239 protein-coding genes, 2 pseudogenes, 1 riboswitch and 2 other annotated features (2 of these 244 cut by a window edge) are annotated in these 230,686 nt (G+C 51.6%); of the genes and pseudogenes, 23 read left to right on the top strand and 218 right to left on the bottom strand.

Annotation, left to right across the window (positions count from 1 at the left end; translation table 11 throughout):
- The 28 genes from GYMC10_RS11295 to GYMC10_RS11160 form a co-directional block, all read right to left on the bottom strand.
- On the bottom strand, positions 1 to 568 hold the 5' portion of the coding sequence (locus tag GYMC10_RS11295; protein WP_015734573.1) for a phosphotransferase enzyme family protein. Its footprint begins 467 nt before the window's first position; the window shows 568 of its 1,035 coding nt (coding positions 1-568); the start codon lies at positions 566 to 568; its stop codon lies off the left edge, out of view.
- A gap of 146 nt (positions 569 to 714) precedes the next feature.
- On the bottom strand, positions 715 to 984 hold the full coding sequence (locus tag GYMC10_RS11290) for a CD3324 family protein (RefSeq protein WP_009595112.1): 270 nt from the start codon (positions 982 to 984) through the stop codon (positions 715 to 717).
- Between the two features lie 287 nt (positions 985 to 1,271).
- Positions 1,272 to 1,937 (bottom strand): HAD family hydrolase, encoded by a 666-nt coding sequence (locus GYMC10_RS11285; RefSeq protein ID WP_200868628.1) that lies wholly within the window; start codon positions 1,935 to 1,937, stop codon positions 1,272 to 1,274.
- 19 nt (positions 1,938 to 1,956) lie between these two features.
- Entirely contained in the window at positions 1,957 to 2,646 is a 690-nt protein-coding gene (locus tag GYMC10_RS11280) for an HAD family hydrolase (protein WP_260871277.1), read from the bottom strand.
- A gap of 88 nt (positions 2,647 to 2,734) precedes the next feature.
- Positions 2,735 to 3,757, bottom strand: a complete 1,023-nt coding sequence (locus GYMC10_RS11275) for a DUF4367 domain-containing protein (RefSeq protein WP_015734570.1) — start codon at positions 3,755 to 3,757, stop codon at positions 2,735 to 2,737.
- A complete protein-coding gene (locus GYMC10_RS11270; RefSeq protein WP_015734569.1) occupies positions 3,721 to 4,335 on the bottom strand; it encodes an RNA polymerase sigma factor in 615 nt (204 codons plus the stop codon). The genes GYMC10_RS11275 and GYMC10_RS11270 overlap by 37 nt, the downstream gene beginning before the upstream one ends.
- A gap of 219 nt (positions 4,336 to 4,554) precedes the next feature.
- Positions 4,555 to 5,301: a DnaD domain-containing protein gene (locus GYMC10_RS11265; protein WP_009595106.1), complete on the bottom strand. Its 747-nt coding sequence runs from the start codon at positions 5,299 to 5,301 to the stop codon at positions 4,555 to 4,557.
- Positions 5,302 to 5,319: 18 nt separating this feature from the next.
- Positions 5,320 to 6,615, bottom strand: coding sequence for an asparagine--tRNA ligase (asnS, locus tag GYMC10_RS11260; protein WP_015734568.1), 1,296 nt, complete (start codon positions 6,613 to 6,615; stop codon positions 5,320 to 5,322).
- Positions 6,616 to 6,645: 30 nt separating this feature from the next.
- Positions 6,646 to 7,854 carry an acetate/propionate family kinase gene (locus tag GYMC10_RS11255; RefSeq protein ID WP_015734567.1) on the bottom strand — a complete coding sequence of 403 codons (1,209 nt, stop codon included), beginning with the start codon at positions 7,852 to 7,854 and terminating at the stop codon, positions 6,646 to 6,648.
- On the bottom strand, positions 7,851 to 8,723 hold the full coding sequence (locus GYMC10_RS11250) for a 3-hydroxyacyl-CoA dehydrogenase family protein (protein WP_015734566.1): 873 nt from the start codon (positions 8,721 to 8,723) through the stop codon (positions 7,851 to 7,853). The genes GYMC10_RS11255 and GYMC10_RS11250 overlap by 4 nt, the downstream gene beginning before the upstream one ends.
- A 134-nt stretch (positions 8,724 to 8,857) precedes the next feature.
- Positions 8,858 to 10,360: an AAA family ATPase gene (locus GYMC10_RS11245; protein ID WP_015734565.1), complete on the bottom strand. Its 1,503-nt coding sequence runs from the start codon at positions 10,358 to 10,360 to the stop codon at positions 8,858 to 8,860.
- The gene (locus GYMC10_RS11240) at positions 10,353 to 10,886 is read right to left on the bottom strand and encodes a hypothetical protein (RefSeq protein ID WP_009595224.1); all 534 of its coding nucleotides are present in this window, start codon (positions 10,884 to 10,886) and stop codon (positions 10,353 to 10,355) included. The genes GYMC10_RS11245 and GYMC10_RS11240 overlap by 8 nt, the downstream gene beginning before the upstream one ends.
- 258 nt (positions 10,887 to 11,144) lie before the next feature.
- Positions 11,145 to 11,663, bottom strand: a complete 519-nt coding sequence (locus GYMC10_RS11235; protein WP_015734564.1) for a DUF5590 domain-containing protein — start codon at positions 11,661 to 11,663, stop codon at positions 11,145 to 11,147.
- Positions 11,664 to 11,694: 31 nt separating this feature from the next.
- Positions 11,695 to 12,996: an amidohydrolase gene (locus GYMC10_RS11230; RefSeq protein ID WP_015734563.1), complete on the bottom strand. Its 1,302-nt coding sequence runs from the start codon at positions 12,994 to 12,996 to the stop codon at positions 11,695 to 11,697.
- Positions 12,971 to 13,636 carry a redox-sensing transcriptional repressor Rex gene (locus tag GYMC10_RS11225; protein WP_009595150.1) on the bottom strand — a complete coding sequence of 222 codons (666 nt, stop codon included), beginning with the start codon at positions 13,634 to 13,636 and terminating at the stop codon, positions 12,971 to 12,973. Before GYMC10_RS11225 ends, GYMC10_RS11230 begins: the two co-directional genes overlap by 26 nt.
- Before the next feature lie 65 nt (positions 13,637 to 13,701).
- A complete protein-coding gene (gene dinG / locus GYMC10_RS11220) occupies positions 13,702 to 16,578 on the bottom strand; it encodes an ATP-dependent DNA helicase DinG (protein ID WP_015734562.1) in 2,877 nt (958 codons plus the stop codon).
- A gap of 170 nt (positions 16,579 to 16,748) precedes the next feature.
- A complete protein-coding gene (locus GYMC10_RS11215; protein ID WP_009595155.1) occupies positions 16,749 to 17,378 on the bottom strand; it encodes a hypothetical protein in 630 nt (209 codons plus the stop codon).
- Between the two features lie 110 nt (positions 17,379 to 17,488).
- On the bottom strand, positions 17,489 to 17,872 hold the full coding sequence (panD, locus tag GYMC10_RS11210; RefSeq protein ID WP_015734561.1) for an aspartate 1-decarboxylase: 384 nt from the start codon (positions 17,870 to 17,872) through the stop codon (positions 17,489 to 17,491).
- The gene (gene panC, locus GYMC10_RS11205) at positions 17,865 to 18,755 is read right to left on the bottom strand and encodes a pantoate--beta-alanine ligase (protein WP_015734560.1); all 891 of its coding nucleotides are present in this window, start codon (positions 18,753 to 18,755) and stop codon (positions 17,865 to 17,867) included. The genes panD and panC overlap by 8 nt, the downstream gene beginning before the upstream one ends.
- Positions 18,752 to 19,639 (bottom strand): 3-methyl-2-oxobutanoate hydroxymethyltransferase, encoded by an 888-nt coding sequence (panB, locus tag GYMC10_RS11200; protein WP_015734559.1) that lies wholly within the window; start codon positions 19,637 to 19,639, stop codon positions 18,752 to 18,754. The genes panC and panB overlap by 4 nt, the downstream gene beginning before the upstream one ends.
- Before the next feature lie 281 nt (positions 19,640 to 19,920).
- Complete coding sequence (locus GYMC10_RS11195) at positions 19,921 to 20,910, bottom strand: biotin--[acetyl-CoA-carboxylase] ligase (protein WP_015734558.1); 990 nt, start codon at positions 20,908 to 20,910, stop codon at positions 19,921 to 19,923.
- Positions 20,897 to 22,195, bottom strand: a complete 1,299-nt coding sequence (locus tag GYMC10_RS11190; RefSeq protein WP_015734557.1) for a CCA tRNA nucleotidyltransferase — start codon at positions 22,193 to 22,195, stop codon at positions 20,897 to 20,899. The genes GYMC10_RS11195 and GYMC10_RS11190 overlap by 14 nt, the downstream gene beginning before the upstream one ends.
- A gap of 44 nt (positions 22,196 to 22,239) precedes the next feature.
- On the bottom strand, positions 22,240 to 23,403 hold the full coding sequence (gene bshA, locus GYMC10_RS11185; RefSeq protein ID WP_015734556.1) for an N-acetyl-alpha-D-glucosaminyl L-malate synthase BshA: 1,164 nt from the start codon (positions 23,401 to 23,403) through the stop codon (positions 22,240 to 22,242).
- A gap of 31 nt (positions 23,404 to 23,434) precedes the next feature.
- Complete coding sequence (gene bshB1 / locus GYMC10_RS11180; protein WP_015734555.1) at positions 23,435 to 24,142, bottom strand: bacillithiol biosynthesis deacetylase BshB1; 708 nt, start codon at positions 24,140 to 24,142, stop codon at positions 23,435 to 23,437.
- Entirely contained in the window at positions 24,142 to 24,561 is a 420-nt protein-coding gene (gene mgsA / locus GYMC10_RS11175) for a methylglyoxal synthase (protein ID WP_015734554.1), read from the bottom strand. Before mgsA ends, bshB1 begins: the two co-directional genes overlap by 1 nt.
- An 18-nt stretch (positions 24,562 to 24,579) precedes the next feature.
- Positions 24,580 to 25,383: a 4-hydroxy-tetrahydrodipicolinate reductase gene (gene dapB, locus GYMC10_RS11170; protein ID WP_009595251.1), complete on the bottom strand. Its 804-nt coding sequence runs from the start codon at positions 25,381 to 25,383 to the stop codon at positions 24,580 to 24,582.
- An 11-nt stretch (positions 25,384 to 25,394) separates the two neighbouring features.
- Entirely contained in the window at positions 25,395 to 25,940 is a 546-nt protein-coding gene (locus GYMC10_RS11165) for a tetratricopeptide repeat protein (RefSeq protein WP_009595137.1), read from the bottom strand.
- A gap of 49 nt (positions 25,941 to 25,989) precedes the next feature.
- The gene (locus tag GYMC10_RS11160; RefSeq protein ID WP_015734553.1) at positions 25,990 to 26,319 is read right to left on the bottom strand and encodes a nucleotide pyrophosphohydrolase; all 330 of its coding nucleotides are present in this window, start codon (positions 26,317 to 26,319) and stop codon (positions 25,990 to 25,992) included.
- A 223-nt stretch (positions 26,320 to 26,542) separates the two neighbouring features.
- On the opposite strand from GYMC10_RS11160, the gene GYMC10_RS11155 reads away from it, so the two are divergent.
- Positions 26,543 to 27,412, top strand: coding sequence for a YitT family protein (locus GYMC10_RS11155; RefSeq protein ID WP_015734552.1), 870 nt, complete (start codon positions 26,543 to 26,545; stop codon positions 27,410 to 27,412).
- Positions 27,413 to 27,454: 42 nt separating this feature from the next.
- Here the strand turns inward: GYMC10_RS11155 and GYMC10_RS11150 are convergent, their stop codons facing one another.
- From GYMC10_RS11150 to GYMC10_RS11115, 8 genes are all read right to left on the bottom strand, one after another.
- Entirely contained in the window at positions 27,455 to 28,312 is an 858-nt protein-coding gene (locus GYMC10_RS11150) for a sporulation protein YpjB (protein ID WP_015734551.1), read from the bottom strand.
- Between the two features lie 66 nt (positions 28,313 to 28,378).
- On the bottom strand, positions 28,379 to 29,011 hold the full coding sequence (locus GYMC10_RS11145; RefSeq protein ID WP_015734550.1) for a DUF1405 domain-containing protein: 633 nt from the start codon (positions 29,009 to 29,011) through the stop codon (positions 28,379 to 28,381).
- 132 nt (positions 29,012 to 29,143) lie between these two features.
- Complete coding sequence (locus GYMC10_RS11140; RefSeq protein ID WP_015734549.1) at positions 29,144 to 30,031, bottom strand: menaquinol-cytochrome c reductase cytochrome b/c subunit; 888 nt, start codon at positions 30,029 to 30,031, stop codon at positions 29,144 to 29,146.
- Positions 30,032 to 30,052: 21 nt separating this feature from the next.
- A complete protein-coding gene (gene qcrB / locus GYMC10_RS11135) occupies positions 30,053 to 30,724 on the bottom strand; it encodes a menaquinol-cytochrome c reductase cytochrome b subunit (protein WP_006209500.1) in 672 nt (223 codons plus the stop codon).
- A 15-nt stretch (positions 30,725 to 30,739) separates the two neighbouring features.
- Positions 30,740 to 31,285 (bottom strand): ubiquinol-cytochrome c reductase iron-sulfur subunit, encoded by a 546-nt coding sequence (locus GYMC10_RS11130; protein ID WP_015734548.1) that lies wholly within the window; start codon positions 31,283 to 31,285, stop codon positions 30,740 to 30,742.
- A 169-nt stretch (positions 31,286 to 31,454) separates the two neighbouring features.
- On the bottom strand, positions 31,455 to 31,892 hold the full coding sequence (locus tag GYMC10_RS11125; RefSeq protein ID WP_015734547.1) for a DUF2487 family protein: 438 nt from the start codon (positions 31,890 to 31,892) through the stop codon (positions 31,455 to 31,457).
- Between the two features lie 104 nt (positions 31,893 to 31,996).
- Positions 31,997 to 32,176, bottom strand: coding sequence for an IDEAL domain-containing protein (locus GYMC10_RS11120; RefSeq protein WP_009595190.1), 180 nt, complete (start codon positions 32,174 to 32,176; stop codon positions 31,997 to 31,999).
- A 107-nt stretch (positions 32,177 to 32,283) separates the two neighbouring features.
- Complete coding sequence (locus tag GYMC10_RS11115; protein WP_015734546.1) at positions 32,284 to 33,438, bottom strand: hypothetical protein; 1,155 nt, start codon at positions 33,436 to 33,438, stop codon at positions 32,284 to 32,286.
- Positions 33,439 to 33,802: 364 nt separating this feature from the next.
- Here GYMC10_RS11115 and GYMC10_RS11110 point away from each other — a divergent pair, with 364 nt between their 5' ends.
- Positions 33,803 to 34,561, top strand: a complete 759-nt coding sequence (locus tag GYMC10_RS11110) for a class I SAM-dependent methyltransferase (RefSeq protein ID WP_015734545.1) — start codon at positions 33,803 to 33,805, stop codon at positions 34,559 to 34,561.
- 71 nt (positions 34,562 to 34,632) lie between these two features.
- Here the strand turns inward: GYMC10_RS11110 and GYMC10_RS11105 are convergent, their stop codons facing one another.
- From GYMC10_RS11105 to GYMC10_RS10880, 47 genes and pseudogenes are all read right to left on the bottom strand, one after another.
- Positions 34,633 to 35,220: a histidine phosphatase family protein gene (locus GYMC10_RS11105; protein WP_015734544.1), complete on the bottom strand. Its 588-nt coding sequence runs from the start codon at positions 35,218 to 35,220 to the stop codon at positions 34,633 to 34,635.
- Positions 35,221 to 35,248: 28 nt separating this feature from the next.
- Positions 35,249 to 35,851 carry an anti-sigma factor family protein gene (locus tag GYMC10_RS11100; protein ID WP_015734543.1) on the bottom strand — a complete coding sequence of 201 codons (603 nt, stop codon included), beginning with the start codon at positions 35,849 to 35,851 and terminating at the stop codon, positions 35,249 to 35,251.
- Complete coding sequence (locus tag GYMC10_RS11095) at positions 35,848 to 36,441, bottom strand: RNA polymerase sigma factor (protein ID WP_015734542.1); 594 nt, start codon at positions 36,439 to 36,441, stop codon at positions 35,848 to 35,850. The genes GYMC10_RS11100 and GYMC10_RS11095 overlap by 4 nt, the downstream gene beginning before the upstream one ends.
- Before the next feature lie 408 nt (positions 36,442 to 36,849).
- On the bottom strand, positions 36,850 to 37,938 hold the full coding sequence (locus GYMC10_RS11090) for a prephenate dehydrogenase (RefSeq protein ID WP_186326437.1): 1,089 nt from the start codon (positions 37,936 to 37,938) through the stop codon (positions 36,850 to 36,852).
- Between the two features lie 53 nt (positions 37,939 to 37,991).
- Entirely contained in the window at positions 37,992 to 39,089 is a 1,098-nt protein-coding gene (gene hisC, locus GYMC10_RS11085; protein ID WP_015734540.1) for a histidinol-phosphate transaminase, read from the bottom strand.
- A 40-nt stretch (positions 39,090 to 39,129) separates the two neighbouring features.
- A complete protein-coding gene (gene trpA, locus GYMC10_RS11080) occupies positions 39,130 to 39,936 on the bottom strand; it encodes a tryptophan synthase subunit alpha (protein WP_015734539.1) in 807 nt (268 codons plus the stop codon).
- Positions 39,933 to 41,129 (bottom strand): tryptophan synthase subunit beta, encoded by a 1,197-nt coding sequence (gene trpB, locus GYMC10_RS11075; protein ID WP_015734538.1) that lies wholly within the window; start codon positions 41,127 to 41,129, stop codon positions 39,933 to 39,935. The genes trpA and trpB overlap by 4 nt, the downstream gene beginning before the upstream one ends.
- Positions 41,126 to 41,800, bottom strand: coding sequence for a phosphoribosylanthranilate isomerase (locus GYMC10_RS11070; RefSeq protein WP_015734537.1), 675 nt, complete (start codon positions 41,798 to 41,800; stop codon positions 41,126 to 41,128). The genes trpB and GYMC10_RS11070 overlap by 4 nt, the downstream gene beginning before the upstream one ends.
- Positions 41,801 to 41,812: 12 nt before the next feature.
- Positions 41,813 to 42,622 (bottom strand): indole-3-glycerol phosphate synthase TrpC, encoded by an 810-nt coding sequence (trpC, locus tag GYMC10_RS11065; protein WP_015734536.1) that lies wholly within the window; start codon positions 42,620 to 42,622, stop codon positions 41,813 to 41,815.
- Positions 42,612 to 43,652, bottom strand: coding sequence for an anthranilate phosphoribosyltransferase (trpD, locus tag GYMC10_RS11060; RefSeq protein WP_015734535.1), 1,041 nt, complete (start codon positions 43,650 to 43,652; stop codon positions 42,612 to 42,614). Before trpD ends, trpC begins: the two co-directional genes overlap by 11 nt.
- A gap of 19 nt (positions 43,653 to 43,671) precedes the next feature.
- Positions 43,672 to 45,225 carry an anthranilate synthase component I gene (gene trpE, locus GYMC10_RS11055; protein ID WP_015734534.1) on the bottom strand — a complete coding sequence of 518 codons (1,554 nt, stop codon included), beginning with the start codon at positions 45,223 to 45,225 and terminating at the stop codon, positions 43,672 to 43,674.
- Positions 45,226 to 45,582: 357 nt separating this feature from the next.
- Entirely contained in the window at positions 45,583 to 45,957 is a 375-nt protein-coding gene (gene aroH / locus GYMC10_RS11050) for a chorismate mutase (protein WP_009595253.1), read from the bottom strand.
- Between the two features lie 3 nt (positions 45,958 to 45,960).
- Entirely contained in the window at positions 45,961 to 47,055 is a 1,095-nt protein-coding gene (gene aroB, locus GYMC10_RS11045; RefSeq protein ID WP_015734533.1) for a 3-dehydroquinate synthase, read from the bottom strand.
- A 1-nt stretch (position 47,056) separates the two neighbouring features.
- On the bottom strand, positions 47,057 to 48,226 hold the full coding sequence (gene aroC, locus GYMC10_RS11040) for a chorismate synthase (RefSeq protein ID WP_015734532.1): 1,170 nt from the start codon (positions 48,224 to 48,226) through the stop codon (positions 47,057 to 47,059).
- Between the two features lie 168 nt (positions 48,227 to 48,394).
- Positions 48,395 to 49,198 (bottom strand): CheR family methyltransferase, encoded by an 804-nt coding sequence (locus GYMC10_RS11035; protein WP_015734531.1) that lies wholly within the window; start codon positions 49,196 to 49,198, stop codon positions 48,395 to 48,397.
- A gap of 42 nt (positions 49,199 to 49,240) precedes the next feature.
- Positions 49,241 to 49,684, bottom strand: a complete 444-nt coding sequence (gene ndk, locus GYMC10_RS11030) for a nucleoside-diphosphate kinase (protein WP_009595207.1) — start codon at positions 49,682 to 49,684, stop codon at positions 49,241 to 49,243.
- Between the two features lie 119 nt (positions 49,685 to 49,803).
- Positions 49,804 to 50,778 carry a polyprenyl synthetase family protein gene (locus GYMC10_RS11025; RefSeq protein WP_015734529.1) on the bottom strand — a complete coding sequence of 325 codons (975 nt, stop codon included), beginning with the start codon at positions 50,776 to 50,778 and terminating at the stop codon, positions 49,804 to 49,806.
- A 159-nt stretch (positions 50,779 to 50,937) separates the two neighbouring features.
- Entirely contained in the window at positions 50,938 to 51,540 is a 603-nt protein-coding gene (locus tag GYMC10_RS11020) for a UbiX family flavin prenyltransferase (RefSeq protein ID WP_015734528.1), read from the bottom strand.
- Positions 51,540 to 52,412: a UbiA-like polyprenyltransferase gene (locus GYMC10_RS11015; RefSeq protein WP_009595147.1), complete on the bottom strand. Its 873-nt coding sequence runs from the start codon at positions 52,410 to 52,412 to the stop codon at positions 51,540 to 51,542. The genes GYMC10_RS11020 and GYMC10_RS11015 overlap by 1 nt, the downstream gene beginning before the upstream one ends.
- Positions 52,405 to 52,650 (bottom strand): annotated as a pseudogene (locus tag GYMC10_RS11010) (class I SAM-dependent methyltransferase); the annotation flags it as partial. The pseudogene GYMC10_RS11010 and the gene GYMC10_RS11015, both read right to left, overlap by 8 nt.
- 14 nt (positions 52,651 to 52,664) lie before the next feature.
- A complete protein-coding gene (locus tag GYMC10_RS11005) occupies positions 52,665 to 53,873 on the bottom strand; it encodes an IS4-like element ISVsa5 family transposase (protein ID WP_001339197.1) in 1,209 nt (402 codons plus the stop codon).
- A 109-nt stretch (positions 53,874 to 53,982) separates the two neighbouring features.
- Positions 53,983 to 54,501, bottom strand: a pseudogene (locus GYMC10_RS11000) (demethylmenaquinone methyltransferase); the annotation flags it as partial.
- Between the two features lie 9 nt (positions 54,502 to 54,510).
- Positions 54,511 to 55,371 carry a heptaprenyl diphosphate synthase component 1 gene (locus GYMC10_RS10995; protein ID WP_015734527.1) on the bottom strand — a complete coding sequence of 287 codons (861 nt, stop codon included), beginning with the start codon at positions 55,369 to 55,371 and terminating at the stop codon, positions 54,511 to 54,513.
- Between the two features lie 103 nt (positions 55,372 to 55,474).
- Complete coding sequence (locus tag GYMC10_RS10990; RefSeq protein WP_015734526.1) at positions 55,475 to 56,026, bottom strand: hypothetical protein; 552 nt, start codon at positions 56,024 to 56,026, stop codon at positions 55,475 to 55,477.
- A gap of 112 nt (positions 56,027 to 56,138) precedes the next feature.
- Positions 56,139 to 57,101, bottom strand: a complete 963-nt coding sequence (locus GYMC10_RS10985; RefSeq protein WP_015734525.1) for a prenyltransferase — start codon at positions 57,099 to 57,101, stop codon at positions 56,139 to 56,141.
- Positions 57,102 to 57,222: 121 nt separating this feature from the next.
- Positions 57,223 to 57,801 (bottom strand): DoxX family membrane protein, encoded by a 579-nt coding sequence (locus tag GYMC10_RS10980; RefSeq protein WP_015734524.1) that lies wholly within the window; start codon positions 57,799 to 57,801, stop codon positions 57,223 to 57,225.
- A gap of 178 nt (positions 57,802 to 57,979) precedes the next feature.
- Positions 57,980 to 58,204 carry a trp RNA-binding attenuation protein MtrB gene (gene mtrB, locus GYMC10_RS10975; RefSeq protein WP_009595134.1) on the bottom strand — a complete coding sequence of 75 codons (225 nt, stop codon included), beginning with the start codon at positions 58,202 to 58,204 and terminating at the stop codon, positions 57,980 to 57,982.
- An 85-nt stretch (positions 58,205 to 58,289) separates the two neighbouring features.
- Positions 58,290 to 58,562 (bottom strand): HU family DNA-binding protein, encoded by a 273-nt coding sequence (locus tag GYMC10_RS10970; RefSeq protein ID WP_006209463.1) that lies wholly within the window; start codon positions 58,560 to 58,562, stop codon positions 58,290 to 58,292.
- A 259-nt stretch (positions 58,563 to 58,821) separates the two neighbouring features.
- On the bottom strand, positions 58,822 to 60,300 hold the full coding sequence (gene spoIVA, locus GYMC10_RS10965; RefSeq protein WP_009595160.1) for a stage IV sporulation protein A: 1,479 nt from the start codon (positions 60,298 to 60,300) through the stop codon (positions 58,822 to 58,824).
- Positions 60,301 to 60,905: 605 nt separating this feature from the next.
- Positions 60,906 to 61,658 carry a hypothetical protein gene (locus GYMC10_RS10960; RefSeq protein WP_085982511.1) on the bottom strand — a complete coding sequence of 251 codons (753 nt, stop codon included), beginning with the start codon at positions 61,656 to 61,658 and terminating at the stop codon, positions 60,906 to 60,908.
- Between the two features lie 24 nt (positions 61,659 to 61,682).
- The gene (locus GYMC10_RS10955) at positions 61,683 to 62,042 is read right to left on the bottom strand and encodes a 2Fe-2S iron-sulfur cluster-binding protein (protein WP_015734522.1); all 360 of its coding nucleotides are present in this window, start codon (positions 62,040 to 62,042) and stop codon (positions 61,683 to 61,685) included.
- 60 nt (positions 62,043 to 62,102) lie between these two features.
- Positions 62,103 to 62,693, bottom strand: coding sequence for a hypothetical protein (locus GYMC10_RS10950; RefSeq protein WP_015734521.1), 591 nt, complete (start codon positions 62,691 to 62,693; stop codon positions 62,103 to 62,105).
- 43 nt (positions 62,694 to 62,736) lie between these two features.
- Positions 62,737 to 62,916 carry a DUF2768 family protein gene (locus tag GYMC10_RS10945; RefSeq protein WP_006209457.1) on the bottom strand — a complete coding sequence of 60 codons (180 nt, stop codon included), beginning with the start codon at positions 62,914 to 62,916 and terminating at the stop codon, positions 62,737 to 62,739.
- A 144-nt stretch (positions 62,917 to 63,060) separates the two neighbouring features.
- The gene (locus tag GYMC10_RS10940; protein ID WP_009595189.1) at positions 63,061 to 63,336 is read right to left on the bottom strand and encodes a stage VI sporulation protein F; all 276 of its coding nucleotides are present in this window, start codon (positions 63,334 to 63,336) and stop codon (positions 63,061 to 63,063) included.
- A gap of 63 nt (positions 63,337 to 63,399) precedes the next feature.
- Complete coding sequence (locus GYMC10_RS10935; RefSeq protein ID WP_015734520.1) at positions 63,400 to 64,440, bottom strand: NAD(P)H-dependent glycerol-3-phosphate dehydrogenase; 1,041 nt, start codon at positions 64,438 to 64,440, stop codon at positions 63,400 to 63,402.
- Entirely contained in the window at positions 64,433 to 65,059 is a 627-nt protein-coding gene (gene plsY, locus GYMC10_RS10930; protein WP_015734519.1) for a glycerol-3-phosphate 1-O-acyltransferase PlsY, read from the bottom strand. Before plsY ends, GYMC10_RS10935 begins: the two co-directional genes overlap by 8 nt.
- A gap of 11 nt (positions 65,060 to 65,070) precedes the next feature.
- Entirely contained in the window at positions 65,071 to 66,393 is a 1,323-nt protein-coding gene (gene der / locus GYMC10_RS10925; protein ID WP_009595099.1) for a ribosome biogenesis GTPase Der, read from the bottom strand.
- Positions 66,394 to 66,604: 211 nt separating this feature from the next.
- Positions 66,605 to 67,822, bottom strand: a complete 1,218-nt coding sequence (gene rpsA, locus GYMC10_RS10920; protein ID WP_015734518.1) for a 30S ribosomal protein S1 — start codon at positions 67,820 to 67,822, stop codon at positions 66,605 to 66,607.
- A gap of 120 nt (positions 67,823 to 67,942) precedes the next feature.
- Positions 67,943 to 68,533, bottom strand: a complete 591-nt coding sequence (locus GYMC10_RS10915) for a lysophospholipid acyltransferase family protein (RefSeq protein ID WP_015734517.1) — start codon at positions 68,531 to 68,533, stop codon at positions 67,943 to 67,945.
- 21 nt (positions 68,534 to 68,554) lie between these two features.
- A complete protein-coding gene (gene cmk, locus GYMC10_RS10910; RefSeq protein WP_015734516.1) occupies positions 68,555 to 69,235 on the bottom strand; it encodes a (d)CMP kinase in 681 nt (226 codons plus the stop codon).
- A 176-nt stretch (positions 69,236 to 69,411) separates the two neighbouring features.
- Entirely contained in the window at positions 69,412 to 69,699 is a 288-nt protein-coding gene (locus GYMC10_RS10905) for a DUF5359 family protein (RefSeq protein ID WP_015734515.1), read from the bottom strand.
- Positions 69,700 to 69,764: 65 nt separating this feature from the next.
- Positions 69,765 to 70,427: a flagellar brake protein gene (locus tag GYMC10_RS10900; RefSeq protein WP_015734514.1), complete on the bottom strand. Its 663-nt coding sequence runs from the start codon at positions 70,425 to 70,427 to the stop codon at positions 69,765 to 69,767.
- Between the two features lie 211 nt (positions 70,428 to 70,638).
- A complete protein-coding gene (ypeB, locus tag GYMC10_RS10895) occupies positions 70,639 to 71,988 on the bottom strand; it encodes a germination protein YpeB (protein WP_015734512.1) in 1,350 nt (449 codons plus the stop codon).
- Between the two features lie 89 nt (positions 71,989 to 72,077).
- Positions 72,078 to 72,224 carry a hypothetical protein gene (locus tag GYMC10_RS32510; RefSeq protein ID WP_009595221.1) on the bottom strand — a complete coding sequence of 49 codons (147 nt, stop codon included), beginning with the start codon at positions 72,222 to 72,224 and terminating at the stop codon, positions 72,078 to 72,080.
- Positions 72,225 to 72,296: 72 nt separating this feature from the next.
- Positions 72,297 to 72,992 carry a glutamic-type intramembrane protease PrsW gene (gene prsW / locus GYMC10_RS10890; protein WP_015734511.1) on the bottom strand — a complete coding sequence of 232 codons (696 nt, stop codon included), beginning with the start codon at positions 72,990 to 72,992 and terminating at the stop codon, positions 72,297 to 72,299.
- A gap of 57 nt (positions 72,993 to 73,049) precedes the next feature.
- On the bottom strand, positions 73,050 to 73,661 hold the full coding sequence (locus GYMC10_RS10885; RefSeq protein WP_015734510.1) for a genetic competence negative regulator: 612 nt from the start codon (positions 73,659 to 73,661) through the stop codon (positions 73,050 to 73,052).
- 201 nt (positions 73,662 to 73,862) lie between these two features.
- Positions 73,863 to 74,234 carry a hypothetical protein gene (locus tag GYMC10_RS10880; protein WP_015734509.1) on the bottom strand — a complete coding sequence of 124 codons (372 nt, stop codon included), beginning with the start codon at positions 74,232 to 74,234 and terminating at the stop codon, positions 73,863 to 73,865.
- Between the two features lie 93 nt (positions 74,235 to 74,327).
- Between GYMC10_RS10880 and GYMC10_RS10875 the strand changes: the two genes are divergently transcribed.
- Entirely contained in the window at positions 74,328 to 75,254 is a 927-nt protein-coding gene (locus tag GYMC10_RS10875; protein WP_015734508.1) for a polysaccharide deacetylase family protein, read from the top strand.
- A gap of 52 nt (positions 75,255 to 75,306) precedes the next feature.
- Here GYMC10_RS10875 and GYMC10_RS10870 read toward each other — a convergent pair whose 3' ends face one another.
- The 3 genes from GYMC10_RS10870 to GYMC10_RS10860 are packed head-to-tail and all read right to left on the bottom strand — an operon-like array spanning position 75,307 to position 77,118.
- Positions 75,307 to 76,125, bottom strand: a complete 819-nt coding sequence (locus tag GYMC10_RS10870; RefSeq protein WP_015734507.1) for a metallophosphoesterase — start codon at positions 76,123 to 76,125, stop codon at positions 75,307 to 75,309.
- Positions 76,122 to 76,532, bottom strand: coding sequence for a hypothetical protein (locus GYMC10_RS10865; RefSeq protein ID WP_015734506.1), 411 nt, complete (start codon positions 76,530 to 76,532; stop codon positions 76,122 to 76,124). The genes GYMC10_RS10870 and GYMC10_RS10865 overlap by 4 nt, the downstream gene beginning before the upstream one ends.
- A complete protein-coding gene (locus tag GYMC10_RS10860) occupies positions 76,519 to 77,118 on the bottom strand; it encodes a CPBP family intramembrane glutamic endopeptidase (RefSeq protein ID WP_015734505.1) in 600 nt (199 codons plus the stop codon). Before GYMC10_RS10860 ends, GYMC10_RS10865 begins: the two co-directional genes overlap by 14 nt.
- A gap of 225 nt (positions 77,119 to 77,343) precedes the next feature.
- Positions 77,344 to 77,573: a binding site (T-box leader), on the top strand.
- 192 nt (positions 77,574 to 77,765) lie between these two features.
- Between GYMC10_RS10860 and serA the strand changes: the two genes are divergently transcribed.
- Positions 77,766 to 79,358: a phosphoglycerate dehydrogenase gene (gene serA / locus GYMC10_RS10855; protein WP_015734504.1), complete on the top strand. Its 1,593-nt coding sequence runs from the start codon at positions 77,766 to 77,768 to the stop codon at positions 79,356 to 79,358.
- Positions 79,359 to 79,470: 112 nt separating this feature from the next.
- On the opposite strand, the gene GYMC10_RS10850 is transcribed toward serA, so the two are convergent.
- From GYMC10_RS10850 to ribD, 18 genes are all read right to left on the bottom strand, one after another.
- Positions 79,471 to 80,904 carry an ATP-binding protein gene (locus tag GYMC10_RS10850; RefSeq protein WP_015734503.1) on the bottom strand — a complete coding sequence of 478 codons (1,434 nt, stop codon included), beginning with the start codon at positions 80,902 to 80,904 and terminating at the stop codon, positions 79,471 to 79,473.
- A gap of 1 nt (position 80,905) precedes the next feature.
- Complete coding sequence (locus tag GYMC10_RS10845; RefSeq protein ID WP_009595176.1) at positions 80,906 to 81,622, bottom strand: response regulator transcription factor; 717 nt, start codon at positions 81,620 to 81,622, stop codon at positions 80,906 to 80,908.
- A gap of 100 nt (positions 81,623 to 81,722) precedes the next feature.
- Complete coding sequence (gene ccsB / locus GYMC10_RS10840) at positions 81,723 to 82,976, bottom strand: c-type cytochrome biogenesis protein CcsB (RefSeq protein WP_015734502.1); 1,254 nt, start codon at positions 82,974 to 82,976, stop codon at positions 81,723 to 81,725.
- The gene (locus GYMC10_RS10835) at positions 82,963 to 84,666 is read right to left on the bottom strand and encodes a cytochrome c biogenesis protein ResB (RefSeq protein ID WP_041621967.1); all 1,704 of its coding nucleotides are present in this window, start codon (positions 84,664 to 84,666) and stop codon (positions 82,963 to 82,965) included. Before GYMC10_RS10835 ends, ccsB begins: the two co-directional genes overlap by 14 nt.
- Positions 84,663 to 85,190, bottom strand: a complete 528-nt coding sequence (locus GYMC10_RS10830; RefSeq protein WP_009595122.1) for a redoxin domain-containing protein — start codon at positions 85,188 to 85,190, stop codon at positions 84,663 to 84,665. Before GYMC10_RS10830 ends, GYMC10_RS10835 begins: the two co-directional genes overlap by 4 nt.
- 125 nt (positions 85,191 to 85,315) lie before the next feature.
- The gene (locus GYMC10_RS10825) at positions 85,316 to 86,071 is read right to left on the bottom strand and encodes a pseudouridine synthase (protein ID WP_009595165.1); all 756 of its coding nucleotides are present in this window, start codon (positions 86,069 to 86,071) and stop codon (positions 85,316 to 85,318) included.
- Between the two features lie 21 nt (positions 86,072 to 86,092).
- The gene (locus tag GYMC10_RS10820) at positions 86,093 to 86,431 is read right to left on the bottom strand and encodes a hypothetical protein (protein WP_015734500.1); all 339 of its coding nucleotides are present in this window, start codon (positions 86,429 to 86,431) and stop codon (positions 86,093 to 86,095) included.
- A 148-nt stretch (positions 86,432 to 86,579) separates the two neighbouring features.
- Entirely contained in the window at positions 86,580 to 87,113 is a 534-nt protein-coding gene (locus GYMC10_RS10815; RefSeq protein ID WP_015734499.1) for a spore maturation protein, read from the bottom strand.
- Between the two features lie 6 nt (positions 87,114 to 87,119).
- Complete coding sequence (locus GYMC10_RS10810) at positions 87,120 to 87,752, bottom strand: nucleoside recognition domain-containing protein (protein ID WP_015734498.1); 633 nt, start codon at positions 87,750 to 87,752, stop codon at positions 87,120 to 87,122.
- Positions 87,753 to 87,811: 59 nt separating this feature from the next.
- Positions 87,812 to 88,996, bottom strand: a complete 1,185-nt coding sequence (locus tag GYMC10_RS10805) for a D-alanyl-D-alanine carboxypeptidase family protein (protein ID WP_015734497.1) — start codon at positions 88,994 to 88,996, stop codon at positions 87,812 to 87,814.
- 119 nt (positions 88,997 to 89,115) lie between these two features.
- Positions 89,116 to 89,565: a GerW family sporulation protein gene (ytfJ, locus tag GYMC10_RS10800; RefSeq protein ID WP_009595256.1), complete on the bottom strand. Its 450-nt coding sequence runs from the start codon at positions 89,563 to 89,565 to the stop codon at positions 89,116 to 89,118.
- Entirely contained in the window at positions 89,538 to 90,218 is a 681-nt protein-coding gene (locus GYMC10_RS10795; RefSeq protein ID WP_015734496.1) for a DUF2953 domain-containing protein, read from the bottom strand. The genes ytfJ and GYMC10_RS10795 overlap by 28 nt, the downstream gene beginning before the upstream one ends.
- 192 nt (positions 90,219 to 90,410) lie before the next feature.
- The gene (gene scpB, locus GYMC10_RS10790) at positions 90,411 to 91,016 is read right to left on the bottom strand and encodes an SMC-Scp complex subunit ScpB (protein WP_015734495.1); all 606 of its coding nucleotides are present in this window, start codon (positions 91,014 to 91,016) and stop codon (positions 90,411 to 90,413) included.
- On the bottom strand, positions 90,985 to 91,776 hold the full coding sequence (locus tag GYMC10_RS10785) for a segregation and condensation protein A (RefSeq protein WP_015734494.1): 792 nt from the start codon (positions 91,774 to 91,776) through the stop codon (positions 90,985 to 90,987). Before GYMC10_RS10785 ends, scpB begins: the two co-directional genes overlap by 32 nt.
- Before the next feature lie 65 nt (positions 91,777 to 91,841).
- A complete protein-coding gene (gene ribE / locus GYMC10_RS10780; RefSeq protein WP_009595158.1) occupies positions 91,842 to 92,309 on the bottom strand; it encodes a 6,7-dimethyl-8-ribityllumazine synthase in 468 nt (155 codons plus the stop codon).
- Between the two features lie 257 nt (positions 92,310 to 92,566).
- Positions 92,567 to 93,805, bottom strand: coding sequence for a bifunctional 3,4-dihydroxy-2-butanone-4-phosphate synthase/GTP cyclohydrolase II (locus GYMC10_RS10775; protein WP_015734493.1), 1,239 nt, complete (start codon positions 93,803 to 93,805; stop codon positions 92,567 to 92,569).
- 50 nt (positions 93,806 to 93,855) lie between these two features.
- Positions 93,856 to 94,524 carry a riboflavin synthase gene (gene ribE, locus GYMC10_RS10770; RefSeq protein ID WP_015734492.1) on the bottom strand — a complete coding sequence of 223 codons (669 nt, stop codon included), beginning with the start codon at positions 94,522 to 94,524 and terminating at the stop codon, positions 93,856 to 93,858.
- A gap of 23 nt (positions 94,525 to 94,547) precedes the next feature.
- On the bottom strand, positions 94,548 to 95,648 hold the full coding sequence (gene ribD / locus GYMC10_RS10765) for a bifunctional diaminohydroxyphosphoribosylaminopyrimidine deaminase/5-amino-6-(5-phosphoribosylamino)uracil reductase RibD (RefSeq protein ID WP_036665720.1): 1,101 nt from the start codon (positions 95,646 to 95,648) through the stop codon (positions 94,548 to 94,550).
- 268 nt (positions 95,649 to 95,916) lie between these two features.
- Positions 95,917 to 96,100: riboswitch (FMN riboswitch) on the bottom strand.
- A 200-nt stretch (positions 96,101 to 96,300) separates the two neighbouring features.
- On the opposite strand from ribD, the gene GYMC10_RS10760 reads away from it, so the two are divergent.
- Positions 96,301 to 96,702 carry an acyl-CoA thioesterase gene (locus GYMC10_RS10760; RefSeq protein WP_015734490.1) on the top strand — a complete coding sequence of 134 codons (402 nt, stop codon included), beginning with the start codon at positions 96,301 to 96,303 and terminating at the stop codon, positions 96,700 to 96,702.
- Between the two features lie 75 nt (positions 96,703 to 96,777).
- On the opposite strand, the gene GYMC10_RS10755 is transcribed toward GYMC10_RS10760, so the two are convergent.
- The 16 genes from GYMC10_RS10755 to GYMC10_RS10680 all read right to left on the bottom strand — a co-directional run bounded on the left by GYMC10_RS10755 (position 96,778) and on the right by GYMC10_RS10680 (position 110,405).
- Positions 96,778 to 97,209, bottom strand: a complete 432-nt coding sequence (locus GYMC10_RS10755; RefSeq protein WP_009595227.1) for a peptidylprolyl isomerase — start codon at positions 97,207 to 97,209, stop codon at positions 96,778 to 96,780.
- 201 nt (positions 97,210 to 97,410) lie between these two features.
- A complete protein-coding gene (gene lysA, locus GYMC10_RS10750; protein WP_015734489.1) occupies positions 97,411 to 98,745 on the bottom strand; it encodes a diaminopimelate decarboxylase in 1,335 nt (444 codons plus the stop codon).
- Between the two features lie 118 nt (positions 98,746 to 98,863).
- The gene (locus tag GYMC10_RS10745) at positions 98,864 to 100,498 is read right to left on the bottom strand and encodes a spore germination protein (RefSeq protein ID WP_015734488.1); all 1,635 of its coding nucleotides are present in this window, start codon (positions 100,496 to 100,498) and stop codon (positions 98,864 to 98,866) included.
- Positions 100,499 to 100,521: 23 nt separating this feature from the next.
- Positions 100,522 to 100,950: a stage V sporulation protein AB gene (locus GYMC10_RS10740; protein WP_015734487.1), complete on the bottom strand. Its 429-nt coding sequence runs from the start codon at positions 100,948 to 100,950 to the stop codon at positions 100,522 to 100,524.
- Positions 100,947 to 101,591, bottom strand: coding sequence for a stage V sporulation protein AA (locus tag GYMC10_RS10735; RefSeq protein ID WP_015734486.1), 645 nt, complete (start codon positions 101,589 to 101,591; stop codon positions 100,947 to 100,949). The genes GYMC10_RS10740 and GYMC10_RS10735 overlap by 4 nt, the downstream gene beginning before the upstream one ends.
- 296 nt (positions 101,592 to 101,887) lie before the next feature.
- Positions 101,888 to 102,643 (bottom strand): RNA polymerase sporulation sigma factor SigF, encoded by a 756-nt coding sequence (sigF, locus tag GYMC10_RS10730; RefSeq protein WP_009595135.1) that lies wholly within the window; start codon positions 102,641 to 102,643, stop codon positions 101,888 to 101,890.
- 11 nt (positions 102,644 to 102,654) lie between these two features.
- The gene (gene spoIIAB / locus GYMC10_RS10725) at positions 102,655 to 103,113 is read right to left on the bottom strand and encodes an anti-sigma F factor (protein WP_015734485.1); all 459 of its coding nucleotides are present in this window, start codon (positions 103,111 to 103,113) and stop codon (positions 102,655 to 102,657) included.
- Positions 103,110 to 103,463, bottom strand: coding sequence for an anti-sigma F factor antagonist (spoIIAA, locus tag GYMC10_RS10720; protein WP_009595152.1), 354 nt, complete (start codon positions 103,461 to 103,463; stop codon positions 103,110 to 103,112). Before spoIIAA ends, spoIIAB begins: the two co-directional genes overlap by 4 nt.
- 91 nt (positions 103,464 to 103,554) lie before the next feature.
- Positions 103,555 to 104,745: a D-alanyl-D-alanine carboxypeptidase family protein gene (locus tag GYMC10_RS10715; protein ID WP_015734484.1), complete on the bottom strand. Its 1,191-nt coding sequence runs from the start codon at positions 104,743 to 104,745 to the stop codon at positions 103,555 to 103,557.
- 193 nt (positions 104,746 to 104,938) lie between these two features.
- Entirely contained in the window at positions 104,939 to 105,763 is an 825-nt protein-coding gene (locus GYMC10_RS10710) for a purine-nucleoside phosphorylase (protein ID WP_015734483.1), read from the bottom strand.
- A 58-nt stretch (positions 105,764 to 105,821) separates the two neighbouring features.
- The gene (locus GYMC10_RS10705; protein WP_015734482.1) at positions 105,822 to 106,706 is read right to left on the bottom strand and encodes a site-specific tyrosine recombinase; all 885 of its coding nucleotides are present in this window, start codon (positions 106,704 to 106,706) and stop codon (positions 105,822 to 105,824) included.
- A gap of 40 nt (positions 106,707 to 106,746) precedes the next feature.
- Positions 106,747 to 106,980 carry a YqzK family protein gene (locus GYMC10_RS10700; RefSeq protein WP_009595237.1) on the bottom strand — a complete coding sequence of 78 codons (234 nt, stop codon included), beginning with the start codon at positions 106,978 to 106,980 and terminating at the stop codon, positions 106,747 to 106,749.
- A 340-nt stretch (positions 106,981 to 107,320) separates the two neighbouring features.
- Positions 107,321 to 107,785, bottom strand: coding sequence for a Fur family transcriptional regulator (locus GYMC10_RS10695; protein WP_006209405.1), 465 nt, complete (start codon positions 107,783 to 107,785; stop codon positions 107,321 to 107,323).
- A gap of 109 nt (positions 107,786 to 107,894) precedes the next feature.
- Positions 107,895 to 108,518 carry a stage II sporulation protein M gene (gene spoIIM, locus GYMC10_RS10690; RefSeq protein WP_009595126.1) on the bottom strand — a complete coding sequence of 208 codons (624 nt, stop codon included), beginning with the start codon at positions 108,516 to 108,518 and terminating at the stop codon, positions 107,895 to 107,897.
- Between the two features lie 89 nt (positions 108,519 to 108,607).
- Positions 108,608 to 109,822 (bottom strand): endonuclease Q family protein, encoded by a 1,215-nt coding sequence (locus tag GYMC10_RS10685; protein ID WP_015734481.1) that lies wholly within the window; start codon positions 109,820 to 109,822, stop codon positions 108,608 to 108,610.
- Between the two features lies 1 nt (position 109,823).
- Positions 109,824 to 110,405 (bottom strand): NUDIX domain-containing protein, encoded by a 582-nt coding sequence (locus tag GYMC10_RS10680; protein ID WP_009595101.1) that lies wholly within the window; start codon positions 110,403 to 110,405, stop codon positions 109,824 to 109,826.
- Between the two features lie 94 nt (positions 110,406 to 110,499).
- Between GYMC10_RS10680 and mciZ the strand changes: the two genes are divergently transcribed.
- Together mciZ and GYMC10_RS10675 are read left to right on the top strand one after the other, a co-directional pair.
- Positions 110,500 to 110,664 (top strand): Z-ring formation inhibitor MciZ, encoded by a 165-nt coding sequence (gene mciZ / locus GYMC10_RS31825; protein WP_015734480.1) that lies wholly within the window; start codon positions 110,500 to 110,502, stop codon positions 110,662 to 110,664.
- Between the two features lie 98 nt (positions 110,665 to 110,762).
- Positions 110,763 to 111,974, top strand: coding sequence for a tetratricopeptide repeat protein (locus GYMC10_RS10675; protein ID WP_015734479.1), 1,212 nt, complete (start codon positions 110,763 to 110,765; stop codon positions 111,972 to 111,974).
- Positions 111,975 to 112,039: 65 nt separating this feature from the next.
- Here the strand turns inward: GYMC10_RS10675 and GYMC10_RS10670 are convergent, their stop codons facing one another.
- Positions 112,040 to 113,170 carry a tripeptidase T gene (locus GYMC10_RS10670; protein ID WP_015734478.1) on the bottom strand — a complete coding sequence of 377 codons (1,131 nt, stop codon included), beginning with the start codon at positions 113,168 to 113,170 and terminating at the stop codon, positions 112,040 to 112,042.
- Between the two features lie 113 nt (positions 113,171 to 113,283).
- On the opposite strand from GYMC10_RS10670, the gene prli42 reads away from it, so the two are divergent.
- Positions 113,284 to 113,385: a stressosome-associated protein Prli42 gene (gene prli42 / locus GYMC10_RS31820; protein ID WP_015734477.1), complete on the top strand. Its 102-nt coding sequence runs from the start codon at positions 113,284 to 113,286 to the stop codon at positions 113,383 to 113,385.
- A 29-nt stretch (positions 113,386 to 113,414) separates the two neighbouring features.
- Here prli42 and lipB read toward each other — a convergent pair whose 3' ends face one another.
- The 5 genes from lipB to lpdA all read right to left on the bottom strand — a co-directional run bounded on the left by lipB (position 113,415) and on the right by lpdA (position 119,272).
- Positions 113,415 to 114,098 carry a lipoyl(octanoyl) transferase LipB gene (gene lipB, locus GYMC10_RS10665; protein ID WP_015734476.1) on the bottom strand — a complete coding sequence of 228 codons (684 nt, stop codon included), beginning with the start codon at positions 114,096 to 114,098 and terminating at the stop codon, positions 113,415 to 113,417.
- Between the two features lie 128 nt (positions 114,099 to 114,226).
- A complete protein-coding gene (locus tag GYMC10_RS10660) occupies positions 114,227 to 115,639 on the bottom strand; it encodes a dihydrolipoamide acetyltransferase family protein (RefSeq protein WP_015734475.1) in 1,413 nt (470 codons plus the stop codon).
- Positions 115,640 to 115,657: 18 nt separating this feature from the next.
- Complete coding sequence (locus GYMC10_RS10655) at positions 115,658 to 116,644, bottom strand: alpha-ketoacid dehydrogenase subunit beta (protein ID WP_015734474.1); 987 nt, start codon at positions 116,642 to 116,644, stop codon at positions 115,658 to 115,660.
- A 3-nt stretch (positions 116,645 to 116,647) separates the two neighbouring features.
- Positions 116,648 to 117,676, bottom strand: a complete 1,029-nt coding sequence (locus GYMC10_RS10650) for a thiamine pyrophosphate-dependent dehydrogenase E1 component subunit alpha (protein ID WP_015734473.1) — start codon at positions 117,674 to 117,676, stop codon at positions 116,648 to 116,650.
- A 174-nt stretch (positions 117,677 to 117,850) separates the two neighbouring features.
- Positions 117,851 to 119,272, bottom strand: coding sequence for a dihydrolipoyl dehydrogenase (lpdA, locus tag GYMC10_RS10645; protein WP_015734472.1), 1,422 nt, complete (start codon positions 119,270 to 119,272; stop codon positions 117,851 to 117,853).
- Positions 119,273 to 119,429: 157 nt separating this feature from the next.
- Here lpdA and GYMC10_RS10640 point away from each other — a divergent pair, with 157 nt between their 5' ends.
- Positions 119,430 to 119,735 carry a DUF2627 domain-containing protein gene (locus GYMC10_RS10640; protein ID WP_015734471.1) on the top strand — a complete coding sequence of 102 codons (306 nt, stop codon included), beginning with the start codon at positions 119,430 to 119,432 and terminating at the stop codon, positions 119,733 to 119,735.
- A gap of 64 nt (positions 119,736 to 119,799) precedes the next feature.
- Here the strand turns inward: GYMC10_RS10640 and GYMC10_RS10635 are convergent, their stop codons facing one another.
- The 6 genes from GYMC10_RS10635 to GYMC10_RS10610 form a co-directional block, all read right to left on the bottom strand.
- Positions 119,800 to 120,012, bottom strand: coding sequence for a hypothetical protein (locus GYMC10_RS10635; RefSeq protein ID WP_015734470.1), 213 nt, complete (start codon positions 120,010 to 120,012; stop codon positions 119,800 to 119,802).
- A 68-nt stretch (positions 120,013 to 120,080) separates the two neighbouring features.
- Positions 120,081 to 120,968, bottom strand: a complete 888-nt coding sequence (locus GYMC10_RS10630; RefSeq protein ID WP_015734469.1) for an NAD-dependent epimerase/dehydratase family protein — start codon at positions 120,966 to 120,968, stop codon at positions 120,081 to 120,083.
- A 203-nt stretch (positions 120,969 to 121,171) separates the two neighbouring features.
- Positions 121,172 to 122,146 carry a family 43 glycosylhydrolase gene (locus GYMC10_RS10625; protein ID WP_015734468.1) on the bottom strand — a complete coding sequence of 325 codons (975 nt, stop codon included), beginning with the start codon at positions 122,144 to 122,146 and terminating at the stop codon, positions 121,172 to 121,174.
- A gap of 78 nt (positions 122,147 to 122,224) precedes the next feature.
- Complete coding sequence (locus GYMC10_RS10620; RefSeq protein WP_015734467.1) at positions 122,225 to 123,136, bottom strand: carbohydrate ABC transporter permease; 912 nt, start codon at positions 123,134 to 123,136, stop codon at positions 122,225 to 122,227.
- A 54-nt stretch (positions 123,137 to 123,190) separates the two neighbouring features.
- Positions 123,191 to 124,066: a carbohydrate ABC transporter permease gene (locus GYMC10_RS10615; RefSeq protein WP_009591261.1), complete on the bottom strand. Its 876-nt coding sequence runs from the start codon at positions 124,064 to 124,066 to the stop codon at positions 123,191 to 123,193.
- An 81-nt stretch (positions 124,067 to 124,147) separates the two neighbouring features.
- Positions 124,148 to 125,389: an extracellular solute-binding protein gene (locus GYMC10_RS10610; RefSeq protein ID WP_015734466.1), complete on the bottom strand. Its 1,242-nt coding sequence runs from the start codon at positions 125,387 to 125,389 to the stop codon at positions 124,148 to 124,150.
- 275 nt (positions 125,390 to 125,664) lie between these two features.
- Here GYMC10_RS10610 and GYMC10_RS10605 point away from each other — a divergent pair, with 275 nt between their 5' ends.
- On the top strand, positions 125,665 to 126,567 hold the full coding sequence (locus GYMC10_RS10605; RefSeq protein WP_015734465.1) for an ArsR/SmtB family transcription factor: 903 nt from the start codon (positions 125,665 to 125,667) through the stop codon (positions 126,565 to 126,567).
- Between the two features lie 252 nt (positions 126,568 to 126,819).
- Here GYMC10_RS10605 and spo0A read toward each other — a convergent pair whose 3' ends face one another.
- The 31 genes from spo0A to GYMC10_RS10450 all read right to left on the bottom strand — a co-directional run bounded on the left by spo0A (position 126,820) and on the right by GYMC10_RS10450 (position 153,063).
- Complete coding sequence (spo0A, locus tag GYMC10_RS10600) at positions 126,820 to 127,623, bottom strand: sporulation transcription factor Spo0A (protein ID WP_009591253.1); 804 nt, start codon at positions 127,621 to 127,623, stop codon at positions 126,820 to 126,822.
- A 195-nt stretch (positions 127,624 to 127,818) separates the two neighbouring features.
- A complete protein-coding gene (gene spoIVB / locus GYMC10_RS10595; protein ID WP_015734464.1) occupies positions 127,819 to 129,153 on the bottom strand; it encodes a SpoIVB peptidase in 1,335 nt (444 codons plus the stop codon).
- Between the two features lie 100 nt (positions 129,154 to 129,253).
- Positions 129,254 to 130,993 (bottom strand): DNA repair protein RecN, encoded by a 1,740-nt coding sequence (gene recN / locus GYMC10_RS10590; protein WP_015734463.1) that lies wholly within the window; start codon positions 130,991 to 130,993, stop codon positions 129,254 to 129,256.
- A 52-nt stretch (positions 130,994 to 131,045) separates the two neighbouring features.
- Entirely contained in the window at positions 131,046 to 131,495 is a 450-nt protein-coding gene (gene ahrC / locus GYMC10_RS10585; protein WP_015734462.1) for a transcriptional regulator AhrC/ArgR, read from the bottom strand.
- A 17-nt stretch (positions 131,496 to 131,512) separates the two neighbouring features.
- Complete coding sequence (locus tag GYMC10_RS10580; RefSeq protein ID WP_015734461.1) at positions 131,513 to 132,004, bottom strand: hypothetical protein; 492 nt, start codon at positions 132,002 to 132,004, stop codon at positions 131,513 to 131,515.
- Positions 132,005 to 132,072: 68 nt separating this feature from the next.
- Positions 132,073 to 132,945: a TlyA family RNA methyltransferase gene (locus GYMC10_RS10575; protein WP_015734460.1), complete on the bottom strand. Its 873-nt coding sequence runs from the start codon at positions 132,943 to 132,945 to the stop codon at positions 132,073 to 132,075.
- 19 nt (positions 132,946 to 132,964) lie between these two features.
- Positions 132,965 to 134,872, bottom strand: a complete 1,908-nt coding sequence (gene dxs, locus GYMC10_RS10570) for a 1-deoxy-D-xylulose-5-phosphate synthase (RefSeq protein ID WP_015734459.1) — start codon at positions 134,870 to 134,872, stop codon at positions 132,965 to 132,967.
- A 108-nt stretch (positions 134,873 to 134,980) separates the two neighbouring features.
- Complete coding sequence (locus GYMC10_RS10565; protein WP_410002341.1) at positions 134,981 to 135,856, bottom strand: polyprenyl synthetase family protein; 876 nt, start codon at positions 135,854 to 135,856, stop codon at positions 134,981 to 134,983.
- Between the two features lie 22 nt (positions 135,857 to 135,878).
- Positions 135,879 to 136,139: an exodeoxyribonuclease VII small subunit gene (gene xseB / locus GYMC10_RS10560; RefSeq protein WP_009591232.1), complete on the bottom strand. Its 261-nt coding sequence runs from the start codon at positions 136,137 to 136,139 to the stop codon at positions 135,879 to 135,881.
- Positions 136,129 to 137,499 (bottom strand): exodeoxyribonuclease VII large subunit, encoded by a 1,371-nt coding sequence (gene xseA / locus GYMC10_RS10555; RefSeq protein WP_015734457.1) that lies wholly within the window; start codon positions 137,497 to 137,499, stop codon positions 136,129 to 136,131. The genes xseB and xseA overlap by 11 nt, the downstream gene beginning before the upstream one ends.
- Position 137,500: 1 nt before the next feature.
- Positions 137,501 to 138,361, bottom strand: coding sequence for a bifunctional methylenetetrahydrofolate dehydrogenase/methenyltetrahydrofolate cyclohydrolase FolD (gene folD / locus GYMC10_RS10550; RefSeq protein ID WP_015734456.1), 861 nt, complete (start codon positions 138,359 to 138,361; stop codon positions 137,501 to 137,503).
- Between the two features lie 66 nt (positions 138,362 to 138,427).
- The gene (nusB, locus tag GYMC10_RS10545) at positions 138,428 to 138,886 is read right to left on the bottom strand and encodes a transcription antitermination factor NusB (protein ID WP_009591251.1); all 459 of its coding nucleotides are present in this window, start codon (positions 138,884 to 138,886) and stop codon (positions 138,428 to 138,430) included.
- Between the two features lie 175 nt (positions 138,887 to 139,061).
- A complete protein-coding gene (locus GYMC10_RS10540) occupies positions 139,062 to 139,295 on the bottom strand; it encodes a DUF2273 domain-containing protein (protein ID WP_009591264.1) in 234 nt (77 codons plus the stop codon).
- Between the two features lie 15 nt (positions 139,296 to 139,310).
- Positions 139,311 to 139,850, bottom strand: a complete 540-nt coding sequence (amaP, locus tag GYMC10_RS10535; RefSeq protein WP_009591270.1) for an alkaline shock response membrane anchor protein AmaP — start codon at positions 139,848 to 139,850, stop codon at positions 139,311 to 139,313.
- Positions 139,851 to 139,920: 70 nt separating this feature from the next.
- On the bottom strand, positions 139,921 to 140,334 hold the full coding sequence (locus tag GYMC10_RS10530; protein ID WP_009591235.1) for an Asp23/Gls24 family envelope stress response protein: 414 nt from the start codon (positions 140,332 to 140,334) through the stop codon (positions 139,921 to 139,923).
- A 118-nt stretch (positions 140,335 to 140,452) separates the two neighbouring features.
- A complete protein-coding gene (gene accC / locus GYMC10_RS10525) occupies positions 140,453 to 141,796 on the bottom strand; it encodes an acetyl-CoA carboxylase biotin carboxylase subunit (protein ID WP_015734455.1) in 1,344 nt (447 codons plus the stop codon).
- Positions 141,797 to 141,850: 54 nt separating this feature from the next.
- The gene (gene accB, locus GYMC10_RS10520; RefSeq protein ID WP_009591273.1) at positions 141,851 to 142,354 is read right to left on the bottom strand and encodes an acetyl-CoA carboxylase biotin carboxyl carrier protein; all 504 of its coding nucleotides are present in this window, start codon (positions 142,352 to 142,354) and stop codon (positions 141,851 to 141,853) included.
- A gap of 169 nt (positions 142,355 to 142,523) precedes the next feature.
- On the bottom strand, positions 142,524 to 143,387 hold the full coding sequence (locus tag GYMC10_RS10515; RefSeq protein WP_015734454.1) for a SpoIIIAH-like family protein: 864 nt from the start codon (positions 143,385 to 143,387) through the stop codon (positions 142,524 to 142,526).
- Between the two features lie 67 nt (positions 143,388 to 143,454).
- The gene (gene spoIIIAG, locus GYMC10_RS10510) at positions 143,455 to 144,099 is read right to left on the bottom strand and encodes a stage III sporulation protein AG (protein ID WP_186326435.1); all 645 of its coding nucleotides are present in this window, start codon (positions 144,097 to 144,099) and stop codon (positions 143,455 to 143,457) included.
- 14 nt (positions 144,100 to 144,113) lie between these two features.
- Complete coding sequence (gene spoIIIAF / locus GYMC10_RS10505) at positions 144,114 to 144,833, bottom strand: stage III sporulation protein AF (protein ID WP_015734452.1); 720 nt, start codon at positions 144,831 to 144,833, stop codon at positions 144,114 to 144,116.
- A 41-nt stretch (positions 144,834 to 144,874) separates the two neighbouring features.
- A complete protein-coding gene (spoIIIAE, locus tag GYMC10_RS10500; protein WP_015734451.1) occupies positions 144,875 to 146,086 on the bottom strand; it encodes a stage III sporulation protein AE in 1,212 nt (403 codons plus the stop codon).
- Between the two features lie 16 nt (positions 146,087 to 146,102).
- On the bottom strand, positions 146,103 to 146,492 hold the full coding sequence (gene spoIIIAD / locus GYMC10_RS10495) for a stage III sporulation protein AD (RefSeq protein ID WP_009591272.1): 390 nt from the start codon (positions 146,490 to 146,492) through the stop codon (positions 146,103 to 146,105).
- Positions 146,493 to 146,502: 10 nt separating this feature from the next.
- A complete protein-coding gene (gene spoIIIAC, locus GYMC10_RS10490) occupies positions 146,503 to 146,706 on the bottom strand; it encodes a stage III sporulation protein AC (RefSeq protein ID WP_007129715.1) in 204 nt (67 codons plus the stop codon).
- Between the two features lie 16 nt (positions 146,707 to 146,722).
- Positions 146,723 to 147,241 (bottom strand): stage III sporulation protein SpoIIIAB, encoded by a 519-nt coding sequence (gene spoIIIAB, locus GYMC10_RS10485; protein ID WP_015734450.1) that lies wholly within the window; start codon positions 147,239 to 147,241, stop codon positions 146,723 to 146,725.
- Positions 147,234 to 148,232: a stage III sporulation protein AA gene (spoIIIAA, locus tag GYMC10_RS10480; RefSeq protein ID WP_015734449.1), complete on the bottom strand. Its 999-nt coding sequence runs from the start codon at positions 148,230 to 148,232 to the stop codon at positions 147,234 to 147,236. The genes spoIIIAB and spoIIIAA overlap by 8 nt, the downstream gene beginning before the upstream one ends.
- Positions 148,233 to 148,330: 98 nt before the next feature.
- Positions 148,331 to 148,597, bottom strand: coding sequence for a YqhV family protein (locus GYMC10_RS10475; RefSeq protein WP_015734448.1), 267 nt, complete (start codon positions 148,595 to 148,597; stop codon positions 148,331 to 148,333).
- Positions 148,598 to 148,791: 194 nt separating this feature from the next.
- Positions 148,792 to 150,045, bottom strand: a complete 1,254-nt coding sequence (locus tag GYMC10_RS10470; protein ID WP_015734447.1) for an aspartate kinase — start codon at positions 150,043 to 150,045, stop codon at positions 148,792 to 148,794.
- A 239-nt stretch (positions 150,046 to 150,284) separates the two neighbouring features.
- Positions 150,285 to 150,842 (bottom strand): elongation factor P, encoded by a 558-nt coding sequence (efp, locus tag GYMC10_RS10465; RefSeq protein ID WP_015734446.1) that lies wholly within the window; start codon positions 150,840 to 150,842, stop codon positions 150,285 to 150,287.
- A gap of 89 nt (positions 150,843 to 150,931) precedes the next feature.
- A complete protein-coding gene (locus tag GYMC10_RS10460) occupies positions 150,932 to 152,002 on the bottom strand; it encodes a M24 family metallopeptidase (protein WP_015734445.1) in 1,071 nt (356 codons plus the stop codon).
- Positions 152,003 to 152,041: 39 nt separating this feature from the next.
- On the bottom strand, positions 152,042 to 152,488 hold the full coding sequence (gene aroQ / locus GYMC10_RS10455; RefSeq protein ID WP_009591244.1) for a type II 3-dehydroquinate dehydratase: 447 nt from the start codon (positions 152,486 to 152,488) through the stop codon (positions 152,042 to 152,044).
- A 77-nt stretch (positions 152,489 to 152,565) separates the two neighbouring features.
- Entirely contained in the window at positions 152,566 to 153,063 is a 498-nt protein-coding gene (locus GYMC10_RS10450) for a YqhR family membrane protein (RefSeq protein ID WP_009591249.1), read from the bottom strand.
- Between the two features lie 167 nt (positions 153,064 to 153,230).
- Between GYMC10_RS10450 and GYMC10_RS10445 the strand changes: the two genes are divergently transcribed.
- Both GYMC10_RS10445 and GYMC10_RS10440 read left to right on the top strand, forming a co-directional pair.
- Complete coding sequence (locus GYMC10_RS10445) at positions 153,231 to 154,223, top strand: DUF1385 domain-containing protein (RefSeq protein ID WP_009591233.1); 993 nt, start codon at positions 153,231 to 153,233, stop codon at positions 154,221 to 154,223.
- 6 nt (positions 154,224 to 154,229) lie between these two features.
- Positions 154,230 to 154,565: a hypothetical protein gene (locus GYMC10_RS10440; protein ID WP_009591231.1), complete on the top strand. Its 336-nt coding sequence runs from the start codon at positions 154,230 to 154,232 to the stop codon at positions 154,563 to 154,565.
- Between the two features lie 49 nt (positions 154,566 to 154,614).
- On the opposite strand, the gene GYMC10_RS10435 is transcribed toward GYMC10_RS10440, so the two are convergent.
- The 20 genes from GYMC10_RS10435 to adhE form a co-directional block, all read right to left on the bottom strand.
- The gene (locus GYMC10_RS10435; protein WP_015734444.1) at positions 154,615 to 155,538 is read right to left on the bottom strand and encodes a patatin-like phospholipase family protein; all 924 of its coding nucleotides are present in this window, start codon (positions 155,536 to 155,538) and stop codon (positions 154,615 to 154,617) included.
- A gap of 78 nt (positions 155,539 to 155,616) precedes the next feature.
- Positions 155,617 to 157,173, bottom strand: a complete 1,557-nt coding sequence (locus GYMC10_RS10430) for a family 10 glycosylhydrolase (protein WP_015734443.1) — start codon at positions 157,171 to 157,173, stop codon at positions 155,617 to 155,619.
- 116 nt (positions 157,174 to 157,289) lie between these two features.
- Positions 157,290 to 157,715, bottom strand: coding sequence for a transcriptional regulator MntR (gene mntR / locus GYMC10_RS10425; RefSeq protein ID WP_009591262.1), 426 nt, complete (start codon positions 157,713 to 157,715; stop codon positions 157,290 to 157,292).
- A gap of 171 nt (positions 157,716 to 157,886) precedes the next feature.
- On the bottom strand, positions 157,887 to 158,600 hold the full coding sequence (locus GYMC10_RS10420) for a cytochrome c biogenesis CcdA family protein (protein ID WP_009591263.1): 714 nt from the start codon (positions 158,598 to 158,600) through the stop codon (positions 157,887 to 157,889).
- 17 nt (positions 158,601 to 158,617) lie between these two features.
- The gene (locus GYMC10_RS10415) at positions 158,618 to 159,448 is read right to left on the bottom strand and encodes a metal ABC transporter permease (RefSeq protein ID WP_175495141.1); all 831 of its coding nucleotides are present in this window, start codon (positions 159,446 to 159,448) and stop codon (positions 158,618 to 158,620) included.
- Positions 159,449 to 159,468: 20 nt separating this feature from the next.
- Complete coding sequence (locus tag GYMC10_RS10410; RefSeq protein WP_015734441.1) at positions 159,469 to 160,218, bottom strand: metal ABC transporter ATP-binding protein; 750 nt, start codon at positions 160,216 to 160,218, stop codon at positions 159,469 to 159,471.
- A gap of 101 nt (positions 160,219 to 160,319) precedes the next feature.
- Complete coding sequence (locus GYMC10_RS10405) at positions 160,320 to 161,411, bottom strand: metal ABC transporter solute-binding protein, Zn/Mn family (RefSeq protein WP_015734440.1); 1,092 nt, start codon at positions 161,409 to 161,411, stop codon at positions 160,320 to 160,322.
- Positions 161,412 to 161,623: 212 nt separating this feature from the next.
- A complete protein-coding gene (gene metG, locus GYMC10_RS10400) occupies positions 161,624 to 163,612 on the bottom strand; it encodes a methionine--tRNA ligase (RefSeq protein WP_015734439.1) in 1,989 nt (662 codons plus the stop codon).
- 86 nt (positions 163,613 to 163,698) lie between these two features.
- Positions 163,699 to 163,950, bottom strand: a binding site (T-box leader).
- Positions 163,951 to 164,076: 126 nt separating this feature from the next.
- Complete coding sequence (gene yidD, locus GYMC10_RS10395) at positions 164,077 to 164,334, bottom strand: membrane protein insertion efficiency factor YidD (protein ID WP_015734438.1); 258 nt, start codon at positions 164,332 to 164,334, stop codon at positions 164,077 to 164,079.
- Positions 164,331 to 164,801, bottom strand: coding sequence for a Fur family transcriptional regulator (locus GYMC10_RS10390; RefSeq protein WP_009595022.1), 471 nt, complete (start codon positions 164,799 to 164,801; stop codon positions 164,331 to 164,333). The genes yidD and GYMC10_RS10390 overlap by 4 nt, the downstream gene beginning before the upstream one ends.
- Before the next feature lie 234 nt (positions 164,802 to 165,035).
- Positions 165,036 to 167,768, bottom strand: a complete 2,733-nt coding sequence (locus tag GYMC10_RS10385; RefSeq protein WP_015734437.1) for a copper amine oxidase N-terminal domain-containing protein — start codon at positions 167,766 to 167,768, stop codon at positions 165,036 to 165,038.
- Positions 167,769 to 167,923: 155 nt separating this feature from the next.
- Positions 167,924 to 169,564, bottom strand: coding sequence for a glycoside hydrolase family 3 protein (locus GYMC10_RS10380; protein ID WP_015734436.1), 1,641 nt, complete (start codon positions 169,562 to 169,564; stop codon positions 167,924 to 167,926).
- A 95-nt stretch (positions 169,565 to 169,659) separates the two neighbouring features.
- The gene (locus GYMC10_RS10375) at positions 169,660 to 170,445 is read right to left on the bottom strand and encodes a response regulator (protein WP_015734435.1); all 786 of its coding nucleotides are present in this window, start codon (positions 170,443 to 170,445) and stop codon (positions 169,660 to 169,662) included.
- Positions 170,423 to 172,279: a sensor histidine kinase gene (locus tag GYMC10_RS10370; RefSeq protein WP_036665759.1), complete on the bottom strand. Its 1,857-nt coding sequence runs from the start codon at positions 172,277 to 172,279 to the stop codon at positions 170,423 to 170,425. The genes GYMC10_RS10375 and GYMC10_RS10370 overlap by 23 nt, the downstream gene beginning before the upstream one ends.
- Positions 172,280 to 172,301: 22 nt before the next feature.
- On the bottom strand, positions 172,302 to 173,129 hold the full coding sequence (locus tag GYMC10_RS10365) for a carbohydrate ABC transporter permease (protein ID WP_015734433.1): 828 nt from the start codon (positions 173,127 to 173,129) through the stop codon (positions 172,302 to 172,304).
- On the bottom strand, positions 173,129 to 174,013 hold the full coding sequence (locus GYMC10_RS10360; protein WP_015734432.1) for a carbohydrate ABC transporter permease: 885 nt from the start codon (positions 174,011 to 174,013) through the stop codon (positions 173,129 to 173,131). The genes GYMC10_RS10365 and GYMC10_RS10360 overlap by 1 nt, the downstream gene beginning before the upstream one ends.
- Before the next feature lie 92 nt (positions 174,014 to 174,105).
- Positions 174,106 to 175,464 carry an ABC transporter substrate-binding protein gene (locus GYMC10_RS10355; protein ID WP_015734431.1) on the bottom strand — a complete coding sequence of 453 codons (1,359 nt, stop codon included), beginning with the start codon at positions 175,462 to 175,464 and terminating at the stop codon, positions 174,106 to 174,108.
- 223 nt (positions 175,465 to 175,687) lie between these two features.
- Complete coding sequence (pflA, locus tag GYMC10_RS10350; protein ID WP_015734430.1) at positions 175,688 to 176,413, bottom strand: pyruvate formate-lyase-activating protein; 726 nt, start codon at positions 176,411 to 176,413, stop codon at positions 175,688 to 175,690.
- Positions 176,414 to 176,456: 43 nt separating this feature from the next.
- Positions 176,457 to 178,703 (bottom strand): formate C-acetyltransferase, encoded by a 2,247-nt coding sequence (pflB, locus tag GYMC10_RS10345; RefSeq protein ID WP_015734429.1) that lies wholly within the window; start codon positions 178,701 to 178,703, stop codon positions 176,457 to 176,459.
- Between the two features lie 319 nt (positions 178,704 to 179,022).
- A complete protein-coding gene (gene adhE / locus GYMC10_RS10340) occupies positions 179,023 to 181,635 on the bottom strand; it encodes a bifunctional acetaldehyde-CoA/alcohol dehydrogenase (protein WP_015734428.1) in 2,613 nt (870 codons plus the stop codon).
- Between the two features lie 274 nt (positions 181,636 to 181,909).
- Between adhE and GYMC10_RS10335 the strand changes: the two genes are divergently transcribed.
- Positions 181,910 to 182,635, top strand: coding sequence for a Crp/Fnr family transcriptional regulator (locus GYMC10_RS10335; protein ID WP_009595016.1), 726 nt, complete (start codon positions 181,910 to 181,912; stop codon positions 182,633 to 182,635).
- Between the two features lie 90 nt (positions 182,636 to 182,725).
- A complete protein-coding gene (locus GYMC10_RS10330) occupies positions 182,726 to 182,884 on the top strand; it encodes a hypothetical protein (RefSeq protein WP_009595014.1) in 159 nt (52 codons plus the stop codon).
- Positions 182,885 to 183,268: 384 nt separating this feature from the next.
- Here GYMC10_RS10330 and GYMC10_RS10325 read toward each other — a convergent pair whose 3' ends face one another.
- From GYMC10_RS10325 to GYMC10_RS10280, 10 genes are all read right to left on the bottom strand, one after another.
- Positions 183,269 to 184,057 carry a formate/nitrite transporter family protein gene (locus GYMC10_RS10325; RefSeq protein ID WP_015734427.1) on the bottom strand — a complete coding sequence of 263 codons (789 nt, stop codon included), beginning with the start codon at positions 184,055 to 184,057 and terminating at the stop codon, positions 183,269 to 183,271.
- 47 nt (positions 184,058 to 184,104) lie between these two features.
- The gene (gene nirD, locus GYMC10_RS10320; protein ID WP_009595012.1) at positions 184,105 to 184,422 is read right to left on the bottom strand and encodes a nitrite reductase small subunit NirD; all 318 of its coding nucleotides are present in this window, start codon (positions 184,420 to 184,422) and stop codon (positions 184,105 to 184,107) included.
- A gap of 94 nt (positions 184,423 to 184,516) precedes the next feature.
- Positions 184,517 to 186,955, bottom strand: coding sequence for a nitrite reductase large subunit NirB (gene nirB, locus GYMC10_RS10315; protein ID WP_015734426.1), 2,439 nt, complete (start codon positions 186,953 to 186,955; stop codon positions 184,517 to 184,519).
- Positions 186,956 to 187,134: 179 nt separating this feature from the next.
- A complete protein-coding gene (locus GYMC10_RS10310; RefSeq protein WP_009592828.1) occupies positions 187,135 to 187,812 on the bottom strand; it encodes a hypothetical protein in 678 nt (225 codons plus the stop codon).
- A 184-nt stretch (positions 187,813 to 187,996) separates the two neighbouring features.
- Positions 187,997 to 188,317 (bottom strand): winged helix-turn-helix transcriptional regulator, encoded by a 321-nt coding sequence (locus tag GYMC10_RS10305; protein ID WP_015734425.1) that lies wholly within the window; start codon positions 188,315 to 188,317, stop codon positions 187,997 to 187,999.
- A 154-nt stretch (positions 188,318 to 188,471) separates the two neighbouring features.
- Positions 188,472 to 189,134 carry a uracil-DNA glycosylase gene (locus GYMC10_RS10300; protein ID WP_015734424.1) on the bottom strand — a complete coding sequence of 221 codons (663 nt, stop codon included), beginning with the start codon at positions 189,132 to 189,134 and terminating at the stop codon, positions 188,472 to 188,474.
- A gap of 178 nt (positions 189,135 to 189,312) precedes the next feature.
- Positions 189,313 to 190,035 carry a ThuA domain-containing protein gene (locus tag GYMC10_RS10295; RefSeq protein ID WP_015734423.1) on the bottom strand — a complete coding sequence of 241 codons (723 nt, stop codon included), beginning with the start codon at positions 190,033 to 190,035 and terminating at the stop codon, positions 189,313 to 189,315.
- A 43-nt stretch (positions 190,036 to 190,078) separates the two neighbouring features.
- Positions 190,079 to 191,047, bottom strand: coding sequence for a sugar phosphate isomerase/epimerase family protein (locus GYMC10_RS10290; RefSeq protein WP_009592834.1), 969 nt, complete (start codon positions 191,045 to 191,047; stop codon positions 190,079 to 190,081).
- A gap of 46 nt (positions 191,048 to 191,093) precedes the next feature.
- Positions 191,094 to 192,179 carry a Gfo/Idh/MocA family protein gene (locus tag GYMC10_RS10285; RefSeq protein ID WP_015734422.1) on the bottom strand — a complete coding sequence of 362 codons (1,086 nt, stop codon included), beginning with the start codon at positions 192,177 to 192,179 and terminating at the stop codon, positions 191,094 to 191,096.
- Positions 192,180 to 192,349: 170 nt separating this feature from the next.
- Complete coding sequence (locus GYMC10_RS10280) at positions 192,350 to 193,450, bottom strand: Gfo/Idh/MocA family protein (RefSeq protein ID WP_009592824.1); 1,101 nt, start codon at positions 193,448 to 193,450, stop codon at positions 192,350 to 192,352.
- A 140-nt stretch (positions 193,451 to 193,590) separates the two neighbouring features.
- Between GYMC10_RS10280 and GYMC10_RS10275 the strand changes: the two genes are divergently transcribed.
- Positions 193,591 to 194,409, top strand: coding sequence for an AraC family transcriptional regulator (locus GYMC10_RS10275; RefSeq protein WP_015734421.1), 819 nt, complete (start codon positions 193,591 to 193,593; stop codon positions 194,407 to 194,409).
- Positions 194,410 to 194,507: 98 nt separating this feature from the next.
- Here GYMC10_RS10275 and GYMC10_RS10270 read toward each other — a convergent pair whose 3' ends face one another.
- Together GYMC10_RS10270 and GYMC10_RS10265 are read right to left on the bottom strand one after the other, a co-directional pair.
- The gene (locus tag GYMC10_RS10270) at positions 194,508 to 194,822 is read right to left on the bottom strand and encodes a hypothetical protein (protein ID WP_009592829.1); all 315 of its coding nucleotides are present in this window, start codon (positions 194,820 to 194,822) and stop codon (positions 194,508 to 194,510) included.
- A gap of 94 nt (positions 194,823 to 194,916) precedes the next feature.
- Positions 194,917 to 195,618 (bottom strand): TerC family protein, encoded by a 702-nt coding sequence (locus tag GYMC10_RS10265; protein ID WP_015734420.1) that lies wholly within the window; start codon positions 195,616 to 195,618, stop codon positions 194,917 to 194,919.
- Between the two features lie 515 nt (positions 195,619 to 196,133).
- Between GYMC10_RS10265 and GYMC10_RS10260 the strand changes: the two genes are divergently transcribed.
- From GYMC10_RS10260 to GYMC10_RS10250, 3 genes are all read left to right on the top strand, one after another.
- Positions 196,134 to 196,745 carry a TVP38/TMEM64 family protein gene (locus GYMC10_RS10260; RefSeq protein WP_015734419.1) on the top strand — a complete coding sequence of 204 codons (612 nt, stop codon included), beginning with the start codon at positions 196,134 to 196,136 and terminating at the stop codon, positions 196,743 to 196,745.
- 93 nt (positions 196,746 to 196,838) lie between these two features.
- Positions 196,839 to 197,804 (top strand): peptide-methionine (S)-S-oxide reductase MsrA, encoded by a 966-nt coding sequence (gene msrA / locus GYMC10_RS10255; protein WP_015734418.1) that lies wholly within the window; start codon positions 196,839 to 196,841, stop codon positions 197,802 to 197,804.
- Positions 197,805 to 197,937: 133 nt separating this feature from the next.
- Positions 197,938 to 198,120 (top strand): hypothetical protein, encoded by a 183-nt coding sequence (locus tag GYMC10_RS10250; RefSeq protein ID WP_015734417.1) that lies wholly within the window; start codon positions 197,938 to 197,940, stop codon positions 198,118 to 198,120.
- Between the two features lie 65 nt (positions 198,121 to 198,185).
- Here GYMC10_RS10250 and GYMC10_RS10245 read toward each other — a convergent pair whose 3' ends face one another.
- Positions 198,186 to 198,878 carry a YitT family protein gene (locus GYMC10_RS10245; protein WP_015734416.1) on the bottom strand — a complete coding sequence of 231 codons (693 nt, stop codon included), beginning with the start codon at positions 198,876 to 198,878 and terminating at the stop codon, positions 198,186 to 198,188.
- Between the two features lie 490 nt (positions 198,879 to 199,368).
- On the opposite strand from GYMC10_RS10245, the gene hmpA reads away from it, so the two are divergent.
- Complete coding sequence (hmpA, locus tag GYMC10_RS10240; RefSeq protein ID WP_015734415.1) at positions 199,369 to 200,574, top strand: NO-inducible flavohemoprotein; 1,206 nt, start codon at positions 199,369 to 199,371, stop codon at positions 200,572 to 200,574.
- 200 nt (positions 200,575 to 200,774) lie between these two features.
- On the opposite strand, the gene GYMC10_RS10235 is transcribed toward hmpA, so the two are convergent.
- Positions 200,775 to 201,284, bottom strand: coding sequence for a Crp/Fnr family transcriptional regulator (locus GYMC10_RS10235; RefSeq protein WP_015734414.1), 510 nt, complete (start codon positions 201,282 to 201,284; stop codon positions 200,775 to 200,777).
- A gap of 181 nt (positions 201,285 to 201,465) precedes the next feature.
- On the opposite strand from GYMC10_RS10235, the gene GYMC10_RS10230 reads away from it, so the two are divergent.
- Positions 201,466 to 201,852 carry a hypothetical protein gene (locus tag GYMC10_RS10230; protein ID WP_015734413.1) on the top strand — a complete coding sequence of 129 codons (387 nt, stop codon included), beginning with the start codon at positions 201,466 to 201,468 and terminating at the stop codon, positions 201,850 to 201,852.
- 29 nt (positions 201,853 to 201,881) lie between these two features.
- Complete coding sequence (locus tag GYMC10_RS10225; protein ID WP_015734412.1) at positions 201,882 to 204,029, top strand: YhgE/Pip domain-containing protein; 2,148 nt, start codon at positions 201,882 to 201,884, stop codon at positions 204,027 to 204,029.
- Between the two features lie 124 nt (positions 204,030 to 204,153).
- Here GYMC10_RS10225 and GYMC10_RS10220 read toward each other — a convergent pair whose 3' ends face one another.
- The 12 genes from GYMC10_RS10220 to GYMC10_RS10160 form a co-directional block, all read right to left on the bottom strand.
- On the bottom strand, positions 204,154 to 205,236 hold the full coding sequence (locus GYMC10_RS10220) for a glycosyl hydrolase family 18 protein (RefSeq protein ID WP_041621964.1): 1,083 nt from the start codon (positions 205,234 to 205,236) through the stop codon (positions 204,154 to 204,156).
- A 27-nt stretch (positions 205,237 to 205,263) separates the two neighbouring features.
- Positions 205,264 to 207,021 (bottom strand): polysaccharide deacetylase family protein, encoded by a 1,758-nt coding sequence (locus tag GYMC10_RS10215; protein ID WP_015734410.1) that lies wholly within the window; start codon positions 207,019 to 207,021, stop codon positions 205,264 to 205,266.
- 44 nt (positions 207,022 to 207,065) lie between these two features.
- On the bottom strand, positions 207,066 to 208,937 hold the full coding sequence (locus GYMC10_RS10210; RefSeq protein WP_015734409.1) for a glycosyltransferase: 1,872 nt from the start codon (positions 208,935 to 208,937) through the stop codon (positions 207,066 to 207,068).
- Positions 208,938 to 208,957: 20 nt separating this feature from the next.
- A complete protein-coding gene (locus GYMC10_RS10205) occupies positions 208,958 to 210,271 on the bottom strand; it encodes a nucleotide sugar dehydrogenase (protein WP_015734408.1) in 1,314 nt (437 codons plus the stop codon).
- Position 210,272: 1 nt separating this feature from the next.
- Positions 210,273 to 211,760, bottom strand: coding sequence for a polysaccharide deacetylase family protein (locus GYMC10_RS10200; RefSeq protein WP_015734407.1), 1,488 nt, complete (start codon positions 211,758 to 211,760; stop codon positions 210,273 to 210,275).
- A gap of 420 nt (positions 211,761 to 212,180) precedes the next feature.
- A complete protein-coding gene (locus GYMC10_RS10195) occupies positions 212,181 to 213,107 on the bottom strand; it encodes a hypothetical protein (RefSeq protein WP_015734406.1) in 927 nt (308 codons plus the stop codon).
- On the bottom strand, positions 213,107 to 214,468 hold the full coding sequence (locus GYMC10_RS10190) for a nucleotide sugar dehydrogenase (RefSeq protein WP_015734405.1): 1,362 nt from the start codon (positions 214,466 to 214,468) through the stop codon (positions 213,107 to 213,109). The genes GYMC10_RS10195 and GYMC10_RS10190 overlap by 1 nt, the downstream gene beginning before the upstream one ends.
- A 174-nt stretch (positions 214,469 to 214,642) precedes the next feature.
- A complete protein-coding gene (locus GYMC10_RS10185; RefSeq protein WP_015734404.1) occupies positions 214,643 to 215,449 on the bottom strand; it encodes a response regulator transcription factor in 807 nt (268 codons plus the stop codon).
- Positions 215,450 to 215,507: 58 nt separating this feature from the next.
- The gene (locus GYMC10_RS10180; protein ID WP_176502381.1) at positions 215,508 to 216,875 is read right to left on the bottom strand and encodes a glycosyltransferase family 2 protein; all 1,368 of its coding nucleotides are present in this window, start codon (positions 216,873 to 216,875) and stop codon (positions 215,508 to 215,510) included.
- Between the two features lie 43 nt (positions 216,876 to 216,918).
- Positions 216,919 to 218,112 carry a HEAT repeat domain-containing protein gene (locus tag GYMC10_RS10175; RefSeq protein ID WP_015734402.1) on the bottom strand — a complete coding sequence of 398 codons (1,194 nt, stop codon included), beginning with the start codon at positions 218,110 to 218,112 and terminating at the stop codon, positions 216,919 to 216,921.
- A gap of 18 nt (positions 218,113 to 218,130) precedes the next feature.
- A complete protein-coding gene (locus GYMC10_RS10170) occupies positions 218,131 to 220,389 on the bottom strand; it encodes a hypothetical protein (RefSeq protein WP_015734401.1) in 2,259 nt (752 codons plus the stop codon).
- Positions 220,390 to 221,163: 774 nt separating this feature from the next.
- Positions 221,164 to 221,682 carry an HPP family protein gene (locus GYMC10_RS10160; RefSeq protein WP_015734400.1) on the bottom strand — a complete coding sequence of 173 codons (519 nt, stop codon included), beginning with the start codon at positions 221,680 to 221,682 and terminating at the stop codon, positions 221,164 to 221,166.
- A gap of 147 nt (positions 221,683 to 221,829) precedes the next feature.
- On the opposite strand from GYMC10_RS10160, the gene GYMC10_RS10155 reads away from it, so the two are divergent.
- Positions 221,830 to 222,786: a GntR family transcriptional regulator gene (locus GYMC10_RS10155; protein ID WP_015734399.1), complete on the top strand. Its 957-nt coding sequence runs from the start codon at positions 221,830 to 221,832 to the stop codon at positions 222,784 to 222,786.
- Between the two features lie 335 nt (positions 222,787 to 223,121).
- On the opposite strand, the gene GYMC10_RS10150 is transcribed toward GYMC10_RS10155, so the two are convergent.
- Genes GYMC10_RS10150 through GYMC10_RS10125 form a run of 6 tightly spaced genes read right to left on the bottom strand, consistent with a single transcriptional unit; the run spans position 223,122 to position 227,353 of the window.
- Positions 223,122 to 224,144, bottom strand: coding sequence for a potassium channel family protein (locus GYMC10_RS10150; RefSeq protein ID WP_015734398.1), 1,023 nt, complete (start codon positions 224,142 to 224,144; stop codon positions 223,122 to 223,124).
- 34 nt (positions 224,145 to 224,178) lie between these two features.
- Positions 224,179 to 224,571 carry a DUF350 domain-containing protein gene (locus GYMC10_RS10145; protein WP_009592598.1) on the bottom strand — a complete coding sequence of 131 codons (393 nt, stop codon included), beginning with the start codon at positions 224,569 to 224,571 and terminating at the stop codon, positions 224,179 to 224,181.
- Positions 224,568 to 225,242, bottom strand: a complete 675-nt coding sequence (locus GYMC10_RS10140; RefSeq protein ID WP_015734397.1) for a hypothetical protein — start codon at positions 225,240 to 225,242, stop codon at positions 224,568 to 224,570. The genes GYMC10_RS10145 and GYMC10_RS10140 overlap by 4 nt, the downstream gene beginning before the upstream one ends.
- Positions 225,243 to 226,442 carry a glutathionylspermidine synthase family protein gene (locus GYMC10_RS10135; RefSeq protein ID WP_015734396.1) on the bottom strand — a complete coding sequence of 400 codons (1,200 nt, stop codon included), beginning with the start codon at positions 226,440 to 226,442 and terminating at the stop codon, positions 225,243 to 225,245.
- Positions 226,439 to 227,113, bottom strand: coding sequence for a hypothetical protein (locus GYMC10_RS10130; protein ID WP_015734395.1), 675 nt, complete (start codon positions 227,111 to 227,113; stop codon positions 226,439 to 226,441). The genes GYMC10_RS10135 and GYMC10_RS10130 overlap by 4 nt, the downstream gene beginning before the upstream one ends.
- A 24-nt stretch (positions 227,114 to 227,137) precedes the next feature.
- On the bottom strand, positions 227,138 to 227,353 hold the full coding sequence (locus GYMC10_RS10125) for a hypothetical protein (RefSeq protein WP_015734394.1): 216 nt from the start codon (positions 227,351 to 227,353) through the stop codon (positions 227,138 to 227,140).
- A gap of 330 nt (positions 227,354 to 227,683) precedes the next feature.
- Between GYMC10_RS10125 and GYMC10_RS10120 the strand changes: the two genes are divergently transcribed.
- Positions 227,684 to 228,622 carry an NAD(P)-dependent oxidoreductase gene (locus GYMC10_RS10120; protein WP_015734393.1) on the top strand — a complete coding sequence of 313 codons (939 nt, stop codon included), beginning with the start codon at positions 227,684 to 227,686 and terminating at the stop codon, positions 228,620 to 228,622.
- Positions 228,623 to 228,797: 175 nt separating this feature from the next.
- Here the strand turns inward: GYMC10_RS10120 and GYMC10_RS10115 are convergent, their stop codons facing one another.
- The 3 genes from GYMC10_RS10115 to GYMC10_RS10105 all read right to left on the bottom strand — a co-directional run.
- Positions 228,798 to 229,046 carry a glutaredoxin family protein gene (locus GYMC10_RS10115; protein ID WP_015734392.1) on the bottom strand — a complete coding sequence of 83 codons (249 nt, stop codon included), beginning with the start codon at positions 229,044 to 229,046 and terminating at the stop codon, positions 228,798 to 228,800.
- Positions 229,047 to 229,060: 14 nt separating this feature from the next.
- On the bottom strand, positions 229,061 to 229,939 hold the full coding sequence (locus GYMC10_RS10110; protein ID WP_015734391.1) for a hypothetical protein: 879 nt from the start codon (positions 229,937 to 229,939) through the stop codon (positions 229,061 to 229,063).
- A gap of 205 nt (positions 229,940 to 230,144) precedes the next feature.
- A protein-coding gene (locus GYMC10_RS10105) for a cobyric acid synthase (RefSeq protein WP_041621963.1) crosses the window boundary here: on the bottom strand, positions 230,145 to 230,686 show its final stretch. Its footprint extends 1,099 nt past the window's final position; 542 of the gene's 1,641 nt are visible here — the last part of the coding sequence; its start codon lies off the right edge, out of view; it ends in the stop codon at positions 230,145 to 230,147.

Here is a 230,686-nt window from a genome sequence, read left to right as displayed (position 1 = left end):
TAAATGAGGCTTCCGACAAAAAAGTCCCCGCATATCGTTCCAACTTGGCGAGCGCTTCTCTATAAGAGTTTATCCCCCATACCGGCCCCCGGCAATCAGAAGGTCTTTCGAAGCCAAGTGCCGCTTCATGCAGTTGGGCAATCAAGACACCTACCTGATAAGCCTGGTCTTCTGTAAGTCTTTCATGCGCATGCACACCATCCACCCATTTCATGACGGTAACAAGAGGTGCTCTGAATCCATGATCTGTATCGATTGTCAACCATCTTAACCCACTTGGAGTGGTTATACCTGTCGGCACTTTGATACCTGCGGTAATAAGGGCATCCAGAAATTGAAGCTCCAGGTCGATTTCATTGCTGCACCGCCGATCCGAATGAATTCTTAACAAGCAGGTTTCATCTATGTTCGTCCTAACTTGATATGTAATCGTGTCCGAAATACCGATAAATTCAATCTCAACCCATCTCAGGTTATATTGCTGAAGTGCCGATACCGCAACCCTTTTGGCTCTTTCGAGCAGCGCACATCTTTGTTCTTCTGTTTCAAATTGAAAAAACTCATTCATGAACTCACCTCTGCTCTATGGATTTGAACGTTCTTGAATGATTATAATTGCTCAGCGGCTGCATTTCCTATATAACGATTAGTTTAAAATGACTTTTAAACACAAGAAAAAAGCCACATCAGAATCAGTTCCAATGTGACTTGCATTTACTTGTTTTTGGTATACACGATTTTTTTGATGGAATCGCAGGATAAACAATACTGAGAAGAAAGCTGGTCAATCGTGGCGCCTGAAGCAAACAGCTGCCGGATTTCCAGGTTTCTTTTTTTCAAATACACCCGGCTGCCCGAGTTTTCTCCCCATTTCTTGCGCAATCCTTCGGGTTTCGGGATGTATACCATCCCGCCCTGTACATATTTTTGTACTTCCTTCAGCAATTCCTCGGGAAGTATAATATCCGCGTTTATATATTTCATGGTAGCTCTGCTCCTTAAAATTAAAATAAAGGTTTTAAGGATGCAAAGTCCAATAGATAAACGGCCCTCTCTACGCGAGGTAATCAGGCGGTAACTTTCTCATCGCTCCATGCAAACAACCGCCGTTGTTCATCATATAGACTTTGCATAGAGCTCATCGTCAATCTTCCCATCATGATCATGATCATGCCCCTCCCTTCACAAATTATGACATTCCGACTGGTTATGACCATTATAACCGATGTTAGGCGAAAAATCGAAGCCTCCGTCTCATCGGCAGGAGATCCTTAAACCGCTAAGCTTGCAAACGACCGGAGCATCTCCTCCACCGTTTTGAAGAAATAGGTCGGCTGGCATACCGTCAGCTCTTCCTCCGAACCATAGCCGTAACCTGCAGCCATGCTGTGTATCCCGCAATTCCGTGCTCCTATTAAATCATGCATCCGATCTCCGATCATGACGGCTTCCGAAGCATCAATACGGCAGGTATCCAGAACATGCTGAATGATTTCGGTTTTGGCGGACCGGGTGCCGTCCAGTTCGCTTCCGCACACCATGGTAAAATAAGCGGACAGCTGGAAATGCTCAAGTATCGTTTCCGCAAAAACCGCAGGCTTGGAGGTAGCGACATACAACTGTCGCCCTTGCGATAACAGTAAATCCAATACATCGCGAATGCCGACATATACTTCATTTTCATACAGGCCGGTGTCCTTGAAATATTCACGATAGCTGAGAATTGCTTCCCAAGCCTCGGCCTCGTTGAAATGGTACTTTTCGGTGAAGGTCTCCTGGAGCGGGGGACCGATAAAACATTCCAGCTCGGAAAGATCGTTGACGATAATCCCTTGCTGACCGAGTGCGTGCCTCACAGCTTTCGTGATGCCTTCGCGCGGATCGGTCAGGGTTCCGTCCAAATCAAATAGAATATGCTTGTATTTCAATTCGATCATTCTCCTTCTTTCATGATTCCTAAGTCAGATCCTTAAGCTCCATAAGATCCTTGATCGTATAAGCAGGCCGATGACGGTCGCTTAAAGGGGCGCCCCGGCGATTATAATAACAAAAGTCAATTCCTGCATTCGCTGCTCCTTCATAATCATCCGTAAGCGAATCCCCTATGTACAGCACCTCGCTTGAGTCAACCGCTAATTCCTGCAAAGCAAGCTCAAAGATATGCGGATCCGGCTTCCAGTACTTTACTTCATCCGAAATGATGAAGGAATCAAAATAATGAAACAAGCCTCCTGCCGCAAGACGTTTGCGCTGTGCTTCACCAATGCCGTTGGAGATCACGCCGAGCGCAAAATTGCCGTGCAGGTGCTCCAGTATAAGATCGGCATGCGGTTCCAAATGGGGGGAACTGCAAAATAACCCCCAGTATGTTTCCGAAATCTCCCGACACTGGTTAAAATCCCGCTTCAATCCAAGGAACGTGTCCGTGAAGGAGTGCTCCAACACCTGCCTAATGTCGTGATTATGCTGAATTCGGTTCATCCAGTAATTAAAATTGATCGGTCCGAATGTCCCCCAGAACTCATCCCACGTCAAATCCTCATGCAGACGGTATAACTCCAGCGCCTGCTGCATGCATTTCTTTTCGCTCTGACTGTAGTCTAGCAACGTGTTGTCCAGATCAAAAATAATGGCCTTGTATCTCATCTCCATCTCCCCCTCCGGCCGATGCTGCAACTATATGCATTCGCTAATCCGGAAAGGTTCTCCTGCTAATCAGGATCTGAAACGGTCGTTAGTTAATAAAGCGCTCTGCGATTTCTATCATGTTCTCTTTTGTTAGCTTCGCTTTGCTGTTCAATGCGATATGGTAATAAAGATCTTGGGCCTCATCCACCCAAGCCAGGCCCTGATTAAAATAGGCGTCCGCATATTGAACGTATATCATCTCATGGCCACCTGCCAGAACCTTTTCGACATGGTCCTTATCGGTATAATGAATCTCCTGCTTGGAGTTCATGGCGCTTCGCTTGGTTGCTATTACGCTGATGGAGGTTTCCATGTCGCTGCCTTTTACGTAGGATAGCGAAATCGAGCCCGCGCTGGGCGGTTTTATCTCCTTAACGAAAACACTTTTGCTTCCCGTCGATGCTTCCGCCTTCCGAATCAACTCATTTTGAATATCGTAATAAGCTTTTGTCGGTTCTCCCTCCTGAAACAAATCAGAAAGGTCGGGGATAAAGGAAAGGGTTCCTTCATGAAACGAATATTCATTTAATATCCGGGTGGGAATATGGATATCAGGCATTCCGCGCTTGCCGGCTTCCTCTCGAAATACACCCAGATCCCCCAAATGTAACGAACCTGCGTGAAATTCGAGTAAGGTTTCCTTTCCATGAATCTCTCTCTTCAAATCATTGATCTCTTGGTTATGGATATAGTAAGCGATGGCTTGACCGGGAAGGGCCGAGCGAAAGGCTAAACTTCGGGAAGGCGTATCGAGCGAATACAATCGGACCTGCTTTGCTTGTAATTCCTTAGAGTCCTCGGGTTCCGCTTTGGTCTCCAGCACCACTTTTCCCTCTTTGCTGCGGATCTGTACCAGTTCGGCTGCGGCATACACCGTGACGGACAGCGAAGTCACCAGCAACAGCGAGGCGGCCATGACGAGCGGTCTTCTGTACAAACTCGGCTTGCGTTTTTTGGCCGGAAGGGAAGCAATCCGTTCCATTACCGCATCCCTGACATCAATGACATACCGGCTCTTGGTACGTTGCTCCTTCAGCCTTTCCTCCACGTCATCTCGTTGAAATTCCATCGCGGTTCCCCCTCTCGATCATGCATCCACTTTTTTAATTTTTGGATCAGCCGGCTGTAGCGTTTTTTGGCCGTATCCTTGGTTTTATCTAGAATTTGTCCGATTTCCGCAAAGCTCTTTTCTTCAAATATCCGGAGAATAAGCAAGTTCCTCTCATCGTGGGACAGCCTGCGAAGTGCGCGTTCCATCGGCTCGCTGATGATATATTTCTGAGCTTCCTGCTCTGCGCTTTCGGCATGTTCCTTATCCGCCCTCAGTTTAGGAACGATATTCTGAAAGTACCGTTTCCTTCGCAGCATGTTCAGACAATGGTGATAAGCCATCTTATACAGCCAAGCAGAAAATGAGGTCTCTGGCTTATACGTCTCGAGTTTCTGGTAAGCCTTCACCATGATTTCCTGTACGGCATCCTCCGCATCCTGCCGCTGGTTCAGCAGTCTCCAGCAATACATGAAAATCTGCTGTTGAAATGCTTCAACGATATGTACAAAAGCTTGCCGATCCCCGTTTAACACCCGTTCTATGGTTACCTCGATGTCCAATTCCTTCATCTCTGGCTTCGTCGGTTGAATGCTCACTTTCGTTACTCCCCCCTCTCATCAGCAAATCTTCCACTGAAGATGCCTTCATGATTTATAACACATGACAGCGGAAAAAAGGGACAGCTAGTTTCTGTATTTTGCAAGTTTTATTCGTATAAGACCGCATTTTCCATCATGAGTCAGATCGCTTGGAAACGGAATTTTTCCATCCATCACATACAAAAAAAGCACGTCCTTTATGGACGTGCTTCTGAGCTATCTTCCGATATTTCTGAATTTCTGCGTATAGGCTTTGGCATCCTGTGCGGTACGCACCCGGTTGCGGCTCCATTCGAGCAGGATCCGGTCAATGTAGCGGAAATGCAGTTTGCCCGCAAATACCGCCTCTTTTAGCGCTAACAGGATCAACTCGTCCGGGTAGCGGTCCGCGTCGACCCAGCCGGAGATTGTCTCCAGCTCCATCGGCGATAGCGGACGTCCGAATTCCTTTTCGAAAATGGTGAACAGATTCCGTTCTTCCTTCTCCGGAGCGGGTTTCTCCGATGCAGCTGTTTTGCCGGAAGCTGGTCGGGCATTCAACAGAGGCGAAGCAAACTTGGCTGCTTCAGGGCTTTTGTCCCTGCCCTCTTGGGCCAGGCACGCAGCAAGCTTCTCATACAATCCGTTCAGATTGTACCGCTCATAATGAATTCCCTGGCCCTCGTCGACATATTCATCAATGCCGATCAGTCCCACCTTCATCAGGCGCTGCAGGCTTGCAGCGATGAAGGCGGCAGGAGAGCCCGTTACCTCCGCAAGCTCCTCCAGCGAAGGAAACGTCTTAAACTCCACCTGCTGATACCCGATCAAATGGATGACCAGCATCGCTTCGCGATCGCTTAAACCAAGTGACCGGTAATGCCGGAGCAGGGCATAAGGAATGATCGCCATCCCTTGGCTCATGCCGGCAGCGGCGCCGGCCGTCCAACCGTTCATGCCGGTATCCGCGTTGCCGTGGTCCATGGACTCACCTCTCACGGCTTACGGGTACATCCGGTACAGGGTCCGTGGGAACGGAATCGTTTCACGAACATGATCCAAGCCGCAAATCCACGCAACGGTACGCTCAAGGCCTAAGCCGAATCCGGAATGAGGCACGGTGCCGTATTTACGCAAATCCATATACCATTGATAAGTTTCCATCGATAGGTCATGCTCCTTGAAGCGCTCTTCGAGCAGCTGTGGATCGTCAATCCGCTGCGATCCTCCGATAATCTCGCCGTAACCTTCCGGCGCGATCATATCCGCGCACAGCACGACCTCCGGACAATTCGGATCCGGCTTCATGTAGAACGCCTTGATGCCCGCCGGATAATGGGTAATGAAGACCGGCTTGTCATACTTCTCGGCAATGGCCGTTTCGTGCGGCGCGCCGAAATCCTCGCCCCAAGGAATATCAAAATCCTGCGTGTGCAGGAATTCAATCGCCTCATCGTACGTAATCCGCGGGAACGGCGCTTGAATCGCCTCCAGCTTCGATATGTCGCGACCGATCGTTTCAAGCTCCTGACGGCAGTTTTTAACGACGGATTGCACCACATGGCTAATGAACTGCTCCTGCACCTGAAGGCTCTCCTCATGGTCCGTGAAGGCCATCTCAGGCTCAATCATCCAGAACTCGATGAGGTGACGGCGGGTTTTGGACTTCTCGGCGCGGAATGTCGGCCCGAAGGAGTATACCTTGCCGAGTGCCATGGCAGCAGCTTCCATGTACAGCTGTCCGCTCTGGGTCAAATAGGCATCCTCATCAAAATATTTCGTGTGAAACAGATTGGTTGTGCCTTCCGCAGAAGTCGGGGTCAAAATCGGCGGATCCACCAGCGTAAATCCGTTGGTATCAAAGTACTCTTGAACGGCACGGATAATTTCTGCACGGATCACCATAATCGCACGTTGTTTCTGCGTACGAAGCCACAGATGACGATGGTCCATCAAATAATCGACACCGTGCTCTTTAGGCGTAATCGGATAGTTTTCCGTAAGATGTATAATTTCAATGCCGGTAACTGTCATCTCATAACCCGATTGGCTCCGCGGCTCTTCACGTATAACACCCGTCACATACAAAGAGCTTTCTTGTGTCAGGCTTTTCGCGTCTTCCCATACCTGTTCGGATACTTCGCTCTTCACTACAACGCCCTGGATATAGCCGGAGCCGTCGCGAAGCTGCAGGAATTGAATCTTCCCGCTGGAACGCTTGTTGTTGATCCAGGCGCCGATCGTGACGGTCTCGCCGACATGCTGGTTGACGTTACGAATCACACTTTTGGTGGCCATGCATAAATCTCTCCCTTATATCACTACTATTTAACGGTTGGAAGCTTGAACGATACGATGCGTATCCCGCGCGATAACCAATTCTTCATTGGTAGGGATCACGAGTACCTCAACCTTCGAGTTCGCCGCGGAAATACGGCGCGGCTCGCCGGATCGAATGCTGTTCAGCTCCTCATCCAATTCTACTCCGAGATAGGTAAGCTGCTCAAGCACTCTTTGACGAAGAACGATCGAATTCTCGCCGACGCCCGCCGTAAATACGATGACATCCACGCCATTCATGGCGGCAGCATAAGAACCGATGTATTTACGGACACGATACTCGTACATTTCAAAAGCTAATGTAGAGTTCGGATCGCCTTTTTCCATGCCTTCCGTGATCTCGCGCATATCGCTGCTGATTCCGGAAATCGCCAGCAAGCCGCTGTGCTTGTTCAGCATGGAGTTCACTTCGTTGACGGTCAGCTCTTCCTTGTTCATGACAAACGGCACGATCGCAGGATCCAAATCACCGCTGCGCGTACCCATCATGAGCCCTTCCAGCGGCGTCATGCCCATGGAGGTATCGATGGACTTGCCGCCTTTTACCGCTGTGAGGGAAGCCCCGTTGCCGATATGGCAGGTAATGATCTTCAGATCCTCCAGCGGACGGTTCAGGAATTCTGCCGCTGCCTGGCTGACATAGGCATGGGAAGTACCGTGCGCACCGTAACGACGTACTTTATACTTATTATAAAGTACTCTCGGAATAGCGTACAGGTACGATTTCTCCGGCATGGTCTGATGGAACGCCGTATCAAACACAACGACCTGCGGAACGCCAGGCATATTGGTTTCTGCGGCTTTGATACCCATCATCGAGGCCGGATTGTGAAGCGGAGCCAGATCGAACAAGCGGCGGATTTCCGCTTTGGCGTCACTGTCTACGAGAGCGGACTCTTTAAAAGATTCCCCGCCATGCACCACGCGATGCCCTACGGCCTGAATGCTTTCGATGGAATCGATCACGCCGTGCTCCTCGTTTGTCAGCATGCCAAGCACTTTGCGGATCGCGGTAGTATGCTCCAGAATTTCGCTGACTTCGGTTACGTCCTGTTTTCCTGTCGGCTTATGCGTCAGAATCGAGGAATCCATGCCGATCCGTTCAACCAATCCTTTTGCCAGCACGGATTCATCCGTCATATCGTACAGTTGATACTTCAGCGAAGAACTGCCTGCATTAATTACGAGAATATTCATACCCGGTCACCATCCTTGTCGTACTTGAAAAAGCCTTCTCCGGTTTTAACGCCCAGTTGTCCTGCGCGAACCAATTTCTTCAAGACAATCGATGGACGGTATTTCAGTTCGCCGTACTCGCGGAACATGCGCTCCAGCGCGGCGAGAATGGAATCCAGGCCGAAACGGTCGGCCATCTCCAGCGGTCCGTGCTGGAAGTTATATCCGATTCTCATGGCGTCGTCGATATCTTCCGCGGAGGCTACGCCTTCTTGCAGGAGATGCATCGCTTCGTTGATCATGAGCGTGATCATGCGGGTGGTGACGAAACCTGGAGATTCATAGACCATGATGCCCTTTTTATCCGAAACTTCCTCAACAAAGCGTTTGGTTTCGTTAAACGTATGATCTGAAGTCTTCAGGCCGCGAATGATTTCAACGAGGTCGACCTTGGAAACGGGATGTATGAAGTGCATGCCAATAACACGCTCAGGATATTTGGTGGAGCTGGCGAGCTCCGTCAAACTAAGCGTGGAGGTATTACTTGCTAATATTACGTGGCCTGGACAAACTTGATCCAGCTGTGTAAATACTTCTTTCTTTGCATCCAAGTCCTCTATGATCGTCTCAATTACCATATCGCAGGTGCTAAGCTCCGCAAAATGAGTTACTTTTTGAATCCGGTTCAGGATCAGTTTCTTCTCTGCCTGGGTAATTCCCCATTTCTCCAGTTGTTTATCTAGACTGGTCTCGATCATTCGGTATGAATAGTCCAGTTTCTCTGGAGTTTTCTCTACGAGCAGTACGTCAAGGCCCTTGGCTGCCAGCATCTCCGCAATGCCTTGCCCCATGGTCCCGCCGCCTACAACGCCGATTTTTTTGAAGTACATGGTTTCTACTCCACCCTTTCCTTATCTCTATACTTTAATTGTACCCCATTTGTCGAAAAATACATTTTAGAGCACAAAGTATAATAATATCTTAGCACGACAAAAAAGTAAAAAAAAATAACCAGCATAACAATTTATGCTGGTAAAAGCGCGTTTTCACGAAATTGACAACGAAATTGTTCTCCCGAGAGTATTTCTTCCTTCAACAGGATGTCAAGAGAATTGTCGAATATTGGCCGTTTCTGCTCCAAAAGAGTTTTGGTGCGATTCATCAGCTCTTCCAATATCACATTGTTCTCTTTCATCAGCTCTTCGGTAGTAACCATGTTCATGTTAACGATACCCAGCGACGTCAGACCCGACTTCATCATCGTCTCCACGATGTTCAGCGATTGCTCGAAGTCATTGCTGGAGCCCGTGCTTCGGCCCCCGTAATAGATCTCTTCGGCGGCCGCGCCGCCAAGAGCGATCATAATCTGCTCTTCCAGGAAGGTTTTTGTGTACAAATACTGTTCCTGCTGCGGATTATGGCGAACATAACCAAGCGCCTTGCCGCGCGGGCTGAGCGCGACTTGCTTCACGCTGCCTGGGCGCACCAGCTCTGCCATGATAGCATGTCCCAATTCGTGGATGGCAACACGCTTTTTCTCCTCCAAATTCGATTCACGATCGGAACGCTCGCCCATCATGACCTTGTCAATCGCCATGGACAGATGACGCTGATGGATAAATTGTTCGTTCTCGCGCATCGTATAGATGGCGGCTTCGTTCATGACGCTCTCCAGCTGTGCACCCGAGAAGCCGTAGGCTTCCTCTGCTATTTTCTCCAGGTCGACATCTTGATGCAGCGGCTTATTGCCCGCATGCAGGTTCAAGATATGCGTCCGGCCCTTCTTATCAGGCAGATCCACTTGAATATGGCGGTCGAATCGTCCTGGACGCAGCAGCGCGCTGTCCAGCATTTCTTTACGGTTCGTTGCGGCGATCACCAGAATGCGAGGCGTGTCCTGCGAATAGATGCCGTCCATTTCGGTCAGCAGCTGATTCAGCGTCTGGTCGTACTCTCGCTGTTGGCCGCCTTCGCGTTTACCGCCGATGACGTCGATCTCATCGATGAAGATGATGGCATTTTGCTTGTTTTCTTTGGCCGCGCGGTTGCGGGCATCCTTGAACAAATCCCGGATACGCCCTGCACCGACGCCGACATACATCTCCACGAATTCACTGCCGGAAGCAGCGACAAATATAGAATCGGTATAATGGGCAGCGGCCTTGGCCATCAAGGTCTTCCCTGTTCCCGGAGGCCCTGTGAGAAGAATCCCCTTCAATGGACGTATGCCGAATTTCTTGATGTCTTCGTGACGAATCAGAAAATCCAATGCTTCCCGCAGCTCCTGCTTAGCGTTATCCTGCCCGCCGATTTCCTCGAACGTCAGCTTGGCCGGCCCGCTCTTCTTCCGCTTTCGCTCATTTCCGGCACCAACCGCGATGCCGCCCTTCATCTTGGCTATAAACAGCAAGCCGCCTACGAGTCCTGCAGCTATTAAGAGAGGCACGATGTTCACGCCGACAAACACAAGGAATACCAACAAAACCGGAATGAAACCTAACATAATTTCTTTAGCTAATTTAGGCATGATTCCACACCTCCATTTTGCCAGGTTGACGCGGCAAGATTATAAATTTACCAGACTTGCCGTCCGACAAGCTGACATAGACATTGGTGTCATCGATCGTTGCTTTTGCTTTCAAATTCGGCGACTGGGCAGCCAACTGCTCGAGCGATGATTGAATATCGGTATACTGCTTATTGTCCATCGCTTCGGCAACCGACAGCATCGCTTGCTCCCACCATTGATCCAATGCTTCCGAGGAATGGTCCTCCACCTGGATTCTCAATTCCCGCTTGCCGATCACGGACTTGCCTTCCTGCTTAATATGCTGAACCAAACCTTGTAAATTCGCATCCGGAGCCAAATCAAGATTCAAAGTCACGGTATCCTGTTTAATATCTATATGAGAACTTTTCACGCCGTCGTATTGTGACACAACAGTTGCGAGCGGATTCTGCAAAGCCATCTGCCGATACAGAAACCAACCGCCAAAGAGGACCGATGCTGAGATCACGACAGTCAGCATGATAGGTACAATGCGCAGTTTCATGAAGTTCCTCCTTCAATTTCGATATGAAATTTTGTATAGCAATTGCAGCACAATAATACATATAACAACGATATATAGTGACGCATGTAATTGATCTGCTCAATTCGTACAAGTACGAGTATATCACATCTTATATACTTTTTCATGCTTGTCTGTGAAAATATTTAGAACAGTTTTACCAATTTATTTCTGTATGCGCTTACATATTTATGTGCCAAAGAGGCATCCCTATAAGGGGACGCCTTTTCATTTGTTTTTTTATTGATTAGGAAGAATAATATCATTTCCGATGGCGTTTCCGTCTTGAAAACGATAGAATCTGTAACCGCGCTGACCGTTGTTTTCATATTGCAGCTGCCAGGCATACTCGCCTTCATACATTCCCGGCAGCAATCGCTTGATGACCGCACCCGGCATTTCGTTTCGGATCTGGTCCCGCATCACGGCCTCTGACATGCCCGTATTCAATAACACCGACTGAACGGCATCTGCCCCTTCAACAGGAACGTTATCGTCCGTAAACTTCACCCAGACCATGCGGACTTGATTGTCTTTATCTTTCCCGCTGACCACCCAATAGTTATTGTCCTCGCCCCATACCGATTTATAGGTCTTGTCGGACGAGACCAATTGGCCATGCTGTTTCGCTGCAAGGATCGCCATTCTTTCTTCATTCCACGTATCTTTCATAACATAGGAATAATAGAGCTGTAGGCCAAGCAATAATAGCAGGACGCCGGACACGCTTAGCAATATCCACTTCGTTTTTTTCTTCAAATCCGTCTTCCTCGCTCCCCTTGATTATTCCCTAGAGGGTTGTAAGACGCTCAAATGCACGCTGCGCTTCCCGGCGGATGCGTTCCTCGTCGAGAGTAAGGCTCGCGCCATTCTTCACCACCTGCTTGCCGTCAACCCATACATGCTCTACATCCTTCGCGCTGGCAGAGTAGATCGCGTGAGAAATATAGTCGGTCCGCGGAAGGAAATGCGCCTGATCCGTATTCAATGCGATCATATCGGCTTTCATCCCAACCGCGAGCATACCGATATCCTCAAGGAAAGCGGACTTGGCTCCGTACTCCGTACCCATTCGAAGCGCTTCGGAGGCCGGAATGGCTGTCGGATCCCCGCTCACTCCTTTATGGATCAGGGCAGCCAGCCGCATCTCTTCGAACATATCCAGGTTATTGTTGCTAGCAGGTCCGTCGGTACCGAGCGACACCGTTATGCCGGCTTTGAGCAGCGCAGGTACGCGGGCGACTCCGCTCGCAAGCTTCAAATTGCTTCCGGGATTATGCGATACGGCTACTTGATGCTTGGCCAAGACTTCGATTTCTTCATCGGTCAGATGAACGGCATGCGCAAGGAGCGTAGGACGGGAGAACATGCCCAGCTTCTCCAAATGGGCAACGGGGCGAAGCCCGTAGTCCTTAACATTCTGAGCCACTTCCGTTTCCGTTTCGGACATATGGGTATGCAAAGGCAGGTTCAAGTCATGGGATGCTTGAACGAATTTTTCGATGAAATCCGGCGGGCAGGTATAAGGCGCGTGCGGCGAGATCATCGTCGTAATTCTGCCGTCAGCCTTGCCATGCCAATCCTTCGCGAATGCCACCGCCTCATCCAGCTTCTGCTGCTGTACCTCGGGCGGGCATAAACCGATTACGCCGCGCGTCAGGACGCCGCGCATTCCCGAGTCCTGGACAACCTTCGCGACCTGATCCATATGGTCATACATATCCACAAACGTCGTGGTTCCGCCCTTGATCATCTCCAGCACGGAGAGCGATGTGCCCCAATATACGTCGTCTGACGTGAATTTGGCTTCCATCGGCCACATTTTTTCCTGAAGCCATACCTGCAGCGCCAGATCGTCCCCATAGCCGCGAAGAAGCGACATGGCGGCATGTCCATGCGTGTTCACCAATCCAGGCAGGAAGAACAGATGGGTTCCGTCGATAATCTCTGTTCCCTCTTCCACGACGGGCTCCTCTTCGCCCAGGTACGTGATCCGGTCGTTCTCGACCACCATATATCCGCGCAGCACGGATCGGTCTTCCTCCAGTACTGCAAACGTTCCGTTCTTAACCATCCACTTCGTTGTTGTCATGTGCTGCATCCTCCTTGCCGTTATCCAAATAATAGGCCAAACTTTGCAAATCCGTTGTAAAATCAGCCGTATGAATCCGGATATGGGCTGGGGCTTTCAGGATGGTTGGCGCAAAGTTCAGAATCGCCTCGATCCCTGAGGCGATAAGCTGATTCGCTACGTTCTGCGCTTCGAAATCCGGAACGGTAATAATCCCGATTCGAATGCCGTGCTCATGAACCGTCTTCTCCAGCTCTTCCATCGGCTGTACGACCAAATTGTTAATTTTCATACCAACTTTGGGAGAATACGAATCGAAAATCGCCACAATCTTCATATTATCCTTCAGGAATGCATTGTAATTCGATAATGCATGTCCAAGATTACCGGCCCCGACCAATGCGACATTGATCTTCTGGTCCAGCTTCAGAATCTGGCGAATCTTCTCGATCAGATAAGAAACATCATATCCGATCCCTTTCCGTCCAAAATCACCGAAATACGCCAGGTCCTTACGAATTTGAGCAGGATTGAGGTCCAGCTTCTGTCCCAATTCCTGGGAGGAAACCGTAGAAACCTCCCTCTTCTGAAGCTCATTCAAATAGCGCAAGTATACAGGTAATCTGCGGACCACGGCTTCCGAAATTTTTTCCGATTTCATGCATGCTCCCCCTAATAATAGGTTAATAACCACATCTTTTTTTGTTGATCGTGCTTGGTTTCACTTTATTCCGCTTGGTTTCCCGCGCTTGCCTCTTCCTGCAGCCATTCCGAAATTCGGGGAACGATCCCCTCTGTCGGCATGTGCTCCATCTTCGGCCCCGGCAAGGAATATAAGAAATACTTCCCGTAATAGGATTCAATGACCCGGGTATCGTACACGATCACGATCCCTTTATCTTGTGCTGTTCGCACCAGACGCCCAAACCCCTGTTTGAAACGAATGACCGCTTGCGGAACCGAAAGCTTCATGAAGGGATTCTTCTTCTGCTGCTGCAGCAGTTCGCTCTTGGCTTCGACCAAGGGGTGATTCGGCGGCTGGAACGGCAGCCGGACGATGGCAAGACAAGTCAGCGCCTCACCCGGAATGTCTACCCCTTCCCAGAAGGAGCTGGTGCCCAGCAGCACGGAAGCGCTGCTGTCCTGAAATCTTCGGATTAACTTGGTACGGCTGGTCCCGTCCATACCTTGTCCCAATACCGTGATGTCGCTTGATGCCAGCGCTTCTTTCAGCGGCTCGTGCACCTGGCGCAGCATCCGGTACGAAGTGAACAGGACGAGCATGCGGCCATGCGTAGCGACGGCCGTATCGGCCAAAGACTTCACGAGCGTATTCACAAAGAGTGCATCCCCGACCGATCCCTTCACGCTCGGAAAATCACGCGGCACGACAAGAAGGGCTTGTTCCCTGTAATTAAACGGGGACGGGAGCTGAACCGTGTTCAGGTTCCCCGCTTCAGCCGCTTCCTGAAGACCCAGGTTCTCGATCATGAACTGAAACGATTTGTCCACCGACAAGGTCGCCGATGTCAGAATCACGCTTTGTTTCTTGTCAAAAAACAATTCCTTCAAATGAGAGCTCACGTCGACGGGCACGGCATACAACTGCAGCGATTTGCTGCGGAAATTGCCGTTCGCCTCCATCCAGTATACCGTGCCCTCATCGTTCAGGGCCATGAAGGAGCGCAGGTCTTCGCGATGCGCGGCCAGGTCCTTAAACAGACCCGAAAGGTCGGTTAACAGGCTGTCCGCGCTGTAGTCATCCAAATCTTCCTTCATTTCGGCGATCAGCTTATCGCCCTTGCGCACGACATCGCCCAGCGTCAGATGAATTTGATGCTCCAGTTCGGCCATCGAATCCCAATCCTTCGGCTTCTTCAGCGGGGACAGGCGGAGCGAGAATTGGCCGGCATCTCCCGGAGAAGCGTCTCCGCGTTCCGGAAGCAGTCCGAACAATTGATCGCTGAGCCGATCCCAATTCTCTTTTACGGTAATCAGGTCCGGATACAAACGGTCGATGACGGAAGACCATTCGACTGCCTTCTCGTGCGGCGAAGCTTGCAGCAGCTGGCGCAGAGCCGGGAGCTGCCCGCTTCGGCTGTCTTTGTACAAACGGGTCAAGGTATGGACCACCGAAAAATACTTCATCTGCAAGCCAAGGTGCTTGCCGGCGACATCCTCAAGATGATGCGCTTCGTCGATGACGAGGCGCTCATAGCTTGGCAGCAGCTGATGATTCGCCTTCACGTCGGTGAACAGCTTCGAATGGTTCGTAATGACGACATCCGCGATGCCTGCTTCATGCTTGGCCCTGTGATAGTAGCATTTGCGGAACCAAGGGCAGGCGCGTCCGAGGCAAGAATCCGAATCGCTGGAGATGGTCTCCCAAAAATCCCCTCCGCGTCCGCCAAGGTTTAGCTCTTCATCATCCCCGTTCTCCGTCTGGGTTAGCCAGACCAGCATCTGGGCCGCCGTGATTACGTCTTCCTTCGGGGAATGAAAATCTCTTCTATTTATTTTATGTTCAAATTTTCTCAAACACAAATAATGTCCCCTGCCCTTGAAAATGGCCGCCTTAAAAGGAAAAGGAACAACCTGGGTGAGCAGGGGAATATCCCGGTCACGCAGCTGTTCTTGAAGGTTGATCGTATGCGTGCTCACCATAACCTTCTGTTCCTGCTTCACGCTTTGATAGATCGACGGCAGCAAATATCCAAGGGATTTGCCGGTTCCCGTGCCTGCTTCGATCAATAGATGTTTATTGTCATCCAGCGCCTGCATCACTTCCTGGAACATCATGTCCTGGGCATCCCTGCTCTCGTAATGAGGCAGCGTTTCCTTCAGGCGTTCACGGACATCGTTCATGTATTGCTCGAAGCTTACATCGGCCAAAGGGTTGGGCTCAGTCTCATCTCTGACAGGTGCTATATCGTTCCAATCATCCACCGCCAAGGCAAACTGGCGGTAGTACGTATGGGTGTCCCCCGCTTGTACGGCTTGGTGCTCCCTGTCGGAACGAATGCCGTCAAAGAACCAGGCCAAGTCGCTGTCCTCGTCGGCAAACAGGTCGCTTAAACGCTGAATGGTGAGCAGCGGAAGCTCGTCGATCTCCTCCAAACATTTCAGCAGCGCATAGGCTGTGGCAAGCGCATCGCTGTCCGCCTGGTGCGGACGGTCATGCTCCAGGCCGAAATGAGAGGACACCATCCCGAGCTGGTAGGACGGGAGCGAGGGAAAGCATATTTTTAAGAAGTGCATCGTATCTAGAATACGGCCGCTGAACGGTAAATAGCCGCAGCGATCGAGCGCGTTTTGCAAAAAGTTAAAATCAAAAGCGACGTTATGTCCAACCAATACGACATCGTCGAGCATGGGCACAAGCTCCATCATCATTTCTTCCAATGACGGAGCATCCGCTACATCACTGTCGGAAATGCCGGTCAAACCGGTAATAAAAGGAGGGATCGGAATCCCGGGATTGACATAGGTGCCGTATACGCGGGATATGCTTCGATCCTCTTCGATGATGGCCAGTCCAACCTGAATGATTTCATCTGCAGACTGGTTGCCCGTGGTTTCAAAATCCAATACGGCAAATTTCATTTCGATAAAATCCCTTTCCTCCAGACTAATTAACAGCATACCAGAAGTTGCGGGTTTTGAACATTCCGGGTAAAAAATCCCCAGGCTTTCTGTACCGCTCCCGTACGCAAAAAGCGATGCCAAAGTCTCAAGGGTGAGCTCTGGCATCGCTTCTTGTTGTGGCTTGAGTTCTACAGCAAAGAGATCAATTGGCTGCCGTACTGGAGCTCACCGCGATTCTGCTTGCAGACCTCCAGGTTGATCATGGGGTCGGGAAGCGTTGGATCGCTATGAATCGCCAGTGCAAAATGTTCCTCGGCCTTTGCTTGTTGGCCATTCAACACCTCGATGCATCCAAGCGCATTGTAGATCATCGCCCGAAGCTTTCTGTTGTCAGCCAGGGGCAGGATGGAGATCAGTACGTCGGATGCTTGGGCGGTTTGCCCCAAATACAGATGGGACATGGCAATGTACAACTTGATCAGAAGGCTGTCCGGAAATACCGCGGCGGCTGCCTCAAACTGCTGTATGGCCGGCTGGAACATCAACAGCTTGTAGTAACCTTGACCGCGAACGAACGCATCCAGCTGCAATTCAGGCGCTTCGGTCGGCGGAAAAACCGGAGGTGACGCTGCACTCTCGCGGAAGATGGCCATTTTTTCTTCAAAATGCAGCCACTCCTCGATAATGCCCTCGCTCATGCTTTTGAGCATGTTCCAGTTTTGTACCAGCGCCTGTTTTTGGGGACCTTGAGCAGAAGGGTAATGCTTCACAATTTCATCTAACATGTTGTTCATTTCGGCGAATACATGTTGAAACATAGCTGCATCCCACCCTTAGCGGAAAAATGAGATCAGTGCGTCGACCTGAACTCATTTTCTGTAGAAGACGGTCTTTTCATCCCTTTAGGGTCCCGACACATTTTGGTTCTTTAGAGAATGGCGGCGTGAACTTCGCGATATTCCGTCGTAACCGGCTTATTCGATTCGTCGACGATCACGACCGTCGGGGTGTGATGGTCGTATTCCTCTTTGGACATCATGGCATAAGAAATGATAATGACGTTGTCGCCGGGCTGTACAAGACGTGCGGCTGCTCCGTTCAAGCAAATGACGCCGCTGCCGCGCTCGCCTTTGATCACGTACGTTTCCAGACGGGCGCCGTTGTTATTGTTCACGATTTGAACTTTTTCATTCTCCAGAAGGTCTGCAGCCTCCATTAGATCCTCATCAATGGTAATGCTGCCCACATAGTTCAGATTGGCTTCCGTCACCGTTGCGCGGTGGATTTTGGATTTCATCATCGTTCTAAACATGGGATCCCCCTACTTTTGGTTGAAGTAATGCATTGTCAATGAGACGGGTGCGGCCAAAACGCACGGCCAGCGCCATGATGACGGTTCTGTCTTCATCCACAATGCGGTATGAATCTTCCACGGGCGCAAGCTCCGGGAAGGTGAGCAATTCCGCGTAATCGATATCAGCGAGCGGAGAGCGGGATATATAATCCCGAAGATGAGCGCGGATCTCTCCTGCCGTCGTCGCTTGTCCCTGCCGGATTGCCTCCTGAGCCGTCCGCAGCGAGCCCGACAGCACAAGCGCCTGTTCCCGCTCTTCCGGCTTCAGATACACGTTGCGCGAGCTTAGGGCAAGGCCGTCGGATTCGCGAATGATCGGACATGGCACGATGGTCACATCCATATTCAAATCCCGTACCATTTGTTCTATGACGGCCACCTGCTGCGCATCCTTCATCCCGAAGAAGGCAAAATCAGGCTTTACGATATTGAACAATTTATTCACAACCGTGGTGACACCGTCAAAATGCCCGGGACGGGAGGCCCCGCACAACAATGACGTAATTTCCGCTACGGCAATTTTGGTTTTGGTCGGCTGAGGGTACATTTCCTCTACCGCAGGAATGAATACCACGTCCACCCCTTCGGATTCCGCCAACGCCAGGTCACGCGCTTCATCCCGAGGATAAGTTTCATAATCCTCGCCCGGTCCGAACTGAATCGGATTGACAAAGATACTGATGACCACCGTGCCTGACATTTCCCGCGCCTTCCGCATCAGGCTGGCGTGTCCTTCGTGCAAATATCCCATCGTAGGCACGAGGCCTACCGGGCCTCTGCCGGACCCCAGCCGGTCCCGAAGCTCAGGTCTTAAATCCGCAATGCTGCGAATCACTTTCATGATGTCGTGCCCACCTTTTCCTTTTGGCTTCCATATAATGCCGTTGTCGTTTCGGAACCGGCATTGTTCTCCGTCTTGAACACATGCTCCTCGGCCGGGAATGCGCGGTCCTTCACTTCCTTCACATACTGCGTGATACCCTCGCGGATAACGGAGCCGACATCGGCGTAAGTTTTCACGAAGCGTTTGTCCCGATAAGGGGACGCGTATTTCAATATATCATGGAATACCAGCACCTGGCCGTCACAATAACGACCGGCGCCGATGCCAATGGTCGGGATGCTCAGCGCTTTGGATATGTCAGCAGCCGCTTCTTCCGTAACCAGCTCCAACACGATAGCAAATGCGCCGGCCGCTTCAAGCGCCTTGGCATCGTTCATGAGCCGCTGCGCATCTTGGGCATCCTTGCCTTGAATCCGGTAGCCGCCGATCTGGTTTACCGACTGAGGCGTCAGCCCGATATGGCCCAGCACAGGGACCCCGGATTGTACGATCCGTTTTACGGTATCGGCGATTTCTTCGCCGCCCTCCATTTTCACGGCATGCGCATGACCTTCCTGCATCAATCGCCGCACGCCGCGCAAGCTTTCATCGATGCCTCCATGATAAGTCATGAACGGCATATCCGCTACGATGAACGTATCCTCGGCTCCGCGAGCGACAGCGCGTGTATGGTACACCATGTCGTCCAGCGTAACGGGAATCGTGGAGTTATAACCCAGCACGACGTTGCCGAGGGAATCGCCCACCAGTATCATATCAATATCCGCTTCTTCCGCCAGCTTGGCGGAAGGATAATCGTATGCGGTCAGCATCGTGATCGGTACGCCCTTCTTCTTCATGTTCTTCAGTTTCACGATGTTCAGTGGTTGTTTGCCTGCCATTGTGACACAGCCTCCCTGTGTGATGTAGTTAGACACAATAAAAAAAACCTTTTAGCACGTACTTGCTAAAAAGTCCGAAAGGCAAAAAAGAGTCACTCGCGATCGTCCCTTCTGTCTCGGTCCTTTCGGCTCAGAGCAGAATCCAACGTAACCGGCATAACAGTTATGAAGGTGTTCTAAATCATAATTCCCACTTGCTGCAGAGTGCAATTCGCTCATGGCGATACCGCCTCTATAGTTGTAGTATATCAAATTCCAGCTCCGATTTCACCATGTTTCATTTACCTGGTATTAAAAAGAATATCGCCCGAATACACGGGAACGAGTTCACCATGCTGGTTGCGGACCAGCAGAGCGCCGTCCTGGTTGAGTCCCGTCGCAATCCCGCTAAAACGGTCACGGGCCGTCTGTACTTGAACCTCGCGGCCCACCGTTCCGGATAAAGCTTCCCAGAGCGAGGCTACGGGCTCGAAGCCCTGCTCGTTGTACAATTCGTATAAAACCTCCATCTCCGACATGATGGACTGGATCAGCGATGTCCGGTTGACGGTTTTCCCGCCGGCGATCCGAATCGACGTCGCAACGTTCCGCAATTCCTCCGGAAAATCCGCTTCTTTCAGATTCGCGCTGATTCCGATGCCAGCAATGCAGTAACGTACTCTTTCATCTTCGGTTGCAGACTCCAGCAGAATGCCGCAAACCTTTTTGCCCTGATACAGAATATCGTTCGGCCATTTGATGTCGGTTTGCACGCCGGCGGATTTAGCGATGGCGCGGCATACCGCCACGCCTGTCAATAAGGTAAGCTGCTGGGTTAGATGCAGCGGCTGCTTCGGCCTGAGCACCAGGCTCATCCATATGCCTTTGCCTCTCGGGGAATGAAATTTCCTTCCCATTCTGCCCCGGCCGCCCGTCTGCTCTTCCGAGATGACAAGCGTGCCTTCGGCTGCCCCTTCTTCCGCCAACTGCCGGGCATCCTCCTGAGTTGACGTCGTTTTGTCCAGCAGCTTGATCGATTTGCCGAAGTACCGACTGGTCATGCCCGCTGTCAGTTGATCCCCGCTCAGTCGGTCCGGCTCGTCCAACATGCGGTAGCCAAGCCGCGGAACGGCCTCGAAATCATACCCTGCATTCCGAAGCTTATTGATCTGCTTCCATACGGCCGTCCGGCTGATGGACAATTTTCGGCTAATCTCTTCCCCGGACAGAAACTGACCGGCATTCTCCTGGAACATTTTCAGAAGTGCGTTGTCTTGATCATGATCCTTCATTATGAATTACCACCCGCTTTGCTTCTTCAATCAACGATTCCTTATCGTTGTTAATCAAACCTGCCGCCGCTTTCCCCAGCAGCAGCCCGAGAAGTTCCCCAAGCCACGGGCCTCCGCGTCTGCCCAGCGTCTCAAGCAATTCGCTGCCGGTGATGGCCAAATCCTTCAAGCTGCGGATCCGGAGATCCTGCAGCCACACGTCAAGCTGCCGGATGAAGGTCAGCGGAGCAGAAGACGCTCCCGCGTGATGCAAAGCCGTTTGCATTTCCAGCCATCCTTGGGCTGCCTCGACACCGTAGGCAAGGACTAGGCTGATCCACTTAAGCCTGCTGCTTTCGGCATCGCCCGCATTCGGTTGCTGCAGATAGGATTCATGCAGCGAGAGCAGTTTCACGATGGATTCCCGCTGCTTATTGGAGAAAGTCCATGACCGCAGCAGCTCCTCTGCTTGCTGAGCTGTAGTGCCGCATGCGAGCAGGAGCAAGGACCAACGGATCGTCGCATGGTCCGGTTCAATCCGCTCCATGGCTTCGATCGTCTTCCTATCATGCGTGGTATAGGGAAAGGGCGCTTTCATCCGGGAATGCAGTCCGCTCCGGACAAACATCTCCAATCCGCGCAGCGGGGACGGCCCAGCCAGAATTTTCTCGAATTCGCTGCGGATGCGTTCCATCGCAATCCAGCCTAAGGTGTCTCTCTCCGAGAGGATCCCTCTCCATGTACGGAGTGCGATGGAGAAACCGAACACGGAGGCAAAACGGATGCAGCGCACCATGCGCAGGGCGTCTTCGCGAAAACGAAGACGGGCTTCGCCCACGCAGCGAATCACCTTTCGGTCAATATCCTCTCGTCCGCCGAACGGGTCAACCCAGGAACCGTCAATTCCTCTGGCCATTGCGTTCATGGTGAAGTCGCGCCGCCTCAAATCTTCCTTCACTTCCCCGACGAAAGCGACCTCCGTCGGATGACGATGGTCCTCATAACCGCTCTCCACCCGATATGTCGTCACTTCAAAAGACTGGCCTTCCATCAGCACCGTCACGGTTCCGTGCTTGATTCCTGTTGGAATTACTTTAGGGAAGACGGAACAGGTGACTTCCGGCAAGGCGGAGGTGGTAATATCCATGTCGCTGACCCTGCGCCCCATGTATTCATCACGGACACAGCCTCCGACCCAATACGCTTCATGTCCATGCCGAAGCAGAGTGCGGATCACATCCGCACTCCGCTCGGCCATGTCGGGGTCCGCGTTGCGCCATCGAATCGAATTATACATATCTGCCATAGTTTCCCGTTCCTTTTATCCGAAAAACAACGAGAGGGTCGAGCTTAGCCGCAAACCGGCTTCAGCTCGCTAACCTCCCGTCCCAATACTCGGTAATAGATTTCCTCGTACTTGCCCCGTATCAATTCATTGCAGAACATCGTTTTGGAACGCTGCAGGCATGCCTTGCGCAGCCGTTCGCTAAGGGCTTCATCCTTACATATTTCAAGCACGTGCTGAGCCATCGAATGCGTGTCTCCGATTGGAGCCAGATACCCGGTTTCCCCATGGGTAACCAGCTCGGGAATGCCGCCTGCCGTGGATCCGACCGTTGGCACTCCGCACGCCATTGCTTCCAGGGCGACCAGGCCAAAGCTTTCTTTCTCGGATGGGAGCAGAAGCACGTCCGCCATCGAGATCACATGGGCAATCTCGTCTTGTTTGCCGAGAAAATGCACCTTGCTGCCAAGCCCCAGCTCATTGATCCGGCATTGAATCTTCGGAAGCTCTGGCCCTTCCCCGACTAACAGCAGTTTCGCGGGTACCTGCTCCTGCACCTGGGCGAATATTTCCAATACGTCGCCTACCCGTTTCACGGGACGGAAGTTGGAAATATGCATCATGATTTTTTCGTTCGGATCGGCATAATCATTACGCAGCGATCTCGAATCCCGCGGATAATACACCCGCGGATCCACGAAATTATAGGTAAGGTCGATGTCGCGGCTTATATCCAGCAGCTCCCGCGTCTCACGAATAAGATCCTGTGAAACGGCGGTAACGGCATCACTTTCATTAATGGCAAGCCTGATCAAATCCTTCAGCGACTCGTCCTGCGCCAGCACCGTAATATCGGTTCCGTGGAGCGTCGTAACGACTTTCAGCTGATCTCCGACCATCTGCTTGGCCAAGAAGGCACATACGGCATGCGGCACGGCATAGTGCACATGAAGCACGTCAAGCTGCTGCATTTTTGCCACCTGAGCCATTTTGGTCGCCAGCGACAGGTCATATGGGGGATAACGAAACACATAATAGTCGTTTACTTCAACTTCATGATAAAAAATATTTTTATGGAAAGTTCCTAAACGGAACGGAATGCTGTGAGCGATAAAATGAACCTGGTGGCCTTGCTCCGCGAGGAGTTTGCCCAGCTCGGTCGCCACGACTCCTGACCCGCCGAGCGATGGGTAACAGGTAATGCCGATTTTTAATGGTTGCTGATTCATGTCAGGCCTCCTTTATGTACGCCTCTATATATTATGCCTGCTTGGGGCCGAATAGATGAACAACATACGGACTTTTACAAGCAAAGCCCTCTGCATAAGGAATAAGCCTGCGCGCTCCAAGCAGTGAATCCCTGGCCCGCACACGCTCGATGTACCCCTCGGTCAACGGGGTTGAGACTGCATCTTCTTCAGCCTTCTCGAACTGGGAACGGTAACAAGATAAGGCCTGCTCCTTAACGCCGTAATGCTCCGTAACGTCAACGACCAAATCCGTTCTTCCGATATCGTTTATGAAATAAAAATAAAGCTCGTCCACCTTAACCGGCGGTTGCTCGGGCATGTATCGGCGAAGCTTGGCATTGAATACCGCTTCCTCAACCAACCGGCTGCAAGCGACATGGTCCGGATGGCGATCCTCCCAGTAGGGAGCAAATACAATAGAAGGAGAAAACTTGCGAATCTCGGCCGTGACCCTTTCAATATGCTCCCGCGTCACGAACAAACCTCGATCCGGCAGCCCCAGATTCGTTCGGACCTTGAGATCCAAAATACCGGCAGCTTGCTCTGCCTCCTGCTTGCGAAGATCGACGGTACCGTTCGACGACATTTCCGCCTGCGTGAGATCGCAGATCCCGACCGACAGCCCAGCTGCCGTATGCTTTGCAATCGTTCCTGCCATTCCGATCTCGGCATCGTCTGCATGTGCTCCGAAGATTAATATGTCCAGTTTGGTGTTCATCAGCTATCCACACCCGGTTTATATTTATGAACGAGTTCGCGCCATGCAAAATCGCCGCGGTCCAGCGCCTTGACGAGAATCTCAGCCGTCGCCACATTGGTAGCAAGCGGTATTCCCTGCACGTCGCACAAACGGAGGAGTGCATTGATGTCCGGTTCATGAGGCTGTGCCATCAACGGATCCCGAAGAAAAATAATCAGGTCCATCTCATTGTCCGCCACAAGAGCTCCGATCTGCTGATCGCCGCCCAGCGGTCCCGAGGCAAAACGGTGAATGCTGAGTTTGGTTTGCTCCATAATCCGGGTTCCCGTCGTTCCAGTCGAGTATAATTTATGATCTTCGAATACATTTTCATAAGCGATAACGAAATTGACCATTTCCTCTTTTTTGCGGTCATGCGCGATAAATGCAATATTCATAGTAATTTCTCCCCTATGTTAGTCAATAAAATGATCAAATCCATAGACCAATCCGGTGTAGCCCATTACCTTCTCTATAGCCATTTTCACGCCCGGCATATAAGCTGCACGTTCATACGAATCATGTCGGATCTTCAGGCTTTGACCGTAACCGCCAAAAATGACCTCCTGCTGGGCAAAAACGCCCGGCAGACGAACGCTGTGAATTCGGAAGCCGTTGTAATATCCGCCCCTTGCACCTTCAATGACTTCCTCTTCCTTCGGATTGCCTTGACGAATCTCCTCGCGGTTCGCCGCAATCATTTCCGCTGTTTTGATCGATGTTCCGGACGGAGCATCCAGCTTCTGGTCGCCATGGGTTTCGATAATTTCAACGTGAGGCAAATATTTGGCCGCCTGGGCTGCAAATTTCATCATCAGAATGGCTCCGATGGAAAAGTTCGGCGCGATCAAACCGCCAATGTTCTGTTCCGTACATTGCTTGTCCAGCTCTTCGATTTGCTCCGGCGTGAAGCCGGTCGTGCCCATGATCGGGCGAACGCCGTGCTTGATCGCCAACGCCGTATTGCTGTATGCAAATTGAGGCGCCGTAAAATCAACCATGACGTCCGGTTTGGATTCGACAAGCGCCATCTCCAGATCCGATGTCACCGTAATGCCGCAAGCAGGCAGACCTACCAGCGTTCCTGCATCGGCACCCGCATCCGACAAGCCGACGGCAGCAACCAGTTCCAGTTCCTCGTCCCCCAATACAAGCTTCACTACTTCTTTACCCATACGGCCGCCGGCACCGACGACCGCAACTGTCCATTTGTTTGCCATGTTACATATCCTCACTTTCCATCCGATGCTGTATCCTGCATATATGATTTCAAGCGCTGTTTGAGTTCCTCCATAATATGCTGCAGCCCGCTCTCCTGCGGGTACAACGAAATCACCTCTTTAAGCGTGGTAATGGCGAGCGCATGCTCATCGAGTTCACTGTAAACAAGAGCAAGCCATACATAAGCCTGAGCATACAAAGGGTCCATGGCTACGGCGGATTTCAGATGTCCCACGGCTTGATACAATTCAGCCTTGGTCACATCCTTGCGGTTTTCCACCATTTTTCTTGCTCGCTGCACCAGCTCCGCAGCCTTGATATGCTGTAAATGAAGAGCATATTCCGGTTTGTCCGGCTGCAGCCTGACGGCTTCCTCCGCATGCGTAATCGCCATCTCCAGCTTGTTGCTTCTGCCGTAGGTAATGGAGCACCGATAATGCACTTCGGCATCTCCTGGATTCGCGATGATCGCTTGCTCAAACCAACGCAACGCTTCTTCGAAATCATTTTGAAGTATGCATCGATATGCTTTTTGTATATAACTTTCAGGTTTCACGGGCTGTCCCTCCCCACAGCGGGTTTGGTACAGCATATGTAGCAGCTGCCTAATCGGTGTTTATTTTCGTCCAACGATCGGCATCGCGCGTAGAAAATTTATGCATCACTTTATCATGCGCTTCCGCGAGATCGATGCCGAGGGAATTGGCAAAACAGATCGTAATAAACAATATATCTCCAAGCTCCATTTCGATGGAATTTTCCGCTTCATCCGCTTTTTTCGGCTTCTCCCCGAACTGATGATTAACCTCTCGGGCGAGTTCCCCCACCTCTTCCGACATTCGGGCCATCATGGATAAAGGACTGAAATAACCTTCCTTGAATTGTGATATGTATCGATCGACTTCCTGCTGCATTTCAGCCATTGATTTTCCCAAGACTCTTAACTCCCTTCACTGCACAGTCAGCCTCAGCTTGTAACCTTCAAGCTGGGGCAGTCTTCTCTCATACGAGCGATTGGTTTTAAACCTATGTTATCGTAAAGCGGATTTGAAAACAAATAATTTTTTATTGCTGAAACCATATCGGCGCATACTAGACAGGTGTGAAGCAATCTGCAGACAATCGGAAATATCCACTATTGGAAATGCGAGGGTTCTTATGAAAACGTCCAAGTTGCTCCATCAGCTGCAAACGATCATTCCGATCATCGCCGGTTCCGCCATATACGCATTCGGACTGCTGTATTTCATCATTCCGAATGAACTCATGGAGGGTGGGGTCACCGGCATTACCGTACTGCTAAATTACGCCTTTAACATATCGCCGTCCATTTCAACCATGGCATTGAATATCCCGCTTTTCCTGGTCGGAATGAAAATACTCGGCAAACGCCAGTCCGTCTATACAGGTCTCGGCATCGCCTCCTTAACCCTGTTTCTGTGGCTGTTCGAATTACTGATCGACCGCGGGTATGTCGTGCCTTTTCACACCGAGCATGATTATATTCTGGCTGCGCTTTATGCGGGGGTGACATTGGGGGCCGGGCTCGGCATCGTTTTCCGGTTCGGCGGGACGACTGGCGGCTCCGACATCATCGCCAGAATCATCAACCGGAAATTCGGCTTCAGCATGGGCCAGATCATTTTATCCCTCGATATTTTGATTATCGGTCTATCCTTATTCTTTATCCCGCTAGAGCGCATATTGTATACCCTGGTCGCCGTATTCATCGCTTCCAAGGTGATCGATTTCATACAGGAAGGGGCTTATGCCGCCAAAGCCTTCACCATCATCAGTGACCGGGCGCCTGATATCGCAAATCGCATATCCACGGAAATGGATCGTGGGGTCACGCTGATCCCGGCTATCGGCGCCTACTCCATGCAAGCCAAGCATATGGTATACTGCGTCGTATCGAGGCAGGAAATTCGCCGCCTTACGGGAATCGCCAAATCCTTGGACCCTCGGGCGTTTATTATCATTAATGATGTCAATGACGTGCACGGGGAAGGTTTTAAAGAGGAATAGCCCGGTTTGCACCGGGCTATTCGGACCATGATGGATATTCGACTACTTTCGGGGGAACATCGGTTTTGCGCTGTACAGCTGGCCGCGGTATTTGCGGTACCCTGCAAACGTTAATGCCGCCAAAATAAAAGCGGCAATGACCAGCTGCCAAGTCCATGGCTCTTTAACCTCTCCCAGCGGAGCAAGCGCAGGCTCGTCTTTTTTCTTGCCGAATAACATATTCATCATTTCCTCGCCCTGCGGGACCACTTTCTCCACTTGCGCCGCGTCTCCGGATGCCACCAGCCCCCCTGCATAGGAAATCCAGGATTCCATCATGTTGACATCCTCGGGCTTGCGCTGAATGACAACGGAAGGACGGATGAGCTCATAATGCTCGCTCAGGCTGTCGTAGGCTCGTCTCATGCCAGCCTGATCGTGCTGCTGCGCATACTGTCCCATGACTCTCAGGTCTTCGCGTATGACCTTGTAATATTGATGCCATAACGCATCCCTGGCATGGATCAGGCTATCCGCTGCCATTCGGAGCTTGCCGGCGGACACCATCCAGTGCTGGGGCTCCTGCGTCGCCCGTGCCGTAGCTTCTTTCATCTCCAGAATGCTCTCAGCCAACGCGTGGATCCCCTCGACGCCGGTCAATCCTTGAAATGAGGAAGCCTCAAACAGCCCGGATACCCGGCGAATATCCTCTAACACGGCTTGTACATTGCCTTCCTCCACATGGCGGTATAACTGCTCCACTTCCTTGTTCAGCGCTTTGGCCTGAATGGATGCAGCGGGCGAAGACTCCGACTGTCCGTTTGCCGCCGGGCTAGCCCATATGGGATTACCCCAGCCTGCGGTAACCAGCAGAAGCAGTGCGGACAGGCACAGAAGGAGCTTCGGAAAGATTCGTAACATGGGACATCCCTCCTACCGTATATGTATGGCAGAAGGGATGCTCATAGAACCGTGCCGGCGAAACAGCTAGCGTTGCTTGGGATTCCCGTATTTCATGAAGATCCAGCCGGCGAAACCGCTGAAGAGCGTCAATAGATAAGTGAACAGCTGGACGGCTGGCAGGTCATCATATAACGGACCGGGCAGCCACGGAAACACGCCATATGTATAATCGACGGTGTCGTTCAGCAGCGTCCAGGCAATGGCCCCGGTTAGGGCTGTCCAGCGGTAATGAAACAATCGGACGAACAGCAAGGCTTCTACTGCCATCGCCGTGTGCGAAGCGACAAGCATCCAATCCTGCCATGCCAGCACATCTCCTTGGGCTTGTCCAGCAAATATCATAACAACGGCCCAGATGCCATACTTCACGGATGTGACAACTGCCAGTGCCTCTATGAATTGCTGAAACAACGCGCCGCCGAGGCTCCGAGGCGGGTAGAGAAGCAGCAAAAGCGCCAAACTGAAGAACAAACTGGCCGTCGGGCTGTCCGGCACGAATACGACCTGCCATATGTAGCCATGTTCCACCGTATCGGCCATTTGAGCGCCGTACCATATGTATCCATAGATCGTTCCAAGTACGTTGCATACGAGCAGCAGCCAGAGAATCGATCGCTTGCTTAGAAATTCCCGGCTCCATAAAAACGAAATTGACAAACTCGGTCCTCCAATCCTGTTCCTGTATTCTTTAGACTAATGCCGATTATACCTAAACCAGGGACATATTTCATCTATGTACGCATTTAAAAAAGAACCTGACCGTAATACGGTCAGGTTCTTTAATGCATGCTACTCTGCAGCCGCTTCTGCTTTTTGGCTTGCGAGCCAATCCGCCAGCTGGTCGAGTTGTTCTTCAGTTACACCAGCTCCCAGAGCTATGTCTTTCATAGGCGGCATGCTGCCTTGGCCATTTTCGATGATAGCCACAATCTCTTCTTTTGTATGGGTGTCACCGACGCCGCGCAGCGACGGTCCGGATGCCCCTTTCAAATCTGCAGCATGACAGGAGATACAAGTAGCCGTTTTAAAGGTCTCCATTGCAGGATTATCCTTATCCACAATCGCTACGATGCTGTCTTCAGGCTGCTTGCCGCTGGTTGTTGGCAGACCAGCTGCACGCTTCTCGTGAGCTTCTTCTTCCCGCTGAATATGCTCCGGCTTCTGGCCTGTAGCTTCCAGTTCATGCTGATAATGCGTCCATGCAGCATTGGTCAGATAGATGACGGCAAACAACGACAGAATCATAAGCGCCGAAGTGATAGGTCTCTTGTAGAACCTCCGCTCTTTCCCTGTATCCAGGAACGGAACCAGGAGCAATGAGCCGAAGGCCACGCCGGAAACGCCAATCGTGCCGAGTACCACATAATCACCGGATGCGTACGGAAGCTTCAAATATTCATACAGGAACAGGAAGTACCAGTCCGGCATCGGAATGACCGAAGCCCCCGGATCCGCCGGATAACCAAGCGGTGCCGGTTCCGAGATGGTCAGTACAAGGAAACCGACCAATACAACTACACCAACCATCCATTCCTTCAACAAGAAGTTAGGAATGAACGCTTCTGATTTGCCGGGATATGCGGTGTAATCCGGCGGCGTAACCCAACCGCTGCCTTTTTTCACACGCGAATCGCCGACATAAACTACTTTTTCATCAGATTTATGACCATGTGCCATAAATATGCGCCTCCCTTCTTCTTATAGTGGACCGGAAATACCTTGTCTGCGGATCATGATAAAGTGTCCTACCAATAAGGCAAGAAGGACAGCCGGAAGGAAGAATACGTGAATAGCGAAGAAACGCGTCAGCGTTTCGGCACCTACGATCGTACCGCCTTGCAGCAATTCTTTAATGATAGGTCCAAGCCAAGGTACGGAGTTCGCAATCTCCAGTGTAACTTTTGTAGCGAAGTAAGCTTTGTTATCCCATGGCAGCAGGTAGCCTGTCAAACCAAGGCCGAGCATAACAAAGAAAATGAGCATACCAACGACCCAGTTCATTTCACGCGGCGCTTTGTAAGAGCCGGTGAAGAACACGCGCATCGTATGCAGGAACATCATAACGATTACCAAGCTTGCGCCCCAGTGGTGCATGCCGCGGACAATCTGTCCGAAGGCAACCTGTGTTTGCAGGTACTCGACACTGTTGTAAGCGTTTATGATATCCGGTACGTAATACATCGTCAGGAACATTCCCGACAGAATCTGGATGACTGTGATAAAAAACGTCAAGCCGCCGAAACAGTACACAAACGCGGAGAAATGATGCGCCGGGTTTACGTGTTCCGGTACCTCGTGGTCTGCAACGTCTCTCCAAATCGGCGTGATATCGAGACGTTCATCAATCCAGTTGTAGACATTCTTCAACATCTGAATCTACGCCTCCTATTTAACTACGGTATTTGGCACGATGGCGCCGAGGTAAATCCAGCCGTTCTCGATTTTCGTCTCGTACTGGTCAAGCGGCTTCGGCGCGACTGCCAGGTTCTTACCGTCCGGTGTATAACGCGCACCGTGGCAAGGGCAGTGGTATTCATCCGGGAAATTCTTGTTGTTATTCCATCCAACAAGGCATCCCAAATGCTTACAAATCGGTGAAAGCGCTACAATTTCACCTTGATCGTTCTTACGAATCCACGCCGTCAAAGTAGCTGTACTGTTGTACCAGCCGTCCTGCTGTTTGAGCTCGAAATGGAATTCCTGTGGATCGTTGGTAATTTTGCTCTCTTCCGCGACTTTTACAAAAGACCCTTCTTCCTTATTTTGAAGAATCGGATCAACGGCAAAGCGGAGCATTGGCAAAACTACTCCAGCAGCCATATAAGCTGTGGCACCGCCCAACGTGTATGTAAGAAATTGTCTGCGGGACATCTCTTTCTGTCGGGGTGGATTGTGCGATTCTTCATGCTCGTCATTGTGGTTGCTGCTCATTCTGTGTTCAACCCCCTTTGTCAACCGTTCTTAAGTGTCATCAATGATTAAAATCACACGACTTACTAGGACATACTAATAATATCTTAGGCACCCAAGACCGTCAAGAATTTGAATCCCAAATTTGGGTTCGCTTCCAATAGCCCTTTCATAAATTGTTGGTTTTTTGTCACAATTCAACACGGCTTTCCTGCTGCCACATTTCGCTGATCTGTCCGGATACGATGGCAGGCATAGGGATCGAGTCACTGCCTTCCAGCCTGCGCCGCGACAGGACAAGCGTACTTTCGGGCACATCCTCTATAGATAGCTCGGAATCGGCTGTCATGACCACCACGTACTTAAAGCCGATGGATTTGACATTGTGACAAACTTCATTTAGAAGCTTCATATCTTCAGTATTTCCATATTGTACGGCAGGATATGTAACCAATCTTCCCTTAAACGGAATTTCTGCCATATCCATAAAATCCCGGAGCCTTTCCAGCGCGGCTGTCGCTTCCCATGGCGTTTCCGTACCCGAAAGTCCGGTAAACGGAATCAGGCAGGTATCAAAATAAGGTTTCAGCTCCGGCCACGTCTGCTCGTCCACTTCACTAAATTTCATGCAAGATACATTCCTTTCTGCTCACTCATCATGATTTTGTCTTCATTATACGAGTGAAAGGGCAGGTTAGGCAAAAAAAAGAAGAAATGCGATAAAGCATTTCTTCAATTCAAAGTCCTCAGTTCATCCGTCAGGGTTCGGAAAGCCACTTCGTCGCCGGAAGCCAGCGCTTCGTCGATTTCCTTGTACAGCTCTTCGCTCCGATGCTTGCGCAATGCCTCGTCCCACACCATTTCGGCCGCCAGACCTAACATAACCTCGTAAGTAACCTTCATCTTATCCATTAGGATGCACCTCCAAACTAAATTTGCGTATAGCTTATATTCTTTCCCTTTAATTGCTTAACTTCCAACATATTTACGGCTGCTGCGAACTTGTCCAAACAACCATGCTAGAGGATCAGATCATCATTCGAATCGCTGATATGTATGCCGGCTTCCGCTGCCTTCAATCCAAGCGCGGTCATTTTGTATGATGTTCCCATGCTCTGGCTCTCCCCTATTCTGAGCATCCCCAAATGCATCAGCATGCGGATAATCCGCTGCTCCAAGATGTTTTGCGGACTATCATAATAGAAAGGACGGATTAGCCAGCCCAGCGATTCGTAAAGCGAGGCTGCCGTGACCCAATCTCTTGCGCATTGACTTATCCAGTAAACAAGAGAAGATATATTGGGAATTGCGCCTTTATACAGTCTTAACCAAAAGCGGAATATCTGTATCACGCCAACTTGATTTCCTTCCTCAAGAAACGAGGCTCCGGTTTCACTCAGGATCAACCGGGCGTGGTTTTCCCTGATCCATTTTTTGGCGTAGGCATAATCGTACAGCAGCGCAAATCGGTCGGGATATTCAATGCAGGAACGACCATACCCGAACCGCCACGCTCCTTTGGTAATCAACGGCTCCGAAATATGCAGCGTACTCATGAGCTGCTGCTGATTTCGCCTGTACATGAATCCTTCCTGGTTCAGCTCGATATCGTGCCCGCCTACATATTTAAGAATCAGCTTGAGATCTTCCGCGGCTAGTCCCTGCTCATCCCGGTATGCTTCCGGATCATGCGGCAATCGCTCCAGATTTTGATGAAGCCGCTCCCGCAGCACATCGCGGAACCGCTCCTTCAAATCCGAGGGCACTTGAAACAAATACTTGGTGGAATGGGTAAAACCGTTAAACAGCCAGCCGCTTCGGCGATAACGCGCGACCGCCTCCCGCGGACTTTCCGTTTTGGCGGCAGCTGCCTTCTTGTTTGAAGAGGCTTTATCTTCTTTCTCCTCCAAATCCGCCGTATGACGGATGGCGGCCGTCAGTTCTTCCAGGCTGTAGCCTGTTCGAGTGTCAAAGACCAGATTGTTCAGAAAACGCAAATCGCTCGGTGACAAGCTGCTGACCTGCTCCTCGAAAAACTCTCTTCGCCCGAGCTTGGACAGGATGCTCTGGATCAATTCGTGCTTCGAATTCCGCTTAGCGTCACAATCATAGTGATTCGCTATATTGCTAAGCTGTCCAATATCGGCATATGTGAGCATATCCGCTAGATTCATCTTCCATCGCCTCGCCGTTTTACAACCATTATGGGAAGGTTTCGAACTTTTGATACCTGATTCTCGTCGGTGTGATGAAATATTTTTTGATTATTTCTATATAGAAATGACTATGCTCTCTTATTAAATGATAGAATACATACAAACGGTTACAGGAAACCGCACTTGATGTTTTTATAACGAATACAAAATGAAGCCCAGCTTTTTTAAGACGGGCTGATTCCATCCATACAGGAGGATCATCATGATAAGAACGCCGGAACACGAAATATAACTTGGTGCGAACCGAATCCGCGGACCTCCCTTAAGAGCGTTTTATATGAAGAAACTTATTCATGATAAATGACTTGGAGGTTATGCAGAGATGATAAAAGATGCTGAATTTTTGAACTTCATTCAAAACATGGATCACCATTTTTCGGGATGGGATTTTTCGCGTATTACCGCTTCCGGCCGCATGCAGTCCCACGCTCTCCCCTGGTCTTTGGGCAGCGTGGTGCTCCCTTTGATGCGAAATGCCGCTACGATGCTGGACATGGGTACGGGAGGAGGAGAATTCTTATCCTCCCTGCAGCCGCTCCCCAAAACCGTTTATGCCACCGAAGGGTACAAACCGAACGTTCAGATTGCAAAGCAAAGACTCGAGCCGCTGGGCGTAAACGTTGTCTACTTTGAAGAAGATTCCTCGCTTCCTTTAAAGGATCGTTATTTTGACCTGATCATCAATCAGCATGAATCCTATTCGGCAGCGGAAGTAAGAAGAATATTGAACGATCGCGGGGTGTTTGTAACCCAGCAATCCGGCGGAACCGATTGTTATGGGATTAACGAATTGCTTGGCGTTCCGCTGAATGAAGAGTTCGCTCATTGGAACCTGGCCATAGCGACCCAAGAGCTGCAGGATCACGGGTTCAAAATTACCTTCAGCCGCGAGGACTTTTTACCGCAGCGATTTTACGACATCGGCGCACTGGTTTATTATTTGATAGCGATTCCCTGGCAGATCCCGAATTTTACGGTGGAGCGCTATATCGAGCCTTTACATCATATTCACCGGATGATCCGGACCAATGGCTACTTCGAGGTCCAGCAGCACCGGTTTATTTTAATCGCCGAAGTGTAAACGTCAACCTATCCAACATAAAGAAGGAGCCTTCCCGACGGAAGGCTCCTTCTACTAATACACGCTCATATTTACGATTGGTTCGTCAACAGATGCTTGGTACAGTTAAACAGCAAGGGAGACCAGTCATCCTCTTTTCTCTCCAGGACGGTGAGCGACAGATTGCCGATCCGTTCGCTCAGGGCGCCACGGCACACCAGCTTGTATAACTGTGCTAAAAAACCACCATGACTGACAACAAGAATATTGGCTTCCGGATGTTTATGCCACATATCATCGAGAAAGACAAGCCCTCTGGACTGAAGCTCCAGATCCGTTTCCTGGCCCAGATCCAACATGTGCCAATCGGCACCGAACCGGGTTTCACGCTCTTCCGCTGTCAAGCCCTCCACCTGACCGTACTTGCGCTCACGCAAGCGGTTATCCGGCGGCGCCAAGGGAATGTTCAGCATGGACGAAATGATTTTCGCGGTTTCTTCAGCGCGGGAGAGCCCGCTGCTGATCGCGAAGTCCCACCGGAAAGGCTCCTGCAGAAGCCTTTCCCCAAGCAAACGCGCTTGACGACGGCCTTCCTCATTCAGTGGTATGTCCGTTTGGCCTTGGATTTTGCCTAGAGCGTTCCAATCCGTTAATCCATGGCGAACCAAGCCGATCTGCATGCCGCCTCTCCTCCATCCTATCCATATTTTATCTTCTGACCCGATTTAGTCTTTTTAGGAAAAACAAAGCGCATCCGATTCCCAAAAGGGAAAGTATCATCCAGTATTCTGGCTGAGTGGGACTCATATCAACCACAAAAGGATCAATAATGCCGCTGTTGGTTTTTGGAATGTTGTAATCGTCCTTGGTATTCAAGCTTTGGGCCGTATCCGCTACGCCTGTCGGGATAATCCCTGTCGTTACGGCTTCCGGAACCGGATCCGGTTGATTGCCCGTCGCTGCAAAATAAACAAAGCTGCAAACGAACAAGGCCAGAAAACCGGCAATCATCAGCGTCAGCCGCTTCCGGAACACTCGGCTTACCGCCCGGCTCTTGGACGTTTCCTCCACCAGCCAGGGAAAATCGCGATAAATGCGGTCCATCACGTTGCGGTTGATCTGTTCAGCGTCCATGTCGGGAATCTCATGCTCCAGGGCATGAACCATGTTCTGGCTTTCCACCCACATTTCGTACTCCGCTGCACATGAGCTACAGGTTTGAACATGTGCAATCAGCCGTTGTCGCTGCAGATCGTTGTCCGGTAAATCCCAGACCGTTTCCATCAGCTCTTGGGCTTCATTGCAAGTCATCTGTTCTTCATCCCTCTCAGATCCTCAAAAACCGGCTCATAAAAATAGGGTTCGAGCTGAATTTTGACGCTGCCGCGGGCCCGGAACAACAGTGACTTAACCGAACTGACGCTTTGACCTAAAATATCTGCGATTTCCTGGTAATCCAGTTGATCATACTCCCGAAGAATCAGCGCAGATCTCTGTTTCTCCGGTAAATTGTTAATCGCTTCCCTTACCATATGTACTCGTTCACTGCGCAGGATCGCCTGCTCCGGGGCGACCTCCAGCGGCGCCACTGGCACGACCCCGCTCTCCTCCAGGGGCAATGTGCCGCTGCGATGCTTGCGAAGTTCGCTCAGCACGGTGTTGCGCGCAATGGTGTAGAGCCAAGTCGAGAAAGATGCATCCACTTCCCGGAAGGAATGCAGGCTCCGGAAAGCCTTGTAGAACGTTTCCGAGCATAAATCTTCAGCCATTAGCTCCATGTGCGAGCTTTTTAACATATGATAGACAAATGCCAATATTTTTCTCTGATAACGCCTCATTAATTCGGAATAAAGTTCGGTATTGCCTTGCTTAATTTCTTGGATTAGTTGGGAATCCGTCATATGATTTTTCGTTCCTCCTTCACCCACCGGTGCCCATTCCTTGTCATTTCCACATTCATGAGGAAAATCAAGGATTTGTGCAAAAGTACCGTCAAACCATATATAGTTACGCCTCATGTTGTCTGACTATTCTATGTATTTGGCAATTTCCCCAAATCTTCTACACTAGCATCTCTAGCATTATAGCACATATTGGAGAAAAGTTCAGGTTTGTGGCAGAAGGTTTTCCACGGATAGGAAAATTGGCAAAAAAAATCCGCCTTCATCATTGAAGGCGGTTGCACAAAGTGCAATATTTTGGATAGGAGTGGAGAGAAACCATACTGTACTTTTATTATATGTATACGTTTTCATTTTGTCAACACTGAAAACGCATTTATTTCCGGTTGTTTAAAAACAACCGGAAAATTACTGATACACCGAGTGTCCTTGCGATAACAACAGCTCTTTAGCCCGCTCCTGTTCGATTTCATTGCGGAAGGAAAGCCTCATCACGCCCGGCACATCTTCCCGACTCTCGATAATCTGCATGTTGCTGAGGTTGATGCTGTTCGTCCCGAGCTCCGTCGCAATGCGGCCGATGATGCCCGGATGGTCAGGCACGTCCAAATACAGATCAAATTGGGACACAATCATGCCCTTGCGCCGTTCTGGCAGTACGCTGCGGAATTCCCCTGCCATGCGGAAAGCCTCTTCGATCGCAGCACCGTCCTTCGACTCCAGCATATCCATGAATCGCCGGATCCCTTCATTCCAGTCTTGCAGCAGCGTCAGCATGACCCTGCGATTGTTTAATAGAATGTCCCGCCATACGACCGGGTCGCTGGAAGCGATGCGGGTTATATCCCGAAAGCCCCCTGCGGCCAAGGTGCGGTACAACGGATTATCGTCATTATAGGAGCTGATCTGATTAACTAACGCCACTGCAATCACATGAGGCAGATGGCTGATCGCTCCAACGATCTCATCGTGAAGTCTCGGCTCTACCTTCACAATATGGGCACGCGTGTGAGACAAAAGCTCTACAAGCACGTTCAGCTTATCCTGAGGGACATCGTCCGGCGGAGTAAGCACGTAATAGGCATTCTCGAACAATACGGTGGAGGCAGCTCCAACACCGGATCGCTCCGAGCCCGCCATCGGATGACCGCCGATGAAATACGCATCCTTAAGGGCAAGCTGGGACGCGCATTCGGCAATGCTTGCTTTGGTGCTGCCAACATCCGTAATAATGCATCCCGGTTTCAGCTGCATTTCGCTTAAACGTTTCATGTACATCTCAAGACTGCCTACGGGAACGCATAAAAAAATGACGTCCGCGTTTTGGGCAGCTTCTTCTACCGAAAGCGTAACCTTATCAACGACGCCTTTAGCAATGACCTGGTCGGCATATTCTTGGGTGTGGGCATAACCGGTAACGGTTATGCCAGGTTTTCCTTTGAAGTTTAAAGCTAACGAACCGCCGATCAAGCCGACGCCGAATATGGAAATTTGCATTGTCATGTTCTCTCTCACTCGTTTCAAGCTGCGATTATTGTTGTGTCATTCGATCAGGCTGGCGCATTCACTTCGCTCAGCACTTGTTCCAAAGCGCCGATAAAAGCCTTATTCTGTTCTTCGGAGCCTACGGTTACGCGAATATAGTTCGGGTACAGTTCAAATCCAGGTCGTACGATAATGCCTTTGCTAAGCAGCGACTTAAACACTTCGGTGCCTGGCTTCTTCACATCCACCATAATGAAGTTACCGTTCGCAGGAAAAAAAGATAGTCCAAGACGATCAAATTCCCCTTGCACGTAATGGATCCCATCGGCATTCATTTGACGGCATTTCGCTACGAACTCCTGATCTTTCAGGGCTGCCTTCGCCGCTACTTGAGCCAGGCGTCCCGTATTAAACGGCTCACGTACCCGATTGATCAAGGAAATGACTTCCTGCTGCCCGATGCCGTAGCCGATCCGGAGGGCGGCCAAGCCGTATATTTTGGAGAAGGTACGCAGGATGACCAGATTCGGATAACGCTCCATTAACTTGATGCTGTCCGGGTACGAAGCGTCCGTTACATATTCATAATAAGCTTCATCAAGCACAACCATTACGTGGGCCGGGACTTCATCCAGGAAGGAAACCAGCTCGCTTTCGGAAACGATGGTTCCGGTCGGATTATTCGGATTGCACACCCACACGATTTTGGTTTTGTCCGAAACGGCTTTGGCCATGCCCGGCAGATCGTGCTTACCGTCCACCAGCGGCACCTCGATGCATGTCGCACCTTCGATATCCGCGTTCGTTTTATACACCGAGAAGGTCTGATCCGCCATGATGGTTTCATCTCCTGGTTGCAGGAATGCCCGGATAATGAGGGCAATGATTTCATCGGATCCGCAGCCGAAAATAATCTGATTGCGTTCAATTCCCAGCTGGCCAGCAAGCTCAGCCGTTAAATCGGCCGCACTTCCGTCCGGATACAGGCTGAGCGTTCCCAGTTCGGCGGTAATCGCTTCGGTTGCGCGCGGCGAGCAGCCGTACGGATTCTCGTTGGAGGCCAGTTTAATGACGACATCAAGCCCTAATTCCTTTTTGACTTCTTCGATCGGTTTCCCGGGCTGATATACGGGAAGATTAACAATTTGCGCTTTCGGTTTCATACGATATTCGCCTCACCTTTCATAACTGCTATGGACAACACTATCCTTTTAATTGTGCCACAAACTCCCTGATTTGCAAAAGCCCCTGCTGTCTTGTCTCTTCCTTCTCCAACAGAGGAATGGTCGATTCAATCTGACGCACAATCGCGCTGCCGACAACGACGCCGTCGCAGATTTTGGAAAATCTGGCCACCTGCTCACTGGATGAAATGCCAAAGCCGATCGCGATCGGCACGCTGCTGTACTGCCTTACCGTCTCAAGAAAAGACTCCACCCCCGAGTAAAAATCGGTGCGCTCGCCCGTCACGCCAAGCGAGGATACGCAGTACACAAAGCCGGTCGCTTCCGAAGCGATGCTCGCAATCCGCTCATGGGAGGTAGGGGCCACCAGCGGTATCAGATGAACGCCCGCCGCGTGGGCGCGTTTCCGAACCTCCTCGGATTCCTCCACCGGAAGATCGGGAATGATCAAGCCGCTGATGTCGTGCCTTACCACTTCCTCGAAGAAAACGTCCAGTCCGGTTTGCAGTACCGGATTGTAATACGTGAACAGGATGAACGGCAGCTTGCTGCCCCGCTCTCTTGCCAGGCGCGCGGTTTCCATGCAAGTGCGAATGGTCACCTTGCTCTTCAGCGCGCGCTCGGAAGCTCGCTGAATGACCGGTCCGTCGGCAAGGGGATCCGAGTAAGGAACGCCGAGTTCAATAATGTCGGCTCCCGCGATTTCAAGCTCATGGATGATATCCAGCGTCGACTTCACATCCGGATCCCCGACAGTGAGATAAGGGATCATGGCGGTCTTGTTTTGTTGCTTCAACGACGCAAAGGTCTGATCGATTCGGTTCATTCGGTTTTCCCTCCCGTGTAAGCCATGATGGACTCCACGTCCTTGTCGCCGCGACCGGATAAATTAATCACAACAATATCGTTCTCGGTCCACGTAGATGCCATCTTTACGGCTTGCGCTACGGCGTGCGCGGATTCCAGGGCAGGAATAATGCCTTCCGTGCGGCATAGCAGCTGCAGGGCATCGAGCGCCTCTTGGTCGGTTATCGGTACGTACTGCACACGCTCAATGTCTTTTAAATAGGAATGCTCCGGGCCAACGCCGGGATAATCAAGGCCGGCTGAAATGGAATGCGCTTCCTGTACTTGTCCGTACTCGTCCTGCAGCAAATAACTCATCGAGCCTTGGAATACGCCTTGTGTCCCCTTGGACATCGTAGCCGCATGAAAATCGGTATCCACTCCCTTGCCTGCCGCTTCGACGCCGATCAAACCGACTTCCTTGTCTTCAAGAAACGGATAGAACATGCCGATCGCATTGCTACCGCCCCCGATCGGCGCAAGAATGACGTTTGGAAGCCTTCCTTCCGTCTCCAGTATCTGCCTCCGGGTCTCGTCACCGATAATGCGCTGGAAGTTCCGCACCATCATCGGATAAGGATGCGGCCCTACAGCGGAGCCCAGCACATAAAAGGTATCCTCGACGTTGCTGACCCAGTAGCGAAGCGCCTCGTTGCCGGCATCTTTCAGCGTTCGGCTTCCCGACGTGACCGGAATTACTTCGGCACCGAGCATTTTCATGCGGAATACGTTCAACTGCTGCCGTTTGGTATCTTCTTCGCCCATAAATACCTTGCATTCAAGACCCAGCAGAGCGGCTACCGTCGCGGTCGCTACGCCATGCTGTCCGGCGCCCGTTTCGGCAATGACCTTGCCTTTGCCCATGCGCTTGGCTAACACGCCTTGTGCAATGGCGTTGTTGATTTTGTGCGCGCCGGTATGGTTCAAATCCTCGCGCTTCAGGTAAATTTTAGCCTTGCCGAGATGTTGGCTGAGCCGCTCCGCGTAATAAAGCGGCGTTTCCCTTCCGGAATACTGTTTCAGCAAATAGGCGATCTCCTCTTTAAAAGCAGGATCCTCCGAAAAACGATTATATTCTTGCTCAAGCTCTATTAAAGCGTTCATCAGTGTTTCCGGCACGAACCGGCCTCCAAACACCCCGAAACGTCCATTACGGTCAGGAAGCTGTGTCATTTCCCCTTCACCCTTTCTACAAATGCGGTCACTTTGTTTATATCCTTCACGCCGGGCTCGCTCTCTACGCCGCTGGATACATCCACCCCGTACGGAGCGTACTGGCCGATCAAATGAGCAACATTATCCGGATCGAGCCCGCCGGCTACAAACAAGGGAATCCCTTGCCGTTCAGCCCATTGCTGGTACGCCGGGATCCGATCCCAGGCAAACGTCTTGCCCGACCCTCCGCCGTACACCGGATCATAGGTGTCGATCAGCAGTCCGTCAATGCAGCCCGCATACGAATCCAGTGCCGACAGACGTTCCGCTTCCGGACGGTCACTTCCGATCGATACCGCCTTAAAAACGGAAACCGGGAAGCGCTCCTTCACTTCCCGGCAAAATTGCGGCGATTCCTGACCATGCAGCTGCACGACGTCAAGCGCCGTTTCTTGAAGAAGCTCTGCGAGCTCGCTCAAATCAGGGTTAACCAAGACGCCGACAGCGGCGGGAATCTTGTCATGCTCCCACTCCCGCAATACTTGCATCAGCTGCGCAGCCTGCTGCGGCGTTACCCGCCGCCGGCTCTTGGCAAATACGAATCCGATATAATCCACAGGTAAGTTTATCATAGATTTTAGCACTTCAACGCTTTGAAGTCCACATATTTTTAGAGCCGTACTCATCATCGAATGTCCCCTTTATTCCATGTCTGCAGCTATCGGCAGCGGTCCCATCAGATCGTTCACAGCGCGGAACACGTCCTGCTGGCGCATGAAATGTTCCCCGACCAGAACCCCGTGTGCTCCCACATAATGCAAGTAGGATATGTCGGCCGGGCTCGATATTCCACTTTCGCTGATCAGCGTCACTTCCTCCGGAACCTGCGCCGCGATATCTGCCGTTGTCTGCAATGAGGTTTCAAAGGTCCGAAGATTACGGTTGTTAATCCCGATCAGCCGGGCCGTTCCCAGTCCGAGTACCGATTCCAGCTCTTGCCCATCGTGAACCTCAATCAGGCAATCCAATCCGATCGAGCCTGCAACGTCAATGAACTCCGCGATACGCTGCGGCGCAAGGATGCTCGCAATCAAGAGAACGGCGTCCGCACCCAGCAGGCGCGCTTCGTAAATCTGAGTCTCGTCGATAATGAAATCTTTGCGCAGCAGCGGGATGTTGACGGCCGCCCTTACCGCTTGCAAATATTCTCCACTTCCCTGAAAGTAATCCTTATCCGTCAGCACGGACAGACAATCGGCATCGGCTGCTTCGTAAGCCTTGGCGATCATAACCGGGTCAAAGTCGGGACGAATCAACCCTTTGGAGGGCGAAGCCTTTTTGACCTCGGCGATTAACCCCATGCTGCGTTTGCGTCCCATGGACAACGCCTTCTCAAACCCGAGAGTCGGAGGCAAATCCGCTATTTGCCTCTCTGCTTCCGAGATGCTGAACGTTTCTCGCAGCTGTGCAACCTCATTGCGTTTCGTTTCTACGATTCGATCAAGATACATAACTCATTTCCCCCGTTCTTGAGATCAGCTGCTCCAACTTGGACTGCGCCAGCCCGGAATCAATCGCTCCCGCTGCACGCTGCACGCCTTCGGCCAAACTATCCGCAAGTCCCGACACATAGATGCAGGCACCGGCATTGGCAAGCACGATGTCCCGATAAGCACTGCGTTCTCCACGCAGTACCGAGCCGATGATGGCCGCATTCTCTTGTGCATCGCCGCCCAGGATATCGTTCATCGGATGAACCGACAGACCCAAATCATGGGGGTGGATATCATAAGTGCGGACTTCTCCGCCCCGGAGTTCCGATACCCGGGTAGGCGCCGAGACGCTGATTTCATCCAGCCCATCGTGGCTGGTCACTACCATGGCCCGCTTCAAACCGAGCTCTTTGAGGACCTGCGCAATGGTTTCCGTTTTGTTCATATCGTATATCCCGAGCATCTGCCGGTCCGCGCCCGCCGGGTTCGTCAGTGGCCCCAGCATGTTAAATACGGTCCGGACCCCGAGCTCTTTGCGAGGAGCAGCCGCATATTTCATCGACGGATGATAAATTTGGGCGAACAGGAAGCAGATGCCGATATCGTTCAGGCAGGCTGTGGCTTGTTCTGCGGTCAAGTGGATATTGACGCCAAGCGCTTCCAGCACATCGGCGCTGCCCGCCCGGCCCGATGCCGAACGGTTGCCGTGTTTGGCCACTCTGACCGAAACCGAGGAGGAGATAATAGCGGATACAGTAGAAATGTTAAACTTGTGAATGCCGGATCCTCCGGTGCCGCACGTATCGAGCAGCTGGTTCCGCTCGGTAACGACGCGTCCGCCCGCTCCTCTCATGGCTTCGGCAAAACCGGTTATCTCTTCTACGGTTTCTCCCTTCATTCTTAAGGCCGTCAGCAGCGCGCCGATTTGAGAATGGGTCGCATGTCCCTCCATAATGGTCTGCATAACCCCGCGGGCCTCATCCCGGCTCAGATCCTGACCGCCGATCAGCTTTGAAAGGCTGGATTGCATCGTCTCCATCACGTTCATTACGATCTCCTCCTTCATGTTAAGGTGTATATTGATACAGATAATCCTGATTGATTAAGTCGTTGGCCCCCGTGCTGGACGGAAACATCGCTTCCGCGACGCGGATCGCCTTCAGCATCCCTTTGGCTTTATTAACGGTTTCCTCATACTCCTTCTCGGGAACCGAGTCCCATACGATACCGGCCCCTGCCTGAACATAAGCTTTGCCCTGGCGAAAAATGATCGTACGGATCGTAATGCAGGAATCCATATTGCCTCCAAAGCCAAGATAACCGATGGCGCCCGCATATGCGCCTCTTGCTTCCCGCTCCAATTCGGCAATGATCTCCATTGCCCGCAGCTTCGGAGCTCCGGATACCGTTCCTGCAGGCAGACAGGACAGAAAAGCATCAAAGAAATCTTTATTCTCGCTCAGCTGGCCGGATACGCTGGATACCATATGCATCACGTGGGAGTATTTTTCAATCTCCATGAACGTATCGCATTTCACCGTGCCGAACTCCGATACGCGGCCCAGATCGTTGCGGCCGAGATCCACCAGCATCAAATGCTCCGCGCGTTCCTTCTCGTCCTGCAGCAGATCATCCGCCAGCGCCTGGTCTTCGGCTTCGTTGCTGCCCCTCGGCCTTGTGCCCGCGATCGGTCTTGTTTCCAGCCTTCGTCCATCCACCTTCACCAAGGCTTCAGGAGACGTTCCCACGATAATGTCGTCGTCCATTTTGAGATAATACATGTACGGCGAAGGATTCAGCGTCCTCAGCACCCGGTAGACGTGAAGCGGCGATACTTCGGTTTCGATATGGAAGCGCTGGGACAACACAACTTGAAAAATGTCGCCTGCACGAATATATTCCTTCGCTTGCTCCACATTGGAGAGATACTTCTCTTTGGTCATGTTGGATTTAATATCGCCCATGTCGACATCGGCCGGGATGCCTCTGGAGTTCACGTTCTCCCGCGGCCCCTGATCCTGCAGCTGTTCGGCCGCCGCTTCCAGGGTACGGCATACATCCATATAGGTCTGACGGATGGTGTCGTCCGAATCTCCAGGTTTCACGTGCACGTTGCCGACCAGCATGATCTGCTGCTTCACGTGGTCGAAGACAATGACTTGATCGCAAAACATGAACCGGATATCATCCATCCCGAGATCATCCATCGCGTGTGCAGGCAGCTTCTCGTAATATTGAAGCAGATCATATCCAAAAAATCCGATGGCCCCTCCGGTAAAAGGAGGCATCTCCTTCAGCTGCGGGCTGCGGTACGTACGCAGCAGCGCTTTAAGCTCCTCGACGGGCTTGCCTTCCAGCAAGGAACGTTCCCCGTTCTTTTCAATCTCGATCTTGCCTTTTTTACCCGTGATCATTAAGAAGGGGTCTGTTCCGATGAACGAATACCGTGCCCACTGTACGCCGCCCTCAACGCTCTCTAGTAAAAATGCCCGTTTCCGCTCCGCATAGCGCTGAAAAATGCGAATCGGGGTTTCCATATCGGCTAACAGTCTGATCGCTACCGGAATCAGGTTGTATTCACCTGCCATTGCCACCACTTGCTCCATTGATGGATTCGCCATGTCAATCCCTCCTTAATGAATGTAAACAACAAAAAAACCTCTACCGAAGTAGAGGTTAACGTTCAGAATAAGTCTATGAAAAAAGAGCGCGGTCAAAGGACATTCAACCCGTTCATTGACAACCTACAGCGCTGACGTTCCATGGAACGGATACAAGAAATAGACCTGTAACCGGCCGTACGAACATGCCGTAAGATTCATCATGAAATCAAGTGTATCCTAAAACCCGATGATGTTACTCCCTAAAATGCCTCAGCTCTTCTCAACTCAACTCATCTGTAAAACCTAACTCTACTCAGCTATTCTGATATCACTATACAGGATAATGCCGTGTTACCGCAACCCTAATTTTCAATATCAAGCGTTGGAGCCCGATAAATCCGGACGCAGCCGCTTGGCTTCGTTCAAATACACATGCTTGATCTCGCTCTGGCTTTTGTCCGTATTGACCTGCACCATAAACCGGATGCAGCGCGGCAAACTGCCCTGAACGGGGATTTCAACCGAACACATCAAAGGGACGAGATCCCAGCCCTCCAGCTGGCGTATCGCCTTGGCCGGGAACGTTGCGTCCAAATCCTGCGTCATCGTAATCCATATGTTGCTGATATATTCAGGCTGCAGCTCGTTGCGTCTCACCATCTCTTCCAGCAGACGCAGCGTCTCCTGTACGATCTCCTGCTCATCGTTGCGGGTGACGGTTGTCGCCCCCCGGATTCCCCGATTCATCATGAACTATCCCTCTCCCTTCAACTGTTCGACCACGGATCGAACAGCTTCTACCGGTACATCCTTAACGATGCTGACGGAACCGATGGATTCCGGTACGATAAATACCATTTGCCCCTCGGCGAACTTCTTATCATGCTGCATGGCATCCATGATGCGATCGACCGAGACGTCATCCGGCAAGATTACCGGCAGATTCACCGCCTTCAGCATGCTCACCGTCTCTTCGTGCAGATCCGCAGGTCTGCCAAGCTTCTCAGCAAGTCGGGCCGATCCCGCCATGCCGATAGCAATCGCCTCGCCGTGCAAGAATCGGCCGTAACCGCCAACGGCTTCGATGGCATGGCCAATGGTATGCCCCAGATTAAGAATGGCGCGCAAGCCGCCTTCCCGCTCATCCTGGGATACCACGTCCGCCTTGATCGCGCAGCCGCGCTCCAGGCCGTAGATCAAAGCTTCCGGCTCCAGGCTCAGCAGCTTCGAGCCGTTCTCCCGGCACCAATAGGCAAAATCCCGGTCCAGGATCAAGCCATGCTTCACCATTTCCGCAAGGCCTGAAGACACCTCGCGCGCCGGCAGCGACATCAGTGTATTCACGTCATAAACCACCATGACGGGCTGATGAAAAGCGCCGATCATATTTTTGGCCAGAGGATGGTTCACCGCCACTTTGCCGCCTACGCTGCTGTCATGGGCAAGTATCGTGGTCGGGATCTGAACAAACGTCACGCCGCGCATGTATGTCGCCGCGACGAATCCGGCCAAATCGCCCACAACGCCTCCGCCCAGCGCGAAGACAGCCGAGCTGCGGTCCAGCTTGCCGTTGATGGCCGTGGTCATAACCTCTTCATAGACCTGTAGCGATTTGGAGGACTCGCCGGAAGGGACGATATGGGATATGACCGTATACCCTTCCGATTTCAGCTGCTCCTCCACTTGCGCCAAATAGTGAGGCGCCACTTGATCATCCGTTACGATCAGATGCGGGCTCTTGCGGGTTATGCCATGTTTCGCGCTCAGCTCGCCGAGGGTATTCAATATCCCCGCACCGATATAAATCGGATAGGAACGCTCTCCCAGTTCCACATGTAATGTCCTCATATCAGTAGTTCTCCAGCTGTTTCAGGTAGTTTTGGTAATTCGCATGGATTTCCTCCATCGAATCGCCGCCGAACTTCTCAAGGAACGCCTTAGCTACCTCCCAGGTCACAACGTGCTCCATCACGACGCTGGCTGCCGGAACCGCACAGGCATCCGAGCGTTCAACCTGAGCCGTAAAGGCTTCCTTCGTGTCGATATCCACGCTTTGAAGCGGCTTGTACAGCGTCGGAATCGGCTTCATGACGCCTCGCACGACGATCGGCATGCCGTTTGTCATCCCGCCCTCGAATCCGCCCAGGCGGTTGGTCGCACGGTGGTATCCGCGCTCCTCGCTGTACATAATCTCGTCATGCACTTGGGAGCCGCGCAGCTCGCCTGCTTCGAATCCGATGCCTACCTCAACGCCCTTAAAGGCGTTAATCGACATCACGCCCTGCGCGATGCGTCCATCCAGCTTGCGGTCATATTGGACATGGCTGCCCAATCCGACGGGCAATCCTTCGATGATGCATTCCACAATGCCGCCGATGGAGTCGCCTTCTTTTTTAATCTCGTCTATGTAGGCTTCCATCTTCTTCTCGGTCTCTTCGTCCACCACGCGAACCGAAGAAGCTTCCGTACGCTCGATCAGCTCATCGATCGAAAGATTGTGCGGGGGAGCCTCGATTTCGCCGATCCGGATGACCTGGCCAGCCACTTTGACGCCAAACTGCGCCAGGAATTGTCTGGCGATAGCGCCAACGGCAACGCGGACCGTGGTTTCACGGGCACTGGATCGTTCCAGCACGTTACGCAGATCCTTCAGGTTGTACTTCAATCCGCCGTTCAGGTCGGCATGACCCGGTCTTGGACGATGCACCCGTCTCTTCGCCTCGTCATTGCCCTCAATCGGCTCTACGTTCATAATGTTCTGCCAATGCTTCCAATCGTTATTCTGGACGACCAGCGCGAGCGGCGCACCGGTTGTATAGCCGTGGCGCACACCGCCAAGGATTTGCGCGGTATCCTTCTCGATCTGCATGCGGCGTCCCCGGCCGTACCCCTTCTGTCTACGATGGAGCTGAAAGTTCAGTGCGTCGAAATCAAGCTCTAAGTTGCTTGGAAGCCCTTCGATTATAGTTGTCAGCTGAGGCCCGTGCGTCTCCCCAGCGGTTAAAAACCGTAAGCTCATGATGCTTTTCCCCCTTTAGGCTTTTAAGCGTTAAACCGCTAAACTCCGCGAACATCTTCTGCTCATTATAGTATAGGTCTAACGCTTTGACAAGAATGTCGACAAACGAGCAAAAGCGCCTCTCATCCTGCGGATTGAAAAGCGCTTTATGCGTTAAGACTGCCGTCTCTATTGAATTTTACGGTAGAAAAAGGTCTCGTTGCTTTCCAGGCCGTACTGCCCCGGATTAAAGATCTGTTCCGTGCTGCCCACAAACAGAAACCCGCCCGGCTTCAGGCTCGCGGCAAATTTCTGATACAGCTTGTGCTTGGCCCCTTCCGTGAAATAAATCATCACGTTCCGGCAGACAATCAGATCATGCCCGGCTTCGAACCGGTCCGTGAGCAGATTCTGCTTGTGGAAGGAGACCTCCTTCTTCAAGTTCTCGCTGAATCGATACAGCGAGCCCTCTTCCTTAAAATAGCGGGCGGCTACTCCGGAAGGGACGTCCTTGAGTGACCTCTCGACATACAGGCCTTCCTTCGCTTTATGTAACGCACCGTCATCAATATCGGTCGCCATGATGCGCGCCCGGCCCAGCATGTTTTGTTCCGCCAGGATCATGGCAAGCGTATAGGGCTCTTCGCCGGTCGAGCAGGCAGCGCTCCAAACCTTCAACACCCCAGGATTCTGCTTGGCCAGCTCCGGCAATATTTTGTCCCGGAGCACTTCCCACCGGTTCGGGTTGCGCCAAAACTCCGAGACGTTAATTGTCATCCGATCCAAAAACTCATGAAAGAGCGGCTTGTCCTTCATCATCGCATCGTAAAAGGCCGAAAAGGTTTCAAACCCCTTCTTCATGCGCAGCGTCGTCAGCCTTCGCTTCATCTGCGCTTCCTTGTAATCGGCCAGGTTGATCCCGGTGCTTCGCTCGATGCTGCGAACAAAGCCGATATAATCGGGATCCTCCAGTACTGGTTCATGTTCCGTCATCGTATCATCCTGTTAATCAGATTATTCCGCTTCCCGCTTCGCTTACAGCCAAGGGGACAGCGTCTTGTTGTACTCAACCAATTCCCGATCATCAAAAAAATTGGCGATCTCGCGCTGCGCGCTTTCAGGCGAATCCGATCCGTGAATCAGATTATGCGGCGTATGAGCTGAAAAATCCCCGCGTATCGTACCTGGCAGCGCATCCTTCACATTCGTTTTGCCGATGACTTGGCGAGACAAAGCGATGATGTCGTCACCTTCCCAAACCATCGCAAACACCGGTCCGGACGTGATGAACCCTACCAGATTATCGAAAAAATCCTTGCCTTCATGTTCCGCATAATGGCGCTTGGCCAGCTCGTCCGAAATCTGCATAAACTTGCCCGCAACCAGCTTGAATCCTTTATCCTCCAAACGGCCGACGATTCGGCCGATCAGCCCACGCTGCACACCATCGGGTTTAATCATTAAAAAAGTACGTTCCATAGGCCTCATCACGCTTCCCCTCATCCTAGGTAATTGAACAATCGAACCTTCATTCCATGCTCAGGTGATGTTACATGTTTGTACCCGTATTTTAACAGAAAGCAACCTCATGGGTAAGGCTAATATGACCGCTTTGTAATAAAATTTGCAATATCTTTAAGCTGTTTTTTGGTCTTGATGTCAGGCAGCGTATCCAAAGCAGCCAATGCTTTACCTATATACCGATCAGCCAGCGCCTCGGATCTCGATATGCCTTCGCTTGAGGTTACAAGCTTTACGGCGCCCGATACATCGCACTGGCCATTTAGTGCATGAATCCGTTCCAACTCCTGCAGCAGCGGCTCTCTCCGCTGGCTGTCCTCGAGAGCGAAAATGACGGGCAGCGTAATGTTTCCCTGTCTCATATCGCTCCCCGGGGGCTTGCCAATCTGCTTCTCCGTCCCGCACAGATCCAGGAGATCGTCCTGAATCTGAAATGCCATGCCGACATTATATCCGAATCGATACAGGCTGTTGGCCACCTTCCGGTCCGCATCCGCAGCCAACGCGCCGAGCTGGCAGCTGACGGCAATCAGGAGCGACGTCTTGCGGCGAATGCGGAGAAGATATCTTCTGACGTCCTGTTCGGTATTAAAGAAATCACGTATCTGCTCCATTTCGCCAATGGACATCTCAACCATGGCCTTGGCCAGAATCTGATGAATTTCAGGCTGTTTCAGGTGAGTCGTCAACTGGAGCGCCTTGCCATAAATATAATCGCCGGTATACATGGCGATCCGGTTGTCCCACTTGGCCTTCACCGTGGGTTTGCCGCGCCGCGTGTCCGCATCGTCAATCACGTCGTCATGAACGAGGGAAGCGCTGTGGATCAGCTCCAGCGGCACGGCCACATGCTTCAGCTTATCAATGTCATAGTCGCCGAATTTGCCGCCCATCAGGACAAAAACGGGACGGAGGCGCTTGCCGCCTGCTCTAAGCAGATGCAGGGAAGTCTCTGTCAGCTCGGGACTGTCGCCTTCGACGCTGAGGTAGAGCTCCCTCTCGATAACGTCCATATCTTTTTTTAATGTTCCGAATATGTCAAATCGTTTCATCTCTTCACCCGTATGCTTAGATTCTCATTCCATAACTCCGGCGCTACCTTGCGATTTCAGCAGGCCAAGCTCTGATGCGAACTTGAAATATAAGCGTAACCCTTCCTGTTGTCGTTCATCAAATCGCAGCACAGGTTAATGCCTGAACCATTGTTGTTGCTAGTCACCCCATCTGGTGTACAATTCATGTTCGATGCGTAAGCTGTCCAATACCTTGCCGACCAAAAAATGGACGATATCATCAATCGTTTTCGGTCCATGATAGAAGGCTGGCATCGCCGGAATGATTTTGACCCCAAGCTTGGCCAGCGTCAGCATGTTCTCCAGGTGAATGGCATGCAGCGGCGTTTCTCTCGGGACAAGCACCAGAGGACGGCCCTCCTTCATCATGACGTCGGCGGCGCGGCCCATCAGGTTATCGGAAGATCCGTGCGCCACTGAGGATAACGTGCCCATCGAGCATGGCATGATAATCATGCCTTCCACCAGGTAAGAGCCGCTGGCAATCGTAGCTCCGATGTCGGAGATCGGATGGTATATCACGTTCCCCTCGAAACCGCCGAATTTCTCGGCCAGCACTTCCTCGCGGTTGCCCGCCTGAAAGCCCATTTCCTCCTTCAGCACGCGCCAGCCCGCATTAGAGATAATCAATTGCACATCGTAGCCCAGCGAGAGCAGGGTCTCCGTTAGACGAACCCCGTATATGCTGCCGCTGGCCCCCGTAATGCCGACAACCCAGCTCTTTCTGCGCATGGATTTCATCAGATATAACGCACCACCAAATCAATGAGAGTGAATACGAACAGAATGATGCTCAGCGTACTGTTCATGGTAAAGAACGCGGTTTGCAGGCGGCTCATATCATTTGGCGACAAGATGTAGTGCTGATAGAACAAAATTCCGCAAGCGATCACCATGCCCGCCAAATACCACCAGCCCACCGGCGTTACAAAGAAAAGAACGATAAAACCGACAGCCGTAACGACGTGGAACCCGCGAGCGAACCAGAGCGCTTTGTGCAGGCCGAACCGGGAAGGAATCGAGTACAGCCTTTCTTTTGCATCAAACTTCTCGTCTTGGCATGCATAAACGATATCAAATCCGCCCGTCCAAAACGCAAGCGCGATATAAAACACCATCGCCTTCCAGTCGATTTGACCGGTTACCGCAACCCATCCGCCCAGCGGGGCAAGCGCCGTTGTAAGACCGAGCACCAGATGGCAAAGCCATGTGAACCGTTTGGTAAAGGAATAAATGATAAGCATGAAAATAGCGATAGGCAGCAAACGGAAAGCAAACGGGTCCAGCATGTAAGTAGCCCAGAAAAACACGGCGAAAGACAGAATAATAAATATGATGACCTCCAGCGGCTTCAGCAGGCCTGCCGGAATGGCGCGATTAGCCGTACGGGGGTTCTTGGCATCGATATGTTGGTCGGTTAGCCGGTTGAGTCCGAAAGCTGCGCTTCGCGCACCGAACATGGCAAGAAAGATCCAGCCGATATCTCCCCAAGACGGTAATCGGTCAAACACGACGGCCGATCCTAGAATCGCCCCCATAAAAGCGAAAGGCAGAGCAAACAGCGTATGCTCCACTTTAATCATTTCAAGATAAGTTCCTATTTTCTTAAACATCCAGATTCTCCTTGATCCCAATATGTAAGGCTGCTATGCCACCAGTCAAGGGAAAGGCCTGAACCTGTTGAAGTCCGGTCTGACGGAAAGCTTCGGCTAACTCCTCTCGTCCCGGAAACAAAGCCAGCGATTCGGGCAGCCATTTATACTGCTCATAACGCTTGGCTACCAGTTTCCCCATCCGAGGCAGCACTTGTTGGAAATAAAAATAATAAATGCCTTTGAACGGCTGCCAAGTCCTGAGAGATCCCCTCATAATTTCCCCAAAGCGTAACCATGTGTGAATAAATTTTGAGCTAGTAGGGTTGCAGCCACGAGTAAGTCTTCCCTTGTTATTGTGTAGCCAGAATGCCGCAAAACTTCCATGCCTAAGCGAACTGTTGAGAGTACGTTTCGATTTCTGACTGTGTTAGCCTGGAAGTGCTTGTCCCAACCTTGTTTCTGAGCATGAACGCCCGCAAGCCAACATGTTAGTTGAAGCATCAGGGCGATTAGCAGCATGATATCAAAACGCTCTGAGCTGCTCGTTCGGCTATGGCGTAGGCCTAGTCCGTAGGCAGGACTTTTCAAGTCTCGGAAGGTTTCTTCAATCTGCATTCGCTTCGAATAGATATTAACAAGTTGTTTGGGTGTTCGAATTTCAACAGGTAAGTTAGTTGCTAGAACCCATGGCTCCTTTGCCGACGCTGAGTAGATTTTAGGTGACGGGTGGTGACAATGAGTCCGTGTCGAGCGCTGATTTTTTCGGCCTTTAGAGCGAGATTTATACAATAGAATTTGGCATGAGATTGGATTGCTTTTAGTCAGCCTCTTATAGCCTAAAGTCTTTGAGTGACTAGATGACATATCATGTAAGTTGCTGATAGGTTTCCAGTTTTCCGCTCCTAGGTCTGCATATTGTACTTTTCCTCTTACTCGACTTAACCAGTACCAACCCAGCTTCTCAACGGATTTATACCATGGCACTTTAAAGCCAGCATCACTGACAATGAGCGGTGTGGTGTTACTCGGTAGAATGCTCGCAAGGTCGGCTAGAAATTGGTCATGAGCTTTCTTTGAACATTGCTCTGAAAGCGGGAACGCTTTCTCATAAAGAGTAACAGAACGACCGTGTAGTGCGACTGAAGCTCGCAATACCATAAGTCGTTTTTGCTCACGAATATCAGACCAGTCAACAAGTACAATGGGCATCGTATTGCCCGAACAGATAAAGCTAGCATGCCAACGGTATACAGCGAGTCGCTCTTTGTGGAGGTGACGATTACCTAACAATCGGTCGATTCGTTTGATGTTATGTTTTGTTCTCGCTTTGGTTGGCAGGTTACGGCCAAGTTCGGTAAGAGTGAGAGTTTTACAGTCAAGTAATGCGTGGCAAGCCAACGTTAAGCTGTTGAGTCGTTTTAAGTGTAATTCGGGGCAGAATTGGTAAAGAGAGTCGTGTAAAATATCGAGTTCGCACATCTTGTTGTCTGATTATTGATTTTTCGCGAAACCATTTGATCATATGACAAGATGTGTATCCACCTTAACTTAATGATTTTTACCAAAATCATTAGGGGATTCATCAGTGCCAAGTCGGCTTGGACAGTTCGAGACATACCACCATTCCGCCGGGCTTAACCACGCGTTTCATCTCACGCAGAACCTGCATGTAATCCGGCACATTGCGAAGACCGAAACCAATCGTCGCGTAATCGAATTGGTTATCTTCGAACGGCAGGCTCATGGCGTTTCCCTGAACCAGCTCGATCTGTGGTTCGAGTCCATGCTTGGCAACCTTCTCCCGGCCGACGTTCAGCATCCCCTCACTGAAGTCGAGTCCGACTATGTGTCCGGATTCACTTGCCTGGGCCATGCTAATCGTCCAGTCGCAAGTTCCGCAGCATAGGTCGATGGCCGTATCGCCATGGCGCATGTTCATCTTTTTCATCGTATACCTGCGCCAAGCTTTATGTCTTCGAAAGCTGAGAATGTCGTTCATCAGGTCGTATTTGCCCGATATGCTTTCGAAGACGGAATGGACGTACTGCTCTTTCGGATTTTTGCCGTCATGCTTGATTGCGTCTAACTTGGTTGTTTGATTATCCACTGCATCCCCCTACCCTTCACTTACGACGGACCGATATGTGCTGAGCCGTTTCAGAAACGGGTCCAGCACACCGGCGTACGGGCTCTCGCCCACGCGGCCTCCCAGCAGCTGCTGTACGGCGCTGACGGATTCCCGGAGCTTGTCCAGCAGCTTCTCCGAAGCCTTATGCTTCAGAATCAGCTTCCGCCAATCCTTCATATCCGTTTTTCTGCCCACCAGCATTTTCCGTTCCTCGTCGCTTCCCGACTCGATCAGATGCCAGTACGCGTAGCCGCATCTGCCGATGTCAGGCGTCGCACAGCGTTCCATCTCCTGCACAAGCGTTTCACATTCCGTAATTTCCTTGAGCAGCTTCTCCCATGTTTCTTGCACGGACACCTCAAGCAGCGGAGTAAAAGAAAGAAACAGCTGCATATTCAGCTGTACCGTTAGCTGTAGATATTCTTCAGAAGGCAGCAGGTTTTTTTTCATTTTGCCGTATAATCTCATCTTCATCACGTTCACTTCGCTAACCGCTTTGCTCAGAAGCGAGATGACGGCAATTTCGCCCTTCAGGGCCAGGAGCTGATAAAAACGGCTGCTGAAGTAATCCCCTGCGAGCACTTTCAGCTGCCGGGAGCGCATCATTGCCTCTCCTTGATTGCCTTCCGTAACGTCGATGCTTTCATGCGTATCGAGTCCCACCTGAACCAGTGAGGTAACCAGCGCGTATAATTCTTCGTGTCCGGCAATATTCCGTCCCGAATCCATTAAAAATATGTATAACAAATGAACACGGGCATCCGGAAAACCCGGAAGTTCCGTGTGGTTCTGAATCATATCATAGTTTATATATTTCTCTGCCAGTTCTGGTACGCGATACGGTTTCATTCTCAGCCTCCGTGCACTTGATGTTCTTTTGTCCAATTGAGCCCACAATCCAATCTATTATAACACATGTTCAGGGCACGTACATGCCCTGTCATCTACTATTTTACCCCTTTCCAGGGCCGCTGAACTGCTTTGGCCAAAGATTCGTAAAGGTCAGGTTCAACGCAGCAGCGACGGAAGGCGGCACATCCTCGTTCTCCAGCTGGGTTAGGACTTCCGCATAGCGTGAATCCCATGCCTCCCTGTTCATATTCGAGGCCAGCAGCATATACCGTTTTCCTCCCCAGCGATCGATGGCAACCACCCTGAGATACAGCTGCCTCACATTATCCGTGCCATCGAACGAATAGGACATAATGCTGGCGATGTCCTCATAAACCTCGGAGGCCGTCTCCGTGGCATCGCTCAATTTGATATCCAGCGTCAAAGCGCCTTCTTCATAGTCCGCCCGGCTTATCTGCAGATTCAGAGGTAGACTCATCAGGGAATCCACTAAGCCGGCATCGCTTAATTCGCGGCTGTGATAAGGCACCGCCGCGGGTACAGCGCCGACCTTATAACGAGCTTGCGATTGGAGCCCCATCAACAGGCCAAGCAGGATGAATGCAATCGCCGCAGGCAAGAGTACCGCTTGTACGGATTGCCAATGCTTCATGACCGAAACCTCCTCTGTTCCTAGTTTCTTCCGCTCCTCTGAAGTCCATACCTCATTGTATAAAGAAAAAAAGCAGGCTATGCCTGCTTCTCGTAAAACGAACGGGATTCGGTTAGAAAAGCGAAAGCGAGGTCATTGTCACGGCCACAGCCAGCGCCGCGATCCTGGCCAAATTCATGACCACGAAATTTTGCACCGCGATCACGAAGGTTTTCTCTTTGGATGGATGTGCGGTAAATGCGGCACCTTTTTTATATACCGGGACAATGGTGACGAACACCAGCAGAACCAGCACAGGGTGCACCTTCATCAGAAGAAGAGCCGCCAAGTCCAGATAAGCAAGGCAGTACAGAACCCGGAACAGTCTCAGCGAATGCTTGAAGCCGATATATACCGGCAGCGTATACCGTCTGTTCTCCAAATCCTCATCCATGTCGCAGATGTTATTGGCCAGCATGATGTTGGCAATCCCGAGAATGGCCGGCAATGACACGACCAGCAGCAGCAGCACCTCGGGAAGGTTCACCTGAAGGGAGAGGACGCTCCCTTGAATATCCATAACCGCCAGATGGCTGCCCTCAGCATGGATCCAAGCCGAGATGAAGATGATGACAAACCCCATGAACAATCCGGAGAACAGCTCGCCTAGCGGCATCCGCGAAATCGGAATCGGTCCGAACGAATATAATATCCCTACGGCGAAGGACATTCCGCCAAGCAGCAGAATTAACCAGCCCGTGGACAGGAACAGCGCTATGCCGGATCCGACGGCCGTCAGCAGCAGCAGAGCGATGACGGACACAACCGCCGGCTCTTTCAGGTTATAACGTACGATGGCATTATGCTGCTCGTAACCGAAGCCGTTCTTTTTAATCGCTTTTTTGTAATCGTAATAATTATTGATCGCCGTTGTTGCCATATCAAACGACAGCAATGATGCGAGCATCAGGGCAAAATGATACCCATTGAACTGTTGAAAACGAAACAGCGCATACAAGGTTCCGAACAGGAACGGGATCATGCTGGCAACCTTCGTCTGTATTTCCACCAGTTTAAAAAAAGCACGGATTCCCATGACCATCATCCTTTATCCATATTGATCTGATTTCAGATTAAAGGATTTCATGGCCGCGGTCTGTTCGAATTGTACTTGACAAACGCGTGATGAAAGTGACGAATGTTACTTTTGGACAGGATCAAACTTGTTCCGGAATATCCTTATCCTTGCGCCTGCGGCTCCAAGGCGTACCCAGCAGCGGCAGCGCCCAGCGGTCCAAGCCGTACCAGCCCGCGACTTTCCAAGCCAGCACCAGCCAAGTCGCCAATATAAACAACAACGGATTGGAGCTTACCGTGCCCGCGAATAAAAAGCTGGCATTCATTAACCCGCCGAAAAACGCGGCAATACCGGTCAGCAGACCCAAAATCAGCCCGAGTCCTACCAGTACCTCGCCGAAGGCCACCATATAGGCAAACAGCTTGGCATTGGGAAGCACAAACCCCTCTAGGAAAGAAGCATACCATCCGGTGACGTCCTTTCCTTCTTCCGCCTTTGCCAGCGCGCCGCCGACAAAGCCCTTAATGGCCGCTCCGGCTTCGCTTCCCGTCCAGGCTTCGGCCGTCAGCTTTTTCAAGCCCGACGTTAACCACGCGTAACCGAGATAGAGCCTAACCAGCAGCCATATCCACGCCGAGCGCGTACTGTTGAACAAAAACATGGATACCGGATTTTCAGGGACCACAATATACTGTCCGTCTCTGTATTGTTTCGCCATGATTTCTGCAATCATCCTTTCGCATTTTTATTCATTCCATTCCCGCTAGTATATCCATTGTTCGATAAAGCGGCAAGTGCCTTTAACAATTTGTTAACACACATCCCGCGCGAATAAACTCGGAATACAAAAAAAGCCCCACCAAAATGGCGGGGCTTTTTCTATATGATGTTTTTCCTCAGATGCCGGATTCGATCTTCCCGTGCTTGGTCATGATCTCGGCTTTGCCGCGTATTTTCACCGCGGACGTATGATCCGTGAACTGGGCGATGATGACTTCGCCTTTGTCCAGCTTCTCGGTATGATGAAAGCGGGTATCCTGACCGCGGGTAAGACCGATTACCTGCACGCCATGGTCCAGCGCTTTGACAATAAAATAATCGCCGTTCTGAACGTTCTCCATTTTCCAGGCCTCCTCGCCGTAAGCCTAAAAGAAAAGGCCGTGAACGAATTCACGACCTGTGCTCTTAGGTAATATGTAGAAATCTTTATTTGATTCCGTCTTTGAGCGCTTTACCAGGTTTAAATGCAGGAATTTTGCTCGCAGGGATTTCGATTTCTTCACCTGTTTGCGGGTTGCGGCCTTTCCGTGCGGAACGCTCGCGAACCTCGAAGTTGCCAAAACCGACCAGTTGTACCTTGTCTCCACTTTGCAATGCTTCGGAGATTGCATCGAAAACGGCATCAACCGCTTTAGTTGCATCTTTCTTGGAAAGCTCAGTAGATTCAGCTACTTGTGTAATCAGATCCGATTTATTCATTCTTTCACCTCCCTAACAAGGAATGTGCTCCACTTGCTATTCACTGTTTCCGTTTTACCGCAAATTATACGTGCAATCGGGTATTTTACCCCTATCTCGCGTTTAGAATGCATGACGCGGAACAAATTTATAGTAATACAGCCATCTCATAATTTCAAGCGTTTTGCTTTGCTGGGCCAAAGAAAACATGAAAAACAGCCGCTAATCGGGACTTTTGACCCGTTAGCGACTGCATTTTCAACTCCTTTTCGGCGCCCACTTAAAGAATGATTGCGATCAAACCGCCGGAGCCTTCGTTAATGATGCGACCCAAGGTTTCCTGCAATTTGTATCTGGCATTGTCTGGCATCATCGCGATTTTTCCTTGGATTCCTTCACGGACGATCGAGTGCAGCGAGCGTCCGAATATGTCGGATTCCCAAATTTTGATCGGATCGTTCTCGAAGTCCTGCATCAGGTAGCGCACAAGCTCCTCGCTCTGCTTCTCCGTGCCGATGATCGGCGAGAACTCGGATTCCACGTCCACCCGAATCATATGAATGGATGGCGCGGTCGCTTTCAATCTTACTCCGAAGCGGGTGCCTTGACGGATGAGCTCAGGCTCATCAAGCGCCATCTCGGCCAGGGAAGGAGCGGCGATGCCGTACCCCGTCGTTTTGACCATCTCAAGCGCTTCGGCGAAGCGGTCGTATTCCCGTTTGGCATGGGAGAACTCCTGCATCAGCTGCAGCAGATGATCCTTGCCTCGGATCTCGACACCCACGACCTCCATCAAGATCCGGTCATACAGTTCGTCAGGCGCGAAGAGGTCGATCTCGGCAACGCCCTGACCCATATTCATGCCGCTGAGTCCGGCGTGGTTGATGAAATCATATTCCATGAACTGGCTAACCACACGATCCACGTCACGCAGACGGCGGATATCTTTCACGGTATCTCTCACCGAGTTTTCATAGTTGCTGCGGAGCCAGTGGTTCTCGTTAAGCACCATAACCCAGCTAGGCAGATTGACATTCACTTCATGCACCGGGAACTCATACAATACCTCACGAAGCACACCGGTCACGTCATCATCGGTCATGGTAGCCGCACTCAGCGTCATGACCGGAATATCGTATTTCTCTGCCAGCTCATTGCGCAGCTGAAGGGCTTCTTCGCTGCGGGGACGCGTCGAGTTAATGACAACAACAAACGGCTTGCCGACTTCCTTCAGTTCCTCGATGACGCGCTCCTCGGCCTCAACATAAGAGCTTCGCGGGATCTCCGCAATGCTTCCGTCCGTCGTGACAACGACGCCAAGCGTGGAGTGCTCCTGAATGACTTTGCGGGTTCCGATTTCAGCCGCTTCCTGGAACGGAATCGGCTCTTCGAACCATGGCGTCGAGATCATTCTCGGGCCATTCTCGTCCTCGTAACCCTTGGCGCCTTCAACGGCATAACCAACACAATCGACCAATCTTACGTTGACCTCAAGGCCATCCGTAACCTTGATTTGTACCGCGTTGTTCGGCACGAATTTCGGCTCGGTCGTCATGATCGTTTTCCCTGCAGCACTTTGAGGCAGCTCATCGACAGCTCTTACTCGATCCGCCTCGTTCGTAATGTTCGGGAGAACAACCGTCTCCATAAACCGCTTGATGAACGTTGATTTTCCCGTACGGACGGCACCGACAACACCTAAGTAAATGTCCCCTCCGGTCCGTTCGGCAATGTCCTTAAAAATGTCCACTTTTTCCAAAAGAGATCCCCTCCTCAAATTACTCCGAAGGAAAAATGCTTTAAGAGCATCCGCTTCGTGTTCCACTCATAGCCAAAGCCATTGCAACAGATGAGCAGCCTTTACAATGTCGCCAGCATCCCGCCGCCGGTATTCCATGAGTTTGGATGGAAACGGCAAAGCGGCGTAACTCGTACATGCATTTGGACTAGTAACATCATATGTACCGGGTTCAAAAATATGACGGTTGCCCCTTAAAGTCCGTCCAGTTTTTTTTAAGATATCGAATATGCCTGCAACTGCCAGACACGCAATCGAATACCGTAAGAAAAACCACCACTCGGGGCACGGTCTGTCTTCGCGCTGTCACGCCTTTCAGACGCTTTCTAGTGCCTCATGATGTGGGCAACCGGCTCTTGCCCGCACTACTCTTTCAGATTATGAATATGCGCGGACTTTACTAGATATTCCAAAGAGATTCAGCCCTATTCCAAAAAACGATCCAAGAAGAGACTCGAGGATAAAAAAGTAGACCCGCCTTATGGCTGCCGTACCTCATTCTTCAGGCAGAAACCGGCAACCAGGCGGGACCAAAAAAATACCCGCCGATATCGGCGGGTACGGGTTTAGGATAGGGGCTGAGCCACAGGCTGCCCGTCCTTCCATGCATAGGGTACGGATTTAACGGGTACATAATAGGATTCTTTCTCCAGAAACACCCGTAAATCCTCTCCTTCTTTGGGCTCGGAGCCATTTTTCTGGATAGCCTGCATAATATCAAAGGCATAATCGGCGTACACCGTGCCCTCTTCATCCATCATAAAAGGCATTTCCTGGCCCGAGTATACACTCATTAACTTAAGGGATTTGGCCTCGGTTTTCGACAAATCCACCGCCGTATAACCCGGGTAGAGGGCTTCCCCTGCCGGAAGGGCGTTGTCATTCGCCATTTTGTACAGATTCACGGCTCGCTGAACGTCATTCACCTTCTGAGCCGTTGTTAAGTCCATGACCTTCACGGTCGGTTCGGTTTCCTCATTAATAATGAGAAAATAACCGCTGCCGCCTTTCTCGAAAGCCGTATCCGGAATTTGGTCGATATATCCTCGGCCCTTCAGCTGATCCAAATCGACCCGGTATTTCTCATACTTCGGAATTTCCGCGCCTGCCGTAATGATCGGCAGAATTCCTTGCTCTTGATAAAAATCGTCCACGGCCGACTGAATCCGTTTGACACTTTCCCTATAGGAAACCTTGTTCTCCTGCAGCTTCTCGTCAGGATATAGACAACCTGTCAGCAACATTGGAAACAGCACCAGGACTAAGACGGCAGACATCCGCTTCGTACGGTCAGCCGCTTGGGTCATCCAAGTGATCATACTCAACTAACATCATCCTTCGTTTTAAATAAAGTCATCGGGCTCCCGGTTCCTCGCTGCCTCCAGCTGCTTGCGTATCGCGGCTTTAAGGGGATCTTCGGGGATTATCACCTTCAAATGGCTTGTAATCCTCGTCTGGCAGGATAACCGGTAGCCTTGTTCCATCATCGACGTTCCCAGCTTCCTGATTTCCTTGGTCTCAGGAGCAGAGCAATGTCCGCGTTCCTCATCCGGTACCAGGATCTTGCACATCAGACAGCCTGCTTTGCCTCCGCAACGGGTCGGAATGCGTACACCGGCACGACGCGAGGCATCCAGCACATTCGTGTTCGGACGAACCTTGACCTTCTTCTGATCCGGCAGAAATAATACCTCGTACTCCAACGGTAAACCGCTCCTTTTCTTATGTACCCGATCTTCCATGCTGCCGGTTCGATTACCGTGCTATGGCTGTAGTCCGATTAATCGCTTCAATACCATCCGATGTTCCTCGCTCAACCGATTTCGGCTTAACAACCGCTGAAGCAGCGGCAAATGTTGGTTCATATCCCTCAACATCGTCTCCGCAATGGCATCGTAACGATCCGGTCTGTCTCGAAGCACATTAAACACCAGTTCATGGGATAACGGCATCAGCCGTACCGTGACGTCCCGTATGTGACGCGCTGGCGCTGCAGGATAGAGCAATTGATCGATTTCAACGCGATAGGAGGAACCCTCCGAATTCACTTCAAATCCGCCTACAAGTTCAATCGGGACTTTCTCTAATTCATAATGGCTCAGAATGGAAGAATATATCCCTTCCTGATCCAGCCGGGGAGCGTCTACTGCCAAAAGGGCCAGCGTCTCATGCAGCGGCTGAATCCCCCCTGCATCGGCGTAAATATCGATATCCCTCGGCGGCTTGCCTAATTCTACGCCCTGAAGGAGCAAGCAGCAGCTTCCACCCAGCAGCCAAGCGACAGGCGCCTGATTCAGTTTGTGAATGGCGGTAGCTAACGCCTTCTCCAATTCCGGCAGATCATTCAGCGTCATGCTGCACCCCTTTACCGTATCATCCCGGAAGCGGCTTCCCATATTAAATGATGGAAGCCAGTCCGATAATAAAACCGAAAATCATCATCATAAAGGCCACAAACGATAGCGTGCCGCGCAGAAAACCTTTGGTCTTGCTTCGCGCAAGCGTAACCACGATGACGGACAGCGCCATAATCAATAATGCGACAAGGGACAGCCACATCTTTTGCATCGGATCCATGTCACGAAACTCTCCAATCTCTCTTCAAATTATTCAACCTATTATATCACGAAAATGATAGTGCCTCACCCTGAGTATGGCGAAAAAAAGAACAAAAGCCGCATTCCCGCAAAGGATGCGTCTTTTGTTCATGATCAGCATATCTTATTTGTTCATCATCATTTTCATCAAGGCTTCCATATTGCTCGGATTCATGCCGCTCTTCTTCACCGCTCCGACAATTTCCTGAATCGTGTCCTCGCTGACAGGTATGTTCGCCATAGCAGATACCTGCTTGATCAGCTGGCGGAGCTGGGCTTCATTTTGCATAGTAGACGGCTTAACCGTGCTAGCCAGCTTATTGACAGCCCCTGAAGAAATTTTCTTGCCGCTTTTCTTGTTAATCGCATTCAGTACATCCTTGTGAAAGCTTTTGCTCATTTCCACCCCTCCTCCGACATCCTCACACCAATATATGAGTCAATCCTCGGAATGGTGAATAAGCTAGGTGTGCCATTGCTCCCAAGTCTCGAGCGGCATCATTTCCATCTCGGTCTTGGGGTCCCGGCCCATTAAGGCTTCCACGGCGACGCGGGGATTCCGGTCTTTAAACAACACATGGTACAGCTGGTCGGCAATCGGCATCTGCACCCCGTATTTCTCGGAAATGGCATGCGCGGCTTTGGTCGTGCGTATTCCTTCCACCACCATCCCCATGGATGCGAGAACCTCATCAAGCTTCTTGCCCTGCCCAAGCATCGATCCTGCACGCCAGTTCCGGCTGTGCTGGCTCGTAGCGGTAACCACGAGGTCGCCGATCCCGGCAAGCCCGGCAAACGTCAGCGGATTCGCGCCCATCTCCATGCCGATTCGCAAAATTTCTGCCAATCCCCTCGTAATAAGCGCCGCCTTGGCGTTGTCGCCGAAGCCCAATCCGTCGGACATGCCGGCGCCCAAAGCGATAATATTCTTCAGCGCTCCGGCCAATTCCACGCCGATCATATCCCGGTTCGTGTACACTCTGAAATACGTGTTCATAAACAGATCCTGGGCGGCGGCGGCGGCCTTGGCGTCCAAGGATGCCACAACGACCGTTGTAGGGCAGCGTCTCACCACTTCCTCCGCATGGCTGGGTCCTGATAGTACGACTACGCGACCTTCCTCGCAGCCCAGCTCTTCGGATATGACGGTCGACATCCGCTTCAGGGATTCAATCTCGAATCCTTTGGTTGCGTGAATCACCAGCATATCTTCGCTCCAATACTGCTTCAGCTGGCCCGAAACCTCCCGCATCGCGGACGATGGTGCAACGATAACCACAGCAGCAGCCGAAGAGACCGCCTCTTCCATATCGGTCGTGGCGCGAATGTTCGAAGATAACTCCACACCGGGCAAATAACGGTTGTTGGTATGCAGTTCGTTAATTTCACGGGTCTGTTCCTCCGTTCTCGTCCAGACGACAACATCCAGATCATTCGAAGCGAGAACACTTGCCAAAGCGGTTCCCCAACTGCCTGCCACCAGAACAGCGACTTTGTCAGACAACGCGCTTCCCTCCTTTGTCCTTTCCTTTTCCGGAACCAAGCTTGTTTTCACGTCCCTGTACAAGCTTCACGATGTTCGAGCGATGACGCCAGAAGGCGAATACGCATATGATCAAGCTTGTCCAAAAGATCGGCCAGGAATAATCCGCGATCAAGAGGAAAACAGGGGTAAGCACTACAAAAATAAGGGAACCCAAAGATACATAACGGGTAAAAACAATGGATAGAATGGCGATAACGCCTGCTATAAGCGCTGGAATGAAGCAGAGCGTAGCAAGCACCCCAATGGCGGTTGCAATTCCTTTGCCGCCTCGAAAGCGGAAGTAAAGAGGCCAATTATGACCGATGATGGCGGCAATGCCGCATAATCCCGGCAGCCACGCATTGTCTCCCCCGAGCCATCGTCCGATCCAAACCGCAGCGATGCCCTTAATTACATCCAAAGCCAATACCAGAATAGCAGGTCCTTTTCCCAGGACGCGAAGGGTATTGGTTGCCCCGGCGTTCCCGCTGCCATGCTGACGAATGTCGATCCCTTTCAGGATTTTGGCAAGCAGTACGCTAAAGCTTACCGAACCAAGTAAATAACAAACTACAATCGCTACGATCTCCAGAATCAAGCTATTCTCCCCTAACTCTCATCAGACTTTCTTCGAGTAAATATCCTGATGGGTGTACCTTCAAAGTCAAAAGCGGCCCGAATCTTGTTCTCAAGGTAACGCTCATATGAGAAGTGCATCAATTCCGGATCGTTGACGAATACGACCATGGTCGGCGGCTTGACCGCCACCTGTGTTGAATAGTTAATGCGCAATCTTCTTCCCTTATCCGTTGGAGGCGGGTTGATCGCAATCGCATCGGATATGACATCGTTTAGCAGATGCGTCTGCACGCGAAGGGAATGCTGATCGGCCACATGTTTAACGACAGGGAGCAGCTTCTGTAGCCGCTGCTTCGTCTTGGCCGACAAGAATACAACCGGCGCATAGGTCATGAACAGGAAATGGTCCCGGATCTTTTTCTCGAACTGCTGCATCGTCTTGTCGTCTTTCTCGACCATATCCCATTTGTTGACGACAAATAAAGACGCTTTACCGGCCTCATAGGCATAACCGGCGATATGCTTGTCCTGCTCGATAATGCCTTCTTCCCCGTTGATGAGCACGAGAACGACATCCGCCCGCTCGATGGCCCGCATGGCCCGCATGACGCTGTATTTCTCGGTGGTTTCATACACTTTTCCGCGTTTGCGCATGCCCGCCGTATCGATGAGGACGTACCGCTGCCCGTCTTTCTCGAATGGCGTATCGATCGCATCGCGGGTCGTGCCCGCAACGTCACTGACAATGACGCGCTCTTCTCCCAGAATGGCATTGACGAGAGAAGATTTGCCCACATTCGGTCTGCCGATCAAGGCGACACGAATAACATCCTCGTCATATTCGTCGTCTTCCAGTTCCGGCAGGTTCTCGACGACAACGTCCAAGAGATCGCCGATCCCTGTGCCGTGGCTGCCTGATATCCCGACAGGATCGCCAAATCCGAGGGAATAGAACTCATAGATATCATCAGCGCGCTTCAAATTATCCACTTTGTTTACGCTGAGTATGACAGGTTTACCGGAACGGAACAGAATCTGTGCAACTTCCTCGTCCGATTGGGTAACCCCCGTCTTCGCATCGCACATAAATACGATGACATCCGCTTCTTCAATCGCAAGCTCGGCTTGCATGCGTATGGATTTCAAAATCATGTCATCGCCGTCGATTTCGATACCGCCTGTATCGATGACACTGAACGCTTTACCGTTCCATTCGGCACTGCCGTAAATCCGGTCACGGGTAATCCCCGGTTTATCTTCAACGATGGCTAATCTGTCGCCGATCAATCGGTTAAATATGGTGGATTTACCGACGTTAGGCCTTCCGACGATAGCCACTACGGGTCTTGCCATAGTCACTCCTCCTGTCAATTCTTACGATTATCATCATAGCAAAAAACGTTACAATTGGCTAACCTTTCATCTGCATTTCTATTATGCTCTACCCCATGTTACAACATCCGTAAACGTTCGTCCCCTAAAAAAACAAATGGCGAACCCAGATTTCTGGGTTCGCCGACTTCGTTATGATAGGTCAATAGACCGAACAAAACTGTTCCCGGGCTTACTTGAATTTGCTCAGCTTATCGCCGAAACGCTCGCCAAGCGTAACGCTCATGCCTTGGTTGTTCAAAGAAACGTTCGGGTTGTCTTTCAGGTCGATTTTAGGACCTTTGGACGGTTTTTCAGCTCGCGGAGCTTGAGCTGGCGCTTCTTCGGTTTCTTTGATGCTCAGGCTGATACGCTGCTCGGAAGTGTTGATGTCAAGTACTTTAACCTGAACTTCTTGGCCTTCCTTCAGTACTTCTTGCGGAGTACCGATATGCTTGTGGGAGATTTGGGAGATATGAACCAAACCTTCTACGCCCGGTGCCAATTCAACGAAAGCTCCGAAGGTAACCAGACGTTTTACGACGCCCGTTACGATGTCGCCCGTGTTGAATTGCTCGCCAGCTGTTTCCCAAGGACCGGGAGCAGCCGCTTTGATGCTGAGGCTGATTTTGCCTTTTTCAGGATCCACTTTCAGCACTTTCACGCGCACTTGATCGCCTTCGGACAATACATCGGATGGCTTGTCAACATGGCTCCAAGCGATCTCGGATACGTGAACCAATCCGTCCACGCCGCCAACGTCAACGAATGCGCCGAATTGCGTGAGGCGTTGCACGGTGCCTTCCAGCACTTGTCCGTCTTGAAGCTCGGACATCACTTTTTGTTTGTTCGCTTCGAACTCTTCTTCCAGAACGTCCTTCTGGGAAAGAATCACTTTGTTGTTCTCGCGGTCCAGCTCTTTCACTTTTACGCGAAGCGTGCGGCCTTTGTAGTCGCTGAAGTCTTCAACGAAATGACGCTCGACCATGGAAGCAGGAATAAAGCCGCGTGCGCCGACATCGGCTACGAGTCCGCCTTTAACCACGTCGGCCACCGTTACTTCGAATACGTCCTGATCCGCAAAATGCTTCTCAAGCTCATCCCAAGAATTCTCGGTGTCGATCGCGCGTTTGGAAAGAACCAGGCTTTCCTTGTCGTCGTTGATGCTAACGACCTTGCACTCTACCTCTTGGCCAACCTGAACCGCATCCGATGCATTATCAAGCTGTACAGAAGACAGTTCGCGAACAGGAATTACACCGTCATATTTATATCCAATGCTTACGTAAGCTTGGTTGTCCTCCAGTTTGACGATCGTCCCTTTCACGGTGTCCCCTTTTTTCAAGGATACGATTTGGTCCAGCTGCTCTTGGTTTTCAGCAGCCTCTTGATTTCTTGTTTCTTCCGACATGTCAAATAACCTCCTCAATTCAAACCCCATTTATTTAAACTCGCATTCGCGAAGTTCAAAACATAATTGCTGTAGTATCTTTCCAACCTTCCCATGCTTTTTATGCATGGAGCGAATAAATCAGTTCTCGGTTGGTTTGCCGCTGGCCCGCATTTCGTGAATCTTGGCCATGATCAATTCGGTTGCCCCATCCAGTGCCTCCGGTGACTTGTCACCTTCGAACCGGGACAGATCCACGGGTGCGCCGTAGATGATTTTTACCTTTCGGAACGGCTTGTAGTCTCCAATAATGGCAGCCGGTACGACCGTTGCCCCACTGCGGAGAGCGAAGCTTGCCGCGCCACGTTTCGCCGCGGTTGCATCCGAATTGCGCGTGCCTTCAGGGAAGATTCCCATAATCTCGCCCGAACGCAAGATCGTAAGAGCTGTTTTGATGGAATCTTTACTTACGCCGCCGCGCTTAACCGGAAAGGCTCCAAGCTGACGAACCAGCCATCCGAACACCGGAATGTTGAACAGCTCGGCTTTGGCCATGAACTTCACCTGGCGCTTGACGTGAATGCCGACAGAAATCGGATCTCGTACGCTAATGTGATTGCTGCAGATTAGCACGCCGCCTTCCGAAGGTATGTTATGTACGCCGACAGATTCGAATCTGTAGAGAAAAGCGAACAAACCGCGGACCACCGCTCTGCAAAAAACGTAAATCATGCCTATTTCTCCCCATCCCCATTAAGTTTCGCAATATGAAAGAATCGCTTCGACAACCTGATTGATATCCATATGCGTCGTATCCAGTATGATGGCATCCTCTGCGCATCGGAGCGGGGACACTTCACGTTCCTGGTCCAGCCTGTCGCGTTCTGCGATATCTCTTTCCAATTGTTCCAGCGTTATGCCTTCATCACTTAACTCATGGAAGCGGCGGAGCGCACGTTCCTTGACACTGGCCGTCATGAAAATCTTCACCTCAGCATCCGGCAAAACCGTCGTGCCGATGTCGCGTCCATCCATGACAACGCCCTTATCCAGTGCCATTTGCTGCTGTAAACGGACAAGCTTTATTCGCAAACCTTCGATTCGTGCATATTGGGATACCACTGCACTAACCTGATGTGAACGAATATATGGCGTGACGTCTTCCCCGTTCAGCCAAACCATTTGACCATTTTCATGCGGTTTTAATTCAATCACCATGTTTTGTGCATGTTGAAGCACTTTTTCGGGATTTTCCGGAGAAATCCCTTGGTTCAGCATGAACCAGGTGACTGCCCTGTACATGGCGCCGGTATCCACGTAGATGTACTGCAGCCTGCTGGCTACCATACGCGCTACCGTGCTTTTGCCCGCGCCTGCCGGACCGTCGATGGCAATATTAATTCTGTCGCGATAACCTGTCCCCTGCATAACCAACGGGGCATTCCTCCTCAAACATATACCTCGAAATCGAAAGGGCTTACCATCCGATCAGGGACGGGATCACCGTTCCTCTAGTGAAAATATACAAGAAAGTCCGAGATAAACAAGGCACGATCTCATATTTCAAGAAAAAAGCAGGCGCCCGCCTGCGACGTGAAAATTATACCACACTAGCTAGAGCGATGCAAAAGAGAAGGGGTGTTTTCTCCCATCCAATCGTTTACATTTGGCTCATTAACGGGAACGCCCTCCATCTGCTGAATCGGCGAAAGGTAGGGCCGGCTTGGTTCATAATGCAATAGCAGCTGGACGATCACCAAAGCGAATGCGAGCCCTATCAGCAGCTTAAGCAGCACTTGACCGTATCGGTCATTAAGAGCTTGTCCTTTATCGCCCGGCATGGGATCCTGCCTAGTTTTTCGCCGCAGCTGATTTTGATCGTTAGATGCCTGGGACATAAGCACACGTTCCTTCCGACACAAAATTTTCCGCTAGTGTGCCACCGGCTTGTCCATTTTATGCATCAACGGTTGCGAAAATCAAACTGGCGCTCAAAGCAATAACGAATCAGCTTCTGACGCTCCATATCTACGATCTGATTAAACTTCAGCATGACGATGCTTCGATTGCCTGGCAGCTGCTTGACCCTGACAACTTCGCCTTCAAAAGGGACATGCTCCACCGATCCGTTCTTGAACGGAATAAGGATCCAGCAGCTTAACAAGCTCCCTTCCGCAAACGATTTGTCGGGTTCCAGGTAAAAGGATACCCCTCCTCCGCCGACATCATCGGTTTTGGTCAACAACCGCGTGCCGTCTTTGGCCATCACCGCTAACTCGAGCTCGGCTTGTACCCTCAGAAAGCTCCTTCTCTGCACCTTCGTGATCTGATCCGGCTCCGGCTTTTTGATGCGAACCAGGCGTATAACGTCTTCATGGTGACTCAGGACATAGGAATTGAAGAAGTTCTTGACTCCGCCCTCCGTCAAAAAATAAGCGGAAAGCTCGTCCCCAATATACAGCTTCTTCAGCCTCCCCGTTCCTTCCTGAAGCGGAACCTCCATATACATCGATTCGTCATCCATGTCGGAAATGCGGGATTTGTATACAATGCTGGCTTCCTTCTCATCCCCCGTATCCAACTGGATATAGAGGACGTCGTTGATCTTTGGATACAATGCGCTCACCCACTAATTCATCATAATCATTATTTTCCATTATATCACGGGATGAGCGGGACCATGGGATAAAATCTTCGAATCCGGTCGATTCATGTCTTTCCCCGGGATACAGATGTATTCCTTAGACACTATACTGGCTGCTTTGCAGCAGTTCTCCGCAAGCAAAAAAGCCGATTCAGGAAATCCCTGAACCGGCTTATATGACATCAAGAAACGGCTATTTAATTCCTGCCTGCGCATCCTTAACGACCTCGACCGTTTCTTCCAGGCCCGTATCCGCATTAATGTAAATCCGGTACTGCGAGCCGTTGATGCGTCCGCCGAACTCATAACACAGCACATCTTCGGAACGGTCGTTTTTGATTAAGGCCTTGCGGTGGTAGAGCACCTTGAATTCAGGGTTCAGAACCTTCTCCGCTTCGGCGAGGCTGAGCTTCGGCTGCGGGATATCGCGCTTCACCTGGTGCTCGTAAACAAAGTCGCTCGCCTGAAATCCGATGACCTCACCGTTATCCATCGCCGAGCGCACGGTGATTTTCTCAGGATAAATCAGCACGCCGTCCTCTTCGCGCACAAAAGAGAAGTTGGCCAGGTTATCGTATTGGTCGGCCGATACGACCGTCATGTCGGAATAGCCTTTTTTCGTCAGAAATTGCTGGGCTTTGTCGATGGCATCCTGAACGGATGCTCTCTTCGCTCCGACATTCCGTTCATCCGTGTAGGAGATCAGCTGGCCGCCTTTTTCGGTGAAATCCATGCTGAGCATATGGCCCTTCGGGTGTTTGACTTTGGCCGTGTAGGATACCCACTCGGTGCCGCTACCGTTCTTCGTCACTTGTACGTTGGCTTGATTGCCCGTGTCGGAGAATTTCAACGCTTTGCGCTTCACATCCTCCTCCGAGACCGGCATGCCTGCCAGCTGCTTCACGGAACGTCTGTCGTAAATGCTGCTTACCGACGGTCCCCAATCAAGCTCAGGGTAAGCCTCTACTTTTTTATCCACCGTTTTGAATCCGTCAATAATTGAGTTATCTTCGACTTTATTCGTAGCCAAGGCCGTTTCTACGTCCATCCAGCGCAGACTGTTAGCGATGACCTTGTTCTGCACATGCTGCAAATCCTTCGTGATTTCGCCGGAGTTGGCGTATAACGATTTCAACGTTTTGACTTCATTTTCGCTAAGCGGCTCCTTCGTTAAATCGCGCACGCCCGTCTTGTAGGCAAAATTCGATATCCGGGACAGGAACTCTTCGGTTTTGTTGAAAGGAAGCAGCGTTAGCGGCAGTTGGCTGATTTCGTTCTGGGCCTCGCTGGTCAGGCGCCATACATTCATCAGCCCCTTCCGGTGCATCCCTTGGGAAGTCGAGCTGACCGCAAGCGTATTGCCGAGCTCGGCATGAATCCTGTCCATATTGTACGACAAATCATGGAAAGCCCGTTGGTACTGGTTCTCGGCGTTAATCAATATGGCGTTCTTTTCTTTATTTTCTTGATATCCCCAAACCAGAGCCCCGATCAATAATATGGTGGCTACAGGAAACAGAATAGCGCTTAATCGTTTGTACATGATGCGATAGTCTCCTTTCTTCTACTCACTGCCGTTAGTTTGACTAGAAGAAAGAAGTCTTATGCATCCCTGGATCATTCCTTCATCAATTAGAAATCTTCCTCAATATCGAAGTGATCCCGGTTGTTGCACAGGCACTGCTTAAATCCGGTTTCGATCCGGCCCTGCTCCTTCTTTCCGCGCAATACGAATCGCTCACCGCAATCCTTGCAAAGAATTTTCACTTTTACACGCAAAAAAGGCACCTCCCTTTCTATGATTCCCTGGCTGTCAGCCAAGGTCTATAGAATGAAGTGTGCCCTGATTTGTTACGTATTAACCTCTTCCTCCCGTTTAATGAAGCGGAAAGGAGAGCGGTTGTTCGCTCTGGAGATTTTGCCCATGCCGCCATACCACAGCAGAACCATTAGCGGAACGATAAACCATACCCATGTGTGGATCAGCAAATTCAGAATCAGGTCATAAAGACCATGCCACATCCAAGGCAGAACCATGGACAGCACTAGGAAGAATCTTCTTCGTTTCCCTTCCGTGAACCTCGCATGTCCCATGTAGTATCCCATGATAACGCCAAACATTGCGTGTCCCGAAACGGGCAGCAGCGCCCGCATGAACATCGGGCCGAAGGCTGCCTGGCTGTACCAAGCGTAAAGTAAATTCTCTACCGTAGCAAATCCCAGCGATATCGCCACTGCATATAGTATGCCGTCATAAGGCTCGTCAAATTCCGTATGGTTAAAAATAATATGATACATCACGAACCATTTTAAAAATTCCTCAACGCCCGCCGAAACGAACAGTGAGTTGACTACCGGATTGTCGCCAAGCCATAGTATCATTCCCCGCTGCAAAATCATGACCGGGAAAACGATCAGAACCCCTAGCATGAACACTTTGATCACCATGTGCAGGGGTTCTTGATCATACCTGTCCTTCAGGTAAAAATACGTGAGCAATGCGAGTCCCGGCGCCAAAGCTGACGCAATGATCGAGAACACCAGCACTGAAATTCCCCTTCCGTTAGTTGCGGGCCTGAAGTCCGGCACGCACGCCCACATTGATTAATGCTGACGCTGGAAGTGTGTACAGATAACCTCAACCGCCTGCTGAGGCATCACTTTCTTCCCGTATTCCTCCAGCACAGCCTCCGTCACCGAAGAGGATTCGCCGAACTCGGCCAGCATTGCAATTATAGCCGGCAGCTTCTCGCTATCCAATTCCTCGGGCTCGAAGTACAAAAACCATTTATCCATATAGTGATAGAGCTTGCCCGCTCCGCCTACAAGGTCCTTCAACATATGCGATGCTTCAATGAGCACTTCAAAATCCTGAAAAACATAGACGATGGTATCACTTTGATCCAGCGTTACTTCCATTTCATAAATCTCGTCCGGCATATCTTCTTCGGACAAGCCGCCGAAATGATGATCGTATTTCCCTCTCGTCACAATAACCACCATGCCCTGGGCAGGCAGTGCAAACACCTCAACGGCAAGAGGTCCGGTGGCATCAAATCCGAGTTCACTGTATGCCTGATCCATCATCTCCGTAAACAGGTCATAAACTTTCGGTATTTCCTGCCACATCTCTTCCTTCTGGATCCCACGCTCACTCAGATCGTCAAACGTGAGGAAAATCCGTATCTTATCTTGACTCAAACGCTCTATTTTCATGACAGGATCCTCCTTACGTAAACAAAAGTTTATAACAAATTATGATGTCTGGATTATGACGTGATAAAAATGGTTTTATATAATTGATTTTATCATTTAATACCCACAAATGCACGTAAATATGTAGCTGAAGAAAAAAGAATCATTCACAGGGATTCGTGAGGCCGTTCCCCGAGAATGATTCAAAAAGGTTGATGCCGTTTACAAACCCGGTATGACGGTGTGGGTCTCTTTCAAAATCTGTTCGACTTCGGTCTTCACATCAGGGTTGTTTCGGATGAAATCCTTGACCTGCTTCAGGTTGGCAGCCTTCGAATGAGTCGATGCCTGTACCCCTGCAGTTCCATTGGAATGAGTGGAATCATGTCGGCCTGAACTGGGAGACACGCTTTCTCGGCTCGAGCCGCTAAACTGGCTCTTGTTGCCTTGAATTTTACTCATCGCGGTATTCGCAAACCGGCCAAGATTCGCGTCTTTCATCATCGAGGAGAAGAACATGCCGTTTTTCCGGGAAATCATCCGGGATGCCACGGCACCGATAATGACACCATATAGAAATGACGAAGTCTTCACAAATGATACCTCCTTCTATGATAAACTCGAGTTTATTGTTCTCGCACCGCCAGGAACTCATGCTACATAAATACAGGAAAGTGAGATGGAATCATGGTTAGAACACGAACAGTCCTTCTGTTGGCCTGCTGCCTGATGCTCAGTGCATGCGGCAGCAACGGCGCCGCTCAGAAGCAAGGCACGGCTATGGAAGGCGGTAATACCCAGACGACGCAGCAAAACGAATCCACCGGGCAGGTGTCCCCTCCGAAAGAAAACACCGATCCTTCGGCCGAACAGGACAAGTCTGAAGACCCGTCCAGCACGAGCTCGAGCAAATCCCCGGATTCCCCGGACCTGTCCGAAGAGGCCGTCAAGGATCCGGAAGCCGAGGCTCCGTCCGAGCCGAAATACCACATGAATAAGGTGTACCGAATCGTACCAAACGATGAATCCGTACACGAAAAGGTGGTGCTGCTTACATTTGACGACGGTCCCAAGGATGAAAAAATGATCAACCGCATGATCGATACGCTCGACAAGCATGAAGCCAAAGCCATTTTCTTCGTGAATGGATACCGCGCGAAGGAGCATCCCGAACTGCTGAAGCTGATCCATGACCGCGGTCAAATCATCGGCAATCATTCCTGGGATCATATCGACCTGAAAAAGGAAAGCAAACAGAAGGTCGAGAAACAGATCGGGGACGTCCAGAAGATCGTCAAGGAAGCGACGGGAGCGGAACCGAAGTTTTTCCGGCCTCCGTTCGGCTCCGGCGGAGATACCGTCAAGGAAGTCGCACTGGAGCATGACCTGCTGTTTATGACTTGGTCCAACGGTTCCCTGGATTGGGAAAGCAAAAACAAAAACAAACCCGATGCCGTTGTGAGCAACGTGCTCGAGCAGCTTCATCCCGGCAGCAATATTCTGATGCATGAGCTTCCGTGGACCGTCGAGGCCCTGGACACTTTGCTGACCAAGCTCGAGGCCAAAGGGTATGGATTCGTGGATCCGCAATGGATCGAGCCTAAAATAAGATAACCCGAAGAACCGGAAAAACCTTAATTCTGCCGTCAAACATCCGACGATCGAATTAAGGTTTTTTACGTAATGTAATCACATGATATTCCGCCGGACATTTCAAGCGCAGCGGAATATGGGAAGTGCCGAACCCCCGGCTGATCAGCAGCCTGGAGGAGTGGACAGACTCGCTTGCCTTCCTCGGCAGCGTATACCATCCGGATTTAAACTTCTTGTAAAAGCGCTCCAGACGAACCGCTCCGGCAATCGGCAGCACAATCTGTCCTCCATGGGTATGGCCTGCCAGCAGGAGATCCCCGTGCGTTTCTTCCTTGCCTTTGAGCCATATCGGATCGTGCACCAGAATAATGTGATACTGGTCTTCCGCTGCATTTCCCCGGAATTTCGTATACGGATGTTTCCTGCTTGCCGGCTGCCTAACTCCGCTAAGGACAAGACACTCGCCATCCCGCTTCAACGTGACGGTCTTGTCATTCAGCAGAATGACCCCGCTCTCCCGCAATACCTTGCGAACGGCGTCCTTGCCTGCATACAGGTCGTGATTTCCCAGTACGGCATACACGGGAGCGAGGCGGGCCAGAACCGACATGTTATGCCTCAACCGCTCAAAGGGCACCCCTTTTTCGGTAATATCTCCGCCCAGGAGCACGCAATCCACCGATGAGATATTGGATAATAGCTTCTCTTCAGACAGTTGTCTGCGATGTATGTCGGTGATGAACAGCATCCGAAACCCGTCAAACGACCGCGGAATACGCTCGGATACCACTTCCTCTTCACGCTGGCGATAGCCCCGGGCTTCAGCCCTCATCCAGCCGATTGCGCCTACACCGAGTGCCGCAGCACCCGCTATCCACATCAACACACTCATAATATCTCCTTTAACAATTCCCTTAATGGAGGCGCTCCGATAAGTCCCCACCACAGAAGACCTACCATTAACAATATGAAGATGACAATTAATGAGTTCACAAACCACTTGCTCATTCTTACGCGATAGGAGGAATATGTATTCGTTCGTTTAGGCGCCGAAACCTCTTCCTCTATCGGATTCTGGTTTGACCTTGTCGATCTGGACCGGCTTAATCCATTCGCCGCGCTGCCGCCCCGCGTCTTCGGTACCGCAGTGCTTGCGGGCGCTTGGGATTTAGATCGACTCCGATTCCCTTCTGCTTGCAGCGGCTTTTCCGCCGCTCTTTTTTCGGATTGAGCCGATGACTTGTTCTTCCGGCCTTTATTTCGGCCCTGATGCCGTTGCATTCTGCTAAGCTCGTTCATGTTCCTCTTTCCTCCGAAACCGTATCAACATTCCCGATATGAAATCTATCAGAAAATGGCACAGAATTGGCGCCCAAATGGTACCCGTTTGTATATAGACGTAGCCCAGACCGTAACTGCTCAAGAAAACCCATCCAGTCGGCAGCCAATGCTTTAAATATCGGACATGGATCAGCGCGAACAAGATGCTTGTCCAATACGGTCCGAACGCATGCTGTATCGCTCCGCGAAACAATAATTCCTCGCAGATGGACACGATCAGGGCGATAACGAATATATGCCAAACCGGCCTTTTCCTGAACAGCATTTCATTGATCCCGCCGTCGTCCATGCTATCCTCCGACACAAACCGGGACAATACAAAGTCCACTGCCAGCATCGCTGCGGCAAGTCCGAGACCCCAATAAACAAACTCGATTTCCTTCGGAAAAACAAATAATCCGAACGGATTCCGGTTCTGAAACAAAATCCAGATCAAACCGACGATAAGCGTCAACGCTTGCGTAAGATACAGATTGATGAGCAGCAGCCGATCGTTCAGCTGGTGGGCTTCGATTCTTTTAACGCGTATTTTAAATTTTTTCATAGAAGATGGGCCTGTCTTTCATCTTGATTTTTAAGATATCTTCGTGTACAACCACAGTAATATAAGTATAATTTAATCATAGGCGGGCATATGCATCATAGCAAATTAACGGCATGACATTCAAGGCTATCCCTCGTTTCTTCCCCTACATCTAGGCGGATGGCCAGAATAAACACCTATTGACACAATGTTAGAGCCATGATACATTATGAAAAAATTAATCTGTGAAAACCGATGACGGAAAAGAGAAACCGTAACGTCCTCAGAGAGCCGATGGTTGGTGCAAATCGGTGGCGTAAAGTATTCTTGAGCGTTCCTGAGATATTTCGCTGAAACTTGGAGTAGGCGCAAATCGGATGATATCCGTTACCAATCATGGTCTGAACAGACCGCTTGAGGCTGCCGCATCTTGGCAGCGAATAAGGGTGGCACCACGAATAACTCTCGTCCCTTACTACGGAGGTAGTATGCGGATTGAGAGTTTTTTATGTTCCTGTCTCTTTGCCACGACACCGCGTCAAACCTGTATAGACCTCTTGCAGCTTTATCGGAATCTCTGGTGTATAACGGAGCGCGCGCTAAGCGTAATCCTTATTCAATATTGCAGTACCGCATTTTATAGTGGATTTTAAGGAGGAAGAGAAACCATGTTTAAAGTATTGGTATCGGATCCGATCAGCGATTTGGGGATCCAGCAGTTAATGGACGCCGCCGATGTGCAGGTAGACAAAAAAACCGGGCTTAGCGAAGACGAGCTCACTGCCATTATCGGTGAATACGACGGACTCCTCGTTCGGAGTCAGACGCGCGTTACAGAACGCATCATGAATGCAGGAACCAATCTCAAGGTGGTTGGCCGTGCCGGCGTAGGCGTGGACAACATTGATCTTGAAGCGGCAACAAAGCGCGGGATCGTTGTTATCAATGCACCTGACGGCAACACGATTACGACGGCAGAGCATACGTTTGCTATGATGATTGCCCTCGCCCGCCACATCCCTCAAGCTTATGCCAAAACGGTAGGCGGAACCTGGGATCGCAAATCCTTCCTCGGCGTAGAGCTCCGCAACAAAACGCTGGGCGTTATGGGTATGGGACGGATCGGCAGCGAGGTGGCTAAACGCGCCAAGGCTTTCGGCATGAACATTCTGGCCTTCGATCCGTTCCTGACGGAAGAACGTGCGGATAAACTGGGCGTGAAGCTTTCCTCCGTGGATAACATTATCCGGAACGCAGACTTCATCACGGTTCATACTCCGCTTACGCCGGAGACGCGCCACATGATCGCCAGACCGCAATTCGAGGTCATGAAACGCGGCATGCGCATCGTGAACTGTGCCCGTGGCGGCATCATTGACGAGCGCGCGCTCGTGGAAGCCATCGATGAAGGCATTGTAGCCGGAGCCGCATTTGACGTATTCGAACATGAGCCGCCTGAAAGCGATCATCCGTTCCTGAACCATCCGAAGGTTATCGTCACTCCGCATCTGGGTGCATCCACTGTTGAAGCCCAGGAGAACGTTGCGATCGACGTTTCCGAGCAAGTGCTGCATATCCTGCGCAACGAGCCGTTTAAGAATGCGGTCAACTTCCCGCTTGTAGCTGCAAGCGTCATGAACAAGCTGCAGCCTTACTTCTCGCTCGGCGAGAAATTGGGCAGTGTAGCGGCCCAGATCACCGCACACGCGGTAAAGGAGATTCACGTCGACTATGCAGGCGAGCTGGCTGAAGTCGATACGCAGGCCCTGACCCGCTACATCGTGAAAGGTGTGCTGGAACGCCACCTCGGAAGCGAAGTGAACATTGTCAACTCCATGCATTTGGCGAAGAGCCGCGATTTGCATGTCGTTGTGTCGCAGACGCCAAAAACCAAAGACTTCACCAATCTCGTTACCGTTACGCTGAAAACGCAAAACGGCCTGGAACGAATCGTTGCGGGTACGCTTCTTCTGGGATACGGCGAACGAATCGTACGTCTGGATAAATTCCCTGTCGATATCTCACCGGAAGGCCATCTGATTCTGATCTCCCACAACGATAAACCGGGCATTATCGGACGTGTCGGAACCCTGCTCGGCGAGAACGATGTCAACATCGCCTCCATGCAGGTGGGACGTAAAGTGATCGGCGGCGAGGCCATCATGCTGCTGACGGTGGATAAAGACGTTCCTAAGGACGTTCTGATCAAGCTTACCGGCTTGTCGGAACTCAACACGGCGCAGCAAATCGCGCTAGGCTAAGCTTTAATCCAAGGGGTTAATCATTGTTCCACGTAGAACAAGATTAACCCCTTTATTTCAACAAAAAAACACGCTCCTTGCGAGCGTGTTTTGTCTTTTGCGCGGGCATTCCCTAGGATTCTGCCGCTTTTGTCGGGATCGTCATCGTAAACACGGTGCCTTTCCCCACTTCGCTTGTCGCGTTGATCGTTCCGTGGTGCGCGGTCACGATATTTTTCACGATGGCAAGGCCAATGCCGGTTCCCACCGTCTCCCCCCGCACACGCGCCTTATCGGCCTTGTAGAATCGTTCGAATACAAAAGGCAGGTCTTCCGGCGGAATGCCGACACCCTGGTCGCAAACCTTCACCTGGAGCGCCTCTGTGTTCGATAAGGCGATCCGGTCTGCCGTAATTTGAATTTTCTTGCCTGAAGGCGTATGACGGAAAGCGTTATCCAGCAAATTGGTCAGCACCTGTTCAAGCTTGTCTTCATCCGCCGCTTCGAGCTGAAGATTCGAATGGAGCTTGTTCAGCTGAAGATCGATATCCCGCTCTTTGGCACGAACCGCAAATTTACGGAATACCCGCTCGCACAATTCGCCTGCATCCATCTCCCGCAGGGATAACTCGGCATGCCCTGCCTCCATGCGCGTCAAATCAAGCAGATCCTTCACCAGACGCCCCATCCGCAGGGATTCCTCATGAATGACCTGTATAAGCTCCCTGCTCTCTTCGGGTGAAGCTGCCATGCCGTCCAGGAGCGCTTCGCTGTAACCCTGCATCATGGACAGCGGCGTCCGTATTTCGTGCGACACGTTGGCAATGAAGTCCGTCCGCATTTTTTCTAATGTAACCTGTTCGGTTATGTCCCTTAACACCACGACGGCTCCGCGGATCACGTCATCCGAATACAAGGGGGCCATATGGGCTGACCAGATTCCCTGCTTCACATGCAGATCGGCGCTTTGGTCCTTGCCTTCGTTGACGGTGGCGTAATATAGCTCGCTGAGCGGTTTTGGCATGACATCGGCCGCCCAGCCTCCGCCCTGAAGCTCATCGTCCCACTGCAGCCCTTTCCAGGTCTTCATGATTTCCAATCCCGGCGGGTTCACCAGGATGACCTGCCCGTGATTGTCAAACGTAATCACGGCGTCGCTCATGCTTCTCAGCACGCTGGACAGGTGCTCCTTCTCGTGGTTCAAATTGCGGATGTTCGTTTCCAGCTCCGCTGCCATATGGTTAAACGTATTGGCCAGCTCGCCGATCTCATCACTGGTCACAAGGTTCAACCGCGTGCCGTATTTCCCTTTACGGATATCGTTGGCTGCCTCAATGAGCTGCTGCATGGGCTGCGTAATTTTCGTAAGCAGGAACAACCCGAAAAAGGTGGTCATTGAAAAGCCGATAATGGCCACATAAGTAAATAAACGCTTGATGGCATCCGAATTCGCGAAGGTGGTATCGATATAAGGGAGCAAGAATAAACCGAGCGTCAGCAGTACGCACGCGACCAAACAGGTTATCGTAATCCACAGCTTGCCGACAAGTGATCTCCAAAAACTCACGTTACTTCGGTACCTCCAGCTTGTAGCCTACTCCCCATACGGTCGTAATCATCGCTGCGGACTCCGCGGATACCTTATTCAATTTTTCGCGCAGACGCTTCACATGGGTATCGACCGTGCGAAGATCGCCAAAAAACTCGTAATTCCAAACATCCTTCAGCAGCTCTTCCCGCGAGAACACTTTGTCCGGGGATGAGGCCAAATAGTGCAGAAGTTCGTACTCCTTCGGCGTCAGGCTGATTTCATGCCCGCCGGCCGTCACGCGGTGGGCATCGTGTTCAATGATCAAGTGAGGGAATACGATGCTGTTGCTTGGATTCGGTTCCTTGCTCAGATAAGCCGTGGCGGACGAACGGCGCAATATGGCTTTAACGCGATAGATCACCTCGCGAGGACTGAACGGTTTCACCACATAATCGTCGGCGCCCACCTCGAATCCCTGGACCCGGTTAATCTCCTCGCCTTTGGCGGTCAGCATCAGGATCGGCGTAGACTTTACCTGACGAAGGCGAGTGCATACTTCAACGCCGTCCATGCCGGGCAGCATGACATCCAGAATAACGAGCCCGTAATCCTCCGAGCTTGCTTTGCGAAGAGCGGTCTCCCCATCCTCCGCCTCCTCGATTTCATATCCTTCCTTCTCCAGATACATTTTCAACAAACGGCGAATCCGTTCCTCATCATCAACAACAAGAATGCGATTTCCGTGCTCAGACATTGGCAGCCAACTCCTTCGTTTTTATAGGGAAAATCAGAAGTGGCCCTCTTGATTAAGAAAGGGCCCTTCTGATTGTTAATTCACATCTATTCAATTGCCATTAGTCGGTGCCTGCATAGGAATGCAGACCCGCGATAATCAAGTTGACGCCGACCAGCGTGAACATGACCACGATAAAGCCGATAACGGACAGCCAGGACGAATATTTACCCTGCCAGCCGCGCGATAGCCGGAGATGAAGGTACACGCTGTAGAACAACCAAGTAATAAGCGCCCATACTTCCTTCGGATCCCAGCCCCAGAACCGGCCCCATGCAATCTCTGCCCAAATCATGGCGAAGATGAGACCGCCAAGCGTAAATACAGGGAAGCCGATCGCGATGGCTCGATAACTGATTTCGTCCAGATCATCCGGATCCAGTCGATGGAGTGCGGGCTGAATGAATTTAGCCAGCGGTTTGCGCAGGATCAGGCGGAGCAATCCGTAAAGGATCAACCCGGTGACCAGCGACCATACCACCGTATTCAGCTTGCGTCCTGCATTCACGCCGTGCATCCAGGACGGAGCTTCCATGAGCGGGGATTTCATGCCCAAGAAAGACTGCATGCTCTCGGTCTCGCTCTGGTAAGGCGCGATTAGCGGAGGCATGTTATATTCCACTTTTACTATTGTACTATTTTCTGTCTTCGGGTCAACCAATGTCTGGTTAAACTCCGCCTGATAACCGCCTGCACGGAAGCTGTACACCGACAAAATAAATCCGAGCAGCACCACGATGGCAAACATGACGAGCTCAAGCCAGCGCTGTTCCCTGCGCGAGCCCTTGTCCGTTCCGCCAAAGTTAACGGTCCGGAGCAGATGCATCAAGCCGGCAATAAAGCCGACCGCAAAAAACGCATCCCCCAGTGCCGCCAATGTAACGTGGATACCCAGCCAATAGGACTGAAGCGAAGGAATGAGCGGCTGCACCTGCTGCGGGAACACGGCGGCATAGGCCATGATCAGGATTGCCAGCGGCAGTGCAAACAATCCGAGCAGTGATTTTTTGTAGATAAAATAAAGTACGAGGAAGGCAATCATGATTGCCATCGACAAGAAGGACATGAACTCATACATATTGCTGACCGGCACATGCCCCGAGCCCGCCCATCTAGTAAAGAAGTACAGCAAGTGTCCGATCAAACCGATCGTTGTCGTAACAAATGCGATCTTGCCCCACTTCGCCAAATGGGCTTCCGGGTCGCGTTTGCGGAACCGGCGTCCCATGACGGCAAGTGCGTACATGATAAATGCCACGCAGTATAAGGTAAAGGCAACGATAAATGCGTCGCCGCTGAAATCAATTAGATTCATGCTTAGTCCCCCTGTTATTCTCCAATGACTTTTCATCGACTTCGATATTCATTTGCTTGAGGATTCCGGAGATCTCCTTGCGAAGTCCAAACCAGTTCTTGTTCGTATGCGCGCCCAGCGTCAGCGTTCCGTTATCAATACGCAGCCAGATCCGGCGATGGGTGAAATAAAAGCCCATGACCAGGCCGATCATACCGATGAAACAACCAACCCAAATGAACGGCATGGCTTTATCCACACGAATATTCAGATAAGTCGTCGATTCCGAAAAGTCCACATCATCCATGCTGAGCACATCCAGTTTTACGAGTGCTTCCCCACCCGCCAGCTGCGCATTGATCGCTTCCTGATTGAAACGTTCCTTATCGATCTGTTTAGGGAAGTAGAAGTACTGAACGCCTTCCTTCGGCAAATCAGGCCCCTTAATCAGAAATAAGAATGCAGGCGCATTCGGGTTAGGTGACAGGTTGACCGGCTTGCCGTTATCGCCCAGCCCAAAATCGGTAAAGGACTGTGTAAGCGTTAACGTATATTCCCCTGCCTGATACTCTCTTTGGGGATCGTTGATGGACAGCGTGATTTTGCCGTATTCCTTACCGCTCTTGCTATCAATCAGCACCGGCGAAACCGTACGGAGAATCGGGGTCAGATCATAATCGAATTGATAAGCCTTTAACCCTTTGTAATTGAGCGGATGGTTCACCTCGATGTTATGGCGCGTCAATTCCACGAGCTGAGGCTCTTTATCGAGATCGTCGCAATTGGCCTCGCACATATACAGGATGGCCTGGGTTTGGAATTCCTTCGGCAGCACCTTGTTCTTGCCTTTGAATTCTTCAGGCATATCGTCCTCGGTATAGAATTCAACCTTAAAGCCGTCGTTCAATAAATAGTAGCTGGTGTTCTTGATGTGCACCGGCTCATCCTGAGGAAAGGCCATATGCTCGTCCATATGCAGTCCCGGCAGGTTCCGTCCCAAAACAGCGAGAAGGAAGATAATCAGGCCGATATGAAGAACATAGGGGCCCCAGCGGCTGAACCGCTGCTTCTCTGCCAGAAGCGTCCCGCCGTCCGTTCGAACGCGATAGCCCTTTTTCTTAATGATCGGCTTAATCCGCTCAACCCAGTCGGCCCCGTCCTCTTGGACTTGTCCTTGGTATACCACCTTCTGGCGGGTAAGGAAGGACATATGCTTCGGAATCCGTTGTCTGCTGAGCGCTTTGTAGAGCGGCAGGACACGGTCAAGACTGCAAATGACAAGCGATGCGCCGATCATGACGAGCAGCAGAACGAACCACCAAGACGTATATGTATGTGACAGCCCGAGCAAGTAATAAATATGCCCCAGCTGTCCGTACTCCTCTTTGTAGTAGACAGAGGGGTCAATGTTAAGGAATGTGCTCTCCTGCGGAAAGATAGTCCCCAGCGAGGAGCCGATCAAGGTTAGCAATATGAGATATATTGCTACTTTTACCGAAGAGAAGAAATTCCATACCCGATCGATAATACCGGGATTTTCTTTCTGCGATCGACGGGCAACGCCGTCATACCGCATTTCCAGAATCGGCTGGGCCTCCGCTTCCTCGGTCAGCGGCTTGCCGCAAGCCTCGCAGAGGACCGTCCCCGTTGGATTCTGGTGACCGCAATCACACTTCGTATTCTGGATCAAAGGCTTGGAACCTTGACTCATTTCGCATTCACCAACTGTTCAATTTGTTTGTCAAGGGTGTTCAAATCCAGTTCGCCTATGCGAATATGGTCAATCTTGCCGGAGGCCGTAACAAAAAAGGTGGTTGGCATCGGCCCAACCCCGAAGCTGGCAACAGCGTTCCGCTTGGGATCCATCAGGATGGGGAATTTCACGCCGGTTTGAGCAACAAAATTCTCTACCGTCATTTTGTTCTCGCCCACATTGATTCCGATAATCTCAACGCCCTGGCTGCTCCATTTTTCCCACTGGGCTTGAAGTGCCGGCATTTCCCGCACGCACGGCGGACAGTAGGTGCCCCAGAAATTAATAACCCTGGCCTTGCCTTCGTATTCACTCATGGTATGTACGTTGCCATCCATGCCTAGAAGTTCGAAATCCGCTGCCTTTTGCCCTACTTTGGGAACCTCATCAGAGCCGAATACAACGGTTGCAACGGCGTACACTCCGATCAGGATGATGGCAAGCAGAATAACAATTTGTACGCTTTTCTTAGATTTGCCCATAAAGCAGCAGCTTCCTTTCTATGACATTCATCATATCGCATACTACGGGTGTGAACATCCTATGAACAATTATAACGAAATTTGTCATAAACGCCGCTCGCCATTTTGAATATTATGTGTCGGGTTTAACGTTTTTTCTTCGGTTTCCCGCCCGGCTTTGCGGCTTTCGCCATCTGCAGGAGCTGGTTGATTTCGTCCGCCGTCAAATGGCGGTACAAGCCCCGCTTTAAATTTTGCAGCAGCAGATCCCCGTAAGATATCCGCTTCAATCTCAATACCGGATGGGAAATCGCTTCGAACATCCTTCTCACTTGACGGTTGCGGCCTTCATGAATCGTGATCGAAATAACGGATTGTTTATTGTCCGGATCCACGTCCTTATATTCCACTTCCGCGGGAGACGTCATGCCGTCTTCCAGCATAATCCCTTGACGAAGCTTGTCCAGCTCGGTGCCGTGGGGCACCCCTTTCACGGTAGCCAAATAAGTCTTGGGCACATGGTATTTGGGGTGGCTGAGCAGATTGGCAAACTCCCCGTCGTTGGTCAGGAGCAAAAGCCCCTCCGTATCGTAGTCCAAACGTCCAATCGGGTATACCCGCTCTTTAATGCCTTTGAGATAATCCGATACAATTTTACGGCCTTCGGGATCGGAAGCGCTTGTAATGACTCCCTTCGGCTTATTCAGCATGACATATACCTTTTTTTCATTCTTAATCGGTTTGCCTGAAACCGTAATGATATCCTGGGCTGGATCGGCCTTCGTGCCGAGCTCGGTAACGGTCTCCCCGTTTACCTGCACCTTGCCTTCAAGAATCAATTCCTCGCACTTTCGGCGGGAAGCGACTCCGGCCTGTGCCATAATTTTCTGTAATCTCTCCATGTTCGTTAGGTCACCTCATTCCTAATGATAACCATCGACAGGATAAATCACAAGCGCGTTCCATGGAAAATGTGCCCCTGGGCAGGAGTCGGAGTGGGGAAATAAGTACAGCGGGGAAATATCATGGAGTCTGGACAGCTCCAAAATGATTTTGCTGGCGGTAAACAGCTGCGTTTTCTGGTCCAGCGTCATCGACTCGTAGCTGGCATTGAAGTCGCCCTCCAGACAGATGTGGATCTGCCCCGGTTGGACCAGCACGGAAGAAGCGGACACGGAGCCGTCCGGATGGATCTTAAAATCCCAGTTCCGCGGTTCCTGCGCGCACACGGTATGATGAATAACAAAACCCTCGATTTCCATTCCATCACCCCTACTACAAATTGTGATTGCAGCAGTATATGACATGGCGGAATCAAGGGTATAGGCATACGTCCTGTTACATTGAAAAAACGCACCTTCTTACTATATGCCTTGCTTTTGGCTTTCTGACAGTCGTCGATGAAATCAATTAACCGAACACCAGCAAGCAGACGGCAATCGCCGCAATAAACCCGACCAAATCGGAGAACAGTCCGACCTTCAACGCATAGCGGCCATTGCGGATGCCCACGGCGCCAAAATAGACGGTCAACACGTACAAGGTTGTGTCCGTGCTTCCCTGTATGGTCGAAGCGATTCGGCCGATCATCGAATCCGGTCCGTATGCGCGGATCAGCTCCGTTGTGTAAGCGAGGGAGCCCGTACCTGTCAGTGGCCGTAATATTCCCAAAGGCAGTATCTCGCTCGGTACGCCGAGCGATTGCAGAAAAGGGCCCGTCCAACCGACAAAAAACTCCAGGGCGCCGGAAGAGCGGAATACGCTTATGGCTACCATCATGCCGACCAAATGCGGAATGATTCCGATCGCCGTGGAGAAGCCGTCCTTGGCTCCGTCCACAAACGATTCGTATACGGGCACTTTGCGCGTATAAGCATAAAGAGGAATAAATGCGATAATAATGGGTATTGACCAGGCGGAAACGATATTAATCCAAGACAGCAAGACTCATCACCCCTTCACGTCCGGGTTCAGGCCTGTACCGATTCCGGGCGGCTTCTGGCGGCGCATCGTTCGTCTGCGATACCATCGGTCGGCGATAATTGCCGCGGCCGTCGCAATCGCAGTGGCCAATAGCGTGGTTCCGACGATTTCCGAAGGATTGGCAGATTCATAATTAAGCCGGATCGCGATCAGCGTTGTCGGTATCAACGTAATGCTGGCCGTGTTTAACGCCAGGAGCGTGCACATCGCCGGAGATGCCGTTTCCTTATCCGGATTCAATTTCTGAAGCTCCTGCATCGCTTTGATTCCCATCGGGGTCGCCGCATTGCCCAGACCGAACAAATTGGCGCTCATATTGGACAATATGTATCCCATTGCGGGATGATTTTTCGGTACATCCGGGAACAGGAAGCGGACAACCGGCCCCAGCAGCCTGGCCACTTTTTTCAGCAGACCCGAGTCCTCTGCGAGCCGCATCATGCCAAGCCAGAATACCAGTATGCTGATAAGACCGAAGGAGACGGTCACGCCCGTTTGGGCTCCGTCGAATGCGGCTTTCGTGACGCTGTCGATGTTCCCGTTGACGGCCGCAAAACCAAACCCGATCACAATCATCCCCATCCAAATCAAATTGATCATCTCTTCGCCCCCGTTTTGCTGCCCCGCTGTTATGAGAATACACGATTCTTTAGCGAAGGCTAGTTATGTGCGCCCCTGAACAGATGCCGGAGCACTTCTCCTGCAGACTGCCAAAGCGACAAGGAACCGACGGGTCCCAGAGCGCTCCTGGACTTTTGCAAGGCCTCAGGGGCTTCAGGAAGTTTGCTTCCTTCCGCGTAGACCGGAACCTTGCCGATGCTGACATTATCGAGCAGCAGCTCAATATGCCCCCGCAGCCCAAAAGACAAGTCGGGCGTGCTTGCTTTATGCAGGACCAGTCTCTTCACCAGGCGCGCTTCCTCATCATGCGCGAACGCATAAGTGAAGGAACTGCCCGTGACGAGCGGATAACCCTGGATTTTCTGTCCCTTTTCCGTGACCTTTTTCAGTGGAAAATGAGCAAAGCCATAATCCAGCATGTTGGAATGGTCGTTCCAATCGTTGCCGTCATTCAGCGTTACCGCTGCGATTTGCTGACCGTTACGAGTAGCGGAGCTCACCAGGCAGCGGAATGCTTTTTTGGTGTAACCCGTTTTGACGCCGTCCGCCCCTTCGTAGAAGCGCAGCATTTTGTTTTTGTTGTCCCATTTGTAGTCCCATGCTTCATTCGGGTTGGGCGCTTTCTTGGTAGGGGTTTTGACGATCTCGCTAAAGACCGGATTCTTGAGGGCATATGCCGTCAGTTTGGCTACGTCATGCGCTGACGAGTAATGTTCGTCGTGATCCAGTCCATGCGGATTCATAAAATGCGAATTCGTCATGCCGAGCGAGGCGGCCTTCTCGTTCATCAATAACACAAAGCCTTCTTCCGTACCGCCGACATGCTCCGCAATGGCCGTGGCGGCATCGTTGCCGGAGCGCAGCATCAAGCCGTACAGCAGATTCTCAAGGGTCATCTCCTCGCCAAGCTTCAGGAAGATCGAGGAGCCCTCTTTGGCAAAAGCATTCTTGGAGACTTTGACGCGATCATCCAGCTTGCCGTGTTCAATGGCCACGATGGCGGTCATAATCTTGGTCAAGCTGGCGATTCTTAAACGCTCGTCCCCGTTCTTGCTGTACAGCATTCTCCCGGACGTCACGTCAATCAGCGCAGCTGCCTGTGCATGATTGGACGGGCCTTGCTCGTGATCTGCATGTACAGGGACAGCCGTAACCAGCAAGCAGCATATGGCGATCAACATGGATAACATAGACTTGCGGTTCGTCCATTTCATTTTCATCATTTTATCCTCCGGTGTTCAGAAATCTTGTACAAGTATATGTCGTCCTCGCTGAAGGTATGTCCATTTCATTGCAGCAAAAATCCCTTCCGTCATGAACGAAAGGGATCTGCCTGCTTCAATCAGTATGCCGGCGGAGGCGTCGTGCTGCCTGCGGCATTGCTTCCCGATTGAAACATCGACTGGATTTGATCGAGTAAATACGGGGTCGCATCGATAATCCGTTCAAACAGATGTGTCTGGTTGTCCAGCGGAACGATGTGCACGCCTTCTTTACCCACGACCAGGAAAGCTATCGGCCGAATGGACACGCCACCGCCGCTGCCGCCGCCAAAAGGAAGGGCATTATGGTCGGTATGCGTCCCGTTAGCGGTATTATGGTGTGTGCCGCCTGCTTCAACGTTGTAGTCGCTCCCGCCCGCTGCAAAACCAAACGCCACCTTACTGATTGGCAAAATGACGCTGCCGTCAGGTGTATTCACGGGGTCGCCTACGATCGTATTCACGTCCACCATTCCCTTGATGTTCTCCATAGCCGTTTGCATCAAGCCTTGAATAGGGTGTTCTGCCATGATCTAACTCCTCCTTTCACCTTTAACACGCGAACTATAAGTACCAGTCCAGCATACATAGCTTTTCCGCAGGAGATTTTCGCTATGCAGCAAAGCTCTGTGGAAATTTGCGGCGGACCGTTAAAGACCGGTACCACCTGGATTTCCGGCAGCTCATCCATAATCAGCCGGTACGACATCCAACCCATAATGGTATGCTTAACAGCATGAAGCAATCCGGTTGCAACCGCGGTATCGGCCGCATGCTCCAAGGCAATCCGGGTTGACCAGTGCACATCCATGAGATGAACGGCCGCCATCGTTTGCCTTGCCCACTTTTTAAATCCCTTCGTAGTCAGCAAGACCCGCACATAGTCCCTGTATCGTATGGTTCGTCTTGAAGTTTCTTTGTTTTCTTTAGAACCGAGCTCAGTCCCCTCGTCCACGGGAACGGTCTCTTTTTTATACTCAATGCCACCGTTGGCCAAATGAAAGGGAACTTCGTATTTGCGCGTGATCCATCCAAAAAGCATTTTCATTTCCGCCAATACTTTATATTCATTTTTTCTTAGAACCACATCCAGCTTTATCGTGACCTTCGAGCTTAGCACAACGATCAGCAATACGATAAAGAGAACGACCAGACCGACCGCAAGAAAGATCCATATCCTCACGAAGTAACCCCCAAAACGAACTTAGTAAAATGTAATCCGCTTGGCTTAGTATGGCAAAAGGGTCTCCAAATGATGCGAAACTGCTCCGATCCTCTGCTTTCATATGCCGGAACGACAAAAAAAGGTCCCGGACGCGGATTATCCACGCTCAGGACCCATTTCTCAAATGAAGCATTATACAATATAATGTGGCTAGCTTTCCTCCACATCATCAAACGTAAGCTGTTGTCCGTCAAGCTTGTCGAATAACAGCTGCGTTTCCTCTTCCAATGAATCGTTATCCTCGAATTGCGACGGCTCCGGCAGATCCTTGATGTTCGCAAGTCCGAAATAATCCAGAAACGATTTGGTCGTTCCATACAGAATCGGTCTGCCAATCGCCTCCGCGCGTCCGACTTCTTCAATCAACCCTTTGCTTACCAGCGTATGGATGGCTCTTTCGGACTTGACGCCGCGAATGTCTTCAATCTCCACCCGCGTAATCGGCTGCCGATAGGCCACGATGGAAAGCGTCTCGAGCGCGGCTTGCGACAATGAGGAGCGTGAAGGCGAATACGCCAGACGTTCGAAATACGGGGCGTGCTCGGCCAGCGTCGCGATTTTGTAGCTCCCTGCAATCTGCACGATCTGAATTCCCCGTTCATATCGCTCCCATTCTTCCTTCATATCCTCCAGCGCTTCGCCAACGAGGCCATCCGATTGCTCGGTGATTTCAGCAATTTGCTTTACCGACAAGCCCTCTTCTCCCGCCAAGAACAGAAGCCCCTCAATAATCGATTTCAGCTTCGGATAATCCATCAATGCGTTCTTCCCCTCTCCACTCCATGACGATATCTTCAAACAATTTCTCTTGGTAGCACAGGATTTGCTTCATCTTCATCAGCTCCAAGATAGCCAGAAAGGTCACCACGATTTCATGGCGCTCCATCTCCTCGTGCAGCAGCTTGGAGAACAGAATCCGGCCTCCCGGCCCGACCTGCTCCAGAGCGTCCATCACCTGCCGGATCCGGTCCTTAACCGATATTTCATCCCGCTGGATGCGGGCATACGATGTCCGTTTGACGGCTTTGCTTAACGCTTTTTGAAAAGCTGCGATTAAATCCGAGATATGTAATCCCTGAACCGGGTTCTCTTCCACTTCCGGCATGTAAGGAGTCAGGTCCTCCGCTTCCTTGGAGTAAATCATGCTGCGTTCCCATTCCTTCTCATGCAGATGACGGGCGATTCCTTTGTACTTGCGGTATTCGATCAGCTTCGCGATGAGTTCCGCTCTCGGATCCATGTCATCCTCTTCAAAAAAATCGAACTCGTCCATTTCGATAACCGGAGGCTTCGGAAGCAATAGCTTGCTCTTTATAGACAGCAGCGTTGCAGCCATCACCAGAAATTCGCTCGTAATTTCCAGTTCCAGCTCCTGCATGTTGTGCAAATAGGCCATGTATTGTTCGGTAATCTCGCTGACGGGAATATCCTGGATGTCGATTTCCGCTTTATCAATCAAGTGCAGCAGCAGATCGAGCGGTCCTTCAAACGTTTCCAGCTTGTATAATACGGTCACGGTGAATCCTCCCGCCAAAAATAAAATGCAGTGCTCTATAAAAAGAGCACTACATTAAATAAGCACTATTTTAGGCTTTTCGTCAAGTTCGCCATTTCAATGGCCGCCATGGCGGAATCCCAGCCTTTATTGCCTGCCTTCGTTCCCGCGCGTTCGACGGCTTGTTCAATGTTCTCCGTCGTGACGACGCCGAAAATCGTTGGTACGCCGGTCTTCAGGTTAATGGCGGACACCCCCTTGGCCACTTCGTTGCACACGTAATCATAGTGCGTGGTGGAGCCGCGAATGACGGTTCCCAGGGTGATGATCGCATCGTATTTGCCGCTTTCTGCCATCTTTTGGGCGATGAGCGGAATTTCAAACGCTCCTGGCACCCAAGCGACGTCGATTTCGTTGTCCTGTGCGCCGTGACGCTTCAAGGCGTCCAGTGCGCCGCCAAGCAGCTTGCTGGTGATGAATTCGTTGAAACGACCTACCACGATGCCGTATTTCAAACCTTCGGATACTAAATGACCTTCAAATATTGTTGCCATGTTGGATGACTTCCTTTCGGGTTGGAGTTTATATAAGGTCAAACATGGATTTGGAATGACATCGAGGTGATTGCCCGCTGCGCTGACGGCTGCTGCTTCCGATCGCTGTTAACTCCTGATTTCATGATCTAATTTCTCAGGGAAGAAATCAGGATTTAAAGGCGACCGCTGACGCTTCTCCAGCAGCATTCCGCCCTCTTCGCTGGGTTATTCCGTGAGGCAAACCTACTCCATGATTGACCTTTTATTGTTGGTGATTAGTTAGCACTCTCGTTCTGCTCGATATCATTGAACTTCAGCATATGACCGAGCTTCGCTTGCTTGGTGTGCAGGTAGCCCGTATTATCCTCGTTCTCCGGCATTTGAATCGGGACCCGCTCCACGACCTCCAGGCCGTAACCTTCGAGACCCTTGATTTTACGCGGATTGTTTGTCAGCAGGCGGATCTTCCTTACGCCCAAATCCTTCAGGATCTGGGCTCCGATGCCGTAATCGCGCAGATCCGCCGCAAAGCCTAGCTTCAGGTTCGCATCGACGGTATCGAGCCCTTCTTCCTGCAGCTTATAGGCTTTCAGCTTGTTGATCAAGCCGATGCCCCGCCCCTCCTGGCGCATATAGAGAAGCACGCCTCTGCCTGCTTCATCGATCTGGCGGAGGGCCGCCTCAAATTGCGGACCGCAATCACAGCGATGGGAGTGGAACACATCCCCTGTCAGGCACTCGGAATGCACGCGGACGAGAACCGGCTCACTCGGGTCGATCTCCCCTTTTACCAATGCGACATGCTCTTTGTTGTCCACGTCATTGGTGTAGGCTACGGCCTGAAACACGCCGTAGTCGGTGGGCATCCGCACGGCTACCTCGCGCTGTACGAGCTTTTCTTTTTCGTTGCGGTAATGGATCAGATCCTTGATGCTGATCAGCTTCAGATCATGCTTTTTCGCGATCTCCACCAGGTCTGGAAGCCTTGCCATCGTGCCGTCTTCCTTGATTACCTCGCAGATGACGCCTGCCGGATAGGATCCGCTCAGGCGGGCTAAATCGACAGCCGCCTCCGTATGTCCTGCCCGGCGAAGAACGCCGCCGTCTTTGGCAATCAGCGGAAACATATGGCCCGGTCTTCGAAAATCGGCGGCCGATGCATTTGGATCCAAGATGCCGTTGACGGTTATGGATCGTTCATAGGCGGATATGCCCGTCGTGGTGTCCTTATGGTCAATGGAGACCGTAAAGGCCGTTCCATGATAGTCCGTGTTTTGCGTCACCATCGGTTTGAGATCGAGTTCCTGAGCCCTAGTCTGCGTCATGGGCAAACAGACCAGCCCGCGGCCTTCGGTGATCATGAAATTGATGACCTCGGGGGTAGCTTTATCCGCTAATGCGATAAAATCGCCTTCATTCTCGCGGTCCTCGTCGTCAACAACGATGACGACCTTGCCTTCCTTCAAATCTGATAACGCCTCTTCGATCGTATGAAATGAAAAGCGCTCATCCATCCCTATTCCTCCTTCTTCTCATGGAGATATCTCTATATGCAAGAAACAGCTTAGGCAAAGCCATGCTCGGCCAGGTAATCCCTGCTGATCCTCGATTTCGTGCCGCTTCTGCTACCTGCGCCTTCCGAACCGTAATGCAGCAGGTGATCTACATATTTCCCTAAAATGTCGCATTCGATATTAATCGTGTCGCCCGCTTTTTTATAAGCGAGCACCGTCTCCGCCAGCGTGTGGGGAATGATGGACACCGTGAAGGAGGAATCCGTCGTTTTGACAACGGTCAAGCTGATTCCATCCAGCGTGACCGAGCCTTTCGGAATGATATATTTGAATACGTCCCCATTCGCGGGCGAAATCTCGTATACCACTGCATTCTGATCGGCCTTTACGCTCCGAATGACGCCGATGCCATCCACGTGTCCCTGAACGATATGGCCTCCGAATCTCCCTCCGGCTGCCATCGCCCGCTCCAAATTAACCTTCCCGCCCGGCTGCAGCTCCTTGAGATTCGTGTTTCTATAGGTTTCCGGCATAACGTCAACCGTAAACACGCCCTTGTCGATCGCTGTAGCCGTCAAGCAGACGCCATTTACGGATACGCTGTCGCCCAGCTTCAGATCGTCCATAATCCGGTTAGCGGAAATGCTCAGCAGCATGGCCTCCCCTTGGCGCCCGATACGCCGCATCTCGCCGATCTCCTCGACCAATCCAGTAAACACAGGCTTCCCTCCTTTCTCGCTCCTTATTTCCAGACCGGAATGCCGGTGACGTAGATATTGTCGCCCAGTCTTTCGGTCTCAAGTCCTGTCAGCGAAATCGCTTGGTTCATCTGTTCATAACCGCTGAACATGTAATTTCCCGGCGCATCATACCCGCCGATGATTTTGGGGGCGATAAACTGGATGAGCCGGTCCACCAGCTTCTGCTCCAGCATCGAGCCATTAAGCGTACCGCCGCCTTCCAGCAAAATCGAGGCGATCCCCTTTTGTCCCAGTTGGAGCAGCGCTACCTTTAGATCCACCCGTGGTCCAGGTCCGCAGGGGAAGACCTGAGCACCAAGCTCTTCCAACTCGGACCGCTTCGTATCATCCGCCTGCTCCGTCGCCAAGATCCAGGTTGGCGCCAATCCGTCTGACACGACATGGCTGTCGAGCGGTATCCTCAGGCTCGAATCCACGATGATCCTGACCGGGTGAAGCCCCTCAACGCCAAGCCGGGTCGTCAGGCTCGGGTTATCCGCGATAACCGTAGACACGCCGACCATGATGCCTTGATGGCGATGGCGCAGCGTATGCACAAGCTCCCGGGATTTTTCATTGGAGATCCACTTGCTGTCCCCGGTTTTCGAAGCGATCTTGCCGTCCAGCGTGCTCGCCGTCTTTAACGTGACGAAGGGCCGGCCCGTCGTAATGAATTTAACAAAGGCTTCGTTCAGGCGAAGAGCGCGATCTTTAAGGATACCCGTTTCAACCTCGATTCCCGCTGCGCGCAGCATCTGAATCCCTCTGCCCGCCACGAGGGGATTCGGATCCTCGCAGGCCACAACCACCCGCCGAACGCCCTCGGCGATAAGCCTCTCGCTGCAAGGCGGCGTTGCGCCGTAGTGACTGCAGGGCTCCAATGTCACGTACACGGTACTGCCTGCCGCTTTCGGCCCGGCCATATTCAGGGCATGAACCTCGGCATGCGGCGTTCCGCGTTCCAGATGCGTGCCCACCCCGGCGAGAGCACCGTCCTTAACGACGACGCAGCCGACTACCGGGTTGATCCCGGTTTGGCCCTGCGCACGTTCAGCCAGATCCAGCGCAAGTGACATATAGAATTCATCGTTGACGATATCCATGCTAAACATGCCCCTTTCCCAACGTTCATACAAAAAAGCCCTGCCAAAGATTCCGAAGAATCCTTAAACAGGGCTTGATGGAAGTTAATCATTGACACGATAAATAACCGTCATGAATGCAGATTTCGCGTATAACAAGCGACCCAAATCCGTCACAGGCGAAACCAAAAAAACGCCGTCACAGCTTTGAATTGCATGTGAAAACCTGCACATAACGCATGTCACGCTGTGCGCAAAGACACAATAACATGTGCTGCTTATGTGTCCCTCACTCCTTCTCCCATCCAGACTATACTGTCGGTCCCGGATTTGCACCAGGTCCACCGCATACGATGTGAAACGTCACATTCATATCCGGGTCACGGACTAAGACGCAGCACTCTGCTTCGATAAGCTCAATCACTGCGTTCATCACCGCCGGTAGGGAATTTCACCCTGCCCCGAAGGATTAAACCTATGAAATTGTTTGATCTTATGAAGAATCTTATCACCCCCTTTTGAAAATTGCAAGAAAAAACAACTAACTTTTTTAAAGCGAATAACTTTAATGCTGTCATTAGCATGGACTTTTGAAGGAGAACGCTTCCCGAAGGGAGAACAGTTAAGTAGGGTAGCAAGGAGATAAGTAGCAGTTGAAAAGGAGCGAGCCACGATGAAAACTTCGCTGGACATTATCGTCCGTCCCACGGAGATCGACGTCAACGGACATGTAAACAATGCAAAATACCTCGAATACCTGGAGTGGGGCCGGGAGGAATGGTACGAAGCGGGAGATCTGCGGTATGATGTGCTGAAACGGCTCGGGGTCCAGACCGTCACCGTCAATATTAATATCAATTACCGCAAGGAGTGCGGCCAAGGCGAACGGCTGACCGTCGTGACGGAACCCGAATCCATGGGCCGCACGAGTTACGTCATGGCCCAGCGGATATACAACGAACAGCATGAGCTGTGCGCGGATGCCATCGTTACCAGCGTGGCGATGGATGTAAACTCACGTAAAAGCCGGCCCGTCCCCGAAGAACTCAGCCGATTGTTCCCAGCCCCTGCGTAATCCGCCCTTTGCGGCGGCCATAAAAAACAGGCTCACCTCTGAGGGTGAGCCTGTTTTTGCATGATGCTGAATTTATTATGCTTCGTACACTTCTACTTTTTCCATTTTGTCGCGGCCTTTAAATGCATCCACATACTCCATGCCTTCAACGACTTTGCCAAATACGGTATGTTGTCCGTCCAAATGCGGTTGCGGCTCGTAGCACACGTAGAACTGACTTCCGCCGGTGTTCCGGCCAGCATGCGCCATGGCCAAGCTTCCGCGCTCGTGCTTGTTAGGATTGATCTCGCAATTAATGGTATAACCCGGTCCGCCGGTCCCCGTTCCCTGCGGACATCCGCCTTGAGCGACGAATCCAGGAATTACGCGGTGAAATACCAGACCGTTATAGAAGCCGGAGTTGGCCAATTTCTCAAAATTAGCTACCGTGTTCGGTGCATCGTTCTCGAACAGGTCGAGCACAACCTCTTTGCCGTTTTCCAAGGTGATCTTCGCTTTTTTTGCCATATGTGTGTATCTCCTTCCGTTATCTCAAACGCTTTTATCGATTTTTTTACAATGCAAGTTATAGTTTACTATGAATTGAGCCTCGAAGCAAAACGAACTTGTCCCCGTCCTCGCGACCATATCCGACGGAAGGCAGGACGAAGAGCCCTGACCGCAGCCGGAGGCTTTGGCGGGCCCTTCCTATCCAGAGACATTGACGTCTTATAAACTCGTAACGGTTTCTTTTGTTACACCCGCCGGCACGACATCGTTGCTGATGATATCGGCAAGCGATTCGCGGCGAACGACCAGATTGCTTTGCCCATCCTTCACGAATACGACCGCAGGTTTGCGGATCCGGTTGTAGTTGCTGGCCATGGAATAGTTGTATGCGCCCGTGCAGGACACCGCCAGCAGATCGCCCGTTTCAACCTTCGGAAGCTCCAGGTCCCAAATCAGCATGTCTCCGCTCTCGCAGCACTTGCCGGCAATGGATACCGTTTCTTCCGGCTCTTCTTTAGCCCGGTTTGCAAGCAGCGCTTCGTATTTCGACTCGTAGAGCGCCGGACGCGGATTGTCCGTCATGCCGCCGTCGACGGCAACATATTTGCGCACCCCGGGAATATCCTTGCTGGTTCCCACCGTGTAGAGCGTGGTACCTGCGTCACCGACGATGCTCCGACCCGGTTCCACCCAAATTTCAGGAAGCTCGGAACCAAGGCCCGCAAAATGGTTCTTTACCGCATCCGTAATCGCTTTTACATACTGGGATACTTGAAGCGGCGTATCTCCATCCACGTAGCGGATACCGAATCCGCCGCCCAGGTTCACGACCTTGAACACGACGCCCAGGCCTTCTTTTACGGAAGCTGCAAATTCAGCTACGCGCTGAACAGCCATCTGGAAGCCTTCCACCTCAAAAATCTGGGAACCGATGTGGGAATGGATGCCCATGAGATGAATATTCGCCTGTGCTTCCGCAAGCTGCACCGCTTCGTACGCAGAGCCGTTGCCGATATCAAAGCCGAACTTCGAATCGGTTTGTCCTGTCGAGATATATTCATGCGTATGCGCCTCGACGCCCGGTGTCACGCGAAGCAAAATGTTGACCTTGCGGTTCTTCTCGGCAGCGATGGCCTGCAGCATATGCAGTTCGATCACGTTATCGACAACGAAACAGCCGATTTCGGCATCCAGCGCCATCTCGATCTCTTCCGGCGTCTTATTATTTCCGTGGAAATGAATCCGATCCGCCGGGAATCCGGCTTGAAGCGCCGTGTACAGCTCTCCGTCGGAAACAACGTCGAGCGACATGCCTTCCTCGTCGGCCAATCGGCACATGGCCATAACGCAGAACGCCTTGCTTGCATACGCGACTTGGAACTTCAAACCGGAAGCCTTAAAGGCCTCGATGTATTCCCGGCAGCGGTTGCGAACCGACTGCTCGTCTACGATATATAGTGGTGTTCCATATTGAGCTTTCAAATCGGATGTGTCACACCCGCCGATTTCCAAATGCCCCTGATCGTTAATCTTGCTTGTACCGTGTAAAAACATGCTTACAATTCCTCCGATCCATTGTTTCAAAAATAGGGTAATCGAATAATTGTTCACAGTATAGCAGACAACGGAAGGTAATCAAAATGGATTTTTCAACACAACATTTGTGTTATTGTTAGTGCTCGCCCCTCGGATTCATTTCCGGGCCCATTTTCGTGTTGTCACGCGTTTTGTTGAGAGCCGGGCGTCTTCTTGACAGAAGCAGCGGTTTGCGGAATAAAATTTCGCCCATCGCTTTTGCACTAAATGGTATAAACGGCCATAAATAAGACGAGTTATAGGAACGGTGGGTCGTCAGGAGCAGAATCAGGAGCGTTGTGCCGATGACAAAGCCCTTCACCCCAAACAAGGCTGTGGCCAGCAGCAGGATCAGCCTGACCATCCGATTGGCAAGTCCCAGCTCGTAACTCGGAGTTGCATACATCCCGATGGAGGCAACCGCCATATACAAGACAACCTCGTTGACAAACAATCCGGTTTTAACGGCAATATCGCCGATCAAAATCGCAGCGATCAAGCCCATTGCCGATGCGAGCGGCGTCGGTGTATGAACCGCGGCCAAACGGAGTAAATCCACCCCGAATTCCACGATCAGAAACTGCAAAATAATGGGAATTTTCGCATTCTCCTGCGGACCGATGATATCGAGTCCCGGCGGCTTCAATTCAGGATGGACAACCAGCAGCATCCACAACGGGAGCAGGAACATGGAAGCAAAAATGCCTATAAATCGTATCCAGCGAAGATAAGTCCCCATAAACGGGGTCTGCCGGTTCTCTTCCGCATGCTGGCAGAGATCCAGGAAGGTGGTCGGCATGATCATCACACTCGGCGATGTATCCACCATAATGACGATCCGGCCTTCCAGCAGGTGGGAAGATACCACGTCCGGCCGCTCCGAATAACGGACCAGCGGATAGGGGTGCCAGCCCTTGTTTACAATCGCTTCCTCCAGCTGCTTGTCGCCTAGAGGGAGCCCCTCCAAATCGATTTCCTGGATTTTCTTCCGGATGGCTTCTACCTGGGTACGGTCGGCTACGTCATCGATGAAGACCAAACTGACGTCCGTTCTCGTACGCCTTCCCACTTTGATGATCTCCACATGCAGTCCCGGATCACGAACCCGTCTCCGCACAAGGTTAACGTTTGTCACCAGCGTCTCCGTAAACCCGTCCCTGGCGCCTCGAACAACGCGTTCGACAGCCGGCTCTTCGAGTCCCCGTACGGGATATTTCCGGGTGTCCAGGATGATGGCGGAATGCGCATCCTCGATGAACAGCGCGCATAGGCCTGACAGGACCTCGTCAATCACCTTGCTGAGCCTGGTATCCCGCTCCACCTGAACATGGGGAATATAGCGGTTCATGATTTCGGAAAGCGCATGGTTGTTAACGTCGTCTGGCGTCAGGTACGTCAGCCTTGTCAAAATTTCCGTCACCACGACATCGTTGGTGAACCCGTTTAGAAAGAGAAGCCCCGCATTTCTGCCGGCAAAGTTCATCTCGCGGAATACCACGTCAAACGAAACACCAAGGCCGATCACTTCCTTAAGCGTTTCTTTCAGTACGCTCAGCTTCGCGGGAACATCGTCCGTTTGCTGCCAATAAATGACGGATTCCTTGGTGCTGTCGGAGGTTTCCGCCTCCCTCTTTTCCTTCAGCGCTTCTTCCTCCAGCGCTTTGATCTCCGATGGAGGAATGATCGGAATCCCGGCCTCCAGTTCGCCGCCATGCGTTGTTTTCTCGTCCATAACCTACCTCCTAGCCATAACTGTCACTTGCTGTAAACAAACCAGTCGAACAGGGAACCCGCTACCTTGCCTGCCACCATCGCCATCAGAAGACCAAACAAATACCCCTTCAGCCGGAGCCGCTTGGCCAGAATCGGCAGGACATTCAATACTTCCGTCAGTGCGGCTGCCAGCATGCCGATAAATATTCCGCACATCAGTCCGATTACGGTACTCACGACCGGTCCCAAAGGAATGGACCATCTCCAGAAATCGGCCACCGTGCCAATGAAGGATCCCGTTATCAATGCTCCTTCGTACCAATGCACCCGGTTGTAGGTCGCCGTCAACTGGGACAATCTCGGTATGATGTCCAGCACAATGATGAGCGCAATCACGCCGCCGCCGACGGCGATGCCTCCGGCAACGCCGAGAACACAGGTAAATACCCCTTGCAGAATGGACAACATCATGGTTTTTCCCCCGTCGTATCGGCACTGGCATTCATTTTCCGGTATTCTTCGGCGACCACGAACTGATCCAGATTTTCCTGATAGAGGTACATTTCCACCTCCAGCGGGGTCGGTTCTTCATTCCATTTTTTCTTGAACAAATGATTGAAGAACACCGTCATGCCGAATCCGAGCCCCAGAGAGTATGCGATCTGGAACAAATAGGGATGCTCATCTCGTTTTCCCGTCACCATTTCGACAATCCGGATCTGGACCTCAAGCATGTTGACGTCTGCATGAAAGTTCATGATGGTGAGCGCAGAACCGAAAAACAAGAGCAGCCAAATGAGCGGGAACCACAGTCTGGATCGTTTGCTGTCCGGACCGACAAGCTCCACCAGGGTATGATGGTTACCCATCGGTTCAATATGGGCGCCCGGAATCAACCCTTGTATCTTCGGAATGATTTGAATCAGATCCATGACAAGACGGTTGCCGTCGATATCCTTCGGCTGAGTCAACGGCAGGGCTCTGAGCCGTTTCTCCCATTCGGGCTCACAGACTATGAAGGCGACATCACCTAGTTTGACGGTCTGGTCTCTCGGCAGCCGTATTCGGCTCCGCAGCTGCAGAAACACCGTCGGAGTGGGATTAACCTTCATCCGAAACACTCCTTTACTGCTAAATTACCGTTAGTATGGGAAATTGCCATCGTTTCTACTCGGATTTACCATACTTTCTTTAATCGCCGGACCGGCCAGGACCGTTATACAAAAAAAACAAGCTAATCAACCATCGACATCTCACTTAGAAGACAGGCCACCTTTAGGGAAAGTTCGTCAAGTGAGATAAAGGGGGAAGACGCTGAAGTGGTTACGGTCTTATTTCCGCAAGAAAGCGCCGTCCCAGAAGGACGGCGCTTTCTTTGTGCAGGCTTTAGGATACGGTATAGATCCCGCTACTGCGCGATCTCGTTTCGAATGCTCTGCAATATTTTTTTCTCGAGCCGCGATACCTGCACCTGGGATATGCCCAGCCGGGTGGCAACTTCCGACTGCGTCTGATCCCGATAGTACCTTAGATATACAATGAGCCGCTCCCGTTCGGTCAAGCCCCCTATCGCTTCGTTCAAGGCCAGCTTGTCAAACCATCGTTCCTGCGAATCATCGGCAATCTGATCCATTAGCGTGATGGGATCCCCGTCATTTTCAAATACGGTCTCATGAATCGAGGTTGGCGGTTTGTTCGCCTCCTGGGCAAACACCACTTCCTCGGGCGTTACCCCCAGCTCTTCGGCAACCTCTTTCACCGTGGGAAGACGATCGAGCTGCTTGGACAGCTCGTCCCGCTTCTTCCTGACTTTGTTGGCCATCTCCTTAAGCGAACGGCTGACCTTCAGAGTCCCGTCGTCCCTTAAGAAACGCTGAATTTCACCGATAATCATCGGTACGGCATAGGTAGAGAACTTTACGTCATAACTGAGATCGAACTTGTCCACGGATTTGAGGAGACCGATACAGCCGATCTGAAACAGATCATCCGGCTCATACCCCCGGTTCATAAACCGTTGAACGACAGACCAGACAAGACGAATATTACAGTTGACGAGCGTGTCCCGGGCGACATTATCCCCGCTTTGGCTAAGTGCAATGAGTCGTTTGACCTCCGCGTCGTCCAAATAAGTCTGCGAAGTTTTCTTCACATCGGCATCCATTTGTCCAACCCCTAATTATATAAAGCTTTCTTAGATTCGATCCTCTTTTTCATTTTGATCGACGTACCGTTGCCTGGTTCGCTGACCACTTCAAATTCGTCCATGAAATTTTCCATGATGGTGAATCCCATGCCGGATCGTTCCAGCTCCGGCTTCGAGGTATACAGCGGCTGCTTCGCCATCTCCAGATCTTCGATCCCGTGGCCGGAATCTTCGATGCGCAGCGTGATCATATCCCCGTCTATCGAGGCTTCAATCTTGACGACCCCTTCCGGGTCGCTGTCGTAACCATGGATGATGCTGTTCGTGACGGCCTCGGAAACCACCGTTTTCAGATCATTCAGCTCATCCATGTTGGGATCCATCTGGGAGATGAATGCAGCCACGGCGACACGGGCAAAGGATTCGTTTTCCGACTTAGCGGCAAACTGCAGCGACATAAAATTATGCTGTGCTCTTCCTTCACTCATGACACTACCTCCAGACCCGAGAGTGCCGTGCCCTCGTTCTCGTATATCGGCATGATTTTGAACAGCCCCGACATGTCAAGCAAGCGGTAAACCTGCGGCTTGACATCGCACACCGCCATCTTTCCGCCCTTTTGCTTGATGAATTTATAGCGTCCCAGAATGACTCCCAGCCCTGAGCTGTCCATAAAATCCAAGTCTTTTAAGCTCAGCACCAAGTGCTCTGTTTGACGTCTCTGAATGGCTTCATCCAGCTGCATCCGGACATGATCGGCCGTATGATGATCCAGCTCGCCGGACAGACGGACGATCAGAACATGCCTGTGATGCTCCATATCAACATGCAGATTCATGTTTGTTCACTCTCCTCCCTGACATGAACAAGGATTTCTACATTCGAAAAAGACATTCCTGCATCACGACAAAACTAGAAGAAAACTCCCATTAATCTACATGAAACAACTTGCCGGTTGTCCGTTTGAACAGCTTCCAGAATCCGGCCTTTTCCACCTTAACAGGCGACGTCAGCTCGAACTCCTTCACGAGCTGTTCCCCCTGATAGACAGACAGCTTGCCGATGACTTGTCCGGCGGCTACCGGTGCCTTCAGGTTCGGATCCAACTGAATCTCATGACGGATGTCCGGATTCTTTACGCCTTTCTTGACAAGCACGCTGTAGTCTTTTTCCGCTTGAATCGAGATCTCGGGCACGTTGCCCTTTTGCACCTTTACGATACCGAGCACTTCGCCAGGCTTATAGATGGAGTGCATCGTGTATTGGGAAAAGGCATAATCAAACATACGCGACACTTCATTGTTCCGCGTCTTGGTGTCCGGAGCCCCCATGACAACCGCTACGGCGCGCAGCCCGTCCCGTTTGGCCGTTGCCGATAAACAGAACTTGGCTTCGGACGTATACCCGGTTTTCAATCCGTCCGCGCCCGTGTAGAACCGCACCAGCTTGTTCGTATTGACCAGCCAGAACGGTTTCTCCGAATCTTTGCGCAAGTAATCCTGATAAGCGCCGGTATATTTGGTGATCTGGTCGTATTTCAGCAATTCCCTGCTCATGACCGCTATGTCATGGGCCGATGTATAATGATTCTCTGCAGGAAGTCCGTTGCAGTTCACGAAATGCGTATCTTTCATTCCGAGCTCCGCCGCTTTCTCGTTCATCATTTTCACGAAGCCTTCTTCCGAGCCGGCAATCTTCTCCGCCATCGCAACGGAAGCATCATTGCCCGATGCCATGGCAATGCCTTTGAGCATCTCGTCCACGGTCATTTCCTCGCCGGGCTCAAGAAAAATCTGGGATCCGCCCATGGATGCCGCATATTCGCTGGTGCGCACCTTATCGGTCCACTTCAATTGTCCTTCATCGATGGCTTCCATCGTAAGCAGCATCGTCATTACCTTGGTGATGCTGGCCGGAGGCAGCTTATCATGGCTGTTTTTCTCATAAATAATGGTTCCGGTATCCGCATCCAGCAATATAGCGGAACGGGCACTTGGCGCCAGCTCCTCTTGAGATGATCCTCCGCCGGGTTTGCTATTTTCTTCCGCATAACTTGGTACAGCTGCACTGGATAATCCCACGGCTAGAACCAGAAATCCAGCGATTAACGCTTTTTTCACTTCCGTCCCCTCCTGACATTCGTAATGGCATCCCGCTGTACGCGGGTCTGCTATTCATTGTCGTCAGGTTGAAAACAAATTATTCCAGTATTTTACGGAAAATTGTTGCCATTCATCTAAAAGGACATAACAAAGAGGCTGGGCTTCTTGCAGATGTAAATCTGCGAAAAGCCCAGCCTCATGCTAACAACCATTACATTTTGGGAATGATGGCCATAACGAGCGCCAGGAATTTCTCACGGACCTTCTCCGCTGTTTCCATAACTTCGTCATGGGATAGCGGCTGATCCAGTATGCCCGCAGCCATGTTGCTGATGCAGGAGATGCCCAGCACCTCGAGCCCCGCATGCCTTGCTACAATGACCTCGGACACGGTGGACATGCCTACCGCGTCCGCACCGAGCGTGCGCAGCATGACAATCTCGGCCGGCGTTTCATAAGTCGGTCCCAGCAAACCTGCGTAAACCCCTTCTCTCAGCACGATGCCCTGACCCACGGCGACTTCTTTTGCCAATTGGCGAAGTTGACGGCTGTAAGCCTGAGACATGTCCGGAAAGCGCACGCCAAGCGCCGGATCGTTAGGCCCGATTAACGGGTTGGTTCCTGTCATGTTCAGATGATCGGAGATCAGCATGAGGTCGCCCGGCTCGAAGGACGTGTTGATGCCTCCGGCCGCATTGGTAACAAGCAGGCTCTTTACGCCAAGCTCCTTCATGACGCGTACCGGAAAAGCCGTCACTTCCGGGCCGTAGCCTTCGTACATGTGGAAACGGCCCTTCATCAGGACGACAGGCCGGTCGTGGATCGTGCCCAGCAGCAGTTCGCCTTCATGTCCTTCCACCGTCGATACGGGAAAATGAGGAATGTCCGTGTAAGCGATCGAAACCGGATTCTCAATCAATTCCGCCAACACGCCGAGCCCCGAACCCAATATCAGGCCGACCTCGGGCTGGACGCCATTCTGCCCTCGTATGTATGCTGCTGCTTCCTTAATGCTTTGCTGATGGACTGAACTCATATTCATACCGCTCCTATTCTGATGATAAATTGTAGATCCTAGTGCCGGTAGTTCCGCCCTATGATCTCGGGTGATAATGATCGTATACTTCCTTCATGCTTTTCTTGGCAGATTGATACATCCCGGTTGTGGACAATGCCGAGTGTCCCAGCATCTCCTGAACCGAACGCAAGTCCGCGCCGTTCCCCAGCAAATGCATGGCAAACGAATGCCGAAGGGTATGCGGCGTGATGTCCTCGTCAATACCGGCAAGCTTGCCATACTTTTTAATAATTTTCCAAAAACCCTGCCGTGTCAAGCGCGTTCCCAGCGAATTCAGGAATAACGCGTCTTCCCCGGCATCCCGCATCAGCTTGTCCCGCATATCTCGCACATAAAATGCAACGCTCTCGGCTGCAATCGGGGTGATCGGCAGAATACGCTCCTTCCCACCGGAAACCGCGCAGCGTAAAAAGCGCATCTCCAAATGGATGTCATGGATGGACAGATTCACCAATTCCGAGACCTTGATGCCCGAAGCGTACAGCAGCTCAAGCATCGCTTTGTCCCTGGCGCCCTGCGGGGTACCGGAATCGGGAGCCGACAGCAGCTTGTCCACCTGCTCCACGGTTAGCGACTTCGGCGGCTTCCGTTCCGGCTTCGGATTATCCAGCAGCTGAGTCGGATCCTGTACAATAACGGCTTGACGCACCAAATACTGAAAAAAGGAACGCAGGGAAGCCGTGCATCGAAGCAGGCTCGATGCCGCCTTCCCCTGCTGCCTCAATCTTCCCACATACAGCCCGAGCAGCGTTCGATTCACCTCTCGCGGATGGGTGACCTCCCTTTCAGCTGCAAATGCAAGGAATCCTTGAAGGTCGGCCCGATACGATGCTATCGTGCTTCGGGACAGTCCCTTCTCGTCCTCCAGGTATTGTACATATTCGTCCAGATATGGTTTCATGATCTTTTGCTCCTATTCCCGCGGCCCTTTGCAAGCACGATCACTCTCCGTACCAGTAATACAATCGGAGACGCTCGGCCGGCGAATAACGGGAGTCCATGGTGCTCTCCGGCTGAAAAGCCTTTACCGCTTGTCCCGAAGGCGCACGGTAAGGATCCACTGGTGTTAGCCAATCGCCTACCCATCCCAGCACGAAGTAAAAAAACATGGTCAACACGGCAAACATCGAAATAAAACGGATCAGTGAGCCTATTTTTCGAATAGATATAATCACTGGCAGCGCCTCTCTTTCACATGGCATCGATCGCTCAATTGAAAGCGGGTATTGCAGGTATCATTTCACGTAAAGCCTATGATACAAGCTGCAGGATTATGACCGCATCCCTCTTATCTCCGATCAGCCATTGGGTCCGGCGGTTATTCTGAAGAATAAAAAAAACGTCTAATCGACGTACTTGGATGATGTAAAAGTATAATTTGTGCTGAAAAGTGAACGATACGATAAGCGTGCATGAACCGCCTAATATAGTTAATTATCTAAAAAGCCCTCCCGGCTTACCGCCGTAGAGGGCTGCCGTGATGATCATCACTGCGGTTTGTTGAAAGATATAAAATTAGGATTTGTCCTGGTCATTCTTGCCCTTCTCTTTGCAACGGTAGCATATGCCATGGAAATCAAGCCGATGGTCATGAACGGTAAAGTTGAATTCTCGCTCTAACCGCTCTTCCAACGGACCGAGCCAATCCTCGCGTATTTCATCCATGCTTCCACATTGAGTACATATCAAATGATGATGGTGATGCTTCGAAGTATCCGTCCGCAAGTCGTAACGGGCGACACCATCGCCAAAATTTATCTTCTCTACAACATGAAGCTCACTGAGCAGCTCTAGGGTACGGTACACGGTTGCCAGACCGATCTCCGGAGCCTTCTCTTTCACGAGCATAAATACATCCTCTGCGCTAAGGTGGTCGTCTTCATTTTCCAACAATACGCTTACCGTGGCTTCCCGTTGGGGCGTTAATTTGTATCCTTGGGATTGTAGCTGCTGCTTAATTTTGTCGATCCGCGCTTCCATCGTTTCCCTCCCCCTTGGAAATCACTGCACGTTATTGTTCACTTCCTTCATTATAGGGGGATTTGACAAACAAAGTCAAACGGTTTTGCTTTATGGAAAAATTCGCGGATTATAGCAACATGGGCGTAACCCAGCGCATCATGGCGGGGGTTACCCAGGTTTCAAAGGAAGCGACCCCGAGCGTCAGCATGACCATGAAAAATGTCAGCATGGCATACGAAGCAAAGGGCTTCATCATGCTGCCTCCGCGATTCATGATAAATCGGTCCCTGATGATGTAGAGCGAGAAGGTAATTGCGGCTACGCTGCACATCATGAGCACCGGTATGATAAGCAAATTTTGCGGCGCAATCGAGACCAAGGCGAACAGCAGACCTTTCCATGAATACTGCCCCACCAGATAACCGACCGTAAACCCAATGAGAACCCCTTTTAGAAAATCCAATATCAATATTCCCGGAAGCCCGATGACGGACAATCCCAGAATCCATATCAATCCGATCCATTTCAGATGCAGGGCTGCGATGCTCCAGTAAGAAGACTGACTCATGGATTCTCCACCGTCCTGCACGTTAACAAAAAAGTGGTTTAAATAGCGGGCCATTTCCTGCTGTTGCTCCAATGAAAGTGCATTGACCATCAACGCTCCGAACAGCACGCCCACTAAAAACAAGACGCCTACAAACACATAGAGCATCGTCTGATCCTTAAAGGCTTGGCGGAATGATTGCATAGAATAGAGTCTCCTTTCTGTGTCTCTACTCTACTCTATGACAATCGTCAGCCTTGTATGACCTGCTTGGTTGAAAGAGTTGACCCGATTTACCGGAGCACCTTCCCGTAAGAGCCTCCGCCGCCAGCCGATAAGGGCAGCGTCCCATTCCGGGCCATCACGATGCTTGCCGCGAGTCCCTCGCCGGCAACGGCCGCCAGCTCCGCTTCCGTAGCCTGATGAAGGATATTCATTTCGGTGCCGAAGGCGTCAAGCAGCTTCGACATGGAGGACTTCCCTAGACCCGGGATGAACTCTAGCGGAACCTGGTAGTGATACGCCGGCCGACTCTCCGGCACCACAGGCTCCGTGCGGTCAGCGATGTTCAGAATTCGGTCAAACACGCCTTGGACCAGCTTGGTACTGCCGCAGTACGGGCAGCGGACCAAATCATGAACGTCGCTCCCTTCATCCAGAATGCTGTCGCATCCCACGCAATAGGTACGATGGTATTTTCCCAGTCTGGGATTCAGCCCATAGTTCGCACTGATTCTTCTCCGGTTGCTAGCCTGAAGCGCCTGGCGAAATTCTGCGAATGAAGGCTTGGCCATGTCGATCCGGTTGTATTCCCTGCCGATTTTCCCGAGGGAATGCGCATCCGAATTGGTCAAAAAGGAATAGGCATCCAGCTCGCTAATCCGTCCTGCCATCGAGGAATCGGCGCTGAGCCCAAGTTCGATGCCCGCGATCCCGTTCAGATCGAACACCTCGCTCATACGGTCAGCCATGCTGCCGTAAAGCCCCTTATGAGGCGTAAAGACATGAGCGGGTATCAGCAGCCCGCCGCGTGCCGTAATCTCTTGCTGCAGCTCCAGCGGACTGACATAGATGCGCTGGGAACTCAGCTGGACGTTTTTCATATATCCGGCCATCCAGCCGGTGAACTCCTGCATCGTGCCCAGGTCGGGAAAATAAGCCAGCACATGGGCCGCGCCTCGGCCGCTTTCACGTATTTCAATCTCGCTGCCAAGCAGGATTACCGTATCCCGATACGCAATTCCGCCCCCGTCGATCTCCTGCATGACGCCGCTGTCCAAACACTGCAGAATGTCTTCCTGCACCGAAGGAGAATGGCAATCGATGATGCCGATCATCTGAATGCCTTTCCGCTCCGAAGCTTCGACGGCTATATTTTCAAAGGTCAGGTTGTTGCTTGCGCTTATTTTCACAGCTTGTCCGCTGCTTGTGCGACCGATATGAATATGCATGTCGCAGTAATAGGACTGAAGCTTCCCGGCCGAGACGTTCTCATCAGGATGCTGCATATCAGATCTTACCCGTCAAGCTGTACATATTCCAAGCATAGACGGCGAGAATGGTTTTGGCATCGCTGATTCTCTCCTCTTGGATGAGGGAGTACGCCTCTTCCAGCGAGATTTCCATCATCTCTATGAACTCGTCCTCATCGGGGTTCATGTCGCCTCCGACCAGATCCTCTGCCAGGTACAAGTGAATGATCTCATCGGCAAACCCCGGAGATGTATAGAAGGAATGCAGTTTTCGGATCGAGCCGCACGTATAACCGGTTTCCTCCTGCAGTTCACGTTTGGCCGCTTCAAGCGGATCTTCCCCCCGCTCCAGCTTGCCGGCAGGGATTTCAACCTCACAGCGCCCAAGAGGCTGACGAAATTGATTGACGGCCAGCATTTTATCGTCTTTTAACGCAAGCACCGCTACGGCGCCGGGATGCCTGACAACCTCACGGGTTGCCGTCTGCCCATCGGGCAGTGTCACCGTATCGACCTGCAGCGATATGATTTTCCCTTCAAAAATAGATTGGGTGGACAAGGTGGTTTCTTCCAGCAATTTATCCGATGCTTCACGGGTCTTACTGCCGATATCGCTCACAAAATGACCTCCTTTGTTTAAAAACGGCATGGCGGACCATGCTAGTGCATAAGATGTATTATATCAAAATTTCCAAGAAAGAAGGAAGCCGCCCATGAAAAGCTACAAAGGTGACCATTCGATACATTTGGTAGGACAGGCCTGGCAGATTCGGATTATGCTGAAGCAATGGCAGCAGCAATGGGGCTCCGAAACGATGATTGTGGATATTATTTCTAAATCTTCTAAAAATATTTATGAAAATAGATCGGGAAATTAGTTCTGTAGACCTGTTTTTCGACTTTTTTCTATTTTTTTCGAATACGGACCATGACCTTTTCACCTATAAGGGTGTTTATATCATTGGGAGGCTTCGACATGCGACAACTACCTATTATTGAAACCGATCCGATTACAAATCCACCTTCAACTGAATATGAGCGCGGAAAATGGTACAAAAAACGGGGGTATCTTGAGAAGGCTTTGAAGAGCTTCAAGGATGCTGCACAATCCGCAACAACCGATACAACGAGCTCGGGATGGAAGGAAGTCGATTTAAGCTGGCTTGAGTACGGGCTATTAAGCATGCGAATGCGTTCCTACGGCAAAGCCGAGGAGGCCTTCAGAACCGTCGTGCTTCATTCCGGTGCCCACGCCCAAGAGGCGCTGAATCAATGGGCCGCACTCCTGCTTCTGCAAGGAACCCCGGACCAAGCCATATGCGAACGGCTCTTGGACGAAACAAGCGGCTTTCCGGCATCCCATATCATGGTTGGCAGGTCTTTATATTACATCGGGGCTTATCCGTTTGCCTCCCGCTGCTTTGCTGAGCAGGGAAGTTTATATTCCGATACCTGTATCATGTACGTGACTTGCCTCATCATGGCGGGTCAAACCGCAGAAGCCATGCAGTTCATTGACAGCTACCTTCGGGATTCCACCCGTCAGCCGCGGGAACTGCCGCGTCCGCAAGGATCCGAAATGGCTCAGCTGACCCGAATCCGGCAGCTCTGCGAGTGGAGCCTTCAGCATTCGCTGCCTGACCGATTCATCGTCATGTCGGAGGCTTTACAATTAGCTCGCACTGCCATATCGCTCAACATGATCTCCATCGCGGAACATCTGCTTGCCGATAGCGGCGAACGTGCTTATTATGCTCTTATCTGTTTTCTTTATGATGAAGGCTACAGGGGACAAGCAATTTCCAGGTTGCATCAATTGGAAGCGTTACCTCTCCAGGACCAAGACAGCTACAGCAAGAAGGTATGTTTCATAGCGGCTGAACATTTGTATGACCTGGGTAAATATGACGAGGCCGCATCCATGCTCGAGCAGCTAAGGCTCGCTTCTCCCGGGCATACGGAGGCTCGCTTCGGCGAAGCCGCTTGTTATTTGCAGTCCGCGTTGATTTCCCTTTCCGCCCGTCTTGAGGAGAGTTATTCCTCTGCAGCGGCAAGGAAGGAAATCGAGCTATACCTCGACAACATTAATGCCGCATTGCATGTTGTCGAGAGTACGAACTGGCACACCACCTGGACGCCTGCCCAAAAAAGGGTAGAGACCTCCCCGACGATGTCTTTCCTGAATTAGTTGCATTTAAAAAGCCCGCTGCGGACATCCAGCATCCGCAGCGGGCTTTATTTCATCATCATCGACTACGCTTTGGCCGTTTCCTGGATAATTCCAACCACAATCTGCGCCGCCTTCACTAAATCAGAAGCTTGAATGCGCTCCTGCGTAGTATGAATGTCTTGATATCCAATTGCCAGATTGACGGTTGGAATGCCGAGGCCGTTAAAAATATTGGCGTCACTGCCGCCGCCGGACCGGAACGTGCGGGTCGGCAAACCCAATCCGCCGATGGCCCGCTGCGCAAGCTGAACGACCTCGTCATGCTCATTGAAGCTGAAGGCCGGATAAACGATCTCGCTAATGAACTCGCAATTGGCATTGTATTCACGAACCGTGGTTTCGAGCGCTTCACGCATATCGTTCACTTGCTTATCGACCTTTTCCTGAACGATGCTGCGTGCTTCGGCATCGATCTGAACAAAGTCGCACACGATATTCGTAGCGCTTCCGCCCTGGAATTTGCCGATGTTAGCCGTGGTCTCCTTATCGATGCGTCCGAGCTTCATTTTGGCAATGGCTTTGGACGCGACTTGAATGGCACTGATGCCGTCCTCCGGATTTACGCCGGCATGGGCAGACTTGCCTTTGATAATCATTTTGATTTTCGCCTGGGTCGGGGCGGCAACTGCGATCGAACCCAGCTCCCCGTTGGAATCCAGCGCAAAGCCGATATCCGCATCCAAAACATCGGGATTTAGCGCCCGCGCTCCGACCAGCCCCGATTCCTCTCCTACCGTAATGACAAACTGGACTTGCCCGTGCGGAATGTTATTTTCCTGAATGACCCGAATGCCTTCAAGCAAAGCAGCGATGCCGGCTTTGTCGTCCGCCCCGAGGATGGTCGTTCCGTCGCTTCGGATCCAACCGTCATCGCCCAGAGTCGGTTTGATGCCTTTCCCGGGTGTTACGGTATCCATATGGCAGGTAAAAAGCAGCTTAGGCGCATGCAGGGCCGCCTCGTCCGCTTTCCAGGTAATAATCAGATTGCCTGCTCCGTGCCCCGTCTTTTCCTTGGCATCGTCTTCTATGATTTCGAAGCCGAGACCGGAAAATTTCTGTTGGAGAACTTTCGAGATCTCTTCTTCATGTTTGGTTTCGCTATCCACTTGAACCAGTTCCATAAACTCTTGAATGATACGCTCTTCTGAGATCACTGGACTTCCCTCTCTTTCGCAGATACGATACAATGTCTGTATATCCATATCTCAACTAAATGATGCTGCTCCATGTATGTTCATCATTAAACTTATTCTAAAGGAGTTACACAATGCAACGTAAAAAGTGGTTTCGAATTGTAATCTATCTCATGCTGATTGCCATGGTCGGTTCAACGCTTCTGGTTATCCTGGAGCCTTTGTTCCTTCGCTAACGCCCGTAACGCTACCCTAGGCAGCGAAGTTATGACAGCCAGTGAGCCTCATATGGAAATACCCGGGTGAAGAAAGGCACGATCTCCCGGGCTACTTCCTCTACCTCGAACATCTGCCCCGTGCAATCCTCCAGTGAAGTTACACCGTATTCCTGTATGCCGCAAGGAATAATGCCCGAGAATCCCGCGTCCGCGATTCCGGATTTGATGTTAAACGCAAACCCATGGCTCGTCACAAACCCGCGATGTCGGCGGCATTTGTTGAATTTCACGCCGATGGCGCAAATCTTCGAATCCCCGACCCATACACCGGTGTACTCGGGTTTTCGGCCTGCTTCGATGTCGTATGATGCCAAGTAATCGATGATGACCTGCTCCACGTCGCGCAGAAACCCGTGGAGGTTCAAATTCTTGCCGCCATCCAGCAGCAACAGCGGATACCCGACAAGCTGTCCGGGACCATGATATGTAATATCTCCGCCGCGATCGATTTCAAACAGGCCGATACCCTGTTTCTCCAATTCCTCTTTGCTTAGCAGCAGGTGCTCCGGATGCCGCTGCGACCCCATCGTATAGGTCGGAGGATGTTGGAGGAGCATCAGACTCTCGTGACGCTCTCCCTGATCGATGGCGGAAACATGGTTTTTTTGAAGCTCCCAAGCCATGCCGTAATCGACAATCGGCGTATACGATACATCTAACGGTTTGTTCATGTGCTAACGCCTTCTTTCATAGGGTTCAAAGCCAACCGATGGATCCCCCTTCGATTGACTTGAAATGAATAACGTCTGCGAACCTCTTCGAAAAGAATCAGTCCGCAGATCATGCTAGCAGACGTTGATTAATAGAGCTTCGTATCAAGGGTGTAGCCTTCCAGATTGTCTTTGACGCGTTGGAGGAATCTCCCGCAGATCACCCCGTCCAAAATCCGATGATCCAGGGACAAACACAGGTTTGCCATGGAACGAACCGCGATCATGTCATTGATAACCACCGGCTTTTTCACGATGGATTCAAATGTCAGAATCGCAGCCTGCGGATAATTGATGATCGGATAGGACAGAATCGAGCCGAAGGACCCCGTATTGTTAACCGTAAAGGTACCGCCCTGCATGTCGTCCAGCTTCAGCTTGCCTTCACGTGTCTTGCGCGCTAGATCCTCGATCTCTCTCGCAAGGCCCGCGATATTCTTCTGATCGGCACGGTGGATGACCGGCGTCAGCACGGAATCCTCCGTACCGACGGCCAAGGACAGATTGATATCGCGCTTCACCACGATTTTATCCACGGCCCAGAACGAATTCATGATCGGATAATCTTTAATGGCGTTCACTACGGCTTTCAGCAAAAAGGCCAGGTAGGTTAAATTAACCCCTTCCTTGCGCTTGAACTCGTCCTTCAATTGATTGCGCAGCAGCACGATGTTGGTCACGTCGACTTCGATCATCGTCCAGGCATGCGGTATTTCCGTAACGCTTTGACGCATGTTTCGGGCAATGGCATTCCGCATCGGCGTTACATCAATGAAGTATTCGGATCTTCCGCCTTCCATGCCCTCCACTTCAATGGTCGGAATTTTCGGCGATTCCGTCAAATGCAGCCCCGAATGGCGCACATCCGGAATGGCTGTGCCCAGAGGAGGCGACGGTTCCGCAGGCGTCTGATGCTGGAGCCCTTGAAACGGCGAAGTCCCGCTCGGCTGCACTGCTTCGCTTTGCGCTTGCGCGCTAGGGAAAGACGGCGCTCCGGCAGGAGCGCCTTGGCCTTGGCCTTGGGCTGCCCCCCCTTTTTCGATATAAGCCAATACGTCCTTACGGGTTATTCTTCCGCCCATGCCAGATCCCTGGACCTTCGAAAGATCGATCCCATGTTCCGCGGCCAGCGTCTGTACGGCAGGCGAGTAACGGAAACGCATCGAGCCTTCCTCGCTGCCTGCTCCCTGCTGCGGACTCGCTGAAGCTGCTGCTGCCGGCTGGGGCGAAGGTGCTATCCCTTCTCCGGAAGCGACCGCGATCCGGCAAATAATATCGCCAACATTGACGGTTTGGCCTTCTTGGGCAAGAATATCGCCCATGACGCCGTCCAGGGTGGATGGAATCTCGGCATTGACTTTATCTGTGATCACTTCACAGATCGGTTCGTATTGCTCAATGGAATCCCCGGGCTTCTTCAGCCACTTGGCAATGGTCGCCGAAACAAGGGATTCTGCCAGCTGAGGCATCGTAACATCGGTCAATTTCTGATTTTCGGACATGCTCACAACTCCCTGTTCTTAATAAAGCGCCAATTGACGCATGGATTCTTTGACTTTGTCCTTGTTAAGCATAAAGAATTTCTCCATCGGCGGACTGATAGGCATAGCCGGCACGTCCGGACCGCATAGGCGCATGATCGGAGCATCCAAATCGTACAAGCAGTGCTCCGCTATGATCGCGGATACTTCCCCGCCAACGCCGCCGGTCTTGTTATCCTCGTGAACGATCAGCACTTTCCCCGTTGCCCGGGCTGCGGCGATGATCGCGTCCCGGTCCAGCGGCTGTATGGTACGCAGGTCCAGCACATGCGCGCTGATGCCTTCTTCCTTCTCAAGCTCTTCGGCAGCCTGCATGGCGAAATGCAGCGGCAGGCTGTAGCTGATCACCGTAATATCCGAGCCTTCGCGCAGCAGGTTCGCTTTGCCGATCGGGACAACGTAATCGTCGTCCGGCACATCGCCGGTAATCAGCTTATAGCATTTCTTGTTCTCGAAGAACAGAACCGGATCCGGGTCGCGGATCGCCGCTTTCAGCAGCCCTTTTGCATCATAGGCCGAGTAAGGCGCAACGATTTTCAATCCTGGCGTTCCGAAGAACACCGATTCCGGGCACTGGGAATGATACAAACCTCCGAATATGCCGCCGCCGATCGGCGCGCGGATCACGACGGGGCAGCTCCAATCGTTATTGGAACGATAGCGGATTTTCGCCGCTTCGCTAATAATCTGGTTGGTTGCCGGGAACATGAAGTCCGAATATTGCATCTCGGCAATCGGCTTCATGCCGTACATGGCTGCACCAATAGCCACACCGGCAATCGCGGACTCCGCCAGCGGGGTATCGAGCACCCTCATTTCGCCGAATTGATCCATCAAGCCCTTGGTGGTAGTAAACACGCCGCCTTTGACGCCCACGTCCTCGCCTAACACGAATACGGACTCGTCACGCTCCATCTCTTCCTTCATGGCCAGGCGTATTGCATCGATATATTCCATTACCGCCATCTCTTACGCGCCTCCTTCAGCATCGGCATATACGTGAAGAAGCGTATCTTCAGGCTTCGGAAATGGAGCCAAGTCTGCAGATTCCGTCGCTTCTTTGATCTCCAGGTTTAACTGCGCGATCAGATCCTGATCGCGTGCTTCGTCCCAGAGCCCGCAGTCGATCAAATAGTTCTTAAAACGGGCAACGCCGTCTTTCTTCCAGTTCTCTTCAACCTCTTCTTTGGTCCGGTACGCCAAATCGTTATCCGATGTGGAATGCGGAGACAAACGGTACATCATGGATTCGATCAACGTTGGTCCTTCCCCTCGGATCGCGCGTTCCCGCGCTTCCTTCACGGCCGCGTAAACTTCCAGAGCGTCGTTGCCGTCCACTCGAACACCCGGAAAACCGTACCCGAGCGCGCGGTCGCTGACCTTTCCGCTAATCTGTTTATGAAGCGGAACCGAAATGGCGTATTGGTTATTCTCGCACATGATAATGACGGGGAGCTTGTGAACGCCGGCAAAGTTGCAGCCTTCATGGAAATCGCCCTGATTGCTCGAGCCTTCGCCAAACGTAACAAACGATACAAAATCCTTCTTCTGCATCTTCGCGGCAAGCGCGATGCCTACGGCATGCGGAACCTGGGTCGTTACAGGGCTGGAGCCGGTCACGATCCGCAGGCGTTTACTGCCGAAGTGGCCCGGCATCTGCCGTCCGCCGCTGTTCGGATCCTCGGCCTTGGCAAAAGCCGACAGCATTAATTCCCGAGGCGTCATGCCAACCGCCAATACGAATCCGTAGTCGCGGTAGTAAGGTAGAAAATAATCTTTCTCCCGGTCGAGGGCAAAGGCAGCAGCAACCTGACATGCCTCCTGCCCGATTCCGGAAACGTGAAAATTAATTTTGCCCGCACGCTGCAGCAGCAGATTGCGCTCATCGAATTTTCGCGCCAGCACCATATATTTGTACATGTCCAGCACTTGTCCGTCGGTCAGTCCAAGCTGCTCATGCCTATTGTTGTTTGCCGTAACCGTTTCATGTTCTTTCATGGAGATCCCTCCTTTATGTGAGCCATGACTTCAGGCTTGATCCGCCTCGCAACCTGAGTTTGAGGCATATTAGATCAAGTATTAAAACCTGGTACTAAGACTTGGCTTAATGATATTATAATCCCTTTCTCGGCAAAAAGAAATGAGGGATTCCACAAAAGAATATCCTCATTCCTACAAACCGATCGCTCGTCCATCCACGGCAAGCATCGCTTCGCCGATGATTTCGGATAATGACGGATGGGCGTGGACCGCCGTGCCGACTTCCCATGGGGTCGCATCCAGCACTTGTGCAAGAGCCGCTTCGCCAATGAGCTCGGTTACGTGCGGACCCATCATATGCACTCCCAGAATATCCTGCGTCTTCTGATCGGCAATGACTTTTACGAACCCTTCCTTTGTTCCGTGGATCAAAGATTTGCCGATCGCCGAAAACGGGAATCTGCCGATCTTGATCTCATGTCCGCGTTCTTTCGCCTGCTTCTCCGTCAGCCCGACGCTGGCTACCTCATGACGAGTGTAAATACAGCGCGGGATCCATTCGCTGCGGAAGGACTCCGTCTTCTCGCCTGCCAGATGGTTCACGGCAGCAATCCCTTCATGGCTGGCCGCATGCGCAAGCTGAAGACCCCCGATGCAATCGCCGATCGCGTAAATATGGGGCTCCGTTGTCTGCATATTCCCGTTCACGGCAATGATGCCGTTCTCCACGCGAACATCGGTATTCTCAAGTCCGATATTCTCGGTATTGCCCACTCTTCCGACAGAGAGCAGCAGCTTGTCCGCTGACAACGTTCTTGTGTCATCCTTATGCTCGATCGCGATGGACACGCTTTGATTCCGGATCTCACAGCTGTCGGTTAATAGCTTTATGTTCGTGATAACCTCTACGCCCCTGGCGCTGAGCATCTTCGACAGCTCGCGTCCGATCTCCTCATCCTCCGTAGGCAGCAAATGGGATGAAGCTTCCACAATCGTGACCTGAACTCCGAAATCATTCAGCATCGAGGCCCATTCCACGCCGATTACGCCGCCCCCCACGATAATGATGGATGAGGGAAGTTCATCCAGCTGAAGCGCATGGTCGCTAGTCAATATATGTATGCCGTCAGGCTCTAATCCCGGTAAGTGACGCGGACGCGATCCGGTCGCAATGATCAGATGGGTGGGAACCACGGTTTCCATCTCGCCATCCGGAAGCTCAACCGCTACGGCCCCGCTGCGCGGAGAGAAAATGGACGGGCCGATAACTCTCCCCTTGCCCTGCACGACGGTGATTTTATTTTTACGCATCAAATATTGGACGCCCTGGTGCAGCTTCTCCACAATGCCGTCCTTCCGTTTCTGCACTTTGTTAAACGATAGCCGGACTCCGTCCGTCTCGATTCCATAGCTCTCGCTATCCTTCATTTCCGCATAAAGCTCGGCGCTTCGAAGCAATGCTTTGCTCGGAATGCACCCGCGGTGCAAGCAGGTCCCTCCCAATTTGTCCTGCTCGATGATAACCACATTTTTACCGAGCTGGGCTGCACGGATGGCTGCAACATATCCACCGGTACCTCCGCCAAGAATTGCTACATCACATGTTATAGCCACAAACGGCACCTCCATCATAAGTCCAGTTATACACTTTCATTGTACTCTCTTTTTTTCGGATTACAAAATCGTCATCCATAATCGAAATAGACATCCCCTTATGAAAAAGGTATGATAAACGGTAGTTTAATACATCAGTCGCAGGAAGGAATCTTCTATGAAAATGTTAATTTCCCGCTTTATTGCCATCTTGATTTTGGTTATTCCGGGTTTTATGGCAATGAAGGGTTTCTTGATGATGAAAGATGCGGTTTTTCTATATATTGCCGTGCATGGGGACGACAACGTGGCGAACCCCGCTTTCGGTTGGCTTTCTTTTCTTGGCGGACTGGCCCTGTTCGTCATCGGCATCGGTTTCCTGGGCGGCTGGATTCTGTTCCGCGACCGCAAACGGAATTACGTCGGTCCGAGATTCAAAAAGAAGCGCCCGGCACCGAAATCAGGAACCCCGTCCAAAAGCTGATTCACCCATACAAAACAAACACCGGGGAGCGCTCCCCGGTGTTTGTTTGTTTTGGCCCAAGTTGTTATTCCATGAGGGCATCCTTCAATTTACTCGACATTCTATTTTCTTTGGAGGCCGCTTTTAGGGCGGTTCGCCGCAGATTGACATTCTGTCTCGTTAAAGCTTCGATTTCTTCATACATCGCATGGATTAACGTCAGGGCATCCGGAGGTAAACCTCCCTTGGATTCCGCCTCCTGTATACGCTCTTTCCATGCTTCCATCTTGTCGCTCATGCTGATCTTCCTTTCAGGGCAATTCCCTATTCTCCGTCTTCAACCCCATGCTTCCTACGCCCGTATCATTAACGAACCTTCAAATCGGCGGACAATTCGGCAATCAATTTCGGCATCCAATCGTGCAGATCCCAAAATTTAAAGCCGGCGGCTGCGGCTTTGGCATGATCCATCGTCCAATCACCCGGAATGCCGAACGGAGACATGTGATCCGGTGCCGCCGATGACTGGAGCGGAGCCGTCCTCCCGATTTCCTGCTGGATCAAGCCCATCATTTCCCGTACCGAAATCGTGCCGCTCGAACATGCATTAACCGGGCCTTCCAATTGGACTCGGCCTGCCCACTCCAGAAATTCTGCCGCTTCCTCGGCATGCACAAACGAGATTTGCGCGTCGGGATCCGGCAAACCAATGGCTTCCCCGCTCGCAGCATGTTCAATATGGAAAAGCAGCCTTCGCGTGTAATCATCCGGTCCAAGGACAATCGGCAGCCGGACGGCGGTTACATTGAGGTTATGGCGACCGAACAATACCGCCTCCGCCTGGCGCTTGCCTTCCTTGTAGCTGTAGTCCCTGCTTTCATTCATCATGACCGGGTATCTGTAAGGATCAAAGTCTTCTTCCCTCACCGGATGATCCGCAAAATCATATACCGACAACGTGGAGGTCAGCACATATTGTCCTACACGTCCGGCAAATAAATCCGCTGCTTGTCCCGCTTCTTCCGGCGTATAACATATATTATCATATACGATATCAAAATCCTGGCTCCCCACTGCCTGCTTTAAGCTCTCCGTATCTTTCCGATCCGCGGCAAGCCGCGAAACGGCCCCCCCGAATGGATCCTGGTGTTGTCCGCGCGTCAAAATCGTAACGGCATCGCCGTTAGCCACCAGCCGGTTAACCAGCCTTTTGCCAAAAAAGCGGGTTCCGCCCAATACTAATATCTTTGCCATTTATAATTCCTCCCTACCAGGAAATAAGTATATCGTTAATAAAAACGATTCTTACTACACCCTTAACCATTCAAACAGGTTTCCTGTCCTTTTTTCTCCATCCGTACCGCAGACTCCTTCTTTTCTCCTATTTAATATTATGCAGCCGCCTGCCTCGGAATTTAAAAAACCGACCCAGCATTTAAGCTGGGTCGGTTTCAAGGTCATAACTTGGATATCATTGCATGATCCGCTCTCGGCACACCGAAATTCGGCGTACCGTCTTCATTCCACCGGATGATCTGTACGCGCGCATGGCGGTTCGGATCATATAGCGGATCACCCACGATCTCCTTGTAACTACGGGCATGGTAAACCAGGATGTCCAGCAGGCCGTCCTCGGAGACCGTGAAGCTGTTGTGTCCCGGCCCGTATTGGCCATTGGCTTCCGATGTCGTAAATACGGGCAAGGGTGATTTCACCCAGGATCCCGGATCCAGCAAATCGCTGTCCTCATCGGCCGTCAGCAGGCCCATCGCATAGTTATGGTCCGTGGCGCTTGCCGAATAGGTCATGAATATACGACCGTTTCGCTTCAGGACGGCGGCTCCTTCATTCACCAGATAGCCGATCTTCTCCCAATCATATTCGGGAACCGATATGCAAACCTGTTCCCCTGTCAGGGTCCAGGGATTTTCCATCAAGGAGATATATAGATTCGAGTTGCCCGGAATGGCCGGATCTTTCTGGGCCCATACATAATACCGCCTTCCCTTATGCTCAAACGTGGTTGCGTCCAGTGCAAAAGACTCCCACTTCGTGATCACTTGTCCCTTCTCCACCCATTCTCCTTCCAGCGGGTTCGCCGAAGCGTTCTCCAGCACGAACATGCGGTGATCAAACAACCCGTCCCTCGTTTCGGACGTATGCGCCGCTGCGTAATACACATACCATTTGCCCTCTATGTGATGAAGCTCGGGCGCCCATATATTGGCGCTCATCAAACCCGAATCATGCTTGCGCCAAACCGTTAGGCCTTCCGCATCCGCAAGCCCTTGGATCGTTTCCGAGCGTCTAAGCTCGATCCGGTCATATTCCGGCACGGAACCGGTAAAGTAATAAAAACCATCGCTATGTTTATAAATCCAGGGATCTGCCCTCTGCTCGATCAGGGGATTTTTTATATATAATTCAGTCATGGTGACGACTCCTATACCTTGTAGTTTGACTTCGTTAGCTTTCGGTTTACTTGCTCTTCATTTCCGTTCTTCAAAAAACTATCCTTTGATACCCGCGTTTAAGTTGATCGACTGCACAAAATATTTCTGGGCAAACAGGAACAACAGCAGCGTCGGAATGATGGCCAGGATCGCGGAACCCATCAATTGTCCGATCATGCGATAATTGCCGTAGATGTCCTGCAGCAGCAGCAATCCTGCCGTAACCGGCATCTTCTCCACGTCGGTATACACGATGACCGGCCAGAGGAAATCATTCCAGGAACCCGTGAATGAAAACAGGCCGCATACAATCAACACAGGCTTCATCAGCGGCAAAATGATAGAATAATAGATTCTAAAGTCACCCGCGCCGTCCACGCGTGCCGATTCGTCCAGATCCTTGGGAACGCCCATCATGAATTGTCTGACCAAGAAAATGTTCCCCATGCCTGCCAAACCTGGAATAATCATCGCCCATGAGGTGTTTACCCACCCCAGCGCATCTATGATTTTGTAGGACGGAATCAGGTTCACGACTCCGGGAAAGAAGGAAATCCCCAGCAAAGTAAAGAACAAGGTGTCCCTTCCTTTAAAGTTCATGCGGGAGTACCCGTAGCCGGTGATGGAAATGACCACGATCACCAGCAGCGTATGCATCGTTGCGATAAAGACGGAGTTCATCAACCAGCGCAGGATCGGGGCCGTCGACGTATTTTGCAGGATCGTGACATAATTATCGAATATCCAGTTGTCGGGCAGCAGACTGAAACCGCTGGATACGACCTCCGCCTGGGACCGGAACGATGTGGTAATGCCAAAGATGACCGGAATCGCCCATATTACGCACAACAGGATGAGAAATGTATAAGCCATATATTTGGACACGCTAATGTTGGTTGAAGCCTTCTTCGGACCGGAGCGGGTAAGCTTAGTATCCGCGTTCGCTTCATGTACTACCGGGTTCGACATTGCACAGTACACCTACCTTTTATCGTTTCCGTCGTTTGCAGGCAGAACATGCCGCTAGGACGCGTTTCGGTTCATCACATAATATTGAAGGGCTGAAATGACCAGAATGACCAGTCCGAGCAGCACCGCCATCGCGGATGCCATGCCGGCAATGGATTCCCCGTGGCCGAAGGCCAGCTGGCGAATATACATCATCAATACCGTCGTGCTCTGTCTGGGTCCTCCGTCCGTCATCATTAATGGCTGACCGAATACGTTGAAAGCTCCGGCGGTCGTCATGACAAAGGTATAAATCAGCGGGAAACGAATGGAGGGCAGCGTAATGCTCGAAAATCTGCGGACGGGCCCCGCTCCGTCCATCTCGGCCGACTCGTACAAATCCTTGGATACTCCGCTGATGGAAGCCCGGTAGATGATCATGTTTCCACCGACTCCGCCCCAAACCGTAATGACAATAATGATCAGCCAGGCATAAGGCTGGTTGGCTGCCCAAACCGTTTCGGAGCCGAAGACGTTGTTCGTGATCCCAAGCTGCTTGTTAAAAATCAATGACCAGATCAGTGCCGCTGCGGAGATCGAAATTAATCCGGGAATATAGAGAATGGATTGAATGACGTTTTTCATTTTCACTTTTTTGTGTTCGAGCGACACCGCGATCATTAACGGGATAACGATTAATATCGGTACGCTCAAAACTACGAAGATCAACGTATTTTTTAATCCGTTCATAAATTGGGTATAGAAGGTGGACTCCGCATCAAACAGAATCGTTTTATAGTTGGCCAGGCCGACCCATACCGGGTCATTGATCAGATTCCATTGCGTAAACGAAGCATAGATCCCGTATAGGGTCGGTAATAGAATAAACACGATGAATAGAATCAGATGAGGACCTACAAAGAAATAAGGTGTCAGCGACTTCTTTTTCATACCCTTTCATTTCTCCTTTGGAAAAGAAAAGCGTCATGAGGTTTGGACGCTTTTCTTTTTTTCAATCGGCTCTGCCTTCATTTACTTTGCGGCACTGTTGCCTTCTGCGATTTTATCCTCTACGAACTTCTGCATCGTCGCCAGGGTTTCGTCGATATCGACGTTGCCCCGCACAATATCCGCTGCATATGTATCTACAGCCTCGGCAACATATGGATAGTACTCGTAAGTGTAAATGTACAAGGATTCAATTTCTTTTTCATTGGACGTGAAGAATGATTGAATATAGTTGTTGTAGTCCGGACTCTCAATGACTTGTTTACTCGCTACGATCTGACCCGCTTTTGCCCACTCGATCGAGTGTTGGCGAATGAACTCCAGGAACTGGCCGATGGCCTGCTCTTTTTCATCCGTTCTCTTCTCGTTCTTCAGCATGGAGAACAGGTGGGAGGATGCTCGGTTTGTATATGTATCCGCACTCGTCGAATAAATGTTGGTTACGCCAAAGTCCAGGCCGTCAACCGTGGCATGGGCCGTCGAGCTCCATGTGCCGTCTGTCGAGAATAAAACGTTTCCAGCTTGGAACATCAGGTAGCCGTCTTCGCCAAATGGTGTCATTAAACCCGCATCGGCTATTTTCTTAATCTCCGTAAATGCCTGCTTCATGGCTTCCGTATTGACTGCAGGTTTGCCGTCTTGCTGGATGTCTCCGCCCAAATTCTGTATTTGAGCCAACACAACCCAGCCCAACAGCGCGTCATTGACCACGTAATCGCCCTCATCCAACTTGCCTTGCAGCGACAACATTTCATCGATGGTCACGACATCGTCATCCAGGAAACTTTCAACATTGTATTTCTTGAGCAGATTTTTGTTGTAGTACATCGCGTTGCTGTGGATATCAAGCGGTACCGTATATTGGGTGCCTTCGACGTTTCCGGTTGCCCAGGCCTGCGGCAGATAATTGTCCTCTTTCAATTCCGGCTGCGCTTGCATGACCGCCGTCATCGGCTCCAACACACCCTGCTTAACGAAGCTTGAAACGCGGTCCGCGTGGATGATGGAAAGATCGGGAACGCCTTTGCCGGAATTAAGAACGGTGGATATCTTCGTATACATGTCCGAAGTGATGACATGCTTCACTTTATACTCGGGATTGGTGGCATTGTAATCCTTAACGAGCTGATCCATGTAAGCCCCGTCATCACCCGTCAATGGCGTCCAGAAGGTAATGGTGTTCTTGTCGCTGTTACCGCAACCTCCCAGTACCGCTACCGCTAACAATGCAAGTATCAGTGAAACCCCCATTTTTTTCTTCAACAAACTCTCCTCCTATTACTAATCATTTGGTTAATCATTCACCGGCCAGAATCATGAAAACGATTAACTTTGGTTCAGTATACACTCGCACTGAAAGCGTTGTCAATAACTTATACATAAATCTTAGTTATAATTTTTATATTTGATTAACTTTTTAGTTAATTATATTGTTGAAAAAATGTGCGTTTAATTGCCAAGATTTATGTACAGGTTAATAATGCTTGTGTTATGATGCATATTAGTTAATAATTGAAAACCTTGTTGAAAGAAGTGGTCATATGCAATTGGAAATAGACAAGTCATCGCTTGTGGTTTACGAGGCTTTGGCCAGCGAAGTTCGCATCAAGATTATTCAGCTGCTCTCCAAAAACAAAATGAACATCAAAGATTTGGCGCAGGAGCTTCAAATCAGCAGTCCGATCGTGACAAAGCATATTAAAAAACTTGAAGATGCCGGCATTATCCGGACAGAGAAGGTGCCGGGAAAATCGGGGCAGCAGAAAATTTCGATCCTGAAGGTGGATCACATTGAAATCAACTTCCCCAAAAAGATCTTCCATTCCTTTGCTTCTTATGAAGCCTCGGTGCCGATCGGGCATTACACCGACTATGACCTGAAGCCTACGTGCGGCCTTGCTACCGAGAAGGAGTTCATCGGACGGGTTGACGAACCCAAGTACTTTATGGATCCCAAGCGCGTGGATGCGGAAATCCTGTGGTTTACCGAGGGGTTCATCCAATACAACATCGCCAACTTTCTGCAAAAGGATGAGAAGCTACAGCAATTCGAAATCAGTTTGGAGATATCGTCCGAGTTTCCTTTTTCCAATGATGTGTGGCCATCGGACATTACGTTTTCCTTGAACGGAATGGAGCTCGGCACGTGGACGAGCCCAGGGGATTTTGCGGATACGCGGGGGAAATATACGCCTGAATGGTGGCCGCACAACATCAACCAATACGGTCTGCTGAAAACGATTCGGATTACCAGCCACGGGACGTATATCGATGGCGATCCTCTCTCAACCGTCTCCGTGGACGACCTGAATTCGGCATGTGATCGCTGGACCTTTCGTATCGAAGTCAAGGAAGACGCGAAGCATGTTGGAGGCGCTACGTTATTCGGCAAGAAATTCGGAAACCATGCGCAGGATATCCAGTTCAAAATGTATTATCTGTGAGGAAATCGATGGTACGCAGCACCGGAAGGAGATTACCGGGTGGTGATGTAACCTTAGTAAAACAAAACAAACCAGCTGCTGATCCGGCTGGTTGTTTGTGCTGATGAATTCCGTCCTGAAACATAAAATCACTCCTTCACAGGTTACGATAGCCGCAACCAATAAAGGAGTGATTTCAATAAATCGCTCAAGTAGACATTTAGGTGTGCATCGTCCATGTCCCTAAATCCCTTTCTCTTAGTCCTTACCCTTTCAAGAGACCTTATGCTCGATCCGAAGCTTGTCTGCCACCATGGCAATGAACTCGCTGTTGGTCGGCTTCGATTTGCTGATGTTAATGGTGTAGCCGAACAAGTGGCTGATGGAATCGATGTTACCGCGCGTCCAAGCCACTTCAATGGCATGCCGGATCGCCCGTTCCACTCGGGATGGCGTTGTTTTGAACTTCTCAGCGATGGCCGGATACAGCGTTTTGGTAATCGCGCCAAGAATTTCGATATTGTTGTACACCATGGTAATGGCTTCGCGCAAATATTGATATCCCTTGATATGAGCCGGAACGCCGATTTCATGGATAATGGAAGTGATATTCGCGTCCAAGTTCTTGCCCTTGCCCATAGGAACCACATTGGATTTCATGCTTGTAAACGGAGTGCCGGAGGAAATGCTGCTCGGCGAACCCACAAGCTGTCGAATGCGGCTGGCGAGCACCTCCATGTCAAACGGCTTTAAAATATAATAGGAAGCACCCAACTGCACCGCGCGCTGCGTAATATTCTCTTGGCCGAACGCCGTGAGCATAATGACTTTCGGCTGCGGAGACAGATTCATGTCGCGTAAACGCTCGAGCACCCCAAGCCCGTCCAAATGAGGCATAATAATATCAAGGATCAGTACGTCCGGTACTTTTCCGGATTCCTCAATCATGCTCAGTACTTCTTCGCCATTATAAGCGATTCCGGATACCACCATATCTTGTTGATCCGAAATGTATTCGCCGAGCAGGTTTGTAAATTCACGGTTGTCGTCTGCCAATAATACCTCAATCTTTTGCAATTCGTGCTCCTCCTTTATCAGATCAGTTGTTATTTTAGAACATTTTTCTGTTTATAAAGTTTTCGACATGCTTATTTAAATTCCTTCTGTCGAAAATTATTTTTCTTTATTTTTTTTTGAAGTTGATTTATAATTAAATATTTTGTTTCAAATTAATCTCTATTTCGTTCTTTTACGACAAAAAATCTCAAGGCATTAACCTGCCTTAAGATTTTGAGGTGTTGATTCTGTAGATTGTAGTACGCCGGAATCTTGAAGCATCCACTCGATAAAGCACCCATATCCCGACTTAGGGTCGTTTACAAACACATGGGTTACCGCTCCAATCAGCTTACCGTCCTGAACGATGGGACTGCCGCTCATGCCCTGCACGATCCCGCCGGTTTTCTTAAGCAGTCTTGGATCGGTAATGCGCAGCACCATTCCTTTGGTCGCTGGAGCGTCCTGTTTGGAGACGTGAACGATCTCCACCGTAAAGCGTTCGACTTCCTGGCCTTCAACGACGGTTAATATTTCAGCGGGACCTTCCTTCACCTCATGGGAAAAAGCAACGGGAATCGGCTCCTGATACAGTCCGTGATCCGGAAGCTGATTCATTTTACCGAAAATGCCGAAATGGGTATTGCGTTCGACATTGCCTAAAATCTTGCCGTCTTTTGTGAAGGTTGCCCTTTTCTCTCCGGGCTCGCCTTCTTCGCTACGGCTAATCGAGGTGACGTTGGATTGAACGATCTGGCCGCTTCCAACATCAATGGGGGTCTGAGTATTCATGTCGGTGATGACATGACCGAGCGCTCCGTAGACCTTCTGGTGAGGCGCATAAAAGGTAAGCGTCCCTACGCCTGCTGCGGAATCACGGATATACAGGCCAAGGCGCCAGCTTTGATCCTCTTGGTCATAAGCGGGACTCAGCTTTGTTTTCATTACCTTGCCGTCCCGTTTAAAGGATATGTCCAGCGGCCGATTCGCTTTACCGGCCTTCTCGACGATCTCGGCAACCTTCGTGACATCGTTAAGCGGCTTTCCATCCATCGTTGTAAGCAGGTCGCCAAGCTTTAGGCCGGCAGCTTCGCCGGGAGACACTTTGGCCCCGTTTTGAACCCGTACCAGATGATGTCCAACCACCAGTATACCGGAGGATTTCACTTTGACGCCTATGGTTTGGCCTCCCGGTATGACTTTAAGTTCCGGCATCACTTTGACATGGACAGTCTTCAGAGGAATTGTACCGAATAATTTCAGGGTCACTTCTGCGTTTCCGCTTTGCTGGGGATTGAGCTGCAGCGGCTGTTTCAACGATACTTGAAGTTTCGATTCCCGGGAGCCGTTTAGCTGCAGGACATCCGGTCGATCAACTGAAGCGAGGGCTTGCACAGGCATGGCAACATCAAGTCGGGACTGCTGACCGGTAATCAATCTCAGTTCATCGGGCAATGAGGCAAAAGATTGGACAGGATCAGCAGTTCCAATGAAACAAAGAAGGAAAGCAAGAACGAAACCGAGCAGTTTTCTCCTGAGGTTGGGCTTCAATGGCTGTCACGCTCCCTTTTTCTTCTTTCGCTTGACGAAAAGGTGGTCGCCAATTGCGTACCTTTAAGTTACCCTGCCCTTATGGTTTTATAACTGTCAATCATTGACCCAAAGCCTTTCTGGAAGCCTTTTGCGCTGCCGCCAGATTGAGCATTTCTTGGGCATGATGAAGCGTCTTTTCGGTAATTTCGACTCCGCCAAGCATCCGGGCAAGCTCTTTTACACGCCCTTCTTCATTCAGGTTTTCTACTTGCGTCATCGTTCTGGAGGCTTCAAGCTTCTTCTCGATTAAATATTGATGATCCGCCATGCAAGCCACCTGCGGCAAATGCGTAATGGAGAATACCTGACAGGTTTTGGCCAGCAAAAACAGCTTCTCAGCAATCGATTGGGCAGCCCTTCCGCTGACACCCGTGTCGACTTCATCAAAGATTAAGACCGGTATTTGATCATGACGGGCAAATATACTCTTCATCGCCAGCATAATTCTGGACATTTCCCCACCCGAAGCAATTTTGGCAAGCGGACGGAGTGGCTCGCCCGGATTCGCGGAGATGAGAAATTCCGCCGTATCCATGCCTTGTCTCGTCAACCGGACTTTTTGGCCTTCATACTCGTAGCCGTTCGGATCCAGCTGCAATTCCAGGCGGACTTCCAGCGAGGTGCGTTCCATTTGAAGATCCTTCAGTTCCCCCTCGACTTGCCTAGCCAAGTCTTGCGCGCATTGCTTGCGGGCATGACTCAGCTCTTTCGCGCTTACGAGCAGCACGCTTAACAACTCGTCACGGCGCTGTTCCAACGCTTGAATAAATTCGTCCTTATTCTCCAGCATATCGGTTTCCTGCTGAATTCTCACGTAGTATTCCAGAATTTGCTCCACATTATCCCCATATTTTCGGCGCAAACCGGAGATCATATCTAGACGGAGCTCAATTTCATTGAGCCGTTCGGGATTGAATTCGATGCCGTCACGATAATCCCTTAACTGGAAGACCGCATCCTCAAGCTGATAATAAGCGGATTGAAGCTGCTCGACAAGCGGCTTTAATCCCTTCTCATCGTATCCGGATACATCCTCAAGTCTGGACAAAGCCCTGCTGACGGACTCAAGGCCCGATGATCCGTACAACAGGTCATAGGCTCCCGCTACGGAATCCATCATCTTCTCGCTGTGGGAGAGTTTGGTTCTTTCTTCGGACAATGCCTCGTCTTCGCCGGTTTTCAGCCCGGCAGCCGCGATTTCCTCCAGCTGGAAACGGTACATATCCAGCATTTGATATGCTTTCTGGCTGGTTTCCTGCAGGTCCTTAAGCTCTTTCTCCACTTTGCTGAATTCGCCGTACAGCTCCTGGTATTTGCGCTTGGCAGGCCCTATGGTCTTATCTCCGTAAGTGTCCAGCAGGCTCATATGCTGCTCTGAACGCAGCAGGCTTTGATGCTCATGCTGTCCATGGATATTAATCAGCTTTTCCCCGACTTCACGCAGCATGCTGAGGTTCAGCAGCTGTCCGTTAATACGCGACGTGCTTTTACCTTGAGACGTCAGCTCTCTTCGAATTAGCAAGTGCTCTTCCGGATCCGCTTCAACCCCCAGCTTCTTGAGCGTACTCCATACCGGATGCTCCGCAGGCAGCTCAAACAGCGCCTCGATCTCCGCTTTGTCGCACCCGTACCGAATCAGCTCAGCCGAGCCGCGGCCGCCGGCAATTAAACCCAGCGCATCAATGATGATGGACTTACCGGCCCCGGTTTCCCCTGTCAGGACGTGAAATCCGGGATAAAAGTGCACATCCACGCTTTCTACAACAGCCAGGTTCCGAATGGATAGCGTGTTTAACATGTTTACCACCTCCGCTACTGCTAAAAAATGATCGATATGTCTCTACACCTGATCAGGAAATGAAATTTTTGATTTGGGACACCACATGTTCGCCGTCTGCTTCCGTACGGCAAATCAGCAAGATCGTGTCATCCCCGCAGATGGTCCCCATGATCTGTGACCATTCCATGTTATCGAGCAGCACGGCAACCGAGTTGGCTGTTCCGGGCAAGCATTTCATGACCACAAGATTGCCGGTTCGGTCAATGTAAACAAAATTGTCGACGAGCGCTCTTTTGAGCTTCTGAACAGGGTTGTACCGCTGATCTGTCGGCATGGAGTATTTATATCGCCCGTCATCTGTAGGCACTTTTATGAGCAGCAATTCTTTGATATCCCGTGATATCGTAGCCTGAGTAACCTGAAAGCCTTCCGCGCGCAATGCGTCCACAAGCTCATCCTGCGTTTCAATATCCTGGTGGGTAATGATATCCCTGATTTTAATATGGCGTTGTCCCTTCATAAAGAGCCTCCTGAGTATTAACTGTTGTATTCATCATGACCAATCCATTCTTCGTCCGTCCAATCCATGCTTAAACGGTTAATAGTCCCCTCATTCACGTCGATGTAGAGAAGGCCCGCACACTCGGGATACAGCAGCAAAAACGGCATCAACCGATCGCGAATGCCGGAGCCTGTCCAATCCACCGGCATTCGTTCCCGCGCCAGCTTCACCATGTACAGTTCGCCGCTGTCGTCGGATGCAACGTAATCTATAAACAACCGACTTAAGATGGGCTTATGTCCCGTTTCAAACGACAAGTTTATTTTTACTTTACCCCCAACCACATCATATCCTTCTTGTTCAAGCATCCCAATGACTGGGTGATCTGGAATGTGCTCATTGATCGGGATGCCCGGCAGCCGGTCCGGTGATGGTGACATCAGCCAACGATTCAGCCTATAGCCGATAAGCAAGGCAATGACGACACCAAGCAATATCATTAATAACCAATCATAACGCTCATTCATCCTCTCACCTCGAATTTTGTATTCGCGGATGAGAACATAAATTCCTCTTTTTCAGCAAAAGAAACCCATCATTTCGATGAGTTTCCTGTGAATGTATGAGCCGCTTGCGTGACGACGGTGTCAATCCATTGACTCAATGGGACAGAAGTTTGTCCATCTTCCTGAGTCGGTTCTTCCGAGCTTTCAGATGCCTCCGGCTCTAATCGCCAGTGGGCCAGGAATTCAATATTTCCTTCCCCTCCCGTTATCGGAGAGAACGTAAGGTTTTTCAGCTTGAATCCAAGGCCGTCCGCAAAAGTCAGCACCTGCGTTAAAACGTCCTTATGGACCTTCGGATCCCGAACCACCCCGGATTTACCGACCTTCTCCCGCCCCGCCTCAAATTGAGGTTTGATCAGGGCGGCTACATCTCCCGGTTTACCCAGCAGCAACTTGAGAGGCGGCAGTATAATGCGAAGCGATATAAACGAAACATCGATGCTCGCAAAATCAGGCAGAGGACCGTTCAGGTCCTCCGGCGTCATATAGCGAAAATTCGTTCGCTCCATGACGCATACGCGTTCATCGTTACGCAGCGACCAATCCAGCTGGTTATAACCAACGTCGATCGCGTACACATAACTGGCCCCATGCTGGAGCGCGCAATCCGTAAAACCGCCTGTCGATGATCCGATATCCAGCATCGTGCGTCCCTTCATGTCGAGGCCGAACGTACGAATCGCTTTCTCCAGCTTTAGTCCGCCTCGGCTGACATAAGGATGAACCGAGCCCTTGACCTTCAATTCGGACGTCCTCGGAATTTTCATGCCGGCTTTCTCGATCCGTTCGGTTCCGGCATAGACCAGACCCGCCATAATCGCGGCTTTTGCTTTTTCGCGACTCTCATAATAACCCTGCTCCACGAGCAGGACATCAATTCGTTCCTTCTGAGATGAATCCATATTATACTCCCGATCGTTACTAAGACATAAAACTTCTTTTGCCGAGTACGGCGGTCCGGGCATTCTTCAGGCTCCGGATTTCCTGGCAAACCCCTTCCAGCGTGAGACCTACTTCCTCCCGCTGCTGCGGAATGCTTCCATGCTCGATGAACCGGTCTTCGATCCCCATCAAGGATACGACCGCATCATGTATTCCCTGCTCTGCAAAATATTCCAGAACCGCGCTCCCCAAACTGCCTGCTTGCGAGGTTTCCTCCAGGACCAGCATCGACGTTCCCGTCTTCGCCAAATTCGCCAGCATATCTCCGTCAAGCGGTTTAAGGAAACGGGCATTCACGACTTCTACCGCAATGCCTTCCCGTTTGAGCTGCTCCGCTGCTTCTTCGGCCAGCTGAACCATCGGACCAGAAGCCAGGATGGCATACCCTTCTCCGGGACGGACGACTTCCCAGGTTCCGATTGGAATGGGCACCAGCTCAGTGTCCATCGGAACGCCGCGCACATTGTTCCGAGGGTAACGGTAAGCAATCGGTCCTTCATTATAATCAAGCGCCGTCTTCATCATGTGTCGAAGCTCATTCTCGTCTTTTGGCATCATGATGACGATATTCGGGATATGACGCATGAAGGCCACATCGTATACCCCTTGATGCGTTTCGCCGTCTGCACCCACAAAGCCGGCACGGTCAATCGCAAACATCACGTTGGCGTTATGGCGGCAAATATCATGCACGATTTGGTCGTACGCACGCTGCATGAACGTGGAATAGACCGCGAACACGGGTTTCATGCCTTCCATGGCCAGAGCCGCGCACAGCGTTGCCGCGTGCTGCTCGGCAATCCCGACATCGATCATGCGGTCCGGAAATTTCTTGCTGAACGGGATCAGGCCCGAGCCGCCCGGCATCGCCGGCGTAACGGCGACGATGCGTTTATCCTGTTCCCCCAGCTCGACCAAAGTCTGTCCGAACACTTCCGTGTACATCGGATTGCCTACTGCCTTAAGCACTTGGCCGGATTCAATCTTATAAGGGGTGATTCCGTGCCATTTATGCGAATCCGATTCGGCTGGACGATATCCCTTGCCCTTGGTTGTTACGGCATGGATCAGCACGGGACCATCCACATTGTCCGCCTGCTTCAATGTATCGATCAGTTTGTTCAGATCATGTCCGTCCACAGGCCCGAGATACGTAAAACCAAGTTCCTCGAATAAAACACCCGGAACCATCATATATTTAAGGCTGTCCTTCATCTTCTCTGCCGTCTTCGCGAGTTTGCCGCCGATGGCAGGGATTTTCTTCAAGACCATCTCCACTTCGTCTTTGGCACGAAGATAAAAACGGTCCGAACGGATCTTGCTTAAGTAGTTATGCATAGCACCGACATTCGGTGCGATCGACATTTCATTGTCATTCAGGATGACCATGAGCTTCTTCTGCTCGTGGCCGATATGGTTTAGCGCTTCAAACGCCATGCCGCCTGTAAGGGCTCCGTCTCCGATCATGGCGATAACCCGATTGTCTTCGCCTTTCAGATCCCGGGCCATGGCCATGCCCATTGCGGCAGACAGCGAGGTGCTGCTGTGACCGGCTTCCCAGACATCATGCTCGCTCTCGGACCGCTTGACGAAGCCGCACAAGCCTTTGTATTTGCGGAGCGTATCGAATTTATCCATCCGTCCGGTCAAGATCTTGTGTACATAGGCTTGATGGCCCACATCGAAAATCATCTTGTCACGAGGGCTGTCAAAGCAATAGTGCAAGGCCAGCGTGAGTTCAACCACTCCCAGATTCGGTGCAAGATGGCCACCGGTAACGGACAGCTTTTCGATTAGAAAATGACGGATTTGTCCCGCTAAATCCTCGAGTTCGTCCACCGATAGATTTTTAAGTTGTTCTGGTTGTTTGATATTTGGAAGAAGCACGAAGAATCTCCCCGCTTTCCTTGATTAAGTTTACGTTACTAAGCCGATAGTAATTCAGCCATTAACAGACATTATATCACAAAAAAACCGTTTGCATGTAGCGCGCGCTTAGTGGTCCCGGGCCATCAAGAAATCCGCGATCTCCAGCAGCCTTGTAGGGTCGGCGAAGTTCCCTTCGGAAATGACCCGCTTGGCTTCTGCTGTCAGTCGCTCGACTTCATGCCTCGATGCGTCCAAACCGATGAAGTACGGATAGGTCACCTTTTCCTGCTTCACATCGCTTTGTACCGGCTTCCCGAGCTTGGACTCATCCCCGACGAGATCCAGGATATCATCTTGAATCTGAAAAGCAAGGCCGATATGATGCCCGAAGGTACGCAAGGATTCGATCTGGGAGTCGGAGCACCCGGCAACATGGCCGCCAGCCATCAGCGAGAACATGATTAGATCACTGGTCTTGTGCAGGTGAATATACTCAAGCTGCTCTAACGTCGTGATCCCTTGCTCCCCCTCCATGTCGGCCACCTGACCGCCTACCATCCCCCGCGGACCTGCATACACCGCAAGATCCTCCACGATCGACAGCACGCGCTCTGCTGGAACCCCATGCTTTCTGGCAGCCTGGATGACGCTGTAAAAAGCATGCGTGAGCAAGGCATCCCCCGCCAAAATGGCGCTGGCCTCGCCAAACACCTTATGATTCGTCGGCTTGCCGCGGCGGTAATCATCATCGTCCATCGCCGGCAGATCATCGTGGATAAGGGAATATGTATGGACCATTTCCACCGCGCAAGCAACCGGAACGGCTGCTTCACGGCTGCCGCCGCCCGCCTCGCATGCCGCAATGACAAGCAGCGGACGCATTCGCTTGCCGCCTGCCATTAAAGAATACGACATGGACCGCGAAAGGGTTTCAGGAACTTTCCAGCCTGACGGAAAAAGATTCGTGAACTCGCTGTCCAGCCTGTCACAAATTTCATTCATATATTGATGGATCGTAAGTCTGTTATTCACCCAGTTCACCTGTCTCATCCAGCGTCCCGCCGAATGGCTTCCGCTTCAATTCTCCGCCTTCTTCCACGATCATTTCGATTTTCTGCTCGACCTGCTCCAGCTTTTTGCTGCACATCTGCGACAGCTTCATGCCTTGTTGAAATAAATCGATGGCTTTTTCAAGCGGCACATCTCCGTCTTCCAGCTGCTCAACGATCGTCTCCAGCTGAGCCATCGCTTCTTCGAAGCTGATCTCCAGTGTTTCATTCGCCAATCTCTTCATCCTCCTTCATTCCCCACACTTGACATTGCAGCTGTCCATCGTTGACCCTTACGTTCACCAAATCACCTAATTGCACGTCTTCTATCGATTTGACAAGCTTTTGCTCTTTCTCGTCATACACGAGACTGTATCCTCTCGACATGATCTTCAACGGGCTGAGCGCATCGAGATGACGCATCTCGGTTTGCAGCTGCGACATCTTGGACTTCATGATCGACTGCATCGCATTCATTAACTGCCGGTTGGCCTGCTCTTTCCTTTTGGCGGCGAACTCCGCTTGAGTCCGCGGATTATATCGGATCAGGCCCTGGTGCAGCGATTTTTGATGCTGGCGGACCAGGGAAAGCCTGGATTTCAGGTGGCCCTGCAGCCGCTGGGACAGCATGTCCAGCCGTTCGGCATGCTGAAGCATATACCGACGGGGATGTACCAGGACCGGGGATCGCTGAAGCGATATCAAACGTTCCCGGCTCCGCTGAAGGCGCTGCTGCAGCCCCTGATTCAGCTGGCGCTGTCTTTGGGCAAGCTGCCCTCTCAGTTCTGCGCTGCTCGGAACCGCAAGTTCCGCTGCGGCCGTTGGCGTGGCGGCTCGAAGATCCGCGACAAAATCGGCGATCGTAAAATCCGTTTCGTGCCCGACGGCTGAAACGATTGGAATATGGGATTGATAAATGGCCCTTGCAACGATCTCTTCATTAAACGCCCAGAGTTCTTCCAGTGATCCGCCTCCGCGCCCAACGATTAGCACATCAGCCTCTGCCATGTCGTTCATCGTCCGAATGGCCTTGACGATCGAAGGCGCAGCCCCTTTGCCTTGAACCAGCACCGGATACAAAATGGCGTTCGCCTGAGGATAGCGCCTCCGGATCGTAATCATGATATCCCGCACGGCAGCCCCCGTTGGCGACGTGATCACGCCGATCGTCTTGGGATAGCGCGGCAGCGGCCGCTTGCGATCGGCAGCAAACAAGCCCTCTTCCTCCAGCTTCGACTTCAGCTGTTCATAAGCGAGGTACAAGCTGCCGATGCCGTCCGGCTGCATTTGGACGGCATAGAATTGGTACTGACCATCCCGTTCATACACCGACACATTGCCCCGCGCTATGACTCGCGACCCTTCCTTGGGGATAAAAGGCAGCCTCTGGTTATGAGTCGCAAACATGATCGCACGGATCCGGCTGCCTTCATCCTTTAAGGTAAAATACATATGTCCGCTGGAATGATGGGTAAAATTCGATATCTCGCCACGGATCCATACGTCGGATAGCCTGGAGTCGCCTTCCATCTTCATGCGAATATATCGGTTTAAATCCTTAACGGATAATACTCGTCCTGGATCGGCCGTCTTCATGTCAAGCCAGCCCATTCAGCCTTTTGGCGGCTATCAGTGTATTCTGCATGAGCATCGTGATGGTCATCGGTCCCACACCTCCGGGAACCGGAGTAATCGGGCCGGACACTGCCTTCACGCTCTCAAAGTCAACGTCCCCGGCAAGCTTTCCGTTCTCCAGGCGGTTCATGCCGACATCGATAACGACGGCACCGGGTTTCACGTAGCTGGCATCAATCATGTTCGCTCGGCCGATCGCCACGACCAGGATGTCCGCTTGACGCGCGATTTCCGCCATATTCCCCGTTTTGGAGTGGCACATCGTAACGGTCGCGTTCTCGCGCTGAAGAAGAAGAGATACCGGTTTTCCGACGATATTGGATCTCCCGATCACGACCGCATGTTTGCCTGCAATCTCAATGCCTGTCCGCTTGATCATTTCAATCACGCCGGCCGGCGTGCATGGCAGGAGACTGTCATCGCCTATTACGAGGTTACCCACATTAACCGGGTGGAAACCATCCACGTCCTTCTCCACCGCAATCGCATCGATGACGGCCTTTTCCTCGATGTGTTTAGGCAAAGGTAGCTGGACCAGGATCCCATGGATGGATTCCTGGGCATTGAGCTTGTCCACAAGCGCGAGCACTTCGTTCTGGCTGGAATCCGCGGGCAGACGATGCACCTCGGAATAAAAGCCCAGATCGTGGCACGCTTTCTCCTTGTTGCGAACGTAGACATGCGAAGCCGGATCATCTCCTACAAGTACAACAGCCAAACCAGGACGTACATTCTGCTTGGACAATTGTTCTACTTCTAACGCAATCCCCTTGCGAATTTCTTCCGAAATCTGTTTTCCGCTAATAATCGTTGCTTCCGTCATCCTGATCTCTCCTCCATTATGATTGAATCATTACGTTTCAAGCTGGGCATGAACATGCGTGCAGATTTAGGACTGACGCAGCTTCACCTTGACTTGATCCAGCTCTTGAATCATCCGGCCCAGTACGCCGTTGACGAACTTGCCCGATTCCTCGGTTCCGAAATGCTTGGACAGTTCGATCGCTTCGTTAACCGCCACTTTCCCGGGCACGTCATCGCGATAAGTCAGCTCGTACACGGCCAGTCGCAGGATTTGACGATCCACGCGGGAAAGACGGCTTACCTGCCAGCCTTTCAAATAATGAGCGAGGAGTTCATCAATCGAATCCTTGGATTCCCATGTTCCGTTGACCAGCTGCAGCACATATTCCTTCATTTGAACCTCATCGCCAATGACCCGCTCGGTCTCATTCTCTTCGGCCGCTTCGGAGAGCAGCATCGACACGGCTTCCATGCTGTCGACTTCGTTCATCTCCATCTGGTAAAGGCTCTGAACGACAATCTCTCTAGCTACACGTCTTTTCATTATGTTCCTCCTGTGGACCCTGCCGAATCCATTTTTCTAATTAGTATGATCCATTTGCCGTCAAGACTTGACAACAATTAAACGCCAAAAAAAAACCTGTGAATATCTCTCTCCGCAAAAAAGGCGCACTACACCTGTCCTCAGCATTTTTTCCGGAGAAAGCATATCACAGGGTTCATTTAAACGGCCGCCAGCGCTCGGAAAGCCAGCGTCCCCATTCCTGAAAGTGGAAGATGGAGCCCTGGTTCAGATCCTTGCGCTTGCCAAATATATAGCCGATAAATACCACTAATGCAAAGAACAGCATATCCCAAAAACCGGATAATAAATAAATCAGTCCGCACACAAGCCCGCCGGCCACCCCGGCAATTCTTCCTCTGTGACTCTCCCATATTTCTTTCCAAGGCATTTGGGAAGCTCACCTCTATTCCACGCGGCTCTTGAAGCTTGGTGCCTGAACCACGTTAGCAATATATACGGATACGGATGATACGGGTATTCCTGTTGTATCTTCAACAAAGTCGTGCACCTGCTTCTGCACTTCGGTAGTCAGCGTAGGAATGGATTCCTCGCCATCAACCACGGCGCGAATCGCAATATCAAGACCCGACTGGGATACCTTGATCCGCGATTTCAGATCCTTCACTCCGCGGACGCGCGAAGCCGCCTTCAAGCAGAGATTCTCGATCGTCTCCACGGAGATTTGGATATCGCCGAATTCCGTTCGCTGATCGATGGAGTTCAGGTTCGAGCGATCGCGCCTGACGGAGATGTAGAAAAAACGGATGCTCAGCAAAAACAAAACCGCAGCTACGATAATTCCAGCCCAGAAAAGGCGTTGTTCCTGAACATTCGTTAATTCGTAAGGAACAGCGCCACTCAACAGGAGGATGGCAACTACGGATATAACACCGATACTTAAGCTGTAGATAAACAGCAAAAGTCTGTCCATGATTTTGGCCACGATTCAGCACAGCCTCCTTAAATTAGATTAAACCCTCGACATCGCTGCCCAGGGCTAGCCTGAAACTATTCTATTTGACGCGTTGAGCCAAATCCAGTTCTTCCGTCTTCTCCACGGATTTCATGAAATGGACGTCATGAATATGTACATTGACTTCAATCACCGTAAGCCCTGTCATATTCTCAATCGAACGTTTCACGTTGCGCTGGATTTCCCCGGCAACTTCCGGAAGTCGATGGCCATATTCCACGATGACGGATACGTCAACGGCAGCTTCCCGTTGTCCGACTTCAACTTTAACGCCCTTGGATAAATTCTTGCGTCCGAGCAGCTCCGCAATGCCGCCTGCAAAGCCTCCGCTCATCCCCGCAACACCGCGTACCTCGACCGTAGCGAGTCCGGCGATGACTTCAATTACTTCCGGTGCAATCTGAATCTCACCGATATCTGTACGTTCAAATTCTGTAGGCAAAGTTTCCGCCATTGTCTCAACACACCTTTCAGAATAAGTTAGCGGATGCACCCGAACTGCATAACGCATGCGCTCTTATTACTCATACTATACCATTTGGCCAAGTTTATGACAAACTTGGCCAAAGGTTTTAAATCTCATTTTCTTCCAAAAACTTAATATCGAAGTCGCCCTTCAAGAAGGTAGGATGCTTCAGCAGTTTCTGATGGAACGGGATGGTCGAATAGATCCCTTCAATCTCGAATTCAGCCAAAGCGCGTTTCATCTTCGCGATCGCTTCATCGCGGGTCGGCGCCCATACAATGAGCTTGGCAATCATCGAATCGTAATAAGGCGAAATCGTGTACCCGGGATATGCCGCGCTGTCCACCCGCACGCCAGGCCCCCCCGGTGGCAAATAGAATTGAATGGTTCCCGGTGCAGGCATGAAGCCCTTGTCCGGATTCTCGGCATTGATCCGGCACTCGATAGACCATCCGTTAATGACGACATCCTCTTGACTGAAGGAAAGCGTGTTGCCTTCAGCAACGGAGATCATTTCCTGAATCAGGTCCACGCCGGTTACCATCTCCGTTACCGGATGCTCCACCTGAATCCGCGTGTTCATCTCCATGAAGTAGAACTGTCCGTCCTGGCCCAGCAAAAATTCAAGCGTGCCGGCACCTGAGTAGTTTACCGCTTTTGCCGCGCGAACGGCGGCTTCACCCATTCGGCTGCGTACCTCTTCACTTAGCACCGGACAAGGAGCTTCTTCAACCAGCTTCTGTCTCCGGCGCTGCACGGAACAGTCACGCTCCCCGAGATGCACGGCGTTGCCGTGTTTATCGGCGATAATCTGAATCTCCACGTGCTTCATGCCGGTGAGATATTTTTCAAGATACACGCCAGCATTGCCGAAAGCCTTCTGGGCTTCCTGCTGCGCGTTTGTAATCTGTTTGATCAGCGATTCCTCATCCTCGGCGATTCGAATCCCCTTACCTCCGCCGCCTGCGGTCGCTTTGATAATGACCGGATAACCGATGTCGCGTGCGAGCATGACGGCCTCGTCCAGATCCTCGACCAATCCGTCGGACCCGGGAATAACCGGAACCCCCGCATCCTTCATCGTTTGCTTCGCCACCGCCTTGTCGCCCATGCGGTTGATCGCGTCGGCGGAAGGGCCGATAAAGGTAATGTTGCAGGATTCACAGATCTCCGCGAAATCCGCGTTCTCGGCCAAAAAGCCGTAACCGGGGTGAATCGCGTCACACTCGGTCAGCGTAGCCACGCTCATGATATTCGTGAAATTCAAATAGCTGTCTTTCGATAATGTAGGGCCGATGCAATAGGCCTCGTCCGCCAAGCGAACATGCAGAGATTCCCGGTCCGGCTCCGAGTAAACGGCAACGGTTGCGATGCCAAGCTCCCGGCAAGCCCGGATGATACGGACGGCTATCTCTCCGCGGTTCGCGATAAGCACTTTTTGAAATGTCATGCAGTAACCTCCTTCGGACTCATACGACTCTCGTTCTTGGCGAGTCCCTCCATATTACTCCGGCTTCACCAGGAACAGAGGCTGCCCGAATTCTACAAGCTGACCGTTCTGCGCGAGAACCTCAACGATTTCGCCCTTGATCTCTGCTTCCAGTTCATTCATCAGCTTCATGGCCTCGATGATGCAGACCGTCGATTTCTCCGTCACCTTGTCCCCCGGGCTTACAAACGGCCCAGCCTCAGGCGATGGGGAACGGTAGAAGGTTCCTACCATCGGTGATACGATTTTATGTAATGAGCTGTTGCTATCCTCCGCTGAATCCTGCTGAGGTGCCGCTGCAGGTGCTTGATTCCCCGTATTCGGCTGTACGATCTGCGGTGCCATCACTTGCTGAGCCGGTATGTACGCTTGCGGCGCGGCCTGATAGTTGTTAACGACCTCGGCTGCATTGGGTTTCTTAATGGATAAGCGTGTACCTTCGCTCTCAATCTCCAGTTCATGCACGGAAGTTTGATCCACCAGCTTAATAAGTTCCTTAATTTCGTTTAATTTAAACATGATCGACGTTCACTCCTTCACTTTCTTGGAAGCCCTTGCTTAGGACAGTCAGTCAATAGCTTAGAGTATTATATCACAATCGAGCGAAATAGAAAGAGCCCAAGGCAATCCTTAGACTCTTTCGGGTTTATCGTATATCCGTGGTTTATGTTGAAATCTGCGGACAAGCTTATGGCGCAACATATTGGACGGTTACTTTATCCGGCGAAACCTTCAATTCCTTCATCACAAGACTGACGATGTCCGCCGCGCCTTTGGCATCGAGTTTCTCGCTCAGAACGACCACATTATATTTCTCGCTCTCTTCCTTTACTACGGCGTTGCCGAATTGCTGCTGCAGGGTTTCCTCGATGCTGAGAATGACTTCCTCTTTCGCTTCCGCCGCTTTCAGCTGCTGGGTAGCTTGTGCTGTTTCCTCCGGTTTATTTTCATGGTTGTCGATTTTTGTCATTAATTCATCGTATAATTTATTATTTTTTTGTGCGCGGTCCAGTTTATAGGAATCCAGCTGTGCGATTGCAGACGTTGCGTTGGCTGCCACTTCCTCCAGCACTTCTTTATCCGATTTTTCGCCGCTCGTGCTGCTGGTGTCCTTGGAAGTCTCTGCTTCGTCCTTGCCGGTGCTGCTGGCGTCTTTGGATTTATCGGCTCCATCCGTGGATTCCTTCACTTCCGGTTCTTGCGGCTTATCCGCTTCTCCAGCCGCTTTCCCTTGGTCATCCTGCTCACCTTGCGTTGCCTCTGCAGGATCCTCCGTGCCGGTTACGCCCGTATCCGTCGTTCCGGTCCCTTGCTCGTTGGCTCCGGAATCTCCGTCCGTGCCTTCTTCGAGAACTTCGTTCACAACCAGCTCGTCGACTGCGGTTCCATTGGCTTCCTGTCCTGCGCCGGGCTTCTGACCGTCTACCTGCGTGCTCTCGGCAACCGGCGGCGCTTTCGTTCCCGAATCGTCCGTGAACAAGTAGTAAGCGGACAGGATGACCATTAAACTAAGCATGGATACTAACCATATGGTTTGTCTTTTGTTATTCATTTGAACTTTTCCTCCTTTAATTGAAAACCTGTGGCACGAATGATCGGATCATCCGCAGGACTTTACGTTATTCCTGTTTGCGAGGGACAACGGATATACGATAAGATGGAACGTTCAGACCCCGCTGGATCGCATCCACGATCAAGCTCTTTACGACTTCATTCTCGGCCCCCTTGGCTACGACGAGCACGCCGCGGACCTGAGGTTTGATCTTCTTGGTGACGATCGGCGTCTCTTCGCCCGAAGAATCATAGGTGACGATCTGGCCGTCGCGCTGGTAACTCGTGACATGGCGTTTCCCTCCGCTGGCATCGGTTTCTTCCGTGAGTTCCTGCGTATCCTTCATATTTCGCTGCACCACCAGTTCTTCCGTAGACTCCACGGTCACCATGACATCCACGGACCCGACGCCAACGATCTGTTCCAGCATGGTCTTGGTGCGCATTTCGAAATCCTGCTCGATGCTTTCGAATTCACCGCCGCCGCTGCTGCTCGCAGCCCCCTGGGTTGTTGAGACCGCGGCGGTGTCCGGCGGCGGTTCGCGGCCGATATTCTCATGATCCAGCTTCTTGACATTGACGAAGGAGTTGAACAGCATGATCGCGACGCCGATCAGGCCAAGAATGATCAGCCACCTGAAGGTCTGCATCTTCCTAGCACCGCCGGCTCCTCCGCCAAGCCACTGCTCCAACCGCTTCAACCAATTTCCCATCATCCTCACCTCCGCTACAGCTTGTTATCCTGATCCTGCCCCGGTGCATAGATCGTGATCAGCTCCGGCTCCAAATCCCACCGGCGGCTAATGTAGTCCCGAACCGGTTCTGCTCTGGCTTCCTCGGCTTTGCTGACTGCCTCTGCGTTTTCTTTTACTGCCGCCTTCCCATCCTTCTCCTCTGCCATGGAATCCACGTTCACCTGAACAGGATTCACTGGCGTTACACCGATGGGACGTCTATCGTCTTCCCCTACTTCTGCATCCGCCGGCTCATCCCCAGCCAGCCTTACGTCAACGGAGCGTATCGCAGCGCCGGCATATTCCTTGCCCTGCCCGGCAACCGCGGCCAGCACCACCTTGACCTCTTGAACGGCTTCCCCCGTTTCAGCCGCGATCTCTTCTTTCATCACCTTGGCTAATTCATTGCCAGCCCATTGCAGGCTTTGACTCTGCTGCGTATCCTTGAGCTTTTCGGCCTGGGCCATGATATGCTCCAGCTGAATTTCCTCCGGCAGCCCCTTCTCCTGCCGCTCCAGTTCCATCGCCAGCTGGTTCTCCGGGGGATCCGCAATTAATGTAATGATGGGACTGAGCAGCGTGAGCAGAATCAACAAGCTCAGGACTAGCCTGGCGTAGCGTTCAAGCGCCTTCCCGGGCAGGATCAAATCAACGAAGGCCGCAAAGAGAACCACCATGATGACGCTTTTCAGCCAATCTCCAAGCCAGTCCATTCGTCATACCTCCTAAGCTTTGGCGCCGCGTATCATCTGCCTCACCTCATCATGACGGTGATGTTGGCAGCCGTGAGCAGTATCGTAATGGCGAGAAAGAACATCAAGCTCACCGCGGCCAAGGCTGCGAAAACGTACAGCATCGTCTTACCGATCGTCTGGAGGCAGGTGCCGATCGGGGAATCGCCGAGCGGCTGCATGACGGCCGCCGCGACGTTATATATCAAGGCAAGCGTCAAGATCTTGATCGCAGGAAATGCGCAAAGGAACAAAATGATGATGACTCCCGCCAGCCCGATGGAATTCTTAACTAGCAGCGAAGCCGAGATTACGGTATCCGTCGCATCTGCGAACATCTTGCCGACTACCGGAACGAAATTGCCGGTTACGTATTTGGCTGCCCGGATGGTTACGCCGTCCGTAACCGAGCTGGTCAGCCCTTGAACGGAGATAACTCCCAGGAACACGGTAAGCAGCACACCCAGGACGCCCATCGAGATCCCTCGCAGCAGATTCCCAAGCTGGGTCAGCTTGTACTTTTCGGATAAGGAACTAACCAGATGCAGCAGAGCCGAGAAGAACAGAAGCGGAAACACAATCGTGCTGATCAGCGTGCCTACCGTATGTACCATGAATATGACCAGCGGATGGGCCACCGAGACGGTGACGACATTGCCCATCGAGGCCATCAGCGCAAAGAGCAAAGGAAGCATGGCCATCATGAAATCGATCATTTGGGTGATGGCGTCCCGCGCATATCCGATCGCGATGCTGAAGCTGTTGACCGCGATGACCAGGACAACCATGTAACAGATCGTATAGGCTACCCTGCTCACGGTGCTTTTTTCGAAGGCCGTCTGCAGGTTCTCTAGAATCAAGCTCATAATGCTCAGCATGACGATGGTCGCCAGCAGCTTGCCGTTATAGAGCACCTCGTGCCACAGATATTTTCCGATACCGGACATAACCCCTTTGAAGCTCAGCCCGTCGCCGCCCGGCAGCAGCATATCCATCAGGGAGGGCGTCTTGCCATCCGGGAAAAACCCGCCGTAATCCTTCATGAGCCGGTCCCAGTATTTCTCGACCTGATCCGTTGGCAGCTGCTGCGTCTGCTGCTCGACCCACTCATCGGCCGGATTGGCGGCTGCAGTCGCATCGATCGTCCCGCAGAACCATCCGGACAGCAACAACAGCATTGGGATCAGTAGGCAAAACACGGCCAAGCCTCTTCGAAGTGTTGCTCCTGTCACCATGTCCCCCCACCTTTTTTCAAGCCGGGAGGAGCTTCAGGACCGTCTCGATGATGATCCCGATAATCGGTACAGCGAGCACCAATATGAGCACTTTTCCCGCCAGTTCTATTTTGGATGCGATCGATTCCTGTCCGGCATCTCGAACGATCTGTGCCCCCATCTCCGCGATATAGGCGATTCCGATGATTTTCAGAACCGTCTTCAGATAGATGATCTGAACGCCGGAATTCTCGGCCAGATCTTCCAGCATGGATATGACATTACCGATCTTTCCGATCAGGAACAGGAAGATGAGGAGCGATGTCGCCACGGCGAGAAGAAAGGCAAAGAGCGGTTTCTGTTCCTTGACAATCAAGATCAGCACGGTAGCGATGATGCCGAGTCCTACCACCTGGATAATTTCCATAAATGTCCACCTACTGGAATAGAAAAATACTTTTGATTTCCTTCAGCAAATCGTCTAGCAGCCTTACGACCATAAACAATACAACCACGAACCCGATGAGGGTCACCCAATGCGCCATATCCTCTTTCCCCATCTGTTTCAGGACGGTATGAATCATGGCAATGATGATGCCAATACCGGCAATCTGGAAGATCGCGTTCACTTCAATGTTCATTTCCCTTGGCACCTCGCTAAAAGATCAATATGACGATCAATGCTCCAATGAGCAGTCCCAGACTTTTGCTCATTTTTTCATATTTGACCTGGTCATCCCTTGCCGCTGCTTCTTCATGCTTGAGCTGTCCCACGGCCAGAGCGATATGTTTGATCTGGTCCTGTCTGTCACTGGTGCCAAGTACGCCGCTTAGCTGTTCCAACACCTCACGCTCGGCACTTTTCATCGATGTTCGTCTCCAATATTCGCCAAGCGCCTTGCGGATGCTGTCTTGTGCGGATAACCCGTAATCGGGTCTCATGTAAAGCGCTGCGGAGGCCAACAAAGATTTGAGCGGTTCACGAAGGGAAACGCCGATTCGCTCCAGCGCGTCGGGCAGCGGCGTAAAGCCGTAGCTGATTTCCGTCTCCAGCCGTTGAAGCGCGAGAATAAGTTCTCGCAGCTGTCTGGGTCTTGCTGCGAATTGCTGGGCTTGGTAGAATCCGGCTAAGGTTCCTGCACCCAGCACGAGCACGGCCCCGACCAGTTTAAGCATAGGCATCACCTCCCGGCTGGCCGCTGATAGCCGTCTGAAGCGTTCGCTGGCCTCCGTCATACAGCTTGTATGATCGGTGGTCGCCCGCTCGGCTAAGAACCGCGTACATTTCAAACATCCGGTTCTCCAGAAGTCCCGAGAGGGCGGGCCGGCCCCGCATGTCCTGAACGGATGAGCCATGCGCCGTTGCAATCACGCTGATGCCGGCATGCAAAGCCTCAATCACCGCTTCCGCATCCTCCGGCCGGCCGATCTCGTCCACAATGAGCACGTCCGGAGACATCGAACGGATCATCATCATCATCCCTTCGGCTTTCGGACAGCCATCCATTACGTCCGTGCGAGGGCCGACATCGAATCCGGGTACGCCGCGCAAACAACCCGCGATCTCGGAACGCTCGTCGATGATGCCCACCTTCATTCCCGGCCAATGCACGGACGAGTTTCCCCACTTGCCGTAGCTGATCTGTCTAGCGAGGTCTCTGAGCAGCGTCGTTTTGCCTTGCTGGGGCGGAGATAAGATCAGCGAGTGCATCACCCTTTTCCGTTTCCGGTCAAGCAGATGAGGAAGGATGTCGTCCGCCGCTCCCTGTATTTCCTTGGCAATCCGGACATTAAATCCGCTGATATCCCGAATGTGCTCCACCCTGCCGCCGCTCAGCACCGTCCGGCCCGTAAGCCCGACCCGATGGCCCCCTGGTATGGTGATAAACCCCTTTCGCAGCTCTTCTTCCATGGTGTAGAGGGAATGATTGCTGATAAGGTCCAGCAGCCTATGGGCATCTTCACGCGTCGGCTTATATGCCTCTTCAGGCCGCAAGGTGAGTCCGCCTCGCCTGTCCAGGAAATGATGCTTGCCCGCCGAATTGATCTCCAGCGGACGCTCTTCCCGGATCCGTACCTCCTCCACATGTTCGAGAAGCTCTTTCGATAGGTTCAGCAGCATGCGTTTTACGGTTTCGGGAAACAGGTCTAACCAATTCAATGTCATATCAATTTCCCCCAGGTTGTCCTTTGTGATCATCTTCTAATAAGAGAACTTCATATCCCATGTGTATGCTTGTACCTGAAAAATATGCAGCGAATCTATCATTTTTTTAAAACCCCGTATAAGAGACAGGAGACGCCGCACAATATCCAGCCGATCTTCCCCCATGACAATTTATCTGCCATTCCCACCAGACCGATCGTTGTGGTCAAAATCAAAATGAGCGGACCCGTAAACGCCAATGCCGAATTCACGGCAAGCGCTTTATCGACTTGGTTCAGGCGCAGCATGATGATGGCCGCGACGATCTCAAGGCTGCCCGAGAAAATCCGAAGCGTTGCCATACTTGCGACAAACTTGTCCAGCATGCGATATATCCTCCCTCTTCCTTCTTCCTTCTTCACATGTGTGATGATTAAAAATATGCGGGGCCCTCTCGTTTTATCTCTATTTTTTCAATTTCATAGAAAGGAACTTCGAATCTTTCGGACAGCACAAAAAATCCCGGTCATAAATGACCGGGATGAACTCTATTAATATCGATGATGACGGTTGAATCCTGTTATCGGCGAACCTGCGGTCCGCCTACGGAAGCCTGTTGATCCGTATCCAGTCCGTACGCGGTATGAAGCGCCTGCACGACCCCTTCGAGATTGCTTCCCTCGATGACGCAGGATACTTTGATCTCGGACGTGCTGACCATTTTGATGCTGACCCCCTGCCGGGAGATCACGTCAAACATTTGTGCCGCCACGCCGGGATGGCTGACCATGCCCGCGCCGACAATCGATACTTTCACAAGATGATCTTCCGAGGTAACGTCGCGATACGGCAGCTTGCCGCGAATGTGTTCGATCACGGACAACGCACGCTCCCGATCCGCCAGGGACACCGTAAAGGAAAAGTCCGCTTCGCCGTTCTGAACGCCGCTCTGCACGATGATATCAACGTCAATCGATTCTTTTGCAAGCTCTCCGAACACTTGGGCCAGAACGCCCGGCGTATCGGCTACGCCCAGAATACTGATTCTCGCTACATTCTTGTCGAATGCAATTCCGCTGACAACCACACCTTGTTCCATGCTTGTTTCCTCCTTAACAACCGTACCCTCGTTATGATTAAAGCTGGATCTGACGACAAGCTTGACTTGATTATGCTTCGCATACTCGACCGCACGCGGGTGAAGAACAGCCGCGCCAAGATTGGCAAGCTCGAGCATCTCGTCATAGGAAATCTCCTTCAGTTTCCGCGCGCATTTGACTACCCGCGGATCCGTGGAGTATATCCCGTCCACATCCGTATATATTTCACATACATCCGCTTGAATGGCAGCCGCTAGAGCTACCGCGGTGGTATCTGAGCCCCCGCGTCCAAGCGTTGTAATCTCTCCGTCTTCGGACATGCCCTGGAATCCCGCGACAATGACGACATTTCCTTCGCCAAGCGCTTTGTGCACGCGCTCAGGCTTTATATCTGTAATGCGGGCTTTACCATGGACGGCTTCCGTGCGGAATCCCGCCTGCCAGCCGGTCAAGGACACTGCCTTGCGTCCAAGACCGTGAATCGCCATGGATAGCAGCGAGATGGATATCTGCTCCCCCGTGGTCATCAGCATATCCATTTCCCGTGCCGGTGGATTCTCGTTTAACAGCTTTGCCTGGTCAATCAAATCGTCCGTCGTATCCCCCATGGCAGACACCACGACCACACATTGATGGCCTTCATCTTGTTTCTCTACAATTCTTCTGGCAACGCGCTTCATGCGTTCTGTATCCCCTACAGAGCTGCCTCCGAATTTCATGACGTACAGTGACAATGCTTCTTTCACTCCCCACTAATATCGGTATGTAACAGTGCTCAGGTGGTTTCTCACTTTAAAACAGTATAATACGAAAGTGAGTCACCCCGTCAAGGCTTTTCAAGGCAAAAAGAAAACAGACTTAGGACGCCGAGCCCGCTTATCGCAAAAAACTCCCGTACATTCGTACAGGAGTCGCATTGGTTTAGAAGATATTGGCACCCCGTCCATCGTTGAAGGGTCCCGCTTAATGCATGTTATGCACGGGAAATGTATTTACCTTCGCGTGTATCGATCAGAAGCACATCGTCTTCGTTAATGAACAGCGGTACTTGTACATTCAGGCCGGTTTCCACTTTGGCGTTCTTCGTAGCGCCGGTAGCCGTGTTGCCTTTGATGCCAGGCTCGGTTTCAACAACTTTCAGCTCGACGCTGTTAGGCAGGTTGATCCCGAGGATTTCGCCTTGGTAGCTGATAATGTTAACGTTCATGTTCTCTTTCAGGAAGTTAAGTTCCCACTCCAGCTGCTCGCTGGTCAAGCTGAACTGGTCGTAAGTTTCGTTGTCCATGAAAACATGCTCTTGACCGCTGGCATAGAGATACTGAACGCCACGGTTGTCGATAATGGCACGGCCGATCGTTTCGCCTGCACGGAACGTCTTCTCAACGGTGTTGCCGTTGCGAAGGTTTTTCAATTTGGAACGTACGAAAGCTGCGCCTTTACCCGGCTTAACATGCTGAAAATCCAATACGGTGAAAATATCGCCATCAACTTCTACGGTCAAACCTGTTTTAAAATCGTTAACTGAAATCACTAAGATTCCCTCCTAAGGATGCGGTCTATTTAATATAGTACACATTTTTCTTAAAGCACAAGCTCAAAAAGACGATTTTTGAACCATTATTACAGTATGGTGTAATCTTTGGACGAGCTTGTCAGTATGCGAATGCCCGTTTCCGTGATGACGATATCATCTTCGATGCGGACACCGCCAAGTCCTGGCAGGTAAATGCCCGGCTCCACCGTTACGACCATGCCGGGCTGCAGCACGTCATTGCTCAGCTTGGACAGCCGCGGCGATTCATGAACCTCCATGCCCAATCCGTGCCCCGTGCTGTGGCCGAAATATTCCCCGTATCCGTAACGCGAAATAATATCCCGAGCCAAAGCGTCTGCTTCGCGTCCCGTCATGCCTGGTTTAATATGATCCAGTGCGTGAAGCTGCGCTTCGAGCACGATATCATAGATCTCCTTCAGCTTCGGATCAGGACTGCCGAGCGCCACGGTTCTCGTGAGATCGGAGCAGTACCCGTCCAGCAGCGCGCCGAAATCAAACGTAACGAATTCGTTCCCTTGAATGACCCGCTCGCTGGCTACGCCGTGAGGAAGCGCCGAACGCTCGCCGGAAGCAACGATCGTGTCGAAGGAAGACGCGGTTGCGCCATGCTTGCGCATGAACATTTCCATCTCGAGATCGATTTCCCGTTCCGTTTTGCCGGCTGCCAGAATCGTCAGGACATGGCTGAACGTCTGATCCGCCAAATCCGCTGCCCGCTGCATAATGCTCAACTCTTCGGCATCCTTGAATATACGCAAATCTTCTACAAGGCCCGAAACCGGCACCAGGCTGATGGGCGCGAGCTGTTCCGAATATGCGGAAAACACGCCGTATGTAACATGGTCCTGTTCGATTCCGAGCGATGTGATGCTTTCGGAAGACAACAAATCCTTGACCGTCTCCATCACCTTCGGCCCGTGCTCGACCACTTTAAAACCGACGGCTTGCTGCGGTGCTTGCGTCATATAGCGGAAATCCGTCAAGAGATAGGCCTCATCGCGTGTGATCAGCACATATCCGGCAGAACCGGTAAAGCCCGTTAAATATCTGCGGTTGATCGGGCTTGCAACCAGCATAGCCGTCAAACCTTTGGCTTGAAGCTGTTCGCGCAATTTAACCACTCGTTTGTTACTCATTCTAACCACTCTCCTCTCACCCTTATCCCGAAATTGGAGCTACCCTTCTTGCTCGACCAGGACTTGCAGTAGAGCCGACAAGCCCAATGTGTAACTCGCCGCGCCAAAACCCGCGATTTGTCCGACAGCCACAGGCGCTATGACGGAGGTATGACGAAATTCCTCTCTGGCGTGAATGTTCGAGAGATGAACCTCCACTGTCGGAATGCGCGCAGAACTGATGGCATCACGCACAGCGTAGCTGTAGTGAGTCAGTGCTCCCGGATTAAGGAGTATGCCGTCAGCCTGTCCGATCGCTTCATGAATACGATCAATGATAGCACCCTCATGATTAGACTGAAAGAAGGTAATACCGATACCGGCGAGATCCGCCTGTTTACGCAAATTATCTTCGATCGCCTGCAGGCTGAGCGAACCATAAATGCCCGGTTCCCGGAAGCCGAGCAGGTTTAAGTTCGGTCCGTTTATCACCCATATGGATTTCATAGGGCTTCCCACCTTTTCGTCAAATAACCAAAAGCTATTTTACCATAGGCGGCATCGGGTTGAGAAGTTTTTCTTGGCTAACCCGTCAGCTTCTTCGGTTCACGCAGTTTCTCGTCGGTGAATTCCTGCGCAATCGTATAACCGATAAAGAGGCCCCATAATATAAAAATACAAACCTCCGAAATGTTTGTATCCCAGGACAGCTTCTTCACTGGGTCCGTCAGCCGAAGCCAGGGATTGAGCGCAACAAACAGCACCGCCCACCACACGATTCCGTAAGCAATCCCGGGCCATGGGCCCTTCAGCTTCCTGAACAGGGCAACATAAATGAGGGAGGCGATGACGGAAAAGGCAATGAAGGACAGCCACCCGGCGATTTGCCCGGCTGTGGTCTTGAGGAATTCATGTTTGAAGAATGGCTCCAGCAAAAAACCGGGCACGACCTTCGTGAATCTCAACCAGTAAAAGATCCAAAGCACGCCCCCCCAGATCAGGCCGGCATAATAGCCTAGCTCCAGGGCAAAAGTAAACGGATTGGTTATCTGGTTCTGCTTACGAAATTGATGTTCATGCATGGATTGATTCTCCTCTTCTTCGGTTATCGAAAAGCCCCGCTGTTTCTCCATTTCATCTCTGAAAGTAGTATGCACCGCTTCCCCTGCCCTAATCCAACTAGAAATTACTTTCAAAATTCGATACAATAGTTCATAGAACGAATAACATGTCAGGGAGGGTGAACTGGTTGTCCGATAAGTCAACCCCGATCAGCTATGGAGGCCAAGCTGTAATCGAAGGCGTTATGTTCGGCGGCAAGCATGTGAATGTGACGGCCGTGCGGCGTAAAAATAATGAAATCAAGTTTCTCGAGGTGCCTCGCGAAGACAAGGCATGGGTTCGGAAGCTGCGGAAGATCCCGCTTCTTCGCGGCATCGTCAGTCTCATAGATTCTACTATCAAAGGCTCCAAACATTTGAATTACTCTGCCGATGCTTATGCTGACGATACGCTGGAGCCCGAAGAACGCGAGAAGCAGAAAGAGAAAGAAGACTCCGGCTGGAGTTTAAGCATGATTATCGGTGTGGCCGCCGTCAGCGTGCTTTCCTTTGTTTTCGGCAAGCTGCTGTTTACACTCGTTCCTGTTTTTGTAGAGGATTTCTTTTTTGGCGATACATTTGATCACTATATCGTGCATAACCTGATTGAAGGCGTTATTAAATTAATACTGCTTCTCGTGTATTTATGGGCAATCTCCCAAACACCGGTCATAAAAAGGCTCTTTCAGTACCACGGCGCCGAACACAAAGTCATCAGCGCATTCGAAGCCGGCGAAGAGTTGACGGTGAAGAACGTTCAGAAATATACGCGGCTGCATTATCGCTGCGGCAGCAGCTTTATGATGCTGACCATTGTGCTCGGCGTTGTTGTCTACTCGGTGGTGCCATGGGATACCATGACGCAGCGGGTCATTCAAAGAATTGCGCTTCTTCCGGTCGTGCTTGGCGTTTCCTTTGAATTCCTGAAATTGACCAATGCCATGCGGGACCTGCCGGTACTCCGTTTCCTCGGATATCCCGGTCTGTGGCTGCAGCTTCTGACGACGAAGGAACCTACTGATGATCAAGTTGAAGTATCCATCGCATCCTTTAACAGAATGCGTGAGTTAGATGCTCAATACGAAAATGTTACAGTTCACCAATCTGTGACAGGAAGTGTGCTGGATCCCGCGAAAGGGTGATAATCCATGAGAAGGCATGCGATCATTTTTTGGACGGCGATTACGTTGGCCGCCATAGGGCTACTGGTATTCCTGTTAGACCCTGGATCAAGAATGAGAATATTGATTCCTCTAATTATTGTTGCTGTCGTGTATGTGCTTTACAAGTTCCCGCCACGCCGTTTTAACAAACGTCCCAAGGTGAAGCCTTCCAAGCGGACGGCCGCGAAACTGGCGGCGGCTAAGAACAGCACCGTACGCAAAAGCAACCCAACGGCTAAACGTAAACAGTATCCGTTTCAAGTGATCGATGGGCACAAAGGAAAATCCGACCCATCCGATGATGTTCCTAAATACCATTAACCGGAAAAACCGCCCGCCCGCGCATGCATATGCCGGGTGGACGGTTTTTTTAATGTTCGGCATTCCAGCGGGTGAAAAACATCGTGCCGGCCGTCAGACCGGAATTGTATAAATTCTCGCTTTCCTCTTTGGTCAGATTAAAATGGGTGGTGCCGATGCCGAGCGTCGGAATTTTGATCGTGCGATTTCGGTTTTGCTGCTCGATATAACGTTCATCGTGTGCAGAGAGCATCGTCTCGAACATGGCGGTTAACATGCCGATCGGGCCTTCGATCAGATGAGGCAGGTTGCTGTTCTTCCCGACCATCTGAAAGCCCAGCACCGGCAGGGGCTTAGGCCCACCCTTCGATTCGCGATCAAAGAGCCATAAGGGGAAGTTGCTGAGCAGTCCCCCATCCACGATATAAACAAATTGTTCGCCGAACGATTTGCCTTTTGCTGCCCTGCCCAACAAACGCAGGATGACGGGGTCAAAAAAATAGGGGATGCTGCAGCTCATGCGCACAGCCTTGGCTACCGGAAAGGTGGCAGGATTGATCCCGTATTGGCGGAGATCATCCGGAAGCACCAGCAGCCTGCCATTGGTGATGTCCGATGCCACGATATAAAGCTTGCCTGCCGGGATGTCCGAGAAGGTAAATATCCCTTTGGCCAGCAGGATTTCCCTTATCCAATTCTCCAGGGCTTCTCCGGAATAGAGCCCTTTCTTAATCAAGACCCGCAAGGCAGGACCGATGAACTTTGTATTAAAAATGGGTGCCCGCTGGAGAAACGAATGAAAGGGCGTTTCCTCGATAATGCGCTTGATTTCGTCGGCACGGTAACCTGCTGCCAGCACGGATGCCACGATGGAGCCCGAGGACGTTCCGGCAACGCGGCTGAATACCATGCCGGCATTCTCCGCCGCCTTGACAGCCCCGGCAAGCGAGATGCCCTTGACCCCCCCGCCTTCAAAAACCGCATTGATCTGCATATAAAAATCCCCCGCCTCACATGGTCTAATGACTATGTATGAGCGCGGGGGATGTTTCATACCTATAGGACGTGCAGATTATCTATAATATGATTGCAATTGATCTTTAATGCCTAACGGATTGCTTAAAATATTCTCTGCTCTAAAGAAAATGCTGCCTTTCACTTCGGCATGGTTCTGATTGTACTTCAATTGATTGATGATTTCCGATGCGCTCTGCCAGCCGATTTCGCTGGTTCCCAGTTTGTAGGGGGCATGACCGATCAGAAGATCTACGCCGGTTCCTTGTACTTCGCTTGCCCACCAGTCCACCAGCTTATCATAGTCGGCTGCCGGATTACTCATGCTCCAGTAGATCTGCGGTGCAACGTAATCGATCCAGCCGTTCTGGATCCAGGTCCGCACATCGGCATACATGCTGTCATACGCCGTTACACCGGCCTTCGTATCCGATCCCGTCTTATCCACGGACTGGTTACGCCATACGCCGAAAGGGCTGATTCCGTATTCGACGTCCGGTTTCACGCGATGAATGCTCTCTCCGAGCGATTGGACAAAGGCATTGATATTTCCGCGGCGCCAATCCGCCAGATTGGCGTAGGCCCCATTATTGAACTCGCGGTATGCCGCGTCATCGTTAAAGACCGTATTGGACGGATAGAAGTAGTCGTCCAGATGGATGCCGTCAATATCGTATCCGTTAACGACCTCCATGATCGTATCGATGATATGCTGCCTGGCTTCTGGAATCCCAGGGTTGATGTACAGCTGCTTGCCCGTATTCACGATCCAATCCGGATGGCTTAGCGCAACATGGGACGGATGGAGCGATGCCGTCAAAATATCGGTGTTCGCCCGGAATGGATTAAACCAAGCGTGAAATTCCATATTCCGTCTGTGCGTTTCCTCTACCATGAAAGCAACCGGGTCGTAACCCGGATCGGCTCCTTGAATGCCCGTCAACACTTTCGACCACGGTACCATGGTGGAAGGATACAATGCATCACCGGCCGGACGTACCTGCACGTACACGGTATTGATGCCGACATCCTGGAGCGAATCCAGCAAGGCGATGTAAGAGGCTTGCTGCTGTTCCGCGCTGGTCTTCGTTTTCGGCCAGTCCAGATTGAACACGGTGGATATCCAGGCCCCTCTGACTTCATCCCCGGTTGATACCGGCGGAGGAACGACGACCGAGCCCGTGGACAGCGAGATGCGCTGTGCCGCCTGATTCCACTCCACTTGAACGCCCAAATTCTCGCTGATGAAACGCAGCGGAACCATGACCCGGCCGTTCTTGATTTCAACGGAAGCATCCAGTGCTACCGATGATCCATTCACGAGGGCGGTTTTTTTGCCGGATGTCAATTGCAGGCTCGAACCGTCCTTTCCGATGGTTACCGTCTTCGACTTCTGATTCCAAGCGACCGAAGCGCCAAGTCCTTCACTGATGATCCGCGTAGGAACCATGGTTACGTTAACCTTCGGCAATATGTAAGGAGATACGTCACTGTTCAGGTTTACACCGTCCAGATGAATGCTGATACGAGCCGCCTTCGCTTGCGCGGTTGGGACCACCGACGGGAGACACAATAACAGCATGATCAGCACCAACAACCATCTACGAAGCTTCATTTCTATTAATCCTCCGAAAATATGAAATTTGCAGGTAATCTAACCTATTACTATAACCATTTAAATATGACGGTTCAGTTTAAAAAAGCATCTGTCACAAGCGGACAGATGCCACATTACGATTCGTTGACTAATTCGTTATGAACGTCACGCAAATCCTGAAGTCGATTCTCATCACGCTTGAAATATTCCACAAGCGTCTCAATTCTCGTAATGGAATCCCAGCTCAAGTGATGCTCGATTCCTTCAACATCCCTGTAAATGTTTTCATCCTGTACACCGATCATCTCAAGGAATTCCTCAAGCAAATGATGACGTTCCATGAGCCGCTTGCCCATTTTTTTGCCTTTGCTGGTCAGAACCAAACCACGATATTTTTCATAGATCAAATATTCGTCTTTGTCCAGCTTTTGAATCATTTTCGTGACGGATGAGGGGTGAACCTCCAAGCCTTCGGCAATATCCGAAACGCGCGCATATCCTTTTTCGTCGATCAACTTGTAGATGCGCTCCAAATAATCCTCCATGCTAGGTGTCGGCATCTTATTCCCTCTTTTCTATAATTACATAACCCGTGCCATAAAACTGTTTTACCTGCATTAGTAATGATACATGTTTTTGAGACCCGTTGGCAAGTCCTGGTCCAATCCTCATGTTAATATGGGCCTATGTCAATATGGACCTATGAATTGAACCAGCCTTACCCAACATCATTAGAATTTAAGCCATTCCGGCGTAATGCCTTGCAGCCAAATCGTGATTTTGTACATTTGATCCGTGAAGAGCAGAACCCCCATCAGAATCATCAAGACGCCGCCGACCTTCATCAGCGTGCTTGAATATTTAAGAATCCAGCGGGTGGAGCCGATGAAAAAGGCCAGGATGAAAAACGGTACCGCAAACCCGAGCGAATATGAAGTGATCAGCGGGAACCACGTTCCCGGATCGGAAGCTGCAAGCGCGATGATCGCAGTCAAAATCGGTCCTACGCAAGGCGACCAGCCTGCGGCGAAGCCGATACCAAATAGAAATGTTCCTATGTATCCGGTCGGTTTGGATTTAAAATTGAATTTCCGGTCCTTCATGAGAAATTTAGGCTGGAAAATGCCGATAAGCATAAGTCCCATCACGATGATCAGCAGCGCGGATAACTGGCGAATCAGATCCTGGTATTCCGTGAAGAACTCCCCGAACAGGCCTGCCCCCCAACCGAGAGTGTAATAAACAGCAGAAAACCCAAGGATGAACGCGAGTGTGTGCGTCATGGTCCGGAAACGGACCTCCTTGCGGTTCTGTTCGTTCTTTAAGTCATTGACCGACATGCCTGTAATAATGGATAAATAGGACGGGTACAGCGGCAGGCAGCATGGAGATATAAATGAAGCGAAACCGGCCGCAAACGCGATGCCGATATTAATATCAGCCATTTGATTTTAGAACCCCCTTATGTCGTAAAGCCCTTTTTGCCGACAAGCGTAATGATGAGCAGGCTGATCAGCAGCAGCACGATGGTGGCGCCGGGTGCCAAATTAAATACGCCGGCAAGCATCAGTCCCCCGATAACGGCAATTTCGGAGATGATCACCGATAATACGATGGAGCTTCGGAAGCTTCTCGCCAGCAATAAACTGATCGCTACCGGAATGGTCAGCAATGCGGAGACCAGAAGCGCGCCCACAATCTTGATGGCGGTGCTTACGACAAGCGCCGTCAGCACCGTAATGATCATGTTCATCCATTTGACGGGCAGGCCGCTGACGCTGGCCGCATCCTCCTCGAAGCTGAGCAGGAAAAATTCCTTGAAGAACATAACCACCACCGCAATGACAACGACGGTTACGCCGCCTACCATATAAATATCCGTGGAATCCAGCGTATAGATGCTTCCGAACAAATAACTCATGACATCCGTATTATAGCCCATTCCCAGCGTGAAAAACAGCGAGGCCAGCGCAACGCCGCCCGACATAATAATGGCGATTGACAGCTCGGCATAACTTTTGTAGGCCTTTCTCAGCTTCTCAATCGCAAAAGAGGCCAGCACCGCAAATACCAATCCTGCGGCAAGCGGGTAGACTTCGATCAAAAATCCGAGGGCCACGCCCGCTATCGTGACGTGCGACAACGTATCGCCGATCATCGACAGCCTGCGCAGCACGAGGAATATCCCGATAAGCGGGGCCGTAATCCCGATCAGAACCCCTCCGATCAGCGCCCGCTGGAAAAAATCGCTAAGCAAAATATCAAGCAATGACAACGTCTCCTTCTCCTGCATCCAAAAGTTTGTTTCTATGATTAAACGAGCGAATGCTGCAAGTCCACTTCCGCGCAGTTTTCGATTTCATGGGAATGCCGGACGAAAAACTGAATCTTCCCGTTCTGCGATACCGGCGATTCGCCCAGGTAGTCTTTGACCATGTCCAAATCATGGGTGACCATCAGGAACGTCATATGGTGATGGGCATGCATATGGGTGATCAATTCAAAGAATCCGGCTTGGGTCTCCGCATCAATGCCGATTGTCGGCTCGTCCAGTATAAGCAGATCCGGACGATTGATCAGCGCGCGAGCAAGGAATACGCGCTGCTGCTGGCCTCCGGACAGGGCGCCGATCCGTTTATCGGCAATATCCTGAATGCGCATCACTTCCAGCGCGTCCTCGCATTTCTGATGGTCCAGGCGGCTCAAACGGCGAAACATTTTTTTTCGATTATATAGACCGGACTTGACGACTTCGCGCACGGTGGCAGGGAACAGCGGGTTGAACGCATTTTTTTGCGGAACATAGCCTATTCGCTCCCAGTCCTGGAATTTACGGATCGGCTGGCCGAACAGTTCAATGGTCCCTTCCGCGGCGGGAAGCAAGCCGACGATCATGCGGAGCAGGGTGGTTTTTCCCGCGCCGTTAGATCCGACGATGCCAACGAAGTCCCGCTCTTTTATGGTGATATTAAGATCCTTGATCACCTGTTGATCCCGGTAATGAAAGGATACATCCTTGATTTGTACGATAGGTTGGTGGCAATCCTGCGCTGCCGGCTCCATAAACAGGCCGCCTTTCTCTCTGTAGTCTCTCTATAATAAATATACGAGTCCGTATACGTTCATAACACGAAAGAAGAGGGGGATATGATCCCCCTTCTTCCTTATTGTAAAGCCTTCGTTAGATTTTGCAAATTTTTCTCCATCAGCGTGAAATAATTCTCGCCGCTGCTTGCCTGCTCCTTGGTCAGCCCCTCCACCGGATTCAGCACCAAGGTTTCCACGCCCGCTTCATTGGCCAGCGTTTTGGCCAGTTTATCCGATACGAGTTCTTCGAAGAAAATATATTTCACTTCCTTCTCTTTCACCGTCTTAGTCAGGTTCACGATATCCTGCGCTCTCGGCTCGGCGTCTGGCGACAGTCCCATAATCGCATGCTGCGTCAAACCGTAGTCCCGGCATAGATAACCGAATGCCTGGTGGGATACGACGATATCTTTTTTCGGCAGTTTGGACAGCTCGCTCGCAAAGTCGTTATCCAGTTTGACCAGCTTCTCTTTTAACGCTTCATAGCGCTGTTCATAGCCGTCCTTATGTTCCGGATCGACCTCGACCAGGCTGTTCTTGATATTTTCTGCCATGACCAGTGCGGATTTCGGGCTTACCCAAGTATGCGGATCCGTATGATGGGTATCCGTGTTCGTCTCGGCTGCCTCTTCCTCGTGATCATGGCCAGCATGATCTTCTTCGGTGCCTTCCTCATGGCTGTGGTCGTGCGCTTCAGCGCCTTCTTCATGACTGTGGTCGTGTTCCTCTTCATGGGCTGCTTCACCATGCCCGTGGCCATCATCCCCCACGGCGTCGATCAGTTGGATCCCTTGGGAAACGATGACTGGTTTCACTTGCGTATCTTTATCGAGACCCTTTAAGAATCCAGGCGCCCAGCCTTCCAACCCTGCACCATTATAAAGAAACAGCTGAGCCTTGGATGTATTGACGATATCCTGGCTCCGCGGCGTCCAATCATGAGGTTCCACGCCCGTTGGCAGAAGATTCACGACATTGACCTCGTCTCCGCCGATTTCCTTCGTAAATTCATATATTGGATAGAAGGTCGTAATGACGTTAACCTTGCCTTCAACAATGCTTCCGCCGGATTTGCTTCCGCAGCCCGACAGGATGAGCATCGCCAGCAACATCGAAGTTACGCTCCAGGTCCAGCCGTTCAGTTTGTTCTTGCTCTTTCTCTTGTTCATGTTCATCTCCCCCACATTCGCTCCGCTCAACTAATCGTAAACTTTACTAAAAAGATTATAAGAGCAGTTCGACGTGATTGTCAACCAAATCGTAAAAGTTACTATTAGTTTTTCATATAGAACTCATGTCCCCCGTATTAGAGGAAAAAAATAACGGCGTACCCTTAACAGGGTACACCGTCTGATCCAACTTAATTCAACGCAAGCGTCATTTATTTCACGATGGCGCCGTTTGGCATGCCCTCCGGCACGGTTGCCAGCGTGAGCTGATCCCCGTAGGAAGCGGCCAAAATCATGCCTTGCGACATTTCGCCTCTAAGCTTCACCGGCTTCAGGTTCGTCACGCAAATCACTTTGCGTCCCACCAATTCCTCCGGCGTATAGAACTTCGCAATGCCGGACACCACCTGCCGCTGCTCAAACCCGAGATCCAGCTGCAGCTTCAGCAGCTTGTCCGCTTTCTTGACCGGCTCGGCGGCGATGACCTGTGCTACGCGCAGCTCAACCTTGGCAAAATCCTCGATGCCGATTTCCTCTTTGAGCTCCACAGGCTCCGCTCCGCTATCGGCGGACGAAGCTGCCGCCGAACCCGTAGGCTCTTCCTCGGCTGCCTTCTTGCCGCCAGTCATGGCTTCAGCGATGTAGGCCACTTCCAGCTCCGCATCCAGGCGAGGGAAGATCGGCTCGCCCTTTTGAAGCTTCGTACCAGCCGGTATGGCTCCGAGCTGGCGTCCGCTTTCCCAAGTTGTCAATTCCCCTTCCGCCAAGCCGAGCTGTTCCCACATTTTCTTCGGCGTGCGGGTCAGGAACGGCTGCAGCAGGATCGATGCAATCCGCAGCGCCTCGACCAAATGGCTCATGACGGAAGCAAGTTCATGCCGTTTGCTCTCGTCTTTGGCCAGCGTCCACGGCTGGGTCTCATCGATGTATTTGTTGCTGCGGCTGACAAACTGGCTGATCGCCGTCAGCGCAACCGAGAACTCCATATTCTCCATGGCAGTTTCGACTTTGTCATAAACGGACTTGGCCGCTTCCTCGATTGCGGCATCAAAAGGCGTTACGCCTGCCGAGAAAGCCGGAACCTCCCCGTCAAAGTATTTATCAACCATGGCCACGGTGCGGTTCAGCAGGTTGCCCAAATCATTGGCGAGGTCGGAGTTCACCCGCTCTACGAAGCTTTCCGGCGTAAACGTGCCGTCCGCCCCGAACGGAACTTCGCGCAGCAAGTAATAACGAAGCGCGTCGAGACCATACCGGTCGATCATCGTGACCGGGTCGACCACATTCCCTTTGGATTTGGACATTTTGCCGTCCTTCATGAGCAGCCAGCCGTGGGCAAACACTTTTTTCGGAAGCGGCACATCGAGCGCCATCAAGATGATCGGCCAATAGATCGTATGGAAACGCACGATTTCCTTGCTCATCAGGTGAACGTCCGCTGGCCAGTATTTGTCATACAGGCTGGTGTCCTCCGTACCGTAACCGAGTGCCGTGATGTAGTTCAGGAGTGCATCAATCCACACGTAGATGACATGTTTCGGATCGCTCTTGACCTTAACCCCCCACTCATAGGTTGTACGGGACACAGCCAGATCCTCAAGACCCGGTTTAATGAAGTTGTTGATCATCTCGTTCTTGCGGGATACCGGCTGAATGAAATCCGGATTCTCCTCGTAATACTGAAGCAGGCGGTCCACATACTTGCTCATGCGGAAGAAGTAGCTCTCCTCCTTCACGAGCTCCACCGGCCGTCCGCAGTCCGGACAATTGCCGTTGACCAGCTGACGTTCCAGGAAGAACGACTCGCAAGGCGTACAGTACCACCCTTCGTATTCGCCCTTGTAGATGTCGTCCTGCTTCAGCAGACGTTCAAATACATCCTGCACCACCGTGGTGTGGCGCTTCTCCGTGGTACGAATGAAGTCTTCGTTCGATATGTCCAGCTTTTTCCACAGATCCTTGATGCCTGCCACGATGTCGTCAACGAACTGCTGCGGGGTTTTACCGGCCTCTGCCGCTTTGCGTTCGATCTTCTGCCCGTGCTCATCGGTCCCCGTCAAATAACGGACATCGTATCCGCGAAGCCGTTTGTAGCGGGCCATGGCGTCGCCGGCCACCGTTGTGTAAGCATGTCCGATATGCAGCTTGTCGCTCGGATAATAGATCGGCGTCGTAATATAAAACGTCTTTTTGTCTGCCATTGTAACCTTCCTTTACCGTGAAATTGATTGTCGCATCAAGCGATTCCTTAGGAAAACCAGCAGTAAACAGCAAAAAACCCCCGCCCCTATGGGACGAGAGTTATTCTCACGTGTTACCACCCAAATTCCCCGTACCCTTGCGGGCAACAGGCTCATCTGCCGTCATACGGCGTCCATTAACGCTGGCTCACGCCGCTTCTTTACGGCAGCCACTGGCTGCAGCGCTCAAAAACGGATCCTCCAAGACCATTTTCCGAAATTCGCCAAGACCGGTTTCCAGCTCCTCCGGCTCTCTGTTCAAGGCAAGCTTTTCGTACTTATCTCTTCCTCGGATATACCTATAATTTCTTACATTTTAATCAAACGAGCCGCAGCGTGTCAAGGTGTGCATCGATCCAAGGCATCCCCCTGGCTGCGGGCGGCATGCTTTCGATTATCATCCATATGATACCCCAAAAAAATCGCTATTCCTCTGTCCATGAAGACGACATCTTATCCTTGCGCGGCGGGACCAAATCGATGCCTCCAGGATGAAAGGGATGACATCTCGCGATCCGCTTAGCAGCCAGCCAGGAGCCCTTCAGCGCACCATGCACCTCAATCGCTTCCAGGGCATATGCCGAGCAGGTTGGATAGAAGCGGCAAGTCGCCGGTTTCAGAGGAGAAATGAATTTCCGATAGAAGTGTATCGGCACCTTCACTACCCTGCGCGCCGTGCTCATGCCCGGCTGTCCCGATTTCCTCCACCGGCCTGCGAAGTTTCCTTATCGTTATTGTCCTTGCCGCAGTCCCGGCAGTATCCGAACACTTCGAATTTATGCTGGACCACCTGGAAATCGTCCGGTGCATCGGTCAGCTGCATCGGGCAGAAGGTAATTGGATATGTCTTCTGGCACTGCAGGCAGATCATGTGATGATGATGGTGTTCTTCGCTGCAGCGTCCCCGGAACTTGACGCCTTCCTCGAACACGACTTGCTCCAATACACCAAGCTCGTACAATACCCGAAGATTCCGGTATACCGTATCAAAGCTCAAACCGCTGTACTTCCGGCCCATATATTCGTATACATCCTTGGCCGTCAAATATCCAGGATGTTCCCCAAACAATTTGGCAAGCGTCTTGCGCTGATCGGTAATGCGCAGCCCATGTTCCGACATGGCGTCGATGATCTGTTCCGTCGTAAGCATACGCAATAACCTCCTCTACTTGAAGATACTCTCTCCTTATAATGCCTGAAAAAAATGACAGCGTCAATGAAAGCGGTTGTGAACAGGCAAACCGCCTGACAAGCAGCCAGGAGCTTGAAAGGCTAACAGACGGCATAAACCTGCCCCCTCCCTCGGCAAAAACCAACAAAAAGGACAGCCCGGGCCGTGTTTCGGCTGATGGGCTGTCCGCTTGTTGTTTATGAATAAATAGGATTAGTTCTTCACTTGCGGCAGAGGCTGGAGCAGTATGTTGATCGGCAGGCTGCTTCCCGGTGCTGCCGTAAACAGAATTTCCACCGTCTGCTCGTAATTTCCCGTACGATAGAGAACGGCGGCTTCATTCGGCGCAGATACCGCGCCACCGCTTGTGTTCGGCGTCTGAATGATGTTTCCGTTCACCATCATCGCGCCCATGTATTTGCCTCCGCGCGGATTCAGCGTGATCAGCGTATTGGGTGCTACGCGGTGCAGCTTGATTTTGTACAGAACGCCGAAGTTGCCGGCGTTGGATTGATATGAACCGTTAATGCCGTCATACCCTTCCAGGTTCGGATCGTTTGTCTTATCACCAAGCGCAAGACGCGTTGGCGTGTTGCCTACCAAATCATAGGATTCAATGATTCGCGTCGAGTCCGGGTAGGTTCCCCGGTTATGAACGCCATCGCTCGGGTGAAGCTTCAGGTATGGCAGTTTCTGGATCGGATCCTTGGCTTCATCGATCATGATGACATCATATCGAATCGGCGAATCCGAATACAGGTCGGCAAACATGGACAGCACCTGCTGATTCTTCATGGTTTGCGCGCTCAAATCTTGCAGGATGATCCGGCTTTCGCCAGGGGCGAGCGAAATCGTCTTGAATGCATCCGCTGACTGCATGGACTCGAGATAGCGCTGCACAGCCGCTTTCCCCGTAGCAGTCGGAATGTTGATCGGACCGCCCAAACCGGTATACTCGGTGGTCAGACGCGCCGTCATCGTGTTGATGTTGGTCGCTACGACATACATCTTCATGTTCTTCCCGGTTGCATTCAAGTGGTGAATCATGAAGCGCGTGCTGGCATTGCCGATCTCGCGATATACGATACCTTCCTGATAGACGGTTTCCGGAGAGTTGCTGCGAATCAACAGGTACGGCTCGGAGCTTCTCGTAATCGGCATCAGATTCCATGTCGGCACGGCCGATCCGTCAAACGTGTATTTGTCGCCGATGCCCGTAAATAATTGATTGAATTGATCGCGCGTATACAACACTTCGCTTGTTACGTTGATGATTTTCTCGTATGAGCTAGTCGCCCCATGCTTATCGGTCACGATCAACAGCACTTTATGCGGCCCTGCCGTAAAGAAAGCCTGATCGTTGTTTTCCCACTTAAACGTAATTTCATCGCCGGGATCGCTGTCATAACTCATGTTAATGTACGTAATTTTCTCGCCGATCTTGTATTGCTGTTTATCCGTGTCGAACATGGCCACAGGCGGCGTATTCGGTGCGGATACATGAATGCTCAAAATATACGGATCGCTCCACTCCCCGCTGGCGTCCTGTACCGAATAGGAAACCGTATGCACGCCAGGCTCGTCAAACACATCTTCCCGGCCTTCCCAATGCTCGTCTACGATAGCCAGGCCTGTCGGCGAATAGGCATTCGTCTTGTACGTTACCTTGGTTTGTCCGGCAAAGATTTCACCAGGCTGCACCGTAAAGGATGCCACCGGCTTGGAGCTCAGGCTCAGGATGATCCGCTTGTTCGGCTGGTCGACCCGGTAGGTGATGTCCAGCGCTTGCGTGATGCTGGTCAACGGCACCATAAACGTATTATTGGACTGGTAAGCCGGTCCCTTCATCGATTTTCGAACGCCGTTCACCGTGTATACGCTGCTGTTCGTCTTAAAGCGCAGTTCATCGTTACCTCGGATAATAATCGTTTCCTTTGTCTTTCCGTCATAGGTCAGCTTCAGGCCGACACGGTCGACGAGGGATCGAATCGCGACATAGGATACGCCATTCTTGACTGCCATAGGCTGTCCGGCGGTATACGCTTTTCCGTTCTGATACATCTTGTTGCTGTTCATCATCAGGATCAGGTCATTCGGACCGAGGTTCGGTATGTTCGGAACCTCGCTGCCGGATCCGCCGCCGCTGCTGCCTCCCGGCTGTTCGCCGCTGTTGCTGCCGCTGCCCATTCCGGACAGATCGAGAATCACCTTCTTCTCCGGCTGGTTCACCGTGTATGGAATATCAAGCGCTTGCGTTATCGCGGTCAGCGGTACCATAAATACGTTGTTGCTCTGGTAGGCAGGGCCTTTCATCGGACGCACCTGTCCGTTGACTTTATAATTGCTGCTTCCTGTCGTGAATCGGAGCTCATTGCCATCCTTAAGGATAATGGTTTCCTTCGTCTTATTATCGTAAGACAGCTTAAGTCCTGCGCGCTCCACCATGGCGCGTATGGCGACATAGGATACCCCTTGCTTCACGGCCATCGGCTGTCCCGCTTTGTACTGCTTGCCGTTATGGTACATCACATTGCTGTTCATCAGCAGCACCAGTTCGTTAGCGGCTGCATTGGTAATGCCGACTTCGGGCTTGCTTTCGGCCGGGCTTCCCTCTTCGTTCTCAGATACTTCATTATCGGAAGGATCGCTTGCCGAGTCCTCCTGCTGTTCATTGGGTTCAGAAGGTGTGGCATTCGGATCGCTGGTCGTGCCTTCGATTGAATCGGAAGGTGTTTCTGTTGGCGTTGCCGGCGTTTCCTCCGCTTGCTGCAAGTCCGTCTGTTGTTCTCTGTTTGCCTGGCCTTGTCCTTCCACCGGGGACTGCAGCGCTGGTTGCCCGTTTAGCGCCGGAGCTGTAACATCCGGTGATTCAGCTGCCACGGGAAATGCCATGGATACTTGGGCCGCGGCAAGGACTGTAATCATCGAGATTCGTTTGAAATTCATTCTCTACTCCTTTAAAACTCTCAGTATAGTCTGTCTGCCTCTATTGGACATACTATTAGACGCCGACTTTCCTGAAAAGTTGCTCAGAAATGGCTGGAAAATAGGAAAACCGGAGCATTCCTAGGCAGGAAGACTCCGGTTTGAGCAACCATTATTTAATTATTGACATAGTCCTGATTACCGGTCCAGCCGAGAGGATAGGTCTTGCTGATCCCTACCGGAAGCTTACCTTCAGGCCTAACTTTGCCAACCAATACACCCGCGGCGGCATTCATGTAGTAAGGCGTATTCTCGTAGCTGCACAAATATGCGGGAACTGGCGGAAGATCATTGATATCGTACGGATTGCGGGTTGCGACGATAACGAGTTTCACTTCCTCAAGCTCGCTCAGCCTGCTTACAAGCTTCTGCTGACCTTGTGGAAGACGGCTCTCGGAGGTGTACGTAGCCACCACGATCTGCTTATATCCTTCCGCCGCTTTAACGGCCTGCTCTACCTCTTCGTCGGACATATCCGTCCCGACGCGCAGATCGTCTGCCTGCACGCCGTAACTTCTCAGGGCATCCCCTAGCGTGTAGCTCTTGCTCCATGCTTCGTCGACCTGGGTCGCCTGAAGCAGCTCCGGCCAGATTACGGCAACCGCCTGCTCTGGCTTAAGAGGCAGCTGCCCTTCGTCTTTTACCAGCGTGATTCCCCTGCCTGCGATTTGAGCGAGCAGCTGTTTGGTCTCTTCGGCAACCTCGCCAATCGGGTGGACGGGAAGCTCTTCAGCGAGTTTCGCATTACGTTGTTTGAGTGCCAAAATCCGATCAACGGCTTTGTCGATCAGCTCTACCGGGAGTCTCCCGCCGCGGACGGCCTCAATGACCGCCGTAATCGCTGCCGTCTGCTCCGACAGCGTATGGCTGACCAGCACGCAGTCCGCACCTGCTTCGATCGCGCGGATCGCACCTTCCGGAATGCCGTACTCCTTGGAGATCGCATGCATCTCGAGGCAATCCGTCACGATCAAACCTTCGAAGCCCATTTCCTCCCTCAGCAGCCCCGTTAATACAGCATGAGAAAGCGTTGCAGGCAGATCACTCGGCTCAATGGCTGGGAAACTGACGTGAGCCGTCATGATGGCATCGACGCCGTCCTTGATCGCTTGTGCGAAAGGGAACAGTTCAACGCTGCGGAGCCGTTCCAAATCATGCGGTACGGATGCCCGCCCCAGGTGGGAATCGACGCTGGTGTCGCCATGCCCCGGGAAGTGCTTGGCTGTAGCGGACACCCCTTCTTCCTGATAACCCTTAATCGCCGCAGTCCCGAGCTCGGCAACGGCATGGGGATCTTCGCCGAAGGAGCGCACGCCGATAACCGGGTTGCGCGGATTGTTGTTGACGTCGAGGCAAGGCGCGAAGTTCATGTTCACGCCGAGCGAACGCAATTCGCGCGCCCCGATTTGCGCCACCCTGTAGGCATCCTCTGCGCTGCCCGCTGCTCCAAGCGCCATATTGCCCGGAATGCGGCTGATGCCTTCATGATCGATTCGTGCGACCATGCCGCCCTCCTGATCAATCGAGATCAGAAGCGGAAACGGTTGGCTGCCCGAAGCGAGCTGCTGCAGGGATGCCGACAGCTCGGCAAGCTGAGGCAGCGTCTTCACATTCCGGCGGAAATAGCAGATGCCCCCCACCTGAAATTGTTCGATCAGTATGTTGGCATGCTCATTCGGCGTCAATGCGTTGAAGCCGCATATAAACATTTGTCCTACCTTTTGCTCTAGCGTTAAATCTGCTGCCGTCCATTTCATTGATTCCAAACCTACTTTCTATCAATTTAGAGGACGCCGCAAGTCGGAAGTAGAAGACCTGATGATTATCTGCCTGCTTTCGTCCGATCAAAGACTCAGAGACTCGGCTCCCCGGACATTTCCCGGAATTCGGATGGCGTCATGCCGGTAGCCTTTTGAAATACCTTGGTAAAATACCGCCTCTCATGATAACCGACAAAGGAACCGATCTGTGCAATGTTCTTGTCGCTGTTCACTAACAGGAATTTGGCCGCCTCCATCCGCTGTCTCGTCAAATACTCCACGAAGGTAAGACCGACATGATTCTTGAACAGCAAGCAGAAATAACTGGAGCTGATGCCCAGATGCTCCGAAAGCTCCTCGATCCCCAAGTCCTGTCCCATGTGGGTGTTGATGTACTCCAGGGCAGACGATACCAATTGTTCGGGCGTTTTCTTTACGGCTTCGGGGTTCGGAGCCTCGTCGATCAGCGAAACGGTATTGTAATACTTTTCTTTCGCCCTCTTCTTGCGGATTTCCTCCCCGATCTCCCGAATCTTCATCTCAAGCTCCCCGTAATGAATCGGCTTGCTGATATAATCCTTAACCCCCAGCTTGATCGCTTCACGGGCGTATTCAAATTCCTGATAACCCGTCAGCAAAAAGATTTCTGCCCGGCTTCCTTTCTCCCGGATCTTCGTAATGAAGGTCAGCCCGTCCATGACGGGCATCCGGATATCGCACAAAATCAAATCCGGGTTATACTGATCCGCTACTTCAAGGGCTTCCATCCCGCTGCGGGCAAGTCCGACCACCTTCATGCCCATCTCTTCCCAAGGCAGAACCTTGCTGAGATTGTTCAGGATGGGAGCCTCATCATCAACCAATAATGCCTTCAGCATGCTGCCCTTCCCCCCTGTCATAATTGGGTATGACGCATTGTATAACGGTGCCGCCGGGGCGGCTGGAGCATATGAACAGCCCATAATAAGGGCCGTACTGAATTCTAAGCCGATCAGCCACGCTTCGCAGTCCAAGTCCCCGCCGTTCCTGGTTTACTTTCAGATTCTGCAGCGTCGTCTGATCGGGTACGCCATCCTCGGACACCATATACTCGAACATGGACAACTGCTCAGACGTCATGCCGAGTCCGTTGTCCTCCACCCGGATCACGACATTGCCGAGCTCCTTCCAGGCAGAGATGCGTATCCATCCTGTATAGGAAATTCCCTCGAAGCCATGCTGGATGCTGTTCTCCACCAGGGGCTGCAGCGTCAGCTTCAGGATGCGGCTGTGCATAAGCTCTTTCGGCACGTCGATTTCGTATTCGAACAGATCCTCGAACCGAAACTTTTGAATTTCAAGATAACTTTGAAGATGCTTGATTTCTTCATCCAGCGTAATTTCTTCCTTGTCCTGTATGCTGATCCGCAAAATGCTGGCAAGCCGGTACACCATCTCGCTGACCTTGCGCCCTTCATTCTGGACCGCAAGGACATTGATCGACTCCAACGTGTTAAACAGGAAGTGCGGCTTGATCTGTGCTTGCAGCACACGCATTTCCGCATCGGTCTTCTGCCTTTGCTCCTTCTTGATCTGCGCGAACAGATTGTTGATCCGGTTCATCAAATTGTTGAACCCTTTCGACAGCAGCAGAAGCTCATCCTCGCCCTTCTCTTCCACTCTGGCATTCAAATCCCCATCCTCCACGCGCCGCATAAACCGCACGATGACGGCAATCGTGCCGGTAATCCGGTTCATGAACAGGCGGTTGAACACAATCGCGGTAACCAGACAGATCCCCATGATGACAAAAAACCATTTGGCAAAGGAAGTTACCTCTTGCGACAGCGAGTTCCAATCGGTCACCGAGACGATATTCCAGCCATAATCGTTCAGATGATAAATGGAAACGATATTTTCTTTGCCGTTAAACTTGGCTTTGAAGCTTTGATAGCCTTGCTTAAACTCAACGTCACGCTTCATGTATTGACTGATATTTTGACCATCCATGCCGTTCTGCGGGTCAAACAGAATGAAGCCTTCATTGTTGACCAGCATGAAGGAGGTGTTCTGCAGGTTGTTAGGGAGCGTCAGATTGCGGAAAATCTCCTCGAACTCCCATCTCTTGATCTGGACGACGAGAATTCCCAGCTTGCGGAGCGTCGTGACGTCTTTTATCAACCTGATCTGGGTAAACACCGGATCCGCCCCCGTCAGTTCCGGAAATTCGTGCGGAGCCAGCCATTTGGGAATCCCGTTCAGCTTCACAACCTCTTCATATAAGGGACTGTTCTTAAACTGCTCATAAGGCAGCGTCCTGAAATCCTCTTTGCTGAATATCGGAATGGGTGCTGATTCTTTGTTGAAATGATATAGAAACGCATAACTGATGGCAGGGTGATTATAGAGGAGATTGCGAAAGCTTCGCTGCCTGTCGTTCAATTTCAGCTGGTCGGCATTGGATTCCTTAATCAGGTTCTGCGCATCAGGATCCTTGGCATTCAGCGCCATTGCGAAGACGGAGGTGGCAATCCCGTTATCCGTGACGTACTCCATCTCCTTGAACACGTTCAAAATGCTGTAGCTGATCGCTTTTAGCGAATATTCGGCTTGCTGGCTATACTTTTCCTCAATCGAGTTGTAGGTAATAAAGAATGTAAATAGGCCCAGCACAAATAACGGAATAATAATGAGCCCTAAAAAGGCCGTGAATAGTTTGTTCCGCAAATTCATACGCATGCTCCTGCTCCTCGTATTACCCCTTGACGCTTCCTGCGGTGACGCCTTCAATGATTTTCTCTTGCAGAACGGCATAGATGATAAGGACCGGCAGCACGCTGAATACGATCCCCGCCGACATCTGGGCGTAGTTCATATTGTAAGCGTCCCTGAAACCGACCATTCCGACAGGCAGCGTTCTCAGTTCATCATTCGATAGGAAGTAGTTAGCAAGCAAGAATTCGTTCCAGTTACCCAGGAAATTGATGATAAACACGGTAACGATAGCCGGAACGGTCAGAGGTAAGATAATTCTAGCAAACAAGCCTCCGGACCTCAATCCGTCTATGACCGCGGCTTCCTCGATTTCACCGGGCAGCGACCGCATGAAGGCGGCCAGAATAATCACGGAAAACGGGATGGCATTGGCAACATAGGGCAGAATCAGGGCCATATGCGTATTCAGAATATCCAGCTGCCTCATGATGCCATAAATCGGCAGCAAGAGAGAGTTATTCGGGATCAGCATCCCGATCAAAATACATTGAAAGATGATCGCGCTGATCCGGTTGTATCTCATCCGCGTCACGGCAAAAGCCAGCATTGCCGCAAACAGGATCGATAAGCAGGCCGACAGAACGCCGATGTATAAGCTGTTCCAGAAATACGTGCTGATCTTGGCGCTCACCCAAGCGTTCACGTAGTTATCAAACACCAACGTGCTTGGCAATCCAAACGGGTTCGTTGCAATGGACTGGTTATCCACCTTCACGGATGAGAACAGGACGAACAGGAACGGATACAGGATGACGAGCAAATAAGCCATCAGGAAAATGTGCGGAATCAGTTTCTTTAGTGCCCTCATCAGTATTCAATCCTTTCGTTGCGTCTGGCGATCAGCACCTGGTAGAGTACCGTTACGATAATCGTGAAAAGGAAAATCAACACGGCGATCGAATTGCCGAAGCCATGCTTGAAACTCGTAATCGCGTATCGAATCATATATGTTGCCATAACGTCGGTGGAGCCGGCCGGCCCGCCCTTGGTCATAACCAGGATAATGTCCGCGGCTTTCATGGCTCCCGCAATCGAAAGCATGATCACAACGGAGATAATTGGCATTATTAATGGAAGCGTGATTTTGGTAGCCCTTTGGACGCCTGTCGCTCCGTCAATCGCCGCAGCCTCGTCAAGCTCCTTGGGAATGGACAGAATTGCGGCAAGCACCATCACAATGTAAAAGCCGGTCCATTGCCAAGCGTTTGTAATCAAGATGGCGATCATGGCCCATTTGCGATCCGACAGCCAGTAGATCGGCTCGATGCCAACCAATCCCAACATCTCATTCATCAGGCCAAAGTCCGGATTGTAGATGAATCCCCACAAAATGCCGATGACAGCCGTCGACATGATGGAAGGTGCGAAAACCGCTGTTTTATACAGCCCCTTCAAACGTTTGACGTTGGCGATAAGCAGGGAGAAAACCACGATGATCGGAACCTGGATCAAGCAGGAAAAAAGTATGAAATAGACATTGTTTCGGACCGCCTTCCAGAAGGCATCGTCATTCAGGGCGGTCACATAGTTATCGAGCCCGATGTACTTCACGTCTTTGGAGATGCCGTTCCAGCTCGTAAAGCTGTTGTCAAACGCAGTGAAGATGGGATATATGAAAAAAGCCAGAAACAGCAAGAATGCCGGCAGCACAAAAACGATGTAAATCAGAGGGTTTCTCAGCGCTCTGTTCATGGTAACCTCCGTATTGATGTCTGATGTTGTTTAGACGAAAGGGCACCCCCATATGCCTTTAGCGGGTGGTGCCCTTTCGTCTGGAATTTTAGTTATTCCTCTGAAGCATTAGCCGCTTCCTGTGCTGCTTGAACATTCTCCAGCATCTTCTCGGCATCGAGCTCGCCGCCGATCACCTGCTGGATTCCCATGCTCAGCGCCGTGTTTACGTCGGCTTGAACAAGCGCATCGAAAGCAGGGAAGGATTTGTTGATTTCGCTGACGCCTTTGAAAATGTCCTGCATCAGCGGATCATCCGACGTGGAATTCATCGTTTCCAGATCCATCTTCATCGCCGGCAGTACTCCGTCTTCCTTAAGCCCGCGCAGCTGCATTTCATCCGTCCACATATTTTTGATGAATTCTTTAACCGCTTGAAGCTTGCGAGGATCCTCTGCTACCGCCGCCGAGAAGCCATATCCGTTGTTAGCGTCCTGCATGACGATGACAGGGTCGCCTTCATTCACCGGAGGCAAATTGAAATATCCGATCTTGCCGACCATGTCGCCCGCTTGCGCCGGATCTCTAAATACGGAGTTCGCCCACGATCCGTCCATCATCATGACGGCTTCCCCGGTGATGATTTGATTTCTCATGTCCGCGTATTCAAAGCCGAGCTCGCCTTTTTTGAAGTACCCTTTCTCCACCCATTCCTGATGTTTCTTCACGCCTTCCACGACTTTCGGATCGGTCCATTTGGTTTCCCCGGTCTTGAAGCCGTAAGTTACCTCCGCTCCTGCATAATAACTCCACAGGTTATTCGTGGTCATGAGCGGAATCCATGCATCCTTGGAAGATTGCGCGAACGGAATTTTGCCGTCGGCCTTGATGGCTTCGGCGATCTGCTCAAGTTCCGCCAACGTTTTGGGTACGCTCAGACCTTTCTGGGCGAAGTAATCCTTGTTATAGAAAATACCTTCGATGGAACCGCCGATCGGCAATCCATAGATCTTGCCGTCATGCGTGAACGGGTCCAGTGTCGTAAATTTGTCCTTTATGCCGAGCTCATCCAGGATCGGGGTCAAATCGAGCATCAAGCCTTCTTTGGAATATACGCCTGCATCGGGGCTTCCGAATACGTCGAATACTTCCGGCGGCTTCCCGGCAGCCATCTCGCCTCTCAGTTTCTCTTTACGATTCACTTCAGAGTCTACAGCGTCCAGCTTGATTTTAAGCCCGGGCACCGCTTCTTCGGTTTTGCTGACCACATCGTTCAGCAATGCGAGACGGAACTTCTTGGATTCGCCTACTTGCGTATGGCGAATGGTGATTTCAAACGGCTCATTGCTCACCGTTCCTTCCGAGCCGCCCGACGGCTTTTCTGCCGCCTTGTCACCGCCGCCGCATGCAGACAAAAGCGTGGATGAGACGAACAAAAGCGACATGAATAATGCCAGACCCTTTTTCTTCATTGTCTTTGACCCTCCCGAAGTGTTTGTATATTGATAGGCGCTTTCCTTACATCTTCATTATAGAAAGCGATTCCACTTTACGATAGGTCGATATTTTTCTATCCAAGGGATAATATCCTCTACAAAAAACAATAACCCTTCCATAAAGAGGAAAGGTTATTGTTACTAATGATAACATATTATGTTTAATATTATACAACTAAAATGAGTTCAGAATCGACGGCTATTTCTCGGGAATTTCGCCAATCAACCGGTAGGCGCGTGCGACTTCTTCCTCGGACGGTGAAGGTACGCCTTCCAACGGATAGGCCATGCCGAGCTCCTTCCATTTGTACACGCCCATCTGATGGTATGGCAGGATCTCGAACTTCTCCACGCCGTGCAGCGTGCGGATGAATTGACCGAGCCCCACCAAATCGTCCTCGCTGTCATGGATGCCCGGCACGTAGACGTGCCGGATCCACATGTTCCGACCATGGTCGGACAGCCAGCGGGCGGTCTTCAGCGTCCTTTCATTGGACTTGCCTGTCAGCTTGATGTGCTTCTCATCGTTGATATGCTTCAGATCAAGGAGGACCAAGTCGGTATGCTCCAGCAATTCCGATATTTTATCCGGCTCGTTATACCCGTTGCTGTCCAGGGTCGTATGCAAATTCCAGCGGCGCTTCACTTCCTTGAACAGCTCCGTGACAAAAGGATACTGCAGCGTCGGCTCACCGCCCGAAACGGTGAGTCCTCCACCCGATGACCGGTAGTAGCTCAGATAGGGCTCTATCTCTCGCAGCACGTCATCCACCGTCATTTCATGTCCTTCATGAAGTCCCCAGGTATCCGGGTTGTGGCAGTATTGACACTTCAGAAGGCAGCCCTGCATGAAGAGCACAAAGCGGATACCCGGACCGTCCACCGTTCCGAACGTTTCTATGGAGTGTACATGACCTTTTAGCATGGTGCGTCATCCTTTCTGTATCCGCTATGGTTGTCTTCCATCCTTACATCGATCCGTGGAAGGTACGGTTAATGACATCGAGCTGCTGTTCGCGCGTCAGTTTGACGAAGTTGACCGCATAGCCGGATACCCGGATGGTTAACTGCGGATAATTCTCCGGATGCTCCATCGCATCGATCAGCTGCTCACGGTCAAACACGTTCACGTTCAAATGATGGGCCTTGCTGCCAAAGTAGCCGTCCAGCATGGCAACCAGATTGTTTACCCGAATGTCGCTTTCTTTGCCCAGGGCTTTCGGCACGATCGAGAACGTATTCGAGATGCCGTCCAGACTGTCCTCATAAGGCAGCTTGGCCACGGAAGTCAGCGAAGCGAGGGCTCCCTTCTTATCGCGTCCGTGCATCGGGTTTGCGCCCGGAGCAAACGGCTCGCCTGCTTTGCGTCCATCCGGCGTGGTTCCCGTCTTCTTGCCGTATACCACGTTCGACGTAATCGTGAGCACCGATTGGGTCGGCATGGCATCGCGGTAGGCTTTGTGCTTGCGGATCATGCTCATGAAGGCCTCGACCAGTTCAACGGCGATGCCGTCCACGCGGTCGTCGTTGTTGCCGTAGCATGGGAAATCGCCTTCGATTTCAAAATCCACCGCAATCCCTTGCTCATTGCGTACCGGCTTCACCTTCGCATATTTAATCGCGCTCAGCGAATCCGCTGCTACGGACAAGCCCGCTATGCCGCATGCCATCGTACGCAGGATATCGCGGTCGTGAAGCGCCATTTCAATCCGCTCGTAGCTGTATTTGTCATGCATGTAGTGAATCACGTTGAGGGTATTCATGTAGAGTTTCGCGAGCCATTCCATCATCGGCTTGAAGCGCTTCATGACCTCGTCATAACTCAGAACCTCAGCGGTGATCGCCGGATATTCCGGTCCGACCTGGGCGCCGGATTTCTCATCCTTCCCGCCGTTGATTGCATACAGCAGCGCTTTGGCCAGGTTCGCTCTGGCTCCGAAGAACTGCATCTGCTTCCCGATGCGCATGGCGGATACGCAGCAGGCGATGCCGTAATCGTCCCCATAGATCGGACGCATGAGATCGTCATTCTCATATTGGATCGAGCTCGTTTCGATCGATACCTTCGAACAGTATTTTTTGAAGGCCTCCGGAAGCTTCTCCGACCACAGCACCGTCAAGTTCGGTTCCGGCGCAGGTCCCAGATTGTACAAGGTGTGCAGGAAACGGAAGCTGTTCTTGGTTACTCTCGTTTCACCGTTCAACGACATGCCGCCGATGGATTCGGTCACCCACGTCGGATCGCCGCTGAACAGCTCGTTGTAATCCGGCGTGCGCAGGAACTTCACGATCCGCAGCTTCATGACAAAATGGTCTACCAGTTCCTGGGCTTTCTCTTCCGTCAGTATGCCTTCAGCCAAATCCCGCTGGATATAAATATCGAGGAAAGAAGATACCCGGCCAAGCGACATGGCAGCGCCGTTTTGCTCCTTGATCGCGGCCAAATAACCGAAATACAGCCATTGGAATGCTTCCTTCGCCGTATTCGCAGGTTTGGAAATGTCAAAGCCGTGCATGCCGGCCATTTCTTTCAGTTCCTTGAGGGCGCGCATTTGTTCGGACAGCTCTTCCCGCAGACGGATCACCGGCTCGTCCATAGCGTCCACTTCAAGCTCGCCAAGTTCTCTCAGTTTGTCCTGGATCAGCGCGTCCACGCCGTATAACGATACTCTGCGATAGTCGCCGATGATGCGGCCGCGGCCGTATGCATCCGGAAGACCCGTAATAATCCCGGCTTTGCGCGCTGCTCTCATCTCCGGAGTATAGGCATCGAATACGCCCTGGTTATGCGTTTTGCGGATGCCGTTGAAGATATCCACAACCGCCTGCGGCATTTCGAAGCCGTATGCGTTGCACGCATCAATCATCATCCGGATACCCCCGAAAGGCTGAATCGAGCGTTTGAACGGCTCATCGGTCTGCACGCCGACGACCTGTTCTTTATCTTTATCCAAGTAGCCAGGCTGGTGGGAGGTGATGGTGGAAGGCGTATGGACATCCACGTCCAAAACCCCGCCGTTATCCCTTTCCTTCTTGGTTAAATCCGATACGATATCCCACAGTGCCTTGGTGTTGTCCGTAGGTCCCGCCAAGAAATCATCAGAGCCATAATAAGGGGTAATATTCTCTGCAATAAAATCGTTAACGTCAATGCGCTTGGTCCATTTACCTGATTTAAAACCTTTCCAGCCAACTTCTTTTTCAATCACCGACATATTGAATCCCTCCTAGATTATGCTGCAGCTTGCAGGGACTGGCAGGGCCACACATTGATCTATCTCAGATCTTAAATGTGATTATTTTCACGATCAATGGCATCTCTGCCCCGCCATGTGCCTTCAAGCTTCTATATCAAAGATCTGAGATTCAGCTTTCTGCTACACCTTTATTGTAGTCCTGTTGATCCGCAGCATCTGTGATAAAAATCACAAAGTTGTGGTTATCCGTGATTTTTATCACTCTGATTCCGGGCTCCCCTGGCTTCTACCACCATTTATAATGGAATTTAGGCTCAGCCTTCTGTCCCTTTCCTGTTTAGAAAAGTCCATAGAAGGCGTTGCGATATACTTCTGCAAGCTCTGTCACCAGCGGCAGCTTGGGATTGCTGGTCGTGCACTGATCTTCGAAAGCCCGGTCCGCCAAATGCTCGACGTTTCTCTCGAAGTCCTGTGGATCGATGCCCAGCTGCTGGAACGATTCCTCGATGCCGAGTTTGCTGTTCAGCTCGCGGATGGCGGCGATCAGGCTGTTTACACCCTCCTCCGTCGTTCTTGCCGGCAGTCCAAGAATCCGTGCGATCTCGGCATATCTTTCATCGGCCACAAAGTGGGTGTACTTCGGCCATGCCGCGAATTTCGTTGGCTTCTTGGCATTGTAGCGAATGACGTGCGGCATCAGTATGGCATTGGTCCGTCCATGCGCCGTATGGTACTGTCCCCCCCATTTATGCGCAAGACTGTGATTGATGCCCAGGAACGCGTTCGCAAAGGCCATGCCTGCAAGCGTCGAAGCATTATGCATTTTCTCGCGGGCGAGTTTGTCGCCGGTCAGCGCCGATTGCTCAAGATACTGGAACACCAGCTGGATGGCTTTGATGGCAAGCCCATCCGTGTAATCGCTAGCCATCACCGATACGTAGGCTTCAATCGCATGCGTCAGGACGTCCATGCCGGTATCGGCCACCGCCGTTTTAGGCAAGGTGTACACGAATTCCGGATCGATGATCGCCACGTCCGGCGTCAGCTCATAGTCTGCCAGCGGGTATTTGGTATTTCCCTGCACTTTGTCCGTGATGACGGCAAACGAAGTTACTTCCGAGCCCGTTCCCGACGTTGTCGGAATGGCTACGAATTTCGCCTTCCGTCCCAGCTTCGGATATTTATAGACCCGTTTGCGGATATCCATGAATTTTTGCTTCAGGTTGTTGAAGTCCGTATCCGGATATTCATAGAACAGCCACATCGCTTTTGCGGCATCCATAGGCGATCCGCCGCCAAGGGCGATGATGCAGTCCGGCTGGAACCGTTCCAGCATCTCCGTACCCCGTTCAACGGTCGTTGTCGAAGGATCCGGCTCGACTTCCGAGAACACCTCGATGGCTACCGGCAGTCTGCGCTGACGCAGGTAATGCTCTACCCGCTCCACATATCCCAGCTTCACCATCATGGGGTCGGTTACGATCGCGACGCGGGTGATGTCAGGCATTTTGGCGAGATACTGCGTCGAGCCTTTTTCAAAGTAAATTTTGTCCGGCACTTTAAACCACTGCATATTCACGGTTCTGCGGTTCACCCTTTTCACGTTGATGAGATTGACGGCCGTCACGTTCGACGACGTGGAATTCCGGCCATACGAACCGCAGCCGAGCGTCAGCGATGGCAGGTTCGTGTTGTAGATATCCCCGATGCCGCCTTGCGAAGAAGGCTGGTTGACCAGGATGCGGCAGGTCTTCATGCGATCCGAGAATTTCAGGATGACGTCCTCATTGTGCGAGTGGATGACCGACGAGTGGCCCATGCCGCCAAAAGCAACCATCTCTTCGGCGCGCGTGATGCCCTCTTCCGCATCTTTCACTTTATAGCAGGCCAGCACCGGGCTCAGCTTCTCGGCGGACAACGGATAAGCAGGACCGACTCCCTCCAGCTCGGCGACCAGAATCTTGGTGCTTTCCGGTACCTCAAAGCCGCAAGCCTCGGCAATCTTGGCTGCCGGCTGTCCGACGATGGTAGGATTGACGGCGCATTTATCCGCTACCATGGCATGCGCAGTCAGCTTCGCCAGCTCTTCCTTGTTCACGAAATAACAGCCGCTGGCGATCATTTTTTTCTTCACGTTATGATAGATCGGCTCCTCGATAATGACCGCTTGTTCGGATGCGCAGATCATGCCGTTATCAAACGTCTTGGACAAAATCAAGTCGTTCACCGCTTGATCGAGGTCCGCGCTTTTCTCGATGAAGCACGGCACGTTGCCGGGACCTACGCCGAGGGCTGGCTTGCCGCAGCTGTATGCTGCTTTGACCATCGCCGATCCGCCCGTAGCCAGAATGCAGGCAACGTCAGGATGGTTCATGAGTGTATTGGTTTTATCCATGGAAGGAGCCTCGATCCACTGGATGCAGTCGGCCGGAGCGCCTTGTTTCACGGCGGCGTCCCGCAGGATGAGCGCGGCCTCCCTGCTGCATGCCTGCGCGGATGGATGGAAACCGAAGATGATCGGGTTTCTTGTTTTGATGGAGATCAGCGCCTTGAATATGGTGGTCGAGGTCGGATTGGTTACCGGTGTGATCCCCATGATGATCCCGATCGGCTCCGCAATTTTTTGGAAGCTGTCATAGGCATTGTCTTCGATGATACCTACCGTTTTGTCGTACTTGATGCTGTTGTGGATATACTCCGTGGCAAACAGGTTTTTGATGATTTTGTCTTCATACACGCCGCGGCCCGTTTCTTCAACCGCCATTTTCGCCAGCTGCATGTGCTTCTCAAGTCCGGCCATGGCCATGGCCTGCACAATTCCGTCGACTTGCTCCTGATCGAGTTTCATAAACTTTTCTTTTGCCCGATTCGCCTTGTCGATCAGACCTTGAATGTACTCTGCTGCCGTTTGTCCCTTCACTTCAACCGTTGTTCCTTTGCTCACAGCCATATCTCTCATCCTCCCATGGTTCATGTTCTTTCTGTCTACGCTTCGATCGTAACACAGACGCTTCTTAAATCATGTGAAATATTTCACAATATTAAAATTTATCTTTTCTGTGTGATTTATACCTGTCTTTTCCCTCTTTCAAGTGAAAGAGATCACAATGTTTGAAAATTCGCCATGATTTCCCTCTTGTTCCGCCCCACAAGTGAATGTTTTCACGTTATAATGTATTTAAAGATTAAACAGATCAAATTTTAGGATGTTAGGGGATACCACCATGAAAACTGTAGACCATGTAATGGAAATCGAAAACTTAGGGAACACGCAGTGCTTCTCGGAACAAAACCGCAACCGTCTGCTGGTCACCATGAAGGAAAGGGTACTCCCTGAAGGATCGCATTTGTTCTGGGAAGGCGACTTCGCCGACAAGCTGTACTTCGTTAAACAAGGAAGAATTAAATTGACCAAATCGACGGATGAAGGCAAAGAGCTTATTCTATATATGTACCATCCTGGAGACATGGTCGGGCAAGCCGATCCATTCTTCAGCAACAACCACAGTTTTTCGGCAGAGGTGCTTGAGGACAGCGTAGTCGGGGTCATCGAGCACAAGGATCTGGAGCTGCTGATCTGCCAGCATTGCGACTTCGCGATTGATTTCATGAAGTGGATGGGCATACACCACCGCATCACGCAGACCAAATTCCGCGATCTCATGATGTACGGCAAGCCCGGCGCATTAACGTCGACGCTGATTCGTCTGGGCAATACCTACGGGCAGCATCAAGAGGATGGCACCATTCTCATCAACAAAAAGATCACCCACACCGATCTTTCGAACATGATCGGGGCCACCCGCGAAAGCGTGAACCGGATGCTGAGCGACCTTCGCAAAAAGGACGCCATCGAATATGCCGGCGGCATGATTGTTATCAAAGATCTGCCGATGCTGCAGGAAATATGCCACTGCGAGCTGTGTCCGAACGAAATCTGCCGGATTTGATCCGCCTAAAGCCCCTTTGGTGCATAATATATGGGCATCTGCTTACAATAAACCTTGTCTTTCCAAACCAAATCAAAGGGAGTGCTCAGCATGCGTGAAGGTTTGATTCCTGCTGTTCTTGGAACCGTGGTTTCTGCTTCGGGTGCCGCTCTGCTTTGCAGCAGGTATAAATTTGCTGCAACCGGTATTCTAGGCTTCGGACTGGCTCATATGGTGCTTGGTGCGATTGACCTGGTGGAACATCGGTAAACGATTTGGAAGGCAAGATTCTCACGGCTGTCCTTTCAGTTCAATGACTGAGGAGGACAGCTTATTTATGCTATCGCCCTCCTGCTCCCTTCAGCGATGACATATCCAAAAGCGGATTTCCCAAAAGAATATTACATCTGACTGGAAGCCCACCACTTTTTTCTGCTTGGAGAGTTCCGTGTGCGCATCGTTCCTCCCATTGCCTTTGTCCCCAAATTTCTTGGAATGGTCGTATCGTATACAAAAAAAGAAACCGTTGCTTGGCAAATGGACGAATGACAGACCATTAACCAAGAACGGTTTCTTTGTTTATTCGTCAGGTTGGACTTCATCTGACAATGAACTAGGAGGATGGAATTCCTCCGTTACACCGCCTATCATAGCCTACTTTTGCTTGCTCCCTTTTCCCGAAGAGATAAACCAGTAAGCCATGCCTACAAACAACCCGCCGCCAATGATATTCCCCAGCGTGACCGGCACCATGTTACTGATCCAGCCGCCGATGGATACCGTCTCGGGATGTCCCGGCAAAATCGTCGCCAGCGTCAGAAGCGACATGTTCGCTACGCTATGCTCATACCCTGTCGCAATGAAGGCAAACAGGCACCACCATATTAAAATCAGTTTCGTGGTTTCTCCTTTGGCCCGAATCCCCATCCACAGGGCCAGACATACAAGCCAGTTACATAATATGCCTCTAAAAAACAGCTCCATGAACGGATCGTTCATTTTCTTGGCTGCTGCCGTGAAGATGAGATGATCGGGCGGCAGCCCTTTGAACAGGCCGGAAGCATAAACCAGATAGCTGAGCAGGATCGCTCCCGCCAAATTGCCGATAAACACAAGTCCCCAGTTTTTCAGCGTGTCCCCCATCGTCGTTCGTTTCGATAACGTGCTTATCGTAAAAAACATATGATTTCCGGTGAACAGCTCTGAACCGGCAAACACAACCAACGTGAGCGCAATCCCGAATGCAGCTCCCATGACGAGGGACTGGAAAGGCGAACCGGCGGCTGCCAGCGGCGCGCCCAGCTTAAAGATCAATACGATCCCAATGCCGACATAAGCGCCGGCCAGCATGGCCGATACCATGTAGCGCAGCAAGTTGTTGTTCATCTGCTCTTTTTTCGCGACCGCGGCATTGACGACGGCTTCCACATCATTGTTAAACATGGGTTACCACCTCTTGGTTTCGTCTGTTGAAGCTGCTTATTACGGCCTTATACACCTACCTCAACCTTTCCGTCCACGGCGCGAACCGGATATATCCGAACTTGGCCCTTATCCGGAGCCTGCACAAGCCCTGTCGAAAGCTCGATTTTCCAATCGTATAACGGATCGTAAATGTAATGCCCGGATACGATGGCTTCGGCTAACGGACCTCCTTTGGGATGCGGGCTTTTATTCTCCAAAGCAAACCATTGATGATCCGAGGTCCGAAAGACGGCAATCTCCCGGTCACCGATTTGGACCACCCTTCCGAGTTGCGACAGAAATTCATGTTCATTCCCTACCGTGATATAAGTTCCGGTTTCCATAATGCGCAGCCTCCACTTCTCTTGTTCGATTCCCATCCAAGCAATAAGCTCTCTATAATCCGGCAGCCAAGGGGGGAACCGTTCTCCCCCTCGATTACTTGCTGCCGACCGGTCTTGCGTCCTGGAACAGCGTATTGCGCAGCTTATCGTCGTTCAGCACTTTCTTCCACGGATCTTCCACTTGCTGCAGGGCCAGCTCAATTCTTTCCACCAGCTCCTTACGCTGTTTAGCATCATCAAGGACCGCCGCACGGATTTGTTCCAGTCCCAGACGCTCTACCCATTCCGACGTTCTCTCGAGGTACTTGCCGGTTTCACGGTAGTACTGCATCAAGGCGCCGCAGATCTCGATCAATTCCTCGTCCGTTTTCACCTTACAGAACGAATCGGCCAGGCGTGCCTTCGTTCCGCCGTTGCCTCCGACGAATATCTCCCATCCGCCGTCATTGCCGACGATCCCGATGTCCTTCGTGCACGATTCGGCACAATTTCGCGGACATCCGTTGACCGCCATTTTAAACTTCGCCGGAAAATCCAGCCGCTCGAATTTCTCCTCGAGGAATGCACCCATGCCCATCGAATCCTGCGTGCCGAAGCGGCAGAATTGGGAGCCTACGCAGGTCTTGACGGTCCGCAGCGATTTGGCATAAGCATAACCGGACGGCATATCCAGCTCTTCCCATACGCTTGGCAAATCTTCCTTCTTCACGCCGATCAGATCCAGACGCTGTCCGCCGGTTACCTTAACGACCTTAACATTGTACTTAAGCGATACGTCCGCAATTTTCTTCAAATCCTCCGGCGTGGTAACGCCGCCGTACATTCTTGGCACTACCGTGTAAGTGCCGTCTTTCTGAATGTTGGCGTTCATCCGTTCGTTGACGAAGCGGGACTCCCTCTCCTCTTGATGGGTCACCGGATTCAGCATCGCCAAATAATAATGGATGGCAGGACGGCATTTCGAGCAGCCCTCAGGGTTGCTGAAGTTCAGAACATGCATGACTTCCTTCGTCGTGGTCAGCCCCTTGGCGCTGATTTCGGCGACGATTTCGTCCCGGTCGAGCGTGGTGCACGGACATATGCCTTGTTTGCCTGCCGTCTTAAAGCCATCGCCCAGTACGCTCTGAAGGATTTGCTCCACGACTGGCTTGCAGCCTCCGCAAGAACGGGTCGCTCCCGTGCAAGCTTTGATTTCGTCCACCGTCGTGAGGCTTTGAAGCGTCACGGCATCCACAATGGCCTTTTTGGTTACGCCGTTGCAGCCGCAGACGATTTCATCGTCGGGCATCTTATCCAGCGAGAAGGCCTTGCCGTTTCCTTTACTTGCACATTCGGTGCCTATGATCGAATGATAGATCTCCTCGGTCATGGCCGTCTTTTTTCGAATCATGGATTGAAGGCTGGCCGAATCGCTGACATCCCCGAACAGAATCGCGCCGACGATGATATTGTCGCGCAGCAGGATTTTCTTATAAGTCTTGCGCCAATCGTCCTTCGCCACGATCACCGAGTGATCGGCCTGCTCCATGAACTCTCCTGCGGAGAATACATCAACGCCGCTGATTTTCAGTTTCGTCGATACGATGCTGCCCTCGTAAGGCTGGCCGTCCACGCCGCAGAGATGCTTGGCAAGAACCTGTCCCTGCTCGAACAACGGCGCAACCAGGCCGTAGCATGCCCCCCGATGCTCGCAGCATTCGCCGACCGCATACACGTCCGGCCAGGAGGTCTGAAGATAATCGTTGACTACGATTCCCCGGTTCACTTCGATACCGCTCGCTTGGGCTGCAGCAACGTTCGCTCTGATACCCACGGCCATGACCACGAGTTCCGCTTCAAGCTCATCTCCATCTTTGAACCGCAGCCCCGTGACTCTCTCATCGCCCATGATTTCCGTGGTTTGTTTGCCTAATAAGAACCGGATGCCCTGCCGCTCCAGCTCCCTTTGCAGCATCCCCGATGCCATGGAATCCAGCTGGCTCTCCATCAAATCCTGCATGAGATGAACCACCGTCACCTCCATGCCCAGGCTGACCAATCCCTTCGCGGCTTCCAGACCCAGCAACCCTCCTCCGATGACGGCCGCTTTCTTGTATGCCTTGGCGGCTTGAAGCATCTGCGTGCAGTCGGCGATGTTTCGAAATCCGATAACTCCCTCTTTATCACTGCCCGGTACAGGCAATATAAAAGGTTTCGAACCTGTAGCTATAATCACTTTGTCATAAGGAACCGTCAATCCGTTATCGGCCGTCACTACCTTGCGCTCCCCGTCGATGGCGGTGACGGTCACACCCGTATGCAGGGTGATCTGATTGTCCTCGTACCATTTCCAGTCATTCAATACGATGTCGTCCAAGGTTTTGCTGCCTTCCAGCACATAGGACAACATAATGCGATTGTAGTTCGGGTGAGGCTCCTGTCCAATGACGGTGATGTCAAATTTCCCACCCAATTTAATGATTTGCTCGACCGTGCTTATGCCTGCGATACCGTTGCCAATGACAACCAACTTTTCTCTCTTTATATTGGACATCGTTTGATTCCTCCCCAACACGTGATCTAGTGCTCGTGTATTCCACTGCTTACAAGTAAATTATATCGTGTAAAGGCATATATTTTTGTGATTTATTTCACATTGATCTTTAAAATTTAAATAAAAATACCAAATAACCCTGTCCGATTGGAACAAGGTTATCCTAAAAAGACGGCCTGCTATATGATTTCGGCTTCCATATAGGCTCGTTCGCCGCCGGGCACTTTTAAATAGGGACGAATTCCGGCAAATCCCCCCGCATCCAGGTTCACCCCGGTCATCCAGTTCCCCTCCAAAAGGCCTCCTTCCGACTGCATGATGACGGCAGGCGCCTCGATATGCTCCTGGTACAGTACGATGCCGGCCTGAATGGTCTTATAGGCTTTTCCTTGCTGCACCAAAGGCACTGCACTAATATACGTTGGCACAAAATAATGGGCGATCACGTCCAGCTCCTCCCCGTCGAAGAACGCTTCGCTGCCGAGGAAGGGATGCAGCATCACGATTTTTTCATAGAGCGACCAGATGATCATATGCAGGAATCTTCCCATCCGTCCCTTATTCTGCTCGGAAGACGAATTCAATGTTTCGGTTTCATAACCAATGAACTTCCATCCGCCGGGAGCCTTGACCCATTTCTGGAACATGTCGACCCGAGCGGTGCCGTCTTGGCTAACGGATGCTACAGCGTCTGGGCTTGTTCCACACACGGCCGACCACAGTGATTCCGGTACATACTGGCTCAGCACCCTCTTGGTTTTCTCAAATATATGAAGCACTTGTAATGAAGCGTTTTCAAGCTCTGAGATGTCCTCTTGTCCATAATGGAACCGGGAGATATTCGTTCGCTTGATCATGGGCTCGCCTCCTTGATATGCCGCCTGGATTATTACATCATATAGAAGGTGCGTCAGCTTGGTGCATGTCCGGATATTTTTGCAGGACGAAACAAAAAATCAGCCATTCCGGTTAAGAAAAAAAACCCTGAAATGAGGATATCTCATGCCAGGGTTTAATCGTCAACGGGAGTCTTAAGATGACTCATCTGTCGATCCATTGTTCTGCCCAGGATGAAATTTGCTCCATCACCGGACGCAGTGCTTTGCCTTTTTCAGTCAGTTCATATTCAATACGTACCGGAGTTTCCGGATAGACATGACGAATCAGTATGCCTTCGCATTCCAAATCCTTCATCCGCTCGGAGAGCATTTTATCGCTCATGGACGGAATCAAATTCGAAATATCCTTAAAGCGCTTAGGTCCGCTCATCAGCGTTTGAATAATCAAGCCGTTCCACCGTTTGCCCAGAAAAGAAAAGGCCGATTCGAAACGGGGACACATCGTAACATTTGTAACTTCCATATCCCTTCACCTCTTTACGAAGTCACCTTGTTTATAGAAACTCATAAGCTTACCCAGAAATCTAGAAAACTTACGAATTGTAAGTATGTTTCATTTTAGCATATTTTCGAGAAGCTGAAAACCTCCTAGCCCCTTTTTCCCAGAAAATCAGCGCTTATCCCCCTAATATCCGAGCCAAAATATCCAAATCGTCCTCAATCAAAGTGGATAATTTCCTATTATACAGCACCGCCGCTGGATGGAACAGAGGGAATATCTTATAGGTCTCCGGTGAAAACACATAGCCTGCTCCGGGATTTTCCGGATCAGCCGCTTGCTGAACCGGGCCCTCCATCAGCTTGCCATGCAGCGACGTCACCGTTTCATGGCTTCCGATTAACCGGTGCAGCGCCGTATTTCCCATCGGTGCCAGGATGTCCGGGCGGACCCATCGGATCTCTTCATCAAGCAAAGGCGCATGCGCCAAAATTTCCGCCTTGGTCGGCGTGCGATTCGATCGGCTGATGACATTCTCGCCCGAAGGCCTCACGAGCACTTTATCCTTGTAGGGCCTGCTTCGCATGGAACTGGTAATATATACCTGGTCCCGCGTCAGTTTCAGACGTTCCAGGTACGCGTTCATCTCTTGTCCGGCCTGCCCTACGAAAGGTTTGCCTTCCAAAACTTCATGAGCTCCGGGCGCTTCCCCGATGAACATGATTTTCGCAAAGCGGACTCCCCTACCGAGCAGGAAGCCCTCAACGGGTTGATGGACGAGCCTGGCCCGGCATATGGCGATGGTTGCGGGATCTACAGGTGCGCTTTGTACTTCGTTCATGTGTACAGCCCCCCTCTCCTATATCATACAATACCCCATATTCACGTATATTCTATCCCCAGCCGGCAAAAAACATTTCGAAAAAGCAGCCCCAACATACCAAAAAAACGAGCCGAACAAGGACTGTACCTTGAACGGCTCGTTCGTTGATGATTAAGATAATGCGCTGTTTAAAAGCTTAGACTAAAACGGGAAGCGCGCGAACCGGCTGACTGTTGCCGAACGTTTGCTTGCCTGCCGTGGAATGAGCCCAGTTAATCGCATTGGAGATCACTTTCAGCACTTCGGGGTTGTAGTAGGTTGGATAGGTCTCATGCCCTGGACGGAAGTAAAAAATGTTCCCATGCCCGCGTTTGAATGTGCATCCGCTGCGGAACACTTCCCCGCCCTCGAAATTGCTGACGAATACCAGCTCATCAGGGGCCGGAATGTCAAAGAACTCCCCGTACATTTCCTCGTGCTCGATGATGATCGGCCCCGTAATTCCCGCCGCAATCGGATGCGTCGGATTCACGCTCCAAATAATTTCCTGTTCTCCTGCTTCGCGCCACTTCAAATCGCAGCTCGTGCCCATCAAAGCTTTGAACGGTTTGGAAAAATGTCCGGAATGGAGAACGATCAATCCCATACCATCCTGCACGCGTTTTACGACCTTGCTTACGATTTCGTCACTAACCTGGTCATGAGCCATATGCCCCCACCACAACAGCACATCGGTTGAATCCAGTACATCGTCCGTCAATCCATGCTCCGGCTGGTCGAGCGTTGCCGTTCTAATGATGAAATCCGGACTTTGCAGACCCTCCGCCAAAGCTGTGTGAATGCCCGTCGGATAAACGCTCCGAACCTCATCATGGATTTTCTCGTGCACGAATTCATTCCATATGGTTACGTTAAGCATGTTGCTGTTCCCCCTAATTGCTTATTCGTTATTCTCTACGCTGTTAGACCCACCACATTTCTCCGAGCGGCTCTTCGATCAGCACTTGCTGAAGGTTTTGCACCGCTTTGGAGAAGCCTTCTTCAACGGACATCAGTCCGTCTTCATGTTCAATGCTCACGACATAGTCATATCCAACCAGGCGAAGAGCACTCATCATATCCGCCCATTCCTTCACATCGTGTCCGTAACCTACGCTGCGGAACTGCCAAGCGCGATCAAGCATGTTCGCATACGACTGCATATCCGTGAGACCGTGTTTGTTCACGTTAATCGGATCAATGCTAGTATCCTTCGCATGGAAGTGGTGGATCGCTCCTTCGCGGCCCAAAATTTGAATCGCTTGAACAGGGTCAATCCCTTGCCACCACATGTGGCTCGGATCCAGGTTGGCACCAATCACTTCGCCTGCGGCTTCGCGCAAACGGAGCAGCGTTCCCGGCGTGTGAACGGAGAAGCCGCCGTGCAGTTCCAAACCGATTTTGACATTGCGGTCTGCCGCAAATTTACCCCACTCGGTCCAATAAGGAATGACCTTGTTATCCCACTGCCAAGTCAGGATCTCTTGATAGTCGTTAGGCCAAGGCGCTACCGGCCAGTTCGGGTATTTGGCATCCTCGTGGTCGCCCGGGCAGCCGGAGAATGTGTTGACAACAGGTACTTCAAGCTTTTCGGCAAGCTCCACCGTTTTTACGTATGTGTCATGGAATTCTTTTGCGATTGCCTTTTGCGGATGAAGCGGATTGCCGTGGCAGCTCAGTGCGCTAATGATCAGCCCGCGGGATTCCACCGCGTTTTTGAAGTTTTTCAGCGCGGTTTCATTCTCCAGCAGCTCGACCGGATTGCAATGTGCATTTCCGGGATAACCGCCTGTTCCGATTTCAACTGCTTTAAGGCCCTTGGATGCCACGTAGTCCAAAGCATCCTCCAGTTTACGTCCACTCAGCAATACCATAAATACGCCTAATTTCATTGTATAACCTCCTGGTTTAGCTTAGTCATCATATTGATTGCAAGATTTAGTTGTCGAAATAAACCGCTTTACCCGTCTTCGCCGATTCATAGATCGCTTCCAGGATTTGCGTCACCACAAACGCCTGCTCCGGCTTAACGACCGGATCCTTATCCTCTATAATCGCTTCAAGCCACATTCTTGCTTCACGGTCCGAGTCGTTTTCCTTGGAGCCCGAATAGAAAGCTACGCCGCCGGCGTTCAGATCCACTTTGGTTTCATACAGTCTGCTCATTTTCTCGCCGTTGATGCGCAAGCCGTCTTTCATGTCGGCTCCGCCTTCGGTTCCCGCCAGAACGGCTTTCGCTTCGCCGATCTCCAGGACGTTAAGCGCCCAGCTGGATTCCAGAACGATCGTAGCGCCGTTCTCCATCGTAATAAATCCGAATGCCGAATCCTCTACCGTGAATTCCTTCGGATCCCACGGACCGAACGCATTCGCCGCATTCTCGCGCTGCCCCAATTTATGGAACGTGGATCCCAGCACGCTTTTCGGCTTGTAATTGTCCATCAGCCACAAGGTCAAATCCAGCGCATGGGTTCCGATATCGATCAACGGACCTCCGCCTTGCTTCTCCTCGTCAAGGAATACGCCCCAGGTCGGAACGGCACGGCGGCGGATGGCCAAGGCTTTACCGTAGTAGATCTCGCCCAGCTCGCCTTCCTCGCAGATCCCCTTCAAATACATGCTGTCGTCCCGGAAACGGTTGTTATAACCGATGGTCAGTTTTTTGCCTGTGCGCTTTGCGGCGTCCAGCATGGCCTGTGCTTCGGAAACCGTTTTTGCCATCGGCTTCTCGCACATCACGTGCTTGCCGGCTTCCAGGGATGCTACCGTGATTTCGGAGTGCGAATCGTTCGGCGTACATACATGGATGACGTCAATGCTGCCGTCTTTCAGCAATTCCCTGAAATCCGTGTACACTTTTGCGCCTTCAACCCCATATTCGGCTGCTGCCTTCTGCGCACGCTCTTCCACGATGTCGCAAAAAGCGACCAATTCAGCCTGCGCCTGCTTCTTCAAGCTCGGCATATGCTTGCCGTTGGCGATTCCCCCGCAGCCGATAATTCCGATTTTCAACGTGTTCGACATGTCCATTTCCTCCCCATACTGTTGATCTTATTGGAGCTGTCCCAATATTGGTGCAACGCTTTCATGCGGATCGCCGGGCAAGAGCTCATCATCCTGCCAGATCCGTCAGAAGCTAGATTGCCTGTTGTTCATAATCAGTTTACAAGAATATGGACCAGGCTTCCAGTTCCCTATTCTGCCGATTCGGCCTGCTGAGGTGCCGGAAGTTTGCCATAACGGTACGTGCTTTGCAGAACGATATGCCTGCCCTCCAGCGAAGACTGCTGAAAGGACTGCATGATCTCCAGCACGTGATAAGCCAGGCGCCCGCTTACGCGGTGGTCCTTCTGCTCATGAATCGATTGGATCATATCATGGATGCCCAGACCCCGCTCGTTCTTCCCGCATTCGAAGGCGGGCTCAAGCAATTCCCATTCCTCGGAGCCGTGCTTGCGCAGCTTCACTTCCCCGTTGAAGTAGTTCGGATCGCCGAGACTCAGGCTGCCCTGCGTGCCGTAGATTTCGATCCAGGGCAGATTGGACCCGCCAAAGATATCGAAACTGGTAATCATGGTTGCAATGGCACCGTTCTCAAAATCCAGCGTCCCTGCCAAATGCGTCGGCGTCTGAACCGTGATCGGCTTTCCTTGAAGCGGGCCGGAGCCGACGGAACGGTCCGGGATCTGGATGCCTGTGGATGCGCTGATCCGGCTTGCGGGACCCAGCAGCTCTACCAGGGCCGACACATAATAAGGTCCCATGTCCATCATCGGACCTCCGCCCGACGCGTAAAAAAATTCGGGATTGGGATGCCATGCTTCCGGTCCTGCCCCCATCATAAACGCCGTTGCGGCAACAGGTCTGCCGATCAGCCCGGATTCAATGGCCGCTTTGGCCGTCTGTACGCCGGAGCCTAGGAACGTATCCGGTGCGCAGCCGACGCGAAGCCCCTTCTGATCGGCGATATTCAGGACGCGGCGGGCTTCGTCAAGGGTTATGGCCAGCGGTTTTTCACTGTAGACATGCTTGCCTGCTTCCAGGGAGGCGATATCGACATTGGCGTGGCTGGCCGGAATGGTCAAATTAATAATAAACTCAATATCCGTCTGTGCGAGCATCTCCTCAACCGTGTATACGTTCGGGATGTTGAACTCTTCCGCTTTCGCTTTGGCGTTGTCCGGAATGAGATCGGCACATGCCACGATTTCAACCCAAGGGCTGTTTTTCAAGTTCGTGAAGTATACGCCGCTGATGGTTCCGCAGCCAATTATACCTGCTCTCATTTTTTTCATCGATGTCACTCCTTGAACCAATAGATGTGCTCGGACTAGTACAATGGTATTCTTTTATGCTTTCGTTTAAAATGAAGAATATGATTAAAACATGAACAATCTGGTCATTATTTTCTTATTCTTCAAAGGGGACTTAAGCAATGGATTCAAATCTTTCCAACCAAGTCGTAGCAGCGGATTTCTCATTTCATCGCAAACCTTTCAAGATGTCCCTGGCTGACGGTTTCGACACCTATTTGATGCGTTGGCAGACCGACGGCAAATGCCGCGCCAAAATCGACGGCAAGCTGTCGCTCATCGAGGCAGGGGATCTGTTGATCTTCACGCCCGGACAGCCTTATGAACTTCGGATCGATGACGAATACAACGCATTGGGTGAATTGACCATCGAAAGCGGCGATTATCATATTTTTTTCAAAGGGCCTTGGGCGGACGCGTGGTGGAATTCCAAGAAACGCCCGACCAAAATCAGGGTGCCGCTGGAGGAGCGTTACCTGAGTCTGTTTCGGCAAATTCTGCTCGAGCAGCGGCGCGTATCGGATCCTTATCCCGAGATTTCGGATTACACCGTGCGGATTCTGTGCCTTGAGGTGGACCGCCTGTTATCGGAGCAGCCGTCAACAACCCCCAAGACGTATCTCGCCTACCGCATGAAGAACTACATTGAGGAGAATGCCTCCTCCATGTTCAAGCTGGAGGATGTCGCCGCCCATGTCGGCATCAGCGTTTCCCGGGCAGTCCATCTGTTCAAGGAAGCATTCGGCACCACCATCATGCAGTACACTATGGACGTGCGACTGAGCATGGCAAAGGAACGGATCGTTTTCAGCCCCCTCTCCCTGGAGGATGTCGCCGAAACCTCCGGCTTTGCGAACTATACTTATTTTCACCGCGTTTTCCGTTCACGATTCGGCGTTTCGCCTAAGCAATTCCGCATGTCCAGCCGAACCTCCAATTAATGGTCATACTTCCACGGTAAAAAAGCGGGCCGACCAAGGTTTTTCCTTGATCGACCCGCTCCTTCTTTGAATCGGATGTAAGATATTCCATGATTCCGTTACTTCTTGTCAGGACCAAGGGTGGCCGCTGCCTCGGCAACAACGATAGCCAAGTCTTCATTACCGAACATTGACAGGACGCCAAGCAGGGTCTGATCCGGTATTTCCCCAGCCTCTTCTTTGGGCACCGTCAGTTCAAGCACGCGCGTCAACCGCTCATTGTCCGGCTGATCCGGATAGGCTTTACGGTACAGCTCAGCCGGATCCAGACCGTGATTCACACACCACTGGGCAAATACGAGGATCATCATATCCTCATCCTGACGGTACGATTCCGCTATCCGTTCTTCTACGGACTTCCCCGCAGATTCCATGCATTACTCCTCCTCATGCGAACAGGGTTTTATGGGCTCTGTTCGTTCATGAAGACATTATACCGCTTGGTTCCCGTTCAGACAAAGTCTTAAACTAGTCGACCATCTTTACCTGTACCGGGTTGCTCTTCGCTTTGTGCTCATTCTTCTTCTTCATCCAGGTTCCGATGCCGATGACGATGGCAATGACGATAACCTCAAACCCGTACTTCACGACGCCATTTGCGAACCAGCCGTGAATCATCGGCTCTTCCACCACCATCTTCGATGCGGTCCAGGCTAACACCGCAGCTCCGATCGTGATGATTATCGGGAAGCGATCCGTCAGCTTCAGGATAATGGTACTGCCCCACACCATGATCGGAACGGAAATCGCAAGTCCGACAATAACCAGCATGAAGCTTTCACCCGCAGCGCCTGCTACGGCAAGAACGTTATCCAGTCCCATCATGGCGTCCGCGATGATGATCGTACGGATAGCCGCCCACATTTGGTTGCCCGCGGAAATTTCATGCTGCTTCTCATCGACCAGCAGCTTGTAGGCAATCCACAGCAGCGCGATACCGCCGATCAAGCGCAAGCCGGGGATCATCAAGAGCTGGACAACGAGCAGCGTGGCTACGATCCGTATGATGATCGCACCGACGGTTCCCCACAGGATGACCTTCTTCTGGTCCTCTTTCTGGACATTGCGAGCTGCGAGACCGATAACGATAGCATTATCGCCTGCCAGCACGAGGTCAATAAGGACAATCGACAGCAGCGCGGTCCAAAATTCCATCGACAGCAAATCCATGATTCCCCACCCTTTCTTCATGTTCTGATTAGGCTTTCACCTACCGATGTCTCCACCCAAAAAAAACGCTGTTCCCTTCATCGGTAGGGTCTACAGCGTTTTTTGGGCGCAAAAATAGACCTCCACCTCATCATGAAACAATCAGGCAAAGGTCTCGCTAAACAACTCATCGTTGCCAATAAAGCCGGGGATGGTTAGTCCCGTAATGACGACTTTACTTACGATATAGAATTTATAAGTCATCGGCAGAGCCCATGAAATTCTATACCGCAAGAAAACCTACCGTTGAAGTCGCGGTTGTTCATCCTTGATAAGGCCACGACCGAGGTTTTCTTATGAAGCTACTCCCCTTTGGGAACTATTCGGTTGGACATATTATAACATACGAAAAATCGCTTGTATATTCAAATTTTTCCATAGTTTCGATTGCGAGAGTCTTCGAAAGACGGGCAGCATGCCTGTTTTTTTGCTATCATGGTGCTATTCAGGTCAACGATGCAAAGTGAGGATTCTACATGAAGAGATGGATCATCCCCATCCTATATGCGGCAGTACTGGCACTTGCTTTTTCATACAGGCATGATATCACGGAGTGGTTGGAGAGCGATCCCCCGCTCTTCCTCATGATCCTGCTGGCAGCCCTGCTTGCCTTATTTCCCATTGCCCCCTACAAAGTGGTCATCGCTATTCTCGGGTATGCATACGGCACTGTCTGGGCGGCAGCCATATCGTGGTTCGGAACGACGATCGCAGCCGTCATCCTGTATGCGGCTGTGCGGTCTTTATACCAGGAGTCCGGCAGACGGCTGCTTGGGAAATACACGGCTATACATAGGTTTACGACCGCGGTCGAACGGCGCCCCTTTCAGTCGATCCTGCTCGCCCGCCTGCTGCCCGTGATACCCCAAATGGCCGTCAATCTATATGCCGGCGTCGCCTCCATCCCATTCTGGACGTACACCGCCGCCTCCGCCATCGGCAAAATTCCAGCCATCCTCCTGTACGCCTGGCTTGGCAGCGGATTGGCCGATCATCCGGTCATCTTCGCGGCTGTTGCGGCAGGACTTATGCTGCTAACCGCTCTGTTCATGGCCGCTTTCCGGTGGTATAAGGGGAGAACGACATAATCGGAGCAATATTTTGGTTTCCTTGACCAAAATGATTATAATAACAATAAGACTTACATTTTATATTGTTATAAAACGATGGAGGGATAATATATGAATAATCGTTCAACCCCAAGCGAATTGGCTACCTTTGCGGGAGGCTGCTTCTGGTGTATGGTCTCTCCTTTTGACGAGCTGCCGGGCATTCTGAAGGTCGTTTCCGGTTATACTGGCGGCCACAAGGAAAATCCAACCTATGAAGAGGTATGCTCCGATACCACAGGCCATTATGAGGCCGTTCAAATCACCTATAACCCGGAAATCTTCCCATATGAGAAGCTGCTCGAGCTTTTCTGGCAGCAAATCGATCCTACGGATGAGGGCGGACAATTCCATGACCGCGGGACATCCTACCGCACCGCTATTTTTTACCATACGGAGGAGCAGCGCGAGCTTGCGGAGCAATCCAAGCAGGCCGTGGCAGCCAGCGGACGTTTCGACGGACCGATCGTGACGCCGATCATCCCGGCGAGCACCTTCTATGAAGCCGAGGAATACCATCAGGATTACCACAAGAAAAATCCGAGCCATTACAAACGCTATCGCAAAGGCTCCGGACGGGAGGATTTCATTGAGCAGCACTGGTCGGAGCCTGTGGATACCGCCGAGCTTAAGCAGCGCCTGACGCCGATCCAATATGAAGTGACGCAGAACAACGCTACTGAACCCCCGTTCCACAATGAGTATTGGGACCATCATGGGGAAGGCATTTACGTCGATATCGTGTCCGGCGAGCCGCTCTTCAGTTCTACGGACAAATACGACGCCGGCTGCGGATGGCCGAGCTTCACCCGTCCGATTCGCGAATACAACATCAAGGAAAAAATGGATCTTACCCACATGATGGTCCGCACCGAGGTACGAAGCAAAAAAGGCGACTCTCACCTCGGCCATGTGTTCGACGACGGGCCCGGACCGAATGGGCTCCGTTACTGCATCAATTCCGCTGCGCTCCGGTTTGTGCCGAAGGAAGAAATGCAGAGGGAAGGCTACGGCGAGTATTTGCAGCTGTTCGAATAAATCCAATTTTCCAAATGCATTGCCCCTCAGGGGTAATGCATTTTTTTATGCGGTTGAACCCGTTTATTCAATTTGGTTGCACGGGGTAATATACAGTACATGCAGTGAACAGTTGAATTGGAGGGATCGTACCATGCCTTGGAGCAAAAATGATTATCCGCCATCCATGAAAAATCTGGAGCCCCGGGTGAGGAATAAAGCCGTGGAAATTGCCAATGCCTTGCTGGAGGAGAACTACGATGAGGGACGTGCCATCGCCATCGCCACCGCCAAGGCACAGGAGTGGGACGAGAACCACCCCAAGGACGAGAAGTAATCGATATAAAGCACATGAAAGAAGCTCACCCTACATGCGGGTGAGCTTCTCTTATTGGGACCGCATTACGAACGGCCGCTAACGGTATGCTGCGCTGTTTTCGGAGTAACCGAAGTGCTTGGGGCACGGACCGCCTTCCGAACCGGTTTCTTTTCCGCTTTCTCGGTACCGTACGTCACTGTGATGGTGATCACTTGCCCGGCAATCGATACGGCTAATATAGTATATAAGGTTTCAACCAATGGCATATAGAATAGCGATAATAGCAGTACTACGGCATCCATCAGGAAAAACACCGTCCCTACCTTAAGCCCGCTCCACTCGCTGAACAGCACGGAGATTACGTCGTCACCGCCTGTCGCCCCGCCATAGCGGAGCACGATGCCGGCTCCAAAGCCCGTCAATAATCCGGACAGCAGCGCGGCTGCCAGCAAGTTATGATTCAGATCGATAACCAGCGTGGAATAGCGCTCGATCAATGCGTAGAACAAGGTAAACATGCTCGCCGCAACAACGGTATTGAATATGAATTTCCGGCCCTTGATGAACAAGGCAATCAGCAGTACCGGTATGTCCATAAGGACCATACTCAATGCTGGCGGAATATCAAGCGCATATTTGCCAAGCAGCGCAAGGCCGACAAAGCCGCCTTCGGTCAAATGATTGTGAAAATTAATGTGATAATACGTAAAAGCCATTAAAAACGTTCCGAACAACATCGCCGACATGGTGATAAATGTGTTTTGTCTTTTCCTCATACAGGATCCCTCTTGTCGTAGTAGATTGGTCAGACATAGGCCAATCTCTACCTTGAGGCAACCTGGAGGAGTTCATCCTTCGAACCATAGTTCCCATCCTTTCGTAGAGACCGTCCTTGTCTTCAGACGTCCGACTTCGCTCTACAAAGGAAGCTATGTGTATGAGAGATCATAACGTTTCCAAATCGTCCTTTGGGGATTCGTCCTTCGGGGACACATGGTATCCTGATCCTTTCTCGTTTTAGTTAGAGTGCTAACATTATTATAACACAGTTGGCATACAAGCTAAACAGCTGGCTAGAATGAATTGGAATCTCTATATGGAATATGTAAAAAATCCAGCTTTAAGAACCTCCTTCGCGTAAAAATGTTGTTCACATATTCGCTGAATCCGATGTGATCTAAATCACAAGAGCCGCTCCATCGCCTGTCTATACTTAAAGGGAACACCAACTCGACTAAGTATCATATGAATCAAGGGGGAGTCTGCATGTTAAGCCAACGTACGATCGAGGTCGTTAAATCGACTGTGCCGGTTCTGGAAACCCACGGCACGGCAATCACAAGCGCATTTTACCAAAAATTGTTTCATCATCACCCAGAACTTCTTAACATATTCAACCATGCGAATCAAAGAGAAGGGAAACAGCCCTTTGCCCTGGCCAATGCCGTATACGCCGCCGCGGCCCATATCGACCGTCTTGAAGCCATCGTCCCGGTTGTTAAACAAATCGGACACAAGCACCGGGCATTAAACATTTTGCCGGAGCACTATCCGATCGTCGGCGAAACGCTGCTCGGCGCCATGAAGGATGTACTTGGCGATGCCGCAACGCCCGAAATTATCGAGGCTTGGGCCGAAGCTTATGGCGTCATTGCCGATGTCTTTATCGGCATCGAGGCGGATATGTACCAGCAAGCCGCAAACAAAGCCGGCGGCTGGAGCGGATACCGTAATTTCGTCATTGACCGGAAGGGGGAGGAAAGCTCCGTCATTACTTCCTTTTATCTGGTACCGCAGGATGGCGGGGAAATTTCCGATTATCTGCCCGGCCAATACATCACGCTTCGGGTAAAACCTGAGGGAGAAGCCTATTATCATAATCGTCATTACAGCCTCTCGTCCGCACCCGGACATCCTTACTACAGAATTACGGTGAAACGAGAAGACGAGCTGGATGGAAAGCCTGCCGGCATCGTCTCCAACTGGCTGCACCGTCATGCAGAGGTCGGGACCGTTCTCGAGGTCACGGCTCCGGCCGGTACCTTTACGCTGGATACGGACTCCGATCTTCCGCTTGCCTTGATCAGCGGCGGCGTCGGTTTGACTCCGATGGTGGCCATGCTGGAATCCGTGCTGCTGAATCAGCCTGAACGGAAAGTAACCTTTATCCATGCGGCCAAATGCGGCAGTCAGCATGCAATGAAGCTGCATATCGATGAGCTCGCCTCGAAGCATCCGCAGCTAAGCACGTACGTCATTTATGAACAGCCGGAAACGGAAGACACTTGCCACCAAACCGGCTACATCGATCTGGAGTTCCTTCACAAAACGGTCGATCCGAAAGCCGTCTTCTATTTCTGCGGGCCGGTTCCGTTCATGCGTGCCGTGAATGGCCATTTGAAAGCGATGGAGGTACCTGCTGACCGGATCCACTATGAATTCTTTGGTCCGGCCGGTACGCTGGAAAGTTAATATTAGGTTAACCGTATCTCAAAACCCAAAAAGATGCCCCTCTTATGCAAAAGGGGCATCTTTTTGGGTTTGGTGCCTTCCGGCGGCATCGATCAGCCGCGAAGGGTGCATCGACTCATTGCTTTGTCCGGCGCATGCTCGTACAGGGTTTTATAAACCGGTGTATAAAGCTAGTTCAGGCGTCGGCAAAGGGATATGGGCTAAACGTGCTTGCCGTGCTCCCGCAGCAGCCGGTTTACCGTTTCTCTCCTTACCCCGATCAGTTGTCCGATCTCTTCCTGAGTCAAATATTCGGTCAAATGTATCCCTTGGGAATACTCATCCAGCCATTGAATCAGCAGCTCCAGCCGCTCCGCCGGCCCGCCCACGGTTAAGTGATCCAGCCTCATCTGCATGAACCTCACCTTTTCCTGCAGCAATCTGGCAACCTCGAGCGGTTTTCGCGGATCCTCCTCCAGCTGTCCATACCAAGCTTCAGCCGATATTACCTCCACTTCGCTCTGAATCAGCGCGATCGCGGTTCCATGCGTTTCCTTCGGGCTGATCAGCGAGTGATGGGGTACCGTTTCGCCGGGATATAAAATATTGAAAAGCACCATATTGCCGTTGGCATGCAGACGGGTCACCTTAAACAATCCGCTCCGAATGTGATATAAATGATCCCCGCTATCCCCTTGCCGGAACAATATTTCGCCTTTATGCAGTATCATGGTTAATCTCCTCCAGAAAAAATGCAGTTATCAGGAGTGTAAACGATATGCCGCCATGAATCCACCGGGGTGATCACAAATGCCAGAAATTAATGGTTGCAGGCCGAATAAGGATGGCATACCATGTATATAATAGAACGTGTGTTCTTATATTTTTTTCATGTCCGGGGATGTGTCTCTTATGATGAAACCTTCCACTCCTCCTCCGCCTTCGGTCGAAGACGAAGCCCTGATCAAAGATTATCTGCTGCATGACCTGCTTCAGTCTGTTCTCGAACGGGATATTGGAATCCTCAAGACCCTCAAGCTCAAAATGGCCGAAATCTATATTTTAAATCTGCAGCATATCCAAAAAGGGATTTCGGCACGCGCCTGGTCCATTCAACAGCAGATGAAGCGGCGCGGCATCCGGATTCAAAGCCAGGGCCGTACCCCCGAGGAAGGGCTGCAGGTGCATTATCTGTGCCGCGGGTATGAAGGCAGCCTGCTCTGCGATCGGCCCTCTCTCAAGGAAGAGATAAAGGAGCGGCTCGTTTCGTATCTTGGCACGGATTTGGCGGCATACTAGCTCCAACTATGTACAAGACAGGAGCGCTCATGAAGAATATTTTCCATATATATTCTGCCGATATCCGTAGAATCGTCCGCAATTGGGCTGCAGCCGTTATCATCGGGGGTCTTGCCCTCCTTCCTTCTCTATATGCCTGGTTTAACATCGAAGCTTCCTGGGATCCCTACGGCCAAACCTCAGGTGTATCCATTGCCGTTGCCAACCTGGATAAAGGCACCACCCTTCGCGACCAGCCCATTAACCTGGGCAAAGAAATCGTGGAGTCCCTGCATCACAATGAGAAGCTGGGGTGGCGGTTTACGGAGGACAGCGAGAATGCGATACAGGGGGTGCGGCGCGGCACCGATTATGCCGCTATCGTCATTCCGGAGAACTTCTCCGCCCGGATCGGCACCGTACTGACCAATGAGCCCGTCAAGGCTCAGATCCTCTATTACACGAACGAGAAAATCAACGCCATTTCGCCCAAGGTGACGGCCCAGGGGGCATCTGCCGTCGTGGAGGAAGTCAGCAAAAATTTCATCAAAACCGCCAACGGCACCATCTTCGAGATTTTCAACACGCTCGGGATCGAGATCGAGAACCAGCTCCCTGCGATCAACAAAGTACGAAGCTTGCTGTTCCGGCTCGAAAAAAGCTTTCCCGAGCTCAACGAGGCGGTGAGCACGGCCCAGCAGGATATCAAGCTGGCCAACCGGTTGGTTGAGCAAGCCGATGCGGCTCTGCCCCGCCTTGAAGGGATTGCCACGGACGGCAAGGAAATGGCCGGTGCGCTGGCGGAGTTCGCGAATCAGGCCGCAGGGGCCTCGAAATCGCTGGAGCCTGCGCTGCGGCAGGACTTGGAGGTGCTGGGTGCAGCCACCGGAGCGCTTTCGCAAGTGCTGGACGCGCTAGGGCAAAAAGACATCGACCCGAAGGAGCTGGCCAGCCGCCTGAACGCTGCGAAGGAGCGCGCTGAGACTGCAGCGCAAGCCGCGGCCCGGCTGGGGCAATTGTTCAAGCGGCTGGGCTCGATCTCCCCGGCGGCGGCTTCCGCGGCCGCTAAGCTCGAGGACATTGCCGCACGATGGACCTCGGCTCAAGCCGCGCTCCAAAGCATTGCCCAAGCCGTGGAACGGGGGGAGGAAGCACCTGCGGATTCCATCGATAAGCTGAAGAAGCTGACCGATGACATTAACGGGCTGACCGACGCGCTGCTAAGCCGGTACGACAGCGAAATCGGCCCGGCGATAAGCAAGGCCTTCACCAAGGGCGCAGGTACGGCGAAGCGCGTTCAGCAGGAATTGACCCAGGCGCTTGGCAGCGTCCCCGACATCCAGCGTTTGCTTCAAGATGCCCGGAAAGGGCTCAAAGTGGGAGGCCAAGAAGTGCAGCTCGCCCAAAATCGTCTGCCGGAAGCGGAGCTTCGGATTACGCAGCTGGCCAACCGGCTGCGCGAGATGGAAGCGGAAGGGGATATTCAAGAGATCATCGATCTTCTCCAAAACAATTTCGAGCTCGAGAGCCAGTTTTTTGCCGAGCCGGTTACGCTGGAAGAGAATCGCCTGTACCCTATCCCGAACTACGGCTCCGCGATGTCGCCCTTCTTCACGACCTTGTCCTTGTGGGTAGGCGCACTGCTGCTCGTTTCCCTGCTCTCCGTTGACGTACATGATGAGGAGAGAAGCTTCCGCAGCATCGAGGTTTACTTCGGACGCTATCTCACCTTTCTGACCATTGCCCTGTTCCAGGCGCTGTTCGTTACCCTGGGCGATATTTATTTGCTGGGAGCCTATGTGGTGAACCCCGGCTGGTTCATTCTGTTTGCGCTGCTGATCAGCTGCGTTTTCATGCTGATCGTCTACACGCTGGTGTCCGTGTTCGGCAATGTCGGAAAAGCGATGGCGATCGTTCTGCTCGTGCTGCAGCTGGCAGGCGCTGGCGGGACCTTTCCGATCCAGATGACCCCGCCGTTCTTCCAGGCATTGCATCCGTATTTGCCGTTCACCTATGCCATCAGCATGATGCGGGAAGCCGTCGGCGGCATCCTGTGGGATATCGTCATCCGCGATATGCTGCTCATGCTGGTCTTCGCGGCGATCGCGCTTGTGATCGGGATCGCGCTCAAGAAGCCGATCAACCGGGCCAGCAGCGGACTGATCCGCAAAGCGAAAGCTTCGAAGCTCATTCATTGACCCCCCCTCCGGTGGGACGGACAGAATGACGAGCGCTCTGCCTCCCGAATGTTCCCATACGTGAAAGGACACCCCGAGCGGCTTCCTATTGAAGCCGCGGGGTGTCCTTTTGGGTTATGCGAAATCATTCATGATGGGATTGCTGTCGAATTTCGCTCAACTTCTGCAGCGTATCTGCTTCCATTTCGCCGAGCCGCCAGATCGCAATCTTCGAAATGCCCGCCTCCCCCGCCGCATCCATCCATCCGGCAAGGGTCGTTCCGTCCGCATACCATACGGTATGCCCGATGCCTTGGTCGTCCGTGTACTCGAAGTATAGGGCCCCGCTGTCCGGATCCCGCTTCGGTTCGTCCGGGCTGGCATGCGCCAGCTCTACCGCACGCTTCTCCGTTAAAGAGACCGCCTTGCCATTCTCCGCCCAGTCAAACCCGCCAACCGACAGCGCGATGGCATGGTCTCCCGGCAGCTGCCGCAGCTTGCCCCCCAGCTCCTTGATCATGGCATAATCCGCCTTCGGTCCGGGTCCGCTATGCCCCCCGTACAGGTTGTATGCCATCAGGACATAATCAGGCCCCTCCGGCAGCTTAAGCGATGACAAGGATACGCCCGGCTCCAGCACGATTCGAAGCGAGAGGCCTTCCGCCCGGAGACGCTCATACAGCTCCTCGTACAGCGCGGAGAGGTTTGCCCCATCCTCCTTGCGGACCTTCTCGTAATCCAATTCCACGCCGTCGAAGCCGTGCTGGGATGCCATGTCCAGAATCTGCCTGATATGTTGGCTGCGGCTTTCGGGAGTAGCGACGAGCCGGGATATCAGCTCCGGATCCTTCTGTTTGGCCGTTCCATCGGTATGGAAACGATCGTTGACGATCGTCAGGACGCCGCGAGCCGGCTCCCCTTCCTTGGACGCCTCCAGGAACGCAGGCAGCGCCTCCCGAAAATCCGACGTCAAGTAAAGCTCGTCTTCATGATTGAAATAGGCTGCAAACAGCTTGATTTCTTCAAGCCCATCGCCGAGCTGCTTCCAATCTGTCATGCCCGTCTCCCACTGCCAATCCGTAATCCAGGCAGACAGCTTGACTTGCGCCTGCAGCGGCTGAGGCAGCATCGATGGCTCCTTCTTTTGATCCTCCAACCACCAGAAGGAGGCAGCACACAATACCGCAACCCCCGCAGCTGCCGCCCATTTCTTCCTGCGATTCTTCATTCGTTGTTCACGCCCTACGCCCAATTTTTAGAAAGTCTCGACAGCCCAGTCGACCGCGCGATTCATGCTTCGCTGTACGCCGGTCAGGACACCGGCAAGTCCGGACGGCTTGTTCGTAAACAGCAGCTTACGTTCGGCACCCGGTGGCTCCGACACAATCGTGACATCTTCAAAGACGGCGTCGTAAATATCATCCTTTTCGTTCTGCTCATGATACTCCGATTCAAGCGCCACGCCTCCTGCGCCGATCGATGCATCCACAGGCTGCCGGTCCAGAAGCACCTGCCGATCAACGCTCACGGACAGGGCATCGCCTTTCACCGAAATCTCCAGCCACCGATTTCCGAGTATGTTGACAGGGTACTCATTCTCATCATCCCGGTCTCCGGACAGCGTCTGCTCCTTTGTATAGACCGAAGCCTTATCGAATTGCAGATCCTCTTCGCCCCATGCCACCTTCGGCAAGGCGTACGTGAACAGCTCCTCGGGAGCTTGGCCCGCTATCTTCTGTTCCACCACCACGTGGTTGTTCTCCAGCAGAAGCCTGAGATACGAACCCTTCGTTCGGTCGTAACGGACATAAACCGACTGCCGTCCTACCACATTGCCGAGCGCTTTGGCCGAGACGGTGACGTCTTGCTCCCCGCTGCCCTTCAAATACACGCTTCCTGCCTGGGACGGGGGCGATGTGACCACCATCCGGTTATCCGTAAATTCTGCCGCTCCGCCAAGCAGCTCCCACTTGTCAGCCTGCTCCGTGTCGCCCCGTACAAACTGCATAGGCTGCCCTTGGTCCTTACGCAGCTTCATTAACAGGTGATTGGTAGACCAATACGGCGCGGGCTGGACCCGGGTCAGATTATACAGATCGCTATCCTTCGAATTGAAGGCAACGCCTTCCCGGTTGAAATTCATCCCGAACAGCTTCTGAATCTGATCCGAATTGGCATTCGCCACAAGCTGATTCATTCCTCCGCCGAGCGCATTGGCATGCATGATCATATACGTGAGCGGAACGTAACCGAGCGATTCCGTGTAAACCTTGTCCATTGCCGCATAGTCGGCCCGGATCCGCTCTTCCATCTCGGCGCGGTTCTCGAGCGGAATCATGTTCTCGTCGCGGATGAAATCCATCAAATAGTGGTTGTAATATTCCACGTTGGATTTGACCGTCAGCTCGCGCTCGTCTTTAACGCCGACATAACGGCCCTCATCATCGAAAATATTGATATAGGTCAGCCGGTTGCCGTTAGTCCCAAGCTCCCAATAACCGGTGCGGGTCATCTTCAGCATGTCCTTCGGCTGCAGAAATTTCCGTTCGCTGTTGCCCATTTTATTGGCATAGGACAGAAAGGTAGCCTTATAATTATATTTTTCAAGCAGCGGCTGCGCGAACAGCGCGGAATCATTCCGCCCGTCTTCAAAGGACAGGTACAGCGCCTTGTCGGGCAGCTTCTTGCCATGGCTGTAATAATCGATGATATCCTGCTGCGAAATCGTCGTATAGCCCTGTTCGTATAAGGCCTTCAGCTGGGCATCCAGCTGGGCCTTAGATACGAGCTTGGACGTCCCGGTGCGGCCGACCCCGAAATAGGACAGGGCAATAAAGCCCTGATCCTGACGCCAGGCGGATCTGTCCGGCTCCTTATATGTTCGAAAATCGAAAATCGCATTGGCCAACAGGACGGCTGCAACGGCCAATACCATGACCTGTGCCGTTACTTTGATGATTTTCCTGCGATTTTTTCGCCGAACATTGAGGGCTGTTTTTTGTTTTTTAGCCATATGTCATCCTCACTTCAATCCTTACTTCAACCGCTTTGACACGATCAGAACGGTAATCCGAATTTTTTGCCTTTGCGCTTGCGGGCTTCCTTCTTCTCCCTGGCTTCGATATCCTGCGGCGTTTCCCTGGTCCCCCACGTCGATTTCCAGAAGGTAAACCAAGCCACCGGCATCTGCCATAACAGGACGAATTCATAGAAGAGGCAGAATACGAAGCCGAACACCCAAAGTCTGCTCTTCCGGAACAGCAGGTGGGCCAGGCTCATCAGCAGCGCCATCAGCAGTAATCCCATCAGGAAGGTCCCCGGGAAAATGCCGTGAACGATCGGCACGTACATGAGGTTGTAGGCAACCACGACAGGCGCGGCAATCGGCACGATCAGGCCTATGTAAAAAAACAATGCCATAAACGGCTCTTTACGCCATATGAAACTTCCGGCCCGCAGCGATTCGCGCAGCCAGGAGCGCTTCCACCGCATCTGCTGCTTCAGAAACACCTTCATCTGCGAAGGCACGATCGTCGAGCAAATGGCAGAATCCTGGTAAGCGGTCCGATGCGTTTTCAAAATAAAGTTCGTCATGCTCCGATCGTCTCCGAAGGTGGCGGGCCTGCCCAGAAACTTCTGGTTAAGCCAAGCGTCCGCATGCTGCACGATCAGCTCTTTCCGATAGCAGGATAACGGACCCGACAGGCAGGTCACGCTGTCAAACCAGGACTCTGCCGCTTTCATGATCCGAAAGGCGATATAATAACGGACGGTCTGCAGCTTCGTCATGTTATTGGTATATTTGTTCTCGACGTCCGTCCGTCCGGCAACGCCGCCCATCTTGGGATCCTGAAAGGGCTGGACGAGGTGGCGAATCGCCGTCGGATCCAGGAAGCTGTCCGAATCCACGAAGACCACCAGATCATGCTTGGCCATCTCGACGCCTTTGACCAAAGCGGCCCGTTTGCCCGCATTCTCGGGCAGCACCATATAGGACAAGCGCTCCCGGGTAGCGTAACGCTCCGCCTCGGAATGAATCAACTCGATCATATCCTGGATCTGCTGTACCGACTGGTCCGTCGATCGGTCGTCTACCACTATGACCTCCAGCTTGTCTACGGGGTAGTCCTGATTCATGCAGCTGAGTATCGTGCGCTTGATCCATTCCGCTTCATTGAAGCAGGGGATGATAATCGATACTCCCGGCGTATAATCCGGATTGATCGGCACATCGCGGTACAGCGCTCCGAACAGGTAGCGCGTCAGCAGAAACAGGGCCGCGATCAAGCTGTACAAATACAGCACCATGTTGTATTTGAAATAAATGATGCTCTCCGCCCGCATCAGCATGATGAAGAGCACCGCCATGAACAGCATTGCGCTGGCGGAATATACGGAATAACCCCACCGTTTGCGCTGAAAATAATCCGTGAGCGGTTTCTCGAACTCCAAGGCAAGCAGATGCTCTTCGCCGGCTTCCGTCGAATTCAAGGCCCTGCGGACAACGGTTGCATCGATCCTGACGGCCGATTCGAAGCCCTCGGGCATAGCCCCCGGGGGGATGCGGAATCGCGCTTTCACTTTGTCGCCGACTTCGAGGCTTGAAGCGTCGTCCGGCAGCCTGAGCAGAAGGCCCGTGGCCGAAATGTCGGCAGCCACGCCCTTGATCCCGGCTTTTTTCTTTTTCCCGTTCGGGACAAGCAAAACTTCAAAATCCGCCTCGTAACGCAGGCTGAGCATCCGCAGCTTGTTGACGTACTCAGAGCTGGACAAATCCTCCCCGGGCTTCTGCGCCCGGTTGCCTCTTCGGTCCGCGTTCATCCGGATCTGCTCCGGATCAGGCACATAGGAAAGAGTCCGTCTGTCCGTGCGCGGAAGCGTTAGAACTTCCTTGGTGCTCTTCGATTGCTTTCTTTTTATAATCCTCATTGCCTTCTCCCATCGTTATCTTACAAACTCCAATAATGAAAGCCATGGGCTTCGCATTCGGTTTTTGGATAAGCTCCCTTCACGTCGATCAGAAGCTTCGCCTGTTCCGAACTGAACATCTCCTTGAATGCCGCGATCCCGAGCTGCTTGAACTCCCGGTGAGCGACCGCCACAACCGCAATCTGGATTCCGCTCAGCTCGCTCATGTCCGACAGCTCGATGCCGTATTCCTCGTAAGCCTGCTTCGGGTCTACGTGCGGGTCCGCCACCATCGGCCGGATTCCGTAATCCTGCAGCTCCCGAATAATATCGATGACCTTGGAATTGCGGATATCCCGGCAGTCCTCCTTGAACGAAAGGCCCATGACGGCCACCTTCGCCTTCATCAGATCGATCCCTTGGCGAATCGCAAGTTTAATGACGTGCTGGGCGACGTATTTTCCCATTCCGTCATTGATATGCCGACCTGCCAAAATAATCTTGGAATGATACCCCGTATCCTCGGCCTTATACGTCAGATAATACGGGTCGATTCCGATGCAATGCCCGCCGACGAGACCAGGGCGGAACGGGAGGAAATTCCATTTCGTTTCCGCTGCGCGCAGCACGGCATTCGTATCGATGTCCATCTGGTTGAACAGCATCGAAAGCTCGTTCATAAAGGCAATGTTGATGTCGCGCTGCGCATTCTCGATGACCTTTGCCGCTTCCGCCACCCGGATGGATTCCGCCCGGTGAACGCCTGCCTCGATAATCAGCTCATACAGTCTGGCAACCGTCTCCAGCGCCTCCGGATCATTGCCGGACACGATTTTCACGATGGTCTCCAGCCGGTGGACCTGGTCTCCGGGGTTAATCCGTTCCGGAGAATACCCCACCTTGAAATCCTCGCCCAGCCGCAGGCCCGACTCCTCTTCGAGAATCGGAATGCAGACTTCCTCCGTAACGCCCGGATAGACCGTTGACTCATAGACAACCACCGCTCCCCGCGTCAAGGCGCGACCGACCAAACGGCTGGCATTCCGCACGAATTTCAGGTCCGGCACATTGCCGCTTTTTACGGGTGTCGGAACGGCCACGATAAAGCAGCGAGCCTCCTTCAGCTTGTCCGGATCCGAGGTGAAATCGGCCGCACAGCCCGCAAGCAAGTCATCTCCGATCTCACCGGTAGCATCGAATCCGCTGCGATACTGAGACACCTTCGCCTCGCTCAGATCAAAGCCGATGACATCCAGCCTTTTCGAGAACGCGACCGCCAGCGGCAGGCCGACATAACCCAGTCCGACGACCGCCAATTTATTCACGCGGTCCAGCATGTTTTCATATAATTCCATTTTACTCCATCTCCATTGCGGCCTGCTCCTGCAACTGCATCATGTCCGCCATTTTCACAAACGTGTATCCTTTATCCTTGAGGCCTTCCAGCACGCGCGGCAGCGCCTCAATGGTATGAATGTCATCCAGCATATGCAGCAAGATGACGCTTCCCGGCTGCGTCTTGGTCATAACCCCGTTCACAATATCGTCGGCACTATTGGAAATATCCCAATCCAGCGTCGTCACGTCGTACATGGCAATCACCGGGTAACCGACTGCCGCCAACGCTTTGGCCCGTTTATCGTCGACCACGCCGGTCGGCGGACGAAACAACATGACAGGCTGCTGCTGGATGGCTTCGGTAATGACCTGATGCGCCTTGACGACATCCTGCTGAAGCTCTTCGGGCGTCAGCGATGTAACGACGGGATGGCTGTAGGAATGGTTGGCCACGTCATGCCCGCCTTCCACCATTGCCCGCGCCAAATTCGGATTGCTTTCCACGCCTTTGGCCCTCAGGAAGAAGGTCGCTTTGACATCATGCTCGGCCAAAATATCGAGTATGCGGGTCACCGTTTTATCGCTTCCGAAATCGTCAAACGTCAGGGCAACTTCTTTTTTGTCGGTATCGACTTGATAAACCAGCTCATACTTCGCCCGTTGATAATCCGGATTGATGCGGGCAGCGTCATATCCCGGAATTTGCTCAAGCGGCTTTCGCTCGCCCCCGTTCTGCACCAGCTCATCCAGCGTAACCAGCCGATATCCGATATCGTCCACGGCCTTGGCAATGTATTTTATAGAAGAGACCACTTCCGGATTGACGTCGGTGTTCATGGAGATGATGCCGCCTCTGGAGACGAACCTCGCCACGTATTCTCCGATGGCTTCGGCACTCTGCATATCGCGGTCCTTCGGATTGATGTTATAGCTGACAACCGCCTTCATTCCAAGATGCGCTGCCGCCAGCGGCACATCTTCCGGGTAATCGCCCGAACGCGTCCGGACATAGCGGGGCTGGGCGCCGGTCTCCCGTTCAATAACGTCGTTTGCCAGCTTGATCTCCTTATAGATCTGATCGTAATCCAGCTTGTTCATATCCAGCTGATTGAGCGTATTGTTCTCGATTTCATGGCCTCCGGCCAAGATCGCGCCCGCAATGTCCGGCTCCTCCGCCACTCGGATGCCCGGAAGAAAGAAGGTCGCCTTGATTCCGTACGTTTCCAGTTCATCGATCAGTGCCGTCATGGTGGCTTTATCCCCCATGCCGTTAAAGGTAAGCGCCAATTCCTTCCTGGCCGTATACACGTACGGAATTTCCCTGCTCTTCTCCCCCGTATACCGCTCCACCTTTTGAGCAGGCGCTATCGGACCTCCCGCTTCATCGCTGGAGGCTGCTTTACCGCCGAAAAAACCGCAGCCGCCCATAAACGCCAGGATCGCCAGCAAAGCGGTCATTCGGGTAAGCATGCAAAACACTCGGTTACTACTAGAAACTCTTTTCATTAGAATACTCCTTTAACATTTCAAACAGGGCTTATTCTGGAGCCCCTCCTGAACAAACCATTAGAATTTAACACCAACCTGATGTAATTGCTATGCTTTTTTGAAAAAATTCATAAAAATCCACCTTTTTCAAAAATCAATGATATAAGAGCTTAGAAATCGTCGTCCATCTTATATCAATATTTGCCCTTTGTTTCAAAGCATGTTCCTCTGCCTGCCGCTCAATGATACCCATTATAGAATTCGGTTCTCTACAATTTCTAGACAATACCTCGCAGACCCGATTTCCCTTCCCTTCCTTGGACAAAAAAATACCCCCGCAAGTCTCTTGGAGACCTTCGGAGGTACGTTGAATGAGTGAATGATATGAAGTTGTTTCCTTGTAACACGGAGCAGAGGCGACAGGCCATTATGGCAATATCACTGCTCTTCCCCGCCCATCGCGGTTCGTTTGTGGACCCAGGCCTGATAGTGATGGACGGCCAATCCCGCGAAGGAGGAATGGTCGCTGCCAAGCTTGGCGGCGCGCAGGGCTTCGTCCTCCATCTCCTGCTCGCTCTTGGAATAAAAGGTCAAATGCTCGCCTTCGTCCGTATCCCCGAGCTCCATGCCGATCCACACGGATTTGCCGAGTTCGTCGGCCTGCTCCAGCTCCTCCTTCGACAATTCATACATCTGCTCCCCGCTGTCGCGGTATGCCATAACGGCAATCGCATCCGTATTTTGGATCATCCAGCGGCTGAACGAATCGGTATCCGCTCGGCTCGGTCCAGGTATCGAATCAAGCCAGAACGGAACCGCGGCACTGAACGGGAGACCCTGACGCTTGGCCTCCTGGACCCAGACTTCCGTGTTGGCGCTCCATTCTTCCACCACCTGTTCCTGTTCGCGATCCCACCTGCGAAGCACGTAAGGCTCCACATCGAACTGCACGCCCTCGAATTTCTCCTCGGGGGCGGAAGCCTGGTTGTACTCTTCCAGCCAGGCCAGCAGGTCCATCCCTTTTTGCCGGCCTTCCTCATAAGCCCAGTCGGGGTGGCCGTTCAAAGCATGGACGCTGATGCCCTGCCGATGTGCCGCAGCCACGAAATGGCGGTACTCCTCGTCCGTAACCTCTTGTTGAATTTGCAAAAAGATCGTTGTAATGCCTTCCCTGCCGCTAAAGGCTACAATCTCCTCCGTTTCACTTCGGATCAGACTTGCATCCCACAGCCAGGTAGCCTTGTTTTGATTCACCTTGCCTGACGGAAGAAGAAAAAGGATCAGCAGCAAAAGACAGATGCCGGCAGCCAAGATGATCCACTTCGCTTTTGCATCGATATGCCTCAGTCTTCTCGTCCATTTCATCAGATCAAGACAGCCTCGCCCGGCTCAGGCACATGCTGAACGGAATGGCCGATCTTGTAAATATGAGGCTCGGCATACGCTTTAAATGCATTCCGCGTGTCCAAGATCGGCACGCCGGCCGAAGCGATCGAATGATAATCCAAATTGCTGTGGTTCGTAATGAGGACGATGCAATCGTAACGGCTGAATTTCGCGAGATCATACTCCACGCTGCGAATCGTTTCGCCTTGCTTATCCACGAAACTGTTGGCATATGGATCGTAGTAATCCACATAAGCGCCGTTCTCCTTGAACTGTTCGTAAACTTCGAGGCCCGGGGATTCGCGCAAATCGCTGATGTCCGGTTTGTAGGCCATGCCTAACAACAGGATATTGGAGCGCTTGATCGATTTGGCATATTCATTCAGAATCGTCGCCGTTTTGTTGATCACGTAGTAAGGCATGTTGTCATTGGTGGATTGTGCCAGCTCAATGAATTTGCTGTAAAAGCGGAAGCCCTTGGCCTTCCACGATAAGTACATGGGATCCAGCGGGATGCAGTGGCCGCCGATGCCTGGCCCCGGATAGAACGGCATGAAACCGAACGGCTTGGTGGCCGCCGCATTGATCACTTCCCATACATCGATGCCCATACGGTCGCACATCATCGCCATCTCGTTGACGAAGGCGATGTTCACGCTGCGGAACGTATTCTCCAGCAGCTTGGACATTTCCGCAACTTTCGGATTGCTGACAGGTACAACCGTCTCCACGTACTGCTTGTACAGCGCTTCGCCCAGCTTCAGGCAGGCATCCGTCGTGCCGCCGATCACCTTCGGCGTGTTCCGCGTATTAAAGCGGCTGTTGGACGGATCGACGCGCTCCGGCGAGAAGCACAGATAGAAGTTCTGGCCGACCTTGTAACCGAGCTTCTCGATCGGTTGTTGAATCAGTTCCTCCGTGGTTCCCGGATACGTCGTGCTCTCCAGCGTAATTAACAGATTAGGCTTCATGAAGCGTTTGAGCTGATCGACTACCATTGTAATGTAGGAAGTATCCGGGTCCTGATTCTCGCTGAGCGGCGTCGGCACGCAGATGCTGACCGCGTCAATGACGGCGATCATGCTGTAATCCGTTGTCGGCTTAAAGCGTCCGGTCTCCATGCATGCCGCAAGCTCTTCGGACGAGATGTCCGTAATGTAGGACTCGCCGCGGTAAATGCGGTCGATTTTGTCGGAATCCAGATCGATGCCGATGACCGTAAATCCTTGTTTCACCATCTCCACAGCCAGCGGCAAACCTACATAACCTAGTCCCACAACACCCAGTACAGCTTTCTTATTTTCAATGGCACTCAATAAAGTTTCATATTCCTCATTCACAAGTATTCAACCTCCATCGGATGTATAGTCTATTCGTCTATTTCTTTTGTTCGTCGGCCAAAAGACAGACTTGTTTGTTGAACTCTTTCCTTGCGATTAAAGAACCTCTTCAGCTCAACTAATCACGTATCAATCCTGAATCTCATCTAACTAAAAGCTTTAATAACCATGTGTTTAATGAAGGCAGCGTCGGATGCGGGCATCCAGCTCCACCGGCGAGAACGGTTTGGTTACGTAGTCATCGACCCCGTTTTGGAAACATTGGCTGATGGTTTGCTCTACCCGCTTCTCGGTTAACACGACAATTTTCGGCGGCTCCTTCACGTCCAGCTGCTGGATATGATGAATGAACGGCAGGCCGTCGATGCCATGCAGATTCAGCTCGGTCAGGACAAGATCCGGCTCCCATTTCGGGATCAGCTCCAGTGCCTCCAAACCATCCACCGCTTCCAGCGTTTCGTAACCCTGCATGGCCAAGCGAATCTGTAAAAATTCCCTCATCGTGGCATCTTGGTCCACAATGAGAATGCGGTTTTGGCCGCTGTCCGCTTCCTCCTGCGTAAATATATGAATATCCGAAGAGGTGCTGAGCCTGGCGGTTTCCGCCATCTGCTTCAACGTCTGCCGAGGCGGCGCTTCCGTAAGCGCTGCAAGCGTAATACGCGGGTCCGCTTGCTCGAAACGGCCCTGCAGATGCTGCTTCAGGAGCAGTGCCTGATAATGGGCGGCATCCAGCGTGTAGCCAGGCAGGGTAACAGCCGATACGCCGGTATTGGCGTCGTGCAGAACCTCGCCGTTTACGCCGGTCAGCTGGTCCACAAACCTTTGAACCTCCGCCAGCTCAGCCTCCGTCCCGGACGGATTGCCAGCACAGTACAGAAACAGCAATGCTGTTCCATTGGGATGTTCTCTCACTTCCTCCTCCACGCGGCCGTAAAAATCGACGGCCTGCACGCGTTGCAATGTTGCCGATTGAGACATAACAGTAAGTCCCACCTCTCTTTATATTTTGATGCTGCATTTGAACCGGGCCTTGAAGTCAAGCCGCCTCGTTCTTATCTTTCCAGCTCTGCCGGGTCATGGTGCCCCATGAATTGTTGTTTTGCAAATATTGAATATGTCCCTGTACTCTCCACAGCACGCCAAGCTGATGGTAACCCACAAACTTGAGCGCCGAGAAGAGGAGCATTTTCACCAGGTCGGACAATTTGGTATACCGGCGGAAGGCCATCTCCTCCAGGATGAGGGCTCCCACACTGAGCAGGTACCCGCTTAAAAAATTGACGAGCCCGAACACGACCAGCACATGCCAATTTGTCATATCCAGCAAAACATATCCAAGCAGAGCCAGAAGGCCCGTAATTCTGAAGTAAGGGTTTAGCGCTTCGAAAATAACGTTGTAGGGCATTGTCAACAAGCCCATGACTTTATATTTCGGATTGAACACCATATCCCGGTTCTCGATCATGTTCTTCAAGTTTCCGCGTCCCCAGCGCTTGCGCTGATTGGACAAAATGTTGTAGCTGTCCGGCGCCTGCGTCCAGCACACCGCTTCCGGACAAAAGGAAACGCGGTATTTGATTTTATTTTCCAGCATATAGCGGTGCAGCTTGATAATGATGTTCATATCTTCGCCGGGGTAACCGCCGCGATAGCCGCCAACCGCAATGACATAGTCTTTCCGGAACAAACCGAAGGCCCCGGAGACGATGATGAGCCCGTTGAAATGGCTCCACCCGATTCGGCCCCCCAGAAAAGCTTTCAAATATTCGATCGATTGAAACATCGGCCACATCCGGCGCGGCAAGGATACGTCCTTAACCTCACCGTTCTCGATCACGCAGCCATTGGCAATCCGGACGTCGCCGCCGATCGCCACCGTCTCCTCGGGATTCTCCATGTACATCCGGGCCATCCGGATCAGCGCATCCTTCTCCAGCAATGAATCCGCATCGATGGAAGAAATCAGCGGATAACGGGACAGGTTGATGCCCGCGTTCAAGGAATCCGCCTTACCGCCGTTCTCCTTGTCGATGAGGTATAGCTGCGGGTATTGCGGATTATAATAAATGCCCCGCACCTTGTTCGTGCTGATGTTGCCGCGGATCTCCGGATTGGGCAGCAGTGTCAAACCATACTCCTCAATCAGCACCTTCAGCGTTTCGTCGGAGGATCCGTCATTGATGACGATGACCTCGTAGGTTGGATAGTTCAGCGTCATGAGGCAGCGGACATTCTCCGCGATCGTCAGCTCTTCGTTATAGGCCGGGACCAGCAAGGATACCGATGGTACCAGTTCCGAGCCCGAAAGCGTATTGTATTTCGAATACGTCGCGCGTCTGAAAATATCCTTAATATTTCTGAAAGAAAACATCAGAATTACAAAATAAAGCGCGCTAACGATCATGACGTAATAAATCGCCACCATCCCGTAAGTGAGCAGGATATCTCTAAGCAGTGTAATCTCCTCCTACTCCTGCAACCGTGCCGATCCGTTTGTTCGTTTGAACGCCGAAATAACGATCGTACACCAGTTTTCTTTTATTAAATGCCACCATTTGCTCCACTTGCTCGTATTCGCCTTCGTTGGACATGATCCGTTCGATCCGGTACAGGGCCGTTTCCCTGGCTGGACCTTCTCCTGTAAGCGCGGCTTGGCACAAGGTCTCGAAGCCTTGTTCTCCCAACATGGCAAGACTCTCCGCGCTGTTGTTCCGCACATGCCAATTCTCGTCCTTCAGGGCTGAAGCCAGGAGCGGAATGCTGCCTGCGGCATGAAGCCGTCCGAGCGCTTTCGCCGCTGCCGCCCGCACTTCCCACTCATGATCATTCATGAGTGCCACAATAGTGTCATCCTTCAGGGCCGGGTTCGAGCCAAGATACAGCTTGACGGCCTCGGCACGCACGTCCTTCTCCTCGGATCCGACCAATCGGTCGAGTGCCGGCACGACGGCCGGAATGGCCTGTCCCCACATGGCAACAAGCGAAACCTTGACTAGCCCTGGATCGGGATCGTCCAGAAGCTTGCGCATGAGGCTGGCCGAATCCAGCCGGGTCTCCAGCAAAATATCGGCAGCCATATGGTGAATGGCTTTATCGTAAGACAGCAGCTTGGACAACATTTCCCGAATCTGCTGGGACGAAACCGCGCTCTTGGCAATTGCCCGCGCAATGATGATGGTCATCGGACCGTATTTCGTCCGGTTCATCAGCTGCTGGAGCTGGGGAACGGCCTCTTCCGCCCGCATCCCGCCGAGGCGGTAGACCGCTTCAATGCGGCGGTCTTTCCTCATGCTGGATAATGCCCGAATTTCCTGTTCCACAAACCCGGCGTCCCGGCACAAACGCAGGAGCTTCTCTCTGGCGTCGCCTTTGAATTGCTCGATCCACTCCATAAACTTGGCTTGGATGACCCGGCGTTCGGCCGACGTCAATTTGCCTGGCGGCAGCTCCAGCGTGGTATCATCATGCAGATGACTCTGCACATACACAAAGTAATCATGGTGTTTTTCCGTAAATCGTTCCGTTTCTCTTTGTATGGCATTATGCTTGATCTTCATTTGGAACAACAGGATAATGCCGGCTGCAATCAGGCCGAGGCATACATAGACAAAGACGTATGCCATTTCTAAATTTGAAAACATCTCCGATGGCTCCTCCTTTTATTTAGCATCTGGCTGCCGCCCCGTTTCAGGGAGACGCGTGAATATTTCCTGCATATCGTAATAGCTTTGCTTCAAGCGTTCGCTGTATTGGGTTGCTTCCCACAGCTCCCATGTATAAGGCTCGATGTCCTGCAGATTAATGGACTGCCCCGATCCTGAAGCTGGTTTGCCGGTGTTCTCGGATCTTTCCGTGATCCATGGAACCAGCCGGATACCGTCCGCCGTGGTCGTGCTGAACGTGCGCTTGTCTTGAAGCGGACTGTAGTCCAGCACCTGCAGCGAGCTCGGATCTCCGAATCCTAGAAGCATCCACGGAATCCTCATCTCGACGAAGCGGTCTTGATACTGCCATGCCGTAAGGGAGTTGAAATCCGGAGATTCCGGATCGCTGGTTCCCCGTTTCAGCGTCCCCACCGTCTCATCCACAAACGGATGGGAGAATCGGGTGTCCGGCGGATTCATCAGCAGGCTGATGGCCAGCTTCCAGGAATGGAACGAGCCGCCCGGTACGACGGGATCGTCCTTCGTTCCCTTGGCTTCCTCTCCCGGCAGCATCCAATAGCCTTCCTTGCCGTACAGCCGGCTGTGGAAATCGTAAGATGGCGCTATGGTTACCTGGGATTCGTCCTCTTGACCTACCTGAATCAACGTTTCCAAAGCCCCGCCGGTGAGCGTTCGTCCCGCCAGCTCTTTCTTCGGTATATCGCCGCCAGGGATGGTGTCCGCTCCGATGAAGAGCTTGGAACGTTTCGGATCAAATGCTTCGTCCAGCTCCATGCCGATATACAGATAAGCCTCGTCATGCGTCAATTTCATGTTCTTTACGCCCGGAGCCGTACCGGACCAGGTTTTGACTTCCCCTTCAGGAACCTTATCCCAGTCGGTCAAATCCCCGTCGATCGTAATTTGTTCCGCTTTACCCGGCTGCATCGCCAGAACGCCGAACATCTTTTCGTTGGTCAGCACATTCAACCAGAATGCCCGGCGGTCTGCCGGTATTTCAAAAGGCATCGTGTTCCATGTTTTCTTGAACCATTCGTCCTGCCACATGAACAAGATCGCTCCGGAATAGCCTTCGTCGTAAATATCCTGGGTCAGAGAGACATTTACTTCGCCTTGCTCCGCTTCGTCATGTCCTCCTTGATCCTTCCCTCCAGGACCGTGGTGGGAAATACCGATGGAGGAAGGCACGCCGTACTCGGTAACCATGATCGGCATATCCTCGAACTCTGCCTTCAATTTTCGCAAATAGGCTTTGTACGTGTTGTAGCCACCGTCCCCGTCGGGAAGGGTCTGCAATGTTTTGTCCGTCCGGAAAAAATCCGGATAGTACGGGTACACATGGTATGCCGCAAAATATCCCGCATCCCAGTTCACCGGTTCGACATGCCTTGCATCGACGGACACCAGGTCTTCTTCAAACAGCGGTTCCCCCGGATGCTCAAGCACATCGGTCGTGACCCAATTGGTAAATGTCATCGGATGCTGCCACCCGTACTTCTGCTCCTCGGCAGCCGTGTAGTCCAATAAAGATGCCAGCCAATTCTCGAAGGGACTTGCGTCCTTCGTCCCCGAGAAATAGGACCCCTTATACTGAGGGACACCCTTATGTACCTTGTTGGTGTTATCAACCATGGCTGGGTCCCATTCCGTACCCACATGCCAGGCCATGAGGTACTTGCCCGCATTGACCTTATACTTGCCGCTCGACTGCCCATGCTTGGGCTCAACGTTGATATCCCCGTAAACTGCAGCGACTGCCTTCGAGATCTCCGCTTTAAACGTTTGGACGATTTCTTCGTCATACGCATCCCGACGCTCGATTAGCTGCTCCTCCGGCGACCAGATGCCCTGCATGAAGTACAGGGGATCATCGCCTTTATCCCGGTTGTATTTCACCAGCGCGGAATAAAAGACCGGATTATGCACCGTGTAGACCCTAATGACGTTTGCTCCCATATCATCGATCTGTTTGAACCAGCGCAGATAATCTTCCTCGGTGGCCGGCAGCTCGCCGGGAAAATGCCCGGGTACGGTTGCGCCCAGGTTCACGCCCTTGGCAAAAACCTCTTTCCAAACCTCTTCATCCTCATATACCAGAAAGGAGGTTCCCTCTGTTTTGAATTTCATTTTCACGCCGTCCGCATCCGCATACGTTTTTAATGACGGCCGTAGATATCCTAAGATTACAGCGGCACCGCAGAGAAGCACTATAGTGCAAAATGCTGCGACAACCCACCATTTTCGCCTGCTCATCGTCTTCGTTGCTCACCTGCCCTTTCTTTGACATGCTTGTTGCTGCACCGACATATGACGACTGAGCCATACTCGTCATTCTATAGCCGATGCGCTCCCGATACCATATTCCTTCTTTACCAACTTTTCCGATCTCGATAGTAGTCAAAAAGAAGTAAAACAAACTTCTTCCATAATTTTCCCCCGATAAATCAAATCGCTGCTCCTTCCTGCCTGTTCATTGACAACTTCACAGCCTGATGTTAGTTGTGTGAAACCAATGTGCGTTTGCCCTGACAAGGCTGGAACCGAACGACTTCATCCCATCCGTGAGATACAGCGAGATTTACGAATATTTTCAGAAAATTTTCGCGAATCGTAATGTTAAACGCAAAAAAATTGCTAAAGTTCCGGTCATTTTTACATCATTATCCATAGTTATGACAAATTTGATACCAAAGTCGTATAAAAAAACGGCTGAGAACCGCATTCTGTAAAGGTTTGGCAATATTAACCTTTTATCCAAAATGAGAATAGAGTCCTGTACCGGGATTGTGTAATATTCTATAGATTTGATAACCAGGATCAAGTGGTAAGTATCGCCTATTTTTCGGGATTTCGGTTTGGATTTCCCCTCATTGCGTTATATAAATTAGTTTGGTTAATGTTCAAATCTGCGGTGCGACAACATAAATCAGACCCGGTCCATTGTCGGTCCGGGTCTGTTGTTGACGATATGAGATTGAAGAACTTGCCATGATTACCGTTTATTCATCAAAGAAAAAACTGCCTTCACTACCAAAAAGTCGGATATCTTCGTTCCTTTACCGCATTATTGACAAGCAGAGCCACCACTACGATCATGACCGATCCGACGAGCACGGGCGTGAACAGGAATGACCAGCCGCTGCCAGCCATAATAACGACCAAGGGGTCTGCGCCGGCGGGAGGATGGGTCGTCTTGGTCATTCCCATCAGGCTGATCGCGGCTCCCACCCCGATCGCCATGGCCCATATTCCGTCACCCAGGACCTCCAGCGTTACAAGTCCCGTAAGCGTGGAAATAAGATGCCCTCCGACCAGGTTTCTTGGTTGTGATAACGGCGCATCCCATACTGCAAACGCCAGCACGCAGCTCGCCCCAAAGGGCGCCATGATCCATGGACTTCCTGCGAGCGCGGAGAGAAGGGCCAGTAAGCCGATCGAAACGGCACCCCCGATAAAGCCAACGGCGAGATTCATGGGACGAACGGTCAACGGACTTCTAGCCCCCCCTTTCATTTTCTGCAAATAAGAATCAGCTTGATCCTTCATATTAACCCTCCATATTCATAATTAACTAGTTATTTAGTTATATATAAAATAACGATTTAAAACTATACTTGTCAATACCTTTGTTGTATATTTTCAGTTTTTTGTGTAAAGTTAAATTACTAGTTGACTAGGAAAGAAGGTCTCGATATGGCACACAAGCTCATGCTTCGAGTCGACCCGCACGCTCCCATGAATGTCAGCACGCAAGTCAAGGAACAGCTAAAGTGGCTGATTGGTATTGGACAGATCGAACCATTCGATATGCTGCCCCCGGCGGGCGCGCTCGCGGATAACCTCGGTCTGAACCGGAACACCGTAAACCTGGTGTACAACCAGCTGAAGGACGAGGGGATCGTCTCCATGCATAAAGGCAAAGGAACGCAGGTTCTGAACAACCCTCAGGTAGAAGAGCTTCGAAATCGCAGAAAGCTGATGCATGAGCTCGCAGAGCGAACGACGGAGGAGCTGGGCTCCCTTCATATCCCGGCGAGCGAGTTCTTTGCCGCATCCCTTGCCTATACGCTGCTGCAGGAGCCTGTCCTGAACGCAGAGCGGCGAATTCTGTTCATCGAATGTAAAGGGCATGATTTCCCCTTCTATCAGAAAGCGATTGAGGAAATTACCGGCGCGGAAGTCAAAACGGTGTTTCTGGAGGATTTGTTGGCGGGAGAACAAGCGCTGCTCGAAGCGTTCGACTATTCGAGCCTGATTGTCACGACGCTTAATCATGATTCCGAAGTCAAAGCCCTGTGCAGCAAATACGACAAAAAAGCTTTCGTTATTGGCGCGAATGCGGAAACGTCGGTCCTGCTTGATATTGCCCGGCTGACACCTGGCAGCCATCTCAGTTTTGTCTGCCTGGGGAAGGCAGGTGCGCAGTGGATGGCCGGCCGCGTTCAAGAAGCCGGTATCGATGGGGTCCGTGCCAGCCTGGCCGGTCTGGATCATCGGGAAGACCTGCTGCAGCGGATCGAGCAATCCGATCAGGTGTATGCCTCTGATGCCGTATATGAAGAGGTTCGATCGTTAGCTCCCGGCAAGGTGAAGCTGTTTCCCATGGCACTGGAGAAGAGCAGCGTGAACATGCTTAGAGACATGATCTGAAGCCCATATGAAAAAACGCCCACTGTTTAAACAGGGGCGTTTTCACTTTGGAATATATCCATTCATCCGCGACGGATGTCCCATACTTTGGCTGCCGACAACCCTCAATCGAGGAGTCAGCTGCCGTTACCCATGACATCCGACCGCTGACCCAAGTGTCATTTCCGAGAATCCAGCAGGTCAAGCAGTCGATTTACACCGACCACCTGGAACAAGCAGATTAACGCATATGAATTCGAAACGTCAATTCGTAATTGGCAGCTTCGCAATAAAAAATGCTGCCTCACCCGTTCACGTGAGACAGCATGGTCTTTTAATGAAATGTTCGCAGCCCCTCAAGCAAGCTTACCGGCAATCCGGTTCATGGTCGCTTCGTCCGAAACCACATACAGCCTCGCATCCCGCGGAATCGGCAAATCGAGCTTGCGGTTGATGCTGAGGTCACTGCGATCGGAGATCAGCGTCGCTCCTTGCCGCAGCAGATCCTGAAATGCATCCCCGTAGGTCTTCCATGCGGGGTTTAATGCCACTTCGTAAATATCGTCGCCGTGCTGGCGGCTGAGCAGCTGCATCAGCACATCCGAGTTTCCTTCCTGCAGCGCTGCCCGCACCGCCAATCGGGAAACGGCATCGTGCGAGAGGACAAACTCGTTTACTTGATTGTGGCGGAAATTCTGCACATGCTTCTCCTGCATGATCTCCACCGTGGTATGTACGTCCGGCGCTATCCGCTCGATGCTCGAAACAATCAGGAGCGACTTGCCGTCCACCAGCGCCGATTCGTCGATCCGGGCGTCCGCGAAGACAATGGCCGATTTGGCCTCCAGAATGTTGGCTCTCATCAGCACATCATCCGATGCAGGATCGCCGCTTACAAAATGCACCTGTTCGAGATGCTCCACGGGATGCCGGCTGGAATCGTCGATGACCACGATCTCGGACTGCGGCGAATACGACAGAATCTCGTCGATCGCGGACATCGCTTTTTTGCTCCAATTGATAATGATGACATGGCCGCTGCCCTTAAAGTTCAACCTGCCCGCTCCTCTCTGCCGCTGCATGCTTCCAAACGATTCGATCACTTTACCGATCACTAAACTGAGCAGCCCGATACCGAAGATATAGATGAATATCGTTAATATCTTGCCCGGTACGGTAGCTGCATAATAATCGCCATAACCTACGGTGGCCATCGTGGTAAGCACCCAGTAAAGGGCGTTAAACCAATGGTGAAACGTTTCCGGCTCCAGCAGGAATGCCAGGGTCGAGCAAAGCACCACAAACAGCACCACGATCACGCTGATCGTTGTTTTACGCAGACGCATCATTTTCAAAGATAATCTCAGAAAAAAGTGCACGCTCCTGCTCCTCTCCCCATGGGTGCAAATCGGCCTAAATGATCAGGCTGCTGATCGCAAAGGCTGTGCCGATGAACACCATCGCCAGCAGGATGCCGATCGCTACGTTGCCCTTTTGCAGGTGCTCGGAAATTCGAAGACCCGGCGTCGCCAGCTCGAATACCCAATAGGCAACGATCAAGCATACATATCCAACGGCAAACCACAGTATCATATGCCATATCGATGAATTCGTATATGCCGATATGCCCAAAATAATGGCCGTTGCCATAAACTTGCCGCCGAATGCCAGACCAACCGCGACATTGCCTTTCTTCAGCTCTTCCATGTCGTTAAACCGGGTCATCCAGCTGAAAATCAGCATGCCCAGCAATTGAAGCACGATAATACAGATCACACTTATAACAATATTAATGACGACCGTCAATCCGCCCACCCCCGAAATTTTGCATAGGCCAAGTCGTAATCGGCGAAATCATGCACTTCCTCCAATACAACATCAACCGTGTCCTTCTTCTCCATTGCGGCATAACGCTTCTCGTCGATCGGCTGCTTGATCCGGTTGCCCGTCGGCAGCTCAACGACGGCAAAATGCCTGGTGTCTTTTTTGTACGTTGTTTTATATACCCCAACCAGCTTCACGTCGGTTTTGACGGTCACTTTCAGGTTGGCCAAATCCGATTCCGCCGTCTTTTTATCCTTGAACGACTTAAGGGTCTGCCAGGTCGATAACCGGATATCGTTACGCTGATTCGCATCCGTGGTCAGCTCGGCGTCCATGAATTGCAGCGTCCAAATTTTGTCCCCTGTAGCATAGTTGTTATCGTTAGGCAGGAGCTCGTTATCCGGCAGGACGGTCATGTCGCCGCCAATCAAATCGCCGACGGTCCCTTCAATGATGCGATAGTCCCAAGGCACGCGACTAGAGGTTGAAGATACTTCCTCCGATCCGGTATGGAACACGGTGGAGCTGCCGCCGGAGCATGCGCTCAGCGCTAAAACCAAAAGGGATAAGATAAGCACCGCCAGGACGACCGGAGGTTTCCTCTTTCCCTTCGGAGCACCGCTTTGCTGCCTTTTCTCTTGTTTCAACTGCATTTATTTCACTCCCATTGCGATAAAATGGCTCGAATTGCCCGTAATCAAACCGCCCGCCCGTCCCAGCAAACCGCATGGCATACCATTAAGGACGAACAACCCCGTCAGCAAATGAAATTCCCCTTCCGCCGTCTCGACGCGAGCCAGCTCGGCCCTCCTCTGATAGACCGTCGGAAACATGACGCTAGTATCATATCCGTCCTGATCCTCTACCTCGAGTTGTCCTGTCTGGTCGTACAGTTTGACAGAACCACCCTCTCGGCCGAACATCGACTTTGATACGAAATTGCCGGAGAACACCGGTTTGTTGTATGTCGGCAGCATATATTTAACGATCGCTTCACGTTCTTGCTCATCGAACAATAGGCCCAGCTCATACATGCCCCACATGGCGGCCAGCAAGCCTTTGGACTGCAGCAGAATGCTGTGCGGCGAGTTGAACAGCTGGAGTCGCCCCGTCTCGATGGCATAGGCAAGCGCATCCCCGCCATCATCGACGGACATCCATTCCTTCGGATAAAGAGCAAACATCCGGTGAATCTCCCGGCCTTCGCCGTCCTTCAGCATGCCTTCGTCCACCCATAGATCCAGACAATCCACCAGCTTGATATCCAGCCCGCTGTGCCGGACCAATGCTTCGATCGTGCCGGAGTCCTCCAGATGCTCGCCGTAAGCAATGCATGCGGCCGTATCCGGACGCTCTGCCGCCCACGCTTGTGCCACAAGCTCTTGCATCCGCTCATTGGGAGAATAGATGCCGGCCTGAGCGCACATCCACGGCGTTGCAATGGAAGCCTCAACATACCCTGTCGGTGTGTCCGCATTCAGCTCCAGCAGCTTGATGCTGCCGTCATGGGCAATCGCAAAGTCAAATCTGGCATACCGGCTGATCAACCCTTCCTCCGGCAGCGGACATTCGTCCAGCATCTGCCACAGAATCGGCGGAATGCCGATCAAGCTGTAAATATGATGGTTGCGATGGACGTAACGTACGGTTTTGTCCAGCGTCGCCCACAGTACCGCAGCGGCTTCTTCCAGCTCGCGATAGGTCTCTTGACGTATGGTGACGATTTGATCTATCCAGTAGGCTTCCCCTTCCAAATTCGCCCAGGTAAAGCCAAGCTCTGCGAGCTCCGATACCCGCCCATTCCGATTGGGGTCAGGCAGTCCCGAAACGGTAAACACGCTTTCGCGGCTCATCCGCCAAAACCGCCGGATCTGGAGCTGGATTTCGAACCCGAGGAGCTGAAGCCGCTGGAATTGCCGCCAATGCCGCCGGACTTGGACGATGTGGAGCGGCGCGTTATCGTTCCCGAAGAGGACGTTGAGGTCTTGGGACGGACATTGGAGTTCACCACCGGTTTGTTCTGGAACGTACCGCTCGAATACGTGCGGGGTTTGTAAGGCTTGCCGTTATTCGCGTAATATCCGCGATGATTGTTGTACCATCCGCTGGAGGAATAGTAGGAGCCGTTGTTGAACAGCATGTGGTAGAGCAGCAGATCATCCCAGCCGAAACCGGAATTGTAGCCGCCATAGTTATTGATTACCGTCGTTCCCCCGCCTGATCCTGCGGATGCTCCTACCGCCGGCTCTTCCTCGAATTCTTCTGCGCTAGGGAACGGGATGTTCCAGTCCACGTTCTTGTCAAAATACTTCTTTACTTCTTCCGTCGACCAGGATACCAGCTGCGGCTCTTCGGATGAGGTAACCGCTTCCGAAGCGAGATTCTTCGCTGCCGCGCCCGACACCAGAAACGCATTCGCCAACAAGGCGATGCCGAGCGAGCTTGACAAGACTCGAATCGGTTTGCCTTCCGGCGTCAGCCATTTGGAAGCGGGCTGGTCTTTTTTGTCTTTTTCATTACTCAAGATGATGTCTCCTTTCGGACAGAATTAATCGTTCCGCATCGGAACGAGCAGAAGCTCCAGTTTGCCCGTGTCCACGTTTAATCTGCCTTCGATCGTTTCATATTCCCTGCCGCCCGCGACGATATAATTCACGTGCTCCAGCGCAGCGACCATGTTCATCGTCCATGCCCGCTCTTCAATCTGCACCAGCTCACCGTCCGGTCTTTTTTCAAACAAAATAACGTTCATTCCATAATCCATGATGACAACCCCTTCCATTTAAAGCAGTGAGTATTGTTACGCATAATATTGGGAATCGTTTCAAAAATCTATGATGGGCTATCGGCGCTTGGACGAAAAATTTGCTGCAAAAAGACACAATCCATATAATAACATCGCTACTGATTATTTACACCTTCGAATTACCATTAAAAAACTCTTCAAAACGAACATTCTAGACGCGCAATGCCTGATTATTTACGTTTTATAAGGTGTAGCATCCATTTTCATGATCATCGTCTCTCTTGACATTATCACTAGTGTCATACTTTAGGATGGGTATCATCCCAAACCCAGAAAGGGGTTATACCGATGAATACAAATCCAAAGAGATTTTCTAATGGTAATCATCCTTACGATGCGCAGGCGGACGGCTCTATCCTTGGTCCGGTAAGCGTGATCGGATTAGGCGCCATGGGCTCCAAACTGGCCCGCACCTTCGTGAACAACGGATATGTCACCACCGTCTGGAACCGCACGCCTGAAAAAGCCGCTGAACTTGTAGGCTTGGGTGCCTCCGGCACTACGGACATCGCGGATGCCATCGCCGCCAGTCCCCTCTTGATTGTATGCGTACTTGATTATGATGCCGCCCGCCATATTCTTGAACCCATGAGGGAGAAGCTTTCCGGCAAGGTTGTCGTAAATCTGACAACCGGCACTCCCGAAGAGGCCCGCACGATGGGGACCTGGATGAGAACCCAGGGCGCCGAATATCTGGATGGCGGCATCATGGCCGTGCCTTCCCTGATCGCCACGCCTCATGCCGTCATACTCTACAGCGGTTCTCAAACTGCTTACGAAACATATAAACAGGTCTTAGAACGCTTAGGGACTAGTCACTATTTAGGCTCCGATCCTGCTCTCGCTCCACTGAATGACCTGGCACTGCTAAGCGGCATGTACGGCATGTTCGGCGGCTTCATCCATGCCGTGGCGCTTGCGGGCTCCGAGGGCACGAAGGCAGCGGATTTCACGACAACGCTGCTGATTCCGTTTCTGCAAGCCATGATCTTCACCATGCCGGAGATGGCAAATCAGATCGATACCGGAGATTATTCCGCCAAGGATGCGAGTCTGGCGATGCAAGCCGCTCATGACACCATCGGGGAGGTCAGCAGGGTACAAGGCGTCAGCGCCGAAACATTCGCGCCGATCTTCGAACTGATGAAACGCCGGGTAGAGGAAGGTTATGGCGGGGACGACATCGCCAGCGTGATTGAGCTGATCCGTAAGCGTCCATCGTCTTAACAGGAAGAAGAGAGCTATTATCGGCATCGGCAGGAACTGGCGACGACGTACGACCTGACCTGCGTCGAACTTTGGTAACTCATGCGAAGCGATTCTTTATCCTCCATATAAAGAAGCATGGATCATCCGGCGAGGACCGATCCATGCTTCATTTTTTTATATCCTTGAACCTAGCTTATTTAATCAATTCCCTGATTTCCTGAAAGTTATCGGCAAATCCGATAAATACGTTGTCGCCGATAACGATCGTAGGCACGATCTGTTTTCCCGTCAGACGTCTCACTTCTTCCGGATATTCCGGATTCTGCGTGCAATCATATTCCGTGTACGGAACCTGCTGCTCCTTGAAGTAACGCTTGGCATGATGGCAATCGCTGCAAGTGGGTATGGTGTAGATTTTCAATGGCTCTGTTATGTCGATCACTCCTCAAACAAAAATTATTTGATTTCAACAACAAAAGGCACGGTCATCACTTCACCTTGATGCTGAAATTGTCCCCAGATTTTGTAGATGCCGCTATGCGGAAAGGTAGTCGCAAACTCCGCATTGGGACCGGTGCTCGATTCGTCAAGAGGATGCACATGGATGTACTTCTCGGCGTCTGCGGACAGAATGACAACATGACCGACCGCGCCTAGGTAAGGCTCCAGATTGCTGATTCCCTGCTTCGTCTGCGCATCCTGAATATGATAGGTGAGCACGACCTCTTCATTCGATAAGGCATTGTTCAGGCTCAGTTCGATTTCCTTGCCGTTGACTTGTTTGATCAGGCTGGAGTCAGGCTCAATGGCCGAAGGTTCTCCTTCTTCTCCCTCCACCTGAACCCAATCGCTGAGCGTGCTCCCTCCAGCGCCCTTCGGCACGAAATCCGCAATCAATTTATATTCGCCGCCGGCGGGAAACGTGGTGTTCACGGTAAACTCGCCGTTCTCCTTGTAATCGGGATGGATATGGTTGAAAAATGACAAATCGCGATTCACGATGATCAGATGCAGCAGCTTCTCATGATTGACATCAAATTCCTGGACGGGTCCACCGTTGTTGTCCGTAATCTGTATCGTTAACTCTGTTTCGGTGCCTGCGCTTGCCGGTTCATTCCATGTAAATTCAGCCTGGTAGTTGTTCGAGGCCGTCTCATGCCCGCCTCCGTGCCCACTGTGCCCGTTCTCTTCCGGATTGACGGTTTCCTGATTATGGTTCCCGCCGTGGCCGTGGCCGCCTGTATCCGGGGCCTGCTTCGCATTACCGCATGATGTCATTAATCCAATTGCAAGTATGCTCGTTAAGGTTAGCACAGTACCCTTCTTATTCAACATGCGCTATCACTCCATTCATTGGATATGCTGTAAGATGACTTATCATCCGTTTCTGTAATTAGTATACCCCCCTATCCTATAATTAATCAACTTTTTTCTAAAATAGCACCTGATCCATTTGCGCTCTCCACGCAAATAACACCATGCCGCCGCATGGTGTTATCCTCCTATTCTTCACTATCGCCCAAACTAAAGGATCTATTCCTTATGGCTTTCGGTGCGTACAGCCGATGATTTCATAAATCTTCTCCATATCCACATGATTCCGCACGATGTCCGCCACACGGTTGTATTCTGCGAGTTTGCGTTCTTCCGCTTGGAACGTTTCACAAATGGCATCCAGTCCCTTATTTACCCGAATGCCGTTCAGCCAGGACCTGCGAAAGGCATCGTTGTCAAACAAGCCGTGCAGATAACACCCCCAGATGCGTCCATCGGCGGTGGCTAAACCTTCAGGATGTGCTTGAATATCTTCTCCGGCTTCCAAAGAATCCGCCGAATCTGCTTCAATCGAAAACAACGTTCGGTGTTCTGATCCGCCAGGCTCCGTGCTCCTTTCGGTGACGCCCATATGGATTTCGTAGGCCCCTATTGCCGAAATAGCCTTCGTATCCGATAAAACGAGCTTCAGAGGATGTTCCTGTGACAATTCCCCTCTTACGCGAACGGTCTTTTTTTTCTTAGAAAAAGCCGTCCGCATCGGCAGCAGTCCAAGTCCCGCCGCTTCCCGGGCGCTGCCTTCCACCG

This window comes from Paenibacillus sp. Y412MC10 (assembly GCF_000024685.1).
Taxonomy (GTDB): domain Bacteria; phylum Bacillota; class Bacilli; order Paenibacillales; family Paenibacillaceae; genus Paenibacillus_AQ; species Paenibacillus_AQ lautus_A.
Note: the sequence above shows the minus strand (reverse complement) of the source record. Positions and strands in the feature narration are given on the sequence as shown.

Coding starts and splice junctions, on each gene's coding strand:
- GYMC10_RS11290 (WP_009595112.1), bottom strand. CDS start 984: ATGAAATATATAAACGCGGATATTATACTTCCCGAGGAATTGCTGAAG.
- GYMC10_RS11285 (WP_200868628.1), bottom strand. CDS start 1,937: ATGATCGAATTGAAATACAAGCATATTCTATTTGATTTGGACGGAACC.
- GYMC10_RS11280 (WP_260871277.1), bottom strand. CDS start 2,646: ATGAGATACAAGGCCATTATTTTTGATCTGGACAACACGTTGCTAGAC.
- GYMC10_RS11275 (WP_015734570.1), bottom strand. CDS start 3,757: ATGGAATTTCAACGAGATGACGTGGAGGAAAGGCTGAAGGAGCAACGT.
- GYMC10_RS11265 (WP_009595106.1), bottom strand. CDS start 5,301: ATGGACCACGGCAACGCGGATACCGGCATGAACGGTTGGACGGCCGGC.
- asnS (WP_015734568.1), bottom strand. CDS start 6,615: ATGGCCACCAAAAGTGTGATTCGTAACGTCAACCAGCATGTCGGCGAG.
- GYMC10_RS11255 (WP_015734567.1), bottom strand. CDS start 7,854: ATGAATATTCTCGTAATTAATGCAGGCAGTTCTTCGCTGAAGTATCAA.
- GYMC10_RS11250 (WP_015734566.1), bottom strand. CDS start 8,723: ATGTACTTCAAAAAAATCGGCGTTGTAGGCGGCGGGACCATGGGGCAA.
- GYMC10_RS11245 (WP_015734565.1), bottom strand. CDS start 10,360: ATGCCTAAATTAGCTAAAGAAATTATGTTAGGTTTCATTCCGGTTTTG.
- GYMC10_RS11240 (WP_009595224.1), bottom strand. CDS start 10,886: ATGAAACTGCGCATTGTACCTATCATGCTGACTGTCGTGATCTCAGCA.
- GYMC10_RS11230 (WP_015734563.1), bottom strand. CDS start 12,996: ATGACAACAACGAAGTGGATGGTTAAGAACGGAACGTTTGCAGTACTG.
- GYMC10_RS11225 (WP_009595150.1), bottom strand. CDS start 13,636: ATGAAATCGGAAAAAATTTCGGAAGCCGTGGTCCGCAGATTACCTGTA.
- dinG (WP_015734562.1), bottom strand. CDS start 16,578: ATGAAATTTGCCGTATTGGATTTTGAAACCACGGGCAACCAGTCTGCA.
- GYMC10_RS11215 (WP_009595155.1), bottom strand. CDS start 17,378: ATGTTTCAACATGTATTCGCCGAAATGAACAACATGTTAGATGAAATT.
- panD (WP_015734561.1), bottom strand. CDS start 17,872: ATGTTTAGAACGATGATGAAATCCAAAATCCACCGCGCAACGGTGACG.
- panC (WP_015734560.1), bottom strand. CDS start 18,755: ATGAAAGTGATTCGCAGCATTGCGGATTTAAGACCTGAGCTTCGGGAC.
- panB (WP_015734559.1), bottom strand. CDS start 19,639: ATGGCAGGCAAACAACCACTGAACATCGTGAAACTGAAGAACATGAAG.
- GYMC10_RS11195 (WP_015734558.1), bottom strand. CDS start 20,910: ATGAAGGATCATGATCAAGACAACGCACTTCTGAAAATGTTCCAGGAG.
- GYMC10_RS11190 (WP_015734557.1), bottom strand. CDS start 22,195: ATGGCAGATATGTATAATTCGATTCGATGGCGCAACGCGGACCCCGAC.
- bshA (WP_015734556.1), bottom strand. CDS start 23,403: ATGAATCAGCAACCATTAAAAATCGGCATTACCTGTTACCCATCGCTC.
- bshB1 (WP_015734555.1), bottom strand. CDS start 24,142: ATGAACACCAAACTGGACATATTAATCTTCGGAGCACATGCAGACGAT.
- mgsA (WP_015734554.1), bottom strand. CDS start 24,561: ATGAATATTGCATTTATCGCGCATGACCGCAAAAAAGAGGAAATGGTC.
- dapB (WP_009595251.1), bottom strand. CDS start 25,383: ATGGCAAACAAATGGACAGTTGCGGTCGTCGGTGCCGGCGGCCGTATG.
- GYMC10_RS11155 (WP_015734552.1), top strand. CDS start 26,543: ATGAAAACGTCCAAGTTGCTCCATCAGCTGCAAACGATCATTCCGATC.
- GYMC10_RS11150 (WP_015734551.1), bottom strand. CDS start 28,312: ATGTTACGAATCTTTCCGAAGCTCCTTCTGTGCCTGTCCGCACTGCTT.
- GYMC10_RS11140 (WP_015734549.1), bottom strand. CDS start 30,031: ATGGCACATGGTCATAAATCTGATGAAAAAGTAGTTTATGTCGGCGAT.
- qcrB (WP_006209500.1), bottom strand. CDS start 30,724: ATGTTGAAGAATGTCTACAACTGGATTGATGAACGTCTCGATATCACG.
- GYMC10_RS11130 (WP_015734548.1), bottom strand. CDS start 31,285: ATGAGCAGCAACCACAATGACGAGCATGAAGAATCGCACAATCCACCC.
- GYMC10_RS11125 (WP_015734547.1), bottom strand. CDS start 31,892: ATGAAATTTAGTGAAGTGGACGAGCAGACGTGGCCGGAGCTGAAACCT.
- GYMC10_RS11120 (WP_009595190.1), bottom strand. CDS start 32,176: ATGGATAAGATGAAGGTTACTTACGAGGTTATGTTAGGTCTGGCGGCC.
- GYMC10_RS11115 (WP_015734546.1), bottom strand. CDS start 33,438: ATGAATCTAGCGGATATGCTCACATATGCCGATATTGGACAGCTTAGC.
- GYMC10_RS11110 (WP_015734545.1), top strand. CDS start 33,803: ATGATAAAAGATGCTGAATTTTTGAACTTCATTCAAAACATGGATCAC.
- GYMC10_RS11105 (WP_015734544.1), bottom strand. CDS start 35,220: ATGCAGATCGGCTTGGTTCGCCATGGATTAACGGATTGGAACGCTCTA.
- GYMC10_RS11100 (WP_015734543.1), bottom strand. CDS start 35,851: ATGACTTGCAATGAAGCCCAAGAGCTGATGGAAACGGTCTGGGATTTA.
- GYMC10_RS11095 (WP_015734542.1), bottom strand. CDS start 36,441: ATGACGGATTCCCAACTAATCCAAGAAATTAAGCAAGGCAATACCGAA.
- GYMC10_RS11090 (WP_186326437.1), bottom strand. CDS start 37,938: ATGCAAATTTCCATATTCGGCGTCGGCTTGATCGGCGGTTCGTTAGCT.
- hisC (WP_015734540.1), bottom strand. CDS start 39,089: ATGAAACCGAAAGCGCAAATTGTTAATCTTCCCGTATATCAGCCCGGG.
- trpA (WP_015734539.1), bottom strand. CDS start 39,936: ATGAACCGAATCGATCAGACCTTTGCGTCGTTGAAGCAACAAAACAAG.
- trpB (WP_015734538.1), bottom strand. CDS start 41,129: ATGACACAGCTTCCTGACCGTAATGGACGTTTCGGGGTGTTTGGAGGC.
- GYMC10_RS11070 (WP_015734537.1), bottom strand. CDS start 41,800: ATGATGAGTACGGCTCTAAAAATATGTGGACTTCAAAGCGTTGAAGTG.
- trpC (WP_015734536.1), bottom strand. CDS start 42,622: ATGTATCTTGATCGAATCGTAGAAACGAAACGCAATGAGGTTGCACAG.
- trpD (WP_015734535.1), bottom strand. CDS start 43,652: ATGAACGTGATGGAGACGATGCAATCCAGCCTTTCAAAGCTGATCGGC.
- trpE (WP_015734534.1), bottom strand. CDS start 45,225: ATGGCGAATCCATCAATGGAGCAAGTGGTGGCAATGGCAGGTGAATAC.
- aroH (WP_009595253.1), bottom strand. CDS start 45,957: ATGATGAATCGGGGAATCCGGGGGGCGACAACCGTCACCCGCAACGAT.
- aroB (WP_015734533.1), bottom strand. CDS start 47,055: ATGAGGACATTACATGTGGAACTGGGAGAGCGTTCCTATCCGATTTAT.
- aroC (WP_015734532.1), bottom strand. CDS start 48,226: ATGAGCTTACGGTTTTTAACCGCTGGGGAGACGCACGGGCCTCAGCTG.
- GYMC10_RS11035 (WP_015734531.1), bottom strand. CDS start 49,198: ATGACGGAACATGAACCAGTACTGGAGGATCCCGATTATATCGGCTTT.
- ndk (WP_009595207.1), bottom strand. CDS start 49,684: ATGGAACGTACTTTTTTAATGATTAAACCCGATGGTGTGCAGCGTGGG.
- GYMC10_RS11025 (WP_015734529.1), bottom strand. CDS start 50,778: ATGAAACGATTTGACATATTCGGAACATTAAAAAAAGATATGGACGTT.
- GYMC10_RS11020 (WP_015734528.1), bottom strand. CDS start 51,540: ATGAAATCCATGCGCAGAAAGAGCTGGGTTGTCGGCATTACGGGGGCC.
- GYMC10_RS11015 (WP_009595147.1), bottom strand. CDS start 52,412: ATGTTTAAGAAAATAGGAACTTATCTTGAAATGATTAAAGTGGAGCAT.
- GYMC10_RS11005 (WP_001339197.1), bottom strand. CDS start 53,873: ATGTGCGAACTCGATATTTTACACGACTCTCTTTACCAATTCTGCCCC.
- GYMC10_RS10995 (WP_015734527.1), bottom strand. CDS start 55,371: ATGAAACCGTATCGCGTACCAGAACTGGCAGAGAAATATATAAACTAT.
- GYMC10_RS10990 (WP_015734526.1), bottom strand. CDS start 56,026: ATGAAGCATTGGCAATCCGTACAAGCGGTACTCTTGCCTGCGGCGATT.
- GYMC10_RS10985 (WP_015734525.1), bottom strand. CDS start 57,101: ATGGGAATCCGTGCTTTTTTTAAACTGGTGGAAATACAGACGAAGGTT.
- GYMC10_RS10980 (WP_015734524.1), bottom strand. CDS start 57,801: ATGGCGAAACAATACAGAGACGGACAGTATATTGTGGTCCCTGAAAAT.
- mtrB (WP_009595134.1), bottom strand. CDS start 58,204: ATGGAGAACGTTCAGAACGGCGATTATTTTATTGTCAAAGCGCTGGAC.
- GYMC10_RS10970 (WP_006209463.1), bottom strand. CDS start 58,562: ATGAATAAATCGGATCTGATTACACAAGTAGCTGAATCTACTGAGCTT.
- GYMC10_RS10960 (WP_085982511.1), bottom strand. CDS start 61,658: ATGATCACTTGGATGACCCAAGCGGCTGACCGTACGAAGCGGATGTCT.
- GYMC10_RS10950 (WP_015734521.1), bottom strand. CDS start 62,693: ATGACGCTGAATGATCTGCCGGAATTGGAGAAGGCGTTAGCTACCGCC.
- GYMC10_RS10945 (WP_006209457.1), bottom strand. CDS start 62,916: ATGGATCCGATGCAAAAGATGTGGCTGTCCCTTGTCGCATTATTGATT.
- GYMC10_RS10940 (WP_009595189.1), bottom strand. CDS start 63,336: ATGAGCAAAAGCTTTCACAAGGATGTACTGAATGCGATTAACAAGAAA.
- der (WP_009595099.1), bottom strand. CDS start 66,393: ATGGCAAGACCCGTAGTGGCTATCGTCGGAAGGCCTAACGTCGGTAAA.
- rpsA (WP_015734518.1), bottom strand. CDS start 67,822: ATGTCGGAAGAAACAAGAAATCAAGAGGCTGCTGAAAACCAAGAGCAG.
- GYMC10_RS10915 (WP_015734517.1), bottom strand. CDS start 68,533: ATGATTTACGTTTTTTGCAGAGCGGTGGTCCGCGGTTTGTTCGCTTTT.
- GYMC10_RS10905 (WP_015734515.1), bottom strand. CDS start 69,699: ATGTCCCAGGCATCTAACGATCAAAATCAGCTGCGGCGAAAAACTAGG.
- ypeB (WP_015734512.1), bottom strand. CDS start 71,988: ATGTACAAACGATTAAGCGCTATTCTGTTTCCTGTAGCCACCATATTA.
- GYMC10_RS10885 (WP_015734510.1), bottom strand. CDS start 73,661: ATGAAAATAGAGCGTTTGAGTCAAGATAAGATACGGATTTTCCTCACG.
- GYMC10_RS10875 (WP_015734508.1), top strand. CDS start 74,328: ATGGTTAGAACACGAACAGTCCTTCTGTTGGCCTGCTGCCTGATGCTC.
- GYMC10_RS10870 (WP_015734507.1), bottom strand. CDS start 76,125: ATGAGTGTGTTGATGTGGATAGCGGGTGCTGCGGCACTCGGTGTAGGC.
- GYMC10_RS10865 (WP_015734506.1), bottom strand. CDS start 76,532: ATGAACGAGCTTAGCAGAATGCAACGGCATCAGGGCCGAAATAAAGGC.
- GYMC10_RS10860 (WP_015734505.1), bottom strand. CDS start 77,118: ATGAAAAAATTTAAAATACGCGTTAAAAGAATCGAAGCCCACCAGCTG.
- serA (WP_015734504.1), top strand. CDS start 77,766: ATGTTTAAAGTATTGGTATCGGATCCGATCAGCGATTTGGGGATCCAG.
- GYMC10_RS10845 (WP_009595176.1), bottom strand. CDS start 81,622: ATGTCTGAGCACGGAAATCGCATTCTTGTTGTTGATGATGAGGAACGG.
- ccsB (WP_015734502.1), bottom strand. CDS start 82,976: ATGAATCTAATTGATTTCAGCGGCGACGCATTTATCGTTGCCTTTACC.
- GYMC10_RS10835 (WP_041621967.1), bottom strand. CDS start 84,666: ATGAGTCAAGGTTCCAAGCCTTTGATCCAGAATACGAAGTGTGATTGC.
- GYMC10_RS10830 (WP_009595122.1), bottom strand. CDS start 85,190: ATGGGCAAATCTAAGAAAAGCGTACAAATTGTTATTCTGCTTGCCATC.
- GYMC10_RS10825 (WP_009595165.1), bottom strand. CDS start 86,071: ATGGAGAGATTACAGAAAATTATGGCACAGGCCGGAGTCGCTTCCCGC.
- GYMC10_RS10820 (WP_015734500.1), bottom strand. CDS start 86,431: ATGGAAATCGAGGGTTTTGTTATTCATCATACCGTGTGCGCGCAGGAA.
- GYMC10_RS10810 (WP_015734498.1), bottom strand. CDS start 87,752: ATGATCAATTTGATTTGGATGGGGATGATTGTGATCGGGTTTGGTTTT.
- GYMC10_RS10805 (WP_015734497.1), bottom strand. CDS start 88,996: ATGATGAAAATGAAATGGACGAACCGCAAGTCTATGTTATCCATGTTG.
- ytfJ (WP_009595256.1), bottom strand. CDS start 89,565: ATGGCAGAACACCCTATTCAAGGCTTGATGCAAACGGCTATGGAGAAC.
- scpB (WP_015734495.1), bottom strand. CDS start 91,016: ATGGATTATCCGAAGCTGAAATCGATTATTGAGGGGCTTCTGTTCTTG.
- ribE (WP_009595158.1), bottom strand. CDS start 92,309: ATGGCAACAATATTTGAAGGTCATTTAGTATCCGAAGGTTTGAAATAC.
- GYMC10_RS10775 (WP_015734493.1), bottom strand. CDS start 93,805: ATGGATGAGCGCTTTTCATTTCATACGATCGAAGAGGCGTTATCAGAT.
- ribD (WP_036665720.1), bottom strand. CDS start 95,648: ATGGATATCGTCAACGATGAATTCTATATGTCACTTGCGCTGGATCTG.
- GYMC10_RS10760 (WP_015734490.1), top strand. CDS start 96,301: ATGAAAACTTCGCTGGACATTATCGTCCGTCCCACGGAGATCGACGTC.
- GYMC10_RS10755 (WP_009595227.1), bottom strand. CDS start 97,209: ATGGCAAAAAAAGCGAAGATCACCTTGGAAAACGGCAAAGAGGTTGTG.
- lysA (WP_015734489.1), bottom strand. CDS start 98,745: ATGTTTTTACACGGTACAAGCAAGATTAACGATCAGGGGCATTTGGAA.
- GYMC10_RS10745 (WP_015734488.1), bottom strand. CDS start 100,498: ATGGACGAGAAAACAACGCATGGCGGCGAACTGGAGGCCGGGATTCCG.
- GYMC10_RS10740 (WP_015734487.1), bottom strand. CDS start 100,950: ATGATGTTGTCCATTCTGCAAGGGGTATTTACCTGTGTTCTCGGCGTT.
- GYMC10_RS10735 (WP_015734486.1), bottom strand. CDS start 101,591: ATGAAGGTTAATCCCACTCCGACGGTGTTTCTGCAGCTGCGGAGCCGA.
- sigF (WP_009595135.1), bottom strand. CDS start 102,643: ATGGATGCCGATGTGAAGAAAACTTCGCAGACTTATTTGGACGACGCG.
- spoIIAB (WP_015734485.1), bottom strand. CDS start 103,113: ATGAGTGAAGGAAGAGCACAGCATAATTTTATGTCGCTGCAGTTTGCC.
- spoIIAA (WP_009595152.1), bottom strand. CDS start 103,463: ATGAATCTGCATGTTGATATGGAGCATCACAGGCATGTTCTGATCGTC.
- GYMC10_RS10710 (WP_015734483.1), bottom strand. CDS start 105,763: ATGAGTTCAGTCCATCAGCAAAGCATTAAGGAAGCAGCAGCATACATA.
- GYMC10_RS10705 (WP_015734482.1), bottom strand. CDS start 106,706: ATGAAACCATATCTGGACGAATATGTACAATACCTGGAGGACGAGAAG.
- GYMC10_RS10695 (WP_006209405.1), bottom strand. CDS start 107,785: ATGGAAGCGCGGATCGACAAAATTAAGCAGCAGCTACAATCCCAAGGA.
- spoIIM (WP_009595126.1), bottom strand. CDS start 108,518: ATGCAATCATTCCGCCAAGCCTTTAAGGATCAGACGATGCTCTATGTG.
- GYMC10_RS10685 (WP_015734481.1), bottom strand. CDS start 109,822: ATGCAGCATCCTGATGAGAACGTCTCGGCCGGGAAGCTTCAGTCCTAT.
- mciZ (WP_015734480.1), top strand. CDS start 110,500: ATGAAAAGCTACAAAGGTGACCATTCGATACATTTGGTAGGACAGGCC.
- GYMC10_RS10675 (WP_015734479.1), top strand. CDS start 110,763: ATGCGACAACTACCTATTATTGAAACCGATCCGATTACAAATCCACCT.
- prli42 (WP_015734477.1), top strand. CDS start 113,284: ATGCAACGTAAAAAGTGGTTTCGAATTGTAATCTATCTCATGCTGATT.
- lipB (WP_015734476.1), bottom strand. CDS start 114,098: ATGAACAAACCGTTAGATGTATCGTATACGCCGATTGTCGATTACGGC.
- GYMC10_RS10660 (WP_015734475.1), bottom strand. CDS start 115,639: ATGTCCGAAAATCAGAAATTGACCGATGTTACGATGCCTCAGCTGGCA.
- GYMC10_RS10655 (WP_015734474.1), bottom strand. CDS start 116,644: ATGGCGGTAATGGAATATATCGATGCAATACGCCTGGCCATGAAGGAA.
- GYMC10_RS10650 (WP_015734473.1), bottom strand. CDS start 117,676: ATGAAAGAACATGAAACGGTTACGGCAAACAACAATAGGCATGAGCAG.
- GYMC10_RS10640 (WP_015734471.1), top strand. CDS start 119,430: ATGAAAATGTTAATTTCCCGCTTTATTGCCATCTTGATTTTGGTTATT.
- GYMC10_RS10635 (WP_015734470.1), bottom strand. CDS start 120,012: ATGAGCGACAAGATGGAAGCATGGAAAGAGCGTATACAGGAGGCGGAA.
- GYMC10_RS10630 (WP_015734469.1), bottom strand. CDS start 120,968: ATGGCAAAGATATTAGTATTGGGCGGAACCCGCTTTTTTGGCAAAAGG.
- GYMC10_RS10625 (WP_015734468.1), bottom strand. CDS start 122,146: ATGACTGAATTATATATAAAAAATCCCCTGATCGAGCAGAGGGCAGAT.
- GYMC10_RS10620 (WP_015734467.1), bottom strand. CDS start 123,136: ATGTCGAACCCGGTAGTACATGAAGCGAACGCGGATACTAAGCTTACC.
- GYMC10_RS10615 (WP_009591261.1), bottom strand. CDS start 124,066: ATGAAAAAGAAGTCGCTGACACCTTATTTCTTTGTAGGTCCTCATCTG.
- GYMC10_RS10605 (WP_015734465.1), top strand. CDS start 125,665: ATGCAATTGGAAATAGACAAGTCATCGCTTGTGGTTTACGAGGCTTTG.
- recN (WP_015734463.1), bottom strand. CDS start 130,993: ATGTTAAACACGCTATCCATTCGGAACCTGGCTGTTGTAGAAAGCGTG.
- ahrC (WP_015734462.1), bottom strand. CDS start 131,495: ATGAAGGGACAACGCCATATTAAAATCAGGGATATCATTACCCACCAG.
- GYMC10_RS10580 (WP_015734461.1), bottom strand. CDS start 132,004: ATGAATGAGCGTTATGATTGGTTATTAATGATATTGCTTGGTGTCGTC.
- GYMC10_RS10575 (WP_015734460.1), bottom strand. CDS start 132,945: ATGGATTCATCTCAGAAGGAACGAATTGATGTCCTGCTCGTGGAGCAG.
- GYMC10_RS10565 (WP_410002341.1), bottom strand. CDS start 135,856: ATGAATGAAATTTGTGACAGGCTGGACAGCGAGTTCACGAATCTTTTT.
- xseA (WP_015734457.1), bottom strand. CDS start 137,499: ATGAAGACGGCCGATCCAGGACGAGTATTATCCGTTAAGGATTTAAAC.
- folD (WP_015734456.1), bottom strand. CDS start 138,361: ATGACGGAAGCAACGATTATTAGCGGAAAACAGATTTCGGAAGAAATT.
- nusB (WP_009591251.1), bottom strand. CDS start 138,886: ATGAAAAGACGTGTAGCTAGAGAGATTGTCGTTCAGAGCCTTTACCAG.
- GYMC10_RS10540 (WP_009591264.1), bottom strand. CDS start 139,295: ATGCCTTGGAAAGAAATATGGGAGAGTCACAGAGGAAGAATTGCCGGG.
- GYMC10_RS10530 (WP_009591235.1), bottom strand. CDS start 140,334: ATGGCGGAAACTTTGCCTACAGAATTTGAACGTACAGATATCGGTGAG.
- accC (WP_015734455.1), bottom strand. CDS start 141,796: ATGACATTTCAAAAAGTGCTTATCGCGAACCGCGGAGAGATAGCCGTC.
- accB (WP_009591273.1), bottom strand. CDS start 142,354: ATGTTTAAATTAAACGAAATTAAGGAACTTATTAAGCTGGTGGATCAA.
- GYMC10_RS10515 (WP_015734454.1), bottom strand. CDS start 143,387: ATGAATAACAAAAGACAAACCATATGGTTAGTATCCATGCTTAGTTTA.
- spoIIIAG (WP_186326435.1), bottom strand. CDS start 144,099: ATGGGAAATTGGTTGAAGCGGTTGGAGCAGTGGCTTGGCGGAGGAGCC.
- spoIIIAF (WP_015734452.1), bottom strand. CDS start 144,833: ATGGACTGGCTTGGAGATTGGCTGAAAAGCGTCATCATGGTGGTTCTC.
- spoIIIAE (WP_015734451.1), bottom strand. CDS start 146,086: ATGGTGACAGGAGCAACACTTCGAAGAGGCTTGGCCGTGTTTTGCCTA.
- spoIIIAD (WP_009591272.1), bottom strand. CDS start 146,492: ATGGAAATTATCCAGGTGGTAGGACTCGGCATCATCGCTACCGTGCTG.
- spoIIIAC (WP_007129715.1), bottom strand. CDS start 146,706: ATGAACATTGAAGTGAACGCGATCTTCCAGATTGCCGGTATTGGCATC.
- spoIIIAB (WP_015734450.1), bottom strand. CDS start 147,241: ATGCTTAAACTGGTCGGGGCCGTGCTCGTGCTGGGTGCAGGAACCTTA.
- spoIIIAA (WP_015734449.1), bottom strand. CDS start 148,232: ATGACATTGAATTGGTTAGACCTGTTTCCCGAAACCGTAAAACGCATG.
- GYMC10_RS10475 (WP_015734448.1), bottom strand. CDS start 148,597: ATGCTGGACAAGTTTGTCGCAAGTATGGCAACGCTTCGGATTTTCTCG.
- GYMC10_RS10460 (WP_015734445.1), bottom strand. CDS start 152,002: ATGAGTAACAAACGAGTGGTTAAATTGCGCGAACAGCTTCAAGCCAAA.
- aroQ (WP_009591244.1), bottom strand. CDS start 152,488: ATGAAATCCATATGGGTGATAAACGGACCGAACTTAAACCTGCTCGGC.
- GYMC10_RS10450 (WP_009591249.1), bottom strand. CDS start 153,063: ATGCATGAACATCAATTTCGTAAGCAGAACCAGATAACCAATCCGTTT.
- GYMC10_RS10440 (WP_009591231.1), top strand. CDS start 154,230: ATGAGAAGGCATGCGATCATTTTTTGGACGGCGATTACGTTGGCCGCC.
- GYMC10_RS10435 (WP_015734444.1), bottom strand. CDS start 155,538: ATGCAGATCAATGCGGTTTTTGAAGGCGGGGGGGTCAAGGGCATCTCG.
- GYMC10_RS10430 (WP_015734443.1), bottom strand. CDS start 157,173: ATGAAGCTTCGTAGATGGTTGTTGGTGCTGATCATGCTGTTATTGTGT.
- mntR (WP_009591262.1), bottom strand. CDS start 157,715: ATGCCGACACCTAGCATGGAGGATTATTTGGAGCGCATCTACAAGTTG.
- GYMC10_RS10420 (WP_009591263.1), bottom strand. CDS start 158,600: ATGGCTGATATTAATATCGGCATCGCGTTTGCGGCCGGTTTCGCTTCA.
- GYMC10_RS10415 (WP_175495141.1), bottom strand. CDS start 159,448: ATGCAGGAGAAGGAGACGTTGTCATTGCTTGATATTTTGCTTAGCGAT.
- GYMC10_RS10410 (WP_015734441.1), bottom strand. CDS start 160,218: ATGGAGCCGGCAGCGCAGGATTGCCACCAACCTATCGTACAAATCAAG.
- GYMC10_RS10405 (WP_015734440.1), bottom strand. CDS start 161,411: ATGAACAAGAGAAAGAGCAAGAACAAACTGAACGGCTGGACCTGGAGC.
- metG (WP_015734439.1), bottom strand. CDS start 163,612: ATGGCAGACAAAAAGACGTTTTATATTACGACGCCGATCTATTATCCG.
- yidD (WP_015734438.1), bottom strand. CDS start 164,334: ATGAGCACGGCGCGCAGGGTAGTGAAGGTGCCGATACACTTCTATCGG.
- GYMC10_RS10390 (WP_009595022.1), bottom strand. CDS start 164,801: ATGCTTACGACGGAACAGATCATCGACGCCATGTCGGAACATGGGCTG.
- GYMC10_RS10385 (WP_015734437.1), bottom strand. CDS start 167,768: ATGAATTTCAAACGAATCTCGATGATTACAGTCCTTGCCGCGGCCCAA.
- GYMC10_RS10380 (WP_015734436.1), bottom strand. CDS start 169,564: ATGAAATGGACGGCAGCAGATTTAACGCTAGAGCAAAAGGTAGGACAA.
- GYMC10_RS10375 (WP_015734435.1), bottom strand. CDS start 170,445: ATGCTGAAGGCATTATTGGTTGATGATGAGGCTCCCATCCTGAACAAT.
- GYMC10_RS10370 (WP_036665759.1), bottom strand. CDS start 172,279: ATGAATTTGCGGAACAAACTATTCACGGCCTTTTTAGGGCTCATTATT.
- GYMC10_RS10365 (WP_015734433.1), bottom strand. CDS start 173,129: ATGAGGGCACTAAAGAAACTGATTCCGCACATTTTCCTGATGGCTTAT.
- GYMC10_RS10360 (WP_015734432.1), bottom strand. CDS start 174,013: ATGAACAGAGCGCTGAGAAACCCTCTGATTTACATCGTTTTTGTGCTG.
- GYMC10_RS10355 (WP_015734431.1), bottom strand. CDS start 175,464: ATGAAGAAAAAGGGTCTGGCATTATTCATGTCGCTTTTGTTCGTCTCA.
- pflA (WP_015734430.1), bottom strand. CDS start 176,413: ATGCTAAAAGGTCATGTACACTCCATAGAAACGTTCGGAACGGTGGAC.
- pflB (WP_015734429.1), bottom strand. CDS start 178,703: ATGTCGGTGATTGAAAAAGAAGTTGGCTGGAAAGGTTTTAAATCAGGT.
- adhE (WP_015734428.1), bottom strand. CDS start 181,635: ATGGCTGTGAGCAAAGGAACAACGGTTGAAGTGAAGGGACAAACGGCA.
- GYMC10_RS10335 (WP_009595016.1), top strand. CDS start 181,910: ATGAAAACTGTAGACCATGTAATGGAAATCGAAAACTTAGGGAACACG.
- GYMC10_RS10330 (WP_009595014.1), top strand. CDS start 182,726: ATGCGTGAAGGTTTGATTCCTGCTGTTCTTGGAACCGTGGTTTCTGCT.
- GYMC10_RS10325 (WP_015734427.1), bottom strand. CDS start 184,057: ATGTTTAACAATGATGTGGAAGCCGTCGTCAATGCCGCGGTCGCGAAA.
- nirD (WP_009595012.1), bottom strand. CDS start 184,422: ATGGAAACCGGAACTTATATCACGGTAGGGAATGAACATGAATTTCTG.
- nirB (WP_015734426.1), bottom strand. CDS start 186,955: ATGTCCAATATAAAGAGAGAAAAGTTGGTTGTCATTGGCAACGGTATC.
- GYMC10_RS10310 (WP_009592828.1), bottom strand. CDS start 187,812: ATGATCAAGCGAACGAATATCTCCCGGTTCCATTATGGACAAGAGGAC.
- GYMC10_RS10305 (WP_015734425.1), bottom strand. CDS start 188,317: ATGGAAGTTACAAATGTTACGATGTGTCCCCGTTTCGAATCGGCCTTT.
- GYMC10_RS10300 (WP_015734424.1), bottom strand. CDS start 189,134: ATGAACGAAGTACAAAGCGCACCTGTAGATCCCGCAACCATCGCCATA.
- GYMC10_RS10295 (WP_015734423.1), bottom strand. CDS start 190,035: ATGCTTAACGTAACCATATGGAATGAATTCGTGCACGAGAAAATCCAT.
- GYMC10_RS10290 (WP_009592834.1), bottom strand. CDS start 191,047: ATGAAATTAGGCGTATTTATGGTATTGCTGAGTGGACGTAAACTGGAG.
- GYMC10_RS10285 (WP_015734422.1), bottom strand. CDS start 192,179: ATGTCGAACACGTTGAAAATCGGAATTATCGGCTGCGGGGGAATCGCC.
- GYMC10_RS10280 (WP_009592824.1), bottom strand. CDS start 193,450: ATGAAAAAAATGAGAGCAGGTATAATTGGCTGCGGAACCATCAGCGGC.
- GYMC10_RS10275 (WP_015734421.1), top strand. CDS start 193,591: ATGGATTCAAATCTTTCCAACCAAGTCGTAGCAGCGGATTTCTCATTT.
- GYMC10_RS10270 (WP_009592829.1), bottom strand. CDS start 194,822: ATGGAATCTGCGGGGAAGTCCGTAGAAGAACGGATAGCGGAATCGTAC.
- GYMC10_RS10265 (WP_015734420.1), bottom strand. CDS start 195,618: ATGGATTTGCTGTCGATGGAATTTTGGACCGCGCTGCTGTCGATTGTC.
- GYMC10_RS10260 (WP_015734419.1), top strand. CDS start 196,134: ATGAAGAGATGGATCATCCCCATCCTATATGCGGCAGTACTGGCACTT.
- msrA (WP_015734418.1), top strand. CDS start 196,839: ATGAATAATCGTTCAACCCCAAGCGAATTGGCTACCTTTGCGGGAGGC.
- GYMC10_RS10250 (WP_015734417.1), top strand. CDS start 197,938: ATGCCTTGGAGCAAAAATGATTATCCGCCATCCATGAAAAATCTGGAG.
- GYMC10_RS10245 (WP_015734416.1), bottom strand. CDS start 198,878: ATGAGGAAAAGACAAAACACATTTATCACCATGTCGGCGATGTTGTTC.
- hmpA (WP_015734415.1), top strand. CDS start 199,369: ATGTTAAGCCAACGTACGATCGAGGTCGTTAAATCGACTGTGCCGGTT.
- GYMC10_RS10235 (WP_015734414.1), bottom strand. CDS start 201,284: ATGATACTGCATAAAGGCGAAATATTGTTCCGGCAAGGGGATAGCGGG.
- GYMC10_RS10230 (WP_015734413.1), top strand. CDS start 201,466: ATGATGAAACCTTCCACTCCTCCTCCGCCTTCGGTCGAAGACGAAGCC.
- GYMC10_RS10225 (WP_015734412.1), top strand. CDS start 201,882: ATGAAGAATATTTTCCATATATATTCTGCCGATATCCGTAGAATCGTC.
- GYMC10_RS10220 (WP_041621964.1), bottom strand. CDS start 205,236: ATGAAGAATCGCAGGAAGAAATGGGCGGCAGCTGCGGGGGTTGCGGTA.
- GYMC10_RS10215 (WP_015734410.1), bottom strand. CDS start 207,021: ATGGCTAAAAAACAAAAAACAGCCCTCAATGTTCGGCGAAAAAATCGC.
- GYMC10_RS10210 (WP_015734409.1), bottom strand. CDS start 208,937: ATGAGGATTATAAAAAGAAAGCAATCGAAGAGCACCAAGGAAGTTCTA.
- GYMC10_RS10205 (WP_015734408.1), bottom strand. CDS start 210,271: ATGGAATTATATGAAAACATGCTGGACCGCGTGAATAAATTGGCGGTC.
- GYMC10_RS10200 (WP_015734407.1), bottom strand. CDS start 211,760: ATGAAAAGAGTTTCTAGTAGTAACCGAGTGTTTTGCATGCTTACCCGA.
- GYMC10_RS10195 (WP_015734406.1), bottom strand. CDS start 213,107: ATGAAATGGACGAGAAGACTGAGGCATATCGATGCAAAAGCGAAGTGG.
- GYMC10_RS10185 (WP_015734404.1), bottom strand. CDS start 215,449: ATGTCTCAATCGGCAACATTGCAACGCGTGCAGGCCGTCGATTTTTAC.
- GYMC10_RS10180 (WP_176502381.1), bottom strand. CDS start 216,875: ATGATCGTTAGCGCGCTTTATTTTGTAATTCTGATGTTTTCTTTCAGA.
- GYMC10_RS10175 (WP_015734402.1), bottom strand. CDS start 218,112: ATGTTTTCAAATTTAGAAATGGCATACGTCTTTGTCTATGTATGCCTC.
- GYMC10_RS10170 (WP_015734401.1), bottom strand. CDS start 220,389: ATGAGCAGGCGAAAATGGTGGGTTGTCGCAGCATTTTGCACTATAGTG.
- GYMC10_RS10160 (WP_015734400.1), bottom strand. CDS start 221,682: ATGAAGGATCAAGCTGATTCTTATTTGCAGAAAATGAAAGGGGGGGCT.
- GYMC10_RS10155 (WP_015734399.1), top strand. CDS start 221,830: ATGGCACACAAGCTCATGCTTCGAGTCGACCCGCACGCTCCCATGAAT.
- GYMC10_RS10140 (WP_015734397.1), bottom strand. CDS start 225,242: ATGCAGTTGAAACAAGAGAAAAGGCAGCAAAGCGGTGCTCCGAAGGGA.
- GYMC10_RS10135 (WP_015734396.1), bottom strand. CDS start 226,442: ATGAGCCGCGAAAGCGTGTTTACCGTTTCGGGACTGCCTGACCCCAAT.
- GYMC10_RS10125 (WP_015734394.1), bottom strand. CDS start 227,353: ATGGATTATGGAATGAACGTTATTTTGTTTGAAAAAAGACCGGACGGT.
- GYMC10_RS10120 (WP_015734393.1), top strand. CDS start 227,684: ATGAATACAAATCCAAAGAGATTTTCTAATGGTAATCATCCTTACGAT.
- GYMC10_RS10110 (WP_015734391.1), bottom strand. CDS start 229,939: ATGTTGAATAAGAAGGGTACTGTGCTAACCTTAACGAGCATACTTGCA.